Origin of the sequence: Klebsiella spallanzanii (assembly GCF_902158555.1) — a bacterium.
GTDB classification, from domain to species: Bacteria; Pseudomonadota; Gammaproteobacteria; order Enterobacterales; family Enterobacteriaceae; genus Klebsiella; species Klebsiella spallanzanii.
Genome location: NZ_CABGGS010000023.1, coordinates 1 through 230,686, shown reverse-complemented (window position 1 = coordinate 230,686; position 230,686 = coordinate 1). Strand labels below are relative to the sequence as shown.

207 protein-coding genes, 7 tRNA genes, 2 rRNA genes and 3 pseudogenes (1 of these 219 cut by a window edge) are annotated in these 230,686 nt (G+C 53.8%); 77 read left to right on the top strand and 142 right to left on the bottom strand.

The window, feature by feature from the left end; genetic code table 11:
- A protein-coding gene (locus tag FN082_RS16170; RefSeq protein ID WP_139539199.1) for an MFS transporter crosses the window boundary here: on the bottom strand, window positions 1-344 show its 5' end (the start). Its footprint begins 832 nt before the window's first position; the window shows 344 of its 1,176 coding nt (coding positions 1-344); its start codon is at window positions 342-344; its stop codon lies off the left edge, out of view.
- Between the two features lie 205 nt (window positions 345-549).
- Complete coding sequence (fabB, locus tag FN082_RS16165) at window positions 550-1,767, bottom strand: beta-ketoacyl-ACP synthase I (RefSeq protein WP_112212948.1); 1,218 nt, start codon at window positions 1,765-1,767, stop codon at window positions 550-552.
- Between the two features lie 158 nt (window positions 1,768-1,925).
- On the opposite strand from fabB, the gene mnmC reads away from it, so the two are divergent.
- Window positions 1,926-3,914, top strand: a complete 1,989-nt coding sequence (gene mnmC, locus FN082_RS16160) for a bifunctional tRNA (5-methylaminomethyl-2-thiouridine)(34)-methyltransferase MnmD/FAD-dependent 5-carboxymethylaminomethyl-2-thiouridine(34) oxidoreductase MnmC (RefSeq protein WP_142981921.1) — start codon at window positions 1,926-1,928, stop codon at window positions 3,912-3,914.
- Window positions 3,915-3,967: 53 nt separating this feature from the next.
- On the opposite strand, the gene FN082_RS16155 is transcribed toward mnmC, so the two are convergent.
- From FN082_RS16155 to prmB, 6 genes are read right to left on the bottom strand one after another with little or no spacing between them, the layout of a single operon-like run.
- The gene (locus FN082_RS16155; RefSeq protein ID WP_139539201.1) at window positions 3,968-4,246 is read right to left on the bottom strand and encodes a YfcL family protein; all 279 of its coding nucleotides are present in this window, start codon (window positions 4,244-4,246) and stop codon (window positions 3,968-3,970) included.
- Between the two features lie 31 nt (window positions 4,247-4,277).
- Window positions 4,278-4,826, bottom strand: coding sequence for an elongation factor P hydroxylase (locus FN082_RS16150; RefSeq protein ID WP_139539202.1), 549 nt, complete (start codon window positions 4,824-4,826; stop codon window positions 4,278-4,280).
- Window positions 4,826-5,635 carry a sulfite exporter TauE/SafE family protein gene (locus tag FN082_RS16145; protein WP_139539203.1) on the bottom strand — a complete coding sequence of 270 codons (810 nt, stop codon included), beginning with the start codon at window positions 5,633-5,635 and terminating at the stop codon, window positions 4,826-4,828. Before FN082_RS16145 ends, FN082_RS16150 begins: the two co-directional genes overlap by 1 nt.
- Window positions 5,635-6,459 carry a penicillin-insensitive murein endopeptidase gene (gene mepA, locus FN082_RS16140; RefSeq protein ID WP_142981920.1) on the bottom strand — a complete coding sequence of 275 codons (825 nt, stop codon included), beginning with the start codon at window positions 6,457-6,459 and terminating at the stop codon, window positions 5,635-5,637. Before mepA ends, FN082_RS16145 begins: the two co-directional genes overlap by 1 nt.
- A 3-nt stretch (window positions 6,460-6,462) precedes the next feature.
- On the bottom strand, window positions 6,463-7,548 hold the full coding sequence (aroC, locus tag FN082_RS16135) for a chorismate synthase (RefSeq protein ID WP_139539205.1): 1,086 nt from the start codon (window positions 7,546-7,548) through the stop codon (window positions 6,463-6,465).
- A gap of 37 nt (window positions 7,549-7,585) precedes the next feature.
- Window positions 7,586-8,518 (bottom strand): 50S ribosomal protein L3 N(5)-glutamine methyltransferase, encoded by a 933-nt coding sequence (prmB, locus tag FN082_RS16130; protein ID WP_142981919.1) that lies wholly within the window; start codon window positions 8,516-8,518, stop codon window positions 7,586-7,588.
- Window positions 8,519-8,685: 167 nt separating this feature from the next.
- Between prmB and smrB the strand changes: the two genes are divergently transcribed.
- The gene (gene smrB / locus FN082_RS16125) at window positions 8,686-9,237 is read left to right on the top strand and encodes an endonuclease SmrB (protein ID WP_139539207.1); all 552 of its coding nucleotides are present in this window, start codon (window positions 8,686-8,688) and stop codon (window positions 9,235-9,237) included.
- Between the two features lie 22 nt (window positions 9,238-9,259).
- Here the strand turns inward: smrB and sixA are convergent, their stop codons facing one another.
- The 4 genes from sixA to FN082_RS16105 form a co-directional block, all read right to left on the bottom strand.
- Window positions 9,260-9,745 carry a phosphohistidine phosphatase SixA gene (gene sixA / locus FN082_RS16120; protein WP_142466210.1) on the bottom strand — a complete coding sequence of 162 codons (486 nt, stop codon included), beginning with the start codon at window positions 9,743-9,745 and terminating at the stop codon, window positions 9,260-9,262.
- Window positions 9,746-9,954: 209 nt separating this feature from the next.
- Entirely contained in the window at window positions 9,955-12,099 is a 2,145-nt protein-coding gene (gene fadJ / locus FN082_RS16115; protein ID WP_142462025.1) for a fatty acid oxidation complex subunit alpha FadJ, read from the bottom strand.
- The gene (gene fadI, locus FN082_RS16110; RefSeq protein WP_139539210.1) at window positions 12,099-13,409 is read right to left on the bottom strand and encodes an acetyl-CoA C-acyltransferase FadI; all 1,311 of its coding nucleotides are present in this window, start codon (window positions 13,407-13,409) and stop codon (window positions 12,099-12,101) included. Before fadI ends, fadJ begins: the two co-directional genes overlap by 1 nt.
- A gap of 159 nt (window positions 13,410-13,568) precedes the next feature.
- Complete coding sequence (locus tag FN082_RS16105; RefSeq protein ID WP_139539211.1) at window positions 13,569-13,853, bottom strand: YfcZ/YiiS family protein; 285 nt, start codon at window positions 13,851-13,853, stop codon at window positions 13,569-13,571.
- A 371-nt stretch (window positions 13,854-14,224) separates the two neighbouring features.
- Here FN082_RS16105 and fadL point away from each other — a divergent pair, with 371 nt between their 5' ends.
- Window positions 14,225-15,565: a long-chain fatty acid transporter FadL gene (fadL, locus tag FN082_RS16100; RefSeq protein ID WP_180349586.1), complete on the top strand. Its 1,341-nt coding sequence runs from the start codon at window positions 14,225-14,227 to the stop codon at window positions 15,563-15,565.
- A gap of 62 nt (window positions 15,566-15,627) precedes the next feature.
- On the opposite strand, the gene mlaA is transcribed toward fadL, so the two are convergent.
- Entirely contained in the window at window positions 15,628-16,389 is a 762-nt protein-coding gene (gene mlaA / locus FN082_RS16095; RefSeq protein WP_112212936.1) for a phospholipid-binding lipoprotein MlaA, read from the bottom strand.
- 256 nt (window positions 16,390-16,645) lie between these two features.
- Here mlaA and FN082_RS16090 point away from each other — a divergent pair, with 256 nt between their 5' ends.
- The 3 genes from FN082_RS16090 to FN082_RS16080 all read left to right on the top strand — a co-directional run bounded on the left by FN082_RS16090 (window position 16,646) and on the right by FN082_RS16080 (window position 18,887).
- Window positions 16,646-17,539 (top strand): formate/nitrite transporter family protein, encoded by an 894-nt coding sequence (locus FN082_RS16090; RefSeq protein WP_139539213.1) that lies wholly within the window; start codon window positions 16,646-16,648, stop codon window positions 17,537-17,539.
- A 74-nt stretch (window positions 17,540-17,613) separates the two neighbouring features.
- Window positions 17,614-17,685, top strand: a tRNA-Arg gene (locus FN082_RS16085).
- Window positions 17,686-18,125: 440 nt separating this feature from the next.
- Window positions 18,126-18,887, top strand: coding sequence for a hypothetical protein (locus tag FN082_RS16080; protein ID WP_142981918.1), 762 nt, complete (start codon window positions 18,126-18,128; stop codon window positions 18,885-18,887).
- Between the two features lie 295 nt (window positions 18,888-19,182).
- Here FN082_RS16080 and cynR read toward each other — a convergent pair whose 3' ends face one another.
- Window positions 19,183-20,088, bottom strand: a complete 906-nt coding sequence (gene cynR, locus FN082_RS16075) for a transcriptional regulator CynR (protein WP_139536675.1) — start codon at window positions 20,086-20,088, stop codon at window positions 19,183-19,185.
- A 179-nt stretch (window positions 20,089-20,267) separates the two neighbouring features.
- On the opposite strand from cynR, the gene FN082_RS16070 reads away from it, so the two are divergent.
- Both FN082_RS16070 and ypdK read left to right on the top strand, forming a co-directional pair.
- Window positions 20,268-21,464: a cyanate transporter gene (locus tag FN082_RS16070; RefSeq protein WP_142981917.1), complete on the top strand. Its 1,197-nt coding sequence runs from the start codon at window positions 20,268-20,270 to the stop codon at window positions 21,462-21,464.
- A 368-nt stretch (window positions 21,465-21,832) separates the two neighbouring features.
- Complete coding sequence (ypdK, locus tag FN082_RS16065) at window positions 21,833-21,904, top strand: membrane protein YpdK (RefSeq protein WP_077777854.1); 72 nt, start codon at window positions 21,833-21,835, stop codon at window positions 21,902-21,904.
- A 44-nt stretch (window positions 21,905-21,948) separates the two neighbouring features.
- Here ypdK and alaC read toward each other — a convergent pair whose 3' ends face one another.
- On the bottom strand, window positions 21,949-23,187 hold the full coding sequence (gene alaC, locus FN082_RS16060; protein WP_139536677.1) for an alanine transaminase: 1,239 nt from the start codon (window positions 23,185-23,187) through the stop codon (window positions 21,949-21,951).
- Between the two features lie 398 nt (window positions 23,188-23,585).
- Between alaC and FN082_RS16055 the strand changes: the two genes are divergently transcribed.
- Window positions 23,586-25,265: a sensor histidine kinase gene (locus FN082_RS16055; protein WP_185932124.1), complete on the top strand. Its 1,680-nt coding sequence runs from the start codon at window positions 23,586-23,588 to the stop codon at window positions 25,263-25,265.
- Window positions 25,266-25,276: 11 nt separating this feature from the next.
- On the top strand, window positions 25,277-26,017 hold the full coding sequence (locus FN082_RS16050) for a LytR/AlgR family response regulator transcription factor (RefSeq protein WP_139536679.1): 741 nt from the start codon (window positions 25,277-25,279) through the stop codon (window positions 26,015-26,017).
- A 43-nt stretch (window positions 26,018-26,060) separates the two neighbouring features.
- Here FN082_RS16050 and glk read toward each other — a convergent pair whose 3' ends face one another.
- Entirely contained in the window at window positions 26,061-27,026 is a 966-nt protein-coding gene (gene glk / locus FN082_RS16045) for a glucokinase (protein WP_139536680.1), read from the bottom strand.
- Window positions 27,027-27,289: 263 nt separating this feature from the next.
- On the opposite strand from glk, the gene FN082_RS16040 reads away from it, so the two are divergent.
- Entirely contained in the window at window positions 27,290-28,525 is a 1,236-nt protein-coding gene (locus tag FN082_RS16040; RefSeq protein WP_139536681.1) for an ion channel protein, read from the top strand.
- On the opposite strand, the gene FN082_RS16035 is transcribed toward FN082_RS16040, so the two are convergent.
- Window positions 28,522-30,183: an alpha-keto acid decarboxylase family protein gene (locus FN082_RS16035; protein WP_142982031.1), complete on the bottom strand. Its 1,662-nt coding sequence runs from the start codon at window positions 30,181-30,183 to the stop codon at window positions 28,522-28,524. The genes FN082_RS16040 and FN082_RS16035 overlap by 4 nt on opposite strands.
- Before the next feature lie 177 nt (window positions 30,184-30,360).
- On the opposite strand from FN082_RS16035, the gene mgrA reads away from it, so the two are divergent.
- Together mgrA and FN082_RS16025 are read left to right on the top strand one after the other, a co-directional pair.
- Complete coding sequence (gene mgrA, locus FN082_RS16030; protein WP_139536682.1) at window positions 30,361-31,353, top strand: L-glyceraldehyde 3-phosphate reductase; 993 nt, start codon at window positions 30,361-30,363, stop codon at window positions 31,351-31,353.
- Window positions 31,354-31,483: 130 nt separating this feature from the next.
- Entirely contained in the window at window positions 31,484-31,831 is a 348-nt protein-coding gene (locus FN082_RS16025; protein ID WP_142462034.1) for a DUF2502 domain-containing protein, read from the top strand.
- A 39-nt stretch (window positions 31,832-31,870) separates the two neighbouring features.
- Here FN082_RS16025 and FN082_RS16020 read toward each other — a convergent pair whose 3' ends face one another.
- Both FN082_RS16020 and FN082_RS30565 read right to left on the bottom strand, forming a co-directional pair.
- Window positions 31,871-33,106 (bottom strand): Nramp family divalent metal transporter, encoded by a 1,236-nt coding sequence (locus FN082_RS16020; protein WP_139536684.1) that lies wholly within the window; start codon window positions 33,104-33,106, stop codon window positions 31,871-31,873.
- Window positions 33,087-33,143 (bottom strand): hypothetical protein, encoded by a 57-nt coding sequence (locus tag FN082_RS30565; protein WP_420805094.1) that lies wholly within the window; start codon window positions 33,141-33,143, stop codon window positions 33,087-33,089. The genes FN082_RS16020 and FN082_RS30565 overlap by 20 nt, the downstream gene beginning before the upstream one ends.
- Before the next feature lie 307 nt (window positions 33,144-33,450).
- Here FN082_RS30565 and FN082_RS16015 point away from each other — a divergent pair, with 307 nt between their 5' ends.
- On the top strand, window positions 33,451-34,653 hold the full coding sequence (locus tag FN082_RS16015) for a NupC/NupG family nucleoside CNT transporter (RefSeq protein WP_139536685.1): 1,203 nt from the start codon (window positions 33,451-33,453) through the stop codon (window positions 34,651-34,653).
- A 41-nt stretch (window positions 34,654-34,694) separates the two neighbouring features.
- Here the strand turns inward: FN082_RS16015 and FN082_RS16010 are convergent, their stop codons facing one another.
- From FN082_RS16010 to FN082_RS16000, 3 genes are all read right to left on the bottom strand, one after another.
- Window positions 34,695-36,875 (bottom strand): EAL domain-containing protein, encoded by a 2,181-nt coding sequence (locus FN082_RS16010; protein ID WP_142981915.1) that lies wholly within the window; start codon window positions 36,873-36,875, stop codon window positions 34,695-34,697.
- A gap of 195 nt (window positions 36,876-37,070) precedes the next feature.
- Window positions 37,071-37,146 (bottom strand) — tRNA-Ala (locus tag FN082_RS16005).
- A 41-nt stretch (window positions 37,147-37,187) separates the two neighbouring features.
- Window positions 37,188-37,263: transfer RNA gene (locus FN082_RS16000), tRNA-Ala, on the bottom strand.
- 219 nt (window positions 37,264-37,482) lie between these two features.
- Between FN082_RS16000 and FN082_RS15995 the strand changes: the two genes are divergently transcribed.
- Window positions 37,483-37,836 carry a YfeC-like transcriptional regulator gene (locus FN082_RS15995; RefSeq protein WP_139536686.1) on the top strand — a complete coding sequence of 118 codons (354 nt, stop codon included), beginning with the start codon at window positions 37,483-37,485 and terminating at the stop codon, window positions 37,834-37,836.
- Between the two features lie 4 nt (window positions 37,837-37,840).
- Entirely contained in the window at window positions 37,841-38,239 is a 399-nt protein-coding gene (locus tag FN082_RS15990; protein ID WP_139536687.1) for a YfeC-like transcriptional regulator, read from the top strand.
- 53 nt (window positions 38,240-38,292) lie between these two features.
- Here the strand turns inward: FN082_RS15990 and gltX are convergent, their stop codons facing one another.
- The gene (gene gltX, locus FN082_RS15985) at window positions 38,293-39,705 is read right to left on the bottom strand and encodes a glutamate--tRNA ligase (protein ID WP_139536688.1); all 1,413 of its coding nucleotides are present in this window, start codon (window positions 39,703-39,705) and stop codon (window positions 38,293-38,295) included.
- A 259-nt stretch (window positions 39,706-39,964) separates the two neighbouring features.
- Here gltX and FN082_RS15980 point away from each other — a divergent pair.
- From FN082_RS15980 to FN082_RS15965, 4 genes are all read left to right on the top strand, one after another.
- Window positions 39,965-40,040 (top strand) — tRNA-Val (locus FN082_RS15980).
- 44 nt (window positions 40,041-40,084) lie between these two features.
- A tRNA-Val gene (locus FN082_RS15975) sits at window positions 40,085-40,160 on the top strand.
- 46 nt (window positions 40,161-40,206) lie between these two features.
- Window positions 40,207-40,282 (top strand) — tRNA-Val (locus FN082_RS15970).
- A 4-nt stretch (window positions 40,283-40,286) separates the two neighbouring features.
- A tRNA-Lys gene (locus FN082_RS15965) sits at window positions 40,287-40,362 on the top strand.
- A gap of 63 nt (window positions 40,363-40,425) precedes the next feature.
- On the opposite strand, the gene FN082_RS15960 is transcribed toward FN082_RS15965, so the two are convergent.
- From FN082_RS15960 to FN082_RS15945, 4 genes are all read right to left on the bottom strand, one after another.
- Window positions 40,426-41,310 carry a LysR family transcriptional regulator gene (locus tag FN082_RS15960; protein ID WP_139536689.1) on the bottom strand — a complete coding sequence of 295 codons (885 nt, stop codon included), beginning with the start codon at window positions 41,308-41,310 and terminating at the stop codon, window positions 40,426-40,428.
- Window positions 41,311-41,409: 99 nt separating this feature from the next.
- Window positions 41,410-42,666, bottom strand: coding sequence for a nucleoside permease (locus tag FN082_RS15955; protein ID WP_142981914.1), 1,257 nt, complete (start codon window positions 42,664-42,666; stop codon window positions 41,410-41,412).
- A 60-nt stretch (window positions 42,667-42,726) separates the two neighbouring features.
- Window positions 42,727-43,560: a xanthosine phosphorylase gene (gene xapA, locus FN082_RS15950; protein ID WP_142981913.1), complete on the bottom strand. Its 834-nt coding sequence runs from the start codon at window positions 43,558-43,560 to the stop codon at window positions 42,727-42,729.
- Window positions 43,561-43,681: 121 nt separating this feature from the next.
- Complete coding sequence (locus tag FN082_RS15945; protein ID WP_139536692.1) at window positions 43,682-44,608, bottom strand: LysR family transcriptional regulator; 927 nt, start codon at window positions 44,606-44,608, stop codon at window positions 43,682-43,684.
- Window positions 44,609-44,697: 89 nt separating this feature from the next.
- On the opposite strand from FN082_RS15945, the gene FN082_RS15940 reads away from it, so the two are divergent.
- Complete coding sequence (locus tag FN082_RS15940) at window positions 44,698-45,696, top strand: bile acid:sodium symporter family protein (protein WP_142981912.1); 999 nt, start codon at window positions 44,698-44,700, stop codon at window positions 45,694-45,696.
- Here FN082_RS15940 and FN082_RS15935 read toward each other — a convergent pair.
- From FN082_RS15935 to zipA, 3 genes are all read right to left on the bottom strand, one after another.
- Window positions 45,693-45,911, bottom strand: coding sequence for a DUF3820 family protein (locus tag FN082_RS15935; RefSeq protein WP_139536694.1), 219 nt, complete (start codon window positions 45,909-45,911; stop codon window positions 45,693-45,695). The two genes, FN082_RS15940 and FN082_RS15935, sit on opposite strands and share 4 nt — an antisense overlap.
- Window positions 45,904-47,928, bottom strand: coding sequence for an NAD-dependent DNA ligase LigA (ligA, locus tag FN082_RS15930; RefSeq protein ID WP_139536695.1), 2,025 nt, complete (start codon window positions 47,926-47,928; stop codon window positions 45,904-45,906). The genes FN082_RS15935 and ligA overlap by 8 nt, the downstream gene beginning before the upstream one ends.
- Window positions 47,929-48,002: 74 nt before the next feature.
- Entirely contained in the window at window positions 48,003-49,010 is a 1,008-nt protein-coding gene (gene zipA, locus FN082_RS15925) for a cell division protein ZipA (protein ID WP_185931865.1), read from the bottom strand.
- A gap of 230 nt (window positions 49,011-49,240) precedes the next feature.
- Between zipA and cysZ the strand changes: the two genes are divergently transcribed.
- The 5 genes from cysZ to crr all read left to right on the top strand — a co-directional run bounded on the left by cysZ (window position 49,241) and on the right by crr (window position 54,096).
- On the top strand, window positions 49,241-50,002 hold the full coding sequence (cysZ, locus tag FN082_RS15920; RefSeq protein WP_142981911.1) for a sulfate transporter CysZ: 762 nt from the start codon (window positions 49,241-49,243) through the stop codon (window positions 50,000-50,002).
- Between the two features lie 159 nt (window positions 50,003-50,161).
- Window positions 50,162-51,133: a cysteine synthase A gene (gene cysK / locus FN082_RS15910; RefSeq protein ID WP_139536697.1), complete on the top strand. Its 972-nt coding sequence runs from the start codon at window positions 50,162-50,164 to the stop codon at window positions 51,131-51,133.
- 381 nt (window positions 51,134-51,514) lie between these two features.
- Window positions 51,515-51,772, top strand: coding sequence for a phosphocarrier protein Hpr (gene ptsH / locus FN082_RS15900; RefSeq protein ID WP_002913505.1), 258 nt, complete (start codon window positions 51,515-51,517; stop codon window positions 51,770-51,772).
- Between the two features lie 44 nt (window positions 51,773-51,816).
- Window positions 51,817-53,544, top strand: coding sequence for a phosphoenolpyruvate-protein phosphotransferase PtsI (gene ptsI / locus FN082_RS15895; RefSeq protein WP_139536698.1), 1,728 nt, complete (start codon window positions 51,817-51,819; stop codon window positions 53,542-53,544).
- 42 nt (window positions 53,545-53,586) lie between these two features.
- Complete coding sequence (gene crr / locus FN082_RS15890) at window positions 53,587-54,096, top strand: PTS glucose transporter subunit IIA (protein WP_000522253.1); 510 nt, start codon at window positions 53,587-53,589, stop codon at window positions 54,094-54,096.
- A gap of 42 nt (window positions 54,097-54,138) precedes the next feature.
- On the opposite strand, the gene FN082_RS15885 is transcribed toward crr, so the two are convergent.
- Both FN082_RS15885 and pdxK read right to left on the bottom strand, forming a co-directional pair.
- Window positions 54,139-54,378, bottom strand: coding sequence for a cytoplasmic protein (locus FN082_RS15885; RefSeq protein ID WP_142462667.1), 240 nt, complete (start codon window positions 54,376-54,378; stop codon window positions 54,139-54,141).
- Window positions 54,375-55,241, bottom strand: coding sequence for a pyridoxine/pyridoxal/pyridoxamine kinase (gene pdxK, locus FN082_RS15880; protein WP_142462668.1), 867 nt, complete (start codon window positions 55,239-55,241; stop codon window positions 54,375-54,377). Before pdxK ends, FN082_RS15885 begins: the two co-directional genes overlap by 4 nt.
- A gap of 82 nt (window positions 55,242-55,323) precedes the next feature.
- Between pdxK and ptsJ the strand changes: the two genes are divergently transcribed.
- From ptsJ to FN082_RS15860, 4 genes are all read left to right on the top strand, one after another.
- A complete protein-coding gene (ptsJ, locus tag FN082_RS15875) occupies window positions 55,324-56,622 on the top strand; it encodes a MocR-like B6 salvage transcription factor PtsJ (protein WP_142981909.1) in 1,299 nt (432 codons plus the stop codon).
- Between the two features lie 14 nt (window positions 56,623-56,636).
- Window positions 56,637-57,350 (top strand): type 1 glutamine amidotransferase, encoded by a 714-nt coding sequence (locus FN082_RS15870; RefSeq protein WP_142981908.1) that lies wholly within the window; start codon window positions 56,637-56,639, stop codon window positions 57,348-57,350.
- 85 nt (window positions 57,351-57,435) lie between these two features.
- Entirely contained in the window at window positions 57,436-57,810 is a 375-nt protein-coding gene (locus FN082_RS15865) for a YfeK family protein (protein WP_139536703.1), read from the top strand.
- A gap of 22 nt (window positions 57,811-57,832) precedes the next feature.
- Window positions 57,833-58,240, top strand: coding sequence for a YybH family protein (locus FN082_RS15860; protein ID WP_142981907.1), 408 nt, complete (start codon window positions 57,833-57,835; stop codon window positions 58,238-58,240).
- Here the strand turns inward: FN082_RS15860 and cysM are convergent.
- The 5 genes from cysM to cysP form a co-directional block, all read right to left on the bottom strand.
- The gene (gene cysM / locus FN082_RS15855; protein ID WP_139536705.1) at window positions 58,237-59,148 is read right to left on the bottom strand and encodes a cysteine synthase CysM; all 912 of its coding nucleotides are present in this window, start codon (window positions 59,146-59,148) and stop codon (window positions 58,237-58,239) included. The genes FN082_RS15860 and cysM overlap by 4 nt on opposite strands.
- 134 nt (window positions 59,149-59,282) lie before the next feature.
- Window positions 59,283-60,377: a sulfate/thiosulfate ABC transporter ATP-binding protein CysA gene (gene cysA, locus FN082_RS15850; protein WP_139536706.1), complete on the bottom strand. Its 1,095-nt coding sequence runs from the start codon at window positions 60,375-60,377 to the stop codon at window positions 59,283-59,285.
- Window positions 60,367-61,242 (bottom strand): sulfate/thiosulfate ABC transporter permease CysW, encoded by an 876-nt coding sequence (gene cysW / locus FN082_RS15845; protein ID WP_142462673.1) that lies wholly within the window; start codon window positions 61,240-61,242, stop codon window positions 60,367-60,369. The genes cysA and cysW overlap by 11 nt, the downstream gene beginning before the upstream one ends.
- Window positions 61,242-62,075, bottom strand: coding sequence for a sulfate/thiosulfate ABC transporter permease CysT (gene cysT, locus FN082_RS15840; protein ID WP_139536708.1), 834 nt, complete (start codon window positions 62,073-62,075; stop codon window positions 61,242-61,244). Before cysT ends, cysW begins: the two co-directional genes overlap by 1 nt.
- Window positions 62,075-63,091 carry a thiosulfate/sulfate ABC transporter substrate-binding protein CysP gene (gene cysP / locus FN082_RS15835; RefSeq protein ID WP_139536709.1) on the bottom strand — a complete coding sequence of 339 codons (1,017 nt, stop codon included), beginning with the start codon at window positions 63,089-63,091 and terminating at the stop codon, window positions 62,075-62,077. Before cysP ends, cysT begins: the two co-directional genes overlap by 1 nt.
- Window positions 63,092-63,290: 199 nt before the next feature.
- Here cysP and FN082_RS15830 point away from each other — a divergent pair, with 199 nt between their 5' ends.
- Entirely contained in the window at window positions 63,291-63,653 is a 363-nt protein-coding gene (locus FN082_RS15830) for an endonuclease domain-containing protein (protein WP_142981906.1), read from the top strand.
- Between the two features lie 135 nt (window positions 63,654-63,788).
- On the opposite strand, the gene FN082_RS15825 is transcribed toward FN082_RS15830, so the two are convergent.
- From FN082_RS15825 to FN082_RS15810, 4 genes are all read right to left on the bottom strand, one after another.
- A complete protein-coding gene (locus FN082_RS15825; RefSeq protein ID WP_142981905.1) occupies window positions 63,789-64,688 on the bottom strand; it encodes a Dyp-type peroxidase in 900 nt (299 codons plus the stop codon).
- A gap of 94 nt (window positions 64,689-64,782) precedes the next feature.
- Window positions 64,783-65,358: an RpoE-regulated lipoprotein gene (locus FN082_RS15820; protein ID WP_142462677.1), complete on the bottom strand. Its 576-nt coding sequence runs from the start codon at window positions 65,356-65,358 to the stop codon at window positions 64,783-64,785.
- A 61-nt stretch (window positions 65,359-65,419) separates the two neighbouring features.
- Entirely contained in the window at window positions 65,420-65,869 is a 450-nt protein-coding gene (locus FN082_RS15815) for a DUF2919 domain-containing protein (RefSeq protein ID WP_139536713.1), read from the bottom strand.
- A complete protein-coding gene (locus tag FN082_RS15810; protein WP_004853033.1) occupies window positions 65,856-66,281 on the bottom strand; it encodes a GNAT family acetyltransferase in 426 nt (141 codons plus the stop codon). The genes FN082_RS15815 and FN082_RS15810 overlap by 14 nt, the downstream gene beginning before the upstream one ends.
- A gap of 211 nt (window positions 66,282-66,492) precedes the next feature.
- Here FN082_RS15810 and amiA point away from each other — a divergent pair, with 211 nt between their 5' ends.
- Window positions 66,493-67,368, top strand: coding sequence for an N-acetylmuramoyl-L-alanine amidase AmiA (gene amiA / locus FN082_RS15805; RefSeq protein ID WP_139536714.1), 876 nt, complete (start codon window positions 66,493-66,495; stop codon window positions 67,366-67,368).
- A complete protein-coding gene (gene hemF / locus FN082_RS15800; protein WP_139536715.1) occupies window positions 67,368-68,267 on the top strand; it encodes an oxygen-dependent coproporphyrinogen oxidase in 900 nt (299 codons plus the stop codon). Before amiA ends, hemF begins: the two co-directional genes overlap by 1 nt.
- 58 nt (window positions 68,268-68,325) lie before the next feature.
- On the opposite strand, the gene eutR is transcribed toward hemF, so the two are convergent.
- The 18 genes from eutR to maeB all read right to left on the bottom strand — a co-directional run bounded on the left by eutR (window position 68,326) and on the right by maeB (window position 85,630).
- Window positions 68,326-69,378 (bottom strand): HTH-type transcriptional regulator EutR, encoded by a 1,053-nt coding sequence (gene eutR, locus FN082_RS15795; protein WP_139536716.1) that lies wholly within the window; start codon window positions 69,376-69,378, stop codon window positions 68,326-68,328.
- A gap of 48 nt (window positions 69,379-69,426) precedes the next feature.
- A complete protein-coding gene (gene eutK / locus FN082_RS15790) occupies window positions 69,427-69,915 on the bottom strand; it encodes an ethanolamine utilization microcompartment protein EutK (protein ID WP_139536717.1) in 489 nt (162 codons plus the stop codon).
- A 10-nt stretch (window positions 69,916-69,925) separates the two neighbouring features.
- Window positions 69,926-70,585: an ethanolamine utilization microcompartment protein EutL gene (gene eutL / locus FN082_RS15785; protein ID WP_004123400.1), complete on the bottom strand. Its 660-nt coding sequence runs from the start codon at window positions 70,583-70,585 to the stop codon at window positions 69,926-69,928.
- Window positions 70,586-70,594: 9 nt separating this feature from the next.
- On the bottom strand, window positions 70,595-71,488 hold the full coding sequence (gene eutC, locus FN082_RS15780) for an ethanolamine ammonia-lyase subunit EutC (RefSeq protein WP_142982030.1): 894 nt from the start codon (window positions 71,486-71,488) through the stop codon (window positions 70,595-70,597).
- A gap of 20 nt (window positions 71,489-71,508) precedes the next feature.
- Window positions 71,509-72,870, bottom strand: coding sequence for an ethanolamine ammonia-lyase subunit alpha (gene eutB, locus FN082_RS15775; RefSeq protein ID WP_139536718.1), 1,362 nt, complete (start codon window positions 72,868-72,870; stop codon window positions 71,509-71,511).
- 11 nt (window positions 72,871-72,881) lie between these two features.
- Complete coding sequence (eutA, locus tag FN082_RS15770) at window positions 72,882-74,285, bottom strand: ethanolamine ammonia-lyase reactivating factor EutA (protein ID WP_142981904.1); 1,404 nt, start codon at window positions 74,283-74,285, stop codon at window positions 72,882-72,884.
- Window positions 74,282-75,514: an ethanolamine utilization protein EutH gene (eutH, locus tag FN082_RS15765; RefSeq protein WP_139536720.1), complete on the bottom strand. Its 1,233-nt coding sequence runs from the start codon at window positions 75,512-75,514 to the stop codon at window positions 74,282-74,284. Before eutH ends, eutA begins: the two co-directional genes overlap by 4 nt.
- A 194-nt stretch (window positions 75,515-75,708) precedes the next feature.
- Window positions 75,709-76,896, bottom strand: a complete 1,188-nt coding sequence (eutG, locus tag FN082_RS15760) for an ethanolamine utilization ethanol dehydrogenase EutG (protein WP_142981903.1) — start codon at window positions 76,894-76,896, stop codon at window positions 75,709-75,711.
- Window positions 76,886-77,725 carry an ethanolamine utilization protein EutJ gene (gene eutJ / locus FN082_RS15755; protein WP_139536722.1) on the bottom strand — a complete coding sequence of 280 codons (840 nt, stop codon included), beginning with the start codon at window positions 77,723-77,725 and terminating at the stop codon, window positions 76,886-76,888. The genes eutG and eutJ overlap by 11 nt, the downstream gene beginning before the upstream one ends.
- Window positions 77,726-77,735: 10 nt before the next feature.
- Window positions 77,736-79,139: an aldehyde dehydrogenase family protein gene (locus FN082_RS15750; protein WP_142981902.1), complete on the bottom strand. Its 1,404-nt coding sequence runs from the start codon at window positions 79,137-79,139 to the stop codon at window positions 77,736-77,738.
- 11 nt (window positions 79,140-79,150) lie between these two features.
- Window positions 79,151-79,438 carry an ethanolamine utilization microcompartment protein EutN gene (gene eutN, locus FN082_RS15745; RefSeq protein WP_139536724.1) on the bottom strand — a complete coding sequence of 96 codons (288 nt, stop codon included), beginning with the start codon at window positions 79,436-79,438 and terminating at the stop codon, window positions 79,151-79,153.
- Between the two features lie 106 nt (window positions 79,439-79,544).
- Entirely contained in the window at window positions 79,545-79,838 is a 294-nt protein-coding gene (eutM, locus tag FN082_RS15740) for an ethanolamine utilization microcompartment protein EutM (protein WP_110272172.1), read from the bottom strand.
- A gap of 41 nt (window positions 79,839-79,879) precedes the next feature.
- Window positions 79,880-80,896, bottom strand: a complete 1,017-nt coding sequence (gene pta / locus FN082_RS15735; RefSeq protein WP_142981901.1) for a phosphate acetyltransferase — start codon at window positions 80,894-80,896, stop codon at window positions 79,880-79,882.
- Window positions 80,893-81,696, bottom strand: a complete 804-nt coding sequence (eutT, locus tag FN082_RS15730) for an ethanolamine utilization cob(I)yrinic acid a,c-diamide adenosyltransferase EutT (RefSeq protein WP_142981900.1) — start codon at window positions 81,694-81,696, stop codon at window positions 80,893-80,895. Before eutT ends, pta begins: the two co-directional genes overlap by 4 nt.
- Window positions 81,693-82,385: an ethanolamine utilization acetate kinase EutQ gene (gene eutQ, locus FN082_RS15725; protein WP_139536727.1), complete on the bottom strand. Its 693-nt coding sequence runs from the start codon at window positions 82,383-82,385 to the stop codon at window positions 81,693-81,695. The genes eutT and eutQ overlap by 4 nt, the downstream gene beginning before the upstream one ends.
- On the bottom strand, window positions 82,363-82,842 hold the full coding sequence (eutP, locus tag FN082_RS15720; protein WP_139536728.1) for an ethanolamine utilization acetate kinase EutP: 480 nt from the start codon (window positions 82,840-82,842) through the stop codon (window positions 82,363-82,365). The genes eutQ and eutP overlap by 23 nt, the downstream gene beginning before the upstream one ends.
- Before the next feature lie 12 nt (window positions 82,843-82,854).
- The gene (gene eutS / locus FN082_RS15715) at window positions 82,855-83,190 is read right to left on the bottom strand and encodes an ethanolamine utilization microcompartment protein EutS (RefSeq protein ID WP_004104395.1); all 336 of its coding nucleotides are present in this window, start codon (window positions 83,188-83,190) and stop codon (window positions 82,855-82,857) included.
- Between the two features lie 160 nt (window positions 83,191-83,350).
- Complete coding sequence (gene maeB / locus FN082_RS15710; protein WP_139536729.1) at window positions 83,351-85,630, bottom strand: NADP-dependent oxaloacetate-decarboxylating malate dehydrogenase; 2,280 nt, start codon at window positions 85,628-85,630, stop codon at window positions 83,351-83,353.
- A gap of 290 nt (window positions 85,631-85,920) precedes the next feature.
- Between maeB and tkt the strand changes: the two genes are divergently transcribed.
- The gene (gene tkt / locus FN082_RS15705; protein WP_139536730.1) at window positions 85,921-87,915 is read left to right on the top strand and encodes a transketolase; all 1,995 of its coding nucleotides are present in this window, start codon (window positions 85,921-85,923) and stop codon (window positions 87,913-87,915) included.
- Here the strand turns inward: tkt and FN082_RS15700 are convergent.
- The 3 genes and pseudogenes from FN082_RS15700 to aegA form a co-directional block, all read right to left on the bottom strand.
- Entirely contained in the window at window positions 87,884-88,951 is a 1,068-nt protein-coding gene (locus FN082_RS15700) for a DUF1176 domain-containing protein (RefSeq protein WP_139536731.1), read from the bottom strand. The two genes, tkt and FN082_RS15700, sit on opposite strands and share 32 nt — an antisense overlap.
- 65 nt (window positions 88,952-89,016) lie before the next feature.
- Window positions 89,017-89,614, bottom strand: a pseudogene (gene nudK / locus FN082_RS15695) (GDP-mannose pyrophosphatase NudK).
- Window positions 89,615-89,672: 58 nt separating this feature from the next.
- On the bottom strand, window positions 89,673-91,637 hold the full coding sequence (gene aegA, locus FN082_RS15690) for a formate-dependent uric acid utilization protein AegA (protein WP_139536733.1): 1,965 nt from the start codon (window positions 91,635-91,637) through the stop codon (window positions 89,673-89,675).
- Window positions 91,638-92,021: 384 nt separating this feature from the next.
- Between aegA and acrD the strand changes: the two genes are divergently transcribed.
- Entirely contained in the window at window positions 92,022-95,135 is a 3,114-nt protein-coding gene (gene acrD, locus FN082_RS15685; RefSeq protein ID WP_139536734.1) for a multidrug efflux RND transporter permease AcrD, read from the top strand.
- A gap of 134 nt (window positions 95,136-95,269) precedes the next feature.
- Here acrD and ypfM read toward each other — a convergent pair whose 3' ends face one another.
- Window positions 95,270-95,329 carry a protein YpfM gene (gene ypfM, locus FN082_RS15680; protein ID WP_100181659.1) on the bottom strand — a complete coding sequence of 20 codons (60 nt, stop codon included), beginning with the start codon at window positions 95,327-95,329 and terminating at the stop codon, window positions 95,270-95,272.
- A gap of 385 nt (window positions 95,330-95,714) precedes the next feature.
- Here ypfM and FN082_RS15675 point away from each other — a divergent pair, with 385 nt between their 5' ends.
- Genes FN082_RS15675 through FN082_RS15665 form a run of 3 tightly spaced genes read left to right on the top strand, consistent with a single transcriptional unit; the run spans window position 95,715 to window position 97,431 of the window.
- A complete protein-coding gene (locus FN082_RS15675; RefSeq protein WP_139536735.1) occupies window positions 95,715-96,068 on the top strand; it encodes an ArsC family reductase in 354 nt (117 codons plus the stop codon).
- Window positions 96,069-96,071: 3 nt separating this feature from the next.
- A complete protein-coding gene (gene dapE / locus FN082_RS15670) occupies window positions 96,072-97,199 on the top strand; it encodes a succinyl-diaminopimelate desuccinylase (RefSeq protein ID WP_139536736.1) in 1,128 nt (375 codons plus the stop codon).
- A gap of 28 nt (window positions 97,200-97,227) precedes the next feature.
- Window positions 97,228-97,431 (top strand): YpfN family protein, encoded by a 204-nt coding sequence (locus tag FN082_RS15665; protein ID WP_139536737.1) that lies wholly within the window; start codon window positions 97,228-97,230, stop codon window positions 97,429-97,431.
- An 83-nt stretch (window positions 97,432-97,514) separates the two neighbouring features.
- On the opposite strand, the gene ypfH is transcribed toward FN082_RS15665, so the two are convergent.
- The 6 genes from ypfH to dapA form a co-directional block, all read right to left on the bottom strand.
- Window positions 97,515-98,213: an esterase gene (gene ypfH / locus FN082_RS15660; RefSeq protein WP_139536738.1), complete on the bottom strand. Its 699-nt coding sequence runs from the start codon at window positions 98,211-98,213 to the stop codon at window positions 97,515-97,517.
- 77 nt (window positions 98,214-98,290) lie between these two features.
- Window positions 98,291-100,294 (bottom strand): tRNA(Met) cytidine acetyltransferase TmcA, encoded by a 2,004-nt coding sequence (locus tag FN082_RS15655; RefSeq protein ID WP_142981898.1) that lies wholly within the window; start codon window positions 100,292-100,294, stop codon window positions 98,291-98,293.
- Between the two features lie 12 nt (window positions 100,295-100,306).
- A complete protein-coding gene (ypfJ, locus tag FN082_RS15650; protein ID WP_139536740.1) occupies window positions 100,307-101,176 on the bottom strand; it encodes a KPN_02809 family neutral zinc metallopeptidase in 870 nt (289 codons plus the stop codon).
- A gap of 120 nt (window positions 101,177-101,296) precedes the next feature.
- A complete protein-coding gene (gene purC, locus FN082_RS15645) occupies window positions 101,297-102,010 on the bottom strand; it encodes a phosphoribosylaminoimidazolesuccinocarboxamide synthase (RefSeq protein ID WP_139536741.1) in 714 nt (237 codons plus the stop codon).
- A gap of 108 nt (window positions 102,011-102,118) precedes the next feature.
- Window positions 102,119-103,153 carry an outer membrane protein assembly factor BamC gene (gene bamC / locus FN082_RS15640; protein WP_139536742.1) on the bottom strand — a complete coding sequence of 345 codons (1,035 nt, stop codon included), beginning with the start codon at window positions 103,151-103,153 and terminating at the stop codon, window positions 102,119-102,121.
- Window positions 103,154-103,169: 16 nt separating this feature from the next.
- Window positions 103,170-104,048 carry a 4-hydroxy-tetrahydrodipicolinate synthase gene (gene dapA / locus FN082_RS15635; RefSeq protein ID WP_004104419.1) on the bottom strand — a complete coding sequence of 293 codons (879 nt, stop codon included), beginning with the start codon at window positions 104,046-104,048 and terminating at the stop codon, window positions 103,170-103,172.
- Window positions 104,049-104,201: 153 nt separating this feature from the next.
- Here dapA and FN082_RS15630 point away from each other — a divergent pair, with 153 nt between their 5' ends.
- Together FN082_RS15630 and bcp are read left to right on the top strand one after the other, a co-directional pair.
- The gene (locus tag FN082_RS15630; protein WP_185932121.1) at window positions 104,202-104,771 is read left to right on the top strand and encodes a glycine cleavage system transcriptional repressor; all 570 of its coding nucleotides are present in this window, start codon (window positions 104,202-104,204) and stop codon (window positions 104,769-104,771) included.
- 3 nt (window positions 104,772-104,774) lie between these two features.
- A complete protein-coding gene (bcp, locus tag FN082_RS15625) occupies window positions 104,775-105,245 on the top strand; it encodes a thioredoxin-dependent thiol peroxidase (protein ID WP_139536744.1) in 471 nt (156 codons plus the stop codon).
- A gap of 77 nt (window positions 105,246-105,322) precedes the next feature.
- On the opposite strand, the gene FN082_RS15620 is transcribed toward bcp, so the two are convergent.
- Window positions 105,323-106,390 (bottom strand): AI-2E family transporter, encoded by a 1,068-nt coding sequence (locus FN082_RS15620; RefSeq protein ID WP_139536745.1) that lies wholly within the window; start codon window positions 106,388-106,390, stop codon window positions 105,323-105,325.
- A gap of 229 nt (window positions 106,391-106,619) precedes the next feature.
- On the opposite strand from FN082_RS15620, the gene bepA reads away from it, so the two are divergent.
- Together bepA and arsC are read left to right on the top strand one after the other, a co-directional pair.
- Window positions 106,620-108,083 carry a beta-barrel assembly-enhancing protease gene (gene bepA, locus FN082_RS15615; RefSeq protein ID WP_139536746.1) on the top strand — a complete coding sequence of 488 codons (1,464 nt, stop codon included), beginning with the start codon at window positions 106,620-106,622 and terminating at the stop codon, window positions 108,081-108,083.
- Window positions 108,084-108,092: 9 nt separating this feature from the next.
- The gene (gene arsC, locus FN082_RS15610) at window positions 108,093-108,452 is read left to right on the top strand and encodes an arsenate reductase (glutaredoxin) (RefSeq protein ID WP_139536747.1); all 360 of its coding nucleotides are present in this window, start codon (window positions 108,093-108,095) and stop codon (window positions 108,450-108,452) included.
- 27 nt (window positions 108,453-108,479) lie between these two features.
- Here arsC and FN082_RS15605 read toward each other — a convergent pair whose 3' ends face one another.
- From FN082_RS15605 to bglK, 5 genes are all read right to left on the bottom strand, one after another.
- Complete coding sequence (locus FN082_RS15605) at window positions 108,480-109,181, bottom strand: DnaA inactivator Hda (protein ID WP_213799324.1); 702 nt, start codon at window positions 109,179-109,181, stop codon at window positions 108,480-108,482.
- A gap of 95 nt (window positions 109,182-109,276) precedes the next feature.
- Complete coding sequence (uraA, locus tag FN082_RS15600; protein ID WP_139536748.1) at window positions 109,277-110,566, bottom strand: uracil permease; 1,290 nt, start codon at window positions 110,564-110,566, stop codon at window positions 109,277-109,279.
- A gap of 95 nt (window positions 110,567-110,661) precedes the next feature.
- Window positions 110,662-111,288: a uracil phosphoribosyltransferase gene (gene upp, locus FN082_RS15595; RefSeq protein WP_139536749.1), complete on the bottom strand. Its 627-nt coding sequence runs from the start codon at window positions 111,286-111,288 to the stop codon at window positions 110,662-110,664.
- Between the two features lie 182 nt (window positions 111,289-111,470).
- The gene (locus tag FN082_RS15590) at window positions 111,471-112,901 is read right to left on the bottom strand and encodes a 6-phospho-beta-glucosidase (protein WP_142981896.1); all 1,431 of its coding nucleotides are present in this window, start codon (window positions 112,899-112,901) and stop codon (window positions 111,471-111,473) included.
- Window positions 112,902-112,910: 9 nt separating this feature from the next.
- A complete protein-coding gene (bglK, locus tag FN082_RS15585) occupies window positions 112,911-113,804 on the bottom strand; it encodes a beta-glucoside kinase BglK (protein ID WP_139536751.1) in 894 nt (297 codons plus the stop codon).
- Window positions 113,805-114,068: 264 nt separating this feature from the next.
- Between bglK and purM the strand changes: the two genes are divergently transcribed.
- The 4 genes from purM (at window position 114,069) to ppx (ending at window position 119,528) form a co-directional block, all read left to right on the top strand.
- Window positions 114,069-115,106, top strand: coding sequence for a phosphoribosylformylglycinamidine cyclo-ligase (purM, locus tag FN082_RS15575; RefSeq protein WP_139536752.1), 1,038 nt, complete (start codon window positions 114,069-114,071; stop codon window positions 115,104-115,106).
- Window positions 115,103-115,744: a phosphoribosylglycinamide formyltransferase gene (purN, locus tag FN082_RS15570; protein ID WP_139536753.1), complete on the top strand. Its 642-nt coding sequence runs from the start codon at window positions 115,103-115,105 to the stop codon at window positions 115,742-115,744. Before purM ends, purN begins: the two co-directional genes overlap by 4 nt.
- 178 nt (window positions 115,745-115,922) lie before the next feature.
- Window positions 115,923-117,983 carry a polyphosphate kinase 1 gene (ppk1, locus tag FN082_RS15565; protein WP_139536754.1) on the top strand — a complete coding sequence of 687 codons (2,061 nt, stop codon included), beginning with the start codon at window positions 115,923-115,925 and terminating at the stop codon, window positions 117,981-117,983.
- A gap of 3 nt (window positions 117,984-117,986) precedes the next feature.
- Complete coding sequence (ppx, locus tag FN082_RS15560) at window positions 117,987-119,528, top strand: exopolyphosphatase (protein ID WP_142981895.1); 1,542 nt, start codon at window positions 117,987-117,989, stop codon at window positions 119,526-119,528.
- 38 nt (window positions 119,529-119,566) lie between these two features.
- Here the strand turns inward: ppx and FN082_RS15555 are convergent, their stop codons facing one another.
- Complete coding sequence (locus FN082_RS15555; RefSeq protein ID WP_142981894.1) at window positions 119,567-121,786, bottom strand: sensor domain-containing phosphodiesterase; 2,220 nt, start codon at window positions 121,784-121,786, stop codon at window positions 119,567-119,569.
- A gap of 370 nt (window positions 121,787-122,156) precedes the next feature.
- Between FN082_RS15555 and FN082_RS15550 the strand changes: the two genes are divergently transcribed.
- Window positions 122,157-122,348, top strand: a complete 192-nt coding sequence (locus FN082_RS15550) for a YfgG family protein (protein WP_180349502.1) — start codon at window positions 122,157-122,159, stop codon at window positions 122,346-122,348.
- Window positions 122,349-122,361: 13 nt separating this feature from the next.
- Here the strand turns inward: FN082_RS15550 and FN082_RS15545 are convergent, their stop codons facing one another.
- Entirely contained in the window at window positions 122,362-123,258 is an 897-nt protein-coding gene (locus FN082_RS15545; RefSeq protein ID WP_142981893.1) for a DMT family transporter, read from the bottom strand.
- Window positions 123,251-124,123 carry an alpha/beta fold hydrolase gene (locus tag FN082_RS15540; RefSeq protein ID WP_235892130.1) on the bottom strand — a complete coding sequence of 291 codons (873 nt, stop codon included), beginning with the start codon at window positions 124,121-124,123 and terminating at the stop codon, window positions 123,251-123,253. Before FN082_RS15540 ends, FN082_RS15545 begins: the two co-directional genes overlap by 8 nt.
- A gap of 63 nt (window positions 124,124-124,186) precedes the next feature.
- Here FN082_RS15540 and FN082_RS15535 point away from each other — a divergent pair, with 63 nt between their 5' ends.
- A complete protein-coding gene (locus tag FN082_RS15535) occupies window positions 124,187-125,089 on the top strand; it encodes a LysR substrate-binding domain-containing protein (RefSeq protein WP_139536759.1) in 903 nt (300 codons plus the stop codon).
- Here the strand turns inward: FN082_RS15535 and FN082_RS15530 are convergent.
- Window positions 125,080-125,976 (bottom strand): LysR family transcriptional regulator, encoded by an 897-nt coding sequence (locus FN082_RS15530; RefSeq protein ID WP_142981892.1) that lies wholly within the window; start codon window positions 125,974-125,976, stop codon window positions 125,080-125,082. The two genes, FN082_RS15535 and FN082_RS15530, sit on opposite strands and share 10 nt — an antisense overlap.
- Before the next feature lie 98 nt (window positions 125,977-126,074).
- On the opposite strand from FN082_RS15530, the gene FN082_RS15525 reads away from it, so the two are divergent.
- Window positions 126,075-127,274 (top strand): MFS transporter, encoded by a 1,200-nt coding sequence (locus FN082_RS15525; protein WP_142467064.1) that lies wholly within the window; start codon window positions 126,075-126,077, stop codon window positions 127,272-127,274.
- Window positions 127,275-127,346: 72 nt separating this feature from the next.
- On the opposite strand, the gene guaA is transcribed toward FN082_RS15525, so the two are convergent.
- The gene (guaA, locus tag FN082_RS15520; RefSeq protein WP_139536762.1) at window positions 127,347-128,924 is read right to left on the bottom strand and encodes a glutamine-hydrolyzing GMP synthase; all 1,578 of its coding nucleotides are present in this window, start codon (window positions 128,922-128,924) and stop codon (window positions 127,347-127,349) included.
- 68 nt (window positions 128,925-128,992) lie between these two features.
- The gene (gene guaB, locus FN082_RS15515) at window positions 128,993-130,459 is read right to left on the bottom strand and encodes an IMP dehydrogenase (protein WP_139536763.1); all 1,467 of its coding nucleotides are present in this window, start codon (window positions 130,457-130,459) and stop codon (window positions 128,993-128,995) included.
- Window positions 130,460-130,617: 158 nt separating this feature from the next.
- On the opposite strand from guaB, the gene xseA reads away from it, so the two are divergent.
- On the top strand, window positions 130,618-131,988 hold the full coding sequence (xseA, locus tag FN082_RS15510) for an exodeoxyribonuclease VII large subunit (protein ID WP_142462707.1): 1,371 nt from the start codon (window positions 130,618-130,620) through the stop codon (window positions 131,986-131,988).
- Window positions 131,989-131,994: 6 nt separating this feature from the next.
- Here xseA and FN082_RS15505 read toward each other — a convergent pair whose 3' ends face one another.
- The 13 genes from FN082_RS15505 to FN082_RS15445 all read right to left on the bottom strand — a co-directional run bounded on the left by FN082_RS15505 (window position 131,995) and on the right by FN082_RS15445 (window position 149,985).
- Window positions 131,995-132,213, bottom strand: coding sequence for a zinc ribbon domain-containing protein (locus FN082_RS15505; protein WP_142981891.1), 219 nt, complete (start codon window positions 132,211-132,213; stop codon window positions 131,995-131,997).
- Between the two features lie 133 nt (window positions 132,214-132,346).
- Window positions 132,347-132,739, bottom strand: coding sequence for a cell envelope integrity TolA C-terminal domain-containing protein (locus FN082_RS15500; RefSeq protein WP_142981890.1), 393 nt, complete (start codon window positions 132,737-132,739; stop codon window positions 132,347-132,349).
- A 56-nt stretch (window positions 132,740-132,795) separates the two neighbouring features.
- Window positions 132,796-133,173, bottom strand: coding sequence for a TonB family protein (locus tag FN082_RS15495; protein ID WP_139536767.1), 378 nt, complete (start codon window positions 133,171-133,173; stop codon window positions 132,796-132,798).
- Between the two features lie 158 nt (window positions 133,174-133,331).
- The gene (gene der / locus FN082_RS15490; RefSeq protein ID WP_139536768.1) at window positions 133,332-134,810 is read right to left on the bottom strand and encodes a ribosome biogenesis GTPase Der; all 1,479 of its coding nucleotides are present in this window, start codon (window positions 134,808-134,810) and stop codon (window positions 133,332-133,334) included.
- A gap of 115 nt (window positions 134,811-134,925) precedes the next feature.
- A complete protein-coding gene (gene bamB / locus FN082_RS15485) occupies window positions 134,926-136,104 on the bottom strand; it encodes an outer membrane protein assembly factor BamB (protein WP_139536769.1) in 1,179 nt (392 codons plus the stop codon).
- Between the two features lie 10 nt (window positions 136,105-136,114).
- Window positions 136,115-136,735 carry a YfgM family protein gene (locus tag FN082_RS15480; RefSeq protein ID WP_139536770.1) on the bottom strand — a complete coding sequence of 207 codons (621 nt, stop codon included), beginning with the start codon at window positions 136,733-136,735 and terminating at the stop codon, window positions 136,115-136,117.
- A 34-nt stretch (window positions 136,736-136,769) separates the two neighbouring features.
- Window positions 136,770-138,044, bottom strand: coding sequence for a histidine--tRNA ligase (hisS, locus tag FN082_RS15475; protein ID WP_142981889.1), 1,275 nt, complete (start codon window positions 138,042-138,044; stop codon window positions 136,770-136,772).
- Window positions 138,045-138,135: 91 nt separating this feature from the next.
- Entirely contained in the window at window positions 138,136-139,257 is a 1,122-nt protein-coding gene (gene ispG, locus FN082_RS15470; protein ID WP_139536772.1) for a flavodoxin-dependent (E)-4-hydroxy-3-methylbut-2-enyl-diphosphate synthase, read from the bottom strand.
- A 26-nt stretch (window positions 139,258-139,283) separates the two neighbouring features.
- The gene (rodZ, locus tag FN082_RS15465) at window positions 139,284-140,264 is read right to left on the bottom strand and encodes a cytoskeleton protein RodZ (RefSeq protein WP_139536773.1); all 981 of its coding nucleotides are present in this window, start codon (window positions 140,262-140,264) and stop codon (window positions 139,284-139,286) included.
- A gap of 274 nt (window positions 140,265-140,538) precedes the next feature.
- Window positions 140,539-141,705: a bifunctional tRNA (adenosine(37)-C2)-methyltransferase TrmG/ribosomal RNA large subunit methyltransferase RlmN gene (locus FN082_RS15460; protein ID WP_139536774.1), complete on the bottom strand. Its 1,167-nt coding sequence runs from the start codon at window positions 141,703-141,705 to the stop codon at window positions 140,539-140,541.
- A 415-nt stretch (window positions 141,706-142,120) separates the two neighbouring features.
- Window positions 142,121-142,552, bottom strand: a complete 432-nt coding sequence (gene ndk / locus FN082_RS15455) for a nucleoside-diphosphate kinase (protein WP_004114414.1) — start codon at window positions 142,550-142,552, stop codon at window positions 142,121-142,123.
- A 161-nt stretch (window positions 142,553-142,713) separates the two neighbouring features.
- Window positions 142,714-145,038: a peptidoglycan glycosyltransferase PbpC gene (gene pbpC / locus FN082_RS15450; RefSeq protein WP_142981888.1), complete on the bottom strand. Its 2,325-nt coding sequence runs from the start codon at window positions 145,036-145,038 to the stop codon at window positions 142,714-142,716.
- The gene (locus tag FN082_RS15445; RefSeq protein WP_142981887.1) at window positions 145,039-149,985 is read right to left on the bottom strand and encodes an alpha-2-macroglobulin family protein; all 4,947 of its coding nucleotides are present in this window, start codon (window positions 149,983-149,985) and stop codon (window positions 145,039-145,041) included.
- A 403-nt stretch (window positions 149,986-150,388) separates the two neighbouring features.
- Between FN082_RS15445 and FN082_RS15440 the strand changes: the two genes are divergently transcribed.
- The 4 genes from FN082_RS15440 to FN082_RS15425 all read left to right on the top strand — a co-directional run bounded on the left by FN082_RS15440 (window position 150,389) and on the right by FN082_RS15425 (window position 154,862).
- A complete protein-coding gene (locus FN082_RS15440) occupies window positions 150,389-151,600 on the top strand; it encodes a hypothetical protein (protein WP_142981886.1) in 1,212 nt (403 codons plus the stop codon).
- 35 nt (window positions 151,601-151,635) lie between these two features.
- Window positions 151,636-152,820 (top strand): amidohydrolase, encoded by a 1,185-nt coding sequence (locus FN082_RS15435; RefSeq protein WP_142981885.1) that lies wholly within the window; start codon window positions 151,636-151,638, stop codon window positions 152,818-152,820.
- Window positions 152,821-152,944: 124 nt separating this feature from the next.
- Window positions 152,945-153,790, top strand: coding sequence for a 3-mercaptopyruvate sulfurtransferase (gene sseA / locus FN082_RS15430; RefSeq protein WP_142466176.1), 846 nt, complete (start codon window positions 152,945-152,947; stop codon window positions 153,788-153,790).
- A 100-nt stretch (window positions 153,791-153,890) separates the two neighbouring features.
- Window positions 153,891-154,862 carry a tetratricopeptide repeat protein gene (locus FN082_RS15425; protein WP_142464147.1) on the top strand — a complete coding sequence of 324 codons (972 nt, stop codon included), beginning with the start codon at window positions 153,891-153,893 and terminating at the stop codon, window positions 154,860-154,862.
- 39 nt (window positions 154,863-154,901) lie between these two features.
- Here FN082_RS15425 and sseB read toward each other — a convergent pair whose 3' ends face one another.
- The 11 genes from sseB to trmJ form a co-directional block, all read right to left on the bottom strand.
- Window positions 154,902-155,678: an enhanced serine sensitivity protein SseB gene (gene sseB / locus FN082_RS15420; RefSeq protein ID WP_142981884.1), complete on the bottom strand. Its 777-nt coding sequence runs from the start codon at window positions 155,676-155,678 to the stop codon at window positions 154,902-154,904.
- Window positions 155,679-155,739: 61 nt separating this feature from the next.
- On the bottom strand, window positions 155,740-157,026 hold the full coding sequence (pepB, locus tag FN082_RS15415) for an aminopeptidase PepB (protein WP_139536783.1): 1,287 nt from the start codon (window positions 157,024-157,026) through the stop codon (window positions 155,740-155,742).
- Between the two features lie 107 nt (window positions 157,027-157,133).
- Window positions 157,134-157,334 carry a Fe-S cluster assembly protein IscX gene (gene iscX / locus FN082_RS15410; RefSeq protein WP_139536784.1) on the bottom strand — a complete coding sequence of 67 codons (201 nt, stop codon included), beginning with the start codon at window positions 157,332-157,334 and terminating at the stop codon, window positions 157,134-157,136.
- 1 nt (window position 157,335) lies between these two features.
- Window positions 157,336-157,671 (bottom strand): ISC system 2Fe-2S type ferredoxin, encoded by a 336-nt coding sequence (fdx, locus tag FN082_RS15405; RefSeq protein ID WP_139536785.1) that lies wholly within the window; start codon window positions 157,669-157,671, stop codon window positions 157,336-157,338.
- A gap of 1 nt (window position 157,672) precedes the next feature.
- On the bottom strand, window positions 157,673-159,523 hold the full coding sequence (hscA, locus tag FN082_RS15400; RefSeq protein ID WP_142466173.1) for a Fe-S protein assembly chaperone HscA: 1,851 nt from the start codon (window positions 159,521-159,523) through the stop codon (window positions 157,673-157,675).
- Between the two features lie 15 nt (window positions 159,524-159,538).
- Complete coding sequence (hscB, locus tag FN082_RS15395) at window positions 159,539-160,054, bottom strand: co-chaperone HscB (RefSeq protein WP_139536787.1); 516 nt, start codon at window positions 160,052-160,054, stop codon at window positions 159,539-159,541.
- 76 nt (window positions 160,055-160,130) lie between these two features.
- A complete protein-coding gene (gene iscA / locus FN082_RS15390) occupies window positions 160,131-160,454 on the bottom strand; it encodes an iron-sulfur cluster assembly protein IscA (RefSeq protein WP_004104506.1) in 324 nt (107 codons plus the stop codon).
- A gap of 19 nt (window positions 160,455-160,473) precedes the next feature.
- On the bottom strand, window positions 160,474-160,860 hold the full coding sequence (iscU, locus tag FN082_RS15385) for a Fe-S cluster assembly scaffold IscU (protein WP_002913991.1): 387 nt from the start codon (window positions 160,858-160,860) through the stop codon (window positions 160,474-160,476).
- A 26-nt stretch (window positions 160,861-160,886) separates the two neighbouring features.
- Window positions 160,887-162,101, bottom strand: coding sequence for a cysteine desulfurase (gene iscS / locus FN082_RS15380; RefSeq protein WP_142466172.1), 1,215 nt, complete (start codon window positions 162,099-162,101; stop codon window positions 160,887-160,889).
- A gap of 177 nt (window positions 162,102-162,278) precedes the next feature.
- The gene (iscR, locus tag FN082_RS15375) at window positions 162,279-162,770 is read right to left on the bottom strand and encodes a Fe-S cluster assembly transcriptional regulator IscR (RefSeq protein WP_139536789.1); all 492 of its coding nucleotides are present in this window, start codon (window positions 162,768-162,770) and stop codon (window positions 162,279-162,281) included.
- 194 nt (window positions 162,771-162,964) lie between these two features.
- Window positions 162,965-163,702 carry a tRNA (cytosine(32)/uridine(32)-2'-O)-methyltransferase TrmJ gene (trmJ, locus tag FN082_RS15370; protein WP_139536790.1) on the bottom strand — a complete coding sequence of 246 codons (738 nt, stop codon included), beginning with the start codon at window positions 163,700-163,702 and terminating at the stop codon, window positions 162,965-162,967.
- Window positions 163,703-163,822: 120 nt separating this feature from the next.
- Between trmJ and suhB the strand changes: the two genes are divergently transcribed.
- Together suhB and FN082_RS15360 are read left to right on the top strand one after the other, a co-directional pair.
- Window positions 163,823-164,626 (top strand): inositol-1-monophosphatase, encoded by an 804-nt coding sequence (suhB, locus tag FN082_RS15365; RefSeq protein ID WP_142464143.1) that lies wholly within the window; start codon window positions 163,823-163,825, stop codon window positions 164,624-164,626.
- A 168-nt stretch (window positions 164,627-164,794) separates the two neighbouring features.
- Window positions 164,795-165,679 (top strand): annotated as a pseudogene (locus FN082_RS15360) (alpha/beta hydrolase).
- Here the strand turns inward: FN082_RS15360 and FN082_RS15355 are convergent.
- From FN082_RS15355 to FN082_RS15345, 3 genes are all read right to left on the bottom strand, one after another.
- The gene (locus FN082_RS15355) at window positions 165,669-166,499 is read right to left on the bottom strand and encodes a hypothetical protein (protein ID WP_142981883.1); all 831 of its coding nucleotides are present in this window, start codon (window positions 166,497-166,499) and stop codon (window positions 165,669-165,671) included. The pseudogene FN082_RS15360 and the gene FN082_RS15355 overlap by 11 nt on opposite strands.
- A 106-nt stretch (window positions 166,500-166,605) precedes the next feature.
- The gene (locus tag FN082_RS15350; protein WP_142464140.1) at window positions 166,606-167,586 is read right to left on the bottom strand and encodes a nickel/cobalt transporter; all 981 of its coding nucleotides are present in this window, start codon (window positions 167,584-167,586) and stop codon (window positions 166,606-166,608) included.
- A complete protein-coding gene (locus FN082_RS15345; protein ID WP_142981882.1) occupies window positions 167,577-168,215 on the bottom strand; it encodes a DUF1007 family protein in 639 nt (212 codons plus the stop codon). Before FN082_RS15345 ends, FN082_RS15350 begins: the two co-directional genes overlap by 10 nt.
- Before the next feature lie 124 nt (window positions 168,216-168,339).
- Between FN082_RS15345 and csiE the strand changes: the two genes are divergently transcribed.
- Window positions 168,340-169,617 (top strand): stationary phase inducible protein CsiE, encoded by a 1,278-nt coding sequence (csiE, locus tag FN082_RS15340; RefSeq protein ID WP_142981881.1) that lies wholly within the window; start codon window positions 168,340-168,342, stop codon window positions 169,615-169,617.
- On the opposite strand, the gene FN082_RS15335 is transcribed toward csiE, so the two are convergent.
- From FN082_RS15335 to FN082_RS15320, 4 genes are all read right to left on the bottom strand, one after another.
- Window positions 169,614-170,747 carry a 3-phenylpropionate MFS transporter gene (locus FN082_RS15335; RefSeq protein ID WP_142981880.1) on the bottom strand — a complete coding sequence of 378 codons (1,134 nt, stop codon included), beginning with the start codon at window positions 170,745-170,747 and terminating at the stop codon, window positions 169,614-169,616. The two genes, csiE and FN082_RS15335, sit on opposite strands and share 4 nt — an antisense overlap.
- 77 nt (window positions 170,748-170,824) lie before the next feature.
- Window positions 170,825-171,661: an aldose 1-epimerase gene (locus tag FN082_RS15330; RefSeq protein ID WP_142981879.1), complete on the bottom strand. Its 837-nt coding sequence runs from the start codon at window positions 171,659-171,661 to the stop codon at window positions 170,825-170,827.
- Window positions 171,661-173,097, bottom strand: coding sequence for a sugar porter family MFS transporter (locus FN082_RS15325; protein ID WP_142466165.1), 1,437 nt, complete (start codon window positions 173,095-173,097; stop codon window positions 171,661-171,663). The genes FN082_RS15330 and FN082_RS15325 overlap by 1 nt, the downstream gene beginning before the upstream one ends.
- 70 nt (window positions 173,098-173,167) lie before the next feature.
- Window positions 173,168-176,443 carry a DUF5107 domain-containing protein gene (locus FN082_RS15320; protein ID WP_142981878.1) on the bottom strand — a complete coding sequence of 1,092 codons (3,276 nt, stop codon included), beginning with the start codon at window positions 176,441-176,443 and terminating at the stop codon, window positions 173,168-173,170.
- 112 nt (window positions 176,444-176,555) lie between these two features.
- Here FN082_RS15320 and FN082_RS15315 point away from each other — a divergent pair, with 112 nt between their 5' ends.
- Entirely contained in the window at window positions 176,556-177,752 is a 1,197-nt protein-coding gene (locus FN082_RS15315) for an ROK family protein (RefSeq protein WP_142464134.1), read from the top strand.
- A 52-nt stretch (window positions 177,753-177,804) separates the two neighbouring features.
- On the opposite strand, the gene FN082_RS15310 is transcribed toward FN082_RS15315, so the two are convergent.
- Window positions 177,805-180,183: a TonB-dependent receptor domain-containing protein gene (locus tag FN082_RS15310; protein ID WP_139536805.1), complete on the bottom strand. Its 2,379-nt coding sequence runs from the start codon at window positions 180,181-180,183 to the stop codon at window positions 177,805-177,807.
- 332 nt (window positions 180,184-180,515) lie between these two features.
- Between FN082_RS15310 and FN082_RS15305 the strand changes: the two genes are divergently transcribed.
- Window positions 180,516-181,694: a YncE family protein gene (locus FN082_RS15305; RefSeq protein WP_142981877.1), complete on the top strand. Its 1,179-nt coding sequence runs from the start codon at window positions 180,516-180,518 to the stop codon at window positions 181,692-181,694.
- A 67-nt stretch (window positions 181,695-181,761) separates the two neighbouring features.
- Here the strand turns inward: FN082_RS15305 and glyA are convergent, their stop codons facing one another.
- The gene (glyA, locus tag FN082_RS15300) at window positions 181,762-183,015 is read right to left on the bottom strand and encodes a serine hydroxymethyltransferase (RefSeq protein ID WP_110272075.1); all 1,254 of its coding nucleotides are present in this window, start codon (window positions 183,013-183,015) and stop codon (window positions 181,762-181,764) included.
- Between the two features lie 325 nt (window positions 183,016-183,340).
- On the opposite strand from glyA, the gene hmpA reads away from it, so the two are divergent.
- Window positions 183,341-184,531 (top strand): NO-inducible flavohemoprotein, encoded by a 1,191-nt coding sequence (gene hmpA / locus FN082_RS15295; protein WP_142463251.1) that lies wholly within the window; start codon window positions 183,341-183,343, stop codon window positions 184,529-184,531.
- Window positions 184,532-184,584: 53 nt separating this feature from the next.
- On the opposite strand, the gene FN082_RS15290 is transcribed toward hmpA, so the two are convergent.
- Window positions 184,585-185,589 (bottom strand): LacI family DNA-binding transcriptional regulator, encoded by a 1,005-nt coding sequence (locus FN082_RS15290; RefSeq protein ID WP_139536808.1) that lies wholly within the window; start codon window positions 185,587-185,589, stop codon window positions 184,585-184,587.
- A 393-nt stretch (window positions 185,590-185,982) separates the two neighbouring features.
- Between FN082_RS15290 and FN082_RS15285 the strand changes: the two genes are divergently transcribed.
- The 5 genes from FN082_RS15285 to FN082_RS15265 are packed head-to-tail and all read left to right on the top strand — an operon-like array spanning window position 185,983 to window position 190,541.
- A complete protein-coding gene (locus tag FN082_RS15285) occupies window positions 185,983-186,489 on the top strand; it encodes an ureidoglycolate lyase (protein WP_139536809.1) in 507 nt (168 codons plus the stop codon).
- Window positions 186,476-187,387: a PfkB family carbohydrate kinase gene (locus FN082_RS15280; protein WP_142981876.1), complete on the top strand. Its 912-nt coding sequence runs from the start codon at window positions 186,476-186,478 to the stop codon at window positions 187,385-187,387. The genes FN082_RS15285 and FN082_RS15280 overlap by 14 nt, the downstream gene beginning before the upstream one ends.
- Window positions 187,387-188,703 carry a sugar MFS transporter gene (locus FN082_RS15275; RefSeq protein ID WP_142982028.1) on the top strand — a complete coding sequence of 439 codons (1,317 nt, stop codon included), beginning with the start codon at window positions 187,387-187,389 and terminating at the stop codon, window positions 188,701-188,703. The genes FN082_RS15280 and FN082_RS15275 overlap by 1 nt, the downstream gene beginning before the upstream one ends.
- Window positions 188,704-188,745: 42 nt before the next feature.
- Entirely contained in the window at window positions 188,746-189,411 is a 666-nt protein-coding gene (locus FN082_RS15270; RefSeq protein ID WP_142981875.1) for a transaldolase family protein, read from the top strand.
- A gap of 26 nt (window positions 189,412-189,437) precedes the next feature.
- On the top strand, window positions 189,438-190,541 hold the full coding sequence (locus FN082_RS15265; protein ID WP_142465695.1) for a glycerol dehydrogenase: 1,104 nt from the start codon (window positions 189,438-189,440) through the stop codon (window positions 190,539-190,541).
- A 60-nt stretch (window positions 190,542-190,601) separates the two neighbouring features.
- Here FN082_RS15265 and glnB read toward each other — a convergent pair whose 3' ends face one another.
- From glnB to purL, 5 genes are all read right to left on the bottom strand, one after another.
- On the bottom strand, window positions 190,602-190,940 hold the full coding sequence (glnB, locus tag FN082_RS15260) for a nitrogen regulatory protein P-II (protein ID WP_002914032.1): 339 nt from the start codon (window positions 190,938-190,940) through the stop codon (window positions 190,602-190,604).
- Window positions 190,941-191,005: 65 nt separating this feature from the next.
- Complete coding sequence (glrR, locus tag FN082_RS15255) at window positions 191,006-192,343, bottom strand: two-component system response regulator GlrR (protein WP_139536813.1); 1,338 nt, start codon at window positions 192,341-192,343, stop codon at window positions 191,006-191,008.
- A complete protein-coding gene (gene qseG / locus FN082_RS15250; protein ID WP_139536814.1) occupies window positions 192,330-193,034 on the bottom strand; it encodes a two-component system QseEF-associated lipoprotein QseG in 705 nt (234 codons plus the stop codon). The genes glrR and qseG overlap by 14 nt, the downstream gene beginning before the upstream one ends.
- 13 nt (window positions 193,035-193,047) lie before the next feature.
- Entirely contained in the window at window positions 193,048-194,484 is a 1,437-nt protein-coding gene (locus FN082_RS15245) for a sensor histidine kinase (RefSeq protein WP_139536815.1), read from the bottom strand.
- 565 nt (window positions 194,485-195,049) lie between these two features.
- Complete coding sequence (purL, locus tag FN082_RS15240; protein WP_142981874.1) at window positions 195,050-198,937, bottom strand: phosphoribosylformylglycinamidine synthase; 3,888 nt, start codon at window positions 198,935-198,937, stop codon at window positions 195,050-195,052.
- A gap of 174 nt (window positions 198,938-199,111) precedes the next feature.
- Here purL and mltF point away from each other — a divergent pair, with 174 nt between their 5' ends.
- Entirely contained in the window at window positions 199,112-200,728 is a 1,617-nt protein-coding gene (gene mltF / locus FN082_RS15230; RefSeq protein ID WP_139536818.1) for a membrane-bound lytic murein transglycosylase MltF, read from the top strand.
- On the opposite strand, the gene tadA is transcribed toward mltF, so the two are convergent.
- A complete protein-coding gene (tadA, locus tag FN082_RS15225) occupies window positions 200,725-201,231 on the bottom strand; it encodes a tRNA adenosine(34) deaminase TadA (RefSeq protein WP_208431174.1) in 507 nt (168 codons plus the stop codon). The genes mltF and tadA overlap by 4 nt on opposite strands.
- A 59-nt stretch (window positions 201,232-201,290) precedes the next feature.
- On the bottom strand, window positions 201,291-201,926 hold the full coding sequence (yfhb, locus tag FN082_RS15220; protein ID WP_142981873.1) for a phosphatidylglycerophosphatase C: 636 nt from the start codon (window positions 201,924-201,926) through the stop codon (window positions 201,291-201,293).
- 211 nt (window positions 201,927-202,137) lie between these two features.
- On the opposite strand from yfhb, the gene FN082_RS15215 reads away from it, so the two are divergent.
- Window positions 202,138-202,986, top strand: coding sequence for a MurR/RpiR family transcriptional regulator (locus FN082_RS15215; protein WP_142463245.1), 849 nt, complete (start codon window positions 202,138-202,140; stop codon window positions 202,984-202,986).
- A gap of 37 nt (window positions 202,987-203,023) precedes the next feature.
- Here FN082_RS15215 and FN082_RS15210 read toward each other — a convergent pair whose 3' ends face one another.
- Complete coding sequence (locus FN082_RS15210) at window positions 203,024-203,941, bottom strand: oxidoreductase (protein WP_139536822.1); 918 nt, start codon at window positions 203,939-203,941, stop codon at window positions 203,024-203,026.
- Window positions 203,942-203,962: 21 nt separating this feature from the next.
- A complete protein-coding gene (locus FN082_RS15205) occupies window positions 203,963-205,159 on the bottom strand; it encodes an L-lactate MFS transporter (RefSeq protein WP_139536823.1) in 1,197 nt (398 codons plus the stop codon).
- Between the two features lie 116 nt (window positions 205,160-205,275).
- On the opposite strand from FN082_RS15205, the pseudogene FN082_RS15200 reads away from it, so the two are divergent.
- Window positions 205,276-206,201: pseudogene (locus tag FN082_RS15200) on the top strand (LysR family transcriptional regulator).
- Window positions 206,202-206,238: 37 nt separating this feature from the next.
- Window positions 206,239-206,499: a YfhL family 4Fe-4S dicluster ferredoxin gene (locus tag FN082_RS15195; RefSeq protein WP_139536825.1), complete on the top strand. Its 261-nt coding sequence runs from the start codon at window positions 206,239-206,241 to the stop codon at window positions 206,497-206,499.
- On the opposite strand, the gene acpS is transcribed toward FN082_RS15195, so the two are convergent.
- The 12 genes from acpS to rseD form a co-directional block, all read right to left on the bottom strand.
- Entirely contained in the window at window positions 206,496-206,876 is a 381-nt protein-coding gene (acpS, locus tag FN082_RS15190) for a holo-ACP synthase (RefSeq protein ID WP_139536826.1), read from the bottom strand. The genes FN082_RS15195 and acpS overlap by 4 nt on opposite strands.
- Window positions 206,876-207,607, bottom strand: coding sequence for a pyridoxine 5'-phosphate synthase (gene pdxJ, locus FN082_RS15185; protein ID WP_139536827.1), 732 nt, complete (start codon window positions 207,605-207,607; stop codon window positions 206,876-206,878). The genes acpS and pdxJ overlap by 1 nt, the downstream gene beginning before the upstream one ends.
- An 11-nt stretch (window positions 207,608-207,618) precedes the next feature.
- Complete coding sequence (gene recO / locus FN082_RS15180; protein WP_139536849.1) at window positions 207,619-208,356, bottom strand: DNA repair protein RecO; 738 nt, start codon at window positions 208,354-208,356, stop codon at window positions 207,619-207,621.
- A gap of 65 nt (window positions 208,357-208,421) precedes the next feature.
- Window positions 208,422-209,327 carry a GTPase Era gene (gene era, locus FN082_RS15175; protein WP_142981872.1) on the bottom strand — a complete coding sequence of 302 codons (906 nt, stop codon included), beginning with the start codon at window positions 209,325-209,327 and terminating at the stop codon, window positions 208,422-208,424.
- Window positions 209,324-210,004 (bottom strand): ribonuclease III, encoded by a 681-nt coding sequence (gene rnc / locus FN082_RS15170; RefSeq protein ID WP_004104573.1) that lies wholly within the window; start codon window positions 210,002-210,004, stop codon window positions 209,324-209,326. Before rnc ends, era begins: the two co-directional genes overlap by 4 nt.
- A 225-nt stretch (window positions 210,005-210,229) precedes the next feature.
- A complete protein-coding gene (gene lepB / locus FN082_RS15165) occupies window positions 210,230-211,204 on the bottom strand; it encodes a signal peptidase I (RefSeq protein ID WP_142465708.1) in 975 nt (324 codons plus the stop codon).
- 15 nt (window positions 211,205-211,219) lie between these two features.
- On the bottom strand, window positions 211,220-213,019 hold the full coding sequence (gene lepA, locus FN082_RS15160; RefSeq protein WP_139536830.1) for a translation elongation factor 4: 1,800 nt from the start codon (window positions 213,017-213,019) through the stop codon (window positions 211,220-211,222).
- 185 nt (window positions 213,020-213,204) lie between these two features.
- Window positions 213,205-213,684 (bottom strand): SoxR-reducing system protein RseC, encoded by a 480-nt coding sequence (rseC, locus tag FN082_RS15155; protein ID WP_139536831.1) that lies wholly within the window; start codon window positions 213,682-213,684, stop codon window positions 213,205-213,207.
- Complete coding sequence (gene rseB, locus FN082_RS15150) at window positions 213,681-214,637, bottom strand: sigma-E factor regulatory protein RseB (RefSeq protein ID WP_139536832.1); 957 nt, start codon at window positions 214,635-214,637, stop codon at window positions 213,681-213,683. The genes rseC and rseB overlap by 4 nt, the downstream gene beginning before the upstream one ends.
- Window positions 214,637-215,287, bottom strand: coding sequence for an anti-sigma-E factor RseA (rseA, locus tag FN082_RS15145; protein ID WP_142981871.1), 651 nt, complete (start codon window positions 215,285-215,287; stop codon window positions 214,637-214,639). The genes rseB and rseA overlap by 1 nt, the downstream gene beginning before the upstream one ends.
- A gap of 32 nt (window positions 215,288-215,319) precedes the next feature.
- The gene (rpoE, locus tag FN082_RS15140; RefSeq protein WP_142981870.1) at window positions 215,320-215,895 is read right to left on the bottom strand and encodes an RNA polymerase sigma factor RpoE; all 576 of its coding nucleotides are present in this window, start codon (window positions 215,893-215,895) and stop codon (window positions 215,320-215,322) included.
- A gap of 39 nt (window positions 215,896-215,934) precedes the next feature.
- A complete protein-coding gene (gene rseD, locus FN082_RS30485; protein ID WP_155552530.1) occupies window positions 215,935-216,033 on the bottom strand; it encodes a rpoE leader peptide RseD in 99 nt (32 codons plus the stop codon).
- A gap of 285 nt (window positions 216,034-216,318) precedes the next feature.
- On the opposite strand from rseD, the gene nadB reads away from it, so the two are divergent.
- Window positions 216,319-217,938, top strand: a complete 1,620-nt coding sequence (nadB, locus tag FN082_RS15125) for an L-aspartate oxidase (RefSeq protein WP_139536834.1) — start codon at window positions 216,319-216,321, stop codon at window positions 217,936-217,938.
- On the opposite strand, the gene trmN is transcribed toward nadB, so the two are convergent.
- The gene (gene trmN / locus FN082_RS15120; protein ID WP_139536835.1) at window positions 217,923-218,663 is read right to left on the bottom strand and encodes a tRNA(1)(Val) (adenine(37)-N(6))-methyltransferase TrmN; all 741 of its coding nucleotides are present in this window, start codon (window positions 218,661-218,663) and stop codon (window positions 217,923-217,925) included. The two genes, nadB and trmN, sit on opposite strands and share 16 nt — an antisense overlap.
- A gap of 132 nt (window positions 218,664-218,795) precedes the next feature.
- Between trmN and srmB the strand changes: the two genes are divergently transcribed.
- Entirely contained in the window at window positions 218,796-220,127 is a 1,332-nt protein-coding gene (gene srmB, locus FN082_RS15115; protein WP_142981869.1) for an ATP-dependent RNA helicase SrmB, read from the top strand.
- Window positions 220,128-220,171: 44 nt separating this feature from the next.
- Here the strand turns inward: srmB and grcA are convergent, their stop codons facing one another.
- Entirely contained in the window at window positions 220,172-220,555 is a 384-nt protein-coding gene (gene grcA, locus FN082_RS15110) for an autonomous glycyl radical cofactor GrcA (RefSeq protein ID WP_004104596.1), read from the bottom strand.
- Between the two features lie 310 nt (window positions 220,556-220,865).
- Between grcA and ung the strand changes: the two genes are divergently transcribed.
- The gene (gene ung / locus FN082_RS15105; protein ID WP_139536837.1) at window positions 220,866-221,555 is read left to right on the top strand and encodes a uracil-DNA glycosylase; all 690 of its coding nucleotides are present in this window, start codon (window positions 220,866-220,868) and stop codon (window positions 221,553-221,555) included.
- A 74-nt stretch (window positions 221,556-221,629) separates the two neighbouring features.
- Here ung and FN082_RS15100 read toward each other — a convergent pair whose 3' ends face one another.
- Window positions 221,630-222,703 carry a tRNA/rRNA methyltransferase gene (locus FN082_RS15100; RefSeq protein ID WP_142981868.1) on the bottom strand — a complete coding sequence of 358 codons (1,074 nt, stop codon included), beginning with the start codon at window positions 222,701-222,703 and terminating at the stop codon, window positions 221,630-221,632.
- 203 nt (window positions 222,704-222,906) lie between these two features.
- On the opposite strand from FN082_RS15100, the gene trxC reads away from it, so the two are divergent.
- From trxC to FN082_RS15075, 5 genes are all read left to right on the top strand, one after another.
- Window positions 222,907-223,332, top strand: coding sequence for a thioredoxin TrxC (gene trxC / locus FN082_RS15095; protein WP_139536839.1), 426 nt, complete (start codon window positions 222,907-222,909; stop codon window positions 223,330-223,332).
- Between the two features lie 69 nt (window positions 223,333-223,401).
- Window positions 223,402-224,100 carry a tRNA-uridine aminocarboxypropyltransferase gene (locus FN082_RS15090; protein ID WP_142981867.1) on the top strand — a complete coding sequence of 233 codons (699 nt, stop codon included), beginning with the start codon at window positions 223,402-223,404 and terminating at the stop codon, window positions 224,098-224,100.
- Between the two features lie 35 nt (window positions 224,101-224,135).
- Complete coding sequence (locus FN082_RS15085; RefSeq protein ID WP_142981866.1) at window positions 224,136-226,814, top strand: bifunctional acetate--CoA ligase family protein/GNAT family N-acetyltransferase; 2,679 nt, start codon at window positions 224,136-224,138, stop codon at window positions 226,812-226,814.
- Window positions 226,815-226,907: 93 nt separating this feature from the next.
- Window positions 226,908-228,263, top strand: a complete 1,356-nt coding sequence (gene pssA, locus FN082_RS15080) for a CDP-diacylglycerol--serine O-phosphatidyltransferase (protein WP_142463252.1) — start codon at window positions 226,908-226,910, stop codon at window positions 228,261-228,263.
- A 40-nt stretch (window positions 228,264-228,303) separates the two neighbouring features.
- On the top strand, window positions 228,304-228,630 hold the full coding sequence (locus tag FN082_RS15075; protein ID WP_139536842.1) for a YfiM family lipoprotein: 327 nt from the start codon (window positions 228,304-228,306) through the stop codon (window positions 228,628-228,630).
- 2 nt (window positions 228,631-228,632) lie between these two features.
- Here the strand turns inward: FN082_RS15075 and FN082_RS15070 are convergent, their stop codons facing one another.
- The 3 genes from FN082_RS15070 to FN082_RS15060 all read right to left on the bottom strand — a co-directional run.
- Complete coding sequence (locus FN082_RS15070; protein ID WP_112215412.1) at window positions 228,633-229,931, bottom strand: MFS transporter; 1,299 nt, start codon at window positions 229,929-229,931, stop codon at window positions 228,633-228,635.
- A 320-nt stretch (window positions 229,932-230,251) separates the two neighbouring features.
- Window positions 230,252-230,367, bottom strand: a 5S ribosomal RNA gene (gene rrf, locus FN082_RS15065).
- 66 nt (window positions 230,368-230,433) lie between these two features.
- Window positions 230,434-230,686: ribosomal RNA gene (locus FN082_RS15060) — 23S ribosomal RNA — on the bottom strand; the annotation flags it as partial.

Genomic DNA, 230,686 nt, shown 5'->3' with positions numbered 1-230,686 from the left:
AGCAGACCAAACTTTGCCATGACGGGTACCGGCAACAACGCAGCGCATAGCCAGGCACCACCCGCCAGCGCACAGGCCAGCATCCCCTGCAGAACGGAGCGCTTGGCGCCATACTGATCCGCCAGGCGACCGGCATAGCCACGGGTTAATACGGTAGCTAAAAACTGGATACCGACGGCCGCGCCAACCATAGTGTTACCGAACCCCAGTTCCTGATGAACAAACAAGGGAATAACCGGTAGCGGCAGGCCTACGGTCATATAGGTCAGAAAAACGGCCAACGTGATACGAAATAGCGAACCATTCGCTGAAGGGGGATTTTTTGTTTCAGTTACTGCGGACATGCTTTACTCCAGTTCGCAGAGTAAGGCGAGGTGATAGCCACGCCCTCTCCACCTGATTATCAGGGTTAAGGCGCGTTGGATGACGTTAAACGCTTACGCATTATCGGAGAGAATAATGTTGTGGCAGGAGTTTGCCTGCTTGCGCAGGGGTCTGTCAAGAAGACAAAAAAGGGAGCCCGTTGGCTCCCTTCTCAAGGTTTGCTCGTTACGCGCTGTATTTGCGCATCACCAGCGTGGCGTTAGTCCCGCCAAAACCGAAGCTGTTAGACATCACGGTAGTCAGCGCGCGCTCAGTCGGCTCGGTCACGATGTTCAGGCCTGCAGCCTGCTCGTCCATCTCTTCAATGTTGATGCTTGGGGCGATAAAGCCGTGTTCCAGCATCAGCAGAGAGTAGATAGCTTCCTGCACGCCAGCCGCGCCCAGAGAGTGGCCGGTCATCGCTTTTGTGGCAGAGATTGCCGGGCTGTTATCACCGAAAACTTCGCGAATAGCGCCCAGTTCCTTCACATCGCCAACCGGTGTAGAAGTACCGTGGGAGTTCAGGTAATCGATTGGGGTATCAACGCCGTGCATCGCCATCTTCATGCAGCGCACCGCGCCTTCACCGGATGGAGCAACCATATCAGCACCATCGGACGTTGCGCCGTAGCCAACGATTTCAGCATAAATGTGCGCGCCGCGCGCCAGAGCGTGTTCCAGCTCTTCAACGACAACCATACCGCCGCCGCCTGCGATGATGAAGCCATCGCGATGCGCATCATAGGTACGGGACGCTTTTTCCGGCGTTTCGTTGTATTTAGTGGACAGAGCACCCATCGCGTCGAACTCACAGGCCATTTCCCAGCACAGCTCTTCGCCGCCGCCAGCAAACACGATATCCTGTTTACCCAGCTGAATTTGCTCAACAGCATTACCGATACAGTGTGCGGAAGTCGCACAAGCAGAGCTGATGGAGTAGTTCACGCCATAGATTTTGAACGGTGTGGCAAGGCAAGCGGATACCGCAGATGCCATCGCTTTAGTCACTACATAAGGACCTACGGCTTTCAGACCACGCGGGCTGCGCATTGCGTCAGCGCCGAAAACCTGAGATTTAGAAGAACCGCCGGAACCGGCAATCAGACCCACACGCGGGTTTTGCTGATAGACTTCTTCTTTCAGGCCAGCATCTTCAATCGCCTGCTGCATGGAGAGATAGGAATAGATAGAGGCATCGTTCATGAAACGAACCACTTTACGGTCGATCAAACCCGTTGTGTCCAGTTTGACATTACCCCATACGTGGCTGCGCATTCCCGAATCTTTAAACTCTTCAGAGAAAGTGATCCCGGAGCGTCCTTCACGCAGAGATGCCAGGACTTCCTGCTGGTTATTACCAATACTGGAAACGATGCCCAGGCCAGTAATCACTGCACGTTTCATTCAATACCTCTGTCAGTCACACTATATTAAGTTTCGAGTCGCACAATAGCGTACACTTGTACGCCGAACAAGTCCGATCAGCCAAATTGTGTATAAATTTGCGCCCTCAGGCACACATCGTTAAGATCGTTCTACGCCTTGTGATTCGAGTAACTTACGTGAAACAAAACGCCATACAACCTGCCAACCTGGAATTCAACGCTGAGGGTACACCTGTTTCCCGAGATTTCGACGATGTCTACTTTTCCAATGACAACGGTCTGGAAGAGACGCGCTATGTTTTTCTCGGCGGAAACCAGCTTAATGTACGTTTCCCTGATCATTCACGCCCTTTATTTGTCGTTGCCGAAAGCGGGTTTGGTACCGGCCTTAATTTCCTGACGCTGTGGCAGGCATTTGACGTTTTTCACCGTGATAATCCAGAAGCTACCCTGCAAAGATTACATTTCATCAGTTTCGAAAAATTTCCGCTGAAAGCAGATGACCTACGCCTCGCTCATCAGCATTGGCCGGAGCTTGCGCCATGGGCAGAACAACTTCAGGCGCAGTGGCCACTACCTTTTGCGGGCTGCCATCGCCTGCTGTTAGATGACGGACGCGTCACGTTAGATTTGTGGTTTGGCGATATTAATCAACTGACTAACGAGCTTGACGACTCGCTTAATCAGCAGGTGGATGCCTGGTTTCTTGATGGTTTTGCTCCAGCAAAAAACCCTGATATGTGGACGCCGGGCCTCTTTTCCGCGATGGCTCGCCTGGCAAGACCCGGCTGCACTCTGGCCACCTTTACCTCTGCTGGTTTTGTGCGTCGCGGGCTGCAGGACGCTGGTTTCAGCATGCAAAAACGCAAAGGGTTCGGCCGCAAGCGCGAAATGCTTATTGGCGAAATGAATCAAATGCTGAACCACCCCGCGCGTACACCGTGGTTCGCCCGCAGCGGGACGGAAAATCGCGACGCGGCGATTATCGGCGGGGGGATCGCCAGCGCCCTGCTCTCTCTGGCGCTACTGCACCGAGGATGGCAGGTAACACTATACTGCGCCGACAGCGCCCCGGCACAAGGCGCATCCGGCAACCGCCAGGGTGCGCTCTATCCGCTGCTAAGCCAGCACGACCCCGCCCTGGCCCGCTTCTTCCCGGCAGCGTTTACTTTCGCTCGCCGCCTCTATGACGCACTTCCGGTAATGTTTGACCATGACTGGTGCGGCGTTACCCAGTTAGGTTGGAATACCAAAAGCGCCCAAAAAATTGACCAGATGATTGCGCTCAATCTGCCGCCGGAAATCGCCGTTGCCATTGATGCGCAGGCTGCTAAGGAAATAACCGGTGTGGAAACAGGCTGCGGGGGAATAACCTGGCCTGCTGGTGGCTGGCTCTGCCCGCAGCAGTTAACTGCTGAACTGCTGGCTCTCGCTGCAACTCGGGGATTACGCGTTCACTACGACGACCCAGTTGAGAGCATCACGCCTGACAATAATGGCTGGCAATTAAACCAGCGGCAGTACCATGAAGTCGTGGTGCTGGCTAATGGCCATCAGTTAACCCGCTTCAGCCAGACGGAACATCTCCCCATGTATCCCGTTGCCGGTCAAGTTAGCCATATCCCGACAACGCCCGCGTTATCGCAATTGCGTCAGGTCTTGTGCTATGACGGCTACCTGACGCCGCAAAATCCGCACAACCAGCAACATTGCATTGGCGCAAGCTATCATCGTGGGCAGACAGATACCGCATTTAGTGCCGACGATCAGCAGCAGAATCGTCAGCGCCTGATTGATTGTTTCCCGCAGGCGCAATGGGCTCAGGAGGTGGACGTTAGCGCCAATGAAGCCCGCAGCGGCGTGCGCTGTGCAACCCGCGATCATTTACCGATGGTCGGTAACGTACCGGATTATGATGCGACCTTAAGCGAGTATGCTTCGCTGGTTGAACACCAGGAGCAGGCCGCAGAAGCGCCGGTCTATCGCAATTTGTATATGCTGGGCGCGCTGGGCTCACGAGGATTATGTTCAGCCCCGCTGGCGGCAGAAATTCTGGCAGCGCAAATGAGTAATGAGCCATTACCAATGGACAGAGAAACATTAGCTGCGATGAATCCGAACCGTTTATGGGTAAGAAAACTGCTGAAAGGAAAAGCGGTGAAATAATCGAGGAAGACGGGCCCGGTTGAACGAAAGCCGGGCTTTGGCTGGAAGCTGAATTACTGCTGCATCGCCTGCTGATACAAGCTATCCCACATTCCCTGCACCAGAATCTGATCCGGTGGCGACAGTTCGCCCGCGCTGATGGCTTTTTCCAGGCTCTGAGTCACCTTGCTGTGTACCGCTTGCGCTGTATGTTCACCTTCCCCTTCCAACTCAGCCACCGCCAACGTCAGGTGCCCGCGCAGATAACCGCCGGCAAACAGTTCGTCATCACTGGCGTGATCTACCATGTTGTCAATTAACGCCAGAATGCGTGATTCAAACTCCGCGATCATCTTCTTTCCTCATATTATGTAAAACGTGGCCTTAGTGCAGGTCTTCTGGCCACGGGAACTGTTCTGCCGTCAAAGGCGGCGTTTGATAGTATTTTTGTAGCGCTTTAATAAAACGTGCCGGACGCTCGGGGATCCCCTGCTTCAGATAAGCCATTACCTGAGCATGCACCCGCCGCTGAAAAGCAATCCGATCGGGTTCAAAATCCCCTTCCAGATTGTCGCAACTGACGTTAAACGGATAGCCCGCCGCCACGCAGAACAGCCAGTCGAATGCCTGAGGCTTCACCTCAACGTCTTCAAATTTAGACTGGGTCATCGCGTCGCGGCCATCCGGGCAATACCAGTAACCGAAGTCAATCTGCTCGCGGCGTGCCTTGCCGGCGATGCACCAGTGCGATATCTCGTGCAGCCCGCTGGCATAAAAGCCATGGGCAAAGACGATACGGTTGTACGGCGCGTCATCATCTGCTGGAAGATAAATCGGCTCGTCGTCGCCTTTAATCAGACGGGTATTAAAATCATCGGCAAAACAGCCGTCGAAAATTTCGATCAGCTGTTCGTATTTATGCGTACTGTTCATTAGTTCATCCCCAACCAGTGGAGGATCTCCTGTCCATGGCTGTCATAAAGAAGTTTTGCACTCATCACCGCCGAGACGACAACGATCATCGGTCGAATCAGTGATTGTCCCTTGCTAAGCACCAGCCGCGATCCCGCGCGAGCGCCGATAAATTGCCCTGCCATCATCACAAAACCGGTTGCCCAAATCACCTTACCACCAATGATAAACAGCAACAGGCCGCCAACATTGGAGGTCGCATTAAGCACTTTGGCATGGGCGGTGGACTTGGCGAGGTTGAACCCGGCCAGCGTGACGAAAGCCAGCGCATAAAAAGAGCCAGCGCCAGGGCCAAAAAAGCCATCGTAAAAGCCCACGCAGCCGCCAGCGACCAGGGCAAACGGCAGGCCGTACAGGCGTCGCTGCCGATCCTCTTCGCCTAACTTCGGCATCAGCAGAAAATAGAGACCAATACCGATAATCAGGATCGGTAGAATCTGCTTAAGAATATCTGACTGAACGTGCTGCACCAGCAGCGCGCCGCCGGTCGAGCCGATAAACGTCATCAGGATATTGAGCTTCTGATCGGCCAGATTCACCACCTTACGGCGGATGAAATAGAGCGAAGCGGATAGTGACCCGCCGCAGGCCTGCAGCTTGTTGGTCGCCAGCGCCTGCGCAGGGGGAAGGCCCGCCGCCATCAGGGCCGGAACGGTTAATAGCCCGCCGCCGCCCGCCAGTGAATCGATAAATCCCGCCAGAATGGCCACGAAGAACAGCACAACCAGTACCGTCGGTGACACCATAAAAAGGTCGATAAAACTATCCATTAAAGAACATGCTCATCCAGTAGCGCCTGGCAGGAAGGCGGCAGCGGAGGCGGCGTCTTCCTCGCAGGAGAGGTTGATCCCGGTTTTGGTGGTTCAAACCAGCTTTGCAATTCGGCACCACAGCCGTCTCCTGCCGGAGGCGGAGCCTGGTCTTCGCATTCAAGACTGCCCGCAGGGCACTTCAGGCGCACATGCATATGCGCACGATGCTGGAACCACGGGCGAACTTTGCGTAACCAGTCGCGATCGTTACCTGCATCCAGACACAGCTGCTGCTTAATCGCCGGGTTGACGAAAATGCGCGTGACTTCGCTATCTTCCGCCGCCATCTTAATCAACTGACTGATTTGCGGGCTCCACAGAGACGGCACTACGCGCTTGCCGTCGCGAGCCACCAGATCCAGAGCCTGCGGCTTCAGCAACTGTGCGGAAGTCCAGCGGGTTTGCGGCAGTTGCAGGAAAATATCGACGTCCAGCCCGGACTGATGGCTGGCATGACCGCCGTTAAAACGACCGCCGGCCGGCATCCCCATATCGCCAATCAGCACCGTTCCCATCCCTTTATTGTGCGCCTGATTGCTTAGACGCTGAATAAACTGCACGAGATCCGGATGGCCGAAATAACGACGCTGATCGGTACGCATCACCTGATAGCCGGTAGAATTTAACGGCAGCGCCTGTGCGCCAACGATACAGCCATTAGAAAACGCGCCAATAGACTGTGAACTTCCGCTGATAGGCTGCGTGATTTTCTGCCACGGCGTTGCCGCCAGGCTGGTACCGCTGGCGAGGAGCGCCAGCAGTGCGATAACGGTTTTATTCATCTATTACCAGCGTGGAATTGATGTCGTCACGTCGCCGTTTTGCGCGCGCTGACGCATAAAGTGATCCATTAACACGATCGCCAGCATCGCTTCGGCAATTGGGACTGCGCGAATACCGACGCAAGGATCGTGGCGCCCTTTGGTTATCATCTCGACTTCTTCGCCAAAGCGATTAATAGTATGCCCCGGAACGGTAATGCTGGAGGTCGGCTTCAGCGCAATGTTCGCGACGATCTGCTGACCGCTGCTGATACCGCCGAGGATGCCGCCCGCGTGGTTGCTCTGAAAACCCGCTTTGGTAATTTCATCGCGGTTTTCGCTACCGCGAAGTTTCACCACCTCAAAACCATCGCCAATTTCCACGCCCTTCACTGCATTAATGCTCATCAGCGCATGCGCAATATCGGCATCCAGGCGGTCAAACACCGGCTCGCCCAGCCCCGGCGGTACGCCGTCGGCCACGACGGTCACTTTCGCGCCGATAGAATCGCCCTCTTTTTTCAGGCCGCGCATCAGTTCATCAAGCGCTTCAATTTTCTCCGGGTCCGGACAAAAGAACGGGTTCTGTTCAACCTGATCCCAGTCTTTTATCGCCAGCGGAATATCGCCCATCTGGGTCAGGCAGCCGCGGATCACGATGCCGAATTTAGCAGCGAGGAATTTCTTGGCAATTGCCCCGGCAGCCACGCGCATCGCGGTTTCACGCGCAGAGGAACGGCCACCGCCGCGATAATCGCGCAGGCCATATTTCTGCTCGTAGGTGTAGTCAGCATGTCCTGGACGAAAAACGTCCTTAATGGCGCCGTAGTCCTGAGAGCGCTGGTCAGTATTCTCAATCAGCAGGCCGATGCTGGTGCCGGTCGTCACGCCTTCGAATACGCCAGAGAGGATTTTAACCTGATCCGGTTCGCGGCGCTGGGTGGTGTAGCGCGATGTTCCCGGACGACGGCGATCGAGATCGTGCTGCAGATCGGCTTCAGTCAGCGGAATGCCTGGCGGCACGCCGTCGACGATGCAGCCCAGCGCCAGGCCGTGCGACTCGCCGAAAGTAGTGACGCGAAAGAGTTGTCCAATTGTGTTTCCTGCCATCACGGCTCCGTTCTTGTCGTTATGTTTGCGTGTTGTTTTAGTCTTTATAGATGCCGAAATGCGCGCGGGCGGCAATCAGCTGCGGTTTGGTCAGCATAAAGACGCCATCGCCGCCGTTTTCAAACTCCAGCCAGGTAAATGGAACGTCAGGATACTGTTCCATCAGATGTACCATGCTGTTGCCGACTTCACAAATCAGGATCCCGTCATCACTGAGATAATCCGGCGAGCAGGCCAGGATCCGGCGAGTCAACTTCAGGCCGTCGCTACCGGAAGCCAGACCCAAAACCGGTTCATGACGATATTCACCCGGCAGATCTGACATATCTTCTTCATCAACGTACGGCGGATTGGTCACGATCAGATCGTACTGCACCTTCGGCAGGTCGCGGAACAGATCGGAGCGGATTGGTGTAACGTTATGAATTAACCCGTGATCCTCTACGTTCTGCTCGGTAACAGCCAACGCGTCAGGGGAAATATCAACCGCATCGACTTCCGCTTCCGGAAAAGCATAAGCGCAGGCGATAGCGATACAGCCGCTGCCGGTACACATATCAAGAATGTGCTGTGGATAGCGGTCAATCAGGCCAGCAAAATGATTATTAATAAGCTCGCCAATCGGTGAACGCGGCACCAGCACGCGTTCATCAACATAAAACTCATAACCGCAGAACCAGGCTTTATTGGTCAGATAGGCGACCGGGATACGCTCGTTAATACGGCGAATCACCCGCTCAACGATACGGTGCTTTTCGCTGGAAGTCAGGCGCGCGGTGCGCATATCTTCCGGAATATCGAGCGGCAGATAGAGCGAGGGCATTACCAGTTGCACCGCTTCATCCCACGGGTTGTCGGTACCGTGTCCGTACCAGATGTTTGCAGCACTGAAGCGGCTTACCGCCCAACGCAGCATGTCCTGAATGGTATGAAGCTCATTTACGGCTTCATCAACAAAAATTTTATCCACGCTATCTCCCAGGGCACGCTCTGCTATAAATTCGGCGGCTAGTTTGCCACGAAGACGGGGATAAATCAGCATTCTTACGCCAGAGCGAGGGGGAAAAATAGGTTTTCCTTGCCTGAATGTGCGGCGAGTCGGGTAAACTACCAGCAAAGAAAAAATGAGATCAGGTAATGAAAAAGAAAACATCGCTAAGCGAGGAGGATCAGGCATTGTTCCGGCAGTTAATGACCGGCACGCGTCAGATTAAGCAGGACACTATCGTTCATCGCCCGCTGCGCAAGAAAATCACCGACGTTCCGCCCAAGCGGCTGCTCCAGGAACAGGCAGATAATAGTCACTACTTTTCTGATGAGTTTCAGCCGCTGCTGAATACCGAAGGGTCGGTTAAATATGTACGTTCAGACGTCAGCCACTTTGAACTGAAAAAACTGCGTCGGGGTGATTATTCGCCGGAGCTATTTCTCGACCTGCACGGCTTAACTCAACAGCAGGCTAAGCAGGAACTGGGGGCCTTGATTGCCGCTTGCCGTCGCGAGCACGTATTTTGCGCCTGCGTGATGCACGGACACGGGAAGCATATTCTCAAACAGCAAACGCCGCTATGGTTGGCGCAGCATCCGCATATTATGGCGTTTCATCAGGCGCCAAAAGAGTACGGCGGTGACGCCGCACTGCTGGTACTGATTGAAGTTGAAGAGTGGCAGCCGCCGGAGCTTCCGTAATACGTCAGCCCCGGGGTGGGAATCAGATAGCTTTCGCCATCTTCAAATTACAAGGGCTCATTTGCCAGTTGAATTCGCCTTTGCCGTTGGCATTAAGCGTCACGCAGGCAATCGCCGAGGTGGTGAACATCGGGGGTGTTTCCCCCGGGCACAGCTCTGAGACGAGGTACCCCACCAGAGGCAGGTGAGAGACGACCAACGCCGTCGCCACGCCTTCATTTGCCAGCGCCTGGAGATAAGCGCTAACCATACCAACATCGCCGCACGGCGTGAGTTCCGGCATCACGTCGACATCTTTTGGCAGATTCATGCACTCCCCAACAATTTCCAGCGTCTGTTCAGCACGCAGGTAGGGACTCACAAGAACCCGCTCAATATCCACTTTTTGACCTTTCAGCCAGGTTGCCATCTGACGAGACTCATCGCAACCGCAGACGGTTAATGGACGAACCGAGTCACTGGCTGCATCGAGGGCAGCGTCGCCGTGACGCATGATAAAAACTTGCATATTGCACCGCTTTTGTTAACCAGAAGCACCGTAGTCTTACCCGCGTAAACAATACGCAGGTGACCCGGTGGCCGGGCATTGTGCCTGATCCATTCAACGAATGAAACGCTGTTTTTTACCTCAATGGCGTAAGTATAGTCAACTATTGCTTACAAAATCGCCAAATAACAACGCTATTCATTGCCGGATTTACCTTCTTTGACCATAACTTAGGTCATCCGTTCATCAGTGGGCCAAAAGGTCGCCCCCTGCTCGGCCATGTGTAATAAAGTGTCACATGGTGTAAAACGCGGCCCATACTGCGCGGCCAGGCGCTGCAAAATCGCCGCGACTTCCCCCGCCCCCAGCTTATCCATATAGCGGAACGGACCGCCAAGAAACGGCGGGAAACCAATGCCAAACACGGCGCCGATATCGCCATCACGAGCGCTGCGAATAATCCGCTCATCGAAGCAGCGTGCCGCCTCGTTAAGCATTATCATCACACAACGTTCCGCCACCTGCTGCGCTGGCAAGCGAGCCTGTGGAGAAGAAACGCCCAGCAAAGAATAAATCGCCGGGTCGGGCCGTTTTTTGCTTTTACGCCCTTTTGTCTCATAAAGATAGAAACCCCGATTATTTTTTCTACCTTTGCGATCGTCATTCAGAATCGCGCTAATGATGTTTGCAGGCGGGCTAAAACGTTCTCCCCATGCAGCCTCCAGAACAGGGATTATTTTCGTACCGGTATCAATTCCCACTTCATCAAGTAGCTGAATAGGTCCAACCGGAAAACCGTATTTTACCAATGACTTATCAATATGCTCTATCGGTTCCCCTTCAATTAACAGGCGCATCGCTTCATTAATGTAGGGAGCCAGAATACGGTTAACATAAAAACCAGCTTTATCGGCGACAACAATCGGCGTTTTCCCCTGCAGCTTCGCGAGCTTTACCGCCGTCGCGATAGTCTGCTGATCCGTACCAATATGTGGGATAACCTCCACCAGCGGCATTTTGTCTACCGGACTAAAGAAGTGCAGGCCAATAACCCGCTGCGGTCTGCTTGCATATGCAGCGATCTCGCCAATCGGCAAAGACGAGGTGTTTGAAGCAAAGATCGTCTCCGGGCTACCGTTCTGCTCAACTTCACTCACCATTCTTTGCTTAAGAGCAAGGTCTTCAAATACTGCTTCTATAACTACATCGCGATGCGCAAATCCCTGGTAATCCAGAGAACCGGAAATTAACGCCAGTTGACGATCGCGCTCGCTGGCGCGTAGATAGCGGCGACGCACCTGTTTATCGAGCAGATCCCAGCTGTACTTCAATGCGTGATTGATCCCGCGCGGTTGGATGTCCTTAATGCGTACTGGCAATCCTCCTTTACAGGCGGTGACGTAAGCTATTCCCCCTCCCATCAGCCCGCCGCCAAGAATACCTACACTGCGCAGCGCGCCGGGTTCAGCATCCGCACTACGATCTTTTTTCAGATCGGTGCTGGCGAAAAAAATCGACCGCAACGCCTGCGACTGTGGCGTCATCGCCAGCTCGCCAAAAGCCCGGGCCTCTTCGGCATACCCGCTAGCGCAACCCTGCGCCAACCCAGTTTCAATCACCTGCAGAATGCGCTCCGCCGCCGGGTAATTCCCCTGCGTCTTCTGATGCGTTTTTTTCGCCACCAGACGAAACAGCAGGCTGCGGGCAATAGGGCCCGCGAGAATACGCTCACGCACCGACACATTGCGGCTTGCTGGACGACCTTTTAACGCCAGTTCAACCGCAGTTTGCAGCAGAATGGCCTGCGGTACCACGTCATCGACCAATCCGGCCTTCAGGGCCTGACGTGGACGAAGCTGCTTTCCGGTAAGGATCATCTCCAGCGCGCTGCTGACGCCAATTAATCGCGGCAAACGCTGAGTGCCGCCGGACCCCGGCAGCAGACCCAGTTGAACTTCCGGCAGGCCAAGCCGAGTTTTTTCGTCATCGCTGCATACTCGTCCATGGCAGGCCAGAGCCAGTTCCAGACCGCCGCCCAGGCATGCCCCGTGGATAGCGGCAATCACCGGGATCGGCAGAGCGTGGATCTCCGCCATAATTTGTTGCCCCTGCCGGGCCAGCCCCTCTGCTTCCTGAGCAGAAGTGCAGCGGGCAATCATGTTAATATCCGCACCGGCGATAAAGTTATCGGGTTTTGCGGAAATAAACACCGCACCGCGCAGGTCTTTATTGTCGCGAAGCTGACGGATGATTGCCCGTACTTCGCTGGCAAACTCAGCTTTCAGGGTGTTCATTTTTTCGCCGGGTGCATCAATCGTGATAACCGCGATATTTTCCGGACGAACCTCAAGCGTAAATGCCGATACGGTTTCCATTATTCGGCCTCCAGAATCATGGCTGAGCCCAATCCACCCGCCGCGCAGGCGGTGACCAGCCCAAACCCGCCACCGCGACGCCGTAGTTCATGCAGCGTTTGAGTTATCATCCGCGCGCCGGTGGCGGCAAACGGATGACCGTAGGCAATCGAACCGCCAAGCACGTTAAATTTACTCTCATCGACTTCACCGATAGCCCGGGAGCGACCAAGTACTTCGCGGGCAAAGCGATCGCTTGCCATACACTGCATATTCGCCAGCGTTTGCGCGGCAAACGCTTCATGCATATCAATCAAGGTTAAATCCGCAAGCGTTAGCCCTGCCCTTTCGAGCGCCAGCGGCGTCGACCACGCCGGGCCCAGCAGCATATCCTGGCGGACATCAATGGCGGTAAAAGCGTAGCTGCGCAAATAACCCAGCGGCACAAGGCCCAATTCTTTAGCCCTCGACTCGGTCATCAGGATCACCGCCGCCGCCCCGTCGGTTAACGGCGTGCTGTTCGCGGCAGTCACGGTACCGTGTTTACGATCGAAAGCTGGACGTAACTTTTGGTAATCAGCAAGGGTTGAATTTTTACGAATATTGTTATCTTGTTCCAGCGGCTCACGGAACGGTGGGGTGTACGCAGTCATTACTTCTGCTGATAGCTTCCCCTCTTCCCAGGCTTCGGCGGCAAGCTGGTGCGAGCGAAGCGCCAGCTCATCCTGCCGTTCACGACTGATACCCCAGGTTTTCGCCATCTGCTCGGCAGTATCCCCCATACGCAGACCGGTTGAGTATTCAGCAACTGCGGGCGGTACGGGGAGAAGATCGCGAAAACGCAGACGGGAAAATAGCTTGATGCGCTGACCCAGGGTCCGGGCTTTGTTCGCATCAACAAGCGTACGAGCGAGTTTTTTGCTGACGCCAATGGGCAATACGGAAGAGGAATCAGCCCCACCCGCAATGCCTGCACGGATAGTTCCCGCCATCAGACTTTCCGCGACGTTGGCCACCGCCTGAAAGCTGGTCGCACAGGCGCGACTGACGCTGTAGGCGTCAGTGTGTACGCTCATACCGGTTCCCAGAACAATTTCCCGCGCAATATTTGGCGCTTCCGGCATTTGTACCACCTGACCGAATACTAGCTGTTCGATTATTTCTGCGGGGATATTGCTGCGAGCCAGCATCTCGCCGACCACCAGTTTACCGAGATCAACGGCAGGAACGCCGTGAAACGCCGTCGCCTGTCTGGCAAACGGAGTACGTAAACCGCTGACTATAGCAATGCGGTCGCCCTGGCGGGTGACTAGCGATAATGCCTGACTCATAACACTCCCCTGTTAACCGATAAAACAAAGTGGTCTGACCTGATAACAGTTTTAACCAATATTTTACATTAAGCCAATCGGGGAACAGAAAAAGTGCGAGCCAAAACACATTGAAAAGAAAAGATAACGCCCCTGTCAGGAGGGGCGTCAAGGGAAGGATTAACGCAAGCCGAGCTGGAAAATCAGAGTTTCAGCTTCACAGCAGAATATGAAATCAATATCCAGCTGCACGCCGCCATCTACCTCAGTAAAGGTCGGGGTGATTTTGCACGGCTCGGATTCAACGTTACGCGCTCTTTCGCTTAACGCGGCAAGCGTTTCTTCCGCTTCACCACGGTTTGCAAACACGCGGCTATAAGAAGCGGTGCAATCGCTATTGTCCATAATGGTGCCAACATCCATACAGCAGCAAACCGGGGTTTCATCAGCACTGCATTTACTCATCGTAGATTTCCTCTGTATATGCACGCAAGGTGCCAGACAAACAATGAGTTTATTTTAAGCCCGGCGCATGCCCTCCTCCAGCCGTTAATGGCGACAAATAAGATAAGTGAGCGAAATCACACTTAAAAATGATCCAAAACAAAAATCGCTAACTTTGGGTATGACGAACAACGGCAAATTTGCCAGCTGGATCGCGTTTTCAGTATCACAATTGAAAAAACTTATAAACAAACTTGCAACATATCATCTGGTCAGACCTATACTCAGCGCACTGGTCTGATTTCTCTGTCGTAAAGCAGACCCTACACTTCGCGCTTCTGTTACGGCATGTAACATTGTTTAAATAAAAATAACTCTATGAGGTTATGGGCATGAGCCAGAAAACCCGCTTTACCCAATCTGCCCTTGCAGTGGCTGTAGCAATTGTTTCAACCCAGGCCTGGTCAGCAGGCTTTCAGTTAAATGAATTCTCTTCATCGGGCCTTGGTCGCGCTTATTCAGGTGAAGGTGCTATCGCTGATGATGCGGGAAACGCCAGCCGTAACCCGGCGTTAATCATGATGTTTGACCGTCCGGCGATGTCTGCCGGCGCGGTATTCGTTGACCCCGATGTGAATATTTCAGGTAAATCGCCCTCAGGCAGAAGCCTGAATGCAGACAATATTGCCCCAACCGCATGGGTGCCAAATTTACATTACGTCGCCCCGATTAACGATCAATTCGGCTGGGGAGCATCAATAACCTCCAATTACGGACTTGCGACGGAATACAGTACCGATTACGCCGCCGGAACCATGGGCGGTAAAACAGATTTGACCACCGTCAACCTGAACCTTAGCGGTGCTTATCGCCTTAACGATAACTGGAGTTTTGGTCTTGGCTTTGATGCCGTTTATGCCAAAGCAAAAATTGAGCGTTATGCAGGCGATGCTGGCATATTGGCCGCGGGTCAAATTATGCAACAGGTACCTAATCTACCTGCGGCAGCTCGTCCAGCCGCCATTGCAAAAGCACAGCAGCTCGCGGCAATTCCTGCGGACCAACAAATTGCTCGCTTGAAGGGTGATGAGTGGGGATTTGGCTGGAATGCGGGCATTCTGTATGAAGTAGACAAAAATAACCGCTATGGCCTGACCTACCGTTCTGAAATAAAAATCGATTTCGACGGTGATTATCGTAGCAACATGAACACAGCGATTCCGGGTTTTCCTTACCCAACCGGCGGCTCAACCATCCCAGGTTCTCTGACGCTAAACCTGCCGGAAATGTGGGAGCTGTCAGGCTATAACCGCGTTGCGCCAAAATGGGCCGTTCACTACAGCATCGCTTATACCAGTTGGAGCCAGTTCCAGGAGCTGAAAGCTACCGGTTCTGACGGACAAACGCTGTTCTATAAGGATGAGAGCTTTAAGGATTCCTATCGTCTTGCGTTGGGGACCACCTATTACTATGACGATAACTGGACCTTCCGTACCGGTATCGCCTTTGATGATAGCCCAGTACCTGCGACAACCCGTTCAATTTCCATTCCGGACCAGGATCGTCTGTGGCTGAGCGCAGGTACGACGTATGCCTTTAATAAAGATGCATCGGTTGATGTAGGCTTATCCTACATGCACGGTCAACACGTAGAAATCAAAGAAGGGCCTTATACCTTCCGTTCTGAAGGCAAAGCCTGGCTGTACGGTGCGAACTTCAACTACCGCTTCTGATAATCTGCAGCCACAAAAAAGGGTGGACATCATGTTCACCCTTTTTGCTTTCTGCCAATGGATTACTGTGAATCGATATCTTTCAGATCGCCCTCAATCGCCTGCGCGTTCGGGTTTTCATTCGGCGAAAGTTTACCGCCGTTGGCGATAAAGTCGTGACGCTGGAAGTAAGCTTCACGCATTAAGATATACGGATCGGAAGACTGGCGAAGCAAGCCGTCGGAATCCAGCAACTGCGCACGAGTTTCAATTCCCTCAACCATCCATTTACCGATAGACATCGGCCAGGTCAGCCAGGAAAGGACCGGATAGAAGTCATCAGCCATATCGCCCCCTTCATCACGCAGGGTGAAGCTGCCATAGAAAGGCAACTGCATGTATGGACCGTAGCCAACGCCATAATGGCCGAGAGTGCTACCGAAGCGGCTTGGCTCGACGCGCTGTAGTTTCGGGTTCGCCATTCCAGCCACATCAATCAAACCACCCATCCCAAGGAGGGTGTTCAGGAAGAAGCGGGTAAAGTGCACCATCCCTTTATAGGGATCGCCCTTCAGGAAGGAGTTCACCATTACCGCCGGTTCTTCAAGGTTGCTGGTAAAGTTACTCAGGCCATTACGCGCCGGCTGCGGAACATAATCACGCCACGCCACGGCGACAGGCCGGAGAACATAAGGATCGACAACATTGAAGTTGAAGTTGAACATGGTGCGGTTAAAGCCTTCAAGCGGATCTGAACGCCCCTGCGGTTGATCGCCAGAACTAGAACTGGCACATCCGACCAGCAATGTGGCGCCAAGCGCAAGCGCCGACAGGCGAAAATTCATAGGTGTCTCCCTGTTAATTTTAGCTATCGCTGGGGGTTATCCGGGGACAGCTGCCTCCATTAAGATATCGCCCGTAAGCATGTGCCTGCTTTCAGCATAGCCTTCTTTGGCATAATTGTTGCTCCCCGATTCTATACACATTTTGCAATTTCCGTATTGCTAATCTTGTCATTGTGAAGAATTTAGGAGGTTATCCAGCCCGGATAGCTGAAACCACTCTACGATTATAATAAAGACCCGTCGTAGAGGAAAAGTTATGAAGCCACAAACTCACCATGACAGCGAAGATGTTGAGGTAGAAAGCGATGAAAAACAACATGGTGAACAAATTGAGGTTGATGAAGAACATCTGCCTTCGCAAGCGATGGCCACCCATGAAGTCATTCGTCAGGAAGGGGAAAAAGAGCTTGAGCGCGATGCGATGGCGTTACTCTGGTCAGCGATCGCTGCCGGGCTTTCAATGGGAGCCTCACTCGTCGCAAAAGGCATTTTCCATGTGCATCTTAGCGAACTTCCCGGCGGTTTTTTGCTGGAGAATCTCGGCTATACCTTTGGCTTTGTTATCGTTATTCTCGCTCGCCAGCAGCTGTTTACCGAAAACACCGTAACCGCCGTCCTGCCGATTATGCATAAACCCACAATTGGCAATATTGGCTTGCTATTACGCTTGTGGGGAGTCGTACTGGCCGGCAACTTAATCGGAACGGCTATCGCCGCATGGGCTTTCGACGTTATGCCAGTGTTCGATGAACCTACTCGTGAAGCCTTTATGAAAATCAGCATGAAGGTGATGCAAAACCCACCGTTAGAGATGTTCGCTAACGCGATTATCTCCGGTTGGCTGGTCGCCACCATGGTGTGGATGTTTCCGGCGGCAGGTTCCGCGAAAATTGTCGTCATCATCCTGATGACCTGGCTTATCGCACTAGCGGATACGACGCATATTGTCGTTGGTAGCGTCGAAATTTTTTACCTCGTGTTCGACGGTGCGTTACCGTGGCAAGATTTTATCTGGCCTTTCGCCCTGCCGACGCTTGCAGGAAACATCTGCGGCGGGACCTTTATCTTTGCTTTGCTAAGCCACGCGCAGATCCGCAACGATATGAGCCATGAGAAAAAAGCTCGGGTAAAGTCCCAAAAAGAGCGGTGAGTGGCGACAGTTTGAGCAATCAGTCCGTATCAGCTTAACCTATAAAGGAAAAGGCGCTATAATCGCGCCGCCCTGTCCCCTTAGTTAAATGGATATAACGAGCCCCTCCTAAGGGCTAGTTGCAGGTTCGATTCCTGCAGGGGACACTTTTCGACAGAGCTTTCAAAGTAACTGGTTTATGTCCATCCATTTCTACTGGTCGGATGATAATGCTTAGGCATGTCTACGATAATATGGCGCCGTTCGGATTAGATTAATGAGTATTATACAGTTATTTGCAATGAGTGTTTTTTCACGTGAGCAATCATCAACACCTGAACGGCACCATTTCGTATTCTTCTATCAATTAGATTAAAATTTCCGTGATAAATAGCACATGCAATTTATCATTCACAGTAGAAATGAATAGAGCCATTAACGTTAAATATATAGCTCACTTTATTTAAATAAACTCAATTCAAAATGAATTCAAGATCAAAAAAATGAATTTTTTTAATTCATGAAAACGTTAACACAAATTACATATATGATTACCTCATCAATGAATTAATATAAACAAAAACCAACCAAACAAGAAAATAAGATCATGAATAAAACTGAAAGAAATGTCTGGAAGATGAACAATATTCCACCGCTTGAGTACTGTTCAATTTTTCGTGCACAAAAACTATTAAATTGTGAAGTTGAAGATCTACTTCACTGGCATGATATCGGTGCAATAAACCTCTGTGTAAAATTAACCAATATCACAGGAACATTGAACATCGCGATAACACCAAATAAAGACAAGACAAATAAACATAATCTTTTTGCTTCAAATCAGAATGACATATTCAAAAAAACTAAAGAAACATGGTCGCAATACTCCAGAGTAGATAGAGTACTGGAATTAAAAGATAGCGTTTCAGCTATAGAAACTCATCACGGCAATCATGCAATACAAATCCAGCTCAAAGCTACCATATCCGGACTTTGGCATACGGCCTCAAAAAACCTTGTGGAACTCCTGGAATGCCCAGAACACAACCAGTTAGCACGAGAAGTTAGCGCAATAAATCCTGCGAACAATACGCTTTTTTGCCATTTTTCTCCAGACGATAGCAGTAATCTGCCATTATCGCTCAATAAAATCTATATCCTTAGCAAGGATGTTGAGAAAATTTATGAGCATACAATAAGCAGTCGCCCTCTTGATCTAACTAAAGAGCCAACAATTATTTTAAATAAAAAAATCATAAACGAACCTCAATTCACTTTACAAAACAAAACCCTTGGAGACTTCATTAATGAGTTTATGCAATTAAATCCTGCACTCGACAAGCATTCTATCTTTTCTGACAAAATCTGAAGGCAAAATCTTTCGAGAGTTTTACAATAGGACAAATTGAGATAGAGTTGATGTAAAGATGAATTTGGTAAAACTCATCAAAGCCGCTTCGTGGTTACAATTATACATTGTAAAAATATCCTTGCTGGAGCTTCAATTCATAAAGCGATAAGGCATAACAAATCCAATTGAGTGACAGATAAAAGAAGAGAACGGCATACTACATCCATTTTTACCGCTATCCATCTATTTTCCCAACGCTCTATTACGGCAATCATGATGAAAAAAATCACATGAATACATATACTTTACTTTATTAACTACATTTAGATTGTTGCATATGAACCAGCGTCGACATCTCCTGCACCATCACAATAAACTCCCGCACGGCAGCGCTTTGCCAGACTCCCTTACGCTGCATCAAACAGGCAGTTCTTTCCAGCAATGCTGGCGTTAGCTCAAGGGCCGTCAAATCTCTACTGTTCCGAACAATTGCTGCCGGAAGAAGCGTCGCTAGCGTAGTGTGTTTCACCACTGCCAACACTGCGCTAATTGAATTAGCTTCCATCACCACTCTGGGTTGAATATCATGCTTTCGGCAATAGCGATCGATCTGCTCTCGGGTCGCAAACGCATTGCTTAGCAGAATCAAAGATTCCTGACTGAGCGCGGCCAGTTGTACATCACCTGTCGCCTTCAGAGGATGGTGTAGCCCTACTACCAGCGCCAGAGTTTCCATGAACAGCGGATGAGACTCGATGTCTCGAGAATCGTGACCTTCAAAAGCAATACCAATATCCAGTTCATCATTAAGTAGCATGGCCTCCATCCGATCCTGTGCCATCTCATGCATATTCAACGTAATATTCGGGTAACGTTGATAAAATGAAGCCACCAGCGGCCCCATAAACCAGGTCGTAAAGGTTGGCGTCATCGCAACGCGCAGCGTTCCTCGCTGCAGGTCTTCAACATCATGAAGTGCACGCTGTCCCTCGGCTAATCCCTGTAAAGTTCGGCGAGCATAAATCAACCAGACCGAGCCGGCATCAGTAAGGCGAGTATTGCGCCCGCTGCGATCAAAAAGCTGTACGCCCAGAGTTTCTTCAAGCTGGCGAATTTGCTGCGACAACGCTGGCTGTGAGACATGCAATACCGTCGCCGCCCGCGTAAAACCACCGTGTTCCGCAACGGCAATAAAGTAAGTGAGGTGGCGTAAGAGCATGAATTCATCCATAAGCAATTCAAATGAACTTAATCATAAATAAGTATTTTAACTTATGAAACAAAATACGTACGCTCACCACATCCTCCTTGTTAATCTCCACAGGATGCCCGGATGTTTTCCTGCATGGCTCTTCTTCACTCAACCATCGTCTCTTCTTCAAGGCGGACCATTCAGCAATGAATCAGATACAACGTAACGGCGCCATGCTGCTGGTTCTGGTGCTTATTGGTATGAATATGCGCCCGCTGCTGACCTCAGTAGGCCCACTGCTTCCTCAGATACAGCAGGCAAGCGGAATGAGCTTCACCCTTGCTTCCCTGCTCACAGCACTCCCGGTGATCGCTATGGGTCTGTTGGCGCTGGGCGGGGGTTGGCTCAACCACCAGATCAGCGAGCGTCAAAGTATCGCCCTTAGTCTGCTAACAATTGCTGGCGGGGCTTTTCTTCGTGAGCTGGCGCCGCAGAGCGGGATACTGCTGGGCAGTGCTCTCCTTGGAGGAATTGGCATTGGTATTATTCAGGCGCTTATCCCGGCGTTGATAAAACGGCAGTTCCAGCGTCGGACGCCGCAGGTCATGGGACTATGGTCGGCTGCGCTGATGGGCGGAGGTGGCTTGGGTGCGGCGTTCAAGCCATGGCTGGCACAACACAGCGCTATATGGCATCACGCGCTTGCCTGGTGGTCCTTACCAGCCGCAGCTGCGCTCTTCAGTTGGTGGCCGCTAAGTCGATCGCTACCCACCCAGTCCCCATCGGCAGCAATGGCGATACGGTCAAACCTCTTCCGCAATCGCCGCGCGTGGACGCTTGGACTCTATTTCGGCTTGATCAACGGCGGCTATGCCAGCCTGATCGCCTGGCTACCGCCATACTATATGCAGTTAGGGCACAGCGCACAGTTCAGCGGCACTCTGCTGGCGCTAATGACCGTTGGCCAGACTGGCGGCGCGCTTCTCCTACCCATTCTGGCCAGACATGAAGATCGGCGTAAGCTTCTGATGCTGACATTGACATTACAACTCGTCGGCTTCTGCGGCTTTATCTGGCTACCACAGCAGGTACCGCTTATATGGGCTGTCTGCTGTGGTATTGGCTTAGGTGGCGCATTTCCGTTGTGCCTGGTGCTGGCGCTCGATCACGCAGAGCAGCCCGCTATTGCGGGTCGACTAGTGGCCTTTATGCAGGGAGTCGGTTTTATTATTGCAGGCATTTCCCCCTGGATATCGGGGATGTTACGAAGTTTGAGCGGCAACTACCTGCTCGACTGGATGCTGCACGCCGTTTTCGTCTTAGGACTGATGACCATAACACTGCGCTTCTCCCCTGCGCGTTATCCGCAAGAGTGGCAACACCCGGACTCTGCGACTCGCTAAAAGCCCCTTTTTATCGTGCGGGATGTTTATCCCGCCTCCCTTTCGAGCAGAAAAAAGCCCAAAATCAAATGGCTATATCCGGGCAAAAAACTGCCGTTAATAACCGTCGCCAGAATAAGATTTAATACCAAATGAAATTAATGTGTCGCCGAATAACGACACTCGTAAGTAACTAAAAATTAATAAGAAAATGGCTCTTGTTTCCCTCATTTTTTAGGCGTACATTAGCGCCATCTGGAGCAGTTTGAGCACAGAATTCACAGCTATCGCCAACGGTAAAATGTTCTGTTTTTGTTAGCGTTAGTTGAGCAGGCAATGAAAATTAAATTCATTTAAGGCGTCTCGCAGAGAGCGCGGAGTGATGAGTCGTGAAATATTTTTTAATGGGCATTTCTTTTATGGTCATCGTTTGGGCCGGTACTTTCGCCCTGATGATCTAGCCATAATGATGTTAAAAAAACGGGAGCCCGCTGGCTCCCGTTTTTCATTCGTTGCTTTCGCTTGTCAACCTGGTCGAGGCTGGAAGAAGCCCGTCGGCACGGAACATAGATTTAATGCCGCGCACGGCCTGGCGGATACGATCGCGGTTCTCGATTAAAGCAAAGCGAACGTGGGTATCGCCATAATCCCCAAAGCCTATACCCGGTGAAACGCAGACTTTGGCATCCTGCAGCAGCTTTTTAGCAAACTCCAGCGAGCCCATTGCCGCATACTGCTCAGGGATCTTCGCCCATACGTACATCGATGCTTTCGGACACTCCACCATCCATCCCGCTTCGTGCAGCCCTTTCACCAATACATCGCGACGGCGCTTATACTGCTCAGCAATATCGCGTACGCACTGCTGATCGCCTTCAAGCGCAGCAATCGCCGCAACCTGCAGAGGAGTGAAAGTACCGTAATCGTGGTAGCTTTTAATTCGTGCCAGCGCGTTGACCAACGTTTTGTTACCGACCATAAATCCGATACGCCAGCCCGCCATATTGTAGCTTTTAGATAGCGTAAAGAATTCGACGGCAACGTCGCGCGCGCCGGGAACCTGCATAATAGAAGGTGCTTTCCAGCCGTCGTAAACAATATCAGCGTAAGCCAGATCGTGGACGACCAGTACGTCATAACGCTTCGCCAGCGCGACAACTTTCTCAAAGAACTCCAGCTCGACGCACTGCGCGGTCGGGTTGGATGGGAAACCGAGGATCATCATTTTCGGTTTCGGATAGCTCTCGCGAATGGCGCGCTCAAGCTCATTGAAGAAATCAACGCCTTCAACCAGCGGTACTGAACGCACCTGGGCTCCGGCAATCACCGCGCCGTAAATATGGATGGGGTAACTGGGATTTGGCACCAGCACAGTATCACCATGATCGAGAGTTGCCAGCATCAGATGCGCCAGTCCCTCTTTTGAACCGATGGTGACAATCGCTTCTGACTCCGGATCGATCTCAACGTTATAACGATCCTGATACCAGCGCGAAATCGCCCGGCGAAGGCGCGGAATGCCGCGAGATGTGGAATAGCCGTGCGTATCAGGGCGCTGGGCAACGGTACAGAGCTTCTCTACGATATGCGGCGGAGTCGCACCGTCGGGGTTGCCCATGCTGAAATCAATAATGTCTTCACCGCGGCGTCGCGCAGCCATTTTCAGTTCGGCAGTGATATTAAAAACGTACGGGGGGAGACGATCGATACGCGTAAAACGGCGTTCAGGACTGAATTCAGCCATAGATTCCTCAGATTAACGTTAGCGCCCGGACCGTCCGAGCGACGCGGCTGCATTTGCAGCACGTTTAGAAAATAACCCGAAAAAATTCCTGCTGTCGATAGGGAAGATAAAAAATAATTTCAGGCGATAAAAACGGGTATCAGTTCAGCTAAATACGGCAGAAATGACCCTCAACTCTATCTATCAATCGATAAAAATCAACATATTGATATCATTAATTTTACTTAAAATATTTCTCATCAATAGATGAGATTGAATCTAAAGTCTTTGTTATTAATCCCCTTTTATTTGTGCGACTTTTCCCTATTCATGCCTTCGGCTAGCCTTCTGTCGTAAGGTTTTCTATCATATTGCTTTCTCGCGATTATCACGGCGCACACATGCACGAAATATTTACTATGCTGCTGGCGGTTTTTGACCGTGCGGCATTAATGCTGATTTGTCTTTTTTTCCTCATTCGCCTGCGCCTGTTTCGTGAGCTTCTGCATAAATCCGCGCACACGCCAAAAGAGCTGTTGGCTGTGACGGCAATCTTCTCCCTCTTTGCTCTGTTCAGTACCTGGTCTGGCGTTCCGGTCGAGGGATCACTGGTCAACGTGCGTATTATCGCGGTCATGTCCGGGGGGATCCTTTTCGGCCCCTGGGTCGGGGCGATGGTGGGCGTGATTGCCGGGGTACATCGCTATCTGATCGATATTGATGGCGTCACCGCCATCCCCTGCTTTATCACCAGTATTGTCGCGGGCCTGCTCTCCGGTTTTATCAGCCGTAAAGTTTCCAAAGCGCAACGCTGGAAAGCAGGCATTCTCGCCGGAATGCTGTGTGAGACGTTAACCATGATCCTCGTGGTCACGTGGGCCCCTTCGTTGTCGCTAGGGATAGATATTGTGTCAAAAATCGGTATTCCGATGATCCTCGGCAGCGTCTGTATCGGCTTTATCGTTCTGCTGGTGCAGAGCGTTGAAGGTGAAAAGGAGGCCAGCGCCGCGCGGCAAGCAAAACTGGCGCTTGATATCGCCAACAAAACGCTACCGCTATTTCGCCATGTGAATAGCGAATCCCTGCGCCAGGTCTGCGACATCATCCGTCGTGATATCAATGCCGATGCCGTCGCCATCACCAATACCCAGCAGGTTATGGCCTATGTTGGCGTGGGGGAGGCCAACTATCGAGATAACGACGATTTTATTAGCCCGACGACGCAACAGGCGATCCGTTATGGAAAAATCATTATTAAAAACAATGACGAAGCTCACCGAACGCCGGAAATACACTCCATGCTGGTCATTCCGTTATGGGAGAAAGGCGTCGTCACTGGTACGTTAAAAATCTATTATTGCCACGCGCATCGCATCACCTCTTCGCTGCAGGAAATGGCAATCGGCCTGTCGCAAATTATCTCTACACAGTTGGAAGTCTCTCGTGCCGAACAGCTTCGTGAGATGGCCAATAAAGCCGAACTGCGCGCGCTGCAGAGCAAAATTAATCCCCATTTTTTATTTAACGCCCTGAATGCAATTTCGTCTTCAATCCGCATGAATCCGGACACCGCGCGCCAGCTGATTTTTAATTTATCGCGCTATTTACGCTACAACATTGAATTAAAAGATGATGAACAGATAGATATCAAAAGAGAGCTGTATCAAATCAAGGACTATATCGCGATTGAACAGGCACGCTTCGGCGACAAGCTAACGGTGATTTATGATATTGATGATGAAATCAGCTTCATGATCCCCAGCCTGCTTATTCAGCCGCTAGTGGAAAATGCTATCGTTCATGGGATCCAGCCCTGTAAAGGTAAAGGCGTGGTCACCATCGGAATTAATGAGTGTGGAAATCGTGTACGAATTAGCGTTCGCGATACCGGCAACGGCATTGACCCGGCGGTCGTAGCAAGAGTAGAAGCCGACGAAATGCCGGGTAATAAAATTGGTTTACTGAATGTTCATCACCGGGTCAAGCTGCTGTACGGCGAAGGTCTGCACATCCGACGCCTGACTCCGGGAACCGAAATTGCCTTCTACGTACCAACCCAACACGCGCCCCAGGCGGCGACGGAGTCGTTGCTGTCATGAGTGGAGATAAGATGAAAGTCATCATTGTTGAAGATGAATTTCTGGCGCAACAAGAGCTCACCTGGCTGATTAACACCCATAGCCAGATGGAAATTGTCGGCACCTTTGACGACGGACTGGACGTGCTGAAGTTTTTACAGCACAACAAAGTCGATGCCATTTTTCTCGACATCAACATCCCCTCTCTGGATGGCGTTCTTCTGGCACAGAATATCAGTCAGTTCGCGCACAAGCCCTTTATCGTGTTTATTACCGCGTGGAAAGAGCATGCCGTGGAAGCCTTTGAGCTGGAAGCGTTTGATTACATCCTGAAGCCGTACCAGGAATCACGTATCATCAATATGCTACAAAAGCTAACCGGCGCCTGGCAACAGCAGCAGGTTAGCGCCGGTAGCGGGACGGCACCCAACCCAGCTCGGGAAAACGACACAATTAATCTGATTAAAGATGAGCGGATTATTGTCACCAGCATCCACGACATTTACTACGCAGAGGCGCATGAGAAGATGACTTTCGTCTATACCCGGCGGGAGTCATTCGTAATGCCGATGAATATTACTGAATTCTGCAATAAGCTACCGCCAGCGCACTTTTTCCGCTGCCACCGCTCATATTGCGTCAATCTGAATAAAATTCGTGAAATTGAACCCTGGTTCAACAATACCTATATCCTGCGGCTTCGCGATCTGGAATTTCAGGTTCCAGTCAGCCGCAGCAAAGTAAAAGAGTTTCGCCAGCTCATGCATCTGTAGGAGATCTTACCCGGATAAGCGCATTACCGGGTAAGAAGGACATTTAGAGAACCTGGCCCAGAGTCTGGCGCAGGTGAGCACCGGAACCCAGCAGCCCAGGGTTGTCGTGGACTATCAAATATACCGGGATATCCTGGACAAAGGCTTTGAAACGACCTTTATCTTCAAAACCACCGCGGAAGCCAGAGGCTTTAAAGAAGTCAAGGAAGCGCGGAACAATGCCGCCAGCGATATATACGCCGCCAAAAGTGCCGAGAGTCAGCGCCAGGTTACCACCAAAGCGCCCCATAATGACGCAAAACAGCGACAGCGCACGACGGCAATCGATACAGGTATCGGCCAGCGCGCGTTCAGTGACATCCTTCGGCTGCAGGTTTTCCGGCAGACGCCCATCAGACTTAACTATCGCATGATAAAGATTGACCAGACCAGGCCCCGATAACACGCGTTCGGCGGAGACGTGTCCCAGCTCGGTACGCAGCTCCTCCAGAATAATGCCTTCTTCTTCGCTGTTCGGCGCGAAATCCACATGACCGCCCTCGCCCGGCAGGCTTACCCAGCGTTTATCGACATGTACCAGGTGAGCAACGCCCAGACCGGTTCCTGCGCCATAGACGGCAATGGGTTTGCCTTCCACTGGTTGCGCACCGCCGAACTGAATCAGATGCTCCGCTTTCAGCATCGGAATCGCCATCGACACGGCTGTGAAATCATTAATGATTTCCAGATGAGAGAAGCCCAGGTTCTTTTTCATCTCGGCGATAGAAAACGCCCAGGTGTGGTTGGTCATTGCCACCCAGTCACCGGTAATTGGACAGGCGATAGCGATACAGCCGTCTTCAACCTTAACGTCATGCTCCTCCAGATAGACCCGAACAACGGCTTCAAGACTGGGATAATCGAGCCCGGAATAGGTCTTGGCACAAGAGATTTCCCCGCTTGCGATGTCACATAACGCCAGACGGGCATTCGTTCCGCCAACGTCCCCTACTAAAGCAAATTTTGTCATTCCGTTACGGCTCCGCTAAAGTCAAAATAATTCTTTTGGCACACTCTAAATTCATGAAGCGCTAACAACAACGACCAACGCATAAGCACCCTTGGTTTAGCGATCTACGTCACAGTTGAGCTGAAATTCATGAAAATTTGAGCATCATGGCTCTTACAATTTACAGGTTGCATCATTACTTTATCGTTTCAGCACCATTTGCGTCGACGCCCTTTAAGAGTCCATGCAAATTAGTGCTCAAGACTCTCAGAAGGATCTTTTACATGCTGCACCCACGCGCCAGAACAATGCTATTGCTATCTATACCTGCAGTCATGATTGGTATTGCTTCCAGCCTGGTATTAATCGTAGCGATGAAAATTGCCACCGTATTGCAAAATATCCTGTGGACCAGCCTGCCAGCTAGCGTGGGCATCAACGCCAGCGGACCTTTCTGGACGATTGCCATCCTCACCTGCACCGGTATCGCCGTCGGCCTCGTAGTCCGTTTTAGTCCAGGCCACGCGGGCCCGGATCCAGCAACAGAATCGTTAATTGGCGCACCGGTCAGCCTCAGCGCGCTGCCGGGCCTGCTCGCGGCGCTGATACTCGGCCTGGCCGGCGGCGTTAGCCTCGGGCCGGAACACCCCATTATGGTTGTCAATATCGCCCTGGCGGTAGCGCTTGGCTCCCGCATTTTCCCCCGAGTCAGCGCTCTGGACTGGACGATCCTCGCCGCATCCGGCACTATCGGCGCACTATTTGGCACCCCGGTCGCGGCGGCGCTTATTTTTTCGCAAACGTTAAACAGCAGCAATGATGTCCCGCTGTGGGACAAGCTGTTTGCCCCACTCCTTGCCGCGGCGGCTGGTTCACTGACCACCAGCCTGTTTTTTCATCCCCACTTTTCACTACCGCTACCCTATCTGCCAGAATTACGCTTTGTTGACATCATCAGCGGCGCCATCGTTGCGCTTATTGCTATTGCCGTTGGCATGGTTGCCGTTTGGTGCTTGCCGCGCCTGCATTCGCTGATGCAACGCCTGAAGAACCCGATATTAACCCTGGGTATTGGCGGCTTTTTATTAGGCGTTTTGGGTGTCATCGGCGGGCATATCACGTTGTTTAAAGGTCTGGATGAAATGCAGCAGTTGGCGCTAAGCCTGACTCTGAGCGCTAATGACTACATGCTTATTGCGCTGATTAAACTGGCGGCGCTGGTGATGGCCGCCGCCTGCGGCTTTCGCGGAGGGCGTATTTTTCCGGCAGTATTCGTCGGCGTCGCGCTCGGACTCATGCTACATGCGCATGTTCCGGCCGTTCCGGCGGCCATCACTGTCTCCTGCGCCATTCTCGGCCTGACGCTGGTAGTCACGCGCGATGGCTGGTTAAGCCTGTTTATGGCAGCGGTTGTGGTGCCGGATTCCACTCTCCTACCGCTGCTGTGTATCGTTATGCTTCCTGCCTGGCTGCTGCTGGCGGGAAAGCCGCTGATGATTGCAAAACGGCGCAACGATTAAACGCGGCTGTTTCGCTCTTCCAGCGCCTGGGTTACCGCCCGTAGAAAATCAGGGATATCCATTTTCGGCAGCATCACCTCCACCAGCGTCAACCTGTCTGAGGTGACGCTGCTGGTCATTGCCTCTTCCAGCTCTTGCGTACGCATCACCCGCCAGCAGCAGGATGGTACATCGGGTGCAAAAGCTTCAGGCAGACGATTCCAGTCCCAGAGAGCAATGTCGTTATACCTCTGCTCTGGGCCATGAATCGCGCGTTCGACCGTATAGCCTTCGTTATTGAGCAAGAGAATCAGCGGGCGTTGCCTATCTCTGAGCATCGATCCCATCTCCTGAATGGTTAACTGCGCGGCGCCATCACCGACAATCAGTACTACTCTTCTGTCCGCCGCCGCCGTTTGCGCCCCGTAGGCCGCCGGAAGGGTAAAGCCTATCGATCCCCATAACGGCTGGACAATAAGCGTTGCATCAGTTGGAAGCTTAAGCGCTGCAGCGCCAAAGGCAGCGGTTCCCTGATCGGCAAGAATAATGTCACCAGGGCGCAGCTGTTTCTGCACCGTATGCCAGAAATTTTTCTGCGTCAGGCTCCCCTCAGATGCGCTGTCCACACCAGTAGCCAAAATTCGCGCAGGGATCCACTCAGTTGCCAGACTGGCTGAGAGCTCAATTAAGACATCAAGGGCTTTATCCATCGGAACCCGGCTGAACCAATGGTCGCCAACTCTAACAGCGAAGGGTTGGATTTCTATCGTTTTTTCCTGCAGGAGGCGCTGAGTGAAACCGGCAGTAATGGTGTCGGTAAAACGCGTGCCGACGCAGATAATCGTATCGGCATTTTCAATAGCCTCACGAGTCTCCTCTGAGCTGGCTATCCCGCTATAAGTCCCAGCGAAGCCACGCTGCTGCTCATCAAAAAGTCCTTTGCCCATCAGCATCGTGGCGTAAGAAACGGGGACTTTCGCCACCCACTCTCTGAGTACAGTTTGCAGACCGTAACGCTGGGCGAGGAAATCAGCCAGTAGCGATACGCGGCGACTCCTCCTTAGCATCAGCTCAGCGTGCTCGCGAAATCCGGCCAGATGGTTCTCATCGGCAGGCAGACCTTCAATAAGCAAACGACTGGCAGGTGGCGTCGCCTTTGCTTTTGCCACATCGGCGGGCAACATCAGATAACCTGGTCGATGATGAGTCAGCATTTCGCTTAATACCCGGTCGATTTCATAACAGGCATTTCCCGCTGCCAGCACCGCCTGAGAACAGGTAATGTGTTCGCTCATCCGCGAAAAGTGGCTGAAATCACCATCGCCAAGCGTGTGGTGCAGGAGCTCGCCGCGCTGCTGCGCGCCGGTACAGGGAGCGCCAACGATATGCAGAACAGGGACATGCTCAGCATAGCTTCCGGCAATGCCGTTGAGCGCGCTAAGCTCGCCAACGCCGTAGGTGGTCAATAGCGCGCCTGCGCCTTTAATACGCGCATAGCCATCGGCGGCATAGGCCGCGTTTAGCTCATTTGCACAACCCACCCACCCTAAGTTTTGATGCGCAATAACGCTGTCGAGGAACTGTAAATTGTAATCGCCTGGTACGCCAAACAAGCGGTCTATGCCGCAATCTACGAGACGATCCAGCAGATAATCGCCAATGGTGTAAGTCGGTTGCATATCCATACTCTCCTCTCGTGCAGGTAATTTGAGTATTGAATAAGCAGTTGCGCTGTCCAGATTGCGCTCAACAAATGTGGTGGAAAGCAAAATTTACGCATTTGGGGAGTGTACTCGGCGTCCAACATTCTTTAGTGTAAACGTATACACACCCTGTTTTATCTGCGGAGGAAGTATATGGTTTACCAGGCAAGCGCCACGCGATATCAAACGATGGAATACCGCCGCTGTGGCCATAGCGGATTAAAGCTACCGGCGATTTCGCTTGGGCTTTGGCACAATTTTGGTGACGAGACGCTGGTGGAAACCAGCCGTCAGCTACTACGCCACGCATTCGATCTCGGCATCACCCATTTCGATTTGGCCAACAACTACGGGCCGCCGCCAGGATCAGCAGAAAGTAATTTTGGCCGCATCCTGAAGGAAGATTTTTTACCCTATCGCGACGAGTTAATCATCTCAAGTAAAGCCGGTTACACCATGTGGGACGGGCCTTACGGTGATTGGGGCTCACGCAAGTATCTGATTGCCAGCCTCGACCAAAGCCTTAAACGGATGGGCCTGGACTATGTCGATATTTTCTACCACCACCGTCCTGACCCTGAAACGCCGCTGCTGGAAACCATGCGCGCGCTGGACCACATCGTTCGACAGGGCAAGGCGCTGTACGTCGGGTTATCCAACTATCCGCTTGAACAGGCCCGGGAGGCGGTCAGCATCCTCAACGATCTCGGTACGCCATGCCTGATTCATCAGCCCAAATATTCGATGTTTGAACGCTGGGTCGAGGGTGGATTGCTGGAGTTCCTGCAAACTGCGGGGGTAGGAAGTATAGCGTTTTCACCACTTGCTGGCGGGCAGTTAACTAACCGTTATCTGCATGGCATCCCGGCGGACTCCCGTGCCGCCAGCGGCAGTCAATTTCTGCAGCCAGATCAGCTTACCAAAGCCAAGCTGGAGAAGATTCGTCAGTTGGATACGCTGGCCGAATCCCGCGGACAAAAACTCTCGCAGATGGCGCTGGCCTGGGTACTGCGCGAAGAGAAAGTGACTTCGGTACTGATTGGCGCCAGCAAAACCTCGCAGCTTGATGATGCGGTTGGCATGCTGGAAAATCGCCATTTTAACGCCGAAGAACGTGCAACCATCGACGCTATCCTTGCGGTGTAAATTCTTTTTTACTTTAGCAAAAAGTGCTCTCACTTGCGATTTAGGAGTTCCTCCGATGCGACGGGGCTTTACCGCCCCGTAATATCAGGTTAACAGGCCGACAACGGCCCCGATCGTGAAGGAGAAGAGTATGTTCAGGTCACTGATTCTGGCTGCAGTGCTACTGGCTTCAGCGCCATTGGTCGCGAATGCTGGTGAAATCACCCTGTTGCCATCAATAAAATTACAAATTGGCGATCGCGACAACTACGGTAACTACTGGGACGGCGGCGGCTGGCGCGACCGTGATTACTGGCGCAAAAACTATGAATGGCGCGACAACCGCTGGCGTCGCCATGACAACGGCTGGCATCGCGGCTGGGACAAGCGCAAAGCCTACGAGCGCGGTTATCGTGAAGGCTGGAACGATCGCGATGACCGACGCGGCGGCTGGGGACGTGGTCCTGGCGGACGCGGGCATGGTCACGGGCACCATTAATCACCAGGGGAGCCAAACGGCTCCCCTTTTATATTATGACTAACTGAATATCGTTCCGACAATTAGCCAGCCGTTAAGAACCACAACAATCGCGACAATCACCCACCCCAGCTGTTTTACCCAGCGAGCGTTAACCAAATCCCCCATCAACTGCGCATTACTGGTGAAGATAAGCAGCGGCACCAGCGCAAGGGCTATACCGAAACTGAGCAAGACCTGACTCATAACCAGAATGCGCGTTGGATCCAACCCCATCAAGATGACAATAAACGACGGTAGCATGGTGATAGCCCGACGAAACCAGAGCGGTATATGAAAGCGAATAAAGCCCTGCATCACGACCTGCCCCGCCAGGGTCCCCACGACGGTGGATGACAAACCGGCAGCCACAAGGCTCAGGCCAAAAATAGTGGCTGCCGCGTGGCTCAACAGCGGCTCCAGCGTCAAATAAGCCTGATCGAGATCGGCAATCCCGGTATGACCATTGAAATGAAAAGCCGCTGCGGCAGTCGCCATCATTGCCAGGTTAACAAAACCGGCAATGGTCATCGCAATCGCGACATCCCAGCGCGTAGCGTTATAGCGTTCTTTACGCGTTCCGCCGTGCAGATGCTGGGTCAACGAAGAGTGTAGATAGATAACGTGCGGCATAATAGTCGCCCCCAGCACCCCGGCGGCAAGGAATACCGCCTCGCTGGTTGGCAAAGACGGTACGAGCATCCCTTTTGCCAACGGCGCCAGCGCAGGCTGGGAGAAGATAAGCTCGACGACATACGCCGCAGCAACAAACAGCAACAGCCCACCGATCGCTTTTTCCAGCGGCTTTTGGCCGCGGCGCTGAAGCATCAGGATCAGGAAAGTCGCAATCCCCGTCAGTACAGCTCCCTGAAGCAACGACACCCCAAGCACCAGCTTAAATCCGATAGCAGCGCCAATAAACTCGGCAAGGTCGGTCGCCATTGCGATGATTTCAGCCTGTACCCAGTAAAACCACACTACCGGGCGCGGGTAGTGGTCACGAATTTGCTCAGCCAGATTTTTACCGGTAGCAATGCCCAGTTTCGCCGACATAACCTGAATCAGCATCGCCATCAGGTTAGCCCATACCACCACCCACAGCAGTTGATAGCCAAAACTGGCCCCGGCCTGAATGTTGGTCGCGAAGTTCCCCGGGTCGATATAACCAATGGCAGCAATGAACGCAGGTCCCATCAAGGCGAGCCTAATCTTGCGCGCTGCGCGACCGCTGCTATTCTCAACGCGACTGCTTGTCATTTTCTGCCTCTGAAATATAGCCTTTGCTATGTTTCATGCTATCAAAATGCGAATGATTATCAAGTTCATTTGGAAAGGTGATAATGATTGCTGTGATAGAAGGGAACGATAGCGGGTCGGTTACTAAAAACCGGGGACTGATAGCTTACTTTATTCAGTCATCAGAATAGTACAACGATGCAACTTTTAAAACCTTTACGTAACATAACAAAAATGCATGCTTGATCACTATTTTTGTCATTAGTCACACATCCTTGCAATAGTGTGTTCTAGCTCTCGTTTTCTTTGTTCCTGTTACATAGAATGTGCACAGAAATTTAACCTGCCTCATATTTGGAGCAAATATGGACCGCGTCTTGCACTTTATTCTCGCGATCGTAGTGGTTGCTATTCTGGCCCTGTTGGCTAGCCACAACCGTAAGCAGATTCGTATTCGTTATGTTATTCAACTGCTTGTCATTGAAGTTTTGCTGGCCTGGTTCTTCTTGAACTCTGACATTGGTCTGGGTTTCGTAAAGGGCTTCTCCGAGATGTTCGAAAAACTCCTCGGTTTCGCCAATGAGGGGACAGACTTCGTCTTCGGCAGCATGAACGACAAAGGCCTGGCTTTCTTCTTCCTGAAAGTGCTGTGCCCGATCGTATTCATCTCTGCATTGATCGGTATCTTGCAGCATATCCGTATTCTGCCTGTCGTCATTCGCGCTATCGGTACCGTTCTGTCCAAAATCAACGGCATGGGCAAACTGGAATCCTTTAACGCAGTCAGCTCGCTGATTCTGGGCCAGTCCGAAAACTTTATCGCTTATAAAGATATTCTCGGCAAAATGTCCCGCAACCGTATGTACACCATGGCTGCAACGGCGATGTCTACCGTATCCATGTCTATCGTGGGCGCGTACATGACCATGCTGCAGCCGAAATATGTTGTTGCCGCGCTGGTGCTCAACATGTTCAGTACCTTTATCGTCCTGTCGCTGATTAACCCGTACCGCGTTGATGAAAGCGAAGAAAATCTGCAGATGTCCAACCTGCATGAAGGCCAAAGTTTCTTCGAGATGCTGGGTGAATATATCCTGGCGGGCTTTAAAGTGGCGATCATCGTTGCCGCGATGCTAATCGGTTTTATCGCGCTGATTTCTGCGCTCAACGCCCTGTTTGCCACCGTCACCGGCTGGTTCGGCCACAGCATCTCCTTCCAGGGAATTCTTGGCTATATCTTCTATCCGGTTGCATGGATCATGGGCGTACCCGCAGGCGAAGCGCTGCAGGTGGGAAGTATTATGGCCACCAAACTGGTTTCTAACGAATTCGTTGCCATGATGGATCTGCAGAAAGTGGCCTCTACCCTCTCTCCGCGCGCGGAAGGTATCATCTCTATCTTCCTGGTTTCCTTCGCCAACTTCTCCTCAATCGGTATCATTGCCGGCGCAATTAAAGGGTTGAATGAAGAGCAGGGTAACGTGGTTTCCCGCTTCGGGCTGAAGCTGCTTTACGGCTCTACGCTGGTGAGCGTGCTCTCTGCATCTATCGCTGCGTTAGTGTTGTAATCTTCATCTATATTGCGAAAGCCGGGCAAGTCCCGGCTTTTTTACGTCTGTAGTTCACTTAACGGCTGCGGCTTACCAATCAGATAGCCCTGTAAATAATCGACGCCTAGTTGCAGAAGCTTTTCCCGCTGCTCAGGCGTTTCAACGTATTCCGCCACTACCTTCATCTTCTTAACCTTCGCCATTTCAATGATGGATTTGACCATAATGGCATCCAGCGGATCGGTCTCGATATCACGCACGAAGCAGCCGTCAATTTTTACAACATCAGCCTGTAAACTTTTCAGACGCTCGTAGTTGGCATATCCGGTACCGAAGTCATCAATAGCAATGGAACAGCCGAAATGTCTGAGCAACTGTATATTATGCATACTGGTTTCAATATCGGAAAACGCCTGCTCTTCAGTCACTTCAATAGTTATCGTCTCTGGCGACAGATTATAGCGTTTGAATAGCGAGATAATTTGTGCCGCGCTGTCATTTTGCATTAGCGTATAGGGCAGTAGATTCACGGAGAAATGCTTGCCTGGATGGTGATTAAGCCTGCTAAACAGCGTTTCCAGTACCTGCATATCAAAACGCTGGCTCAGGTTAAACTGCACAATCAACGGAATAAACCGGTCGGGCATAATGATACTCTCACCGCAGCGCATACGGCTAAGTACCTCATAGTACCCTTCTCCTGAGGCATCCTGAATAGGCTGGGCATACAGCACTAGCCCACGCTCGTTAAGCGCCTGCTTAACCTGTGCCAGTAATCGTACCTGCTCGACTGTGTGGTCGGAAATTTGCTCTTGCGCCGCATCCAGTGCGAATACACGGCGAGCCGCACCGGCCTGCTCCGATAGCCAGCTAAGCTGACCAAGCATCGGATGAAGCTCCGACTCCATACCGCCGTAGCGGCTCCACGATGCGCCAAATTCCAGATCCAGCGCTTGGTTATGCCAACTGAACTTTTTATGATTAAGCGTTGAAACAATGTGATTTAAACGTGCTTCTGTCTCCGGGCTATTCAGCACCAGCAAGAGCTCGCTTCCGGGAAGCTGAAAAATTCGCTCTCCCTGAGCCAGTAACGGCTGTAGCTTACGGACAATCTGCCGTTTGCTCTCCACCCTCATCATCATGCCATAATGGCGGCTGAGAAAATCCAGATTCTGAATCCTCAGACTGCTGAGAGCAACGGCGGGGTTGCGCTGAAGGTGGCTCTCCAGGGCGCGTAAATTCGGTAAACCAGTTAGCGGATCTTCCTCTGCCTGATCTCGCCATCTAAGCTTCATTCTTTCACTACGCGCATAAATATCTGCCATGTAAAACAAACAGATAGTAAAAGAGATCAGCACAGAAAGGACAAATGATAGTGAATATTCAGTTTGTACCCCATGTAAGAAATTTCGGTTATACGCCACGAGCAAAAAGGCTGAAACGGACCATGAAATGCGAATCAACGTATGTCCAAGGCGGCTAATACCAATAAAGTACAAAATAAATATAAGAGGAACTAAATAACCTGCAATAAAATCAGAATCATAGGGCGTACACAGCACCAGTAATATTGCTGTCAGGGCCAAAAACCAATACAACGTAAATACTCGATGCTCACCAGTCAGCCATGGTTGACAATGATTACGCCAAAATAATCGCCCATATCGCGGACTGATTATCATCCGCAATGGATAATAAAAGAATGTCGTAAAAATTAATGCTGCGCTAATCAGACTTTGGATATCGATAATAGTATAGATAACTGACATCGTGCCGAAATAACTGGAAATCGCCAGCGGAAAAGAAAAAAAACGCCCGGCCAGGTGCATCGTGACCTTCAACAGGATCGGTGCGAAAAACCCTCCCCAAAAAATCCTCACGCCCATATGTCTTGCCGTCAACCCGGCACGCCAACGCCTGCCTAGCTGGACGCGAACAATAGCGCAGGAAACAAAAACCGAGAAAAGCTGACAAAATAGCAGGATAGCCGACTGCGCCAGCGTCAGATCTATTATCCAGGTATTGGTAATCGCAAACGCGATAATCAACGGAGCAACGGCATAGCGGCCAAAAATAAAAAGCACAGAATACATCAAGCTCATCGGCAGCCATGCCAGATAAATTTGATTTCCATCAATGATGGTTTGCGGAGAAATAAATCTGGATAAAGGAATAGCGATAAAGCAGACCAATAAAGCCAGCAGAGTTTTTTTGATCTTAATGTTAAGATGATCAATCATTATTGTTAATTAAAACTCCTGCTGCAAAAATATATTTAGGCGACAAATATTATGTCTCTTAATAATGGCAAGGCAAGATTTTAAATCGTGAAAAAATCTGAAATTACTTAAAGTGGAGATTTACTGACTTATTCAAAGAATGCTTTACATTTCCCGCGTAAAAAAAAACCCCCGCCGTAGCGAGGGTTCATAATTTGGTGGAGCTAAGCGGGATCGAACCGCTGACCTCTTGCATGCCATGCAAGCGCTCTCCCAGCTGAGCTATAGCCCCACAGGACCTCTTTACGAACCAAACCTGATGGGTGCAGGTTTTGGTGGAGCTAAGCGGGATCGAACCGCTGACCTCTTGCATGCCATGCAAGCGCTCTCCCAGCTGAGCTATAGCCCCGTAACGTAAAGCGTGTCGTGTTGACGGGCGGCATAATATGAATTCCTTCGCCAGGTGTCAACGGCAAAATCAATCCCTGTCATTTTATCGCTGAAAAAGCAGGCAAACGGCTGACATTGCGAGCCTTATCGCAGCCAGAAGCTAAACATGTCACCCTTTCCTCTAAAAGGATGCTATAACATGTGCAACTAATTCCCACATATTTACTCAGGAAATAGTATGCTCAAGGAACGAATGACACCTGAAGAAATAGCGCATCTGACTGGCTTCAGTCGGCAAACGATTAACAAATGGGTACGTAAAGAGGGATGGCAAACGTCCCCACGACCCGGCGTACAGGGCGGCAAAGCGCGACTCGTACATGTTAATGAGCAAGTTCGCGAGTTTATTCGCAGCGCACAGCGCGTGGCCGAAAACCCTGTCCCCTATTCTGCAACCGATAACGATCTTGAATCTCTGCTGCTCACACTGTGTAAAGAGATGACGCCGGGCGAGCAAAAGCTGTTTATGTCGCTGCTGCTACGCGAAGGGATCACCGGACTACTCAATCGGCTGGGAATACGCGACCAGTAAAATCATGATGAAACTCAAAGATAAAATGACTCCAGCGGAGCTCGCTGAATGCCTTAGCCTCGCTCGGCAAACGATTAACCGCTGGGCCAGAGAGCAAAAATGGCGAACCGAAGCCATACCCGGCGTCAAAGGCGGTCGAGCTCGTCTGATCGTTATCGACAAATCAGTTATCGATTTTCTGGCAAATATCCCGGCATTACGGCATCTGACTATTGATAATCAGCTGGCGGAACAGCCAGTTAATTACTTTGTGAATGACGCTGATACCATCTGGCGCCAGATTGTCGAGACGCTGCATCTGATGACCCCAACAGAGCAATTGCATCTACGGGATCTTCTGGCACGCGAGGGGATCAGCGGATTTCTGTCCCGGCTTGGTATTAATGATGCTGAGAATAGTTAAAAAAACGGCGGGAATATCCCGCCGTTTTACTATATCTGTCATCTAAATCAGGATTATTGACTCTCACGCTCGGCAATAAAAACCAGCGCTTTGTTGATACGTTCGACGCTGCGTGATTTGCCAATCGCATGCACGGTCACATCAAGCGCAGGAGACTGGCCTGCGCCAGTCACGGCTACGCGCAGCGGCATGCCCACTTTACCCATTCCAACTTCCAGTTCATCTGCTGTCGCCTGAATCGCATGGTGAACGTTCTCTGCCGTCCAGTCACTAATGGCAGTGAGTTTGTCGCGCACCACTTCGAGCGGCTGACGAGCAACCGGACGCAGATGTTTTTTCGCTGCATCGGCATCAAATTCGGCAAAGTCTTCATAGAAATAACGGCAGCTTGCCGCCATCTCTTTCAGTGTTTTGCAGCGCTCACCCAGCAGTTTCACCAGCTCAGCCAGCTGCGGGCCGTTACGGGTATCGATATTTTCCTGCTCAATGTGCCACTGTAAATGCGTTGCCACGTATTCCGGCGCCAGTGAATTAATGTAGTGATGGTTCAGCCACTGCAGTTTTTCCGTGTTGAACGCACTGGCAGATTTGCTCACCGCACCCAGGCTAAACAGTTTAATCATCTCTTCACGAGAGAAAATCTCCTGGTCGCCGCTGGACCATCCCAGACGCACCAGGTAGTTCAGCAGCGCTTCCGGCAGGTAGCCGTCATCGCGATACTGCATGACGCTTACAGCACCGTGACGCTTGGAGAGTTTTTTACCGTCATCGCCATTGATCATAGAGACATGGGCATAAACCGGCACCGGAGCGTTCAGCGCTTTCAGGATGTTAATCTGTCGCGGAGTATTGTTGATATGGTCTTCGCCACGGATAACGTGGGTGATTTCCATATCCCAGTCATCAACAACTACGCAAAAGTTGTAGGTCGGGGAACCGTCGGTACGACGGATAATCAGATCGTCCAGCTCCTGGTTGCTGAATTCAATAGGACCGCGGATCTGATCGTCAAAAATAACGGAACCGCCTTCTGGGTTGGCAAAACGTACCACGCAAGGTTCATCATCGGCGTGATGTTCGTGACCATGGCGGCAACGCCCGTCGTAGCGCGGCTTCTCACCTTTAGCCATCTGCTCTTCGCGCAGCGCTTCCAGACGCTCTTTGGAGCAATAGCATTTATAAGCGGTGCCCGCCTCCAGCATTTCATCAATCACGGCGTTGTAGCGATCAAACCGCTTGGTCTGGAAGTACGGACCTTCATCCCATTCCAGGCTCAGCCAGTTCATCCCATCCATAATGGCTTCAATGGCCTCCGGCGTGGAGCGCTCGAGATCGGTGTCTTCAATACGCAGCACAAACTCACCGCCGTGGTTACGTGCAAAAAGCCAGGAATAGAGAGCAGTACGCGCACCGCCAACGTGCAAATAGCCTGTTGGGCTTGGCGCGAAGCGAGTTTTGATTTTCATGAATTGGCCTTACGTTTGATAAAGATGCCGGCAGGCGGCAGTGTTCGTTAGATTTTACAAACGATTATTCTAACACTGTAAGCTGATTCCTCAATGTTGTTGGTGTTTCAACGTCACGCTTTGCCCTTTTTGTTTATAAATCATGCTCCATAGATGACATTGCGATCGTTTTGTTTAATTTTACGACGAACAAACAAATTATTTAGAAAAGGCGTTGACTCATTTTCAACTCTCCCTATAATGCGACTCCACACAGCGGGGGTGATTAGCTCAGCTGGGAGAGCACCTCCCTTACAAGGAGGGGGTCGGCGGTTCGAACCCGTCATCACCCACCAACTACTTTACGTAGTCTCCGCCGTGTAGCAAGAAATTGAGAAGTGGGTGATTAGCTCAGCTGGGAGAGCACCTCCCTTACAAGGAGGGGGTCGGCGGTTCGATCCCGTCATCACCCACCACTTTCTCGCCAGCTGGATTTCTTGCAGTAAAATGAAGTACCGAAGTGGGTGATTAGCTCAGCTGGGAGAGCACCTCCCTTACAAGGAGGGGGTCGGCGGTTCGATCCCGTCATCACCCACCACTTCGGGTCGTTAGCTCAGTTGGTAGAGCAGTTGACTTTTAATCAATTGGTCGCAGGTTCGAATCCTGCACGACCCACCAATGTAAAAAAGCGCCCTAAAGGCGCTTTTTTGCTATCTGCAATATATAATCCTGAGCCAATAATTACCCCGTCAACGCTTCCACCAGCTTTGTCAGCGCAGGCGTCGCCTGCTGTTGGTCATATACAATATACAAATCGGCGGGTATTCGCTCCTCCAACGGACGAAAAACAACGCCAGGCCATGTCATCTGTGCATAGCTATCCGCTATTAGCGTAATACCAATCCCCATACTGACCATCGCCAGAACCGTTTGTGGCTCCATCACTTCACGAACGATCATCGGCGAAAATCCGGCACTCTGGCAAACGCGTTGCAAAAACGTCCAGTCGGTATGTATTGAGGGCATGGTGACAAAGTATTCGTTACGTAGCGCTTCAAGCGGTATATGTTCACGAACGGAAAGCGCATGCTCTTCCGGCATCGCAACTAAAAAAGAGGACTCATGCAAACGCAGGCTGGTAAATCCAGGAGAAGGTTCTATTGCCATCCGCCAGACTCCGGCATCCAGCTCTCGTCGCTCCAGCATCGCCATCTGCATCGCGGGCATATTCTCTCTGAAAAGCACTTCGACGTTAGGGTTCTCTTTCAAAAAACGACGCATCACCGGGCGCATTTTCCCCCACATTGCCGTTCCTATCACCCCCAACTCTACCCGCCCCGCTTCTCCCCGGCCAATCTGCTCCACTCGCGCCAGAGCCTGATTAGCACTCGAAAGCAGACGACGGGACTCTTCCATTAGAATTTTCCCTGCATGGGTCAACGCCACGCTGCGGGAATGGCGAATAAACAACAGCGTACCGAGCTGCTGTTCAAGTTCTTTGACATGCATACTTAACGGAGGCTGCGACATATTCAGGCGGGCAGCTGCACGCCCAAAATGCAGCTCTTCTGCGACAGCCAGGAAATAGCGCAATAACTTCAGATCGATACGATGCGTGCGTTCCATGTGTTATGCGCTCCTGACGTGAAGGATAATGCGCAAAGTTATCACATTGCATCATAGAAAATGAAACGGCGGGGGCATAAACCCCGCCATTGGGCTGCGTTAGTGTGCCAGCTCTTTCTTCAGCTGGTTCTCAGGCTCATGCTTATACCTGAAGAACAACGCAAAAATAACCGCCAGCATCAATGAATAGGCTGCGAACACCAGCCAGATAGTCTGCCAATCCTTCACGCCATCAATAGAGAAATAGTCCACCGCCATGCCGCTCAAGATCGAACCAACCCACGCCCCGACGCCGTTGACCATGGTCATAAACAGCCCTTGTGCGCTGGCGCGAATATTCGAGCTAACTTCCTGCTCAACAAATACCGACCCAGAAATATTAAAGAAGTCGAATGCGCAGCCGTAGACAATCATCGACATCAGCAGCAGAACAAAACCAAACGGAGACGGATCGCCAAAGGCAAAAAAGCCAAAGCGTAGCGTCCACGCCAGCATACTCATCAACATCACCGTTTTAATGCCAAAGCGTTTAAGAAAGAACGGGATGGTAAGAATAAAGCCGACTTCCGCCATCTGCGAAACCGACAGCAAAATAGAGGGATACTTCACCACAAAGCTATCGGCAAACTCTGGGTTGCGGGCAAAATCGTGCAGGAAGGGGTTACCGAAGACGTTGGTAATTTGCAATACCGCTCCCAACATCATCGCAAACAGAAAGAAAATAGCCATCCGCGGATTTTTAAACAACACGAATGCATCCAGCCCCAGCTTGCTGGCAAGCGTTGCAGTGGCTTTTTTCTCGGCAACCGGAATTTTCGGTAGCGTAAACGCATACATCGCCAGTAATAACGAAGCGCCAGAAGCGATGTACAGCTGTGCGCTGCTCAGTTCCAGCCCCATCAGGCTCACTGTCCACATGGCGACAATAAAACCAATCGTGCCAAATACGCGAATAGGTGGAAACGCGGTCGCCGGATCCTGACCAGATTGCGCCAGACAAGAGTAGGAGACGCTGTTAGATAACGAAATGGTCGGCATATAGGCCATTGCATTTATCAGCATCACCCAGAACATCGTATCCGGATCGGTAACGGTTGTCGCGTAAAGAAGTATTCCCGCGCAGGCCAGGTGGCAGAGCATGTAGGCCCGTTCTGCACGCAGCCATTTATCGGCGATAATCCCCATAATGCCGGGCATAATAATGGCCGCCAACCCTTTGGAGCTATAAACCATCCCAACGTTTGCACCAGTGAAATGCAATGTGTTTATCATGTAAGAACCCAGGGTAACCAGCCAGCTTCCCCAGATAAAATATTGCAAAAACGACATGAGTTTTAAGCGAGAGGCGATACCCATTTTTCCGTTCCTTGCCATTAAAGTAAGACCCCGCGAGCGGGGTCAATTTTTATTATTTGTTCAGGCCAGTTTGCGTAAGAAGCCGCAGATCAGGTTGATAAAATTCTGTCGGGAGAGTTCGGCCGCAGCCAGGGTTTGCGCGTGAGATAATTTCACATCACCGAGCCCTTCAGCCAGATTGGTGATGGCGGAAACAGCCACCACTTTAAGCCCACAATGGCGGGCGGTAATCACCTCCGGTACTACGGACATTCCTACCACATCACCGCCGATAATCTGCATCATGCGAATCTCCGCTGCCGTTTCAAAGTTCGGCCCGGGATAAGAAACAAACACGCCCTCAGTAAGCGGAAAGCCCCCTTCTTTCGCAACGGTCTGCAGTACGGCTCGATAATCCGCATCATAGGCATTCGCCAGAGAAAAGAAGCGTTCGCCGAAGCGTTCATCATTCAGACCAACCATTGGCGTACCCGGCATGGTATTAATATGATCGCTTAGCGCCACCAGGCTCCCCGGGCCAACCTCAGGGCGTAAAGACCCGGCCGCGTTAGTGCAAAACAGCAGTTCACATCCCAACAGCTTTAGCGTCCGGATGGCGTCGGTCATCACGGTCATTCCCCGTCCTTCATAGAAGTGGCCGCGCCCTTTCATACAGGCTACGGGAACGCCGGCTAGATTTCCAAGTACCAGCTCCCCCGCATGGCCATGCACAGTACTGACCGGGAAGCCTGGCAACTTCTCGTATGAAATCGCTACTGCATCTTCAATTTGTTCCGCTAACGCCCCAAGGCCAGAACCAAGAATAAAGGCGACTCGTGGCGTGAAGTCAGGCTTATAGCCGCGAATAATATCTGCGCTATACCAGGGGTTCTGTGAGAAAAGAGAGTGACTCATAAGATGTCCTTAAAAACTGAAGAATGGATAAATTGAATGGGTACCATGCTGTTATAACGACGGTACGCAATCGATTACCAATACAGTTTTCCCGGACGTTCAATATCAAAAAACTATTGATTCATAACTGATACAAGGGATCATGCTCGCGCAAAGAGGTCAATTGCCTGGCTTGATGTCGCACAACCTCCCACAGCGCCTCTGCTGCCGTAGATAACGAGCGATTTTTACGTCGTGCCAGCATCAACTGGCGTTCCACCACCGGGGTAAGCCGTTTCACCTGTAGACGGCTTCCCTGAGGGAGCGGCAGCGCTAATGCAGGCAGGATACTAATACCTATCCCTGACTCAACCATCGGAAATAGCGTTGCTGGATGGCCTATTTCCTGCACAATATTGGCAGAAACGGAAAACCCCGAAAGCGCAGCATCAATAAGCGGACGGCTGCCAGAAGCATAATCCTGTAACACCAGCCGCTGATGCTGTAGCTCCTGCCAGCTCACCGAGTCCTGTCTGGCAAAAGGATGATCGCCACGACAAAGCAGCAGAAAAGGCTCAGCAAGAACCGTCTCACACTGTAAATCGGTAGCGGCTCCGGGATCGATAACAATACCGAAATCCACTTCCCCCTGGCGGATACTCTCCAGTACCCACCGTTGAGGGCGATCGTGCAGAACGAAGTCGATATCCGGATAGCGCCAGTTGCTGTAGGCAATGCACTGGGGGATAAGGTGAGCAGAAATGGTCTGACTTGCCGCCACCCGAACGGTTCCCATAAGCTGCTGCCCGACGCGTCCTGCTTCAAGCAACGTGCTGTTCAATTCGTCCAGCAGGCGCTCAAGCCTGGCCGCCAGCTGCTGTCCGGCTTCCGTGAGCACGACTTCCCGCGTCGTCCGGTCAAGCAAACGCACGCCGGTTTGGTGTTCCAGCTCTTTAACGCTATGGCTCACCGCCGACTGGCTAAGGCCAATACTCTCTCCTGCCCGGCTAAAACTTTTGACCCGAGCAACGGTCACAAACACCTTCAACTGACGTAGCGAGTAATTCATCTCTTTTTTTCATGAATAGATGCAATAAATCGATTTTATTTCTCAAACTAAAGAAAGCACAATAGCGGCATCGATTTTCAGGAGCGTTTATGAAATTTTTCCGCATTCTTGATCCATTTACTCTGACCTTAGTCACCGTCGTCCTGCTGGCTTCTTTTTTTCCCGCTCGCGGCGCATTTGTCCCCTTCTTTGAGCATCTAACCACCGCTGCCATCGCCCTGCTGTTCTTTATGCACGGCGCAAAACTTTCTCGTGAGGCCATCGTTGCCGGGGGAAGCCACTGGCGTTTGCATCTTTGGGTAATGTGCAGCACCTTTATCGTCTTTCCCGTTCTTGGCGTGCTGTTCGCCTGGTGGGCGCCCATTAACGTCGATCCGGCGCTGTACACCGGCTTTATTTACCTCTGCATTCTGCCCGCCACCGTCCAGTCCGCAATCGCGTTTACTTCGCTGGCGGGCGGCAACGTAGCGGCGGCGGTATGTTCGGCTTCGGCATCAAGCCTGTTGGGTATTTTTATTTCGCCATTGCTGGTCGGCCTGCTGATGAATCTGCACGGCGCAGGCGGGAGTCTGGAGCAGGTTGGCAAGATCATGCTGCAGCTTCTATTGCCGTTTGTGCTGGGGCACCTTTCTCGTCCGTGGATTGGCGATTGGGTGGCGAAACGTAAAAAATGGATCTCTAAAACCGACCAGACCTCTATCCTGCTGGTAGTTTACTCAGCGTTCAGCGAAGCGGTCGTTAACGGCATATGGCACAAAGTCGGTGTCGGTTCGCTGCTGTTTATCGTCGTTGTCAGCCTTGTGCTGCTGGCGATTGTTATTGCGATTAACGTCTTTGTGGCGCGCAAGTGCGGGTTCAATAAAGCGGATGAGATTACGATTGTCTTCTGCGGATCGAAAAAGAGTCTGGCAAACGGAATTCCGATGGCCAACATTCTCTTCCCGACCTCAATACTGGGGATCATGGTGCTGCCGCTGATGATCTTCCATCAGATTCAGCTCATGGTGTGTGCGGTTCTGGCTCGGCGCTACAAACGCCAGGCCGACGCGTTACAGGCGCAAGAAAAAACCCGCGCCTCCAAAGCTTAACGCGGGCGCTTCAGGGGCTGAACCAAACTGGTCAGCCCCTCAGTTTGAATCAACAAGGTTAACGCCATCAGCTCGCCAAGATGCCCTGCGGGAAATTGATCTTTACGGGCAAACCACAGCAAATACTCTTCCGGCACATCAATTAAACAACGCCCTTTGTATTTGCCAAACGGCATTTCCGTATTGGCAATTTCAATAAGTTGGTCTTTATCCACGTGATTCTCCGAGCAGGCGCACCATTTCGGCTTCATCAATCACCATTATCCCCAGCTCCTGCGCTTTGGCCAGTTTAGAACCCGCAGCTTCCCCGGCTATGACCAGATCGGTTTTCTTTGACACGCTGCCTGCAACCTTCGCCCCCAGCGCCACCAGCTGCGCTTTCGCGTCATCGCGCGAGAGCTGGCTCAGGCTACCGGTCAGAACCACCGTTTTCCCGGCAAATGGGCTATCAATCTCTTCGGCATTAACCACTACCGGCGCAGGCCAGCGGACCCCCTCTTTGCGCAACTGAGCAATCACTTCGCGGTTGCTCTCTTCGGCAAAGAAATTGCGCACGTGCGTGGCGACAACAATCCCGACATCAGGCACTTTTTGCAGATCGTCAATCGATGCCTGCTCCAGCGCCTCAATGGTACCAAAGTGGGCCGCCAAACCTGCTGCCGTGGCTTCGCCTACTTCGCGGATCCCTAATGCATAAAGGAAACGGGCAAAGGTCGTTTCTTTGGATTTTTCCAGTGCATCCACCACATTCTGCGCTGATTTCGGCCCCATGCGGTCCAGCCCGGTCAGTTTACCCGGCGTGAGCAGGAAGAGATCGGCTGGCGTATGTACATACTCTTTTTCAACAAGCTGATCGATGATTTTATCCCCCATACCCTCGACATCTAAGGCGCGGCGGGAGACAAAATGCTTGAGCGCTTCTTTACGCTGCGCACCGCAAATCAAACCGCCGGTACAGCGCGTCACCACTTCGCCTTCCACGCGTTCGACATCGGAATGACACACCGGACAATGTGTGGGGAATACGATTTCTCGCGTCTCTTCCGGACGTTCCGAGAGAACCACATTCACCACCTGAGGAATAACATCTCCAGCACGGCGAATGACCACCTTATCGCCAATTCTCAGCCCCAGACGATCGATTTCATCTGCGTTATGCAGCGTCGCATTACTGACCAGCACCCCGGCTACGTGCACCGGCTCCAGACGCGCAACTGGTGTGATGGCTCCCGTCCGTCCAACCTGAAACTCAACATCACGCACAAAGGTCATCTGTTCTTGTGCAGGGAATTTAAACGCCACAGCCCAACGCGGCGCACGGGCCACAAAACCAAGCTGCTCCTGTAGCGCCAGAGAATCGACTTTGATAACGACACCGTCGATATCAAAACCCAGCTTCGGACGGTCTTCTTCAACCTTGCGATAGTAAGTGAGCACTTCCTCTGGCGTATGACAGAGTTTTACGCGCTCGCTGACCGGCAATCCCCAGGCCTTAAACTGCTGTAAACGCGCTGAATGACTCGCAGGCAGCTCACCGCCCTCCAGCACCCCTACACCGTAGCAAAAGAAAGTAAGTGGTCGCTTCGCAGTAATCCGCGGATCGAGCTGGCGTAAGGAGCCTGCAGCCGCGTTGCGCGGGTTAGCAAACACTTTCCCACCGGTTCGCCGCGCCTCTTCATTGATTTTTTCGAATCCAGCCTGAGGGAGAAACACCTCTCCGCGGACCTCCAGTCGTTGCGGAATATCATCACCGCGCAGCTTCAGGGGGATAGCGCGAATGGTACGTACGTTGGAAGTGATATCTTCCCCCGTCGTTCCATCGCCGCGGGTCGCCGCCTGTACCAGCACACCGTTCTCATACAAGATACTGACCGCCAGCCCATCCAGTTTGAGCTCACAACAGTATGTCAGGTCATCGGTATTTTTCAGGCGATCCTGGACGCGCTTATTAAACGCGAGGAAGCTCTCCTCGTCGAAAACGTTATCCAACGACAGCATCGGAACTTCATGTCGAACCTGGCTAAATGAAGCTAGCGGTGCGGCACCCACGCGCTGAGTGGGCGAATCAGGCGTAATCAGTTCAGGATGTTGAGCTTCCAGTTCACGTAATTCACGCATCAACCGATCGTATTCAGCATCAGGAATTTCAGGCATATCCATGACGTGGTACAGATATTCATGATGGCGAAGCGTGGTTCGCAGTTCAGTCAGTTTTTGTTCGTTCGATTCCATATCACACCATCAATGATAAAAAACCCCCGACGGGCGGGGGTTCAGGATAATTAGATGAAACGCAAGAAGATGAATCAGGCGTTAGCCTCTTTCACTTCACGAATGCGGTCCTGGTATTCACGCAATTTTTGCGGCGTCATCATACGACGCTGGTCGTCCAGCACCACGCCGCCGACTTCATCGGCGATGTACTGCGCGGATTGCAGCATCAGCTTAAAGTTTTGCAGTTCATCGCCAAAGGACGGGACCTGCATAAAAATAGTCACCCCTGGCGTCATCATATCCGCCATGCTGTCCGGATTGAAGGTGCCGGGTTTAACCATATTCGCCAGGCTGAAGAGTACCTGGCCGCTGCCGTCCGGGCTGAGGTGGCGATGGAAGATATTCATATCACCAAATTTGAAGCCCGCCTGCTGGATACTGTTGATTAACAGCTCGCCATTGAGCTGTGAGCCATGGTGCGCAGCAACGTTCATCACAATAACCGTCTCTTTACGCTCTTTAGGTTGCGGCGCTGCCTGCTGCGGTTCAGGTGCCTGAGGCTCAGGAGCCGGCTGCGGCTGCGGAGCCGAAGCGGGTTGTTGAACTGGCTGCTGTGCATGCTGAACTGGCTGCTGCACATGCTGAGCGGGTTGCTGAGGCTGCGGTGGTTGTTGCGGCGGCACCGGTTGCTGTATCGGCGCGGCATGATGCGGTTGCTGAACCGGAGCCTGAGTGTGAACAGGCTGCTGATGCGGCGCACGAACAGGCTCTTCCTGACGCACAGGCTGCGGTTGCGCCTGACGCTCATAAGGAGGCTGATACTGGTGTTGCGGCGCCTGATGAGGTGCTTCATGCTCCCCATTAACGCCATTCGGCGCATGATTGGTCCGATGAACCCGGACTTCACCAACGCCTTCAACATCGTCATCAAAGTCATCGCCTTCCGACGCTTCATCGTCGCGAGACTTCATACGTTTTAGTGGGCGATCGCGGAACATCGAGGAACGCTCTTTACGGCTGGTCCAAAAACCATGCACCAGTAAAGCGATTATGGCGATCGCGCCAACAATGATTAATATCAGACGCAAATCCTGCATCATTATATTCTCTGTTGTTCTAACACCTTGCCACCACGGCAAACATTTACTCACTAAGAGTATTTGTCGATTACATCAAGTGCAAGTGCGTCTGGGGCTTTCACTACATAAAGATGAACTAAATCGTGCTTTTTGCTGTTTTTTCGAACATTTCCTAACTGGTTATTGTCCGCTAACCCGATAAAATAGCCCGGCATTCAGTCTGGATGTCAAAAAAGGAGCATTACCTGACTATGGTTTCATCATCCGTAACGACCCCGCGTAGTGGCGTCTACTATTTTTCGCAGGGCTGGAAACTGATCGGGTTGCCGGGGCTCCGTCGATATGTATTCCTCCCTTTACTCGTCAACATTGTTCTGATGGGAGGGGCATTCTGGTGGTTGTTCACTCGCCTCGACAGCTGGATCCCTTCTTTTATGAGCCATGTGCCTGAATGGCTGCAGTGGCTTAACTATCTGCTATGGCCAATCGTGGTGATTTCCATTCTGTTGGTCTTTGGCTATTTCTTCTCAACTATTGCCAACTGGATTGCCGCCCCCTTTAGCGGCCTGCTGGCCGAACAGCTCGAAGCGCGCCTGACTGGCGCCACGCCTCCGGATGTTGGTGTTTTCGGCATAGTGAAAGACGTGCCGCGCATCATGAAACGTGAGTGGCAAAAATTTGCCTGGTACCTCCCGCGGGCCATTGTACTTTTGCTTCTCTATTTTATCCCCGGTATCGGCCAGACCGTTGCCCCCGTGCTGTGGTTCCTGTTCAGCGCCTGGATGCTGGCGATTCAGTACTGCGACTACCCTTTTGATAACCATAAAGTGCCGTTTAAAACCATGCGTCAGGCTCTGAGAACCCGCAAAGTCACCAATATGCAGTTTGGTGCCCTGACCAGCCTGTTCACGATGATCCCGGTGCTTAACCTGGTTATCCTGCCAGTCGCCATTTGCGGCGCAACGGCGATGTGGGTCGATTGCTATCGCGATAAACATGCGATGTGGAAGTAACTTCATCTCTTTCGGAGTGGCTTATGCCACTCCTTATTACTTCTGGCTTACCATTATTTCTCTTCCGAATATAGATATGCTAAATCCTTACTTCCGCATATTCTTTAAGCGGGTATGCTGGAGCCGTACTCCCAAATTTCATACAGTTAAGGACGGGCCATGAGTAAGATTTTTGAAGATAACTCCCTGACTATCGGTCACACGCCGCTGGTACGACTGAACCGCATCGGTAACGGACGCATCCTGGCAAAGGTAGAATCTCGTAACCCGAGCTTTAGCGTAAAATGCCGTATCGGTGCCAATATGATTTGGGATGCCGAGAAACGCGGCGTGCTAAAACCCGGCGTTGAGCTGGTAGAACCGACCAGCGGTAACACCGGTATTGCCCTTGCCTACGTCGCAGCGGCACGCGGCTATAAACTGACGTTAACGATGCCGGAGACCATGAGCATCGAACGTCGTAAGTTACTGAAGGCCCTGGGCGCCAATCTGGTGTTAACTGAAGGCGCGAAAGGTATGAAAGGCGCAATCCAGAAAGCCGAGGAAATTGTCGCAGGCAATCCGGAAAAATTCCTCCTGCTGCAGCAGTTCAGCAATCCGGCGAACCCAGAGATTCATGAAAAAACCACCGGCCCGGAAATCTGGGAAGATACCGATGGTCAGGTCGACGTATTTATTTCTGGCGTTGGTACTGGCGGTACGTTGACCGGCGTGAGCCGCTACATCAAAGGCACTAAAGGCAAAAAAGATCTGATTACCGTTGCTGTTGAACCTACCGACTCACCGGTTATCGCTCAGGCGCTGGCAGGTGAAGAGCTGAAACCCGGCCCACACAAAATCCAGGGGATTGGCGCAGGCTTTATTCCTGGCAACCTGGATTTGAAACTGGTTGATAAAGTGGTTGCTATCACTAACGAAGAAGCAATTTCTACCGCACGTCGCCTGATGGAAGAAGAAGGTATTCTGGCCGGCATCTCTTCCGGCGCAGCCGTTGCTGCTGCACTCAAGCTGCAGGAAGATGAATCCTTTACCAATAAGAATATTGTGGTTATCCTACCCTCTTCAGGTGAGCGCTATTTAAGCACAGCATTGTTTGCCGATCTCTTCACAGAGAAAGAACTGCAACAGTAATGCCAGCTTGTTAATATCGTGTAAAAAAGCACCTTTTCAGGTGCTTTTTTGTGGCGCACGTCAAAGTTTTACCCCTCCTGGCATTGATTCACTTCGTTGGGTCTGGTATTTAACCAGCACATTTATTTCGATGCGCGAAATTATTCCGATTTGGATTTCCATAAGCTGAATCGATTTTATGATTTGGTTCAAGTCTTCCTTTAGCGGCATAATGTTTAATGACGTGGTAGACGTTAACGGCCTGAAGGTTTCCACAGCAATTCTCCGCTGCTGGTGCCGGAGCCGGACACGTGATGCCGGCGCTAACGATACAGGCTAAAGTTTGGCCGTTAGGCTAAACTTTAGTTCCACAACACTAAACCTATAAGTTGGGGAAATATAATGTTCCAGCAAGAAGTTACTATTACCGCTCCGAACGGTCTGCACACCCGCCCTGCTGCTCAGTTTGTTAAAGAAGCAAAAGGCTTCACTTCTGAGATCACTGTAACCTCCAACGGCAAAAGCGCCAGCGCCAAAAGCCTGTTCAAACTGCAGACTCTGGGCCTGACCCAGGGTACCGTTGTGACTCTCTCAGCCGAAGGCGAAGACGAGCAAAAAGCAGTTGAGCATCTGGTTAAACTGATGGCTGAACTCGAGTAAGTTCACGGGTTCTTTTTAATATCAGTCACAAGTAAGGTAGGGTTATGATTTCAGGCATTTTAGCATCCCCGGGTATCGCTTTTGGCAAGGCTCTCCTGCTGAAAGAAGATGAAGTTGTCATCGACCGGAAGAAAATTTCTGCCGATAAGGTTGATCAGGAAGTTGAACGTTTTCTGAACGGCCGCACCAAGGCCTCCGCCCAGCTGGAGGTCATCAAAACCAAAGCTGGTGAAACTTTCGGTGAAGAAAAAGAAGCCATCTTCGAAGGGCACATCATGCTGCTTGAAGATGAGGAGCTTGAGCAGGAAATCATAGCCCTGATTAAAGATAAGCATATGACTGCCGATGCGGCAGCCAATGAAGTTATCGAAGGTCAGGCGACTGCACTGGAAGAACTGGATGATGAATACCTGAAAGAGCGTGCTGCTGACGTACGCGACATCGGTAAGCGCCTGCTGCGCAACATCCTCGGCCTGGCAATCATCGATCTGAGCGCGATTCAGGATGAAGTTATCCTGGTTGCTGCTGACCTCACCCCGTCTGAAACCGCACAGCTGAACCTGAACAAGGTGCTGGGTTTCATCACCGACGCGGGCGGCCGTACTTCCCACACCTCTATCATGGCGCGTTCCCTTGAACTTCCAGCCATCGTGGGCACCGGTAGCGTAACGACTCAGGTGAAAAACGGTGATTATCTGATCCTCGACGCGGTAAATAATCAGGTTCTGGTTAACCCGAGCGAGCAACAAATTGAAGAACTGCGTAACCTGCAGGCTCAGGTCGCTGAAGAGAAAGCGGAACTGGCTAAGCTGAAAGACCTCCCGGCGATTACGCTGGATGGCCATCAGGTTGAAGTTTGCGCCAACATCGGTACCGTTCGCGACGTTGAAGGTGCCGAGCGTAACGGTGCAGAAGGCGTTGGTCTGTATCGTACTGAATTCCTGTTCATGGACCGCGACTCGCTGCCGACTGAAGAAGAACAGTTTGCGGCGTATAAAGCGGTTGCTGAAGCGTGCGGCTCACAGGCCGTTATCGTTCGTACCATGGACATCGGTGGCGACAAAGAGCTGCCGTACATGAACTTCCCGAAAGAAGAGAACCCGTTCCTCGGCTGGCGTGCCGTGCGTATCGCGATGGATCGTAAAGAAATTCTGCGCGACCAGGTTCGCGCTATTCTGCGCGCCTCTGCTTTCGGTAAACTGCGTATCATGTTCCCGATGATCATCTCCGTTGAAGAAGTGCGCGCGCTGCGCAAAGAGATTGAAATCTACAAACAGGAACTGCGCGACGAAGGTAAAGCTTTTGATGAAGCAATTGAGATTGGCGTGATGGTGGAAACCCCTGCCGCAGCGACTATTGCTCGTCACTTAGCCAAAGAAGTTGATTTCTTTAGTATCGGTACCAATGATTTAACGCAGTATACTCTGGCAGTTGACCGTGGTAATGATATGATTTCACATCTTTACCAGCCAATGTCCCCGTCCGTGCTGACGCTGATTAAGCAAGTTATTGATGCTTCTCATGCTGAAGGCAAATGGACTGGCATGTGCGGTGAGCTTGCGGGCGATGAACGTGCTACACTTCTGTTGCTGGGTATGGGTCTGGACGAGTTCTCTATGAGCGCCATTTCCATCCCGCGCATTAAGAAGATTATTCGTAACACGAACTTCGAAGATGCGAAAGTATTAGCAGAGCAGGCTCTTGCTCAACCGACAACGGACGAGTTAATGACGCTGGTTAACAAGTTCATTGAAGAAAAAACAATCTGCTAATTCACGAGATGCGCGGCCCAAATTACTGCTTAGGAGAAGATCATGGGTTTGTTCGATAAATTGAAATCTCTGGTTTCTGATGACAAAAAAGACACCGGAACTATTGAGATTGTTGCCCCGCTCTCTGGCGAGATCGTCAACATCGAAGACGTGCCGGATGTAGTTTTTGCGGAGAAAATTGTGGGTGATGGCATTGCTATCAAACCTACTGGCAACAAAATGGTTGCGCCGGTAGATGGTACCATCGGTAAAATTTTTGAAACCAACCATGCGTTCTCAATCGAATCTGATAGCGGCATTGAGCTGTTCGTTCACTTCGGTATTGATACCGTTGAACTGAAAGGCGAAGGCTTCAAACGTATCGCTGAAGAAGGCCAACGCGTGAAAGTCGGCGACCCGGTTATCGAATTCGATCTGCCGCTGCTGGAAGAAAAAGCCAAGTCTACCCTGACTCCGGTTGTTATCTCCAACATGGACGAGATCAAAGAGCTGATCAAACTGTCCGGTAGCGTAACCGTGGGTGAAACTCCGGTTATCCGCATCAAGAAGTAATTCTTGCCGCAGAAAAATGGCGCCTCTGAGGGCGCCATTTTTTTATATCGCCGCTTTAAAGGGTCGATAGCACTTCTCCCGCGAGAGTATTTTCATACCCTCCGGGCTGCTTTCCAGAATTCGCTTCTCGCTGTCAGAAACCAGCAAATCACATTGATACCCTCCAACGGCGCCAAATAGCGCCCCGACTTCACAGGCATCCTCCAGCGCTTCGCTACCGGTCGTATCAAAATACCCAACGACTCTTCCCTGCTGACGAACTACTAAACGATAGCTCTTCATGCGCCCTCCCCTTGTGGCGGAAGAATAAGCTCATCGCAGCCCTGTTCATCAGTCCAGGTCATGACCGCCAGTACCCGCTGCGCTGCAGCATGAGTCGCCACGCTCAACGGCATTCCGCAGACCAGTCCGCTAACCAGCTCAGCGCAAAAAAGGTCGCCCGTTCCCTTAAGATCGGTTTCAACGCGCGGATGTTCCACCACGTCAACCGACTCCGCGCCAACCACCAGCACGTTAATCGAGGCGTTATCCACTCCTGGCGCGCTGGTAATCACCACCCATTGCAGTGAGTCAGATAACAAACTGCGCGCGGCAATAATTGCCTCCTGCTGATTATGGCAAGGCAGGCCGCTTAGGGTCTCCAGCTCAAACAGATTTGGCGTGATCCCCTGCGCCAGCGGTAACAAATGGGTGCGATAGGCTTCAGGAATTTCGGCCTTCACGTAAATGCCGCTATCCACGTCGCCAATAACCGGGTCAACCAGAATACACAGGTCAGGATGGTGCTCACGAATACGCAACAACCATTGCGCCAGGCGCTCAATCTGCACCGCGCTGCCCATATAACCGGTGGTCACTGCTCGCAGTTCACGGAGCGCGTCACGCTCCTCCAGCGCCTTTAAATAACCGACAAACCACTCTTCCGGAATGACGCCGCCATAGTACGTATCATAATGCGGAGTATTGCTGAACAGCACCGTCGGCACCGCGATCACCCGCAGGCCATGCTGCTTTATCGCCGGTATCGCAATGCTGTTTCCTACGCTACCGTAGACCACCTGCGATTGTACGGCCACGATATCGACCTGTAGCGCCCGACTTTTATCGTTGAAGAGCACTGATTGTATTTCGTCCTGCTGGCCCATCCTTTCTCCCCCCGCTGGACAGCGGGTCATACTCTGATTATCATTCGTCCTATGCTAAAATTCATTTTGTCATAGGTCAATAATGATTGTTGGAAAAACTGCCAGTGAGATCTTCGATAATATCCGCCATCTGGTACAAAGCGGCGTACTGAAACCTGGCGCTGTTTTGCCGCCGGTGCGCGAGCTGGCTGGCGAGCTGTCGGTTAACCGCAATACCGTCGCTGCCGCCTATAAGCGACTAGTGACCTCCGGTCTGGCCATTAGCCAGGGGCGTAATGGTACCGCCATCAAGACGCATAATACTCTCCCCGCGCTTGAAGGGGGCGATCCTTCTTCGCCACTGAAAGATATTTCCAGCGGTAACCCCGACCCCAGCCGCCTGGCAGACCTCAGGAACTACCTCAGCGCCATCGCCATAGCTCCTCGTCTGTACGGCGATGCGGCAGTTGAACCGAAGCTCGCCGCCTGGGCCCATACCTGGGTAAACAACGATCTGGGCATCGATGCCGAAATTAATCTTGCCAGCGGCGCTATCGATGCGCTGGAGCGCCTGCTGTGCGCCCTACTGCTGCCAGGCGATAGCGTGGCCATTGAAGACCCCTGCTTTCTCAGCAGCATCAACATGCTGCGCTATGCCGGTTTTAATCCTTCGCCAGTACCGGTCGATGGTGAAGGCATGGAGCCAGAGGCCCTTGAGGAAGCGCTACGCAGCGGTGCCCGTGCGGTCATTATAACTCCCCGAGCGCATAATCCGACCGGCTGCAGCCTCAGCGAATCCCGCGCCCGGGCGATACGTGAAATACTGGCCCGCTATCCGCAGGTGCTGGTGATTATTGATGACCATTTCGCCCTGCTCTCCGCCACGCCCTGGTTCTCTCCGCTTCCAGCAGAAACTCAACGCTGGGCGCTGGTGCGCTCGCTATCGAAAACTTTGGGGCCGGATATGCGCCTGGCCATCGTCGCCAGCGACGCTGACACGTCAACTGCGCTACGCCTCAGGCTTAATTCCGGTAGCCAATGGGTCAGCCATCTGTTGCAGGATCTGGTGCTTGCCTGCCTGAACGACAACACCTTTATGACATCCCTGGCGGAGAGTCGACGCCACTATCGGCAGCAGCATGAAAAGCTGATTGCCGCGCTCGCCAGGTGCGGTATCACTCATCTGACGCCAGGAGATGGTCTTAATTTTTGGTTCCCGCTGCAAGAACCGAGCCAGCAGGCAGCGCTGCGCCTGGCGCATGCCGGTTGGCTGGTTCGTGAAGGTGAAACGTTCGGCATTCGCGCGCCATCGCACGGGCTACGACTGTCGATTGCGACGCTGAGCGATGATGAAATTAATAAACTCGCCAATGACTTATGTCAGATATTACATCAACACTAACAGGAGTTAACGCTATGCAGATCCACTTTATCGTCCATGAAGTCTTTGAAGCGCCGGGAGCTTATCTGCATTGGGCGCAGGAGCGCGGTCATGATACCAGTTGGTCACGCGTTTACGCGGGGGATACGCTGCCGGAAAACGCTGATGCCTTTGATATGCTGGTTGTGCTGGGCGGCCCGCAATCGCCGCGCACAACGTTAGCTGAATGCCCATATTTTGATACCCACGCCGAGCAGCGTTTGATTGCGCAGGCCATTGCCGCTGGACGGATTGTTATTGGTATTTGTCTCGGCTCGCAGCTTATCGGTGAAGCGCTGGGCGCAGCAGTTATGCAAAGCCCGAAAAAAGAGATCGGTCACTACCCGATAACGTTAACCACAGCAGGCCTGCATGATGACAAACTTGCCCATTTTGGCCCGTCGCTGGTCGTAGGCCACTGGCATAACGACATGCCGGGGCTGACGCCGGAGGCGATCGTGATGGCCTCCAGTGAAGGTTGTCCACGGCAAATTGTCAAATATAGCGACAGAGTATATGGCTTCCAGTGTCATATGGAGTTTGATGCTGACGTCATTGAACTGCTGATCGCGCATTCGAAGCCAGAGCTTAGCGCTGCCAAAGGTAGACGCTTCATCCGTAGCGAACAGGAGATGCGTGCCTGGGATTATCGTGAGATGAATGAAAAGCTGTGGACATTCCTCGACAAACTGACGAAAAAGCAACCATAAACGGCCGTTTTTCTTAAAGCTAAACCCCCTCACTGCGAAAAGAGTAAACTTTATCGCGAACAAACCACTATGGAAGGGACTCAAGATGAAGAACATTCTCTGCGCAGTGATGGCATTACTTCTAACACTTCCCGCTTTTGCCAAAATCAACGCTTATCAAGAAGCCCGCATTAACGCGATGCTTGACGCCCTGGCGCAAAAGAAAGATCTGATCTTCGTGCGCAACGGTGATGCCCATACCTGCGAGGAAGCAGTCTCACACCTGCGGCTAAAATTAGGCAATACTCGCAATCGCATCAATACTGCCGAGCAATTTATTGATAAGGTGGCATCATCATCGTCGATCACCGGCAAGCCCTATATCGTCAGGATCCCGGGAAAAAGTGATGAAAACGCGCAGCCCTACCTGCACGCGCTGATCGCCGAGACTGATAAAACGGTCGTGGCGGAAAGTCAATAGTTCACAAAAAGGGCCATCAGAGATGCACAATCCCAACCCACAGCTAAAAGCCGTCATTGAAGCCTGCGATCGCGCCATCTCTCAGGAGGATTACGATAGCCTGATGGAATATTACGCCGAAGACGCCGCGCTGGTCGTCAAACCGGGCATGGTGGTCAGGGGTAAAGAAAATATCCGCAAAGCGTTTATCGCCATCGCCGATTATTTTCAGCACCGGCTGGTGGTGACGCAGGGGAAAATGGAGATTATTGAAGGCGGCGGCAATGCGCTGGTGATTATGGAAACCCGACTGGACATCCCCACTGCGGAAGGCGGGATAACACAGGTCACGCGGCGCGCAACCTATGTCTTTCACCTGCAGGGTGAGCGCTGGCTATGTACCGTAGATAACTCCTACGGTACTGACCTGCTTGACGTTCCCGAGGTTTAAATTCCCGCACCCTGGGCAAAGTGCTCTTCGCCAAAAACGCCGGTAGAGAGGTAGCGATCGCCGCGATCGCAGACGATCGCCACCACCACCGCACCAGGATTTTCTCGAGCAATGCGTAACGCGCCAGCTACCGCACCGCCTGAACTGACGCCGCAGAAAATCCCCTCCTGCACCGCCAGCATCCGCATGGTCTTTTCTGCATCCTGCTGATGAATATCCAGCACCGCATCCACCAGCTGCGCGTTAAAGATCCCCGGCATATATTCGGCAGGCCAGCGGCGAATCCCCGGAATGCTGCTTCCTTCTTCCGGCTGTAGCCCGACAATGCTTACCGTTTTATCCTGCTCGCGCAGAAAGCGTGAAACGCCGGTAATAGTTCCGGTAGTGCCCATACTGGAGACAAAATGGGTAATGCGTCCGTCAGTCTGCTGCCAGATTTCCGGCCCGGTAGTGGTATAGTGCGCGTAAGGGTTATCCGGATTATTGAACTGATCCAGCAGCTTACCTTCCCCGCGTTGGGCCATTTCCAGCGCCAGATCGCGCGCCCCTTCCATGCCCTGCTCTTTGGTCACCAGAATCAGCTCAGCGCCGTAGGCGCGCATAGCGGCACGACGCTCCTGGCTCATATTATCCGGCATCAGCAGCTTCATCTGGTAGCCTTTAAGCGCGGCAATCATCGCCAGCGCGATACCGGTATTGCCGCTGGTCGCTTCAATCAGCACATCGCCAGGTTTAATCTCTCCGCGTTTTTCCGCTTCGACAATCATCGACAGCGCGGCGCGATCCTTTACCGAACCGGCCGGGTTGTTCCCTTCCAGCTTGACCCAGATTTCGCTGCCGTTGTCAGGTGCAAGGCGTTGTAATTTCACCAGAGGCGTATTGCCAATTGTTTGTTCTAATGTATTCACGTTTTTTGCCCAATAAAAAGGCCGGGAGAGTTTACCCGGCCTGCAAACGTCCCCGGATGGCGACGCATCGCGTCTTACCCGGGCTACCAAATCCTGCCGTTGCGTAAACGGCGATAAACTTGCGGATTAAGCTATCAGGCCGATTCGGCCAGAGCAAGCTCCTCGCGCGGCTCAATACGCTCGGTGCCGTTATACAGACGCGCGTTCTGCAGACCGACAAACAAGCGTTCCCCACGATACGGCGCATCTTCGCCCTGTAGAACCACGGTTAGCGGTTCGTCATACCACCCAAGGGGTTGAACAACTAATTGGGTGTAGTGGCCTTTGGGGCTGGCTTCAAGTACCTGTACCGGCAGCGGCGAATCAAGACTGGTGCGACGGCTGATATCCACTTCCCACGGACGCAGGAACAGATCGACCGGCCCCTGGTATGCAGGGGTATAGCCCAACGGCCAGCGATGCGCGCCGACGTGGAACTGACCGCCGCGAATGGTGCCTTTCAGGCGGTTAACTTCGCCCATAAACTCCAGCACAAAGCGGGTGGCAGGCTCACGCCACACCAGGTCAGGCGCATCGGCCTGTTCGATATTGCCCTGGCTCATCACTACCACGCGATCCGCCACTTCGGTGGCCTCTTCCTGATCGTGGGTCACAAATACGCTGGTAAACTTCAGCTCTTCATGCAGTTGACGCAGCCAGCGCCGCAGCTCTTTACGTACCTGAGCATCCAGCGCGCCGAAAGGCTCATCCAGCAGCAAAATTTGCGGCTCAACCGCCAGCGCTCGGGCCAAGGCCACGCGCTGCTTTTGCCCGCCGGAGAGCTGGGCCGGATAGCGATCGGCCAGATGCGCCAGCTGCACCATTTCCAGCAGTTTGGTGACTTTCGCTTTAATTCCTGCGGCATTTGGCCGCTCACGACGCGGCAGCACCGTCAGGCCAAAAGCGATATTATCGAACACCGTCATATGGCGAAACAGCGCATAGTGCTGGAACACGAATCCAACTTTGCGATCGCGCGCATGCACGCGGCTCACGTCGGTACCGTGAAAACGGATATGCCCGCTGGACTGATTCTCCAGCCCGGCGATAATACGCAGTAGCGTGGTTTTCCCGGAGCCTGACGGCCCCAGCAACGCGACCATCTGTCCGGAGGGGATATCCAGTGAGATATCATTCAGCACCTGGGTGCGACCAAAAGACTTCTTAATATTGGCAATCTCAATGCTCATGATTTCCCTCCAGTTGCGCGCGTTTTTCCTGATTGGCCAAACGCCATTGCACCATACTCTTCAAAAACAAGGTCAAAATAGCCATTAACGTCAGCAGAGCCGCGGCGGTAAACGAACCGACGGTATTGTAGTCCTGCTCCAGTAATTCAATTTGCAGCGGCAGCGATAAGGTTTCGCCGCGAATCGAGCCGGAAACTACCGACACGGCGCCGAATTCGCCAATGGCGCGAGCGTTAGTCAGCACCACGCCGTAAAGCAGTGCCCAGCGGATGTTTGGCAAGGTAACGCGACGGAACATCTGCCAGCCCGAAGCGCCGAGCAAAATCGCCGCCTCATCTTCATGGCTACCCTGACTCATCATCACCGGCACCAGCTCGCGAACCACAAACGGACAGGTCACAAAGATGGTCGCCAGCACCATACCTGGCCAGGCGAACATGATCTGCAGGTTGTGCTCATCGAGCCAACCGCCCAGCGGGCCGTTAGAACCGTAAAACAGCAAATAAACCAGCCCCGCCACCACCGGCGAGACGGCAAACGGAATATCCAGCAGCGTCAGCAGCAGCTGGCGGCCCGGAAAAGTAAAGCGCGTCACCAGCCAGGCAAGCAGCACACCGAACACCAGGTTTACCGGCACGGTAATCAAAGCAATCATCACCGTCAGCCAGATAGCATGCAGCATGTCCGGATCGGCAAGGTTTTGCAGCACCGGCATCAGGCCTTTGCTAAACGCCTGCACGAAGATATAGACCATCGGCACAATCAGAATGAAGGCAGAAACCAGCATTCCGGTACCAATCAGAAACCACTTTCCCCAGTTAATACGGGGGGCGTCATAACGCTTCAATTGAGTAACTTCCGCCATTAGTGACCTACCACGCGTCGACCAAAGCGACTCTGCAAGGTATTGATGGAGAACAGCAGCAACAGCGAAGCCGCAAGGATCACCGAAGCAATCGCGCTGGCGGCAGGGTAATCAAACTCCTGCAAACGAATAAAAATCATCAGCGAGGTCACTTCCGTTTTCCACGCGATGTTGCCGGCGATGAAAATTACCGCGCCAAACTCGCCCAGGCTGCGGGTAAACGACAGCGCGACGCCAGCCAGCAGCGCCGGAGACAGCTCCGGCAGCACCACTTTGCGAAAGCTCTGCAGACGAGTCGCCCCCAGGGTTTCAGCGGCCTCTTCATACTCCGGACCCAGTTCTTCAAGCACCGGCTGGACCGTACGCACCACAAACGGAATGCTGGTAAAGGCCATGGCTACCGCGATACCCAGCCAGGTATAGGTCACTTTGATATCGAACTTCGCCAGCCACTCGCCGTAAAAGCCGTTGACGGAAAACAGCGACGCCAGCGTCAGGCCTGCCACCGCGGTCGGTAGCGCAAACGGTAGATCCATCAGCGCATCCAGCAGCGTACGGCCCGGAAAGCGATAGCGCGTAAGGATCCACGCCATCAACAGGCCGAATACACCGTTAAAAATTGACGCCACGAAAGCCGACAGCAGGGTAACTTTATAAGCCGCCACGACCTGAGGGTTAGTAATCACATCCCAGTACTGACCCCAGGTCATTTGTGCAAGCTGCATCACCAGAGCGCTCAGCGGTAAAAGCAGAATCAAGCAAACAAACAGCAGGCTGGTACCGAGGCTCAGGGTAAAGCCCGGCAGCACGCGCTTTGATGCAACAGCAAACATTACTTACGCCCCGCCGCCAACAGTTTGTCCAGCTCGCCGCCGCTGGCAAAGTGGGTTTTCATCACTTCCGGCCAGGAGCCAAATTGATCTTCCACGCGGAACAGTTCGGTCTGCGGGAATTTATCTTTTAACGAATCCATCACTTTCGGGTTGTTCACACGATAGTAATAGTCGGTGATGATCGTCTGCGCCTGCGGGCTGTAGAGCCAGTTCAGATAGGCTTTAGCTGCTTTCTCCGTTCCATTGGCCTGTACGTTTTTATCCACCCAGGCCACCGGGAACTCAGCAAGAATATTGGTTTTAGGAACAACGACCTCGAACCCCTGCTCTTCATACTGTTTGCGGATGTTATTCACTTCCGATTCGAAGCTAATCAGCACATCGCCAAGTCCGCGTTCGGCAAAGGTGGTGGTTGCACCGCGACCACCGGTATCGAACACTTCGACGTTCTTCAGAAACTGGGTCATGAACTGCTCGGTTTTCGCTTTATCACCGCCATCAGCTTTGTCCGCGGCCCCCCACGCAGCCAGATAGGTGTAACGGGCGTTACCTGAGGTTTTCGGGTTCGGGAAAATCAGTTTCACATCGGAGCGCACCAGATCGTTCCAGTCGTGGATATTTTTTGGGTTGCCCTTGCGCACCAGGAATCCCATCGTGGAATAAAACGGCGAACTATTATTCGGCAGACGGCTTTGCCAGTCGGCGGGGATCAATTTGCCTTTATCGTGCAGAATCTGTACGTCGGTCACCTGATTGTAAGTGACAACGTCGGCCTTCAGACCTTGCAGAATCGCCAGCGCCTGTTTTGATGACCCGGCATGAGATTGTTTTATCGTCAGCTTGTCGCCGCCGTTATCTTTTGCCCACTGCTGTTCAAACGGTGGGTTAAGGGCGGCAAACAGCTCGCGGGAAACATCGTAGGAACTGTTCAACAGTTCCGTCGCCTGAGCCTGCGCAACCAGCAGCACAGAAGCAGCCAGCGCCAGATATCCTTTTTTCAGTGAATTAACGGCCATTGCGCACCCTTATCAATTTGATGATTTTCTGGTGATCATCATATTTATAACGGCTATGAAAGGAGTAACGGTTTTATATACCGTTTGGCGATTTGGAAGTCGAAAAGAGAATAAGAGAATGGCAAAGCTTTTCTGAATCGTGCTTCCAGAATCGGGATGAGATTCAGACAACCGGCTGATAAGCAGGCATGGTGTGTGGATGAAAAACGCGCAATTATTCGCTCGCCAGCTCAGGCGCAGCTTAACGCTCCAGGAACGTAGACTATGGTATTTGCTGCGTAACCGGCGCTTTGCTTGCTACAAATTTCGCCGCCAGCATCCCATAGGCCCCTATATCCTCGATTTTGCCTGCTGCGCAGTACGCCTGGCGATTGAGCTGAATGGCGGCCAACACGATGAAAGGAGCCTCTACGATGCCCGTCGCACCCGCTGGTTGCAGGGTCAGGGATGGCGAGTTTTACGTTTCTGGAATAATGAGTTTGAACATGATGAGGAGGCGGTGATGGAGAGGATACTTGAGGCGCTTGAGTCGCCAATACCCTCACCCCGGCCCTCTCCCTAAGGGAGAGGGAGAAAGGCAATCCGCGCTCAAGCTCGGCAACAACCGCCAATCGGTCCCCTGCGACACAGCACTCACAGACTACGCCGGTCAGTCCCCTCTCCCCTGTGGGGAGAGGGTTAGGGTGAGGGGAAAAGTTTACAGCGCCTGCAGCCTGTCCAGCGACGGTGCGAAGTAGTATCCACCGGTCACCGGTTTAGTGAAACGCAGCATCGCATCGCGCTTACCGTCGGTATCGCCGAACATGCTCAGCAGCTGCTGCTCGATATTGTACAGGCGCGCGCAGTAGGCGCAGAAGTAGAGGCCATGAGTACCGCTGGCGGTGCCGTACGGCAGGCTCTGACGCACGATTTTCAGCCCTTTACCGTCTTCTTTCAGATCGACGCGGCTCAGGTGAGAGGTCTCCGGACGATCGTCGCCGTCAATCTCTTCATTGGCCTCTTTGGTGCGGCCAATCATCATTTCCTGGTCAGGGATGCTCATGCGATTAAGCTGCTTGAGGTTATGCTCCCAGCGCTGAACGAAGACATAGCTGCCGCCTGCATCAACGCCATCTTTAATAACCGCGACGTCACGACGCGTCTCTTCACCCGCCGGGTTTTCAGTACCATCGACGAAGCCGCTCAGATCGCGCTCTTCAATCCAGCGGAAACCGTGAATTTCTTCTTTAACGTCAATGATGCTACCGAATGCAGCCATTGCTGCCTGGGCAACAGAGAAATTCACCTCATGCTGCGCGGACAAAATATGGATCAGCAAATCATACTGGGTGGACGGCGCCAGACCTTTACCGTAAACCGGGAAGTCTTTTAACTCTTCGGCCCCTACGCCGCCGCTCAGTTGACGCCAGACGTTATGACCAAAAGCGACAACCGCCCCCAGTTTAGCATCCGGATATGTCGCCTCAAACGTGGCTAACTTATCGGCAAAAACCTTGCTGGCTTCGCGCAGTGCGTCGACGTCGCCTTTAACATTCGCTTCAATCCAAATCGCCGCACGGCAATGTTCCGGCAAAATGCCGCTCTGAACCTGAGACATCGCTCCTCCTGAAATAATACAGCCACAACGCTGTGACCTTTTTAAGGCGCTATTGTACCCGCTTTTTCAGGACGTCGAATCACTTCAGATCAAATTAGCGACGCCAGATAATCTTGCTCACCGTCCAGTTTTTCAGCGTGTCATCGGAAGGCATTAACTCTTCAGGGCCGCTCCAGTTTCCGGTAAATGCATAGCTAATATGCTGGCTTCCCTCGGCCTTACACTCCACTACCGCACCGTTGTCGTGAGTGCCTTTCTGACAGTGACCAAATGCTTTGCTGTAGATGTCGCTAAACGGAGTGCCAATTTTCACGCCGCTGGCGGCTTTAATATTGCTGTCGCGCACGTCGATACGGCTAATCGTACCGCTCTCGCCGTTGATGGTCAGGGCAACCTTGTCATCTTTTAACGCTTCAAAGTAGCGCACAATATTGCCGTTAGCCGTTTTCATACCGCTGCGCAGGCGGTAGCTGCTGCCAAGCGCATCGCTGATAGCCTGCTCGCTCAGCGGCGTGGCTGCCGTCAGGTTGCCTACGCCCCGCTCGGTGACTTCCGTTGAGGAACCAAACCAGTTCCACGGATATGCCGCCGACCAGTTAACCGAACTCATCGTCGAGCAGCCGGTTAAAGCCAGCGGTAGCGCGCAGAGAAATAAACGTAGCGATTTCATGACTTAGTCCTTTCTGATTAATTCAACGCAAGTTGGAGTACGCGATCGGCAAAAAGTGCCCTTAAAGCTGCTCCTGGCGAAAACAGGCTTTCAGCCGACGGCTGCTTAACAACCACCAGAGCGCGTAGAGATCTGCCACCAGCAGGGAGATTGTCACTGCCGATGGCGATTCACCGCTCATCCATAACAGCGGCTGCCAGACCAGCAGCAATATCTGAGAGAGCACCAGCAGCCAACGCATTATGGGCCAGAGCCGGGGGAATCGCTGACGATGCCCGCTGAAAACAAACGCCAGCACCGCCGGAATGCCGGGCAGCAGCCCCAGCCAAAAATTATCGTGATCGGGATAAAACAGATTCAGCAGCGCATCACCCTGCTGCCGCGACGCCCCGGCCATCAGAAATAGTACCCACGTCCGCGCCTGCAACAGCAGCACGCACCAAAATAGAAACGGCAAACGCAGGCGACCATGGGTATCAAAATCGGAGGGGATAAACTCAGTATTCTTCATCTTCAATTAAGCGTTTGCCAAGGCACAGCACGTCAGAATGCTCATAGCCCAGGCGTTCATACATTCCCTGAACCACGTCATTATCTTCGCGTACCATAATATTAATTTTCGGGCAGCCGCGAGCTATCAGCTTTTTCTCCAGCCGATTAAGCAGCGCATTAGCAATACCTCGACCGCGATATTCAGGGTGCACGCCAAGATAATAAGCAGACCCGCGATGACCATCGTAGCCGCCCATCACCGTGCCAACCACTTCCCCATTGACCTCGGCAACCAGAAACAGGCTGGCATCATGGTTCAGCTTACGTTCAATATCCATTTCCGGATCGTTCCATGGCCGCAGGAGATCGCAGCGCTCCCACAGGGTAATGACCTCTTCGAAATCTTGCTGGCGAAAAACGCGTATCTCCATGGTATTGCCCACCATTGACGGTTAAAAACAGTGATTATGGCGCGATTACGCCCGATAGCCAATATCAGGCGCAATGAGCCGCAAAAAATGGCATAATGTGACTTTGTCATGTATTGAAATGAAAAGTAAAACAATTCTTATTTTGAATGGTCGTATCAGAAAACACGATACGATATAACATTGGTTACCACTTGTTTGCAATTCAGGCCGAATGAGCACTTTTAAACCATTAAAAATACTTGCTTCGCGCCGCCAGGTGCTGAAAGCCGGGCTGGCAGCAATCACGCTTTCAGGGATCGCCTCACAGGCCAGCGCGAAAGAACAACAACCATTGAAAACATCCAATGGGCACAGCAAACCCGCAGCAAAGAAAAAGGGCGCTAAACGCATCGTGATGCTCGACCCGGGCCATGGCGGTATTGATACCGGCGCTATCGGCCATAACGGTTCAAAAGAGAAGCACGTCGTGCTGGCGATCGCCAAAAACGTGCGCAGCATTTTGCGCAGCAACGGCATCGATGCACGCCTTACGCGCAGCGGTGATACCTTTATTCCGCTATACGACCGCGTGGAGATAGCCCATCAGCACGGTGCCGATCTCTTCATGTCGATTCACGCCGACGGCTTTACCAACCCGAGCGCTGCCGGAGCTTCCGTTTTCGCGCTCTCCAACCGCGGCGCCAGTAGCGCCATGGCGAAGTATCTCTCTGACCGTGAAAACCGCGCGGATGAAGTGGCCGGCAAGAAAGCGACGGATAAAGACCACCTATTACAGCAAGTGCTGTTTGACCTGGTACAAACTGATACCATCAAAAACAGCCTGACGCTCGGCTCGCATATCCTGAAAAAGATAAAGCCGGTGCATAAGCTACACAGCCGTAATACCGAACAGGCGGCGTTCGTGGTGCTGAAATCGCCATCAATTCCGTCGGTGCTGGTGGAGACTTCGTTCATTACTAATCCGAACGAAGAAAAGCTGCTGGGCACCACCGCGTTCCGACAGAAAATCGCCACGGCGATTGCCAACGGCATTATTAGTTATTTCCACTGGTTCGATAACCAGAAAGCCCACTCGAAGAGACGTTAATGAAACCCGACGCGCACCAGGTAAAAGCTTTCCTTCTTCAGCTACAGGACGCGATTTGCCAAAAACTCAGCGCCGTTGACGGCAGCGCTTTTGTCGAAGATAGCTGGCAGCGAGAAGGCGGCGGCGGTGGGCGTAGCCGGGTACTGCGCGATGGCGGTATCTTTGAGCAAGCTGGGGTTAACTTTTCTCATGTGCACGGCGAGGCAATGCCGGCTTCCGCCACTGCTCATCGCCCTGAACTGGCGGGCCGCAGCTTTGAAGCGATGGGGGTATCGCTGGTCGTGCATCCGCGCAGCCCGTATATCCCCACCAGCCACGCCAACGTGCGCTTTTTTATCGCCGAAAAACCGGGCGCCGATCCGGTATGGTGGTTCGGCGGCGGCTTTGATTTAACCCCCTATTACGGCTTTGAAGAAGATGCCGTTCACTGGCATCGGACCGCCCGCGATTTATGCCAGCCCTTCGGCGAAGAGGTTTATCCGCGCTACAAAAAATGGTGCGACGACTACTTCTTCCTCAAGCATCGTAACGAGCAGCGCGGTATCGGCGGGCTGTTTTTCGACGATTTGAACACACCGAACTTCGATCGCTGTTTCAGCTTTATGCAGGCGGTCGGTAACGGCTACACCGAGGCTTATTTGCCGATCGTCAAGCGACGTAAAGAGATAGCCTGGGGCGAGCGCGAGCGTGATTTTCAGCTCTACCGCCGCGGGCGCTACGTGGAGTTCAACCTGGTATGGGACCGCGGCACCCTGTTCGGCCTGCAAACCGGCGGGCGCACCGAATCCATCCTGATGTCGATGCCGCCGCTGGTGCGCTGGGAATATGACTACCAGCCGGAAGCGGGCAGCCCGGAGGCGGCGCTAAGCGAATTTATTCAGGTACGCGACTGGCTGTAAACGCACGCTTCCTCAGACTGGATTAGACGCAAAGCGCCGCCATCCGGCGCTCCACTCATTACGCCCACTGCCGCATTCGCTGATGCAGCGTTAGCGACGGTTTCTCAGCGAATAGCTGTTGATAATCGGTGGCAAACTGCCCCAGATGCCAGAATCCCCACTGCATAGCGGCATCTTTGACCGTCGCGCTTTGCGACCACGGACTAATAAGTTCCCGACGCACCGCGTTGAGCCGAATGCGCTTCAGCCACGCGTTCGGGCCAATACCCAGAATGGCGTGAAAAGCGTTTTGCAGCGTGCGGCGGCTAACATGCAGCTGATTACATAAGTCAAGAACGGTCAGCGGCTCCGACATATTCTCCAGCACATACTCCCGCGCCCGGGAGAGTAGTCGTCGATAGCTTTGATGGCTGATGCTCTCGGCGGTAACCATCGGCTGCGCCTCTTCCAGCATCGCCCCCATCGCCAGCAGTAGATTATCGCCCAACACTTTGCGTACTGCGGGTTGATGGAGGTTTTCCGGGTTCTCGCTAAACGTTGCCAGCGCCTGCTGCACGAAGCCCCATAGCGCCGCTTTGTGCTGCTCTTTCACCTCCAGCGCCGACTGGTTACGCAACATATGCAGCACTCTTTCCGGATGATGCAGGAAGCCGGCCTGGCGGGAAATCACATCTTCCGAGATAACCACCCCAAGAATGGTGTAATCATCCGGCGTACTGAGTTCAAACTCCGTACCGCCGGGTCGGGTAGCGATTTCCGCGCTGCCAATACACTGTGAGCCAATAAACCCCTGCTCGCCGCGGGTTGCCGGAATACCGAACCAAAAAGAGTTAGGCCATACCAGGCAGGATTGACGCAGCGCCAGGCCAGTATATTCGCGAAAAACCTGAATATCATCGAGCAGAATTTCGGTGAATTCACCGTGGAATTTTCCCGGATGAAGCTGATCGTAAATCTGCTGCCAGGCGGTAATCGTCAGGGCATGTTCATAAACATCGGTGGTACGCCGCTGGTGGACGTTATCCACCTCCACCATCGGCGTCAGCTTAACGTCTTCGGGTAATGCTTCATGATAAAGATGGTGCAGGTTTGCCGTTTTTTTCTTTTTCATGATCTTTTGAGCCGGGAGCCCTTTCGCGTTCCCGGCACCTCCGACAAGTTAATTTTTTAAGCGATAGCGACTACTGCGTTTACGCAACGCTCCGGCAGAAAAGAGCTGCTCCAGCGCCTTTCTGGCTTCCTCAAGCGACCAGCCGAAATGCGCTGCCACCTCCCCTGCCGTCATTCCCTGACGAACCGATGCCAGCAGCGCCAGCAAGGCTGCTGCTGATTCCGATTCTGCAGGCGGCTCAGGCGCTTGCGGCTGCGGCTGCCGCTGAAAACCGCCAATCAGCCGCTGGGTATCCTCTTCAGGGCGGCCAATCTCCCGACGGCTAATAACTCGCCCCGTACGCTCGGCCGCAGCGCTTCCGGCATCCAGCGCCGCCCGGCACGCCGCCAGGTCGCCTTCCACCACCAGCGTCAGCCTGCCGGGGTCGAGGACCTGATGGCTGAGCAAGCGCACGTTGGCCGCCTTCAGCATGGCATCCGCCGCGTCAACGGCGGCAACCATGCCGTCCACTTCCAGTAATCCCAGGGCGTTGATCATCACAACCCCCTTACGCGCGCTGGATTGGATGACGGGCAATATCCAGAACGGCATCGGTAAAGGCGTTGCAGGCGGCTTTACAGGCGGCCTGGCTTCCCGTCAAAAACGCAGCAGAATAGTTGGTTTCCGACGGCGGCGGCACGTAGGTCACCAGCTGGACATCGGCCGATTTCATGGCAGCATCAATACCAAAAGTGGCTTCCAGCGGCGGAGCGACCAGATACGCGATCGGATCCCCCAGCGCGATGCCTGAAGTCGACGAGAGATACGAGCCGGTACGCGAAACCACGTGCGCCAGAAACGCCGTATCTTCCGCGTCATTAGCCCACTGGAACGCCGCCCCATTTTCAATATGTGCCACCATCGCATCCAGACCGGCGCGAACTTCCGCCGGGTTTGGACCACCCAGCATAATCAGCACCTCGCCTGCGGTTGGCGACGGGCCGTGAGCCGCGCCGGCGTAGAGGGAGCGGCCATAGACCACTTCCACCATCGCCTGTTTTGTCGCTTCGTCAGCGGCAATATAGGTCACATCATCAGAATCTGCCGTGATGAGTCCGAGGCTACGTATATGTGGCGGTAATTTAAGTTCACGGGCAAAACCGTCATTCACCGAAGCAATCACGCGCATGGCCGTCACCGAAGGGCGAATTAAATCTAATGCAGGCATGATGCCTCCTTAACGAGTCATGTTGATGCCGGAAGCCTTCTGCTCCAGCATGCGTTTGGCCAAATCGACAATCACCGCGGCGGCTTCTACCGGCGGCGTACCGCCCTGGTGAATATTCGAAATACAGGTACGATCCGCTTCGACGGTAGTCGCTACGCGCGGTGAATACACGGCGTAGCAGGAGAGGCTTTCCGACTGCCCCAGCCCAGGACGTTCGCCTACCAGCAGAATCACCACCTTCGCGCCGAGGATTTCGCCAATCTGATCTTCGATTTTGACGCGTCCGTAGCGAACGAAGAACGGCGTACCCACCTTCAGCCCGGCCTGTTTCAACCCTGAGAGCAGCGGCGGCAGGATCTCTTCATAGTTGACGGTAATCGCATCCGTGGAGAGGCCATCAGAAACCACCACCTGCACATCCGGGCTCATTACGCACTGCGACTTCAGCGCGTCAACCGCTTCCGGACTCAGGCGACGGCCCATATCAGGGCGCGTCAAATAGAGGTTCTTGTCGCTAATCTCGGAGCGCACCTCCAGCAGGCCCTGGGTTTTCACCCACGCTTCCGGCACCTCTTTCAGCACCGTATCTTTAGAACGCGAGTGGTCGGCGAGGAAGCGCAGCAGCGCAAGGGTGCGCGGGCGCGGACCGGCACGACCGGTACACACGCGCGCCGCCGTACTGCGCTTCAGTTCAGCCAGCACTTCCGCACGATGCGGCTGCTGTACGCCAATCCAGCCTTTCGCCTCTGCTGAGCCTAAATCCAGCGCGCAGCTCTCTGCCGTGATGTCACACTGGCTGGAACATTTCGCTACCGGCGCCTGCGGCTCTGCCGCGGCCGTTTGCTGTTGTCCCATTGACGCCATCACGCCACGTACAATTTCTTCAATCTGCTTTTGATCCATCATGTGTCATCCCCGCGTCATCAAAAGAACAGTGACGGATCGCCCGCCCGTTTGGTCAGACGACCGTTTGCCATAATGCCCATGCTTTCCAGCCAGCGTTCGAACTCCGGCGATGGCCGTAAATTCAGCAGCTGGCGGACGGTAGCGGTATCGTGAAACGCAGTGGTCTGATAGTTGAGCATGATGTCGTCGCCGAGCGGCATGCCCATGATGTAGTTACAGCCCGCGCTGGCGAGCAGAATCATCAGGTTTTCGTTGAGGTTCTGATCGGCGTCAGCATGGTTGGTGTAGCAGCAGTCGCAGCCCATTGAGATGCCGCTGAGCTTGCCCATAAAGTGATCTTCCAGACCGGCGCGGATAATCTGCCTGTCGTTGTAGAGATACTCCGGCCCGATAAAGCCCACCACGGTGTTGACGAGGAACGGATCGTAGTGCCGCGCCAGACCGTAGTTGCGCGCTTCCATCGTCACCTGATCGGCACCAAAGTTCGCGCCAGCCGACAGCGCCGAGCCCTGCCCGGTTTCAAAGTACAAGCAGTTTTCCCCGGCGATGCGATTGAACTCAGCACCCACCGCCCGCGCTTCGTCGAGCATCGCCAGCTCCACGCCGAACTCTTTTAACCCCTTTTCACTGCCGCAGATGCTCTGGAAGATAAGTCCCCCCGGCGCGCCGCGGCGTATCGCTTCAATTTGCGTGGTAACGTGCGCCAGTACGCAGCCCTGAGTCGGGATATTGAATTTGTCGATAACGCCGTAAACGGTATCTAATACGCGGGTCAGGTTCTCCACGTCATCGGTCACCGGGTTAACGCCGATCACCGCATCGCCCGCGCCGAAGGAGAGACCTTCGTAGATTTGCGCGGCAATACTCTGCACATCGTCACGGGTATCGTTCGGCTGCAGGCGGCAGCTAAAGGTCCCCGGAAGGCCGATGGTGGTGTTGGCTTTTTTGATCACCGGCATTTTCTTCGCACCGTAGATCAGGTCAGCGTTGGAACAGATCTTCGCCACCGCCGCCACCACTTCGGAGGTCAGTCCTTTGCGCACAAACGCGATATCGTCGCTGCTGACTTCATCATTCAGCACGTATTCGCGCAGGTCGCTAATGGTCCAGTTCTTAATACGGTTATAGGCGGTTTCGTTGACGTCGTCCTGAATCAGGCGCGTCACACAGTCCTCCTCGTAAGGGATCACCGGGTTATTACGAATATCGGCGACCGTCATATCGGACAGCACCTGCTTCGCCGCCACGCGCTGCTGCGAACTCTCCGCCGCCACGCCCGCCAGCACATCCCCCGAACGCAGTTCGTTGGCTTTAGCCAGCACCTCTTTTACATCCTTAAACTGATAAACATTGCCGAACAATGTGGTCTTTAGTTTCATAAGTCGTTCCCTCAGGAAGGAAATGCGAGTGATTTCACCGTCACCGGCACAACCGATCCGCCAAAAAGAGGCGTACCAATGTCGATATAGTCCCCCGCCCGGACGCTCACCTCATCGATGACCGCCAGCGGGAGTTGTTGTAACTGCGGGCGCAGCAGCATGCCCAGCGCTTTGCCAAAATCCTGCTCGGCTACCACCAGCAGGGGATGCGGATTGGGAAAACGCGCGATAAAGGCGACAAGCGCGTCAATAACCATGAGTAATGCGGCGTAGCGCACCGGAAGCGATGCGGGAAGCGCCAGCACGTAAGCATCCGTTTTAGGATCAAGATCGAGCTGCATCAGCGCCTGCTCCCAGGCATCCAGCAGGCAGGATTCTTCCTGTGGGATTGCCACCGGCAGATTACGCAGTGGCAACGCAACCCCCTCCAGCCAGATAGTGCTGCCGGAAAGCGAGAGCGTGTGCGCCCCCGCGCCAATCACCGTGGCGCGCACGGTTTGCGCCGGGAACTGCACGTTCATTTCGCGCAGGCGCGGATGGTCGTGCAGCGCCGTCGCCAACAGTGGTCCAATATCAGAAAAACAGAACGGATCGGCGGGCTGGTTGCGGTAGCACTCGCCCACTCCGCCGGAAAGGGTAATCACCTCAGGCTTAACCCCTGCGGGCAGTAAGCTGGTTTGCATTAGCTTTTGCGCCAGTGGAGAGAGTGTGCCGTCGATAACCTCGACAATCAGTTCCGCCATGCGATGAGCCACCTGCGCCAGTTGCCCGGCAGTCAGCGCCAGCGCATCGGCGCCGGGGCCAAAAACCTCATCGACAATCATCTGGCCCGGCTGATGGGCATGGACCACGCGCCCCTGACCGTCGGTTTCCAGCAGACGGCCGCCGACGTTCAGGCAGGCAGTACCGCTGACTTTTCCGGCCTCGAACAGGGCATAGTTCGAGGTGCCGCCGCCGATGTCGATGTTCAGTACCCGACAAAGACGCTGTTCCGACAGGGTTTGCGCCCCGGCGCCGTGACCGGCAATCACCGACTCCAGATGCGGACCGGCGCTGGCCACCACAAAGTCTCCCAGCGACTGCGACAGCGCCATCACTGCCGGACGAGCGTTGCGGGTTTTCGCGCTTTCTCCGGTGATGATGATTGCCCCGGAGTCCACCGATTCGGGGGCAATACCTGCAGCTTGATACTGGGCCAGAATCAACGCCTTAAGTTCGTTCTCTTTCAGACCGCCCTGCTTATCAACAGGGGTAAAGAAGACCGGGCTTTGCCAGCTAATTTCGCGTTTGATAAATTCGTAGCGCGGCACCTGCGACACTGCCGCACGGTTCACCAGCTCAAGGCGGGAGAAGATCACCTGAGTGGTGGTGGTGCCGATATCGATACCGACGCTCAGCAGCTGGCGAGTCTTCACGATTGCGCCTCCGCTTCGGTTTCTGCTGGTGCAGAAACGTTTTCATCTTTCGGTACCAGCATCATCGCCACGCCGATTGCCGTCACGCCGCCGATCAGCTTGCCGACAATCATCGGGAAGATCATGGCGTTCATATTGGCGGCGGCGAAACCTAAGTGGTCGCCCAGCGCAAAGGCAGCGGAGACGGAGAACGCGCAGTTGATCACTTTGCCGCGAGTATCCATCTGCTTCATCATGCCGAACATCGGGATATTGTTGGCCAGCGTCGCGACCATACCGGCAGCGGCGATATTGTTAACTTTTAGCAAACTGCCGACGCGCATCAGCGGTTTTTCAAACCAACGGGTCAGCAGCAATACCATTGGATAGGCACCGAGCAGTACGCAGGAGATGGAACCAATCACTTCGATGGCGCGCATCACCTCACCAGGTTGGTCGCCGGGGGCCATAAAGATCGGATCAAGCCCAGGGATGAGCTCCCAACCGAGGAGGAACTTGATCACCGCTGCCGCCAGACCGATAGTGATCAGCGCCACCAGAAACTTGGCGAAGATCTGGAAGCCGTTGATCATTTTTTCAGGAATAAACTTCAATCCCAGCGCCACCAGCACAGCGACAATCAGCACCGGGATCATGTTCATCAGGATCAGCGCGAAGGTGAACTCTACCGGCTGGCCGTTAACCTCAACACCGGAGTACATCGCAATCAAGCCACCCGCAATACAGCCGATCGGAATCGTCACGATCCCTGCCAGTACGCCCAGCGCCAGATAGCGCCGATCGGAGGGTTCGATAATGCCGAGCGCGACCGGAATGGAGAACACAATGGTTGGTCCCATCATGGAACCCAGAATCAGGCCGGAGTACATCCATGCCGCAATATCGCCCCCCGCCAGCTCTTTGGCGAGGAAGAAGCCACCCATATCACAGGCCAGCAGCGTCCCGGCGAACATCGACGGGTTGGCGCCGAGCATTTCATATAACGGAATAATCACCGGACCGAGCAGGTGTGCCAGAACCGGCGCCAGCGCGGTCATCCCGACCATCGCCAGGCCCAGCGCCCCCATCGCCATAAAGCCTTCTTCGAACTGTCCGCCGGATCCCTCGATACTTTTACCAAACTTGCCGAGGAAGCGCGCCGAACCGCCGAACTGCGACAGGATCCTGTCCACGGCGGCAATCAGCATAAAGAACATCATGATGTACATGATGATTTCGTTAATTCCCATAGCCCTTACTCCCTGTCATTTATGATTTGTAGATACTGTGAACACCTGGAACTCTTGAGTGATATGCCGGTGTTGTAGCCCGGACAGGCGCTACGCGCCGCCTCCGGGATAACCCTCCAGCCCGCATCATTCCCGGTGGCGCTTCGCTGACCGGGCTACGGGGTCACCGCAATCCTGTACTCCGGGAAATCGCATCATTGCGCCGCCGTATACAGCTGGATAATCTGCTCCTGGTTGGCGGTTCGCGGGTTAGTACGCAAACAAATGTCCCCCAGCGCCGCCTGCGCCCATGCGCTGAAGTGTTCAGGTAACGCTCCGGCATCCGAAAGCCGTTTGCTCAGGCCCACTTCGGCGGTAAGCTCGCGCACGGCGGCGATAGCCTCGCGGTCATCGGTTTTCTTGCCGGTCAACGCCCGGCCGATTTGACTAAACCGTTCGCGGCGCACCATGCGGTTAAACTCCATCACCGTCGGCAGCAGCATGGCGTTGGCCTGGCCATGCGGAATGTGCAGCGCTGCGCCAGGCTGATGCGCCATCGCATGACATAAGCCCAGCCCGGCGCTGGAAAAAGCCATCCCCGCCATACAGGAAGCCAGCAACATGCTTTCGCGCGCGGCCAGATCGTGACCGTAGCCCACCGCCTTCGGCAGCGTCTGGCCAATCATCGCCACCGCGCCAATCGCCAGACTGTCGGTGAACGGCGTGGCGTTGAGCGCGCTGTAAGCTTCTATGGCGTGAGTCAGCGCATCGATACCGGTCATCGCTGTCACGTGAGGAGGAACACCTTCAGTCAGCGCAGCGTCAAGAATCGCCACGTCCGGCATCAGAGAAGCATGCGCCAGCACCTGCTTACGCCCGCTGACCGCATCAATAATCACCGTCACGTTGGTGGTCTCTGAACCGGTTCCGGCTGTAGTCGGCACCGCGATCAGCGGCAGACGCGGACGCAGTACGCTGGTTTCCGTCATGGCGCTCAGCGTCTGGTCAGGGTTGGTGACCAGCAGCGCCACCGCTTTCGCCGCGTCCAGCACCGAACCGCCGCCAAAGGCCACCACGCCGTCGCACTGTGATTCGCGCAGTTGAGCCACCGCCGCGCAGACGTCGGTAATGCACGGCTCGCCCGGCGGGCACGGCCAGACCGTCATCGCCACGCCTTTCATCGCCAGGCTGCGCTCAAGCCCGGCGGTCATTCCCGCCTGATGCAGGAAGCTGTCGACCATCACAAACAGATGGCTTACGCCCCTTGCTTGCGCTTCCTGCCCGCAGGCGCTGAGCGCGCCCAGGCCGCACAGCGTCACCGGCGGTACGCTGAAGGTTTTCACCCGTTGCAGATTCAGGGTATCGAATGCCTGAAAGAGCGCCGTCTGCAGTTCAGCTTGCATAGATTCCCTCCGCTTTCTCTCTCCCGCTGTTGGCTATCGCCAGCGGGGTCATAAACAGGCTGTGCTGCGGCAAATGCACCTGTAGTTCCGGGAAGCGCTTGCGAAATAGCGCGTCCACGCCCGGCTGCATACAAGAGCCGCCCGCCAGCCATAAATCAGCAATTCCTTGCCCTTTAATATGGTGAGCAACGATTTCCGCCATTTTTTCGTACACCGGTTTCACTACCGGCCAGATCTCCTGGGCGTTGCTGCGCTTGTACTGCTCCGCCTCTTCCAACGGGATGCGGCGGTTTCCGGCGAGCGTCAGGGAGATATGATGACCACCGGTCGCTTCATCGGCGGAGTAAGTCACTTCTCCCTGCTTAACGATGGCGATCCCGGTGGTGCCGCCGCCGATATCCACCACCCCGGCGTTATCGAGCTGTAAAAGATCCGCCACCGCGGTCGGCTCATCCAGCACATGGCTAACTTCCAGCCCGGCGGACTCCAGCACGTTGATCGAAATGCGCGGATCGGTGCCCGGTGGAAACGAGGTCGCCGCGTGGGTAAAGCGGCAGCCAAGCTGCCTTTCGAGCGCATCAAGATGGCGACGCACGATGGTGACGGCGCCAAAGAAATCCCAGACGATGCCATCACGCACGACGTCGGCCCAGTCAAGGCACACCGCCACCGGCTGCGCGTTGCCGTCGACCACCATCGACACCACGTCGCAGGTGCCTAAATCCACGCCCAGCCACAGCGGTGATTCACTGGCGGCAGGCGTCTGATTACACAAAGCAGCCGCTTTTTGCAGTCTGGGGGTGAGCCAAAGTTGTTCGTCGTGCGCCATGCGTTATCCCTTATACAATGCGAAACGCATCCACCAGCACGCAGCGACGCAGGCGAACAAAGGTGCGCGCGCTGGTCACCCCTTCCCCGGTTGGCGTGGTGATGGTCATGGTGGTCCAGCCTTCACCGCCCAGTCCGAGACCAGCAATGCACGGACCGTTTTTGACGAAAATACTGGTATCAATGGCATTCGCCATCTGGTTCATATTGTCGATATTGCGCGAGTGCATTGCCGCGGTGTGGTGGCAGCCGCCCTCAAGCTGGACCGCCAGCGCAATGGCTTCTTCAACGTTGGCAACGCGTACGACAGGAAGCACCGGCATCATCAGTTCGGTCACCGCGAACGGATGGTTGGCAGAGGTTTCAACAAACAGCAGGCGCGTTTGATCCGGGACGTTCAGGCCGATGGCCGCAGCAATCTTGCCCGCGTCGCGGCCGACCCAATCACGGCTGACAGTGCCTTTGCCGCGCTCATCAATATTCTTCAGCAGCACCGGCTGGAGCTGCTCGGCCTGGGCGGCGGTTAGTTTCACCGCATGCTCGCCCTCCATCAGGCGCATCAGTTCGTCGGCGACGCTATCAACCACGATCAGCACCTTCTCGTCGGCGCAGATGATGTTGTTATCAAACGACGCGCCTTTGACGATGGACTGCGCGGCGCGCGCCAGGTCGGCGGTCTCATCAACCACTACCGGCGGGTTACCCGCACCTGCGGCAATCAGGCGTTTATTGGTATGTTTGCGCGCGGAATCCACCACCGCTTCGCCGCCGGTCACCACCAGCAGGCCGATTCCGGGGTACTTAAACAGCCGCTGGGCAGTTTCGATATCCGGGTTCGCCACGGTAACCAGCAGGTTCGCCGGGCCGCCTGCGGCAATCACCGCATGGTTGAGCAGCATAATCGCCCGCTGAGAAACCCCTTTCGCCGCCGGATGCGGCGCAAACACCACGCTGTTGCCCGCGGCTATCAGGCTGATAGCGTTATTAATCACCGTCGCCGCCGGGTTGGTTGACGGCGTCACCGAGGCCACCACGCCCCACGGTGCATTTTCAATCAGCGTCAGGCCGTTATCGCCGGTCAGCACCTGCGGGGAGAGGCACTCCACGCCCGGCGTACCGCGCGCCTGCGCCACGTTTTTGGCAAACTTATCTTCTACGCGTCCCATGCCGGTTTCAGTGACGGCAAGCTCCGCTAATTCTCTGGCGTGTTTTTCACCTGCCTCGCGAATGGCATGAATAGCAAGCTGGCGCATGGCCACGCTTTTCAGCTCCCGCTGGGCTACTTTTGCTGCCGCGACGGCATCATCAAGAGAGGCAAAGACGCCCATTTCATGAACGGCGCTGGCCGGCTGGCTGCTGTCTTTCATTTTCAGCAGTACCGCTTTGATGACCTGTTCAATATCCTGTTGATTCATGATTTTCTGTCCTACTTGTGGAAGATCACCTGACCATCGGCGACCACTTCATCGACTATGCCAATCACGCACAGGTCGACGGGGGATGATTCACGTGCATGCGCCTGGCGGGCAGAACTGCCGCTCACCAGCAGTACCCATTCGCCAGGTCCTGCGCCAATATTGTCGATGGCGACAGCGCACTGCCCGTCAGGCCTGCCGTCGGCGTTAATCATTTCCACCATCAGCAATTTGTCGTGCGCCAGTCCCTGATGGCGGACGGTACAAACAATTTGTCCTGTGACGATTGCCAGTTTCATATCCGCCTCCGTGGCATATTTCAGGTAAAACCCTCCCCTGCCCTCCGCAGAGGGCCATTTAAAAAGGAGAGAACGTGACGCCAGCGCGTGACGTCACATGGGGTCGTTACAGGTTGCTGCTGTCGCCTTTAAAGCTGATCGGGAACACTTCTTCCAGATCGCCATGCGGACGCGGAATAACGTGTACCGAGACCAGCTCGCCAATGCGCTGCGCCGCTGCGGCACCGGCATCCGTCGCGGCTTTACACGCCGCCACATCGCCACGCACCATGGCAGTACACAGGCCGCCACCGATCTGCTTCACGCCAACCAGCTTCACGCGTGCGGCTTTAACCATTGCGTCAGAAGCCTCAATAAGCGCAACCAGGCCCCGGGTTTCAATCATTCCTAATGCTTCCATTGTGTTTTCCTCTTAATAAAGGGGGTCCAGAACGGGACCGTTCATTCAACCAATGTTTGTAAGCGGCTCTCGCGGCTTACGTCAGCCTGGCGCGGCACGGCTGCCACTAACGCCAGTTCGATAATTTCCTGCACACTACAGCCTCGGGAGAGGTCGTGAAGCGGTGCGGCAAGTCCCTGAATCAACGGACCTACGGCGCGATAGCCGCCCAGGCGCTGGGCGATTTTGTAGCCGATGTTGCCTGCCTCCAGCGATGGGAAGACCATCACGTTCGCATTGCCTTCAAGCGGGCTGGCGGGCGCTTTTTGCGCGGCGACGTCCGGCACGAAAGCGGCATCAAACTGCAGTTCGCCGTCCACCATCAGCTGCGGCGCACGCTGGCGGACGATCTCGGTCGCCTGCTGTACGTTGGCAACATTGGGGTGACGGGCGCTGCCGTTGCTTGAGAAAGACAGCATCGCGACTCGCGGCTCCTCGCCGGTAATGGCTCGCCAGGTGTCGGCGCTGGCGATAGCGATATCCGCCAGTTGCGCCGCCGTCGGCTGCGGCACCACGCTGCAATCGGCGAAGCCTAATGCCGGTCCGATGTACTGCGGCAGCATCAGGAAAATTGACGACAGCGTTTTGCAGCCCGGCAGTAGGCCAATAATCCGCAATCCGGCGCGCAGCACGTTCGCCGTTGACGAAAGATTGCCAGCAATGCACACATCGGCCTTACCCGCGCTGACCATCGCGGCGGCGAACATCAGCGGGTCATTGAGTTTTTCCAGCGCATCCGACGGCGTTTTCTCTCCGGCACGGGCCAGCCAGCGCTCGGCAAACGCTTCGCGCATGGACAGATTGCTGTGCGGGTCGATGACCTGAATACCGTCCATCGGCACGCGGTGGCTGAGCGCAAACTGGCGCAGAGCAAAGGGGCTGGCGATCAAAATCGGTCTTGCCAGCCCCTGCTGCTGCAGATAGTGGGCCGCTTTGAGAACGCGTTCGTCCAGCGCATCCGGAAAGACCACCCTGGCGGGCGAACGCAAAGCAAGTTGACGGGCGCGTTCAATAATCATTGTTCGCCTCCCAGACGTTGTTGGATCTGGCTAACGGTAAGCGGATGCTGCACCACGCTTAAAATCATCATCACGTAGACCGCGCTGGAGAGGCGGTTCAGCGCCTGCAGGATGTCCGGGCGCAATACCTCAAAACTGCGGGTAATAAAGACCTGCGCGGCGACGGTTTCCGTTTCCCGGACTTTGGTGCGTAGCAGATTCAGCAGCGCGGCATCCCGCCCGTGGCTGGCTTCCGGCACCAGATGATCGTGGTCGAGATAGCGCAGCGGCTGATGGGAAAGCCGGTGCAGCTCATCTTCGTTCAAGCCGACGATGGACTGCGCCGCCAGCGGTTCATCCATGGCGTCGGCGCGCATAATGTTGCCCAGACGCGAACGAATATCCGCCAGCCACGGCTGCCACGGTTCCGCCAGTTCGATTTGCAGCCACACCGCCAGAGCAATGGTGCTATCAAGCGCAGCGCGAAATCCCAGCCGCGGGTCGCTTTTGGCGACCATTTTGTCTGCTGTCAGATGGGTCAGGGTGTCGGTTTTTTTCACCACCGGCTGACGACACAGCTCGCAGCAGGCCTGCGGATGCGTGTCGCTGCTGGTCAAACCGTGTACCGGCTGCGGCTGCTGCTCTTCGTCATCAACAAACAGGCTTCCCTGCTCGTCGATAAACTTGATACGCAGACGGCGGCTTTCCAGCAGTTCACGGGCCGATGGCGTCAGGCGGGCATCAGCGGGCAGATGAATTTCTGCTCCTTCGCTGAGCGTGTGGTTTGCCCTGAGCCAGGCTTCGGTGATGAAATCTTTCATAGCGATTGCCAGTTCGCAGGCCAGGCAACGTACAGGAAGCGCACGGTCGACGGGGTGCCAAATTCAATGCTTGAACCTTTTGGGATAAACATCACGTCTCCGGCTTTGGCAATCATGGTTTCACCTTCATGACGAACGTGCAGTTCGCCCTCCAGCACCATATCCACTTCGTCATAGTTCAGCGTCCATGGGAAAAAGGCGTTTTCCCACTGCATAAACCCGGCGGCCATGCTGCTGCCGTCCTGCTCGGTAACCAGATCCGTCAGACCAATGCATTGCGGTTCAGCACCGTCGAAACGGCCGAATTTCACGCTGCCGCCATCAATCACTTTTATCCCGCCTTTGCCGGTGACTGACTTAAAGCTGGGCTGCATCTCACCCAGCGACAGCGACTGCTTCTCCTTCATCACTTTGTCCATCAGCTGCGCGACCAGGCTTTCGGTAAACTGCCCTTCCGGCAGCTGCGCGATAATGGTTTCGCGAATGCGCTGGCTTTCGGTTTTATCCTCTGTAACCGGCACCGCCGTAGCGGGTGCAGACTCATCGCATTCTTTGATGGATACGCCCAGCAGCTCCGCGACTTCGCGGGCTTCCGGGGTGATGATACTGGCGCGCAGAACGACCGATATTTCCTGTTCGCCGCGTGCGTGGGCCGCACGAATATCGTTAGCTGTGATTAGTTTCTTCACCTGCCCCTTCCTCCTTTTGGCTGAGCTCACTCAAGTAATTCACCAGATGCGCTATGCTTTGCGGGTCGTGACTGTTGAGCTCAAAAATCGGCTCCTGAAACCCCATCCCGTGCAGTAATTGCCGTACCGCAGCAACGTCGGCATCCGGCATGTCCGTTTTACTAATCGCGGCGATATGTCGTTTATTCGCGCCAATATCCAATAACCCGGCAGGCAAGCGACTTTCTGTGTCATTAGCCGCATGGACATAAATCAGCGTATCAACATCCTGCAGCGTGGTAATTAAGGCGTGATACCACCGTGGATGGCTGAAATATTCTCCTGGCGTGTCGATATCGCCCTGTTCATTAAATTCCACGGCCTGCGTTTTCCTGGCGAGGGAATAATTCCCCTGTAACGCGTTAAATAGCGTTGTTTTCCCCGCGCCCACCGTACCGACAAATGCAATACGTTTCATCGCCGCCTCTAATTAGCTTTTCGTTAACTCACAGAGGGTATAATTTAATAATCGACCAAGCCCGCTAACCGTCTGGATTAGCGCCTCTTCGACCGCCCCGACCGAGCCATAAATCACCAGCGCACCGCTAAACCGGTCGAGAAAACCGATATGCACATCGGCGGCCTTCATCGCCAAATCACCAGCGATCATGGCGGTTTCTCCAGGGGTTAAGGTCATAATACCGATAGCGCCGGATTCGGGAACGCCGATCTTTTTCGCCAGCTCTGCACCGGGGTGCGCAATCAGATGCGCCAGCGTAACCTGCTTGCCGGGTACAAACTCCTGAATGATGCGTTCTTTATCCATGACTCACCGCTCCGCTAAAACTTGAGCTAATCGTGACAAGTTTTTGCTGGAGTAAATAACAAAATTCGGCAAGCTGATTTAAAAGGTGAGGTAGATCACTTATGAGCAGAAATAAAAAAGCGCGGGAAGATTTCCCGCGCCTGAATTAATTAAACGAATATTACAGCGGTTGAGTTTGCGCTTCGACAACCGCCAGCGCCACCATATTCACGATACGCCTTACCGAAGCAATGGGTGTCAGAATATGCACTGGCTTCGCCACGCCCATCAGTACCGGCCCGACGGTAACGCCTTCGGAGCTGGAGACGCGCAGTAAGTTGTAACTAATACGCGCCGCTTCCATATTCGGCATCACCAGGATATTCGCCGAGCCTTTCAGCGGACTATCCGGCATCCGGTCGTTACGGATACTTTCCACCAGCGCGGCATCGCCGTGCATCTCACCATCGATCATCAAATCCGGCGCCTGCGCCTTCACCAGCTCCAGCGCCTGGCGCATTTTGCTGGCAGACGGACAGTCCGAAGAGCCAAAGTTCGAGTGCGATAGCAGCGCCACCCGTGGTTCAATCCCGAAACGACGAACGGTCTCCGCCGCCATCAGGGTGATTTCAGCAATCTGCTCCGGCGACGGATCGTGGTTGACGTAGGTATCAGCAATAAAAGTGTTGCCGCTTGGCAGCAGCAGCGCATTCATCGCCCCCGCCGCATGAACCCCATCGCGATAGCCGAACAACGGCTGAATCACGCCATAGTGCTCGTGATAATCACCAATGGTGCCGCAGATCATCGCATCGGCTTCGCCGCGTTGCACCATGATCGCCCCAATCACCGTGGTGTTGCTGATCACCGCACGCTGTGCCTGTTCCTGCGTGATCCCGCGGCGCTTCATCAGATTGTAATATTCGTTCCAGTACTCTTTAAAGCGCGGATCGGACTCGTTATTCACAATTTCAAAATCAACGCCAGCTTTGATCTGCAGCCCCAGCTTCTGGATACGCATTTCGATGACGCCGGGGCGACCGATCAGGATCGGTTTCGCCAGCCCGAGAGAGACTAGCTCCTGAGTCGCGTGCAGCACACGGGTATCTTCACCTTCCGCCAGCACCACCCGCTTCGGCTCTTTACGCGCCTGTGAGAAAATCGGCTTCATAAACAGGTTCGTTTTATAGACAAACTCGCTCAGCTTCTCAACGTAGGCATCGAAATCGGCAATCGGGCGGGTTGCTACGCCGGAGTCCATCGCCGCTTTCGCCACCGCCGGTGCAATCTTGACGATCAAGCGCGGATCGAACGGTTTTGGAATGATATATTCCGCGCCGAAACTCAGGTCCTGATCGCCGTAGGCGGAGGCGACGACTTCGCTCTGTTCGGCATGAGCCAGCTCGGCAATCGCGTTTACCGCCGCCAGCTTCATCTCTTCATTAATCGCCGTTGCGCCGACGTCCAGCGCCCCGCGAAAGATGAACGGGAAGCACAGTACGTTGTTAACCTGGTTTGGATAGTCGGAGCGACCGGTGCAAATAATGGCGTCGGAGCGCACCTCTTTCGCCAGCGGCGGCAGAATTTCCGGCTCCGGGTTAGCCAGCGCCAGAATCATTGGCGCGCGAGCCATTTTCTTCACCATCTCCTGGGTCAGTACTTTCGGTCCCGAGCAGCCGAGGAAAATGTCCGCCCCGTCAATCACGTCATCCAGCGTACGTTTGCCGCTGTCTTCCACCGCGTAAGCCGCTTTGGTTTCCGCCATGTTCGGCTCGCGGCCTTTGTAGATAACCCCTTTCGAGTCGCAGACCACAATGTTGTGTTTCTGCATTCCCAGCGCCACCAGCAGGTTCATACAGGCAATCGCCGCCGCGCCCGCGCCGGAAACCACCATCCGTACGTCGGAGATGTTTTTTTCCACCACCCGAAGACCGTTAAGAATCGCCGCCGTACTGATAATCGCCGTACCGTGCTGATCGTCATGGAAGACCGGAATATTCATGCGCTCGCGCAGCTTCTGCTCAATGTAGAAGCACTCCGGCGCTTTAATATCCTCCAGGTTGATACCGCCGAAAGTCGGCTCCAGCGCCGCGACGACGTTGATAAATTTGTCCGGGTCCAGTTCATCGACTTCAATATCAAACACATCGATACCAGCGAATTTTTTAAACAGAACGCCTTTCCCTTCCATAACCGGCTTACCGGCCAGAGCGCCGATATGGCCTAGCCCCAGTACCGCAGTACCGTTGGAGACCACCGCAACCAGGTTGCCGCGAGCGGTATATTTATAGGCTGCCAGCGGGTCCTTCTCGATTTCCAGACAGGGTGCGGCGACGCCCGGCGAGTAGGCCAGCGCCAGATCGCGCTGGGTCGCAAGGGGCTTCGTCGGGGAAACCTGGATTTTTCCGGGGACGGGGAATTCATGGAAGTCGAGGGCGCTTTGTTTTAACTGCTCATCCATTTTATCGTTCCTTTCACGTATCGATCGTAGGGGGGTGAAACGTAATGGCGTACCTGGTGTTCACCCTAAAGGGCCACCTAGTATCTCGCCTGACGGCTTCATAAACTTTGAACACCGCCAAACTCTCGCCAAAACAAAGTTATATTTGTTATCGATTTATAATGTTTATGTAACTTAGATTCGGAAGCAATGATAGCCCCATCTGCTATGCTTTTTAGTTATGCAACTCATCAACCTCTCTATCCTAAGCCAATAAAAACTCATGCAACGTATTGTTTCAGGAGCATATTATGTCCCGTAGAGAACTTGCCAACGCCATCCGCGCCCTGAGTATGGATGCTGTCCAGAAAGCCAACTCCGGCCACCCCGGCGCGCCGATGGGCATGGCTGATATCGCAGAGGTGCTGTGGAACGATTTTCTTAAGCACAACCCTGAGAACCCCCACTGGTACGATCGCGACCGCTTTATCCTCTCCAACGGTCACGCTTCAATGCTGCTCTACAGCCTGCTGCACCTCACCGGTTACGATCTGCCGATGGATGAGCTCAAGCGCTTTCGCCAGCTGCATTCAAAAACTCCCGGTCATCCGGAGCATGGTTATACGCCAGGCGTTGAAACCACGACCGGCCCACTGGGACAGGGGTTGGCCAACGCCGTGGGAATGGCCATTGCCGAACGTACGCTCGCCGCGCAGTTCAATCGTCCAGGACATGATGTTGTTGACCACTTCACTTACGTGTTTATGGGCGACGGCTGTCTGATGGAAGGTATTTCTCACGAGGCCAGCTCGCTGGCGGGTACCCTTGGGTTAGGAAAGCTCATCGGCTTCTATGACCACAACGGCATCTCTATTGACGGCGAAGTTAAAGGCTGGTTTACCGATGACACGGCAAAACGCTTCGAGGCCTACCACTGGCACGTCGTGCATGAAATCGACGGTCACGATCCGCAGGCCGTGAAGCAAGCCATTCTGGAAGCTCAAAGCGTGAAGGACAAACCATCGCTGATAATCTGCCGAACGGTGATTGGTTTTGGCTCGCCAAATAAAGCCGGGAAAGAGGAAGCGCATGGTGCGGCTCTGGGGGAAAAAGAGGTCGCCTTAGCCCGCGAAAAACTGGGCTGGAAGTCTCCACCGTTTGAGATCCCGAAAGAAATTTATCAAGGCTGGGACGCCCGACCACGCGGCGAAAAGGCCGAACATGCGTGGAACGCAAAATTCGCCGATTATCAGCAACAGTATCCTGAGCTGGCGGCGGAGCTCAGCCGCAGAATGAGCGGCGAACTCCCGGAAAACTGGGCGGAAACCACGCAAAGCTATATCGCCAGGCTACAGGCTGAACCGGCAAAAATCGCCAGCCGCAAAGCATCGCAGAATGCTCTGAACGCTTACGGCCCGATACTGCCGGAGCTGCTGGGCGGTTCGGCGGACCTCGCGCCAAGTAACCTGACCATCTGGTCCGGATCGCGGTCGATTAAAGAAGAACCCGCCGGAAACTATATTCACTACGGCGTGCGTGAATTTGGCATGACCGCCATCGCTAACGGCATCGCGCTGCACGGCGGTTTTATCCCCTACACGTCCACTTTTCTGATGTTTGTCGAGTATGCCCGTAACGCGGCACGCATGGCGGCGCTGATGAAAGCACGGCAAATCATGGTCTATACCCATGATTCCATCGGTCTCGGGGAAGACGGTCCAACCCACCAGGCTGTGGAGCAGCTTGCCAGCCTGCGCCTGACGCCGAACTTCAGTACCTGGCGGCCGTGCGATCAGGTAGAAACGGCGGTGGCATGGCAGGCAGCTATCGCCAGAAACACGGGCCCGACAGCGCTGATCCTCTCAAGGCAAAATCTGACGCAAATGGCGCGGACACCGGAACAAGTGCAGAATATCGCCCGCGGCGGCTACGTGTTGAAGGACGCTGGCGGCAAGCCGGACCTGATCCTGATAGCCACCGGTTCGGAAGTGGAGATAACGGTACTGGCGGCGGAGAAGCTGCTCGCCAAAGGCGTCAACGTGCGGGTTGTCTCCCTGCCTTCGACTGATGTATTTGACGCACAGGACGAGGCGTATCGGGAGTCAGTCCTTCCCTCTGACGTCAGCGCCCGCGTCGCCGTCGAGGCAGGAATCGCCGACTACTGGTACAAGTACGTCGGCGTAAAAGGCAAGGTCGTCGGCATGACTGGCTTTGGCGAATCTGCTCCAGCAGATGAACTCTTCCCGTTCTTTGGCTTTACCGTTGACCATATCGTCAGCGTGGGAGATGAGGTACAGAACGGGTAACCCATAAAGTGGGCCAGGCATCTGGCCCCTGCCAGTTATCGCACTGCGGCTGCTGGGCGTAGCGCACAAGGCTAAACCGCTGGCCATCATAGCGCCAGCGCGTTTGCGTCCCGCAGTCGCCGGACGCGCGCCCTTTATCCAGCGTCACCAGTTCCTGTCGTCGGTCATCATAGCTGGCGTTAACCAGCTCAACTTCACGCGGGGCCTCGCCGGGCGGCTGAAAGGGTAGCGTGAGGCGCACCGGATGAGCAACGTACGGTCGCTGGCGCGAAACCAGCCAGGCCAGCCAAATCGTGTTGTAGGCACCCGCTTCGCAACTGGTCATCAGCAGAACTTTATCGTCAGTGAGCGCAGCGACTCGCACCTCGCGGCGAAACGGATCCAACGAACAGGCGCTGCTATTCATCCGCTCGTTACCGTAATCCATCAGATCGTTAAGTTCATCGCGGCTAAGGGGCGACTGCGCCATATCGATTTTTGTCACCGATCGCAGTGCGGGAGCAGGCGGAACGCTGAGCGGCGGCTCTTCCCCTTTCCCTACCCACGCGGTTTCGCTACCCACTCGCTTTTGCCGGTTATCGATAAACAGCAGCGCGGCTTTCAGCCCCTGTAAAGAGAGTGTCTGCAGGCCGTTTTCAAGTGTGATGGTCTTGGCTGTCTGTACCTGATGCAGGAAGGCATCGATAGTGTCGCTATCGTCGGTTTTAAGGAGTTTGTCGGCAATCTGCCAGTGTTTGTCGCCGAGGGCCAGAGGTTTGCCGTCGAGCTGAAGGCGCGGCGCAATCGGCGCCAGCGCGGCGACCGGGTTGCCCACGCCGCCGAGTTCAATGCGCAGGCTGGCGTTAGTCGCTGCCCCGGCGCTGCGGGTGAGGGTCATGACCAGACCGTGGTGTAACCCCACATTACGGGCCACGCAGAAATTCTGATTATTGCAGGTCACCAGCCAGTCGCTGAAGAGCTGTTGCGCCGGCGCCGCCCACACCAGCGATGTCGGCAGCAAACCGAAAAACAGAAACCCAATAATCCGATACAACATGAGCGGCACAACCCCGATGAAAACGCCATAAACAGCGGCTATGTTCACCAGCGGAGAGGTTTTACTCAATCAGATTTATCAGAGATCCCCGTCCATCAGCCCGGACGTTTGCAAATATTGCAGCAGGATCACCGCTTTGCCATCGCGAATTTCCCCGTTCGCCATCATCTCCAGCGCCTTGTTGAAGGGCAGTTCCAGCACTTCAATCTCTTCATCATCAACGCCGCCACCATCGTTGGCCCGCTGGGCGTCGCTGTATTCGGCAATAAAGAAGTGAATCAGCTCGGTGACGCCGCCGGGGGACATATACAGCTCAAACAGTTTACGCACTTCGCCGACTTCAAAGCCCGTTTCCTCAATGGCCTCTTTGCGCACGCACGCTTCCGGCTCGTCGTTATCCAGCAGCCCGGCGCAGGTCTCAATCAACATTCCGTCTTCGTTGCCGTTTACCCAGGTCGCGACGCGGAACTGGCGTACCAGCACTACGCTCTGCTTACGGCGGTTGTACAGCATGATAGTGGCGCCGTTGCCGCGATCGTAGACCTCGCGCTTATGGCGAACAACACTGCCGTCGCTGCGCGTCAGCTCATAGGTCATATTGCGTAACACGAACCAGTTTTTGGAGAGGATTTTATCTTTGATAACGTTGATATTGAGTGACATACGGGCCCCACAGCGAGAAATGACGTTGCCATACTACGCTGCGGAACCCGCTTTGTCGTTAGTGGAGCGGAATCGATTTAACGCCGAGGAAATCCATGATCCCCTGCGCCGCGTGGCGGCCTTCCGCCATGGCGGTCACCACCAGATCGGCACCGCGTACCGCATCGCCGCCGGCAAACACCTTGCGATGGGTGGTCTGGTAACGATAGCGGCTTTCGACATTAGCTTTGATCCGACCGCGGCTATCGAGCTTAACGCCGACTGACTCCAGCCACGGCATGCCGTGCGGATGGAAACCAAAGGCCATAATCACCGCATCAGCGGGCATCACGAACTCGCTACCGGGAATCGGCGACGGGCTGCGACGCCCCTGAGCATCCGGCGCGCCAAGCTGGGTCCGCAGGAAACGTACGCCGTTGACGTGCCCCTCGTCATCCAGCTCCAGGGTGACCGGCTGGACGTTGAACTCAAACGATGCCCCCTCTTCACGCGCGTTTTTAACCTCTTTCTTCGAGCCGGGCATATTGGCCTCATCGCGACGATAGGCACAGGTGACCTGCTTCGCGCCGTGTCGCAGCGCGGTGCGCACGCAATCCATCGCCGTATCGCCGCCGCCGAGCACCACGACGTTCAGCCCTTCGGTATTGACGTAAGGCTCTTCCGGCAGCTCCAGAAGCCCCATCACCTGCTTGGTGTTGGCAATCAGGAACGGCAGCGCGTCGTATACGCCCGGCGCGTCTTCGTTCGGCAGATCCGCTTTCATCGAGCGATAGGTTCCGGCACCAATAAACACCGCATCGTAGTCATCAAGCAGCGTGGTCAGCGGGATATCCTTGCCAATCTCACAGTTAAGCTCAAAACGCACCCCCATCTGGGTGAAGATTTCACGTCGCCGGGCAAGGAGTGATTTATCCAGCTTGAAGGCCGGGATACCGAAGGTCAGCAAACCGCCGATTTCCGGATGGCGGTCAAACACCACCGGGCTCACGCCGTTGCGCACCAGCCGGTCAGCGCAGGCAAGCCCGGCGGGACCGGCACCGATAATCGCGACCCGTTTGCCGCTTTCAACCACCTGCGAAAGGTCCGGCCGCCAGCCGTTGGCCAGCGCCTGGTCAGAGATATAGCGTTCAATGTTGCCGATCGTCACCGAACCGTGCTCATCGCGTATCGTACAGGCCCCTTCGCACAGGCGATCCTGCGGGCAGACGCGGCCGGTAATTTCCGGCAGGCAGTTGGTCTGGTGAGAAAGCTCTACGGCAGCGGAAATATCCCCCTCTTTTACGCGCTCAATCCATTGCGGAATATGGTTATGCAGCGGGCAGGTCCACTCACAAATGCTGTGATCGCCGCACTTAAGGCAGCGTTCCGCCTCTCGGTTGGCCTGCCCAGCGCTGAACGGCAGATAAATCTCAGCAAAATTGGCCTTACGCGCCTCGGCGGAGAGCTTATCCGGTTCACCACGCGGTGGCGTCGCCTCCATCTGAGCGACTTTCCCGGCGGTACAGGACGATATCACCGCGCTGGAGTGACCCAGACGCGCCGCGCGTTGACGCCGCTGTTTCGCCAGATTCAACAACGTGTTGTCCGTCGCCAGCTGTAGCGCCTCCGCCGGACAGTTTTGCACGCAGGCTGGCCCCTCTTCGCGACCATCGCACAAATCACATTTATGCGCCGTCGCTTTGACTCTTCCCTCCTGTACTGGCGTCAGAACAATTTGCATCACGCCAAACGGGCAGGCAACCATACAGGATTTACAGCCGATGCATTTCTCCTGATTAACCTGGACGCTGCCGTTAAGCTGGCTGATTGCGCCATTTGGACAACTGCGGGCGCAGGGCGCCCCTTCACAATGGTGACATGTTACTGCGTTACGTTTTTGCTCGCTTTTGATAACCGTAATGCGCGGCAGAAAACGCTGCGGGGTCAATACATGCTGCTCATCGTTGTGCGCCATGACGCAGGCAACTTCACAAGCCTTGCATCCGATGCACTTATGACTATCGCTTAAAATAAAGTGGTTCATGACATCCTTCAGTCTTATTGGTGAATAACCCCTCAATTCGCATGCTTATCTATTACCCGACAAGGTGGTGCCGGAACAATGTACATTTGCCCAGGTTAGCGATTTTTTGGTGATAACCCGAGTTGGATCAATTTTTTTGACTTAAATGAAATTACGTTTTATTTAGCTAAGTAATAATTGGTTGCATTCGAGTGGCCGCGGCGAGGCGCGGAAGAGAAATAAATATCGGTAGAGATAGCAGGACAGTTCTTTACGCTGCCATAAAAGGCACATGATAAATTACACTATCTCCTTAATTTCTCCACGATTGCCTGAGGGCTTGCCGCTAGAGTGTCACAGGCTGTGCAATAACAAAAAAATGTGCAAAATGAGGTCCTAATTCTGATGGCGAATTTTTTTATCGATCGCCCCATTTTTGCGTGGGTTCTGGCAATCCTTTTATGCCTGACCGGTACGCTCGCAATCTTGTCGCTTCCCGTTGAGCAGTATCCCGAACTAGCCCCCCCTAACGTGCGGGTCACGGCGAACTACCCAGGCGCTTCAGCACAGACGCTGGAAAATACTGTGACTCAGGTTATCGAGCAGAATATGACCGGCCTCGACAACCTGATGTATATGTCATCCCAAAGCAGCGGCACCGGCCAGGCAACCGTAACGCTGAGCTTTACCGCCGGCACCGACCCGGATGAAGCCGTCCAGCAGGTACAAAACCAGCTGCAATCGGCAATGCGCAAACTCCCGCAGGCTGTACAAAACCAGGGCGTCACGGTACGCAAAACCGGGGATACCAACATCCTGACCATCGCCTTCGTCTCTACCGACGGCAGCATGGATAAACAGGATATCGCCGACTACGTCGCCAGTAATATTCAGGACCCGCTAAGCCGGGTGAACGGCGTAGGCGACATTGACGCCTACGGTTCTCAGTACTCAATGCGCATCTGGCTCGACCCGGCCAAACTCAACAGTTTTCAGATGACGGCAAAAGACGTCACCGATGCCATTTCCTCGCAGAACGCGCAGATCGCCGTCGGCCAGTTAGGCGGCACGCCGTCGATAGATAAGCAGGCGCTTAACGCCACGATTAATTCACAATCGTTACTACAAACCCCGGAGCAGTTTCGCGATATCACCCTGCGGGTTAACCAGGATGGTTCAGAAGTCACCCTCGGCGACGTCGCCACCGTCGAAATGGGGGCGGAAAAATACGATTATCTTAGCCGCTACAACCGTCAGGCCGCTTCCGGTCTGGGGATAAAACTGGCATCCGGCGCTAACGAAATGGCGACCGCCGAACGTGTCATCAGCCGTCTGAACGAACTATCGCAATACTTCCCGCACGGTCTGGAATACAAAGTTGCTTACGAAACCACCTCTTTCGTTAAAGCATCGATTACCGACGTGGTGAAAACGCTGCTTGAAGCCATCGCGCTGGTCTTCCTCGTGATGTATCTGTTCCTGCAAAACTTCCGCGCGACGCTTATCCCGACGATAGCCGTACCGGTGGTGCTGATGGGGACCTTCGCCGTCCTCTTCGCCTGCGGCTACAGTATTAACACCTTAACCATGTTTGCCGTGGTGCTGGCGATTGGCCTGCTGGTGGATGATGCCATTGTGGTGGTGGAAAACGTCGAGCGTATCATGAGCGAGGAGGGCCTCTCGCCGCGCGAAGCAACGCGTAAATCGATGGGGCAGATTCAGGGCGCACTGGTCGGTATCGCCATGGTGCTTTCGGCAGTATTTGTGCCGATGGCCTTTTTCGGCGGCACCACCGGCGCTATCTATCGCCAGTTCTCGATCACCATTGTCTCGGCGATGGTACTGTCTGTTCTGGTTGCGATGATCCTGACCCCGGCGCTGTGCGCCACGCTATTAAAACCGATTCATAAAGGTGAAACCCACGGACAGCGGGGCTTCTTCGGCTGGTTTAACCGCATGTTCAACCGCAACGCCAGCCGCTACGAAACTGCCGTCGGCAAAATTCTTCATCGTTCGCTGCGCTGGATAATGATCTACGTCCTGCTGCTGGGGGGGATGGTGTTTCTGTTCCTGCATCTGCCAACGTCGTTCCTGCCGCTGGAAGACCGCGGCATGTTTACCACCTCGGTGCAGTTGCCAAGCGGGGCAACCCAACAGCAAACCCTGAAAGTAGTGCAGCAAGCAGAAGATTACTTCCTGAAAAATGAGAAAGAAAACGTCGAATCGGTGTTCGCAACTATCGGCTCCGGCCCCGGCGGCAACGGCCAGAACGTGGCGCGCATGTTCGTACGCCTGAAGGACTGGGACCAGCGCGATCCCACCACTGGCTCATCTTTCGCCATTATCGAACGCGCCACCAAAGCGTTTAACAAAATTACAGAGGCTCGCGTCTTTGCCAGCAGCCCACCGGCTATCAGCGGCCTGGGCAGTTCCGCCGGTTTCGATATGGAACTGGAAGACCACGCGGGCAACGGTCACGAAGCGCTAATGGCCGCTCGCGATACCCTGCTGGAACTGGCTGCCAAAAATAACCAGCTGACTCGCGTCCGCCATAACGGCCTCGACGATAGCCCACAGCTGCAAGTTGATATCGATCAGCGTAAAGCGCAGGCGTTAGGGGTCTCCATTGACGATATCAATGACACGCTGCAAACGGCGTGGGGCTCAAGCTACGTCAATGATTTTATGGACCGGGGACGCGTGAAGAAGGTCTACGTTCAGGCGGCCGCGCCGTATCGTATGCTGCCGGACGATATCAATTTGTGGTATGTACGCAACAACAACGGCACGATGGTGCCCTTCTCCGCCTTCGCCACCTCACGCTGGGAGACCGGCTCACCGCGTCTGGAACGCTACAACGGCTACTCGGCGGTAGAAATCGTTGGTGAAGCCGCGCCGGGCGTGAGTACCGGTACCGCTATGACGATTATGGAGGAACTGGCTCAGCAGTTGCCAAACGGCTTTGGTCTTGAGTGGACAGCGATGTCCTATCAGGAACGCCTCTCCGGGGCGCAGGCTCCGGCGCTGTACGCTATTTCACTGCTGGTGGTGTTCCTGTGTCTGGCAGCGCTGTACGAAAGCTGGTCGGTGCCGTTCTCGGTGATGCTGGTGGTGCCGCTGGGGGTTATCGGCGCGCTGCTGGCGACCTGGATGCGCGGGCTGGAAAACGATGTTTACTTCCAGGTCGGTCTGCTGACGGTAATCGGCTTGTCGGCGAAAAACGCGATTCTTATCGTCGAATTTGCCAATGAGCTGAATCAGAAAGGTGAAGACTTACTGACCGCCACGCTCTCCGCCTGCCGTCAGCGCCTGCGGCCAATTTTGATGACCTCGCTGGCGTTCATCTTCGGCGTACTGCCGATGGCCACCAGTACCGGCGCGGGATCAGGAAGTCAGCATGCCGTGGGTACCGGAGTGATGGGCGGGATGATCTCCGCCACCGTACTGGCGATTTTCTTCGTACCGCTGTTCTTCGTGCTGGTACGCCGCCGCTTCCCGCTCAAGGAACGACCGCAGTAACAAAGGCATGGCCCCTGTTTTTCATCGGGGCCAAATAACAGAAAAGGCGACCGGATGTGTCGCCTTTTTCATATGGTCGCTTCAACTGCATTATTATTCTGCCTGCGGAATCGCCATGCTCTTATTGCGGAAATTTATTTACGAAGCATGCCTTCGATAAAATCTTTCCAGTTCCCCAGTTCATGTTCAATCATAATAGCCTCTCTTATTATTATGGGTGATTCTATGAAAACTCATTGATGGTTAACAGACGGTTTACGCTATCGCTCTGATGACTTTAATTATCGCCTCCGCAACGGCCCCTTTCATTCGTAAGTACTATGAGCCGATTTTGGCCAGGTTAATGTGACCAATAGCAACATTTAGCAACATTTGTTCATGTGCACAGTCTGCTCGCACTCGGCTTCCCACCAGGGCACGCGCCATTGAGCGCACAAAAAACAACCAATATGTAACGTTTGATATATATTACGGGTAAAAACTGATATTTATTAACGTAATTCACGTATTATTTATTAACGACTTATATATTCGGAACATTCCTGGTCAAACGTTTAATTCAATGGAAAAGGTTTAATCATGCTCACCATGTACGGGATAAAAAACTGCGACACCATAAAAAAGGCCCGCCGCTGGCTGGAAGCCCAGCAGATAGAATATCGTTTTCATGATTATCGCGTCGATGGTCTGGACCGCGAATTACTAGACACTTTTATCGACGAACTCGGTTGGGAAGCGCTGCTCAACACCCGGGGCACCACCTGGCGCAAGCTGGATGAAACGGTCCGTGCCGGTATCAACAACGCCGACGCCGCGGCGAAACTGATGCTGGAAATGCCGGCAATCATTAAACGCCCATTGCTCTGCGCGCCCGGTCAGCCTATGCTGCTGGGTTTCAGTGAATCAAGTTATCAGCAGTTTAACGAGGTGTAGTCTATGTCTTGCCCGGTCATTGAGCTGGCTCAGCAGCTTATTCGCCGCCCTTCCCTCAGCCCCGATGATGCGGGATGTCAGGCGTTAATGGTTGAACGCCTACGTGCGATTGGCTTTACCGTTGAACCGATGGATTTCGGGGATACCCAAAACTTCTGGGCCTGGCGCGGGCGCGGAGAAACGCTGGCCTTCGCCGGTCATACCGATGTCGTCCCTTCAGGTGATGCCGACCGCTGGATTAATCCGCCGTTCGAACCCACGATTCGCGACGGTATGCTGTTTGGCCGCGGCGCGGCGGATATGAAAGGTTCTCTGGCCGCGATGGTGGTTGCCGCCGAACGCTTTGTCGCCCAGTATCCAGATCATAAAGGCCGCCTGGCATTCCTGATAACCTCTGATGAAGAGGCCAGCGCCAAAAACGGCACCGTTAAGGTTGTTGAAGCGCTGATGGCGCGCAACGAGCGCCTGGATTACTGCCTGGTGGGCGAACCGTCCAGCACCGAGGTCGTGGGCGATGTTGTCAAAAATGGCCGCCGCGGCTCTCTGACCTGCAACCTGACCATTCACGGCGTACAGGGGCACGTTGCCTATCCGCATCTCGCCGATAACCCGGTACACCGCGCTGCGCCGATGCTGGCGGAGCTGGTGAATATCGAGTGGGATAAAGGCAACGAATTCTTCCCGCCGACCAGTATGCAAATCGCCAACGTGCAGTCCGGAACCGGCAGCAACAACGTTATTCCCGGCGATATGTTCGTGCAGTTCAACTTCCGCTTTAGCACCGAGCTGACCGACGAAATGATCAAAGCACGCGTCGCGGCGCTGCTGAATAAGTACGAACTACGCTATAGCGTTGACTGGTGGCTCTCAGGCCAGCCGTTCCTGACCAGCCGCGGTAAGCTGGTTGATGCGGTAGTAAACGCCATTGAGCACTATAATGAAATAAAACCGCAGTTGCTGACTAACGGCGGCACTTCCGATGGGCGTTTTATCGCACGTATGGGCGCGCAGGTGGTTGAGCTGGGGCCCGTGAATGCCACCATCCATAAAATAAATGAGTGTGTGAATGCTGCCGACCTCCAGCTGCTGGCGCGGATGTACCAACGCATCATGGAACAACTGGTCGCCTGACGGCATCAATAGATAAGAGGTAGAGCGCATGGATTGGCTATCGAAATACTGGTGGATCCTGGTGTTGGTATTTTTAGTGGGCGTCATGATCAACGTGATTAAGGATCTTACCCGCGTTGACCATAAAAAATTTCTCAACAATAAGCCGGATCTTCCGCCGCATCGCGACTTCAACGATAAGTGGGACGATGATGATGACTGGCCGAAGAACGACCAGTCGAAGAAAAAGTAAGCACCTTGCCCGAACTACGGGCCCGCACAGGGTGCACTTTTGTAGCCCGGACAGATGCGCAGCATCGCCTCCGGGTTTTTTATTTACAGCAGCTCGATAATGTCGCTGTCTTTTGGCGTACTGCCGCTGAGCGCTTCGTCAAAATAGTGCTTCGGTACGGTAAAACGCAGATGATCGAGCGCAAACTGCATGCTGCGATCGTCAATGGCGTGTCCCAGGTCCTCAACAATATCCAGCGTTACATCACCGCCTGCCTGCTGAAGCGCTTCTTGCCCGGCTACCGCCCATGCCAGATCGATAACGCGATCTTCACCGCCGTGAATCAGGTGGATGGTCGTCGCCGTCGTCGCCGCTTCCGGCAACGTCGCATAGCGGCCGTTAAAGGCGATCACTCGCGATGCCAGACCCGGCTCAGCTTTAATGCTCTCCAGCGACATTATCGCCCCTTGCGAGAAGCCAATTAGCGCTGTTGCCTGCGGGCCGACGCCGCTTTGCTGCTGCCAGTAGCGAACGGTCTCGATAAAGGTTGGCATAATGGCGTCTACACGCTGCTGGCGGTTCTCTTCAGTGACGCCCTGCACGGAGAACCACTGGCGTCCAGGAGGCGGGCCGCACGGCTCTACGCCACCGATACTGACGATCAGCGCATCCGGGAAGAGCGGCGCAAACCAGCTGCCGATTTGTCCCATGGCAACCGGGTTATCGCCGACGCCATGAAACAGCAGCAGCAGTTGCTGTGCAGGGGTCGCGGGGCTTTGAACAACAAAATGGTCGTGTTTCATGGCTGTCTCCTTAATGTCTGCAAGGAAGTTTACGCCGCAGGCGAAATATGACCATGCCAATTAACTGAAGGAGTTAGTTAAAAAAATTGCAGCATTTCGACCTGTTGACGTAGATCCCTGGTGCGGGTTGCGTCCAGGCTTGATAACGCCTGCGCCGCCTCATCGCGTAGCCTGGCCAGCAGCGCTTTTCGCCCGGACAGCCGTAACGCGCGGCAAAGCTCTACCTCATCCTCCTGCTGCAGACGCGCGCGCAGCGCCGAAAGCGGTAAATCCACCTGAATGAGCAGGCGATTCAGGCAGCCAACAGCCGTCAGCAGCGGGCGATGAGCAAATGCAAAACCCGCGGCCTCCAGCCAGTCCTCTTCAGTAAAGATAGTCGCTTCTTCCGGCGTAGTCAGCAGCGAAGGTTCATCTCGCCAGTGGCGCAGCCAGCGCTCGTCGCGAAGTAACCGTTGAGCTTCCTGTTGAGCCAGATACCGACCAGCGGCGCTGATGGGATAGAGCGCCATTGCGCTATAACAGCCGCTGCTGGCTTCCCGGTGGGTTCCCAGCCGCACCAGCGTAAAACCGCAGCGTTGCCAGAATCGCCACAGCTCAGGCGTATAGCCAAAACTGACAGAAAGGTAATCCCGCCCCGATGCCTGGACCGCCGCACCGGCGACCAACCGTCGCCCCAATCCTTCACGCTGGCGAGCCGGGTGCACGGCAATACGACTGATACGCAGCCCCATGAGCGTCGCCGCCAGCGGGCTACCGCCGTGCGCCGCCAGCGACTGTGCAACCAGATTGCCGCGCGGGCGGCGATAGCCAGCCCATACCGCCTGGCTAAGCGACGGCTCAAGACCGCCCTCTTCCACCAGCCACAGCGCGCCGGCGATGCGCTCACCGCTGCGGGCGCAGGTAAAATGCTGCCCCGGCGCATCCATCATGCGCCGGAGATCCAGCGGCGAAGTGCGATAGTGCGCCCCCGAGAGCAGTTGATACATCGCCTCCAGTAAAGCAGGCTGCTGCTGCCAGCTAGCCTGGCTGATCTCTTCCAGCACCACATCACCAGCGGGCGCGTGCTGGAAGGTCTCGTCGCTAAACAGCAGCAACTTAGCAATGGCCGCCTCCAACGGACAGCCGGCCGCCCAGCGGATGGGCGTCGTCAAACTAAACTGGCGTAAATGTGAAAAGCTGGCGCAAAATTTAAGCAGAAAGCCGCGCCCGGTACCTTCGTAGCCCTGCACGGTGGTGGTCAGCAGCGTCCTCGGGAAACGAGCGATAAGCTGGCGCAACAGCGGCCCAGGGATTGCGGCGGCCTCGTCAACAATCAGCCATGAAGCCTCACACTCTGACGCCAGTAACGCATCGGGGGCCATAAAGCGAAAGCCTTCACCTGCAAAAGCCGTCATCACATCTGTGGCTGCGCGCGCGGGTGCCGTGACGACAGCGTCTCCCGCTATCTGGCGAATCAACATCCCTGCAAGAGCCGACTTTCCTCGTCCGCGTTCGGCGGTCAGCGCGGCAATACCGGGAGGGAAGTCAGCCAGTTCGGCAAGAACGGCGGCCTGCTCCGCCTGCGGATGACCGTCGGCGGGATGCCATTGCGTACGCACAGGAAAATCAGGCACGGCGAGTTCATTACCCTGACGCCAGAGTATTGACTCTTTTTCCGTCACGATCTGCTGGCAAAAACGGTAAACAAAATTAGGCGTAGGGACCGGTTCGGAGCTATCACTCCAGCGCAGTGAATCCGCATCAGGTTGAGTCGGCCATTGCGCAAAGTCTGGAGTGAGCAATACCAGCCAGCTTCCCGCGCGCAGCGTACCGGCTAACGCGGCAAATGCCGCTACATCAAACCCTTCGCGAGCATCGAAAAAGGCGTGCTGAAATTCGCGTCCCAGCAATGATTTTAGTGCAACAGAAGAGACGTACGGCTCCGGCATCGGCTGCGGGCCAACCCACAGACCGTCTCCGGATAGCGCGGTACGCAAGATTTGCGCCTGGCGCAGGCTCCAGGTATCATCGCCGCTAAGTACCAGCAGGCGGCGAATGCCCTCATGCGCCATTTGCGCCGTCAGGTGAAGCAGTTCATCCATAACAGACAGCAATTACAGCGCTTTGCCGAAGGTATTGCACTGCGCCGGGTCGCCGCTGTCAAAACCGCGTTTAAACCAGGTGTAGCGCTGCTGCGACGTCCCGTGAGTAAAGCTGTCCGGCACCACGCGCCCCTGGCTCTGCTGCTGCAAACGATCGTCGCCAATCGCCTCGGCGGCGTTCAACGCCTCCTGCAGATCACCGGTCTCCATCACGTCCTGTTTCTGCATATTGTAGCCCCACACGCCCGCAAAGCAGTCCGCCTGTAGCTCCATTTTCACCGACAGGCGATTCGCTTCCGCCTGTGAAGCATTTTGCTGCAGTTGGCGCACTTTCGCTTCAATACCCAGTAGTTTTTGTACGTGATGGCCCACCTCATGGGCGATAACGTAGCCCTGAGCAAAGTCGCCGCCCGCGCCGAGCTTGGTTTTCATCTCATCGTAGAATGACAGGTCGATATACACCGTGCTGTCCGCAGGGCAATAAAAAGGCCCCATCACCGACTGGCCGGTGCCGCAGGCGGTGCGCGTCGCGCCACGATACATCACCAGCTTTGGCTGCGGATACTGACGGCCCATCTCTTTGAAAATCGCGCCCCAGGTGTCTTCCGTATCCGCGAGGACGACTTTAGTAAACTTCGCGGCTTCATCATCCTGTGGACTAATGGAACGCTGCGTGGTGGTTTGCTGCTGGGTGACCGGCTCGCCGGTCAGCATGCCGGTTAAATCTACGCCGTAATATCCCGCCACCAGGATAATAATCAGCAACACGATACCGCCTTTCCCGCTGGGGAGACGAAAACCGCCACCTCCGCCCATCGGCGAACCAGATTGACCACGACGATCTTCAACATTGTCGCTTTCGCGACGTCCTTGCCAGCGCATAAGCACCTCAATTCATCATATTAACCAATGTATGAGATCGTAGGCGGTTCAGCGGAGGATTACCACAGGAAACAGCAAGAAGAGCGCCAGAAGAAGGGGTCTTCCTCTGGCGTCGGGAGATTAGTCGAGCTTAACGCCCAGGCGATGAGCCACTTCTTCGTAGGCTTCAATCAGGCCGCCGAGGCTCTGACGGAAGCGGTCTTTATCCATTTTATCCATGGTCTTTTTGTCCCACAGGCGGCTACCATCCGGTGAGAATTCATCACCCAGCACCACTTCACCTTTGAACAGACCGAACTCCAGCTTGAAGTCCACCAGGATCAGACCGGCATCGTCGAACAGCTTTTTCAGCACGTCGTTAGCTTTGTAGGTCAGTTCCTGCATGCGCGCCAGGTTCTCTTTGCTCACCCAGCCAAAAGTTTCGCAGTAGGATTCATTGACCATAGGATCATGCATGGCGTCGTTTTTCAGGAACAGGTCAAACAGCGGCGGGTTCAGCTCGATGCCTTCTTCGATCCCTAAGCGTTTCACCAGCGAACCGGCAGCGCGGTTACGCACAACACACTCCACCGGCACCATATCCAGTTTTTTCACCAGACACTCGGTATCGGACAACAGAGCTTCCATCTGGGTTGGGATACCCGCTTCCGCCAGTTTGCTCATAATGAAATGGTTGAACTTGTTGTTCACCATGCCTTTACGATCGAACTGCTCAATGCGAGCACCGTCACCTGCTGACGTATCGTTACGGAATTCGAGTACCAGCAGATCCGGGTTTTCGGTGCTGTAAACGGTCTTCGCTTTACCACGATACAACTCAGCTAGCTTTTGCATCTTTGTCACTCCAGTGATGATTAACGATAAAAATTTGTGCTTTTTTGCTGACGCACACGTTTGCGTCACTATACATTAAAAAGGGCCGGATTGCTCCAGCCCTGTTTATTACTTACTTAATGCGGCCTGGAATACGGCAACCAGGGCATCATTTTGCGACTGCGTCAGAGTATGACCTTTCGGGTCGATAAACTGCAGACTGCTGCGGTTATCGAGGTCTCCGACCTGCAGTTTATAATCACCGGATACCAGCTGCGGGTCACGCGCGCCCAGATCGGTCCAGCCGCTGTCGGATAGCGGTTTGTAGGTCACAGAGAAGCTGCCCTGAGAACGGGAGCTATCGGTTACCTTCATGCCCACTTTTTCCAGCGCGCCCGGCAGGCGTTGCCACACCAGGTTAAACGGTGCGCGAACGACCAGCATCGGCAGGCCGGTATCATCGGCACCGCTCTGCACGTCGAAGGTTGCACCGGCATTTTTCTGCGCGGCGTTCTGCGCAGTGGTCGCGTTCAGATCCAAGCCTTCGGAAATGACGTTCAGCATAGCGGTACTGTAGCGCTGCAGCGAAGCCGGATCGGCAACCGGTTTACCCGCCTGCTCCAGATTCACCAGCTTCACAACCACCGCCTGCTGATAGCCCTGCTGTTTAACTGAGATTTGATAGCGACCACGGTACTGCTGGTCTTCATCGAGGCGATTCCATTCGACCCAGTCGGTATTCAGCGTCTGGCTGGCATCATCGCGTTTCGCGATAGTGTAGTTTTTCGACTGCACGATGCTTGCCACCTGCGCCCACAGCGAACCGCTGCGGCCATTTTCCACCATCAACGTCGCGGTATCACCATTGAACTGAGTGCGCGCGCCGCTGACCAGCGCCAGAGGCTGAGCCGGTGGACGAATGTCCAGGCCTTTACCTGTGTTGCCGGTGCTGGTCGCAACCGGAATATTATAATCACCCACCTGAACCGGCAGGATCATCCCTGCTGGCGCGTGAAGTTCACTAAGCGGCGTAGCCTGCAAATAGGCCTCGTCGCCGCTCACCTGACGCTTATAGCGCGAGTCAGAACTACAGGCCGCGAGGAGTAGAACCAGCGAAACACCCGCAACCTTCGCCAGGCGCGACTTCTGTACTGAGTAAGCCATCAAATCTCCCTAAACTTTACAGCAAACCGGCATGCTTCAGCGCTGCGGTCACGACCTTGGTACCGTTTTCGGTAATCGGGGTCATCGGCAGGCGTAGCGTATCGGTCGCCACAAGACCCAACGCCTTACAGGCCCATTTGACCGGGATAGGGTTGGGTTCGACAAATAATTTGGTATGCAATGGCATCAGACGCTGGTTAATCGCACGAGCTTCGGCAAATTGACCTGCTAGCGCCAGTCGGCACATCTCGGCCATTTCGCGCGCCGCAACGTTTGTTGTTACGGAGATCACGCCATGACCGCCAAGCTGCATAAAGTCCATTCCGGTCGCGTCATCGCCGCTCAGCAGAATAAAGTCATCTGAAACCAGCTCTTTGATCTGATGAACGCGGCTTAAGTTCCCTGTAGCTTCCTTAATACCGATAATATTTTTGATTTCCGCCAGACGGCCGACGGTTTCAGGGAGCATATCGCAACCGGTACGGGACGGCACATTATACAGAATTTGCGGCAGGTCAGTATGTTCTGCGATAGCTTTAAAGTGTTGGAACAGCCCTTCTTGCGTCGGACGGTTGTAATACGGTGTTACCGTCAGGCAACCCACCACGCCGCTATCGTTAAACCGCTTGGTCAGGCTAATTGCCTCTGCGGTTGCATTAGCACCAGTACCAGCAATGACCGGGATACGCCCGTCGGCCAGTTCCAGCGTCTGCATAACCACGTCACCATGCTCTTCATGGCTCAATGTTGCGGACTCTCCGGTAGTACCTACCGAAACGATCGCCGAGGTTCCGTTGGCGACATGGTAATCAATCAGTTTTTTCAGGCTTGACCGGCAGACGTTGCCGTTTTCATCCATTGGCGTGACAAGCGCTACAATACTTCCCGTAAACATGGGCCATCCTCAGAGCATAAGTGGGACAAGATTCTCAATGTTACGTTTGGTGCCGCAATAAAAGCAAGAGACCCGATGCCATCAGGGATGTTGTATGCCGGTTTTTTTTATGCTTTCCTAACGTTACCTCACCTTTTTAAAGGAAGAACAGGTTTGACAGCCTCATTACAACACTATCTGGTTATTACCGCGTTGGGTGCTGACCGCCCAGGCATCGTGAATACGATCACTCGTCACGTCAGCAGCTGCGGCTGTAATATCGAAGACAGTCGGCTGGCCATGCTTGGTGATGAGTTTACGTTTATCATGCTGCTTTCCGGTACGTGGAATGCAATTAACCTGATTGAATCAACTCTGCCGCTGAAAGGCGCCGAGCTGGATCTGCTTATCGTGATGAAGCGTACGACCGCAAGGCCCCCTCAGGTGATGCAGAATACCGTCTGGGTTCAGGTTGAGGTGCCGGATTCGCCGCATATTATTGAGCGATTTACTGCCCTGTGCGACACGTGGAAAATGAACATCGCCGAGCTGGTTTCCCGCACCCAGCCGGGAACAAACGACGATTCAGCACAGCTTTTTATCCAAATCACCGCCCACAGCCCGACTACGCAAAATGCATCAAATATCGAACAAGCGTTCAAAGCCCTATGTACAGAACTGAATGCACAAGGCAGTATTAACATCGTTAATTATTCACAGCATGATGAACAGGATGGAGTTTGAGTAATGAACCCACTGAAAGCCGGTGATATTGCACCGAAATTTAGCTTACCGGACCAGGACGGCGAGGAAGTAAATTTGACCGACTTCCAGGGACAGCGTGTTCTGGTTTATTTTTATCCGAAAGCCATGACCCCGGGCTGCACCGTACAAGCGTGCGGTTTACGCGATAACATGGACGACCTGAAAAAAGCAGGCGTTGAAGTACTGGGAATCAGTACGGATAAACCAGAAAAACTCTCCCGCTTCGCCGAAAAAGAGTTGCTGAACTTCACCTTGCTGTCTGATGAAGATCATCAGGTATGCGAGCAGTTTGGTATCTGGGGTGAAAAAACATTTATGGGGAAAACCTACGACGGTATTCACCGTATTAGCTTCCTCATCGACGCCGACGGCAAAATCGAACATGTGTTTGATGATTTCAAAACCAGCAATCACCACGACGTGGTGCTGAACTGGCTGAAAGAAAACGCCTGACGCTCAATCAAACGCAAGACGCCGGGTCGTTCTCACATCCCCCGGCGTCTTTTTAAGACATTCCCTTCAGCTTCGCGCTAACTCTCGTCTTCCACAATCAGGCCATCCGGCCAGGCATGGACCACCGCTTTGATGAGCGTCGCCAGCGGGATAGCAAAGAACACGCCCCAGAATCCCCACAGGCCGCCGAAAATCACCACCGACAGAATAATCACCAGCGGGTGCAGGTTAACAGCCTCCGAAAACAACACCGGTACCAGCAGGTTTCCATCGAGCCCCTGAATAATCAGATACACCGCAAACAGGCTCCAGAACTCGGTGCCAGCGCCAAACTGGAACAGCGCCACGCCCACCACCGGAATGGTGACCACAAACGCGCCGATATAGGGGATTAATACCGAGAAACCGACCAGTACCGCCAGCAGCAGGGAGTAATTAAGACCAAACAGGATAAAGCCAATCCACGTCGCCACGCCGACGACGATCATCTCCAGCACCTTACCGCGGATATAGTTAGTAATTTGCTGGTTCATCTCTTTCCACACCTGCCCCGCCAGCCCGCGGTTGCGCGGCAGCACCCGGCGCACGGCGTTAAGCATCTGCTCTTTGTCTTTCAGCAGAAAGAAAACCATCAACGGCACCAATACCAGATAAACTGCCAGAGTCAGCAGCCCGACCAGCGACGCAAGCGAATATTTCACTACCGAATCACCAACGGTTAACATCCGCCCGCGCATATTCTCCGCCATGGCATCGATAATCCCGGCATCCATTAAGGCTGGATAACGACGCGGCACCGTCGCGGCAAAATCAGAAAGTTTATTCAGCATCCCTGGCATATCGCGAATCAGATAAATGCCTTGCTGCCAGGCAACCGGCATCACCACAAATGCCATCAACAGCAGAATGCCAACAAACAGAATCAGAACGACCGAGGTAGCCCAGGTACGTGAAAAACCGATACGCTCCAGTCTGACCGTGGGCCACTCCAGCAGATAAGCCAGAACAATAGACACCAGTAGAGGTGCCAGCAGGCCGCTGAAGAAAAACATAATGCCAAACCCGGCCAGCAAAATGACCAGCAGCGCTATCGCCTCCGGATCGCTGAACCGACGACGGTACCACTGCATTAACATCTGAAGCATAAAACCCTTCCCTGAAGAGCAAAGCTGTAACAATCTCGGGAATTGTATCGAAATGTCACAAAAAAGACTTCGCTTTTTATGGTTAAAACCACAAACATTAATGACCGGGTGAATATGATATTTGCAACGCCGCTAACGACGGCTAAACTCGCTGAACTTGCTTGCGGTCAGGGAACATTACGCCGCACAATCGGTCAAACTGGCACACCTACATTACAGGACAGAGGTTATGTTCAGGCAGTTGAAGAAAACGCTGGTGGCAACCGTTATAGCGTCGCTGACGCTGGGTTCAATATTACCTGCTTTTGCCGATACCGCAGATACCCTGCCGGACATGGGCACCTCCGCAGGAAGCACGCTCTCCATCGGCCAGGAAATGCAGATGGGAGATTACTATGTACGCCAGCTGCGCGGCAGTGCGCCGTTAATCAATGACCCGCTTCTGGTGCAGTATATTAATGGTCTGGGCATGCGCCTGGTCTCGCACGCCAATTCAGTGCGTACTCCGTTCCACTTTTATCTGATAAATAACGATCAAATTAACGCCTTCGCTTTCTTCGGCGGTAACGTTGTGCTGCACTCGGCCCTTTTCCGCTATTCCGATACCGAGAGCGAGCTGGCATCGGTGATGGCGCACGAAATTTCTCACGTTACCCAGCGCCACCTTGCCCGCGCGATGGAAGACCAAAAGCGTAATGCCCCTCTAACCTGGGTAGGAGCGCTGGGTTCTATCCTGCTGGCGATGGCCAGTCCGCAGGCCGGGATGGCTGCGCTGACCGGCACCCTGGCAGGGACTCAACAAGGGATGATTAGCTTTACACGGCAAAACGAAGAAGAGGCCGACCGTATTGGTATTCAGGTCCTTCAGCGTTCAGGCTTCGACCCGCAGGCAATGCCGGCGTTTATGGGTAAGCTGCTTGACGAATCACGCTACTCCACCCGCCCGCCGGAAATGCTGTTGACCCACCCATTGCCGGAAAGTCGCCTGTCCGATGCCCGTAACCGCGCGAACCAGATGCGCCCGGTTGTCGTGCAGTCCTCGGCTGACTTCTATCTGGCAAAAGCCAGGACGTTGGGGATGTATACCTCCGGCGACAATAAGCTGGGCAATGATCTGCTAAGCAGTTGGGAAAAAGGCAATATCCGCGAGCAGCATGCCGCCCAGTATGGCCGCGCCCTGCTGGCGATGGGCAGTAATAATTACGATCTGGCGCGCAAAACGCTACAGCCGCTGCTGAACGCTGAACCGCAAAACGCCTGGTATCTTGACCTGGCGACCGATATCGATCTGGGACAAAACAGAGCGACTGACGCGATTAATCGTCTTAAAAGCGCCCGTGAGGTTCGTACCAATCCGGTGCTGCAGCTTAACCTCGCCAACGCCCTGCTTGAAGGCGGACAGCCGGCGGAAGCCGCGAATATCCTTAACCGCTACACCTTCAATAATAAAGATGACGGCAACGGTTGGGATTTACTGGCGCAGGCGGAAGCCAAACTCGGCAATCGCGATCAGGAGCTGGCGGCCAGAGCGGAAGGCATGGCGCTGGTAGGCAGGCTCGATCAGGCCATCACGCTTCTCAGCAGCGCCAGTTCGCAGGTGAAATTAGGCAGCTTGCAGCAAGCCCGCTACGATGCGCGTATCGACCAGCTGCGCCAGCTGCAGGAACGTTTCAAACCGTACCAGAAAATGTAAGGAGACCTCATGTCCGATACGGTCAAAATCTATCATAACCCTCGCTGCTCCAAGAGTCGCGACACCCTGAGCCTGCTGAAGGCTAACGGTATCGACCCTGAAGTGGTGCTCTATCTGGAAACGCCGCCGGATGCCGCAACGCTGCGCCAGCTGCTGAAGATGTTAGGAATGGCCAGCGCACGCGAATTAATGCGCCAGAAAGAAGATCTCTATAAATCGCTGGATCTCGCCAACCCGCAGCTGAGCGAGGATGCGCTGATCCAGGCGATGATCGAGAATCCAAAGCTGATTGAACGGCCCATTGTCGTCAGCCACGGTGAGGCTCGTATCGGCCGTCCGCCGGAGCAGGTTCTGGAAATCGTTAACTAAGGTGCGGGATCCTCAAGCCGCGGCCTGCTAAAGCTTGAGGATCTCTTTAACAAAAGGAATGGTCAGCTTGCGCTGAGCGGTAATTGAAGCGCGATCGAGCTGATCGAGCGTCATAAATAGCGAACGCATTTCGCGATCCAGACGTTTAAGCAGGAACCGGCAAACATCTTCCGGCATTTCGAAACCACGCAGCCTGGCGCGCAGCTGAAGCGCCTGGAGCTTATCTTCATCCGATAGCGGCTGTAGCTTGTAGATTTGCCCCCAGTCGAGACGCGAAGCCAGATCCGGCAGGCCCAGTTTGAGCTGGCGCGGTGGTCGGTCGCCGGTAATCAGCAGCCGGGTCTTGCCTGATTCAAGGATACGGTTATAGAGATCGAAAATAGCCATTTCCCATAGTTCATCGCCCGCCACGCATTCAATATTATCGATGCACACCAGCGAAAGTTGCTCCATTCCGTCCAGTACTTCAGGAACAAACCACGTCCGTTTATCCAGGGGAACGTAGCCCACCGCATCGCCGCGCTGGGAGAGCTCCGCGCAGGCCGCGTGTAATAGATGGCTACGCCCCGCCCCTTCGCGTGACCAGATATAGATGTATCCGCTATGTTCCTGCCGCAGCACGTTCTGAAGGGCAGCAAGAAGAGAAGGGTTATCACCCGGCCAGAAACTCGCGAAAGTTTCATCATCGGGAAGGTACAGTGGCAAAGAGAGCTGTGCCGGTGCGTTCAGATGGACCTCAACATAGGCTTGCAGAAAAACGCGAAGAGTTTAACACAGAAATACATAAGGAGAGAACCGGGCAGGATCGCTGCCCGGCCCAGGGATCAATGTTTTGCTTCTTCGCTGTCTGCCGCGTCAAGGACAACCTCTTCCGGACGCAGGACGCTGATCAGTTTGAAGATCAAGCTCAGGCAGATACCGACGATGGTCGCCAGGGCCATACCTTTCAATTCTGCCGCACCAATATGCACCTTTGCGCCGCTGACGCCGATGATCAGGATAACTGAAGTCAGAATCAGGTTCTGCGCCTTGTTATAATCAACTTTTGATTCAATCAGTACGCGAATACCTGATGCACCGATCACGCCGTAAAGCAGCAGAGAGACGCCGCCCATCACCGGCAGCGGGATAATCTGGATAGCCGCCGCCAGCTTGCCAACACAGGAGAGCAGAATCGCGATGATCGCCGCCCCGCCGATAACCCAGGTGCTGTAAACGCGGGTAATCGCCATCACGCCAATATTCTCACCGTAGGTGGTATTCGGCGTTGAGCCAAAGAAGCCGGAGATCACTGTAGACAGGCCGTTGGCAAACATTGAGCGATGCAGACCCGGATCGCGGATCAGATCTTTTTTGACAATATTGGCCGTCACCACCAGGTGCCCAACGTGCTCAGCGATCACCACCAGCGCCGCGGGCAGAATAGTGAAAATGGCGAACCATTCAAAACGCGGCGTATAGAAGGTCGGCAGCGCGAACCAATGCGCCTCGGCGATGGGCGTGGTATCAACAACCCCCATCACGAAGGAAAGCGCGTAACCGACCAGCACGCCGATTAAAATCGGGATAATTGCCAGGAAACCGCGGAACAGCACGGAACCGAAGACCGTCACCGCCAGCGTTACCATCGAAATAATGATGGTTTTGCTGTCCGGCGATTGCCCGTCAGCAGGCAGCAGACCGGCCATATTCGCCGCGACGCCCGCCAGCTCCAGACCGATAACCGCAACAATCGCGCCCATCGCCGCCGGAGGGAACATCACATCCAGCCAGCCGGTACCGGCTTTTTTAACAATAAAGGAGACGATGCAGAACAGCACGCCGCACATAATAAAGCCGCCGAGAGCGACTTCGTAGCCCAACGGTAGCAGAAGGAGCACCGGGGAGATAAACGCAAAGCTCGATCCTAAATAAGCCGGAATTTTACCTTTGCAGATGAAAAGATATAACAGCGTTCCGATGCCGTTAAACAGCAGTACCGTGGCCGGGTTGATATGAAACAGAACGGGCACCAGTACGGTTGCGCCAAACATGGCGAACAGATGTTGCAAACTAAGCGGGATTGTCTGTAAAAGCGGCGGTCTTTCACTGACCCCGATAGCACGGCGCGTCATGGCATTTTCCTCTGAGAGTCGTTTATTGGTTGCTGTTGGTGTGTTTTATTCAAAAAAAAGCCGACTATCAAAGTCGGCTTTTTTTACTTCATCATTTATTTCGTACCAAAAATCTTATCGCCGGCATCGCCGAGCCCCGGAATAATGTATCCGTGCTCGTTAAGCCCCTGGTCAATTGACGCGGTGTACATTTCCACATCCGGATGCGCTTTCTCCAGCGCGGCGATACCTTCCGGCGCGGCGACCAGAACCAGCACCTTAATGCTGGTGCAGCCCGCTTTTTTCAGCAGGTCGATGGTCGCGATCATTGAGCCGCCGGTTGCCAGCATTGGGTCAACCACCAGAGCCATACGTTCGTCGATATTGGACACCAGTTTCTGGAAGTAAGGTACTGGCTCCAGGGTTTCTTCGTTACGGTAAATGCCCACAACGCTGATGCGCGCGCTTGGCACGTGCTCAAGGACGCCTTCCATCATACCCAGACCCGCGCGCAGAATCGGCACCACGGTAATTTTCTTACCTTTGATCTGCTCAACTTCTACCGGGCCGTTCCAGCCTTCAATGGTGACTTTCTCGGTCGCCAGGTCGGCCGTGGCTTCATAAGTCAGTAAGCTGCCCACTTCTGAGGCGAGTTCACGGAAGCGTTTGGTGCTGATGTCGTGCTCGCGCATCAGGCCCAGCTTGTGTTTGACGAGTGGGTGTTTCACTTCCACAATCTTCATTCTCTTTCTCCTCTGAGGGGCAGCCACAAAAAAAATCGCCGGATTATACCGCTTTTTTCCTTTTGCGCCATAGCCGATATGTTTGACCGCGATCAACCAAAATGATTTACGCTGCCTGAGCCAGTATAAGACAAAATAAAAAAACCCCGCTAAAGCGGGGCTGGGCGTGGCTTTGCGGCGATTTATAGCTTTTCGCCGTTGCTGCCGATAACCTGCTGATACCAGGCAAAAGATTTCTTGCGGCTGCGCGCCAGCGTGCCGTTGCCCTCGTTGTCTTTATCCACATAGATAAAGCCATAGCGTTTTTTCATCTCACCGGTACCCGCGGAGACCAGGTCAATACAACCCCACGGGGTATAGCCCATCAGGTCCACACCATCCTCAACGACCGCTTTTTTCATCTCGGCGATGTGGGCTGAGAGATAGTCGATACGATACTGGTCATCTACCGATCCGTCTGCTTCACGCACGTCGATAGCGCCGAAGCCGTTCTCAACAATAAACAGCGGCAGCTGATAGTGATCCCAGAACCAGTTCAGGGAGTAGCGCAGCCCGACCGGGTCAATCTGCCAGCCCCAGTCAGACTTCTGTACGTAAGGGTTAGAGACCAGGCTGGTGGTTTCATCATAATCCAGCTGCGGGTTATCCTCAGTTGCTTTGGTGGCGAACGACATATAGTAGCTAAAGCCAATATAGTCGACGCAGCCCTGAGTCAGCGCCACCCGGTCCTCATCGGTAATATCCAGCGCAAAACCGCGACGTTCGAAGTAGTTCAACAGATGCTGTGGGTATTTACCGCGCACGTGAACATCGGTGAACCAATAGCGGCGATGCATGGCGTTCATCGCCATCATCATGTCGTTTGGCGCACAGCTCAGCGGGTAAATCGGGCACATAGCGATCATGCAGCCAATCTGCAATGACGGATTGATTTCACGAGCAGCTTTAACCGCCAGCGCGCTGGCGACCAGCTCATAGTGCGCCGCTTGATACATAATCGGTTCGCGGTCTTCACCCGGCAGATACTTCAGCCCGGAGTTGGTGAACGGCGCAAAATCTTCGTGGAAGTTAGCCTGGTTATTGATCTCATTAAAGGTCATCCAGTACTTCACCTTATGCTGATAGCGGGTAAACACCACCTGCGCAAAGCGAACGAAGAAATCAATCAGTTTACGGTTACGCCAACCGCCGTACTCCGTCACCAGATGATAGGGCATTTCGAAGTGGGAAAGCGTAATCACCGGCTCAATGCCGTGCTTGTGGCACTCATCGAACAGGTCGTCGTAAAACTGCAGCCCGGCTTCGTTAGGTTCCAGCTCATCCCCCTGCGGGAAAATACGCGTCCAGGCAATAGAAGTGCGGAAGCATTTGAAGCCCATTTCGGCAAACAGCTGAATGTCGTCTTTATAGCGATGGTAGAAATCAATCGCCTCGTGATTCGGGTAGTTTTTTCCGGGCAGCACGCCGTCGGTGATTTCGCGCGGTACGCCATGCGCGCCTGCGGTCATGACGTCGGCAACGCTTACGCCTTTACCACCCTCTTTCCAGCCGCCTTCCAGCTGATGCGCCGCAACCGCACCGCCCCACAGAAAACCTTCTTTAAATCCAGACATGTTCTCTCCCTATGCGCAGTCGCTGCTATGCGACCGATATTGCTGATTGAAATGGTAAACGGCCCCTACCAGCCCGGCATCGTTGCCGTGGCTGACGGTGTCGATATATTCCGCAATGCCAAACCAGGCCAGATGCTCGCGCAGCAGCGCCAGGAAGCCCGGTCGTTCCACAATCCCGCCGCCGATCAAAATCGTCTGTGGGTCGAATAAGTTGACGAGGTTGTAAAGCCCGGTACCGAGACCGTTAAAAAATTCGGAAACCAGACGCCGACAGATGGCATCGCCCGCATCATAGCGGTCAAAAATTTCTTCACCGGTCACTTCATCCAGCGTTTTACCGATATGTTCAGCATAGCGATGACGCAGAACGCGCAGCGTGCAGTTTTCATTCATTGAGTAACGCCGCACATCCCGGGTGCCGGGGCGAGCCGTTTGCATATAGCCGAATTCACCCGCGCGGAAGCGAGCACCGTGGACCAACTGGTTATTACAGAAAATCGCCCCGCCGATACCGGTGCCGATGGTCAGCACCAGAAAGTTGGCCATTTCAGCGGCTTTTCCCTGCCAGCGTTCAGCCAGCAGCACACAGTTGGCATCATTCTCAATGGCGACGGGCAGTCCAACCTGCTCTTCGAGCCAACTCTTGATGGCGAAGTTATCAAATTTCCGGATGGCGCCGCCCATTTCGATAAAGCCGGTGTGCGGGTTAACATAGCCGGGAGCGCTGATTGCGACGCCTTCGCATTCAGGATGAGCGGCGATCCACGCCAGCATCGCCTGCTGGATCTGGTCGCCATTGCTATCGATGATGGTCTGCTTTCCTTTATCCAGTAGAGCGCCTTCACACGTCATTACGCCCATTTTTAACGCCGTGCCACCGATATCAAATGCGGCAATTTTCATCCTCAACTTCCCTCCTGAATCCATCAAATTCACGGCTATCTCTCTTTGAAACAGAAAAGAAACCGGTTTCAGTGGCATGATGATTATTCCCAACTACGCTGGCAAGCAGAAGAATGTACCCGGTTTCATTTTCGTGAACAGTATCAAATTTGCGCACTTAACGGCCGTTTTACATCCACTGTAAAGCAGGCTCGCAAACGTTTGCTTTCCCTGTTAGAATTGCGCCGTTTTTTATTGCTACCGCAAACGCGTGGAGACTTCGCAGTGACCGATAAAACTTCTCTCAGCTATAAAGATGCCGGCGTGGATATTGATGCAGGCAACGCTCTCGTCGACCGTATTAAGGGCGTGGTGAAGAAAACCCGTCGCCCGGAAGTGATGGGTGGACTGGGCGGATTCGGCGCACTGTGCGCGCTGCCGCAGAAGTATCGCGAGCCGGTACTGGTCTCCGGCACCGATGGCGTCGGCACTAAGCTGCGTCTGGCGATGGACCTGAAGCGTCACGACACTATCGGTATCGACCTGGTCGCCATGTGCGTGAACGACCTTGTGGTTCAGGGCGCAGAACCGCTGTTCTTCCTCGATTACTACGCCACCGGGAAACTGGATGTGGATACCGCAGCCAGCGTCATCAGCGGCATCGCCGAAGGTTGCCTGCAGTCAGGCTGTGCGCTGGTCGGTGGCGAAACGGCGGAAATGCCGGGCATGTACCATGGCGAAGACTATGACGTAGCCGGTTTCTGCGTCGGCGTGGTAGAAAAATCAGAAATTATCGACGGCAGCAAAGTGGCCGATGGCGATGTGCTGGTCGCGCTGGCCTCCAGCGGTCCGCACTCCAACGGTTACTCTCTGGTGCGTAAAATTATCGAAGTGAGCGGCGTTGACCCGCAAGCTACCGACCTCAACGGTAAGCCTCTGGCCGACCACCTGCTGGCGCCAACCCGCATTTATGTGAAGTCCGTGCTCGACCTGATTGCCAACGTTGACGTGCACGCCATCGCCCACCTGACCGGTGGCGGCTTCTGGGAAAACATCCCGCGCGTCTTACCGGATAATACTCAGGCAGTGATTGATGAATCTTCCTGGCAGTGGCCGGAAGTGTTTAACTGGCTGCAAACTGCCGGTAACGTCAGCAGCCATGAGATGTATCGTACCTTTAACTGCGGCGTCGGCATGGTTATCGCACTCCCGGCTGAAGCGGCGGACAAAGCCGTTGCTTTCCTCAATGACAAAGGTGAAAACGCATGGAAAATAGGTTATATCAAAGCCTCTGATTCCGAACAGCGTGTGGTCATTGAATGAAAAACATCGTGGTGCTGATTTCCGGTAACGGTAGCAACCTGCAGGCGATTATCGACGCCTGCGCCCGGAAGAAAATCAACGGCACCCTGCGTGCAGTCTTCAGCAATAAGGCCGACGCGTTCGGCCTTGAACGCGCGCGTGAGGCGAATATTCCGGCCCATGCGCTCGCGGCCAACCTGTTCCCCAGCCGTGAAGCTTTCGATCGCCAGCTGATGCATGAGATAGATGCCTACGGTCCGGATCTGGTCGTTCTGGCGGGCTATATGCGCATTCTCAGCCCGGCATTTGTCGCGCACTATCAGGGGCGCTTGCTGAACATCCACCCTTCTCTGCTACCGAAATACCCGGGGCTGCACACCCATCGTCAGGCGCTGGAAAACGGCGATGAGGAGCACGGCACATCGGTACACTTCGTCACCGATGAACTGGATGGCGGCCCGGTCGTTCTGCAGGCTAAAGTCCCCGTCTTTGCCGAAGATACCGAGGATGATATTACCGCTCGCGTTCAGGCCCAGGAGCACGATATCTACCCGCTGGCTATCAGCTGGTTTGTTGACGGGCGCCTGCGTTCGGCGGGAAACGAAGCCTGGCTTGATGAGATAAAGCTACCGCCGCAAGGCTACGCTGCCGAAGAGTAATCCACCGCCCTGCGTTTTATCCACGCGGGGCTTTTTTTGATTAAAATCGTTTAGCAATCAATCATATTGCAGAAATAATTCTTCTTACTGTCATATTGTTGTGACACAGTGAATCGCTATGCGGAAAATTTCGTCATAATAGTCTATGTCCTGTGAGTAAAACGGAGTGTGAGCTGTAATGGGCCAGGAAAAGCTATACATCGAAAAAGAACTCAGCTGGTTGTCCTTTAACGAGCGCGTACTTCAGGAAGCGGCAGACAAAAGCAACCCGCTGATCGAGCGCATGCGCTTTTTGGGTATTTACTCAAACAACCTCGATGAATTTTATAAAGTGCGCTTTGCCGAGCTGAAGCGCCGCATCATCATTAGCGAAGAACAAGGCAGTACCGCCCACTCTCGCCACCTGCTGGGTAAAATCCAGGCCCGCGTGCTTAAGGCCGATCAGGAGTTCGACGGTTTATATAACGAGCTGCTGCTGGAAATGGCGCGTAACCAAATTTTCCTGATTAACGAACGCCAGCTTTCGGTCAATCAGCAGTCCTGGCTGCGAAACTACTTCAAGCTGTATCTTCGTCAGCACATTACGCCGATTCTGATTAACCGCGAAACGGATCTGGTACAGTTTCTGAAGGATGATTACACCTATCTGGCCGTCGAGATTATTCGCGGTGACGCGATCAACTACGCGCTGCTGGAAATTCCGTCTGACAAGGTTCCACGTTTTGTGAACCTTCCACCGGAAGCACCTCGCCGCCGCAAGCCAATGATTCTGTTAGATAACATTCTGCGTTACTGCCTGGATGATATCTTTAAAGGCTTCTTTGACTACGACGCGCTGAACGCCTATTCGATGAAGATGACCCGTGATGCCGAATATGACCTGGTACACGAGATGGAATCGAGTCTGATGGAGCTGATGTCCTCTAGCCTGAAACAGCGCCTGACCGCCGAACCGGTGCGCTTTGTCTATCAGCGCGATATGCCAGACGCGATGGTCGAGATGCTGCGCGATAAGCTCTCTATCTCCAACTACGACTCGATGCTGCCGGGCGGACGCTACCATAACTTTAAAGACTTTATTGGCTTCCCGAATGTTGGTAAAGCCAATCTGGTCAACAAGCCGATGCCGCGTCTGCGCCATCTGTGGTTCGATAAGTTCCGCAACGGCTTTGACGCCATTCGAGAGCGCGACGTGCTGCTCTACTATCCGTACCATACCTTCGAGCACGTGCTGGAACTGCTGCGCCAGGCTTCATTCGACCCCAGCGTGCTGGCTATTAAAATCAACATTTACCGCGTGGCTAAAGATTCGCGAATTATCGATTCGATGATTCACGCTGCCCACAACGGCAAGAAAGTCACCGTAGTCGTAGAACTGCAGGCTCGTTTCGACGAAGAGGCCAACATTCACTGGGCCAAACGCCTGACCGAAGCCGGCGTGCACGTTATCTTCTCCGCACCGGGGCTGAAGATTCACGCCAAACTGTTCCTCGTTTCCCGTAAAGAGGGTGATGAAGTCGTCCGCTATGCGCATATCGGTACCGGCAACTTCAACGAAAAAACGGCGCGTCTTTACACCGACTATTCATTACTGACCGCCGATGCGCGCATCACCAATGAAGTCCGCCGGGTGTTTAACTTTATCGAAAACCCATACCGCCCGGTCAGCTTCGACTATCTGCTGGTATCGCCGCAGAACTCGCGCCGTCTGCTTTATGAAATGATCGATCGCGAAATCGCCAATGCGCAGAATGGCCAGCCTTCCGGTATTGCCCTGAAGTTGAATAATCTGGTTGATAAAGGCCTGGTAGACCGTCTCTACGCGGCCTCAAGCTCCGGTGTCCCGGTTAATTTGCTGATTCGCGGCATGTGCTCACTGATTCCCGGTCTGGAAGGAATCAGTGATAATATTCGCGTGATCAGCATCGTGGACCGTTTCCTTGAGCACGACCGGGTCTATAGCTTCGAAAACGGCGGCGATAAACAGGTGTGGCTATCGTCTGCAGACTGGATGACGCGCAATATTGACTATCGTATCGAAGTCGCCGCGCCGCTGCTGGATCCAAGACTAAAACAGCGCGTGCTGGATATTTTCGATATCCTGTTCAACGATACGGTAAAAGCACGCTATCTTGATAAAGAACTGAGTAATCGCTACGTGCCGCGCGGCAACCGCCGTAAAGTTCGCGCACAGATGGCGATATACGACTATCTCAAATCACTTGAACAGCCCGATTAACCTATGCCAATAAACGAAAAAGCCCCTCGGCCGCAGGAGTTTGCTGCGGTCGACCTTGGTTCGAACAGTTTTCATATGGTGATCGCCCGTGTCGTTGACGGGGCAATGCAGATCATCGGTCGTCTGAAACAGCGCGTGCATCTGGCCGATGGTCTGGATGAAAATTCGGTTCTGAGCGAAGAAGCCATCAGCCGCGGGCTAAACTGCCTGTCGCTGTTCGCCGAACGCCTGCAGGGCTTTGACCCATCGAGCGTCTGCATCGTCGGCACGCACACGTTACGCCAGGCAACAAACGCTGCCGAATTTCTCAAGCGTGCGGAACAGGTTATCCCCTATCCGATTGAGATAATCCCCGGTAACGAAGAAGCGCGCCTGATTTTTATGGGCGTGGAGCATACGCAGCCAGAGCGAGGCCGCAAGCTGGTTATCGACATCGGCGGCGGTTCAACTGAGCTGGTCATCGGCGAGGATTTCGAGCCCCGTCTGGTAGAAAGCCGTCGTATGGGCTGCGTGAGCTTCTCCCAGGTCTACTTTCCTGGCGGCATCATCAGCAAAGAAAACTTCCAGCGCGCGCGCCTGTCAGCCGTGCAGAAGCTGGAAACGCTGGCCTGGCAGTTCCGCATTCAGGGCTGGAACGTCGCCCTGGGCGCGTCGGGTACCATTAAAGCCGCTCATGAAGTCCTGGTGGCCATGGGCGAGAAAGACGGTTTTATTACCCCTGAGCGCCTCGAGATGCTGGTCGAAGAGCTACTGAAGTATAAAAACTTCGATTCGCTTAGCCTGCCGGGACTTTCTGAAGACCGTAAAGCCGTTTTTGCCCCCGGTCTGGCTATCCTTTGCGGGGTGTTTGACGCGCTGGCGATTAAAGAGCTGCGTTTATCTGATGGCGCGCTGCGCGAAGGCGTACTTTATGAGATGGAAGGACGTTTCCGTCATCAGGATATCCGCAGCCGCACCGCGCAAAGCCTGGCTAACCAGTACAATATCGACCGCGAGCAGGCGCGTCGGGTGCTGGAGACAACCACGCATATGTTCGAACAGTGGCAGGAACAAAATCCTAAGCTTGCTAATCCCCATCTGGCAGCGCTGCTAAAATGGGCAACCATGCTGCACGAAGTCGGCCTGAATATTAACCACAGCGGTATGCACCGCCATTCGGCTTATATCCTGCAAAACAGCGACCTGCCGGGCTTTAATCAGGAACAGCAAATGCTTATGGCGACGTTAGTTCGCTATCACCGTAAAGCGATCAAGCTGGATGATTTACCGCGCTTTACGCTGTTTAAGAAAAAGCAGTTTCTGCCGCTGATTCAGCTTCTGCGCCTTGGCGTACTGCTGAATAACCAACGTCAGGCGACGACAACCCCGCCGACTCTCACGTTGAAGACCGAAGCGAACCACTGGACGCTGACGTTTCCACACGACTGGTTCAGCCAGAATGCGCTGGTTCTGCTCGATCTGGAAAAAGAGCAAGAGTACTGGGAAGGCGTTCCGGACTGGTGGCTGAAGATTAGCGAAGAAGAAAAGCCTGCCGCAGCAAGTTAACCTATCTCAATGGGCCGGATAACCGGCCCATTGACTGTTCAATCCGCAACCAATGCCTCAAGCGGGGCGGGTTTACCGATGTCGTAGCCCTGCATATAATCGATCCCTAACGAAATCACCGCCTGACGAACCTCTGGTGTTTCGACATACTCAGCCACTACCTGCATATTTCTCATTCGCGCAAGAAGGCAAATGGACGCAACGGCCTGATAATCAAGACTGCTGGTGACAAGGTTGCGAATAAAGCTACCATCAATTTTCAGCAGGTCCGCATTCATCGTTTTCAGCCGCGCATAGCTGGCATAACCGGTACCAAAGTCATCAATCGCCACGCGACAGCCCAGTTCCTGAAGCTGCGCCAGCGTTTTCCGCGCTTGTTCCGGATTGGTCAGTGAATGGTTTTCGGTCAGTTCAAAAATAATCTGCCAGGGTTCAATATCGTAATGCGCCAGCAGCGTTTTCACTTGCTGATGAAAATGGCTATTACTCACTGAAAAAGGCGAAATATTAATCGCTAGCCGTATACCGGGTAGCTTCTTGCGCTGTTTATCCATAAAGAGAAGCGTATGCTCCAGAACCCAGCTATCAATGCGCGCAGAGAGACCAAATTCGTACGCCACTGGTAAAAACGCATCTGGCATGATGATTTCATCGTTGTCGTTCAGCATCCTCAGCAGAACTTCATGGTAGCTATCGCCACGAATACCGACGATCGGTTGCGCCATCAGGAGAAACCGATCCTGCTCCAGCGCCTTCACCAGCAGATTCATCATCGTGACTTTGTCTTTCAGCTCTTGCTGCAAATTAATGGCGCCACGACGCTGTAGATTCTCAGGATTTCCGGTCGCCAGCGAAAGGTCAGCCACGCTGTTAAGTTCGCCAAGTAGCAAATGCAGGTGAACCACTGGAGACCGAACGTTGCAATAGCTAAACCCCGCAGGTGGTTGCATCGGCATACCGTTCCAGATAAAACGAAACTTTTTGAGATGTTCATGCAATAACGGGATCCGCTGCTGATGATTTTCGCTGTTGAGGCGGATAACCAGCTCATGCCCCGCCATCTGATAGACATCTTCTCCAGCATTTAATAGCTCGCCAAGGGACTCAGCCAGTTTCTGCTTGTACTGAATACGCAGCAAAACGCCATAATGGCGCCCTAATATCTCCAGTTCAGGAATGCGCAGGAAACACAGGACAGACCAGGTCGAGTGATTCAACGCGCGACTTAAAGCACGTAAATTCGGCAAATGAACAACCGGGTCAAGGAAGGCCATCCTTCGTACGCGCGCGTAAATAACTCTCTGCTGAGTCGCCAACATCGCCATATAGGCGATAATAAAAGAGAACACCAGATAACTGGAGGAGGTAATCGCTAACTGGTTATTGTAAATTGGAGAAAGTGGTAGATATCGATAATGGAAATGAATAACAACAATTAATACCAGCGGCCAAATCAATGATATGAAACGGTAGCCAAATCGCATTGCTCCCCACAGCATCACGGGCATAAGCAATGATAACGTGTAATTGGTACTAAATATGGTACTCGAATGACTCAACGGCATTAATAGTAAAACTAATAACATTAACAGCACCGCGGCCCACAAAAAGATCTCAAAATACTTAATTTTCGGATCGATTTGTAAGCGTACCTGAGAAATAAAACCCCGAATATAGAGTGGATTTCGGATAATTCTAATTAAAAAATAGCACAGCGGTACGCCAGTCAAACATCCAACCATCAAAGCCTGAAAGGTGATTAGCGAACGTAAGCTAAAAGGATTAATGCCTATCAACCCCGTCGCTCGGGGATGAATACCAAGATACTCTGCCAGCTGGGAAAGGGTGAGAAAAATGCACGAGGGCAGCAGCATTTGCCAGAACAGCCTCTGTGGCATCAGCTTTATGTTACCATGCGAGGTTTGCTGCCTTTGCGGCACAAAAATTCGGTATCCCCCCCAGCACAGCACGGTTGGAATAAGAAAATGAAAAATAACGCCGATGGTATCTTCAAACGTCATACCGCGCGTTATGGAAAGTAATAAACCGAGAACAATTCCCGGCAACGCGGCCCAGCCAAAAAATAGCATCAGGCTGAGGACTAATGCCAGAGGTAAATAGTACAGAGAAACATTATTACCGTTCAGCAACGCAGCGGTATTAGCCCATCGTGATACGGGGAGCAAAAGCATGGGTAAGACGAGAGGAAGCGCCCACCATTTATCTCGATATTGCCTGTATAGTTTAATCAAGTTCATAGATGCTCTACGGATAACCCCTAATCCTGCAGGGTATATTCAGGCAGGCATCCAACCAACCGTCATAATCGCGCCAGGAATAACAACGCGGAACTGGCTGGTGATTTTAGTTCTCAGAGAGAACAGACGATTGATATAAATCAAAAAATTGCGCAGCTAATATTAATAAGAGCGTTTTTTTAACATCCATTCGCCATAAGCAGAAAGCATGTAAATACGAGGATTATCTTATATAACATTAATTAATGTTTTACCCCTCGGATTTTTACATCCTCACCAATTGACCCTCCCGCATTCCTGTGCCTTAATACGCACATCGCCCATCCTTTGGGTATACTTCAAGGAACCTTTTGTGAGTCAGGCACCCAGTATGCGTAAACGACATCGATTTAACCGTCGCATGACCCGTATCGTACTGCTTATCAGCTTTATCTTCTTCTTTGGACGCTTTGTCTACTCCTCCATCGGTGCCTGGTACCATCATCAGGACAAGAAGCAATCGCAGCAATCCACTATCACCGTTGAGCCTTCAGGTTCAGCAAAAGCGCCTGAGCAAAAGTAAACGCTCAACATCTCTAATGACGAATCACGACCAGTACGCCCGCCATCACCAACAGCGTGCCCGCTATTTGCGCCAGCGAAATGGGTTCCCCCAGTAACCACCAGCTAAAGAATATTGTCAGCATCGGTCCCAGAAGGCCGATCAGCACGGCGCGCTCGGCACCAATGCGCTGCACTGCCGCCGACTGCCAGAAGATCGGTAATACGGTTGAGAAGAGCGCCATCGCGCCACACCATAGGTATACCTGCCACGGCAGGTTAAGCGCGGATAACGGTTGCGCAAGATAAAAATGGGTTTGCGTGGCCAGGGATGAAACCAGCAGGGCAAGAACCGAGAACTTCATCGACCCCATGCGCCGGATTGCCACCTCTGACCCGGCATTATAAATGGCATACAGTAAGGCCGCGGCGGCAACCAGACCGCCACCGAGAACCAGGCTATGGATATCGCCGCTAATCTGCAAATCGTGGACAAACGCCAGCAGAATTCCCGACCAGGAAAGCACTAAGGCCAGGAGTACCTTTTTTTCAAAACGCTTACCCAAAAACAGGACGCCCATCAGAATAGTGAGCGCCGGGTAGGTAAATAAGATCAGACGTTCAAGCCCGGCAGTAATATAGCGCAACCCCATAAAATCCAGGATCGCCGAACCGTAATATCCCACTATTCCCAGCAACAGCAGCAGAAGATAATCACGACGCTGTAGAGGACTGCCGCTACGCAACCCCCGTAGAGCAACCAGGATGACGAAAGGTAACGACAGGGTCATCCGCAACATGAGCAAAGTGATGGCATCGACCGTTGCCTGCTCGTAGGCAAGCTTGACAAATATTGCCTTAAACGAGAAACCAAAAGCCGCGCACACGGAAAATAGTACGCCGACCAGTTGTGAAGATGGCGTTTTATTCATCCTGATACCGCGCGACCTGTTGCAATAAAGCTACTTGTCGCCACATCTCCGGCGAGTTTGAATACATAGGGAAATGTCCGCAATGCGGAATTTCTGCCAGCTTTACACCACGGCGGGCAATAGAAGATAAATAGCTCAGCCCGGCATTCTGGTCGCCGTACATAAACATTTTTGGACACGGTAAATTGAGGAATTTCTCCATTAGCTCACCGTGGTCAGAATAATCCACCATCGAAGAGAAAATCCCCGGCACCGCCTCAGCGTGAACCTTCTGCCGCAGGTTGCTGGCGTAGAGCGCGCTGGCCCAGGCTGGCGAGTGGCGAGTGCGTTCAATAAAACGCGCGAAGAAACGTTCCGCGTCCGACTCAGCATATTGCACAATTTGTCGGCTCAAAAAACAATCTTCCGGCGCGATATTACCCTCAATATTCACAAAACTTAGCACTCGCTCGGGAAAAGCGTGTGCCAGCAGAAGCGACGTTAATCCTCCCATGGAATGCCCGACCAGGTGAAAACGCGTAAACCCCGCATGGGAAATCACCTTCAACGCCGTCTCAAGCAGGAAGGGTAACCCCATCTTGCTATAATCGGCGCATTGACTCTCACCACAGCCGGGTGCATCCCAGGCAATAAACGGCTGCCCCTCAAAGGCTTGATGGAGCACGAAATCAGCGTAATCTTCCTTGCTGGAGCCAAAACCGTGAAGAAAAACCACCGGCTCCCCTGCTCCTTCCCGGCTAATGGACGCGATATCAAGCTCAACGCCCTGTACCGTCATCGGTAAACGCTGCTGGGTAAACTCCGACTGCATGCTCATCATATCCTCATTGCTCATCATTCCCGGACAGAGATAATAACCAGCCATGTTGATATGTAAATTCTTATAAAATAAACTCTGTGATACGAATTCATTAACAGAATATCGCCTATGAGCAATATTGATTTTCGTCGTATCAAGCAGCTATGGATGTTTCTCGCCGTCGCCGAAGAGGAACACTTTGGCCGCGCAGCGCTGCGCCTGGGGATGTCGCAACCGCCACTAACGGAACAAATCAAGCTCCTGGAGCACGGGCTGAAACTCCAGCTATTCGAGCGTTCACGGCGCGGGACCCGCCTGAGCCCGGCCGGATCCGCACTCCTGCCCGCGGTACGCCAGTTCGCCGACCAGCTCAGCCAGTTGGACAGAACCATCGATGAAATAGCCGCAGGCCACTCGGCGGTATTGAATATCGGGGCAATAACCTCGGCCATGCTGGAGACCTTGCCCCCATTGCTGGAGGAACTTAAGCGCGCCACGCCTGGGCTAACGATATTTATTCGGGAAATCGATAGCGTTGATGCGATCCCCGCGCTGGAGAACGGTGAACTGGACCTGGCTTTCGTGCGTCTGGAAAGTGAGGTCGGAGGCCATATCATCACTTTGCCGCTAGAAGAATCGCGTCTGGCCGTCGCACTACCGACCGATCATCCGCTGGCCTCACAGCATCGCGTCAGCCTGCGCGCATTGGCAAAGGAACCAATGATAATGTCAGCACGACAGGTCAGCCCGGCCTGGTTTGATCTGCTCACCTCGCTATGCCGAACCCACGGTTTTACTCCCCGCATCCTGCATGAGGTTCGCTCGGTCAGTTCGCAGATTGCGTTTGTCAGCTGCGGCCAGGGCATCGCGCTGGTTCCCGCATCCACCCGCAAACTGGCACCGGCTAATGTGGTGATAAAAACGCTGGAAGAGAAGCAGATGGTTGTTACCGCGGCGGCAGCGTGGAACAGCGAGCGTCACCACCCGTTGGTTGATTCGACCATTGCATTGTTGAAAACGCGCTACGCTTGAGCCGCCTCCAACTTCTGCAGTAAACGCAGGATCTCAGCAATACCTTTGCTGATAATTTTATCCTGCCGCATGATTATGCCTAACTGGCGATGCAGCAGCGGAGTCAATGATTGAACAGTTAAGCCAATGCGATCATGCGGGTGCTCTACCGCCATTCTCGGCACAATGCTAAACCCTAGCCCTGCACGCACCATACGCTTAATCGCCTCAATACTGCCTAACTGCATCACTGGCGCGATTGCCCGACCATCAGCCAGGAACCAACCGTCAATCAGATCCCGGGTTCCGCTGCCCGATTCAAATGCAATTAACGGCAGAGTTTGCAGAACCTCCGGCGTAACGGCTGGCGGTAATACCTCCTGATTACGGGCAAAAATACAGACAAATTCTTCATCCATAACTGGCGTCACCGCCAGGTTACGCCCAGTTGCCGGGAGCGTAACCAACCCTAAATCAAGTCGGTTTTCTTCTACAGCCCGCACAATATCCAGCGTGTTGCCGGTGGTCACGCCGACGGTCAGCAAAGGATGCCGCTCGCGCAGCGTTAGTAATAGCGAGGGTAAAAGATGAATGCAGGCGGTTGCTCCAGTACCCAGCGTTATCGAGCCGCTAACTTCACGATTGAACTCGCTCACCGATTGCACTGCCGCGCTCACCGCCTGTTCAATCTGCTCGCTATGCGCCAACAATGCGATTCCGGCCGCCGTTGCTTTGATGCTTCGCCCGGTTCGCTCAAGCAGTCTGGTCTGCAGAAATTGCTCCAGCTGTCGCACCTGCAGACTTACCGCAGGCTGCGACAATCCCAGCACATCAGCAGCGGCGGAGAAGCTCCCGCGCTGTACGACCAGGCGAAACGTCGCCAGGTTTCCCAGATTGAGCGTCATCATCACAAAGTTTCTCTTATAAGGGTCATAAACGGACCGGCCTGCCTGCACAATAGCGTGCAGGGTATGCTGCCGACAACAGCGTAACAGAATGGAAAATCATGAAAACATCTGCAAAATCACTTTCGACGCCGGGCTTTGTCACCCTTGTCGCCGGGTGCAATCAGCTTATTAACTGGGGAATATCTTTTTATATGCCCGGTACTTTCGCGAGGGCTATCGCTCATGAGACCGGCTGGGCCGCAACCGATATCTACTTCGGACTGACTATCGCCATGCTTATGATGGCGATACTCTCTCCATTTGTCGCCCGGTTACTGGCCCATTTTGGCGGCCAACGGGTGGTAGTATCCGGTACGCTGATGATTTCAGCGGGTTGCCTGATAATGGCTCACGTCCATAGCCTGACGGGCTGGTTTGCCGCCTGGATCCTGACCGGCGTCGGCATGCGGCTGGCGCTTTACGATGCACTGTTTGCTGCCCTGGTGAACCTCTACGGACAGCGCGCCAGATTAACCATCTCACGCGTTACCCTCGCAGGTGGATTGGCTTCTGCTCTATTCTGGCCGCTCGGGGCATGGCTGTTAACACAGATGGACTGGCGGCATGCGCTGATCATCTACGCCCTGTTTGGTGTGCTTAGCGCGCTGTTGTTGTGGGGAATGCCAAATCACAAACAGCCATTATCGCTACCGGTGAAAAAACGCCAGCCGCTTTCTGGCAGCAGCGATAAGCGTCCCGCCCTGCTGTACGCGGTACTGATAGCGCTGGTCACCTTCGTTTCTAACGGCACATCAACGCACTTACCGGAGTTTATCGCCAGCTACGGGCTTCCTGTCGGGGTAGGAATGCTATGGGGAATAGGGCAAACCGGCGCGCGCTTTCTCGAAGTCGCGTCCGGCTCAGTATTAACGCCGTTAAGACTAACGCTGCTGACAACCTTACTGATGCCGCTCTGTTTTGCGCTTGGTCTGAGCGGGCCTTATCTGGCCTGGGCAGCCGGAGGATTTGTGTTGGGCTATGGCGCAATCAACGGTCTGACAACCGTATTTAAAGCCACGTTGCCGCTACAGCTTTTTGCCGCTGAGGATTATGCTCATCGCACCGGCATTCTGTTGATTCCCGCCCAAGTGCTGGCGGCCATATCACCGTTTGCCTATGCGTGGCTTAATCATCGACTTGGAATCCAGGGAGGTTTAGCCGTTTCCGCCGCGTTGGCGCTGGTGGTGGTAGGGTTGGCAATATCGATTGCATGCACCCAACATATAAAATTGCCGCTAACGGCTGGCAAGCGATCGTGAATGGCGAGGATAAAAAACCCTCTTTTTAAAGAGGGCTTTAGTTAGCAAAAATTTAGCGATTGCGAGGAGAAATTATTCCCACTCAATCGTCGCTGGCGGCTTACCGCTGATGTCATACACCACGCGGGAAATACCGTCGACTTCGTTGATGATGCGGTTGGAGACGCGACCAAGGAAATCGTACGGCAGATGCGCCCAGTGCGCGGTCATAAAGTCGATGGTTTCGACTGCACGCAGGGAAACCACCCAGTCATACTTACGACCATCGCCCATGACGCCGACGGAGCGAACCGGCAGAAACACGGTGAACGCCTGGCTCACTTTGTTGTACAGATCGGCTTTGTGCAGCTCTTCAATGAAGATGGCATCCGCACGACGCAGCAGGTCGCAGTACTCTTTCTTCACTTCGCCCAGCACTCGCACGCCGAGACCCGGTCCCGGGAACGGGTGGCGATACAGCATATCGTACGGTAGCCCCAGCTCGAGACCAATCTTACGCACTTCGTCTTTGAACAGCTCACGCAGCGGTTCGACCAGACCCATTTTCATCTCTTTCGGCAGGCCGCCCACGTTGTGGTGAGATTTGATGACGTGCGCTTTGCCGGTTGCGGAAGCCGCAGACTCGATCACGTCAGGGTAGATAGTCCCCTGCGCCAGCCATTTCACGTCTTCCAGCTTCAGCGCTTCTTCGTCAAACACTTCAACAAACACGCGGCCGATGATTTTACGCTTCGCTTCAGGATCGTTTTCGCCCGCCAGCGCAGCCAGGAAACGCGCCTCACCTTCGACGTGAACGATGTTCAGACCGAAACGATCGCCGAACATATCCATAACCTGCTGAGCTTCATTAAGACGTAGCAGGCCGTTATCCACGAAGACGCAGGTCAGGTTTTTACCAATCGCGCGATGCAGCAGCATCGCGGTAACAGAAGAATCTACGCCGCCGGACAGGCCGAGAATGACTTTATCGTCGCCAACCTGCTGACGAATGCGCTCGATGGCATCGTCGATAATTTTAGCTGGCGTCCACAGCGCTTCGCACTGGCAGATCTCAAGCACGAAGCGCTCCAGCATACGCAGGCCCTGACGGGTATGAGTCACTTCCGGGTGGAACTGCACGCCGTAGAAACGCTTCTCTTCGTTAGCCATAATAGCGAACGGGCAGGTTTCGGTGCTGGCAACGGTAACGAAGTCCGAAGGGATGGCGGTGACTTTATCACCATGGCTCATCCAGACGTCCAGCATTGCCTTACCGTCTGCGCTCAGCGCATCTTCAATACCGTGGATCAGCGCGCTATCGGTCTGGACTTCAACCTGCGCATAGCCAAATTCGCGCTCATTAGAGGCTTCAACGTGGCCGCCCAGCTGCATCGCCATGGTCTGCATGCCGTAGCATACGCCAAATACCGGCACGCCAGCTTCGAAAACGTACTGCGGCGCGCGCGGGCTGTTATCTTCGGTGGTACTTTCCGGGCCGCCGGAAAGAATAATACCGTTAGGGTTGAACTCACGAATTTGAGCTTCAGTGACGTCCCATGCCCACAGTTCGCAATAGACACCTAATTCACGAACGCGACGCGCAACCAACTGGGTGTACTGAGAACCGAAGTCCAGGATAAGAATACGATGTTTATGAATGTTATCCGTCATTGACGATAATTCCGAGGCAAGTGATACAGGTTAAATAAATCGCCCGGCGCATGGCCGGGCGATGAAAATCAGGAGCCCATGCGGTAGTTCGGGGATTCCTTAGTGATCGTCACGTCGTGAACGTGGCTCTCCTGGATACCCGCGCCGCTGATGCGCACGAATTCCGCTTTGGTCCGTAGGATATCGATGGTACCACAACCGGTCAGACCCATACAGGAGCGCAGGCCACCCATCTGCTGGTGAATGATCTCTTTCAGACGGCCTTTATAAGCAACACGACCTTCGATGCCTTCCGGCACCAGTTTGTCGGCAGCGTTATCAGTCTGGAAGTAGCGGTCAGAAGAACCTTTAGACATCGCGCCAAGGGAACCCATACCGCGGTAGGATTTGTAAGAACGTCCCTGGTACAGTTCGATTTCACCCGGGGATTCTTCGGTACCGGCCAGCATGGAACCAACCATTACGGCAGCTGCGCCTGCGGCAATTGCTTTAGCGATATCGCCAGAGAAACGAATACCACCGTCGGCAATAACCGGAATACCGGTGCCTTCCAGCGCTTCAACCGCGTCAGAAACGGCGGTGATCTGCGGAACGCCCACACCGGTCACGATACGAGTCGTACAGATAGAACCTGGGCCTATACCCACTTTGACCGCACTGCAGCCCGCTTCCGCCAAAGCGCGAGCGCCCGCGCCTGTCGCAACGTTGCCGCCGATGATTTGCAGGTCAGGATATTTAGCGCGAGTGTCACGGATACGCTGCAGTACGCCTTCAGAGTGGCCGTGGGAAGAGTCGATCAGCAGAATATCTACGCCCGCAGCTACCAGCGCATCAACACGCTCTTCGTTGCCTGCGCCCGCGCCAACCGCTGCGCCAACGCGCAGACGCCCCTGCTCATCTTTACAGGCGTTCGGTTTACGTTCTGCTTTCTGGAAATCTTTAACGGTGATCATGCCGCGCAGATGGAAGCTGTCATCCACAACCAGCGCTTTCTCTACGCGTTTTTCATGCATTTTGGCAAACACCACTTCGCGGCTCTCGCCTTCGCGAACGGTCACCAGACGCTCTTTCGGCGTCATATAAACGCTAACCGGCTGATTCAGATCGGTAACGAAACGCACATCACGGCCAGTGATGATACCCACCAGCTCGTTGTCTTCGGTCACCACCGGATAACCGGCAAAACCGTTGCGTTCAGTCAGCTCTTTAACTTCGCGCAGAGTGGTGGTCGGCAGGACGGTCTGCGGGTCGGTAACCACGCCGGACTCATGTTTCTTCACGCGCTTAACTTCTTCAGCCTGGCGCTCAATAGACATGTTTTTATGAATAAAGCCGATGCCGCCTTCCTGTGCCAGGGCAATTGCCAGACGCGCTTCAGTCACGGTATCCATTGCAGCGGAAAGCATTGGAATATTCAGACGAATTGTTTTCGTCAGCTGAGTGCTGAGATCGGCGGTATTTGGCAGAACGGTTGAATGAGCGGGAACAAGGAGGACGTCGTCAAACGTCAGAGCTTCTTTAGCGATACGTAGCATGGGCAATATCTCGACCAGGGTGGATAAATATTGCCGTGGCATTATACAGAGCGTAACCGATTGCATCTACCCTTTTTTGCAAATAATACTTGCGATCCCCTCCCAGCAGGTTACTATCGACTGAATAACCTGCTGATTTAGAATTTGATCTTGCTCACATGTTGCCCTCTCAATCCCCCTCAATTTACACGGTTAGCCGCCTGAATCAGTCGGTTCGACTGCTACTGGAACGTGAAATGGGCCAGGTATGGATTAGCGGCGAGATTTCAAATTTCAGCCAGCCTTCATCCGGCCATTGGTACTTCACCTTAAAAGACGATAACGCTCAGGTGCGCTGCGCGATGTTTCGCAACAGCAACCGCCGCGTGACGTTTCGTCCGCAGCATGGGCAACAGGTGTTGGTTCGCGCCAACATTACGTTGTATGAACCGCGCGGTGATTATCAAATCATCGTCGAAAGCATGCAGCCTGCGGGCGAAGGTCTGCTTCAGCAGAAGTATGAACAGCTTAAGGCCACATTGGCTGCGGAAGGGCTGTTCGATCAGCGGCACAAACAAGCGCTTCCCTCCCCTGCGCACTGCGTGGGAGTTATTACCTCTAAAACCGGGGCCGCGCTGCACGATATTTTACAGGTGCTCAAGCGCCGCGATCCCTCCCTGCCGGTCATTATCTATCCGACCGCCGTTCAGGGCGAAGACGCTCCGGGGCAGATCGTTCGCGCGATTGAACTGGCCAACGCGCGTCATGAATGCGACGTGCTGATTGTCGGGCGCGGCGGCGGTTCGCTGGAAGATTTATGGAGCTTTAACGACGAACGAGTAGCGCGCGCGATTTTTGCCAGCCCTATTCCAATCGTCAGCGCCGTGGGTCACGAAACCGACGTGACTATCGCCGATTTTGTCGCCGACCTGCGCGCGCCAACGCCTTCCGCTGCCGCAGAGATTGTCAGCCGCAATCAGCAGGAACTGCTGCGCCAGCTGCAGTCCGGTCAGCAGCGTCTGGAGATGGCGATGGACTACTTCCTGGCCAATCGCCACCGTCGCTTCACCCAGATTTTTCACCGTCTGCAGCAGCAGCATCCTCAGCTGCGGCTGGCGCGTCAGCAAACGGAACTGGAGAGATTACGTCAGCGGATGCGTTTCGCTCTTGAGACGCAGATAAAACGTGCAGATCAGCGCCAACAGCGCGCTACGCAGCGTCTGAGTCAACAAAACCCGCAGCCGCGTATTCACCGCGCCCAGAGCCGTATTCAACAACTGGAATTCCGGCTGGCGGAAAACATCCGCGCTCGGCTTGGCGAGCAGCGCGAACGCTTCGGCAATATGGTGACGCATCTGGAAGCCGTCAGCCCGCTGGCGACACTTGCCCGCGGCTATAGCGTGACTTCCGCCAGCGACGGCAAAGTCCTGAAACAAACCAGGCAGGTACGTGAAGGGGATTTACTTACTACCCGCCTGAACGACGGCTGGGTAGAGAGCGAGGTAAAAACGGTGACGCCCGTGAAGAAAACCCGGGCGAAGAAGAAGTAACGTCGGTTATTCGGTTTCCACCCACTCCACGCGTTTTTTCGAAATCAGCCCATGTCCGTTCTGGCAGAAGTAATCCACCGCGCCGCAGGCCTTTAAAACTTCCAGCGGTTTGTGGCAGTCCGGGCAGCGAGCTTCCACAACATAATCTTTTGCACAATGATCGCAGTGGGCGCTATTAGCCTGAATATCAAGCTGCGCGTGGCAGACGGGGCAATCAAATTCCATAGTGACTCCTGACGACGTTTATATTTCGTTATTTTATCACGTTTAAGTGAGGACCACGCGGCGGCTGTTGCAACTGCATAATCATTAATGACAAATGGGCTATTCATCCATCATCGGGCTATCCAGTTTCGTTTTACTCACCCTGCATGCTGAATCGTGATTGAGCAAAAGCGCCATAGATTTTTTCATTGGTAAACGGCGTAAAGGTGGCCCGTTTAGCGGCGGCAACCAGCGCGGCACAATATTGTTTGTTGCCTTCACTTGTAGTGATGCTATTCAGTTGTCCATTGTAGCTAAAGCTCATGTATATCCTGCATTTTTTGCCCGTCCATGTGTAGCGATCGGATAGCTGGGACTCTATGGACGCTTTAATCGCTCTGGCCTGCTTGCCATATTCATCGTCATCAGTGAAGCGTCCAGAGTCACAACTCCCTAACGCCGTCGTTTTATGGCAATCAGAAGGACGCAACGGCGCACAACCACTAGTAAAGATGACTAAAATACCCATTATCATTACCTTTTGCATATCCCTGTTCCCTCCCTTTAAACGATTCTCCATAAACTGTTTCAAATGAATTCTTCTTATCTAAAAGGAACTCCTCTACTTTTAATGCTACCCGGTTGGTTTGGCGCTGGCACCTCTACGGAGGACGGACATGGCCTGAAGTTAATGGTAATGATGTTATTCCTGGAGGGCTTCCCTTTAACATATCGCCATTTGTTCATGGCTGCCCTGACCTCGTTATCAAACATTCCGGAAGGGTCAGCGCTTAACAATTGAACGTTAGTGACAAGGCCATTATCGTCTACATCAAATTGCGCCTTAACCTGACCTGAGATCCCTTTTTTCTCAGCTTTAGCTGGATAAACAGGCTTAATACGAGGCTCAATGGGTTGTGATTCAGCGGCATACGCTATGGGGATAATAAACAATATCAGGAGAGCTAAAAATCTTTTCATTTTGACCTCATGTCATAGAAGTATTAATCCTGATTAATTTTTCGCACATTTATACGCCAGCCTCAAGCAGGTTTATTGTTAATCAGCGATTGGGCGATCCCGAGAAATAAAAAAGCCCGACAAATTCGGGCTTTGGGGTTTTCATTCAGGCAAATAGCTTATTTGCTTTTCTTGATATGTTTGATGAGGCGCTTACGCTTACGCATCTGGTTAGGCGTCAGGGTATTACGTTTGTTGGCAAACGGGTTTTCCCCTTCCTTGAACTGAATACGAATCGGCGTACCCATCACTTCCAGCGATTTACGGAAGTAGTTCATCAGGTAGCGCTTGTAAGAATCCGGCAGATCTTTCACCTGATTGCCGTGGATAACCACGATTGGCGGATTATAACCACCGGCGTGAGCATATTTTAGCTTCACGCGACGGCCCCGCACCAGCGGCGGCTGGTGATCTTCGGCAGCCATGGTCATGATGCGAGTCAGCATAGCGGTGCCCACGCGACGGGTTGCGCTGTCGTAGGCCTCACGTACTGATTCAAACAGATTACCTACGCCGCTGCCGTGCAGCGCGGAAATAAAGTGTACGCGGGCAAAGTCGATAAAGCCCAGACGGAAGTCCAGGGTCTCTTTCACTTGCTCTTTCACTTCCTGGCTCAGGCCGTCCCATTTATTGACGACAATCACCAGCGAGCGGCCGCTGTTGAGGATAAAGCCCAGCAGAGACAAGTCCTGATCGGAAATCCCTTCCCGCGCATCAATCACCAGCAGCACGACGTTAGCATCTTCAATCGCCTGCAGTGTTTTAATCACCGAGAACTTCTCTACGACATCGGTAATTTTTCCACGCTTACGTACGCCCGCGGTATCAATCAGCACATATTCACGCTCATCGCGCTGCATCGGGATATAGATACTGTCGCGAGTGGTGCCGGGCATATCGTAGACCACCACGCGGTCTTCACCCAGAATACGGTTGGTGAGCGTTGACTTACCGACGTTCGGACGGCCCACAATCGCCAGCTTAATTGGCAGATCCTGCGGGTTAAAGTCATCTTCCGGCTCTTCAACTGCTTCGCCATTCTGCTCGGCTTCAAACTGCGCCCAGTATGCCGCGTCTTCGTCAATTTCTTCCGGCGGGTTCACTTCGTCAACCCACGGCAGCAGCACGTGCTCCAGCAGGCTGGTAACGCCACGACCGTGCGAAGCGGCAATCGGGTATATATCGCCTAGTCCCAGCGACCAAAAATCGGCAATCGCCTGATCGGCATCAATGCCGTCAGTTTTGTTTGCCACCAGGAAGGTCGGTTTTTCACGGGAACGCAGGTGCTTAGCAATCGCCGAATCCGCCGGCATCAGGCCCGCACGCGCATCGACCATAAACAGCACCACGTCCGCTTCTTCAATGGCCAGCAGCGACTGTTCCGCCATCCGCGTTTCTACGCCATCTTCGGTACCGTCGATGCCGCCGGTATCGATACAGATAAATTCACGACCTTCCACTTCAGCACGACCGTACTTACGGTCACGAGTCAGCCCCGGAAAATCCGCGACCAACGCATCACGAGTGCGCGTTAAGCGGTTGAAGAGCGTGGATTTTCCAACGTTAGGGCGCCCGACAAGCGCGACCACAGGTATCATGTTAAATGCCTCATACAAAATTCGATACAACGCCAGTTTTCACAGCGTTTTTAAAAAAGTCAAAACGGCCCCTGTCTGCCAGGGGCCGTTTCTCAAAAATAGACTACCGCTGTACTTAACGCGTAATCGCGTACAGCGTACCGTCTTTAGCCTGAATCAGCAGCTTACCGTCGGCAACTACCGGATCGGTCAAAAAGCCAGAGCTGTCTATCTTCTGCTGAGCCACAAAGTGACCATCTTCAGGGTTAACCCAGTGCATATAGCCTTCACTATCGCCAACCACCAGGTTGCCATTATACAACGCTGGTGCCGTCAGCAGACGATGCAGCAGATCGCTTTGCGTCCACAGCGTTACGCCGCCATCGGTGGTCAGCGCCAGCATACGGTCATTCTGATCGACCAGGTAAATACGGTTGCCATCAACGATGAAATCGTTCACTGAACCCAGTTCGCGTTTCCACATAATCTGGCCGCTACGCAGATCCAGAGCGGTCAGGTTGCCGTTGTAGGCCAGCGCATAAATCACGCCGTTTACGATAACCGGCGTAGTATCGACATCGTTAAGACGGTCGATTTCAGTCGGTCCAGTCGCGGTAGAAATACGCTGCTGCCAAATCATCTGGCCCTGCTGCATCAGCACTGCGCTAACGCGACCGTTATCGCCGCCAACAATGGCTGCGCCGTAGGCAGTAGCCGGAGCGGATTCACCGCGCAGAGAGAGCGCAGGCATATCCAGGTTAACGGTCCATTTCACCGCGCCGTCGGCTTCGTTCAGCGCCTGCAGCTGGCCGTTAGTGGTATGAATCAGAACCATACCGTCGCTCACTACCGGACGAGAGATCGCTTCACCAGCAACGCTCGCTTCCCACGCGACGGTACCGTCACTGGTATTCAGCGCATAGACTTTGGCTTTTTCACTACCGATGTAAACATGGCCGCCGGAGACGGTCACACCGCCGGAAAGCAGCGCAGGCGCACGGGAGAACCAGCCGTCTTTCTCTGCCAGATTAACCGACCACACCTCTTTGCCATCACCGGAATTCAGGGCTTTAACGGTACCTTTACGATCGGCGGCATACACGACGCCGTCAGCAAAAGCCGGGTGCAGATTAGAGTAGAATTCGCCAATACCGCCGCCAACAGAGGTGCTCCAGGACGTGGACGGCGTAAACTGGTTTTCCACCGTCGGCAGTGGCGACATTTTCACCACATCTTCTTCGCTGTTAAACAACGAACAACCGCTCAACAAAGTAACGGAAAGCAGCCCTGGCAAAAGTAATTTACGCAATTGCATCGAGTCCCTCTCAGATGGACAAATTATTTATTTTCATACGCATCATTTCGCTGAGCGCCGGTGAAGCATCGCTTTTCGCGCCCGCTTCCCAGGCCGCTTTCGCCCCTTGTTTATCACCTTTGCTCAGCAGGATCTCGCCGCGCAGATCGGCAACAATCGAGGTCCAGCCTTCACCTTTCACGGCATCCAGGGTTTTCAGCGCGGCATCAGGCTGCTTAAGTTGCAGCTGTACGCGCGCAAGACGCATATTGATAACCGATTTCAGGTTATCATCAGAAGCGGCTGCCAGCCCCTGCTGAAGCTGCTTTTCAGCGTTCTGCAGATCGTTTTTATCAACAAACTGCTGCGCCAGCTCAAGCGAAGCAAACGCACCGTAGGTGTTTTTACTGTCAGCAGCAAATTTCTGCGCAGCGTTCAGCGCTTCTGGTTTATCCGATTTAAGCGCGGAAATCGCATTTTCATAAGCCAGAGACGACCCTCTGGCAGTGTCTAACTGATGGGAGGTCCAGTAGCGCCAGCCAACCAGTGCGCCAACGCCCAAAATCACCCCGACGGCCAGCGCTTTGCCATTTTCAGCAAAGAAACGCTTCAGCGCGTCGACCTGATCGTTTTCGTTATTGTAAATTTCCACGCAGTCCTTCTCCTGACTAATGATTCCCGGGAGATTAACCCAGAATTGTGCGCAAATGCGCGGCAACGCTATCCTGCGTTACGGTAGTTTGCTCACCTGAGCGTAAATCTTTCACTACCACGTTTCCGTCAGCGATTTCTGATTCGCCCAGTACCAGCGCCACACGAGCGCCCCATTTATCAGCACGCGCAAACTGCTTCTTAAAGTTGCCGCCGCCGTGGTTGGTCATCAGCTTGACGCCGGGTAACGCATCGCGTACCTGCTCACCCAGACGCATTGCTGCGGACTGGGTGCCAGTTCCGGAGGCTACCAGGTATATATCGACAACAGGAGAAGCAATAAATTCCGGATTCACTGCCTGGACTAGTAAAACAAGACGCTCCAGACCCATCGCAAAGCCTACGCCTGGGGTTGCGCGACCGCCAAGCTGCTCAACCAGACCGTCATAACGGCCTCCGGCGCAGACGGTACCCTGGGAACCGAGGCTGGTGGTTACCCACTCAAACACGGTACGGTTGTAATAGTCGAGACCGCGCACCAGACGCTGATTCACGGTATAGCGGATACCCGCATCATCCAGCAGCGCGCACAGCCCGGCAAAGTGCTCTTTGGACTCTTCATCAAGATAGTCGCCCAACGTCGGCGCATCGTTCAGCAGAACCTGAACGTCCGGGTTTTTCGAATCCAGCACGCGCAGCGGGTTGGTGTACATGCGGCGTTTGCAGTCTTCGTCGAGCTTATCTTTAAACTGCTCAAGGTAAGCGACCAGCGCATCGCGATAATTGGCGCGGGCTTCCAGCGAACCGATGGAGTTCAGCTCCAGCGCAACATGGCCGGAAATCCCCAGTTCACGCCACCAGCGGGCGGTCAGCATGATCAGCTCAGCGTCGATATCCGGACCCTGCAGGCCGAAAACCTCCGCACCAATCTGGTGGAACTGACGATAGCGCCCCTTTTGCGGGCGCTCATGGCGGAACATCGGCCCAATGTACCACAGGCGTTGTTCTTGATTGTACAGGAGACCATGTTCGATACCGGCGCGTACGCAACCAGCCGTGCCTTCCGGACGCAGCGTCAGGCTATCGCCATTGCGGTCCTCGAAGGTATACATCTCTTTTTCAACCACGTCGGTCACTTCGCCGATAGCGCGTTTGAATAACGGGGTCTGCTCTACAATCGGCAAACGGATTTCGCTGTAACCGTAGCTACCAAGCACCTGCTTCAGTGAGCCTTCAATGCGCTGCCAGAGAGCGGTTTCGCCCGGCAGATAATCGTTCATGCCACGGATGGCTTGAATGTTCTTTGCCACGTTTATTCTCTTTATATATACAAAAATGAACCCCGGCGCCTCGCGCCCGCAGGTTCAATCATACACGGGAAGCGTATTGCTTCCCAACACGTTATTTCGCTTCAACCTGCTGAATATCGATACGACGCGCTTCATCAAGCATCGATGCTTTGGCACGAATACGCGCTTCCAGCTGATCGATCATATCGTCGTTATCCAGCCTGTCTTTACGTACGCCATCTTCGTACAGGCCGCTTTTCTTATTACCGCCGGTCACGCCAAGCGTAGAAACCAGCGCCTCGCCTGGGCCGTTTACCACGCAGCCGATGATCGAAATATCCATCGGCGTAATGATATCTTCCAGACGCTGCTCCAGCGCATTAACGGTGCCGATAACGTCAAACTCCTGACGCGAGCAGGTTGGACAAGCAATGAAGTTGATGCCGCGAGAGCGGATACGCAGAGACTTCAGAATGTCGAATCCGACTTTGATCTCTTCAACCGGATCCGCCGCCAGCGAAACGCGCAGGGTGTCGCCAATGCCTTCATTAAGCAGCAAACCGAGGCCAATAGCCGATTTCACCGCACCGCTGCGGGCACCACCGGCTTCGGTGATCCCCAAGTGCAGGGGCTGATCGATCTGCTTCGCCAGCAGACGATAGGATTCAACCGCCAGGAACACATCGGAAGCTTTTACGCTGACTTTGAACTGATCGAAGTTCAGACGATCGAGATGATCGACATGACGCATGGCAGATTCCAGCAGCGCCTGCGGCGTCGGTTCACCATATTTTTCCTGGAGATCTTTTTCCAGAGAACCGGCGTTCACCCCGATACGAATGGGAATATTTTTATCGCGAGCGCAATCAACAACCATGCGAATACGCTCTTCATTACCGATATTACCTGGGTTAATACGCAGGCAATCGACACCGTATTCCGCAACCTTCAGCGCAATGCGATAATCGAAGTGGATATCGGCAACCAGCGGGACGTTAACCTGCTGTTTGATAAGCTTGAAGGCTTCGGCTGCATCCATCGTTGGCACCGAAACGCGAACGATATCTGCGCCAACGCGCTCAAGGGCTTTAATTTGATTTACCGTCGCTGCCACATCGGTGGTGCGCGTGTTTGTCATCGACTGTACGGCGATAGGAGCACCATCGCCAATCGGCACATTCCCAACGTAAATTCGTTTTGATTTTCTACGTTGAATCGGAGCCTGGTTATGCATGAAAAATCTCCCGCGTTACCCGTCTGTTACTGCGCCGGTGATTGTTCGGCATTTAGGGTCAGACGCGCAACCTGGTTAGTTCTGATAAAACGACTCAAATCGACGGGTTTACCCAGATACTGAATCTGTACTGCTGCCGGTGCACCAATTTTCAGTTTATAAGGTGCCTGGCCGCTCAAATTGAGGTTACCGCCTTTACGTTGCAATCCACTGAACAGCTTTTTACCGGTCGCATCACTCACTTCCAGCCAGCAGTCGGCGGTAAAATTCAGCACCAGATCCTGAGCTGAGGCCGCAGTAGCGACGTTTGCCTGATCGGTCGGTAACGGTGAAGCAGGGTTTACCGGCGCAGTCGTTGCTGCCGTGTCAACGTTAGCCTGAGAAGGCGCGACAACGGCGTTATTATCGACCGGAGCTGGAGCCGGCGTCGACGCCGAAGGTGCAGTAGAAGTCTCTACCGGCGCGCTGTTGGCAACAGCATCCGGTGCAGAGTTGGCCGAATCATTATCCAGAGGAATATTTTGGCTATTGTTATCGCCAGAATTCAGCTCTGCTGAGGATTGATCGGCCATGGTGGAGATCTCGTCCTGCTGCGCTTTGTGGTCCTGCCACCACCAGGCACCGCTGAGGCCAATCACCACAAACAGCACCAGCCAGGTAAAGCTCATCAGCCAGCCGTCACGCTTTTTACGGCGTTTGCCGAGCGAGAAGCTTTGCATCGGCGCCACTTTCGCTGCACGAATTGGAGCCTGCTTCGCCATCATCGGCAGCAGTTCTTCTTCGGGGATGTGCACCAGGCGGGCATAGGAACGGATATAACCGCGCAGGAAGGTTGAAGCGAGATCGGCGGGTGCCTTATCGTCTTCAATATCACGAACCGTGGAAACCTTCAGGCATAAGCGTTCAGCCACCGCTTGCTGGCTGAGCCCGAGTTGTTCGCGGGCATTACGCAGACGCGCGCCCGTGGTGTTTGCTTCTTGATGGTCTTGAGTGGCTTCAGTATTCATTCGCTACAACTACTGGTACGTGAAATTTAAAATTCAGCGCCGGTAAGCCCGCGCCGCGAGACATCTGCTCAACGTCAGACAAACAGTATAAGTCCGTATGACGTACTATCACAGAGACTTATCAATATTGAATGCTAAGCGGTTGTTGTACCGCTACATACTGCCTCAAAGTCGACAAAAACGCACCGTAATTATTAACCAGAACAGCGTATTTCGCCCGGCTATTCAACATAATGATGCAACATGCGACCTGGGCCGCATGCTGCATCATTTATCAGACAGCCTTCACCTCAATCGCTTCGCCCTGCATACGCTTACGCAGCGTACGTTTGGTACGGTCGATAACGTCACCGGCCAGTTGGCCGCAGGCAGCATCAATATCATCACCGCGAGTTTTACGCACGATAGTGGTGAAACCGTACTCCATCAGAACCTTGGAGAAACGGTCGATGCGGCTGTTGGAGCTACGGCCATATGGCGCGCCCGGGAAGGGGTTCCATGGGATCAGGTTGATCTTACACGGCGTATCCTTCAGCAGCGCGGCCAGCTCGTGAGCATGTTCGGTGCCGTCATTAACATGATCCAGCATAACGTACTCGATGGTCACGCGGCCTTGATTGGCGTTGGACTTCGAAATGTAACCACGCACCGAGTTCAGGAAGGTCTCAATGTTGTATTTCTTGTTGATCGGCACGATTTCGTCACGAATGGTGTCATTCGGCGCGTGCAGGGAGATAGCCAGCGCAACGTCAATCATATCGCCAAGCTTATCCAGCGCCGGAACAACGCCGGAAGTGGAGAGCGTGACGCGACGTTTGGAAAGACCAAAACCGAAATCGTCGAGCATGATCTCCATTGCCGGAACCACGTTGGTCAGGTTCAGCAGCGGTTCGCCCATCCCCATCATTACCACATTGGTAATCGGACGCACGCCTGTAGTCTTCACCGCGCCGACGATTTTCGCCGCGCGCCAGACCTGGCCGATAATTTCCGAGACCCGCAGGTTGCGGTTAAAGCCCTGCTGCGCCGTGGAGCAGAATTTACACTCCAGCGCGCAACCAACCTGGGAAGAAACGCACAGGGTCGCGCGATCGTCTTCCGGGATATACACGGTCTCAACGCGCTGATCGCCAACGGCAATCGCCCATTTGATGGTACCGTCGCTGGAGCGCTGCTCTTCAACGACTTCAGGCGCACGGATCTCCGCGACTTCCTTAAGTTTGCCGCGCAGAACTTTGTTGATATCGGTCATCTCATCAAAGTTATCGCAGCAGTAGTGATACATCCATTTCATCACCTGATCGGCGCGGAAAGGCTTCTCGCCCATGTTTTTGAAAAACTCGCGCAGCTGCTGACGGTTCAGATCCAGCAGGTTGATTTTGGCATCTTTGTTCGGCACCGTCAGAGCGGCGCTATCAGGTGTGACTATTTGTTCAGACATAATTGATTCCGGCCTCGTTATTACACGTTATGGCCCCTGGAGGGTTAAAAAGAAACGCCCCGGGAGCGACTGCTCATCCGGGGCGCTGTATTCTACAAAGTCTGGCGCATCAATACCACGCTTGCACGCAGTCAATGATAAAAAAATCGTAACCACATACTTAATCCTCTATGGCTTTTCGATTGTCGCAAGGCGGCAAGCAAGTGAAGCCCCGGGAGCATAGAAACTATGTGACCGGGGTGAACGCGCGCAGCCAACACCGCGACGGTTGAAAAGACGACGAGGATTGGGATCTCCAAAGTATTTTACGTCACGGCGAGGCGGCGAGTTCGCAAATCCCCGGGAGCATAGATAACTATGTGACCAGGGTGCGCGAATGAAGCCAACAAAGCGGTGGCGTGAAAGACGCGGGAGATTAGCGGGTGCGCGGGCAAACCTCGCCTTCCGCAAAGAAAAACGCAATTTCGCGCGCAGCAGATTCAACAGAGTCGGAACCATGGGTACCGTTCTCGGTGAAGCTGTCAGCGTAGTCAGCGCGCAGAGTACCTGCCAGCGCGTTCGCCGGGTTGGTTGCGCCCAGCAGGTCACGGTGACGCTGAACCGCATTTTCACCTTCCAGTACGGAAACCACGATCGGACCGGAGGTCATAAATTCAACCAGGCCGTCGAAGAATGGGCGACCTTCGTGCTCAGCATAAAAACCGCGAGCCTGCTCAACGGTCAGATGCAGCATTTTGGTGCCGACAATTTTGAACCCTGCAGCTTCAAAGCGAGAAAAGATGCCGCCAATAACGTTTTTTGCCACCGCGTTTGGTTTGATGATGGAAAAAGTACGTTCAATAGCCATGATAACCTCTTTATATGTGTTGTTCTGTTTTGCAGATGAGCAGATAAATACGGCGCGAATTATAATCATCATCTAAGGCGGTTGCCTATGTGTTTAGGTAACATTTTTTTAAAAAAAAGCGACCTTAAACAACAAATCAGGCCAATTAAGGAAAGTTCTGTTTATTGCACGGTGAAGTTTGCGGCAACAATCTGCCCACTTTGATCCATCACCACCAATTGGTAACTATCAGGTCGCTCAAGGTTAAGAGTCGTACCGACGCCTTCCGCCAGCAGCGGCTCGCCGTTCAAAAACCACCAGCGCCGCCCTTCTCCACCGGTCGTCTGCAGCGGTAGCATCACTTTTCGCTCACCGGGAAGACGTTTAACCACCGCGCCCTCTCGAACGCCGGATAGCACCAGCGGCGCGGGATCCGTGGTTTGTACTGGCGGACAATCAGCCGATACAGCAGGCAGTCTGGCGCGACGCCGTTCGCCTGCGGGTAGCCAGGGTTCAAGCGGCAGCGGCCAGACGTCGATACTTCTCTCCACCGCGCCGGGGCAATCTGCCGCCACCCGCAATCCTTTCTCATTCAGCCATACCGGGAAACGAATGCCGCGAATACCCTCCTGACCCGGCAACAGCAGCGTCGGCGGCTGGCTCTCGTCCAGCAACCAGGTTGCCAGCCGTCGGCGACAGTTCGCATCACCTGCCGCTAAATGCTGCCCGCCGGGCCAGCAAATGGTCCCGGCGCTAACCGACGGTGGACGCGGGTCGGTTGGTAGTCCACCGCGACCCATCGCTGGTCGCGCCAGCAGCATATTATTCACCTGATTAAGCAACGGCACCGCGCTGGCAAAACCAAACTGCCCGACTACCGGCGTACCATCAGGTCGCCCGGTCCAGATGCCGATCAGGTAGCGAGCATTAACGCCGATCGCCCAGGCATCGCGATAGCCATAGCTGGTGCCGGTTTTCCACGCCAGCGGCACCACCTGCACCAGCGATGCATCAGGAACTGGCTGCGCTTCACCGGCCAGAATGCGCCGTACAATCCAGGCAGAACCCGGCGACAACAACGGCCTTTCCACCAGCGGAGTGTCAGGGGTGATACGCAATCGCGCGGCCTTGCCGTGACGGGCGAATGCGCTGTACGCCGCCACAATATCCTCCAGCCTCGCTCCGGCCCCGCCGAGGATCAGCGACAGATTCGGCTCTGCACCCGCTGGCAGCATCAGCGGCAGACCGGCGTTACGCAAGTTAGCAGCAAAACGCTTCGGCCCGTAGGCCTCCAGTACCTGCACCGCCGGAAGGTTCAACGAACGAACCAGCGCTTCGCTGGCGCTCACCGGCCCGTGAAAGCCGCTATCGAAGTTGCCCGGCCGGTAATCGCTAAAGCGTCGCGGGACGTCCTGCAATAAAGACGCCGGATGAATCAGCCCCTCATCCAGTGCCATACCATAGACAAATGGTTTCAGCACCGAACCGGGAGAGCGGACCGCTGACACCATATCAATATGGCCAAAGCGGCTATCATCGCTAATATCCGCCGAACCTACCCAGCCGCGTACCTTCATATTGGTATGGTCAACCACCACCATTGCCAGCGAGCTGCGCGGCGGCAGACGCGATTTCCAGTTCAACGCCAGATCTTCCAGCTGCCGCTGCAGTCCGGCATCCAGCGTCGTCACGACCTTCTCTTGACGGCTGCTCGCCAGCGCGCGGCGGGAAAAAAGCGGTGCTAACTGCGGCATCTGGCGCGGGAATAGCCATACCGGCTCTTCGATAGCTTCACGTACCGGTTTTTCTGACCATACTCCCTGGCTCAGCATCCGCAGCAGCACTTTGTCGCGCGCTGCTTGTGCCCGCTCGGGCCAGCGGTCCGGGCGCAGGCGGCTCGGGGCCTGCGGTAGCACCGCCAGCAGCGCCGCTTCGCCGTAGCTTAGCTGAGCTGGTGGTTTCCCAAGGTAAGCCCAACTGGCCGCACCGATCCCCTGCAGCGTGCCACCGAACGGCGCCCGGTTGAGATAGAGCGTGAGGATCTCGCTTTTTGACAAATGCCACTCCAGCTGCAGCGCCCGCCATAGCTGACGCAGCTTGCCGCCGAAGGTGCGAGGATGAGGATCGAGAAGGCGCGCCACCTGCATGGTCAGCGTGCTCCCCCCGGAGATCACCCGCCCGGAGATCAGATCCTGCCAGGCGGCACGCGCGATCGAGAACGGATTAACGCCAGGATGATCCCAGAACCAGCGATCTTCATACTGGATCAGCGCCTGCAAATAGCGCGGCGAAACATCAGCCAGCGTCACCGGATAGCGCCAGACGCCCTGCGCATCGGCAAAACGCCACAGCGGCGTCCCGTCTTCCGCCACCACCACTCTGGCAGGCGTGACCTCACGCAGCGGTAGCGGCCATAACCTGTCAGCCACCAGCACCGCAAGCCACAGCAGAAAAATAAACGCCGCCAGCCAGCGCCAGCGGCGTTTTATCGCGGTAAAACACTTCATTTATGGAGTAACAATCAACGGACCACTGGCCGCGCCGGTTGCCCGCCACTGCGGCACATACATCGATTCCACCTGCGGCTGCGGAACCTGATAAGTCCCCGGCGTCACCGCCCGCGCCAGATAAACCAGGGTCACCGGCTGTCCTTCGTTGATAGCCACCGCAGCGACAAAACGATCGTCGCGAAATTCAATGTGCTGGATATCCGCCTGCTGCATCTGGTTGAGCAGATTCTGCACCACCTCGCCATTCTCCTGCAGGCTAGCGCTGCTGTTGGCCAGATTCTGGTTTTCCAGCTCCAGCCCTGCCGGAAGTAAATCGACCACCAGCGCGTCCGGTACGTTGCGTTTGGCTGTGACTTCCAGCTTCACCAGTACCAGCTCACCGCTGCGCAGTGAAGAGAGCGATTTCTGCTGGCCCTGAGTATCGAAAATTTGCCGTTCAATACCCAGCAAGTTACCGCCCGGCTGCGGAGCGCTCTGCGGATACCCGCTGCTGTCGAGACGTAACCACAGCGGCTGCTGCCCGGTATTGGTCACCTGCAGCGCCGCCAGCTGGTCGCCGGTCAGGTTACGGGTTTGCGCTTTATCGCCAGAAAGCGGCTCGGTCTGCAGCGAGGTTTGTACCTGCCAGTTGCCAGGAACGTCCTGCAACGAGCGCCCGGCCAGGAACAGAGCGTTACTCTCCTGCGTCGAGAGCCAGCGCTGACCATAGGCTTCTTCCGCCAGGTTGCTTAGCAGCCTGTTTTGTGCCTCCGGCAGCAGCTTGTTCTCTTCCAGCAACGCCAGCTTCAGCGCATCGTCGCGCAGCTGGCTACCGTAGTCGCCAAGCCAGCGATTTGCATCCTGACGCGGCGTAGACATTGCCAGCTTCAAAGCTTCGTCACCGCGAGGTGCATCGCCCATCGCTTTCAGCGCAACGCCTAACTGCAACAACGGCAGACCAGAACGCGCCTGCTCGTGGCGATTCCAGATTTCGCGCAGTGCGCCGAGCGGCGCTTTCTGCTGTCGCGCCAGCACCAGCGCGGCGTAAGCCTGAGCGGCAAAACGGCTGGCCTGAGCATCATCGCTGTAGCGGACGGTCATTAAGCCCGGCTCCTGTAGATAACGCAGCAGACGCTGGTTGCCGTTGTTCACTGCGTTCACCGGTACGCTGTAGCCCTGCTCGCCCGCTCGCACGAGGAAATCCATTGCGTAGGCGGTCAGCCAGTACTCTTCCGGTCCTTGTTTGTCCCACAAGGCGAAACCGCCATCGTCGCGCTGCATTTGCAGCAGGCGAGAAATGCCGATATCCAGCGCCGCGCGTCGTTTTTCATCGCTGTCTCCGCTGATCCCCAACGCTTTTAGCTGGGCTGCGTTGGTGTAGAGCGACGGGAACAGCCCGCTGGTGGTCTGCTCCAGGCAGCCGTAGGGATAAGCTTTGAGGTCGCGAATATAGCGCGCCAGATTCAACGGCGGCTTGCCGCTGAACACCAGTTGCCCTTGTAGCGTTGCAGGCGAGAAGTCCTGGCTTTGCTCAGCCGGGGCCTGCCAGCTTTCACCTGGCTGCAAGACGGCGCCGGAGTTCACTGTCTGTGCCGGGAATGCCGGACGCACGCCCAGCTTCCACTGCTTCTGCATCGGCGCGAACGTTTCACCCGGCAGGTTCAGGCCGCTGATCGTGGCATTAACCTGGCCATCGCCAAAACCATCCAGCGCGCTGACCGGCACAAATAGCGTAGTCCGCATGCCGGGCGCCATCTGGACCGGGGGCAGTTCCCCCCTTTTCAGCTGTAGCAGACCGCTGGTCGCCAAAGCCACATGCAAGGTCTGCGGTTTATCGGTCAGGTTGCGGAGATCCAGCGCCAGACGAGTAGTGTCTCCGCTGGCGAGGAAGCGCGGCATATTCATCTCGGCAATGACCGGCGCAGCAACGATCACTTTATCTTCGCTGCTACCGAAATCCTCGGTGGTCCATGCCTGAGCCATGACCCGCAGTTCGCCGTTAAAATCGCCAATCGGCAACGTTACCGTCCCTTCGCCTTGCTCATCCAGCACGACCGGCTGCGCCTGCTGGGCGACAATAGTTACATGATTAACCGGCGGTTTGCCGCCGCGCTTAAGTTCATCACCATCGCCGCCGAAGCGCAGGCTGGCGAGCCTCCCCTGCCCTTCAATGACCTGACCGTAGATATCGTAAATATCTGCGCCGTAGCGCTTCTGGCCGAAGAAAGCATTCCACGGATCCGGCGTCGCATAGTCGGTAATATTCAATACGCCGCTATCCACGGCGGAGAGCAGAACGTTGACCTGCTTCGGCGTTTCGCCTTCTTTGACGCTGGCCTTAACCTTAACCGTCAGCGGCTGGTTGGGGCGCATTTTATCCGGCGCTTCCAGCGCCAGATTCAGACGGCGGTTTTCATCGCCAAGCGGCAGATGCAGCAGACCCACCGCCCGTTTTGGCGTCGCGGAGCGTGATTTATCCCCTGGACGAATCACCAGGGTGCTGAGGTACAGATCGTGGCGATTCCAGGCTTTATCCACCGGAATCGACAAATCCATGCCTTCCGCCGGAACGTCAATTTCCTGCCACCACAGCGGCCCTTCGCTTGATTCCACCAGCGCGTAGCCTTTACCGGCTGCCGGAGCGGCAATGTGCAGCTTGATAGTGTCGCCTGGTTTATAGGCTGGTTTATCCAGCTTCATGGTGACGCGGTCCGGACGCGCCGCCCCCTGACCGTCGCTGTTATCCTGCCAGCTGTATCCGGCCCAGAAGCGCACGCTGCTGACAACATCGTCCGGCCCTTTGACTTCCAGGCGATAAGAGCCCCATTCAACCGGGAAGCTGACTTTTGCCGTTTGCCCGGCAGTAAGATCCAGCGACTCCTCTCCTTCCTGAAGATCTTTTTGATCGAACTGCGACTGCCAGCCTTCACTATCAGACCAGTTCCAGTAGTAGTCGCGGCGCTCGCGAATCAACCGCACCTGTAGCCCGGAGACCGCCTTCTTCTCGCCTTTGGCATCGGCATAGACAATCTCAAACGCCGCGTTGCCATTTTCATCCACCACCGGCTGCTTGCTGGTGCTGTCGGTGCGATAGTCGTAAATCTCTTTCAGGGCAAATTCCGGACGAATGCCCGGCAGCGCGTCGGCTGGCCAGATTGGCTGTCTGACGGTGCGCGTGACCGGGCGACCGCCGGACTCCAGCAGGCTTGCCTGGAGGATCACCTGCAACGGTGAGTGGCTCTCCTGCCACTGACTATCGGCGGTCACCTCGCCTCGGCCGCTGTCATCCAGCGTTAGCTGGACTTCATCAAGGCTACGGGAAAGGTTTTCTTCGGCGATATCGCCAAACTGGAAGCCCGGCAACGCTGGTACCGCGTCGCGCAGCGGGCGAAGGAACAGTTTGCCCTGTAGCTGATTGCCGCTGGCGGGGGCACCGTATAAGTACACGCCCGCGACGGCGAAATCCACACTGGCATCGGGTGCCAGCGGCGTCTCCTGCGGCGTCAGGCTCAGCGCCATCCGCTCAGGCATAAAATCTTCAACGTGGAAATCCCACTCACGCGGCTGGTTGTCGCCAGTTCTGGCACGAATATGCCACATGCCGGTCGCCGCGCCGCTATCGAGCGGATACGTAAACTGATACAGGCCGTTCACCGGTTTGCTTACCGTCGAACGAATCACCTGGCCGTCCGGTTGCACCACTTCCAGCTTCACCGGCTGCTCGGCCAGCGGTTTGCCGTCGCTATCGCGCAGCAAGGCGTTGAGGATCACCGTTTCGCCCGGACGATAGAGATCCCGCGGGCCAAACATAAATAGCTGCTTAGTGAAGCCCGGCGCGCCGGCAATGGAAAACTCCGCCAGATCCAACGCCGGAAGTTTAAGATCAAGCAGCGTGGTTTGCCCGTCCTTACGCGCCAGCAGCAGCGCCGCGTCTTTATCAGTTTGCAGCGTGACGTGGCCCTGACCGTCGCTCTTTGCCTGCGCCAGAGTCTGCCCTTTAGCGTTCAGCAGTTGAACATCAATATCCGACTGAGCTGCGCCGTTTTCGAGGCTCTGGGTAAAGACATCCAGCCGGTTGTGATAACGGTGGGCGGATACACCGATATCGCTGAGAGTGAACAGCGTCGCGGCGTTGCTGTAGTTGTAGTGGCCCGCCTGATTCATCACTGCGATGTAGACGCCCGGCTCCTGCAGAGGCTTGATATCCGCCAGCGGCAGCAGCAGTTTTTCACGGGTATTGCGCGCGGGGTTAAGGTCAAAACGTCCGGTATAGACCAGATCGGCCATCTTAAGCAGCTCGTCAGACTCCCAGTTGCTCAGTGAGTTACGGTATTCCCATTGACTGACGAAGGCGGAGAGCGACTCCGGTTTAATGCGGAAAAAATTCACGTCGACGTTATCGACATTCAGCGCCATCACCGGTAGCCCGGCAACGACTTTCCCCGGCAGCAACGATCCACGGCTGGCAAAACCAATGCTTGGGGCAATATCGCGCGTGGTAATGGTTTTTTCGAAGCTGCTGTCAAAAGTCGCTTTATTCAGCGCCGCCAGAGTGGGGTCCACCGAAACAATCAGCTCGCGTTTTGGCTCCAGATGGCGAAGCCGTAGCTCTTTAAGATTCGGCGCCAGCTCCCAGGCGCCGTCAACTTTGCCGCTCTTTTTGTCGACCAGATGTACGCTGCGGGAGAAATCCTGATCTGGCTGCAAGGGGATAGAAAAGGTCAGCACCAGCGTCGCCGCGCCGTCAAGCTGCACTTCTGAGGCATCCAGCAGCGTTAGCGATTTGCCTTTACTTTTTTCAGCCAGCGCCGCCAGCTGGCTGGCATCCGGCTTCGCACTCTCTTTTTCCGCCGCCGTAGATGCCGCGGGAACAACCGCCTGCGGTTTGCCGCTGTCGTCACAGCCTGTCAACGATAGCGCGGTGAGTAGCGCCAGAGATAGCGCTGCCAAACGAAATGGTTTCATCCTTCTAACCCCTCGGCCCAAGAGCCAGATACATTCAGTGAACACATTATTATGCGTGAAGGGCAAAATTACCAATAGCACGCTCGTGAACAATATCCGGCAAAAGATACCTCAGGATTGAGTATCAGAACTCATAAATTAATCAAATAGCATTAACCAGGATTTTTCTTACTTCCTCTGAAAAAGGAATTTATTGCTGTCTTGTTATTCTGAGCATCCATCAAAAGCAAACCTATATAAATTGACAACTCTCGCATTTTCAATTATCTGATATATATCAACGCCTCTAAAGCATAAATGACCTCATGGCGAAGATATTATCTGCGCGTTCCGCAGTTACCTGACAACACAATATCCACCCGTCCCATAAACATATATGGGATAAATAATATGGAAATTATTTATGTCACAAATGATCGCACTGTCGATTATTGTTTTAATTCTTTATATCGGCGACGTTGTTTCTACCCGCACAAAAGCCTGGATCCCTTCGGTATTTGTCTGCGCAGTTTTGTTTTTGATTGGTTACTGGACATTTTTCCCTGCGGATATTATCAGCCGGGCCGGAATAGGTACCCCTGTTGCCATAATGCTGATGTATCTGTTAATCACCAATATGGGAACTTTGCTGTCGCTTAAAGAGCTGGCGCAGCAGTGGAAAACCGTGGTCATCTCCCTCGCCGGTATCGCTGGAATAACGGCTGCCGTCTTTGCAGTAAGTATGGTGCTATTTGACCGCAATACGGCGCTGGTCACCATCCCTCCGCTGGTCGGCGGTATCGTCTCATCGCTGATTATGTCGCAAGGTGCAAGCAATGCCGGTCTGGTTGATCTATCGGTTTTTGCCATATTGGTTTACGTGATGCAGGGGTTTGCCGGATATCCTCTAACCGCCATCATGCTGCAACGTGAAGGTAAAACGCTGCTGGCCCGCTACCGCAGCGGTGAGCATAGCCACGATGACATCCCGGATGAAAACGCGATGCTTGCCGTCGGCGAGGAGAAAATGCCGCGCCTGTTCAGTAAAATCCCCGTCAGCTATAACAGCAACTACTTCAAATTCCTGCGCCTGGCGCTGGTCGGCTGTCTGGCCTGGTTTGTTGCCGACCTTGCCAAACCCATCGTCAATATCAGTCCATTCGTACTGTGCTTGTTTTTTGGCGTGGTCTTTACCTCCTTAGGCTTCCTCGAAAAGCACACCCTGCATAAAGCTAACGGTTTTGGTTTCGCGATCATGGCATTGATGCTATTTATTTTTGATACCCTGAATAAAGCGACCCCGGAGATGCTGCTGCGCCTGCTTTTCCCGATGGTAGTATTAATCGCCACGGCGGTTATCGGCATGTTTATCGTCTCCTGGCTGGTTGGGAAACTGCTTGGCGTCAGCGGCCCGATGGCATTCGCTATCTCTCTGACCGCGCTGTACGGTTTTCCCGCCGACTATATTATTACCAACGAGGCCATCAACGCCCTCACCCACGATGAAAAAGAGCGCCAGATGCTGACTCACCATATGCTGGGCCCGATGCTGGTGGGCGGATTCGTCTCCGTCACTATGGTTTCGGTGGTGTTAGCCGGAATTCTGGTCGGCTATCTGACGCCGGTTATCGGTTGAGCGCGTTGAATTTTTAGTAAATTATGGAGCCATTAATGATTAACCCTGCCATTACCGAGATTATCGCCAGAGAAGAACCGGCGATGATCGCTTTTCGTCGCGACCTGCACGCCCATCCGGAGCTACCGTGGGAGGAGAAGCGCACTACCGACCGCGTCGCCGCCGAACTGGAAGCCATCGGCATTCCATACCGCCGTACCCATCCGACAGGCATTATCGCCGATATCATCGGTGGTCAGCCGGGTAAAACCGTGGCCCTGCGCGCTGATATGGACGCCTTGCCGGTGCTGGAGCTCAACGACCAGCTCGACTACAAATCGCAAACGACGGGAAAAATGCACGCCTGCGGCCATGATTCCCATACCGCTATGCTGCTGACCGCCGCCCACGCGTTATATGAAATCCGCGAGCAGCTGGCGGGCAACGTACGCTTGATTTTTCAGCCTGCGGAAGAGATTGCTGAAGGGGCCAAAGCGATGATTAAGCAGGGAGCCATCGACAACGTGGATAACGTTTTTGGGATGCATATCTGGTCGGGTACGCCGTCCGGCAAAATATCTTGCAACGTCGGCTCATCCTTTGCTTCAGCGGATTTGCTGAAAATCACGTTTCGCGGCCGCGGCGGCCATGGTTCGATGCCGGAAGCTTGCGTCGATGCCGCCGTTGTCGCTTCTGCTTTTGTGATGAATCTCCAGGCCATCGTGGCGCGTGAAACCTCGCCGCTGGAATCCGCCGTGGTGACCATCGGCAGAATGGACGTCGGCACGCGCTTTAACGTCATCGCTGAGAACGCCGTTCTTGATGGCACCGTGCGCTGCTTCAGCATTGAAGCGCGTCAACGTCTGGAGGCGGCGATTACCCGCTATGCAGAGCATACCGCCGCAGTCTACGGCGCGAGCGCTCAGGTTGACTACTGCTACGGTACGCTGCCGGTGATCAACGAGGAGCGCAGCGCGCTGCTGGCGCAGTCGGTTATCCGCGATGCGTTTGGCGATGAAGTCCTTTTCAACGAGAAACCGACCACCGGCGGGGAAGATTTCAGTTTTTATATGGAGAATATCCCCGGTGCCTTCGCGCTGCTCGGCTCAGGTAACAAAGAGAAAGGTAGCGATTACGCGCACCATCACGGCTGCTTTAATATCGATGAGCAGGTGATGAAAAGCGGCGCCGAGCTGTATGCACAGTACGCCTGGCGCTATCTCCAGCAAAATCAGTTTTAACAGGTCGTTCCCCCGACGCCGTTCGGGGGAATATCACATTCCCGCCGTATCCTCTTGAAAATGCCTTGTCGATAGCGCGAAAAACAACAACAATCACTCTATTGTTGATGACACGGAGGCACTCATGTCTACCTCGTTTTTTGTCGCTGCCGACTGGCTGGCGGAACATATTGATGACCCGGAAATCCAAATTATCGATGCGCGGATGGCCCCGCCAGGGCAGGACGATCGCGATATCAACGCTGAATATCTGGCAGGCCACGTTCCTGGCGCCGTCTTTTTCGATATCGAAGCCCTTTCTGACCATACCAGCCCGCTGCCGCATATGATGCCGCGCGCGGAGGCATTTGCCGTTGCCATGCGCGAGCTTGGGGTTAACAGCGATAAGCATCTGGTGGTGTACGATGAAGGCAATCTCTTCTCCGCACCTCGTGCCTGGTGGATGCTGCGTACTTTCGGCGTGGAAAAGGTGTCGATTCTTGCCGGAGGTCTCGAAGGCTGGCGTCGCGATGAGCTGCCGCTGGAGCAAGGTCTTCCTGAACTGCCGGAAGGTGATTTTGACGGTCGTTTCGATCCATTGGTGATCAAACGCCTGACCGATGTACTGCTGGTAAGCCATGAAGGATCGGCGCAGATCGTCGATGCCCGTCCGGCGGCACGCTTTAATGGTCTGGTTGCCGAACCGCGTCCGGGCCTGCGCAGCGGGCATATTCCCGGCGCGCTAAACGTGCCATGGACCGAGCTGGTAATTAACGGCGAACTGAAAACCGTTGATGAGCTGAACGAGATTTTCGCTCGTCAGGGCGTTGATTTTGAGCGACCGATTATTGCCAGCTGCGGCTCCGGCGTGACGGCATCGGTAGTCGTCCTGGCGCTCACCACGCTGGGCGTTAACGGCGTTAGTCTGTATGACGGCTCATGGAGCGAATGGGGTGCGCGAACGGATTTGCCGATTGAACCGGCGCAGTAGATAATTAGTCGTTCCGTTCAGACAGTTTCCCAATAGAAGGCTGCCATTAATGGCAGCCTTCTTTGTATTTAAACAATGGATTTTATTATAAGGAAATTATATGAAATATTTAAAAATGCCCAGTTTAATCTGCGCATCCCTTTTTTCTGCGCTCAGTATATTTAGCACCACCCACTGTTATGCCAGTGATTATGAAACACTTTTTAAAACAAAAATTGAACCACTCAAAGAGAAGGCCCGTCAGGGTGATATTGATGCTTTAAATGATTTAGCCTGGCGCTATCGTGCGATTATCAGCACCAGCGGTGACAATCTGAAATATGACGGACCGGAAGCGAAGGAAGCGTTCAGTTTTATTATGTCGCATTACCAGGAAGGAAATGCGCAATTAGAATATGAAATCTCCGGGTTTTACGCCGAAGGTATTGGCGTTGCAAAAGATGCTCAGGAATCAGAACGCTGGATTGAAAAATCGGCGCGGCATAATTATCCGAAATCACAATACATCCTTGCCTTGCGATATCTTAACAAAAACGATAATCAGAATGCTTTAAACTGGCTTAAAAAGGCTGCCACCCAAGGTTATGACTCTGCCGAAGACAAGCTGGCTAGTATGTACCACACCGGTACAGGGGTCGATAAAGACTGCCTGCAGGCAATCAAGTTGTATCAAAAATCCGCGACATCGAAAGCTCTACGGGGAGTGGAAGAAATCCAAAACGATCCCACCTGCCAGAGCGCGCTGCAAACCCCGGAAGCAAAACGCGCCCTGGCCCCTGCGCCAGATCTCGCTAATCCTGTGGACGCCGGTGAGCAATACGAGTTAGCCGCTTCTTATGATGATGGTGGCGATAAACATATCGATTATGTTAAAGCGAAATTCTGGTACGAAAAGGCAGCAGATCAGGATTATACCGTTGCTATCCGCGCGCTGGCCTTTATGTATGAAAAAGGTAAGGGCATGAAACCTGATTATCAAAAAGCTTACGAACTGTATAAACGCTCGGCGGCACAAGGCGATGGCGCATCGCAATATATGGTTGAGAGCATGGCTCCCTATATGAAGAATTAGCGCTGTTGGTTCGAAAACGGGGCGCAAGCCCCGTGCAGTTCAGATAATACGATTCTGCTTAAAGTCGCGCAGGAAGCTGCCCCAGCGCTTTTCATAGAACGGCGTGATGTGGGCAATCATAAAGTGGCTGATGCCCTTTTCGCCCTCCACCACCTGGCAGATATCAATCGGCTCATCGCCCACAAGCGTGTCGGTCGCTACGCTGCCGGTGGCCTGAATGATCTCCTCGATGTCGCCTTCCGCTTCAATACCAATCAGCAGGTTAGCTGGCGCATCGGCGCTGTCTTTGATAGAGCATAAAAACGCGCGTTTCACCATTTTCAGGGTCTTAAACAGCGTGGTCAGTGAATCCACCATCTGTGCGGGCGGCTCGGCAACCTCAGACAGCAGCAACGACTCTCCGCCTTCCAGCACGGTCTGGGTGCTAAGCGGGCTGCCCTCTTCGCACAGCAGGTGGCTAATCTCACGCGGCGCAAACTCTTTGCCGGTCGGCAGTTTGGCATTGAGGTACAGCGTCTCGCCGAGGGTCATGGCAAACAGCGTACGCACCGGCATCACCACGAAAGACTGCTCGTCTTCAACGGCCTGCTGCAGCGCTTCCAGAGAAGTAAAAAAAGGAATCACCGAGGTGCCGTCATCTTTTTCCCAGTGCTGCAAATCCAGTACGCTATCTTCAACAACCTGCTCGCCCTGTGCGGCGGCTCCCGGAACCCAAACGGTGGCTTCCAGCAAAGTACGGAAAAACGCCGGACGATGGCCTGGCTCAGTCGCCGCCTTTTCCAGCAGAGTTTCTAGCTCATTTTTAGTTTCGGACATAGTGGTTCCAGAACGGTAATACCCCCTCACCCAGGGAAAAGAGTAAGGTGAGGGGAAAAGGTTATTCCGCAGTCAGCAAATTCGCAATGGTGCGCACGCCGAGGCCGGTCGCGCCCGCCGACCACTGCTCAACCGCAGATTTGCGGTAGGTCGCAGAGCAGTCGATATGCAGCCAGCCTTCATGGTAATTCTCCACGAAGTGGGACAGAAAGCCCGCTGCGGTGCTGGCACCCGCGGGATAGGCCGCGCTGCCGGTGTTGTTCAGCTCAGCAAAGTTCGACGGCAGCTGTCCACGGTGGAACTCGGCCAGCGGCAGACGCCAGAAGGCTTCGTTCTCAGCCTGTGCGCTCGCCAGCAGACGATTTGCCAGGTTGTCATCAAAGCTGAACAGCGCATGATAATCATTGCCCAGCGCGGTTTTCGCGGCACCGGTCAGGGTAGCGGCATCGATAATCAGCTCAGGTTTCTGCGCAGAAGCGTCAATCAGACCATCCGCCAGCACCAGACGACCTTCAGCATCGGTATTCATAATTTCGACGGTTTTGCCGTTGCGATAGTGAATAATATCGCCAAGCTTGAAGGCGTTACCGCTAATCAGGTTATCAGCGCAGCACAGATACAGCTTCACGCGTTTGTTCAGGCCGCGAGTGATAGCAAACGCCAGCGCACCGGTCACCGTCGCGGCGCCGCCCATATCGGACTTCATCGAATCCATAAAGGCGCTTTGCTTGATGCTGTAACCACCGGAATCAAAAGTGATGCCTTTACCCACCAGGCAGGCGTAAACCGGAGCGGCTTTATCGCCGGTTGGGTTATAGTCCAGCGCCAGCAGGACCGGCGGGCGCTCGGAGCCACGACCGACGGTATGCAGACCGAGATAGTTCTGCTCGCGCAGGTCTTCGCCTTTGGTGATGCGATAAGAAACGTTGTCACAGGCGACGCTGCACAGCAGGTCAACCGCGCGCTGCGCCAGCTGTTCCGGCCCCAGCTCTTCCGCCGGGGCGTTGATGGTGTCGCGCACCCAGTCAATAATGGTCAGGCGGTTATCCAGTTCGCTTTTCTGCGCATCGTCGAGAGTCGGCCATTCAACTTTGCGGCTGCCTTTCGGACCTTTATAACCCGCCCAGAACGCCCATGCGCGGTCGGTATCCCAGCCCTCGCCGTCAAGCGCGACATGTTTGATGCCCATACCGTCAATTTTACGCGCCGCGCGCTGAATCAAACCCAGGTCGTCTTTGCCGTTCAGATGCAGGGCGATGCCGTCGTTATTGATGCTGTAAGACGCCTTTTCTCCCCAGCGCGCATCGGCTGGCTGAGCGGTCAGCGTAATTTTCATAGCTTCGGTCATTATCATTATCCTTCTTAGCAAACGGGCCGCCGTATGGCAGCCCGTAAAGTTCTTTAGCTCGTTGATTCATTCGGCTTAAAACCACCGGGTAAATCATGACGCGAAAATTATTCGGCTTCGTCTAACCAGACTAGCAGAATCGCCTCAAGAATTTTTTCATTGGATGCGTTTGGATCGTCATCAAACTCTTCCAGGTCGCAAATCCACTGATGCAGATCGGTGAAGCGAACGGTTTTCGGGTCGAGATCCGGGAAAGCGTCGTAAAGCGCTTCGCCGATTTCACGGCTATCGGTCCATTTCAGTGCCATATTAATGCTCGCGTGCGTGGTTGATGGTGTAACGCGGAATTTCGACGACTAAATCTTCGTCAGTCACCCGCGCCTGGCAGCTCAGACGGCTGTCGGGCTCCAGCCCCCAGGCCTTATCCAGCATGTCATCTTCATCTTCGGTACTTTCCGCCAGCGAGTCAAAGCCTTCGCGCACGATGCAGTGGCAGGTGGTACAGGCACAGGATTTTTCGCAGGCGTGTTCAATCTCAATACCGCTACGCAAGGCAGCATCAAGGATAGTCTCACCGATCTCAGCTTCCACAACTACGCCATCCGGACACAGGTCCTGGTGGGGCAGAAAAACAATTTTTGGCATTTTAAACCTCGTCCACGGATTGGCCTTTCAGCGCGATACGGACCGATTGATCCATACGACGTGCGGCAAATTCCTGGGTTTGTGTGTCGATATTTTTAATCGCTTCTTTGATTGCATCGGCATCATCGCCTGCCGCTGCGGCGCGTACTTGCTCCGCGGCGTCATCGATAGCCTGACGCTCTGCGGCGCTTAACAGCGCGGCGTCGGCGGCCAGCGCACTCACCAGACTTTCCAGAACGCGTGCGGCTTCGACTTTTTGCTCAGCCAGCATCCGCGCCTGAACGTCCTGCTCGGCGTAGCTCATCGAATCTTTAATCATGCTGGCGATTTCGCCATCGGTCAGACCGTAGGACGGTTTCACCTGAATAGAGGCCTCGACGCCGGTCGATTTCTCCATTGCCGTCACGCTCAGCAGGCCGTCAGCATCCACCTGGAAGGTCACGCGAATATGCGCCCCGCCCGCCGGTAGTGCCGGAATACCGCGCAGCGCAAAGCGCGCCAGGGAACGGCAGTCCTGCACCAGCTCGCGCTCGCCCTGCATAACGTGGATTGACATCGCCGTCTGGCCATCTTTAAAGGTGGTGAACTCCTGCGCACGCGCGACCGGAATGGTGGTGTTGCGCGGAATAACCTTCTCCACCAGACCTCCCATGGTTTCCAGCCCCAGGGAGAGTGGGATCACATCAAGCAGCAGCAGTTCGCTGTCCGGCTTATTGCCGACCAGGATATCCGCCTGAATTGCCGCGCCGATGGCGACGACTTTATCCGGGTCGATAGAGGTCAGCGGCGTACGGCCAAAGAACTCGCCAACGCGCTCGCGAACCAGCGGTACGCGGGTGGAACCGCCGACCATCACCACTTCCAGCACCTCTTGCGCCTCAACACCCGCATCTTTCAAGGCGCGACGGCAGGCCAGCAGCGTGCGTTTCACCAGCGGCGCGATCAGGTCATTAAACTGGCTACGGGTGATTTCCCCCTGCCAGCCGCCGACGTCCACCCGCGCCACATCAGCATCGCTTAGGGCGATTTTCGCCGCAATGGCCGCATCGAGCAGCTCCCGCTGCAGGCGGTTGTCGCTACGATCGCTCAGCCCAGCCTGCTCGCGCAGATAATCGGCCAGCAGATGGTCGAAATCATCCCCACCGAGCGCGGAATCGCCGCCGGTCGCCAGCACTTCAAACACGCCGCGGCTTAAACGCAGCACGGAGATATCAAAGGTACCACCGCCGAGATCGTAAACCGCAATCACCCCTTCCTGGCCGGAATCCAGGCCGTAGGCAATCGCTGCCGCGGTGGGTTCGTTCAACAAGCGGAGCACGTGCAGACCCGCCAGACGCGCCGCGTCTTTAGTCCCCTGACGCTGAGCGTCGTCGAAGTAGGCCGGAACGGTAATGACTACACCGTCGAGTTCGCCTGCCAGCGCCTCGGTGGCGCGTTCGGCCAGCGCTTTCAGAATGTCAGCAGAGACGCGAATCGGGTTGAGTAGACCACCAGCGGTCTGAATCATCGGCAGGCCGTTTTCACTGGCCTGCAGTTGATACGGCAGATGCGGATACCGAGCCTCGATATCGGCCAGAGAGCGTCCCATCATGCGTTTAACGGAGCTGATGGTGTTGACCGGATCCAGTGCCGCATTCTGTCGCGCGTCATAGCCAACCGTCAAACCTGAAGCCTGATAGTTAACCACTGACGGCAGCAGATAGCGCCCTTGATGGTCGGGCAGAGTTTCGGCCTGACCGCTACGCACGGTAGCAACCAGTGAATTGGTGGTGCCCAGGTCGATACCGGCCGCCAGACGTCGCTGGTGCGGCGCGGCGCTCAAGCCAGGCTCACTAATTTGTAATAAGGCCATAATTGCTTCCGAAAATTAAAAATCGAGCAGTTTTTCTTCGAGTTGTTCCGCACTGCTTCGCAGTTTATCGAGAAAACGCAGCTTGCGTACAGTATCCGCCGCCGCCTCCCACGTCTCGTTATTCAGTTGTTCAACCATAAGCTGATGCCGGGTATCGAATTGCGCTTTTACCCGCATGATAAAACTTTCCAGGCGCGCTTCATCTTTTGCTTTGCCTATCTCATCGAGTTCTTCGCGTAGTTCCAGCTGTTCCATGAGGAACGCGGTATCACGCACGGTGTGCTGCTCGCTGGCGAGATCAAAACCGTGAAGCGAAAGGAGATATTCGGCGCGGGTCAACGGGTGGCGAAGGGTTTGCCATGCCTGATTGATGGTCGCGGACTGCTGCACCGCGGCAAGCTGTTCGGCCGCGCTACCGCTGGCGAATTTATCGGGGTGATACTGGCGCTGTAGCTCCTGGTACCGGGCAGCCAGGGGTTCTAACGAAAGGGAATAGCTGGCCGGTAACCCGAAGAGGGTAAAATAGTCCATAGCAACCTCAGGGTTAACGAGATAAAGCAAACCCCACTTACGGTCGTCCGGCAGTGGGGTTTAGATTACATGGCAATTACACGTTAAAGCTTTCGCCGCAGCCGCATTCGTCTTTCACGTTCGGGTTGGTGAACTTAAACCCTTCGTTAAGACCTTCTTTGACGAAATCCAGCTGCGTACCGTCGAGGAACTGTAAGCTTTTGCCGTCGATCACGACCTTCACGCCTTTGTCTTCAAACACGGTGTCTTCTGCCGCCGGCTCGTCAACAAACTCCAGTACATAAGCCATACCTGAACAGCCGGAAGTTCTCACCCCCAGACGCAGGCCAAACCCTTTACCGCGGTTGGCCAAGAAGGTGTTGACTCGCGCTGCTGCACTGTCGCTTAAAGTAATCGACATAACAAACCTCAACTCTTAATTATTTTGCTTCACGTTTGCTTTTGTAGTCCGCAATCGCGGCTTTAATCGCGTCTTCCGCCAGGATAGAGCAGTGAATTTTCACCGGCGGCAGCTCAAGTTCGTCTGCAATATCGGTGTTTTTAATTGCCTGTGCTTCGTCCAGCGATTTCCCTTTCACCCATTCGGTCACCAGAGAGCTGGAGGCAATGGCAGAACCGCAGCCGTAAGTCTTGAAACGCGCGTCTTCAATGATACCTTCATTGTTGACTTTAATCTGCAACTTCATCACGTCGCCGCACGCCGGTGCGCCAACCATGCCGCTGCCGACGTTTTCGTCGCTATTGTCGAAAGAGCCGACGTTGCGCGGATTCTCGTAATGATCGATAACTTTTTCGCTGTAAGCCATGATGAATTCTCCTTATTGGTGCCGAATTAGTGATGTGACCATTCAATACTGTTCAGATCCACGCCCTGCTTGAACATTTCCCACAGCGGAGAAAGCTCGCGCAGACGACCAATGGAGTTGCGAACCAGGTTGATGGTGTAGTCAATCTCTTCTTCGGTAGTGAAACGACCTAAAGAGAAACGAATAGAGCTATGCGCCAGCTCGTCGGTCATCCCCAGCGCGCGCAGCACGTAGGATGGTTCGAGGCTTGCGGAAGTACAGGCTGAACCGGAGGAAACCGCCAGGTCTTTCAGCGCCATAATCAGCGACTCGCCTTCAACGTAGTTAAAGCTGACGTTGAGAATGTTCGGCGCGCCCTGCTCGAGGTCACCGTTCAGGTAAACCTCTTCCATATCCTTCACGCCTTCCCACAGACGGTTACGCAGGCCGCGAAGACGGGCCATTTCGGTTTCCATCTCTTCTTTCGCGATACGGTAAGCTTCACCCATACCGACGATCTGGTGGACAGGCAGAGTACCGGAACGCATGCCGCGCTCGTGACCGCCGCCATGCATCTGCGCTTCGATACGGATACGCGGTTTACGACGCACGTACAGCGCGCCGATACCTTTCGGGCCGTAAATTTTGTGACCGGAGAAGGACATCAGGTCAACTTTCAGCTGGCTCAGATCGATAGGCAGTTTGCCCACGCTCTGGGTGGCGTCAACGTGGTAAATGATACCGCGAGCGCGGCACATTTCGCCGATGGTAGCGATATCCTGCACCACGCCAATTTCGTTATTCACGTGCATAATGGAAACAAGGATGGTGTCATCACGCATCGCGGCTTCCAGTTCTTTCAGATCGATAATGCCGTTACGCTGCGGGGCGAGGTAGGTGACTTCAAATCCTTCACGCTCGAGCTGACGGCAGGTATCCAGCACGGCTTTGTGCTCGGTTTTGCTGGTGATGATGTGCTTGCCTTTTTTCTGATAAAAGTTGGCTGCACCTTTAATCGCCAGGTTGTCGGATTCAGTCGCGCCGGAAGTAAAGACGATTTCGCGCGGGTCAGCACCGACCAGCTCGGCAATTTGATTACGGGCGATATCTACCGCCTCTTCAGCCTGCCAGCCAAAACGGTGTGAACGAGAGGCCGGGTTACCAAAGGTCCCGTCCAGGGTCAGGAACTGCATCATTTTCTCGGCAACACGCGGGTCCACCGGCGTGGTTGCGGAGTAATCGAGATAGATCGGTAATTTCATTGCTCTATAAACTCCGTACATCGCTTCAATGCAAGGAATCAGGCAACCGGCTGGATGTACGACCGAGTACACAGGATGTCGGAGCATCCCGGCCTGATTCGAAAATCTTTTTTATCTTTTTGACTCAGCTCGTTTCAGCTTGCAGCCGGATAGCTGCAAGGTGAAACAGAACGAGAACTACGCGCGCAGTTTAACGTCAATAGCGTCCTGAGCACGGGTATTACGCTGGGATTCATGACTATGCTGACGACCGGAGACATCAAGGATTTCCTGGTTATTCACCAGTTCACCCAGCGTGATGTTATTCAGAAAACCGGTCAATCGCTCGCTCAGATCGCGCCACAGCGCGTGAGTGAGGCACTTATCGCCGCCCTGGCAGCCGCCTTTCCCCTGACAACGGGTGGCGTCAACGGATTCGTCTACTGCGCTGATAACTTCGCCAACGGCGATGCTACCCGCTTCTTTACCTAACAGGTAACCGCCGCCTGGGCCACGTACGCTGGAAACCAGACCATTTTTGCGCAGGCGAGAGAACAGCTGTTCCAGATAGGAGAGCGAAATTCCCTGACGCTCTGAAATATCAGCCAACGGAACCGGACCCGATTCAGAGTTGAGCGCAACGTCCAGCATCGCGGTCACGGCATAACGCCCTTTAGATGTCAGTCTCATGTCTTACTTAACCTCAAACTCGCCCCTGCCCGGGCTTTTTATTAATATGGGTATTGCATAGCAAGGGCAAGTCTGACATTCCCGAGTAAATTGGTCAACTATTTACTTGACTGTTTTAGTCAGGTATTTGGCTTTCCGTGCCGTTTTACCTCAGCGCGGCCTGATGCCCTCTCCCACAGCGAGAGGGAGGGAGATCACTCTTTATTCTTTTGCTGCTGCTCAATCGACGCCAGCATCCCGCGCAGGATATTGAGCTCCTGGCTTTCCGGACGAGCACGCGTAAACAGACGGCGCAGCTTGTTCATCACCTGCCCGGGATGGTTTGCACGGATAAAACCCGTTGCCAGCAGCGTCTGCTCAAGGTGGCCATAGAAACGCTCTAAATCATCCACCAGCGGATACGGGCTTTCTTCATGCTCAACGACAGGCTCGTTTTGTTCCTGCGCCGCCAGCCAGGCCATGCGTACTTCATAGGAAATAACCTGCACCGCCATCGCCAGGTTCAGCGAGCTGTACTCCGGGTTCGCCGCAATCGCCACGTGATAATGACATTTTTGCAGTTCATCATTCGTTAAGCCAACGCGTTCGCGACCAAATACCAGTGCGACAGGCGCGTGCTGCGCTTCAGCGACGCTTTTCAGACCACATTCACGCGGGTCAAGCATCGGCCACGGCAGCGTACGGGAGCGGGCGCTGGTACCAACCACCAGGCTACAGCCCGCCAGCGCTTCATCAAGGGTATCGACGATGTTTGCGCTGCCGATCACGTCGCTGGCGCCGGCCGCCAGGGCGATGGCCTGAGAATCAGGTTTAACCAGCGGGTTGACCAGCCAGAGGTTGGTTAACCCCATGGTTTTCATTGCGCGGGCGACGGAGCCCATATTGCCGGTGTGTGAGGTTTCTACCAGTACGATTCGAATATTTTGCAGCATTATGGTTCTTCGGCTAAAGATTATTCATGCATGCTATCATAAAACGGAGACATAAGCAGATTTCACTGTTATTATATGCGCCGTTTTTTCCCGTTCTTTAACATCCAGTGAGAGATACCGATGCATCCGATGCTGAACATCGCCGTGCGCGCAGCGCGCAAGGCGGGTAATTTAATTGCCAAGCACTACGAAACCCCTGATTCCGTAGAAACCAGCCAGAAAGGCAGCAATGATTTCGTGACCAACGTCGATAAAGCCGCCGAAGCGATTATTATCGAAACCATTCGCAAATCTTACCCGCAGCACACCATCATCACCGAAGAAAGCGGTGAACACGCTGGTGAAGATCAGGATGTTCAATGGGTTATCGATCCGCTGGATGGCACCACCAACTTCGTAAAACGTCTTCCGCACTTCTCCGTATCCATTGCCGTACGCATTAAAGGCCGTACTGAAGTGGCCGTGGTTTACGATCCAATGCGTAACGAACTGTTCACCGCGACTCGCGGCCAGGGCGCACAGTTGAACGGCTACCGTCTGCGCGGCAGCAGCGCTCGCGACCTGGATGGCACCATCATTGCCACCGGTTTCCCGTTCAAAGCGAAGCAGCACGCCACCGCTTATATGAATATCCTCGGCAACATGTTCACCGAATGCGCGGATTTCCGCCGCACCGGTTCTGCTGCCCTGGACCTGGCCTACGTTGCCGCTGGGCGCGTTGACGGCTATTTTGAAATTGCCCTGAAACCGTGGGATTTTGCCGCTGGCGAGCTGATCGCCCGTGAAGCAGGCGCGATTGTCTGCGACTTTACCGGCGGCCATAACTATCTGCTGACCGGCAACATCGTTGCAGGCAACCCGCGCGTCGTAAAATCTATGCTGGCAAATATGCGCGAGCAGCTGAGCGAAGCGCTGAAGCGTTAATTCTACTCAACGGGTAGGCCTGCGCTTACCCGTTATTTTCCCTGTCCTTTTCTGAAATTGATCCCAGACGCTTTACTTTCGCCTCCCCCTCTCACACGATTGTTCCTCTTTTATCAACGGATTGAACTGCGGCTTTCCCACGCGGCGGTCAGCGGTAAGGAAATCGTTATGGCTTTTCCCGGCGGCAAGCACGGCACCAAATACCTTTTTATCCTGTTTATCGTGGTAGTGTGCGTTTATTTACTGCCTCGCGTCGCCATCAATGCTTTTTACTATCCGGATAATAAAGTCTATGGACAGGCTCCCTGGTCCGCCGAATCCGTTACGTTCACCGCGAAAGATGGTACGCGCCTGCACGGCTGATTTATTCCATCGGCCACCGGCCCTACAGATAATGCGGTCGCAACGGTGATACATGTCCACGGTAATGCAGGGAATATGTCAGCACACTGACCGCTGGTCGGCTGGCTGCCGGAACGCAATTACAACCTTTTCATGTTCGACTATCGCGGATTTGGCAAATCTCAAGGCACGCCTTCGCAACAGGGCCTGTATGACGATACGAAAAGCGCTATCGACTATGTGCGCAGGCGCAGCGACGTGAACCCGCAGCGCCTGGTGCTGCTGGGGCAAAGTCTGGGAGGCAATAATATCCTTGCCGCCATCGGAAGCTGCATAGATTGCGTCAACGAACGCTCGGCGAATCAATCGGGCATACGCGCCGTTATTCTCGATTCAACCTTTTCATCCTATTCCGCCATCGCTAATAAAATGATCCCCGGCAGCGGCTTTTTGCTCGATGATCGCTATAGCGCAGACCGTAATATCGCCTCTATCAGCCCTATCCCTCTGCTGATTATTCATGGTAAAGCGGATCACGTTATCCCGTGGCAGCACAGCGAAAAGCTCTACCAACTGGCCGGTCAGCCAAAACAGGAAATCCTTATTCCTGATGGCGAACATATTGATGCACTCTCCGAACGCCACGGCGATCGCTACCGGGATGCGGTCGCGAGCTTTATGCAAAATGCGCTGCAGGATGCTAAGAATTAAGTAAGGATGATACAATCCGCACGGCGGTATTTATCGCCATACACAATATCGCCACGCCGTTAAACAAGGCGAAATGCGCGCGCCATTTCAGCCCCCACGTGTCTCCCACCATGTGGCGAATCAGGCAAGCAATACCGCCGGTGGCCAGCCTGGACAATAAAACCCCAACAATTACCGGTACAAACAGTAGCCATCCCAGCAACACATGGTCATATTCAGATGCGCTGAGCAACAGCCAGACTACCTGGGATGGCAAATAAAATCCTAAGGCGAAAATAAGCGGTATCTGGAGATTGCTCACCGGAATTTCAGGCGTTTTCACCAGTCGCCAGGCATCGCGAGCCAGCGTCAGTCCCAGCACAAGCGTGGCGAAATAGCAGATATAATTGAAAATTGAGACAAAACGCAGCAGCATATCGACTGGAAGATCGCGCATAAACCCGATGCGCCAGAAAATAATGATGAAGAAGCCGCATTGCAGGATCCAACTGCGTACTATCCAGCTAAAAAAATGTCTGCGCGACGGCTGGTTATGCAGCATCCAGGCGACAATCGGCATCTTACTGTGCCCCGGGTGCAAAAAAGCCAGCACGAAACCGGCAATCAGCAACTGGCCGTAAACAGCGAATGGTATGCTCTCTACACTCGATTGTCCCAGCCCGATAAGATGATACAGAGCACTATGTATGCGGGGGAGTTCAGCGGGCCACCAGCTTGCCAGCTCAGGCCAAAAGTAGACGATAGACAAGCCGACCAGCAGCCCGGCAATGGCGGAAAACCCAAGCGAATATCCAGCGTTTGCCGATTGATTAACGGTCATTATGACTCCTTGTCACGACCTGATTGCAAAGCTGAACGCTAAAACATCGACGGCCGAGCCACAATCAGTCGCCGACATTTTAGGATTTCAGCCCGTCCAAAGGATATTAAAACGGCCTTAATCCCCCTCCGGCCGGTACGGCGCTACTCCACATCACCACCGCCGCCGCCAGCAAAATCGCGCCCCCCGCCAGCGCCAGCGTTGCCCAGCCGACCTGCTTCCACAGCGCCGGGGCCCGATTCGCGCTCAGTCTGACCGCCAGTTGGCGGAAGCCGTGAACCAGTAGCGCGAGCCCGCTGATCGTCAACGATGTTCCCGCCGCCATCGCCAGCGCTGCCGCCATCCCCCAGCTAAATACGCCGATGACCTTACTGAACAACAGCACCATAATGGCCCCGGAGCAGGGCCGCATCCCCATCGACAGTACAATCACCAACCGAGCACGCCAGTCGTCGCCGCTTTGCAACTGCTCCGGCCCCGGCATATGTTGATGCCCACAGCCGCAGTTAGCATCGTGAACATGGTGCGGGGTAAAGGCGGTAAATTTCGGCCGCCGCAGCAACGTCCGCAGTTTTTTCAGCGCCCGCCAGCACAGCAAAAGGCCCAACGCGCCAACCAGCAGATAGCTCCCCTTCTCCAGCCAGAAGCTGCTTAGATGTAGCTGCCTTGCAGGGAGCCGTAGCAGGGAGAGCACCACCAACACTAAAACAATCGCCACCAGCCCCTGTAACAACGAGGCTGCCAGGGTTAGTCCAATGCTCGATTTCAGCTTTGAAGGGTGAGTCGCCAGCCAGGTCGTAATCACTACCTTGCCGTGTCCCGGCCCCAGGGCATGCAGAACGCCATAGGCGAAGCTAAACCCCAGCAGCGATAGCCCCGCAGCGGAGGGATTGTCCGCCACCGCCTGCAGGAGACGGCTCAGTTCAATGTTCAGCGCTCGCTGCCAGACGGCGCTTTGCAACAGCACCTGCGGCCAGGAGCGCCATAACCAGAAAGCGCCCCCCGCTGCCAACAGCAAAAATAAAGCCAACGGCCATAGCTGACGCCAGCGCGACGAACGGCCGGTTTGGGCAAAAATTAGTGACATTGCAGCGTGACCTTTTGCGCGAAATAGTTACCCAGTTCCATATCCTCCGGCGGCGCATCCGCTTTATCCAGCGACTGCGCATAGGACAGCATTTTTTCGTTGGGTTTCGGCGTCATCACTTTTGCCATGCAGTTCGCTTTCATCGCCGCTGGCAGGGCGAAGTCAGCGTCTTTGTCATAATACATATCAACATAATAGGTCGGATCGTAGGTGGAAAAGGTGAAGGTTTGCCCGGCCAGAGGTTGCGGCTTCGCCAGCGGCAGGGTAAAGGTGAGTACCGCCTGATGACCACTACGCTCAAGGCCATAGCCATCAGGCCGGTTATCAAATTTTACCCGCTGGCCGTTATGCCACAGCTCGCTGAAATAGTGCTGACCCAGCACGTTCGCCATCACTTCCGCCGCCAGTTTTTTCCAGATTTCGCTACCGGGTTTGGCGTTACCCGCATCATAGAGCAGGTCGGCGGAGGTAATTTCATCCATCGTCCAGCGCATTTTAAAACCGCTCAGCTGACCATTTTCCGCCACGGCCTCCGTTTGCAAACTGATGAAACTGTGCGGATGCGCCGCCGCAGATAGCGATAAAAACATGAAAAACACCGCGCTGACGCATTGTTTCACTCTCTTCATCTGTTCCTCACGTGAAAAATTCTGTGAACCTCACCAGCAATCCTGATGTAAAGACGCGGGAGTGACCTGTTCACCCTTAATACATTAACTATTCTTAACCAAAACCCTAACTGGAACTAACCGGATGATGACAGTGATTGAACCACCATCTGTGCTTTCCAGTCCACAGCGCCGTAGCCAGGTGCTCCTGATGTTTTATCTGCCCGGGCAATCCGTGACGCCCGAGTGGCTGGGTAACCTCACTCAGGTTGATGAGGATACCGCCAGGCAAGACATCGCGGAGACAGGACGCGAAATTCAGCGTTATCACCGCCTGACCCTTGCGTCACAGGCGGACGGCAGCTATCGGATGGAAGGCGCCGCGCTCGATCAACGTTTATGCCTGCTGCACGGCCTGCGCCGCGGGCTACGCTTATGCCCACATTTTGTCAGCCATCATTTTACCCCGGCATTAAAAACGCAGCTTAAACAGCAGGGTATCGCTCGTACGCTGTATGATGACACCAACCTTCATGCGCTAGTCAACCGCTGTGCGCGAGCGCTGAACCGACAGTTTGACTGCCGCGACGTGCATTTTCTGCGTCTCTATTTACAGTATTGTTTGCTGCAACACCATCTTGGACAAAGCCCCTTTTTTACTCATGAACAACAGCGTTGGGCGCAATCCGCCGCCGAGTTCTCTCTCGCGGAGGAGATTGTCCGCCATTGGCAGCGTCGGGTAGCGGCAACGCCTCATGCAGGGGAGCCGCTATTTCTGGCCCTGCTATTTATGCTGTTGAAAACGCCCGACCCCATCCGCGACGGTCATCAGCAGGACCGGCGTCTGCATCTGGCGATTTCAGGGTTAATTCACCGCTTCCAGAATCTGGCGGGCCGGTCGTTTAGCGATGAGCAGGGGCTTAGCGATCAGCTCTATATTCATCTCTCGCAGGCGTTACACCGCAGCGTATTCGCTATTGGTATCGATAACGCGCTGCCGGAGGAGATTTGCCGACTTTATCCGCGCTTAATGCGCACAACTCAGGCGGCGCTGGAAGAGTTTGAAAGCGACTGGCTGGTGCGTTTTAGCCAGGAGGAAGTGGGGTTAATCGCGGTGATTTTCGGCGCGTGGTTAATGCAAAAAAGCGATTTACAGGAGAAGCAGGTAGTTCTGCTTACCGATGATAATTCAGACCTTGAGCAGTCGCTGGAGCAGCAGCTGCGCGAGTTAACCCTGCTACCGCTCAATATTAAGTATTTGAGCGTGCGGACTTTTCAGAAAGAAGGCGCGCCGAAGGGCGTCACGCTGATTATCACCCCGTACACCACGGCGCTGCCGCTGTTTTCACCGCCGCTGTTTCATGCTGAAGAGACGTTCAGCGATCACCAGCGGCAGCAAATTTGCAAAATGCTGGAGGGCTAAGAAACCGCTTTTGGTCGCAGCACCAGCGCCGGTAAAGCCACCAGCGCCATGACCCAGAAGACGCCCTGGTGCAGATGCTGATAAAGGAAACCAGCGAATACCGTCATCACCGCAATACTCCCCCCCATCGCCACGGCGGAGTAGACCGCCTGCAGGCGGATCACTTCGCTGCCCTGACGAGCGGCGATATAGCGCATCGCCGCCAGGTGACAAACCGTAAAGGTGCCGCAGTGGAGGATCTGCGCGACGATCAGCCACGGTAGCGCCGTGGTCCAGCCCATTAACGTCCAGCGAATCACCCCGCATACGGCGGAGAGCAGCAGCAGATCGCGCGCGCTGAAGCGGCGGAAGACTTTTTTGCTCAGCGCGAAAATCACCACTTCCGCCACTACGCCCAGCGACCACAAATAGCCAACGGCTGAGGCAGAATAGCCCGCCTCCTGCCAGTAGATAGCGCTAAAGCCATAGTAGGCGGCGTGCGCTCCCTGCAGCAAACAGACGCAGGCGAGGAAACGCCAGCTTTGCCGAACCAGCGTGAGCCAGGCAGATAGCCCTGCGACCTCCTGCTGGCGGGATTCCCCCTGCGGCATCACCGATGGCTTCAGCAACATACCGAGCAGCATGGAGGCGATACCGATGCTCAGCATGACCAGAATCATCCGGTAGTCATACAGGCTGACCAGCTTACCAGTGAGCGCGGAGCCAATGACAAAGGCTATCGACCCCCACAGACGCACGCGCCCGTAGTCCATCGTTATCTGCTTTTGCCAGGTATTCGCCAGCGCGTCGGTCAACGGTACCAGCGGTGAGAAAAAGAGGTTAAAGCCGACGATAATCACCATCAGCCAGGCAACCTGGTTACCAACCCAAAATGCGAGGGCGAAGAGCAGCGTCAGCAGGGCCAGAATACGCAAAGAAGAGATGAGTCGGGACGGGTCGCTGACCCGCGGCGCTATCAGCAGACTGCCAAGAAAACGCGCCACCAGCCCGGCGCCGAGCAGCATGCCGATCGTTTCCGGCGTCAGGCCAAGCCCGGAGAGCCAGACGCTCCAGAAAGGTAGAAAGATACCGTAGCTAAAAAAGTAGGTGAAGTAACTAAGCGCCAGCCAGCGCGTGGAGTGCAAGACCATGATTCCCTCCCGAATGGAGGCGATAGTCTGGCGATAAAGCGGGGAAGGTGCAAGATGCCCTCCCCTCAAATATGGCGCTATTCACGGCCCTGAACGCTTATTTTCAGCGAAAAATCCAGCGAATCTCCCATGCCTAAAACCCGCAGCCCCGGCTGCCCGTCCATGTTATGAGCGTTCACCGGATGACTTTGGGGTTCGAGGCAAAGAAATGGTTCACCCTGCATTCTGAACAGCATCAACCACGGAGTTTGCGAAAGAATTGTGACACTCATCACATCACCAACCACCTTAGCCCGCCCGCTCCAGCCGGAATAACCGACGTTAAGCCAGCGCTCTTCACCATATTGCGCCAAGCTGAAATCAGCATAACCAGGTAGGAAGCCTTGCCAGTCGAGCGGAAGATGCATCTTTCCTTCAGGCCAGTAACCGCTAGCCTGAAACTGCGCCGTATTCTGCCTGTCAAAGGCAAAAAAGGGATGAAAACCGCAGCCATAGGGCATCGGTTTCTCACCACAATGGGTCAACATCAGCGAGGCAACTAGCTGGTTGCGCAGCAGCTGGTAGCGGATCTGCGCCTGGTAATCGAAGCCGCAGGCATGCTGCCGACGCAGTTGTAGTACGCAATAGTCGCCGTCTCGCTCAATGATATCCCAACGTTGTAACCAACCGTCACCATGAAGAAAAAAATGCGCGTCAGCATGGTGATGAGGCAAGAGAATCTCGCGCCCCTGAAAAATAAAACGGTTTCCGGCGACGCGATTAGCTAGCGGCAGCATGGGAAACATGCCGCCAGCAGGGTTCTCATACAGCACCGAAGCCTGGTATTGTCGCGAGAACAAACTTTGCACTTTTCCGCCCAGGGGGGAGACGCGCATCCGCAGATGCGCGTTTTCCATAATTAACTCTTCCGCCATTAGCGCGTCGGCTCCTGTTTCATCGCTTGGCTTCCCGAATGACGTTGCGCCAGTTGCTCCTCCAGCGCTTCAAGGGTAATACCTTTTGTTTCCGGCACGTTACGCAGAATATAAAGGTATCCGGCAGCGCAAATGACGCCATACAGCAGGAAGCTGCCCGCTGCGCCTAGCCCGGCATTGAGCAGCGGGAAGGTGTAGGTTAACAAGAAACAGGCAATCCACAGCGCCAGGGTGCCTAAAGACATTGCCAGTCCGCGCACGCGGTTAGGGAAAATTTCCGCCAGCAGCACCCAAGTCACCGGCGCCAGGGTCAAGGCGTAAATAGCAATCGCCGCCAGCACCAGGAACAGTACCGGCCAGCCCATGATACCCATAGCATAGGCTCCGGCAATCAATACATAGATGACTGTCAACCCTGAGGCACCAAGCAGCATTAACTTACGACGACCAATTTTATCCACCAGCGGCAATGCAGCAATCGTAAATACCAGGTTTACTACCCCGGTCGCGACGATCGATTTCAACGTGCTGTTAATATCGAAACCTGCCGAGGCAAAAATCTCCTGCGCGTAGTTAAAGATGACGTTAATTCCGCACCACTGCTGGAATACAGCCAGAACCATACCAATGATAACGATCGGTTTAACCTGCGGAGCCAGCAGCGCTCTGTAGGAAACTTTACTGTTATCTTTTTCCAGCGTATGCGCTATTTCATGCAATATCTTATCGGCATAATCAGCAGAGCCAATACGCTCCAGAGCAGCACGAGCACGATCATGTTTACCCACTTTCATCAGCCAGCGCGGCGACTCGGGAACAAAAAACATCAGTACCAAAAACGCTAGCGCCGGAACCAGTTCTGCACCGAACATCCAGCGCCAGCCCGTCTGCCCGTTCCAGGTTTCCACAATCATCTGCTGCGTCGCGCCCGTTGCGACTGGCTCAGCAATCATCAAGTTGATAAGCTGAGCGGCCAGCACGCCAATCACGATAGTGAGCTGGTTTACCGCAACAAAGCGCCCTCTTTTTTCTGCCGGGCTAACTTCGGCAATGTAAAGCGGGCTAAGAGCAGATGCCAGACCAATACCGATGCCGCCGACAATACGATAAACCACAAACATATCAAAATTACTGGCAACCGCCGTCCCCCACGCCGAAGCGCTGAACAGCACGGCGGAAAGAATCAATGGCAGCTTGCGCCCTAATTTATCGGCACACCATCCTGATATTAACGCCCCAAAAACACAGCCAACCAAAGCCGAACTCATTGCCCAACCGGACTGCGCCGGGTCAGTAATTGAAAACCAGGCTTCATAAAATGGCTTAGCGCCGCCAATCACGACCCAGTCATAGCCAAACAATAAACCACCGCAGGCGGCGACCAGACAGATAGTCCAGACGTAGCCCATTTTCAGATGTGTCTGCGCGTTATTCATAAGGATTCCTCTATAAGGGAAACGCAGGGAACAGTAGGGTTCAGGCGGGTCAAACCCGCCCATTTGAGGTTCAGGAAAAAATGCCACTTTGCAGAGCATGGTGAATCAGATGCGCCTTATCATGAGCCGGGTTCATTTGCAGAAGCTGCTGCATCGCCTGTTGGCTGGCAGATAAGTTACCCAGCCCCAAATAGCCCAGCGCTTCAATAAACAAGCAGTGCTGCTGATGTTGCGGCTGCGCTGCGACATCAAGAACCACAAGATCCGGCAGAGAGACGGCAAAGAAATCGGCTTGCGGAACGTCATTCCGATGCTGCCCGGCCCAGGTGATAAAACTCTGGAAGTGCTGCTCGGCCTGCGCCGGGTTACCGCTCTTACGTAACGCGATACCCTGCCAGAAAAGGTAATCAGCGGGCTGATCGTTGTAGTAACGCCCGGCATCCAGCGTTGAGCCCCCTTGTTGGGCAAGCTGGTAATATTTCGCTGCCTGCTGCGCATCCCCAGACTGTTCCGCGCAATAGCCCAGCAAATACCAAATGTCGTTGTCAGTCTGCCCCGGCAGTCTCCCCTCCCCCAGGTTATCGGGATAGCGCAATGCATCTTTCAGACATTGCGTGGCCTGCGGGAACGCCTTGCGCTCGATAAACTGCAAAACCCGATGCAACTGATTAAGCAAATATTGGCCGGTAATTTTCCCTTCCCCCCCTTCCCAGGGGTGAAATACGCGCGAGCTGAGAATAGAGGCAGCATCGGCATAATGTCCGGCAGCGTTCCACAGACTCAACAGCTCAGCGGTAAGGTCGTCCCGCTTCAGTACCACCGCTTTGCGCGCTGCCAGCATCTCCAGACGTTGATTTACCGGCGTACCCAGTAATTTTTTCAGAAAATCCAGCTCAAAGAGGAACCGCGGGTTTTCGGGTTCAAGCTCTACGGCTCGCTGCAGATAAGCCAGCGCTTGCGCCGCATCATGTTGTTTGTTCCATACGTAAACCCCCAGTAGACGATGAGCGGGCGCATAGTCGGGAGATTTTTCCAGCGTCTCGCGCCAGCAGCTTACCGCGTCTTCATAACGACGTTTGCTGTACCAGAAACAACCGAGCAAATAGCGAGCGAAAGCGCTGTCTCTCAGGGTTTGCAGCATCTGGACTTCATCAAGTGTGTTGGGGAAACGAACTTTTCGCGTATGGCAGCGTTCGGCCTCGACAATAAACTGTTGCCGTTTATTCACCTCATCACTTAACGAGGCGCGCCACAGCATCGGCAGCGCTTCCTGGCAATCAAGAATCTCAAGGACCTCTTTCGCCACCTGCTTCTGTCCGATAGAGAGCAGCCAGCCCGCCAGCAGGCTGCCGTTAATCCCTCTGCGCCCCGTTGCCCGCAGCAGGTTCTCTCGCGCTTCGTCGCTGGGATCAATCATCCAGCGCGCGCAGTGCAGCGGATAGCTCAATGGGTATTGTTCAAGGCAAGCCAAAATATAATCCTGCGACTCTTTAGCCTGCCCAGATTTCGCTAGCGCCAGCGCTTTCAGCCCCATAGCCAGATGATTGCTGGCGTTGAATTGCAGGCTGGTGTTAACTTTTTCCAGCGCGTCGACCGTATCGCCACGCTTCATCGCCAGCCGCGCCAACGACCACCAGGCGGCGTCACGGCAGTTACCGCTCCAGGTAGCTTTGTAATAGTGATCCCATGCGCCAGCTTCATCGCCCTGCCTTTCCAGCGCGCTGGCAAGTAGCATACTGGCTTCGCCATCGCGCGGATTTTTATTCAGACGATGGGCACGAAGTAGCGCGGCACGGGAACATTGCTCCGCCAATGTCCAGTCTGCACTATTAAACGCCAGGGAACCCAAAGCGACGTTGTTGCGATAGTCTTGCGGGTCAAGGGCTATCGCCCGACGATAGTAGTCAGCGGCATAGCGGCTTGCGTGGTTGTATTGTTCAAGATGCTGGCCGATAAAATAGAGTTCATCGCCATTACGGAGCTCTTCCGGCATTGCTGGCGCTGAAGCCGGCTCGGGCAACGGCGTCTGCTGAGCAATATGTTCCTGATAATCCAGTAGCAGTTTGTTCTCTGCGCTTTTCACCTTTATGGTTAAACGCCGAGCACCATTTTCCGGCAGCGTATGCTGCCAGCTCTCGCCAGGCTTCAACGTCAGCTGAACTTCATACAGCGGCTGGTTTTCAGCACTAAGTTCAACAATGATATTTTCCAGCGGAGCAATGGCATAAACGCCAATCTGCAACTGCTCAGACTCGCGAGTCAGCTTTAGCGCCAGCTGCGTATTGGCATTTTGCACCATCCCTAACTCGCTGTAGGGAAGGAAGTTTTGGACAAAAACCTTCTCTTCATAAGGCGCAAGCCAGGTAAAGTCAGGCTGGTTATCAGTGAATACGCCGGTCATCAGCTCGATGTAAGGGCCATTTTCATCGGTCAGATTTCGATCCCAGGCCTGGCCAAAATCACCATAGCCCCAGCTCCACTGTTTTTTACCCGGCGAGACGTGGTGATCGGCAACATGCAGTAACCCACCGCGCTCATCATGGTGATAAGCACCAACAAAGTCGTAGTCCGATTTCTCCGCCATATACGAAGTGGGCACCGGAACGTTCTTATAACGGGAGATATCGACGCCCGCAGAATAGTCCACTTTGTAGTAGGTACCGGTGGCAATGGGGAAAGCGGAAACATCACGTTTACCGTGATCGAATACGGCGGTGACATCGGGTGGAAAAACGCTCTGATGGGCATCGCCACCTTTTACCGCCGGGTTGGCCCACCACAGAAAATGACGCGGCGTCGCGTTACCGTTAAAGACCTTACCGGTGATTTCAATCAGCGCACGGTCAGGATAGAGAGTGAACCCGGTCATGACCTGCAAACCGCGCATGGGTTCAGCTTCCCCCATCCATACGGTCTGTACGCCGTCTTCCCCATGCTGGATCGAAAAATCAACCGGCATAAAGGTCGTCGGGCGGTGATGCTGCGGCCAGTTGAACTCGATACCGCCGGAGATCCAGGGCCCAAGGAGCCCCACCAGGGCGGGCTTCACGACTTCATTGTAATAAACGAAATCACGCTGTTTGACCTTGTCATACGCCCGATGAATACGGCCGCCAAGCTCCGGTAACAGCATGATACGAATGAAATCATTCTCCATCCATATTGCCTGATAATCACGCATTTCACGTTCGCCGGTCAGCGTATCAATCACGCCATAGGGATAGACGTTGCCGGAAGAGCCTTGATAAACACGTTTTTCCAGAAACATAGGGTTCGGATCCTCCGCCCCCGTTGTCCACGTAGGTAATGTAATTATCTCCTGCCAGACCTTAACCGAACCGTACATGACGCCTCCACTAAACAAAGTAAGGTAAAATTCACTATGAGATGAGTTTATAGCGTCATTTAGCTGCTAAAATACGCAATGCTCACGCAATATAGTTAAGGGAGTTAAGTGTATGCAGCGTACCGGTTTAAATAACGCTCGGGTCAGGCAAGCCAATAAATCTATTTTTCTGTCCCATCTCTGGCGAGAGAAGCAGCTCAGTAAATCACAGTTTTCCCTGCTCACCGGGCTCTCTATTCCAGCAGTGAGCAATATTCTTGAAGAGCTAATTAGCGATGGGCTGATTAGCCATTCAACGGAAAAAATGAGTAAACGAGGCGTGAACAGCGGAAGCTACCAGATCCCCGCGCATGGGGCCTGGACGCTCTGCATGAATATCACGCCGACCAGTATTGAGTATCAGCTTGCCGACGCCCGCTTGCTGGCGGTTGACGGCCACCAGCATTTGCCGATCGACGCACCTACGCCGCAGGCCCTGCTTGAGGCAGTCGTCGAATGCTGGCGGAACATCCACCGCAAGTATCCGCAGCACAGCATTAATCTCGCGCTTGGCGTCCATGGTCAGGTTGATCCGATAACCGGCGTTTCACAAACCATGCCCCAGGCACGCTGGAAAACACCGATTGAAATAAAGTATCTGCTGGAAGAACAGCTCGGCGTGCAGGTACGGGTAGATAATGACTGCGTGATGCTGGCGCTGGCGGAGAAATGGCAGCATCAGGGCCTACAACCGGATTTTTGCGTGATCAACGTCGATTACGGTATTGGATCATCGTTTGTAATTAACGATCAGATCTATCGAGGCAGCCTCTACGGCAGCGGGCAGATTGGACACACGATTGTGAATCCTGACGGCAAAGCCTGCGACTGCGGGAGATATGGCTGTCTTGAAACTGTAGCCTCCCTCAGCGCGTTGAAAAAACAGGCGCGAATGTGGCTCAAAACTCAACCTGAAGCACAGCTTTCTCCCGAGCAATTAACCACAGCATCACTCATTGACGCCTGGGAACAGGGAGACATGCAAATTCGCGCATGGGTTGATAACGCAGCCAACGCCATTGGCTTAAGCCTGTATAATTTTTTGAACGTATTGAATATTAATCAGATCTGGCTATACGGTCGCAGCTGCGCCTTTGGCGAACAGTGGCTGGAAAGTATCGTCAAACAAACTGGCTTTAATCCGTTTGACCACGGTGATACTCCGCGAGCACATGCCACCCAAATCGGTTTTGGCAAGCTAACCCGCGCCCAGCAGCTGATGGGGATCGGTTATCTGTACGTAGAGGAGCAGTTGCAGACGCTGCGATAAAAGACCGGAACGTCAGGCCCCATCCCCGGCGCGCAGCCGGGGATTTAGTCCCTCAGAAATCGACGTTAACGCCTAACTGCCAGGTACGGCCCGGCATGACTGACAGCGCTTTATCGTTAGCATCCTGATTAGTTGCCGTTTCGATATTGCGGCTGCTCAGATAATCCCAGTATTTACGGTCGGTGATGTTGTACACGCCGCCGTTCACACGCACGTTCTTCGCCACCTGCCAGTAAGCGGTCCAGTCCAGCATGCCGTAGCCCGGAACACGCATATATTCGCTGGTGGAGTCGGTAAGGTCGGACCCGGTATTAAGGTATTTTTCGCGGTTGGTGGCGATCGCGCGTTTGCCCTTAACAAAGGTCGCGGTCAGCGCGGTACCGTACACTTTGCCCGGATCGTCCCACGCCACGCCGACGATAGCCTTCATTGGCGCGACGCTATCGAGGTCGACGTACTTGTCGCCGCTGTAGCTGGATTTCGACTGCCCTTCGCTATAGCCGTAGGCGAGGGTGGCACTCAGGCCGTTCACCTCTTCAAACCAGGTGCCAAAGTTGAATCTGGCGCTGATTTCGCCGCCGTAGATCCAGGCTTTATCGCGGTTCTCCGCCTGGTAAATGGTATAGATGTTCGACGGTACGTTGGCGAACTGCGCCGGGTTATTGGCGCGCATATAACGGGTAGCAGCGATAAAGTTCTTGTAGCTGTTGTAGAACAGGGCGGTGCGCATAGTGATGCCTTCCGTCACCTCCCCCTTCATCCCCCACTCAACATTATTGCTGGTTTCGGTTTTCAGATCGGTATTACCGATCAGCGCATACTGCTTGTCCCCCCCATAGCTGGAGCCGAGATTCCAGGAGCCATACAGCTGGCTGGCGTTCGGGAACTGCGCCCCGCGCTGGTACTGCAGGTAGGTCATCAGGCGCGGAGTGATGTCATACTGGAAGGCCAGCGACGGCAGCGCCTGGGTATCGGAGTTCTTACCGTACAGATTAGAGACATCAGAGCCGGTCAGCACGCTGCTGTTGTTGGCCAGATCGGAGAGATTCTCCGGCCTGGTCGACTGATGCACCACGCGAATACCCGGGATGACAGCGAAGTTATGGCTGTCGAGGTCAAAGTTAATCTTGTCCTGCATGAAACCGGCAACGGTATAGCTACGGCTGTCGGCGTCCGGCTGCATGACCTGACTGTAAACGCTTGGTGCTGGCGACTGGGTTAATGGCCGCTGGGTTTTGGTGGTGCTGGCGTTAAAGCCAGCGCTCAGGTCGTGGCGGCCAATGGATTTCGCCAGCGCGCTCTGAATACCCCAGCTATCGGTATCATAGTCGGAATTCACCGTGTACATGGCACGAGTGATCCTGTCCGGCATATACGTCCAGTCATGAGACTCAGTGTGCTGGTAGTAGACTTTGGTCGAGACGCTGTCGATATAGTCGTTCATCGGCATCCAGTCATCTTTCAGACTCAGGCCCCAGCGACGGGTCTGGCTGGTCTGGTCAGAGGTGCCGATAACGCTGTTACCGTTGAAGTCCCAGGCATCGTAATGGGTGTGGTTGGTTTTATGGTAGTAATCGAAGGTGCTGGTCAGCTTATGTTCGTCATTCGGCTGCCAGATCCCGGAGGCCAGAAAGGCGTCGGAGTGCCAGTTTGCCGGGTAGGAATCGACGGTCCCGCTGTTATTTTCCGTTTCCTGGCCGTCGCGGCGGCTGTAGACGAAGATCCCGCGCAGGGTTTCGTCACCGCCGGCGACGGTGACGCCGTTGTGCCAGCTGCGGTCTGCTGAGTTGTAGCCGCTGCGGTAGCCGAAGGCGCTGGTTTTGCCCGGATGCAGATAGTCATCTGCCGATTTTGGGCGGAAGGAGACATTGCCGCCGATGGAACTGTTGGCGGTTTCGGTCGAGGTGGCCCCGGACTGAATATCGATGCTGCCGTACATGTACGGGTCAATATAGTCGCGGCCCATACCGAAAGTATTGAGGCCCGCGCGGCTGGCGTAGCTGCGCCCGGTGGCGTTCGGCTGAGCGATGCCGTCGACGTCGATACCGACGCGGTTGCTCTCCATGCCGCGAATGTTGTAGCCGGTATAGCCGCCGCGGTCGAAGCCGCTTTTGCCGTTGCCGGAACCGCCGCTGGCGCCAGTCGCGCCAATCAACGGTTCGTAGCGCATAATGGAGCCAAAGTCGTTGGCCCCTTTATCCTGCAGTTCCTGGGCGCTGATGGAATGCTCGCTGCCCGCTTTCAGCACGGGGGCTGGTGCGGTGACGACCATCTGTTCCGAGCTGTCATCAGAGGATACATTGCTGCCGGTTTGAGCGCGGATATCAGCCGCCCTAACGGGCGTCAGACAACTTACCGCAAATAGTGAAGCAACCAGCGCATTTTGTTGAAACAATTTCCGGGAGCTCCGGGGGGTTTTTAACTTTTCCATTTTGTCTGCCCTAATGTTTTCCGTACGACCCACTAATTGCTCCAGATTTCTGAATTATTTTTATAAGGACGCTACAACTTCAGATAATCCTATTCATCGTTTGAATTACACTGCCAACAATAGCGATGCCAGCTTGTCATTTACCTCCCTGACCGCAACAGCCTCTTTAATACGCAATGATGAGCCAGACCCACGAGGGTGATTTCAATCGGTAACTTTAATATCACATCGATAATGCAAATGATAGTCATTTACATTATCATTTGCATTTTGATAGACTGCGCCATAAGAACGGAATTTAGATGTGATATCTACAACTCGCAAAAGGATTCATGATGAAAATTAATAAGATACGTTTATATTTTATAGCTATGTTTGCTATCACCAGCATATCTACTCAGGCGCTGGCGATAAATCCTCCGCCTTTGCCGGAGGAAAGTCGCTTTAACTTAAGGACGAATTATTTACAGCATGCCGAGGAAGGCATTTATGAGCTGGCATACGACAGTAAACATAATCATGTTTTTGCCGCCGTTATGGACCGGATTCATCGTGAAGACAATAAAGGCTATTTATACTCCTTCTCTTCTGACTCTCTGGCGATTGAAAAGAAATATGACATGCCCTATCGGGCATTTTCTTTAGCGATAAATCCAGAAGCTGATCGAGTATATGTCGGTCATACTCAGGCGGCATCGTTGCGAATCAGTATGGTAGATACGGTTTCAGGAAAATTAATAAAAACCAGCGATCGGTTAAGCTTTAATTACCCGAACGTGGTGAATGATAAAGCCGAACATTTACGCCATATGGTGTACAGCCCAGCCGCGAACGCGTTATTTATCAGCTACAGTAATATGCTGAAAAATCCAGATGGTCCGCAGTCTGTACAAAAACTGCTGGTGCTGGACGGCACGACGCTAAAATCGCTTGGCGAGATAAAGGATGCGTATAAAACCACGGCATATGGCCTTGCTTTTGACGATAAAACGCAACGAATTTATATCGGAGGCAAAGAGTACGTAAACGAGATCGATGCTGTTAGTCGTAAGGTATTACGTACTATCCCGTTAACCAACGCCACCCCACAAATCTCCAGTGTTCAGAGCCTGGCGGTGGACTCTGTAACTAACAGAATATTTATCGCCGTTTTTGGTCATCATGATAAAACCGGGAAAAATGACGGACTTTATGTTTTTGATTTGAAAACAGGAGAACAGTTAGCTTATGTTCATACTGGCACCGGGACCAATGCGGTGAAGTTCAACCCTAAATATAATGAAATATATGTCACTAACTTCACTGGTGGAACCGTTACCGTAGTAGATGCAAAAACATATACTATTAAAAAACAATTCAAAACCCCAGTATTCCCGAATCAAATGACGCTATCTTCCGACCTTGATACGTTATATGTTGGGCTTAAAGAGGGGTTCAATAAACAATGGAATCCTGATGAATTTGTCGAAGGAGCAAAAGAAAGAATTTTATCTATCTCCCTCGATAAGTAACTTTTTTATACTACGCGTAAAAAAGCCGCCTTCATAATGGAGGCGGCTTTGAAATTAGCAGTTATCTTTATGCGTAAACCGGGAAGCGTGCGCAGATATCCAGCACTTTACCCTTCACGCGCTCAATGATCGCTTCGTCATTGATGTTGTCCAGCACATCGCACATCCAGCCGGCCAGTTCTTTCACTTCCGCTTCTTTAAAACCGCGACGAGTGACCGCCGGAGAACCGATACGAATACCGGAAGTCACAAACGGGCTCTTCGGATCGTTCGGTACGCTGTTTTTGTTGACGGTGATATTGGCACGACCCAGAGCCGCATCGGCTTCTTTACCAGTCAGATTCTTATCAACCAGATCCAGCAAGAACAGGTGGTTTTCAGTACCGCCGGAAACGACTTTGTAGCCGCGGTTCAGGAACACTTCAACCATCGCTTTGGCATTTTTCGCTACCTGCTGCTGGTAAACTTTGAACTCTGGCTCCATCGCTTCTTTCAGCGCAACCGCTTTAGCCGCGATAACGTGCATCAGCGGGCCGCCCTGAGCGCTAGGGAATACGGCTGAGTTCAGTTTTTTGTACAGCTCTTCGCTACCGCCCTTCGCCAGGATCAGGCCGCCGCGCGGACCCGCCAGGGTTTTGTGGGTGGTGGTGGTCACAACGTGCGCATGCGGAACCGGGTTCGGATACACGTCAGCAGCGATAAGACCGGCAACGTGGGCCATGTCGACGAACAGATATGCGCCGATGCTGTCAGCGATTTCACGCATTTTTGCCCAGTCAACCACACCCGAGTAAGCAGAGAAGCCACCGATAATCATCTTCGGTTTGTGGGTCTGCGCCTGCTTCGCCATGTCTTCATAGTCAATTTTACCGGACTCATCGATACCGTAAGGGATGATGTTGTACAGTTTGCCGGAGAAGTTAACCGGGGAGCCGTGAGTCAGGTGGCCGCCCTGCGCCAGGTTCATACCCAGAACGGTATCGCCCGGCTGCAGCAGCGCGGTATAGACCGCGAAGTTAGCCTGGGAGCCGGAGTGCGGCTGGACGTTAGCGTAGTCGGCGCCGAACAGCTCTTTTGCGCGGTCGATAGCCAGCTGTTCAACGATATCAACGTATTCACAGCCACCGTAGTAGCGCTTGCCCGGATATCCTTCCGCGTATTTGTTGGTCAGCTGAGAGCCCTGAGCCTGCATCACGCGCGGGCTGGTGTAGTTCTCGGAGGCGATCAGTTCGATGTGCTCTTCCTGACGTACTTTTTCCTGCTCCATAGCCTGCCACAGTTCGGCATCATAATCGGCAATGTTCATTTCACGCTTTAACATCCGCATCTCCTGACTCAGCTAACAATAAAATTTCGGCCTAAAAAGGCGGTCCAATCGGACAACGGCCCACAGTATAACTGAATCATTCTGTGATAACAGGTCTTGACAAAGGATTTTACGCAAACGATTGGCTCCGCATTACACAAGGCTTTGAGCAATAAAGCGCCTTCGATTATCAACGGATTTCTTTTCAGGTTTGTGATGCAAATAATTCATGTTGTAACTGTCATAGGGCAAAGTGTTAAAGAACCATTTACAAAGCAGGGTTATTTTTATAAGATGCATTTAAAATACATCATTAAGATGACACATAAAGGAAGCTGCTATGCTCGACGCTCAAACCATCGCTACGGTGAAAGCCACCATTCCCCTGCTGGTTGAAACCGGTCCAAAGCTGACCGCCCATTTTTACGATCGCATGTTTACGCATAACCCTGAACTCAAAGAAATTTTTAACATGAGTAACCAGCGCAATGGCGATCAGCGTGAAGCGCTGTTCAACGCCATTGCCGCCTATGCCAGCAATCTTGAGAACCTGCCGGCCCTGCTGCCGGCGGTCGAGAAAATCGCCCAGAAGCACACCAGCTTCCAGATCCAGCCGGAGCAGTACAATATTGTCGGTACTCACCTACTGGCCACCCTTGACGAGATGTTCAGCCCGGGCCAGGAAGTGCTGGATGCCTGGGGCAAGGCCTACGGCGTTCTGGCTAACGTTTTTATTAACCGTGAAGCGCAAATCTACCGCGAAAGCGCCAGCAAAACCGGCGGCTGGGAAGGCACCCGCGCATTCCGTATCATCAGGAAGACACCGCGCAGTGCGCTCATTACCAGCTTCGAGTTTGAACCGGTGGACGGCGGCGCGGTAGCTGAATATCACCCAGGCCAGTATCTCGCCGTCTGGCTGAAGCCGGAAGGTTTTCCGCATCAGGAAATTCGCCAGTACTCTCTGACTCGTAAGCCCGATGGCAAAGGCTATCGTATCGCGGTTAAACGTGAAAACGGCGGACAGGTTTCAAGCTGGCTGCATGATTGCGCCAAAGAAGGCGACATAATTTATCTCGCCGCTCCCGCAGGCGATTTCTTCCTCAATGTCGAACCACAGACACCGGTCACGCTGCTTTCCGGCGGCGTAGGCCAGACGCCGATGCTGGCGATGCTGGATGTACTGGCAAAAACGCAGCATCCGGCGCAGGTTAACTGGTTCCATGCGGCAGAAAACGGCGACGTTCACGCCTTCGCAGACGAGGTGAAAGCGCTGGGGGCAAGCCTGCCGAAGTTTGCGTCTCACATCTGGTACCGCAGTCCGAGCGAAGCAGACCGTCAGGCTGGCGTATTTAATAGCGAAGGTTTGATGGATTTGTCAGCGCTGGCCGACAAGCTCAGCGATCCGCAGATGCAGTTCTATCTCTGCGGCCCGGTAGCGTTTATGCAGTTTGCCGCAAAACAGTTGGTAGCGCTGGGGGTGAACAGCGAGAACATTCATTACGAGTGCTTCGGCCCGCATAAGGTACTGTAAAACGTTATCGATAACAGGCCGGGAAACCGGCCTGTAGACCCGGTTAGGATAACCTACCCTACTTTCGCAACCGACTGTCTGACGATCAGGTCAGCGGTAAGGCGCTTAACGCTTTTGCTTCCCTTTTCTTTGTTCTCAATTCTGGAAATGAGCAACTCTGCCGCCGTTAAGCCCAGCTGATACGCAGGCTGCTTAATCACTGTTAATGGCGTCGGGAAGAAGCTTGCCCACCGCGGATCGTCGAACATAAGAAAAGAGATATCATCAGGCACCGCCAGGCCACATTTATAAATAGCGGAAATAACCCCTTCACCAATAAAGTCATTGGCCGCAATAATGGCTGAAGGCCGTTTTTTCCCTGTCAGATAGTTAATCACTTCACTGCTGGTCCTGGCCTGCAGCTTACCCGTATCTTTCACCAGCAAGACTTCATGAACAATATCCGATTCTGCTTCCGCTATTGCGCTTTGAAAGCCGTTCAGGCGTTCATCAAATGTGGTAATGGCTAAGTCACCGGTACAGTAGAGAATATTTCTGTGCCCCTGACTGATGAGATAGTTGGTAGCAAGCTTCATGCTTTCATAGTTGCTAATCAACACCTGATCGCTTGACTCAAGCCCGGAAAGGCGATCAACCTCAACGATGGGGAGATGTTCCAGCGGTTTAATATTGTTTATCGATTGATGCGTCGGAACAATGATAAGCCCCTGAAGCATATTGCTTTTTAGCAAATCGATAAGCGCTTTCTCGATATTTACATCTTCTGAAGATGTACCAAAAATAACGGTATAGCCGTTATCGATAGCGACCTTCTGAATGGCGGTGATGATTTCACCATGAAATAAATTGGTAATATCGGATACGATCACGCCAATGGTTTTCGACTCACCGCTGCGCAGCTTTCTGGCTATAACGTTAACCTCATACCCTACTTCTTGCGCCGCGAGTAACACCTTTTCCCGGGTCTCTTTCGTCACCAGACCAGAATCCCGTAACGCTCTTGAAACAGTAGAGTTGGATAAATTAAGTTTTTTAGCGATATCTGCGATGCTTGCCATATTTTTCTCTTAAGACGATCCGTCGTTCTTTTCACCCATTGACCCTGGAGCCTACACCAGGCCATTCACGCATTCTGGCACGCCCCTTGAGTCCTGACATCCAATTAAACCCTTCAGCTATTCAACAGGTTACTTCACATACCTGTTTTCTGGCAATTCCTGTCGCCCTGAACGGAGAAAGCTCTCACCTGGATGACGATCGCAATCTGTGATCGTTCTCTCTTTTTGATCTTCTTCCGCCAGGCTAGAATGGCCGAAAATGACAACGTTGTCATTTTAAAATAAAAGCCAAAACTAGAATATAAAATACGTAAAAACAATCAGATAACACAACACTAGTGAAAATTAAAAGACGTTAAAAGACAACGTTATCATTAATCAGGAGTATCGAAAATGATCACCATCCCATTGATCGAAGCCACAGCAGAAAACCTGGCCCCTTACGCCAAATTCATCGGTTTACCGGCAAACCGAACGCCTTCAGTTGACCGCACTGACATCACTTACTATCACGATGTCTGCGAGGCGAATGACTTCACTGAAATACCGGTCGCCAGTTTCCTGAAAGCGAAACCGCATCCCTTCACGCTTGCCAATATTGAGCGCCATATGCAAACAGAGGAGGCCGTCATCCCCTTAACCGGTGAGAGCGTGATTATCCTTGGGCCCGTGGGAGAGTTTGATAGCAATAAGCTGGTGGCTGTCCATCTTGATGGTTCTTTCGGGATCATTATGCGCCGCAACGCCTGGCACTTTGCGCCGTTTCCATTACATGGGGAAGACGCCACCTATATGCTGTTATCCGGCCGCCACACCCCCGACGATATCGAAGTGCTGGATATTGATACGGTGATTGTGCCCGAGGTAAAAAAGAAGGAGCGCTCAGATGCCTCATACTAACCCTTCATGCCTGCTGGCCTGCGAAATCCTCTGGGACTGCGTTGAGGACAGTCCCCCTCTTCAGGGGGGCGCGACCCTTAACGTTGCCTACCACCTCAAAAAACTCGGTTGCAGAATCGTGCCGGTTTCAAGCGTGGGTAGCGACAGGCTCGGTAGTCAGTCGCTGAGCATCATTAAAAATGAGTGGTGCTGTGATATTAGTGAAATCGAAGTGCTGAAAGATGTAGGAACGGGCGTTGTTGATGTCAAAATCGATGCTGCCGGCGATGCAACTTATGACATCCATAACCCTGCCGCCTGGGATTATATTCGCATCAGTCACAGCGCCAAAAATCTTACCTGCAGCGCCTTTGTTTACGGGTCCGTGGCGTTGCGCAGCGCATACAATCAGCGCTCCTTCGCTGACTTTTTACAGATATATCAGGGACTAAAGTGCTTCGACGTTAACCTGCGCGAAGGGCAAAATGACATCCAGATTGTCGGTAAATTTTTACAGCACGCTGATTTTATTAAGTTAAATGAAAGTGAACTGGATCAGGTCGCCGATCATTTTCATATTGTCGGTGAAAACATCGAGGAACGGATATTCGCCCTGACCGGCATTATTGGTCACAAGATTATTTGTATCACCCGAGGTGATAAATCTCCGGTGCTTTACTGGAAAGGGAATATTTACCACGGGCAGGCCGTCCGGGTAGACGTTAAAAATACTATCGGCGCCGGTGACGCCTTCTTTGCTGCCATGATTAACGCGTTAATTAACCCTGACTTCGATCCTGTGGCGGCGCTATATACAGCCTCTATTCTGGGCTCATGGGTGGCGACAAAAGAAGGTGCCCAGCCGAAATATGACAGCGACATAACGGATAAACTTTTTAACCACCAGGCGGTGCTGTGATGAAAAAAACAGGATTGTTCATTTCTCCAGATGGTAATAATCAATTCAAGATATTCTGCATCATCTCGATGCTATTTCTTGTGCTTGGATTCAGCACCGGCATGATCGATATCCTGAATAAACATTTTCAGAACACGCTCGAAATAAGCAAAGCAAAATCGGCGCTAATCCAGTTCGCTAACTATATTAGCTATTTTTTCGTCGCCATTCCTGCGGGGATCCTGGCACAGCGCTATGGTTATAAATCCGGCATTATTGTCGGACTCGTGCTGATTATGTGCGGTACCAGTACGTTTATGCTGGCGACGGTGCATGGTGAGTACATGTTCTTTCTTACCGGCATTTTCATCCTCGCAGCTGGGCTGACCTTTATCGAAACCATTGCCAACCCATACGTCATTGTCCTTGGGAATAACGATGGCGGCGCGGCAAGGCTGAATATATCGCAATCCATTGCAGGGCTGGGGCTGATCTTTGGCCCGCTGATCGGCGGTCATTTTGTTCTCTCCGCCACAGGGGAAGTCTCTAAGAACAACGATGGGTTATTCGTACCCTACCTGGGGATTTTCCTTGCAGTGACCCTGATTCTGCTGGTCTTCTTCAGAACTAAAGTGCCTGAAGTGACGCCGGAAGCAGATGAAAGAATCAGCGCGACCGAGAAGCCCTTCTGGCAGCTACCGCATTTTGTATTCGCCGTCATTGCCCAGTTTTTATACGTTGCCGGGCAAACGGGCATCTTCAGCTTCTTTATCAATTACGTTGTTGAACACTCGCCGAGCATGACGTTGAGCCTTGCCAGCCTGCTTCCATCAACGTGGACCTATAGCACGGGGAGTTTTTACCAAATCACCGAACGCGGCGCATCGCAAATACTGGCATTCGGCGGGTTCGGGCTCTTTATGATTGGTCGACTGACCGGAGGAATGCTGCTGAGTAAAATAAAAACTCAGGTTGTGCTTTCCACATTTGCGCTAATCAATTCAGTGCTGATGGTCATTATCATTTACTCTGATGGGTATGTGGCAACAATCTCTTTAGTCCTTAGCTTTTATTTTATGTCAATTATGTTCCCGGCTATTTTCTCACTGGGAATCGCCGGACTTGGTGGACAAACCAAAAAAGCCTCATCGATTATTGTCATGTCGATTGTTGGCGGTGCCGTCATGCCGATGCTGATGGGGGCTATTGCCGATCATTATGATATGGCAACGGGATTTATCATGCCGCTTATCTGTTTTGTATTCATTTTATTTTACGCTTTAACCTGGACCAAATTATATCGTGGACAGAATGCCGAAATAGCAGTCAGTCATTAATTCAAGAATAAAATTTCAACTTAATTAATCAGGAATAATACGATGAAAATCTATGTTGATACTGCCGATCTCAATGAAATAAAACGGCTGGAAGTAAATTTACCGCTGGCTGGGGTGACCATGAATCCCAGCATCACGGCGAAATCCGGCATTGCGCTATCAGTTCTTATTCCACAAATTCGCGCCGTGCTGGGCAAAGACAGAATGATTTTCGCCCAGGTGATTGCCTCCGACTGCGCGGGCATGGTGGAAGAGGCCTGCCGCCTGAGCGCAATGGATGACAATATCGTCATTAAAATTCCCGTCACATCGGAAGGTTTGAAGGCCATCAAAATGCTGAAAACCCATCAGGTAAGGACATTGGGAACCGCCGTGTATACCACCACTCAGGGACTGCTGGCTGCGCTGGCCGGTGCGGAATACGTTGCCCCCTATTTCAACCGCATTGAAGCGCTCTCCGGCAACGGTATTGAGATTGTCAGCGCCCTGGTTGAAATCCTTGCTTTGCATGCTCCTCATTGCAAGGTGTTTGGCGCCAGCTACAAAAACAACCAGCAGTTCCTCGACTGCCTGCTGGCGGGCTGCGAGTGCATCACGCTGCCTGCCGACCTGGCAAAAAATCTTCTGCAAAACCCCGCCGTCGATGCCGCCGTCGCCCAGTTTCAGAATGACTGGCAATCTGCTTACGGAAGCCTTGCGATTAAATAACTAGCTTGTAAATCAAGGAGAAGATAATGAGCGTAAAAATCATTCAGTCACCGGGTAAATATATCCAGGGGGCCGGGCTTTTAGGTTCTGTCGCAACCTATGTCAAACATCTGAACGCAAAATTTTTAATTCTTGGCGATGCTTTTGTGTTGGGATTGACGCAGGAGAGGCTTCGCGCAAGCTTTAAAGAGGCCAGTATCGCCTGCCAGTTTTCGACCTTTAGCGGCGAATGCTCCCGCAATACCATTGCGGCTATTCAGGCGGAAGCCGAGGAGAATCAGTGCACGGCAATTATTGGCATTGGCGGCGGAAAAACAATCGATGCGGCAAAAGCGGTTGCCTGGTATCTGAAATTGCCGCTGGTCATTATCCCGACAATTGCGTCTACCGATGCGCCATGCAGCTCCTGGTCCGTGCTCTACACCGATGACGGAGAGTTCGATACTTATCTCGACCTGCCTTTCAACCCAACGCTGGTACTGGTCGATACGCAGATCGTCGCCAATGCGCCTGCGCGGCTACTGGTAGCCGGTATCGGGGATGCGCTGGCAACCTGGTTCGAAGCCCGCGCCTGTCTGAAAAGCTCGGCGACGACGATGGCTAGCGGGCTTCCCACCGTCGCCGCAACCGGGATCGCCCGGCAATGTTATGAAACGCTGATTGCCGATGCCAGAAAAGCCGTCCTGGCCGTCGAGCGCCATGTGGTAACCGAAGCCGTTGAACGTATTGTCGAAGCGAACACTTATCTGAGCGGCGTTGGTTTTGAAAGCGGCGGTCTGGCGGCAGCCCATGCTATCCATAACGGCTTTACCGTCCTGGAAGAGACGCACTCAATGTATCACGGTGAAAAAGTGGCGTTCGGTACGCTAACCCAGCTGATTCTGGAAAATGCGCCAGTTGAAGAACTCAATACCGTTATCCAGCTGTGCATCGACGTCGGCCTGCCGGTAACGCTCAGGCAGCTCAACGTGACGGATGATATCGAAAATAAAATGCGCAAAGTCGCCGGGCTGGCCTGCGTGAAGGGGGAAACAATACACAATATGCCGTTTGCAGTGACTGAGGAGAGCGTATATGCAGCTTTACTCGCCGCCGATAGCTATGGATCCGCATTTATCCATGCCCAATAAGCCCTGATTCAAAAACCTAACCGCCCCGGTAACATCAAGTGACCGGGGCTTTTTGATGGCTTAAATCGCCGCATCGTCCTCTTCGCCGGTGCGGATACGAATCACGCGCGCGACATCAAAGACAAAGATTTTACCGTCGCCGATTTTACCGGTCTGCGCCGTACGGATAATGGTATCCACGCAGGTATCGACAATATCATCGGTAACGACGATTTCGATTTTCACTTTCGGCAGAAAATCCACCATGTACTCCGCGCCGCGATACAGCTCGGTATGCCCCTTCTGACGGCCAAAGCCTTTCACTTCCGTTACCGTCATCCCGGTGATGCCGACTTCGGCCAGCGCTTCACGCACGTCATCCAGTTTGAAAGGTTTAATAATCGCATCAATCTTTTTCATGGTTTTCCTGTCTTAGTCGCGTAACCGGTTGCTAACCGTATCATAACTTGCAGCATAATACGGAGCTACTCTTTAAAGTCGTTAGCGTCGAGCTCGTGGCGCGACAGCAGCTTGTAAAATTCGGTGCGGTTGCGCCCCGCCATCCGCGCTGCATGCGTAACGTTGCCTTTGGTGATTTGCAGCAGCTTGCGCAGGTAGTTCAGCTCAAACTGATTACGTGCCTCAACAAAAGTCGGCAGCGCGGTGTTTTCCCCTTCCAGCGCCTGCTCCACCAGCGCGTCGCTAATCACCGGCGAAGAGGTTAGCGCTACGCACTGCTCAATGACGTTCACCAGTTGGCGTACGTTGCCTGGCCATTTAGCGGCCATCAGACGCTTCATCGCATCGGTGGAGAAAGCACGCACAAACGGTTTATGGCGATCGGCAGACTGACGTAATAAATAGTTGGCCAACAGCGGGATATCTTCCGTACGATCGGCCAGCGGTGGAATTTTCAGATTCACCACGTTCAGGCGGTAAAACAGATCTTCGCGGAACTCGCCGCGCGCCATGGCCTTCGGCAAGTCGCGATGGGTCGCAGAAATAATCCGCACATCAATGTCGATATCACGATTGCTACCCAGCGGGCGAACCTTACGCTCCTGCAAAACGCGCAGTAGTTTGACCTGTAATGCCAACGGCATATCGCCGATCTCATCAAGAAACAGCGTGCCGCCCTCGGCGGCCTGAAATAAACCTTCGCGATTGCTAACCGCACCGGTAAAAGCACCGCGCGCGTGGCCGAATAGCTCCGACTCCAGCAGTTGTTCGGGTAGCGCGCCGCAGTTAATGGCGATAAAGGGTTTGTCACGACGCGGGCTGGCGTTATGGATTGCCTGAGCGACAATCTCCTTCCCGGTACCGCTTTGCCCATTGATCAGCACGCTCACGTCCGACTGCGCCACCATGCCGGCCTGCTCCAGCAGCCGCTCCATCAGCGGGCTGCGGGTAACAATCGCCTGACGCCAGCGCTCATCGGTTGTCGGCGCGCTTTGCTCCAGCGCGTCATCGATGGCCTTATACAGGGCGTCTTTATCCACCGGTTTGGTCAAAAAGCTAAACACGCCCTGCTGTGTCGCGGCAACGGCATCCGGAATGGAGCCATGCGCGGTCAGGATAATCACCGGCATTCCCGGCTGTACCTTCTGGATTTCGCTGAACAGCTGTAAACCGTCCATCTCATCCATCCGCAGATCGCTGACCACCAGATCGACTTTGTCACGCCCCAGGATGCGCAGCGCCTCCGGCCCGCTCTCTGCGGTCAGTACGCTGTATCCTTCGCTGACAAGGCGCATTCCCAACAGCTTTAGCAGACCCGGATCGTCGTCGACTAATAGCAGACGGGCGGGTTTACGGATCGTCATGAATCACCTCCGGCACTTTATCACCGCCGTGCCCGGCGTCAGAGCTGAAATTCCCGCCGGGTTTACGGCTGGAGAGCTGACGCTCAATGTCGGTGAGATTCTCCAGCTTGCGGGTCGTCAGTTCTAACTGACTGCGTAACTCAATTTCCTGCTGACGCAGCGTCTCCAGCTCCGCATCGCTTGACTGCTGTAGTTTGGCATAGCGGGATCGCTCGTCAATCAGCTGAAGCTGCCGACCCTGAGCATCTCGCCAGAGCTGATAGAGTGGGCGCACCTGCGCAGCAATTTGCGGGCTGAAGGTATCCAGACTGGCCACCAGTTCCCGGCGCTCACCAGGCGTGATTTTGGCATCAGCCAGCAGAATGCCGCGTTTAAAAGCATCCTGCCAGCTGTCGGCATTGTGCAGCCTGGCTTCCGCCCGCGCCTGTACCGGAGCAAGACGATCCGCGCAGTCAATTCCCCGCAGCCAGTACAGCGGGTTTTTATCGCTGGCCTCGCTTTGCAGATCCCAGATGTCGGCGCACTCTACCGAAAGAAAATCGGCGACCTGATGCTGCGGCAGCGCGGAGAGCGTTTTGCCATCCGCCGTGTGTGATGATGTGGAAGCGGAACATCCCGCCAGCGCCAGGCAGGAAATGCCTGACAGCAGCCATCCCCTGAGGGGACGAACAAATGCGAAGAAGTGGGACATATTCACCCGATAGTTATACGTTATTTTTTCCAGGCTCGGCGATGGGGAGCGTGATGCGAAAACAGATTAGCCCTGATTTATCATCAACCAGGCTCAGCTCACCCTGCATTTGCCGTACGCAGTCGCGAGCAATGCTCAGCCCCAGACCGCTGCCTTTTACCGCCCCTTTACGCTGGTGGCTTCCCTGATAAAAAGGCTCAAAAATCATGTTTCTCTCGGCGGATGGGATCGGCTCGCCGTCGTTAACGACGTCAATGCGCACCTGCTCGCCGTGCCGATAGCTGTGAATTCGAATGTTACCGGATTCGGCACCATAGTGCACCGCATTGGAGTAGAGATTATCCAGTACGCTGACCAGCAGCGCGGGCTCCGCTTCGCAAAAACGTTCGGTGAGCGAAAGTTCGGTATGCATCATTTTAGCTCTTGCCGGCAGGCTATGGGCGGAAACCACATTCTCCACCAGCTCGGCCAGGTTAACCGTCTCGCGCGCAATCGGGCCATCTGCCTGTTTACGGTTGTAGTCCAGCAATTGTTCAATCAGCTTTTGCAAATTGCGGCTACTGCTGTCCAGAATCTCGACGATCTCCTGCTGCTCGGGCGTCAGCGGACCGGCAACGCGGTCAGCAAGCAGCTCTGTCCCTTCGCGCATGCTGGCCAACGGTGTTTTCAGCTCATGGGAGAGATGGCGCAGGAACTGATGGCGCTGGGACTCCAGCCAGGCGAGTCGTTCGCTCAGCCAAATAATACGTTTGCCGACAGAACGCAGCTCGCGCGGGCCAGTAAATACCGCAGCGTCGTCCAGCGATTTTCCCTCACCCAGTCGGTTGATCATCCTCTCAATGCCTTTCACCGGGCCGATAATCATGCGGGTGAAAAGCAGTACCAACGCCAGGCTGAGCAGAAATAGCACCAGCGCCTGCCAGCCGAAGAACTGGCCGCGCTCGGCGATTTCCTGCTGCAGCTGCTGCCCGCGTGAATAGACTACCGTCCGGGTTGCCTGGACCATGTCACTATTGGCTGAGGCAAAAGCTTCCAGGCTGGCGGCTGACTTTGCCGCCGGGCCGCTATTTTTACACTGAAGCTCGGCCAGATCGTCGAGATCCTGACGTAGCGCCTGCCAGATTTTTTCGTCCGGCAGAACGCCCGCATGGGCATCAAGCATTTCGCTGTAGCGTTTGCGCTGGTTTTGATAGACCTGCGCTAGCGTCGGGTCATCCAGCACACAGTACTGCCGGTAGCTACGCTCCATTTCTAGCGAAGCATTAATCATTGCCTCGCTGCGGCGGGCATCGACCAGGGTCGTTCGGTTGATATGCGCCGCCTGAGCGCTGAGCGCATTAAGGCTTTGCCACGCCTGCCAGGCAAGAACCAATAGCGGAAGCAGGATCAGCACAAAGGAGAGCGTCACCAGCTGGCGCAACGATCGGGGGAACAGGGAGAGTCGCTTCAAGGATATCGTCTCAATCATTAGCTCATGACGATGCTAACTGAGGACGCAATAAACATCTACGCCAGAAATAATAAAGCCAGGCTACAAGAGCCTGGCTTTATTAAGCAATGAGGCGGTGCCTTACTCGACGTTTCGCCCGATGACTGATAAAGCAAAGCTGTTATCAGGAGTTGGACGGCAGGCACCTGTTTGTGCGTCATTCGAAGTTTATGTAGCGCGTCCCGAAGGGGCTGACATAAGAAGGTGAATGAGCCACTGGTTATAATTATGCACGAACTATGCCACATCACAAAACATTTTATTAACACAATGAAATATAATATGTTTTTACCATTTTCATGCGGTAGTGATGGCGTTCGCTCTTTGCGCAAAGTGTCGTTAATTAGCAACACCTGATGAATGGTTTATTGATACCTTTTTAAATCAATAAGTTAAATGTCACCTTTTGACGACACTGCTATTGCGCTTTTGTCGGCGATCCCCGACACCTTTTCCTCACGGGAATCACAAACAAAAAAAAGCCCCCTGCGCTAGCAGGAGGCTCAATGTGATTTGCGAATAGATATTAGCCCAGCTGTTTACGCGCGTTGCGGAAAATGCGCATCCACGGGCTGTCTTCGCCCCAGTTTTCCGGATGCCAGGAGTTCGACACGGTGCGGAAAACGCGCTCCGGGTGCGGCATCATGATGGTGGCACGTCCGCTTTCGCTGGTTACGGCGGTGATGCCGTTCGGCGAACCGTTCGGGTTGGCCGGATAGTTTTCCGTCACCTTACCGAAGTTATCAACAAAGCGCAGCGCTACCAGGCCTTTGCTCTCCAGCTGCGCCAGATGCGCGCCATCGCGGACTTCAACCTGCCCTTCACCGTGAGATACGGCAATTGGCATCATTGAACCGACCATCCCCTGCAGCAGCAGCGACGGACTTTGGGTCACTTCCACCAGGCTGAAACGCGCTTCAAAGCGGTCGGATTGGTTACGCACAAAGCGCGGCCACAGGTCGCTGCCCGGGATCAGCTCACGCAGGTTAGACATCATCTGGCAGCCGTTGCACACGCCCAGCGCCAGGGTCTGCGGACGATGGAAGAAGGTGGCAAACTCGTCGCGCACGCGCTCATTAAACAGAATGGATTTCGCCCAGCCTTCGCCGGCACCTAACACATCGCCGTAGGAGAAGCCGCCGCAGGCCACCAGCGCCTGGAAGTCAGCAAGACCGGTGCGGCCCGCCAGCAGGTCGCTCATATGCACGTCGATGGCATCAAAGCCCGCGCGATGGAACGCTGCCGCCATTTCAACGTGGGAGTTCACGCCCTGCTCGCGCAGCACGGCAACCTTCGGACGCGCGCCGGTGGCGATATAAGGCGCAGCGATGTCTTCGTTGATATCGAAGGAGAGCTTCACGTTGAGGCCCGGATCGGCATCGTTGGCTTTCGCCTCGTGCTCCTGGTCGGCACACTCTGGGTTATCACGCAGACGCTGCATCTGCCAGGTGGTTTCCGCCCACCACATACGCAGCGTAGTGCGGCTTTCGTTGAACACCGGATGACCGTCGGCAGTGATGACAAAGCGATCGCCCGTTGTTGCCTGGCCAAGATAGTGAACGCAATCCACCAGGCCATTTGCGGCCAGCAGCGCTTCCACCGCCTGACGATCGGCGGCACGAACCTGAATCACACCGCCCAGTTCTTCATTAAATAGCGCAGCCAGATGGTCATTGCCGAGCGCGGCGATATCCACGTTGACGCCACAGTGACCGGCAAAGGCCATTTCGGCCAGCGTCACCAGCAGGCCGCCGTCGGAACGGTCATGCCAGGCCAGCAGCTTACCTTCAGCCACCAGCGCCTGCATCGCATCCCAGAAGCCTTTCAACTGAGCAACGTCGCGAACATCGGCCGTCACATCGCCAAGCTGACGGTAAACCTGCGCCAGCGCTGTCGCGCCCAGCGCATTGTTCCCTTTGCCCAGATCGATCAGTAGTAGAGCGTTGTCTTCGCCAGAGAGCTGCGGAGTTACGGTGCGGCGCACATCTTCCACACGGGCAAAAGCGGAAATCACCAGCGACAGCGGCGAGGTCATCTCGCGCTGTTCATTGCCTTCCTGCCAGCGGGTTTTCATCGACATCGAGTCTTTGCCCACCGGGATAGTCAGCCCCAACGCCGGACACAGCTCTTCGCCTACCGCTTTTACCGCTTCATATAAACCCGCGTCTTCACCCGGGTGACCGGCAGCGGCCATCCAGTTTGCCGACAGCTTCACGCGGTTGAGCGCGCCAATCTGCGTCGCAGCAATGTTGGTCAGCGCTTCACCCACCGCCAGACGGGCGGAAGCAGCGAAGTCCAGCAGCGCCACCGGCGCACGTTCGCCAATTGACATGGCTTCGCCGTAGTAGCTGTCGAGGCTGGCGGTCGTCACCGCACAGTTAGCCACCGGAACCTGCCACGGACCGACCATCTGATCGCGAGCAACCATTCCGGTCACGGTACGGTCGCCAATGGTGACCAGGAAGGTTTTCTCCGCCACGGTAGGCAAATGCAGCACGCGATTTACTGCGTCAGCAATCGTGATTTCCTGACGATCGAGACTCTGGCCCTGCGCTTTCAGCGTCTGCACGTCGCGAGTCATTTTTGGCGTTTTGCCCAGCAGCACGTCGAGCGGCAGATCAATGGGGCGATCGTCAAAGTGAGCGTCGTCGAGGCTCAGATGCAGCTCTTCAGTCGCTTCACCAATAACCGCGTACGGCGCGCGCTCGCGGCGGCACAGCTCATCGAATAATGGCAGCTGCTCCGGCGCTACCGCCAGAACATAGCGTTCTTGAGATTCGTTACACCAGATTTCCAGCGGGCTCATGCCCGGCTCATCGCTGAGGATGTCGCGCAGCTGGAATTTACCGCCGCGTCCGCCGTCGCTAACCAGTTCAGGCATGGCGTTCGACAGGCCGCCCGCGCCAACGTCATGGATAAACAGAATCGGGTTGGCATCGCCCAGCTGCCAGCAGCGGTCGATAACTTCCTGGCAGCGACGTTCCATTTCCGGGTTGTCGCGCTGCACGGAGGCAAAATCCAGGTCAGCATCAGACTGACCGGAGGCCATTGAGGAAGCGGCACCGCCGCCGAGGCCGATGTTCATCGCTGGTCCACCAAGAACGATCAGCTTCGCACCAACGACAATCTCGCCCTTCTGCACGTGTTCGCCGCGAATGTTGCCGATGCCGCCCGCCAACATAATTGGCTTGTGGTAGCCACGCAGCTCTTCGCCGTTGTGGCTGGTCACCTTCTCTTCATAAGTACGGAAATAACCGTTGAGTGCCGGACGACCAAATTCGTTGTTAAACGCCGCGCCGCCCAGAGGGCCTTCGGTCATGATATCCAGCGCGGTCACGATACGCTCCGGCTTACCGAAATCTTCTTCCCAAGGCTGCTCAAAGCCCGGAATACGCAGGTTGGAAACCGAGAAGCCCACCAGACCCGCCTTCGGTTTCGCTCCGCGCCCGGTAGCACCTTCATCGCGAATTTCGCCGCCGGAACCGGTTGCCGCGCCCGGCCACGGAGAGATGGCCGTCGGGTGGTTGTGGGTTTCGACCTTCATCAGAATATGCGCGTCTTCCTGGTGGAAGTCATAGCGCCCGGTTTCGTGGTCGGCGAAATAGCGACCCACCGCTGACCCCTCCATTACCGCGGCGTTGTCTTTATAGGCCGACAGCACGTACTCCGGGGTTTTCTCGAAGGTGTTTTTGATCATTTTGAACAGCGACTTCGGCTGCTGTTCGCCATCGATAACCCAGTCAGCGTTAAAAATCTTGTGTCGGCAGTGCTCGGAGTTGGCCTGCGCGAACATATAAAGTTCGATATCGTTCGGGTTACGGCCCAGCTTATGGAAAGCATCCTGCAGATAGTCGATTTCGTCATCCGCCAGCGCCAGCCCCAGACGGAGGTTGGCGTCAATCAGCGCCTGACGGCCCAGGCCCAGCAGATCAACGCTGGTGACCGGGGTTGGTTGATGGTGGGCGAAGAGTTTTTCCCCCTCTTCCAGCGCGCCGAACACGCTTTCCATCATCCGGTCATGCAGTTCGGCCGCCACCAACGACCACTGTTCATCATTCAGGGCGCTCGCTTCGACGTAGTACGCCACGCCACGCTCCAGGCGCACAACCTGAGACAGGCCACAGTTATGGGCGATGTCGGTAGCTTTAGAAGACCAGGGAGAGATGGTGCCAGGACGGGGGGTAACGAGCAGTAGCTTGCCGCTTGGGGTATGGCTGCTTAAGTTCGGGCCATACTTGAGCAACCTTGCCAGACTCTCGCGATCGTCGCCGCTGAGCGGGGCGCTGAGGTCGGCAAAATGAATATACTCGGCATATAGGGTGCTGACCGGAAGATTGGCCGCCTGGAAACGTGCCAGCAGTTTATTGATACGGAATGCCGACAGTGCAGGTGAACCACGCAAAATTTCCATCATAAGTCTCTCGTCTTCGAAGCTTTCATGGTGAGCCAGGGGGGAAACGGGCGCCATTATAGTGAATCCTGCGCCCCGACGAAACCGTTTGCGTAGAAATAAAATGATTGCCGGGGTTTATCAATAAATGTGACCAGTTTCGCGAATAAGTTGCCAACTGGCGCATTCTTAAGCAAAATGCCGCTCATTCAACGACAACCATTAACTTTTTCCGGTCATAGTCTGCTGAGGAACACAAAGCTGCAGAAGATTAACCATCTGAAAAAACTAAAGATTAATTATCTGCTCATCGGCATTGTTACCCTCTTGCTGGCGGCTGCCCTGTGGCCGTCTCTCCCGTGGATGGGAAAACCTGAGAATCGCGTGGCGGGGATCATGGCGCGTGGCGAGCTACGCATCAGCACCATTAATTCGCCAATGACCTTCGCCTCTATTAACGATAAAACCTACGGTTTCGATTATGAGCTGGCGCAACAGTTTGCCGACTATCTCGGAGTCGAGCTGAAAGTCACCGTCAGGCAGAATATCAGCCAGCTCTTTGACGACCTTGATGACGGTAAAGCAGACATGCTGGCCGCCGGCCTGGTTTACAATTCTGAGCGAGTGAAAAACTATCAGGTCGGTCCAACCTACTATTCTGTTTCCCAACAGCTGGTGTATCGCAAAGGCAGCCTGCGTCCGCGCACCCTGGCTAACCTTACCGCTGAACAGCTGGCTATTGCCCCCGGACACGTGGCGATTAACGATCTGCAGGCTTTAAAAGAGCAAAAATATCCTGACCTCGCCTGGCGCGTAGACGAAAAGCGTGGAACAACAGCGCTGATGCAGGCAGTCATCGACGGCAAGCTCGATTACACCGTTGCGGATTCGGTCGCCGTCAGCCTGTTCCAGCGCGTTCACCCGGAACTGGCCGTCGCGCTCGATATCAGCGATGAGCAGCCGGTCACCTGGTTTAGCAAAAAAGGGGAAGATAATTCCCTGTCGGCAGCAATGCTTGATTTCTTTAACAACATTAATGAAGACGGCACCCTGGCGAGGCTGGAAGAGAAGTACCTCGGCCATGGCAACGATTTTGATTACGTTGATACCCGAACCTTCCTGCGCGCTGTGGAAAGCGTCCTCCCTGACCTGCAGCCGATGTTTGAAAAATATGCCCGGCAGATAGACTGGAGGCTACTGGCGGCTATCTCCTGGCAGGAATCGCACTGGGATCCACAGGCTACTTCCCCAACAGGCGTACGCGGAATAATGATGCTTACCCGTAATACAGCCTTGAGCCTGGGTCTCACTGACCGTACCGACGCTGAACAAAGTATCGACGGCGGGATGCGTTACTTACAGGATATGATGAGTAAGGTGCCGGAGTCAGTCCCTCAGGATGAGCGCATCTGGTTTGCGCTGGCAGCTTACAACATGGGCTATGCGCATATGCTTGACGCGATGGCGCTAACCAAAAAGCAGCAAGGCAACCCCAATAGCTGGGCCGATGTGAAGCAGCGTCTGCCGCTGCTGAGCCAGAAAAACTACTATAGCCGGCTGAAGTACGGCTTTGCGCGCGGTCATGAGGCTTATGCCTACGTCGAAAATATCCGCAAATACCATATTAGCCTGGTGGGCTATCTTTCTGAAAAAGAGAGAAAAGACGCCCAGCTGGCAGCTTTAGGCGAAGACTACCCGGCGGTCATGCCGGATGAGCTGGAGAAAGGAGAACAGTACGCCATGTCCTTTTTCAACTTTCGTGCCGAAACGCTGGTAGATAACGCAAAATTGAAAATCCCTGGGCACGGGCATTAATCTTCCGCTTGCTGGCTCGCTTTCTTCAGCGCTTTTTTCTCTTCCCGCCGCCAGCGGAAGAAATCACTCAACATGCCTGAGCACGCCTCCGCCAGAATACCTTCCGTTATCTCTACCCTGTGGTTCATTCCAGGATGATGCAACACGTCGATAAGCGACCCGGCGGCGCCGGTTTTTGCATCCCTGGCACCGAATACCAGGCGGGAAATGCGGCTATGCACCATCGCTCCCGCGCACATAACGCAAGGCTCAAGAGTGACGTACAGCGTTGCGTCAATCAGGCGATAGTTTTGCAGCACCAGTCCACCTTGACGCAGCGCCATGATCTCAGCATGCGCGGTAGGATCGTGGCGGCCGATTGGCCGGTTCCATCCCTCGCCGATAACCTGGTGATTGTGCACCAGCACGGCGCCGACCGGCACTTCGCCCTCTTCCCAGGCGCGTTTCGCCAACGTCAGGGCATGACGCATCCAGTATTCATCGTTTAATTCATGGTCAGACAAAGCGGGCACTCCTGCGGAAAAAGCGGGGCGCATTATACATGGGCGCTATATATTACACACTACTCTAACTGCTGAAGATCGCCCTGTGGCGTCACTCGCCAGCGGTGCTGACAAAAATAGAGTAGCGGGTTGTCCTGCTCGCTGTCGCTGTAACCACTATACAATCGCAGCGGGGCGCCGATTCGTTGTTCCAGCTGCGCCACTTTTTCGTTACCCAGGCAGCGAAGGGTTAAAACCCAGCCGCCGTAACGACGTTCCATCCGACTGGCTATCAGATTCACCCGCGGCAACCATGCGGTATCAACATAGACTTGTTCTACCAGCGACTGCGGCGACCCGGTGATCAACCAAACGTCTGCATCGGTGCTGCTCAAATAATTGTTAAGTCGTGCCTGAACAACCGGGAAAGCCGTGACATGCTGCTTAAACCAAAAGGTAAATTGCCTCTCGAGACGTTTCAGATGATGCTCACTGTGCCCAAAAGTTGAAGCCCAAAGCAGCAAGCTCATCGGCCAGCGCGCGGCCCGACCGTTTAGAATTAATCCTGCAACAATCACCGGCAATAGAGGGAGCACCAGCAACGCATTCAGCGGCTGATGGCGCAGAATATAGCGTAAGAAGCTGCCGAACATATCCTGCTGGTGCAAGGTTCCATCCAGATCAAAGAAAACCACTCGCTGCGTGCTGCTATTCAAAACCAACTCCTCTGAACGATTGTCCCGATAACCAGTAGCTTAACAGCCCTACACCGCGAATAGCGAAAACATACGCCGTCGTTGAATTCGGATTAAGAAAACGATTTTGTAGATAAATCTAAGGCATAGAATTTTTAATTCGTAATAATCCTCTTATAATCGAATACAAAATTCTTTCAGCCGAGGATGAAGGCTGTCCTCCGGAGCCGCTATGAACTGTTTGACCCGAATCCGCCAGCGCTACCCCACGCTGGCCGCAAGCGATAAAAAACTGGCCGATTTCATTCTGGCCCAACCGGATCAAACCCGCCACCTTAGCTCACAGCAGCTGGCGGGCGAAGCCGGCGTCAGCCAGTCAAGCGTAGTGAAATTCGCGCAGAAGATAGGATTCAAAGGTTTCCCGGCGTTGAAGCTGGCGTTAAGCGAAGCCCTGGCAAGCGCTCCCACTCCGCAGTCCGTGCCGGTACATAACCAGATTCGCGGCGACGACCCTCTGCGGTTGGTAGGCGAAAAGCTGATTAAAGATAATATCGCGGCCATGCACGCCTCGCTGGACGTCAACACTGAAGAGAAGCTGCTGGAAGCCGTGGTGCTGCTGCGTAATGCCCGCCGGATCATCATTACCGGCATCGGCGCATCGGGCCTGGTGGCAAGAAACTTTAGCTGGAAGCTGATGAAAATAGGCATTAACGCCGTTTCAGAACAGGATATGCACGCCCTGCTGGCGACGGTGCAGGCGATGTCGCCTGACGATCTGCTGTTGGCTATCTCTTACTCAGGCGAACGACGCGAGATCAATATGGCGGCAGGCGAAGCGTTACGCGTAGGGAGCCAGATCCTGGCGATCACCGGCTTTAACCCTAACGCCCTTCAACAGCAGGCAACGCTGTGTCTGTACACCATTGCTGAAGAACAGGCCACACGCAGCGCCGCGATTTCCTCCACCAGCGCGCAGATGATGCTTACCGATCTGCTGTTTATGGGGCTGGTACAGCAGGATCTTGAGCGTGCCCCGGAGCGGATTCGCCATAGCGAAGCGCTGGTGAAAAAGCTAGTTTAAAAATGGCTCTTCTGCCCCGACAAAAGAGCCGTCAGGTTTATTGTGCTTCTTTGGCGTGAATCAGTTGGGTCAGAAGCTTGTTAACCGGCACGGCAATATTATTCTGCGCGCCAATTCGCGCAATCGCACCGTTTAAATAGTCGATCTCGGTAAGCCGGCCTTTATGTAAATCCTGATACATAGAAGGATAGTGATGGCCGCTCTCGCGCGGGTCGAACACTTTTTTCACCGTATTCATCACCATTTCCTGAGTCAGCGGGATATGCTGGCTCGCAGCAACTAACACAATTTCGTCAACCACCGCTTGCGCTAAATCTAATGCGCCAGGCCGCTGACCAAATCCGCCGACATTACAATCCAGCAGCGCGCAATAGGTATTCATCACGCTATTAAAGGCTGCTTTCTTCCAGATCGATAATAATACGTCAGGGCTTATTTCAGCATTCAGCCCGGCGCTATTAAGGGCGGCAATGACCTTAGCCTCTAACTCCGAGTCCTGGCTGGCAATCGGCTGCAGTTCAATCGTTCCTGTGCCGGTAGCCATAATATGTCCGGCCCCCTCCAGTTCACTGGACCATAGCGTCACGCCTGCATAGATTTTTTGCCGATCGACATATTTCTCCAGGGTTTCGATATTTCCCAGGCCGTTAGATAAAATCATCACGACCTTCGCGGCTGGCAGCAGCGGCTTAATGCGCTGCAGCATGCTATCCAGCTGCATGGCTTTAGTGAACAGAATAACCAGCTCAAATTCCCCGTGGGATTCATCAGCCATCATCGCGGGGATAGGGTAATACTGCTGGGTCGTTTCCGTTTCGACAAACAACCCCTTGCTGCGAATAGCATCGACATGCTCCTGCCAGCTATCGATAAGCGTCACATCATGCCCGGCCGCCAGCAGCATATAGCCAAAACGACATCCCATAGCGCCTGCACCTGCGATTGCAATTTTCATCTTTATTTCCTTATTATTTGATTAATGGATTTTGGCTAAAACCGTTGCGACATATTTCTTAGTTATCAGGGTTAGTACAACACCAATAAGCAATAGCACCGTTGTCAGAATAAATACCGTATTGTAGCTTCCGGTATATTTTGCAATAGCAGATGTTACGTAAGGAGCAATCACCGCACCGACGGCAAAACCAAAATACATAAATCCGTAGTTTAGCCCCTGGTTACGCATGCCAAAGTTCTGGCTGGTCAGGCCTGGGAAGATAACTAATATACCGGCATAAGCAAAGCCCACGCCCAGAGCGCTGAAATAGAATACCGAAGTATTGCCATTGAAGAAAAATAACAGCAGCATACACAAGCAGGTAAAGAGGTAAACAATAACCAGCGTATTATAGCCGCCTAATTTATCGGTTAACCCTCCCCAGAACAGGCGACCGATCGAGTTAAATATCGAGACCAGGCTAACGACTAACGCACCGGACAATAAACCGTACTGCGTCATGCCAATTTGTGCAGAACTCGAGCTGATCACCATCCCCGAGAACACACCCAGCGCCAGAATCATAAACAGCAACCAGAAGCGCAGATCTTTAAGCATGTGCCGATAGTCTTTATCCATCGGCGATGCTTTAATCCCCCCACTATCTTTTGCTGGCGCGCTGCGGATAAAAAACTGAACGATAAAAATAACCACCAGATAGACGATACCAAGATATAACAACGCCCGGCTAACATCGTGAGTTTGCGTCATAAAATATTCGGCCAGGCGGGTACAAAGTAACGTTCCTACCCCCACGCCAGCCAGCACGATACCGCTAGCGAGGCCGCGGCGGTCGGGGAAAAATTTCAGGATATTATTCAGATTTCCCGTAAAAGCCAGGCCGGATCCCAATCCGGCAATGACGCCGTAGGTTAAAAACAGCATTGGCAAATTATCCACGAATCCCGACAAGATAAAGCCTAAAGAAAACAAGATACCACCGATAACTATCGCCTGTTTTCCTTTACCGTTGTCGATCATTCTCCCCCCCCAAATCATCGGTAAAGGAATGATCCCCATGTTGATAGAGAATGCTAACGCCAGCGTAGCCGGGTCCCAGTGATATTGCGCCATTAGTGGTGTTTTAAAATAGCTAAACGCGTAGACGCCCCCGAGCACAAAATTGATGCACACGTGGGCGGCAAGCATTCCCCAGCGGTTGATTGATGCCGTCATAATATTTCCCTTTTTAAAATGCACTGATCACAGTTTAAAAAAAGCAAAATAGGCAAACAATTTGGTATTTTTTATAATCGTTATAACAAAACCCAATCGATTGGCGTTAAATTTTAATGAATATCAAACAACTGCATTCCTTCCTGATATTGTGTGATGAATTACATTATGGTCGGGCAGCCAGTCGCCTGTTTATCACTCAGCCATCATTAAGCCAGCAAATCAAACAACTTGAGTCATCACTTAAGACAATATTATTTAAGCGAAAAGGAAGAGGCATTGAATTAACAAAACCAGGCGTTATTTTGCAACAGCACGCTAACAAAATAATGCTGGATTTAAAAAATGCCGAAAATGAACTTCTTCCCTATCAGGATCAACAGCGCGATACGATTTCCATCGGCGTGTCAGGCAGCTACTTGTTGTTACCTGCATTCCGTAGCTTTATGGCACACCACCCGGAGATATCGTTAAACGTTAAAGAGTTCTCAACGGAACAAACCATTAAAAAGCTGACGGATAACGCTGTCGATATTGGCATCGTTTATCGGACGACGTTCCCTGCCCAGCTAAGCTCGACCATGCTGTTTGAAGATGAAATTATTGCTGCAATCCCACTTTCTCATCCTCTGGCAACACGCGAACGTCTGCATCCAAAAGATTTAAACGACCAATCCATTATCGTGCTTAATGACTCTCTGCTATTAAGAGGAATCATCACGACTGAATTTAATCACCGCAAAGTCGCACCTAATATTATCTGCGAGCTGGATAACCACTACTCATGCCTTGAGTACGCCGAAGCGCAGATTGGTATCGCATTGATTACCCGCTCGTTAACTCGTTTATCGACCCCAAAAACGTTCGCCTGGTTTCACTGGGTATACCCGCCTTCTTTATTCCCGTGATGCTGGTGCACAGCAATGATCTTTCACTGGATAACGCAACCATTTGTCTGCTCAAGCAGATCAAAAATTTTTACACTGTAGATGGGGAATCAGCGGCAGAAAAGAGCTGGCCCGAGCAGAAAATGGGCGTATAATGCCCGCCCTATTTGTGTTGTTTCTGAGAATTTCCTGATGGCGCTGTTAATCACCAAAAAATGCATCAACTGCGATATGTGCGAACCAGAGTGTCCGAATGAGGCCATATCCATGGGTGATAGCATTTATGAAATTAACAGCGACCGCTGCACCGAATGCGTGGGTCATTATGAAACGCCAACCTGCCAGAAGGTGTGCCCGATCCCGAATACTATTATGAAAGACCCGGCACATAACGAAAATGAAGAGCAGCTGTGGGATAAATTTGTCTTACTGCATCATGCGGAAAAAATCTAACTTTCGATGATAACCGTAGCGCAGGCATAGTGGCGCTCATCGGCCAGCGTCACGTGAATGCTGCTTACGCCCAGGCGCTCCGCCAGGCTCTTCGCCTCCCCCCACAATCGCAGTTTTGGCTTACCCAGCTCGTCGTTGTAAACCTCAAACTGATTAAACGCCAGTCCATTGCGAATGCCGGTGCCAAGCGCCTTGGCCGCAGCTTCTTTGACCGCAAAACGCTTAGCCAGAAAACGGACCGGCTGCTGATGCTGTTCCCATATTGCCCACTCGTGGTCGCTGAGTACGCGACGAGCCAGGCGATCGCCGCTGCGGGCGATCACCGCTTCGATGCGGGCAATTTCAACAATATCAGTACCCAGTCCGAGAATGGCCATCAGGCGCGCGCTTCCTGCATCAGACGTTTCATCTCAGAAACCGCCTCTTTCAGGCCGCTCATCACCGCTCGACCAATAATCGCATGGCCGATGTTCAGCTCGTGCATTTCCGGCAGTGCTGCAATGGCTTTGACGTTATGGTAAGTCAGACCGTGGCCGGCATTAACCTTCAGCCCCAGACTCGCGGCATAGGTTGCCGCTTTCGCAATACGCTCCAGCTCTTTCGCCTGCTCAGCGTCAGTTTGCGCATCGGCATAGCAGCCAGTGTGAATTTCGATATAAGGCGCACCCACGTCCGCCGCAGCCTTAATTTGCGCATCATCAGCATCAATAAACAGAGAAACCAGAATACCGGCGTCGGCAAGACGATTGCAGGCATCGCGCATTTTATCAAGCTGGCCAGCCACATCCAGACCGCCTTCGGTGGTCACCTCCTGGCGTTTTTCCGGCACCAGGCAGCAGAAATGCGGCTTAGTCTCACAGGCAATATTGATCATCTCTTCCGTTACCGCCATCTCAAGATTCATGCGGGTATCGAGAGTCTGACGCAGGATCCGCACATCGCGATCGGTAATGTGTCGGCGATCTTCGCGCAGATGCACGGTAATACCATCAGCACCAGCCTGCTCGGCGATAAAGGCCGCCTGTACCGGATCCGGATAAGCGGTACCGCGAGCGTTGCGTAATGTCGCAATGTGGTCAATATTGACCCCTAACAGTAATTCGGCCATGACAATCCTCGTTAATCGTTATTGGTTTTATTAGCTCGCGCCGCCCGCGCGGGCATAAACTGGCGAAACAGTTCCCGGCTCTTTAACGGTTTCCCACCAAGATAAGGCTTCAGGGCGATACGGGTGAAGCGTTTTGCCGCGCGTAACGCATCGCTATCCGGAAACTCGCGGTTCGCTAATGCCTTAAGATGGTGCCCGGTAAAGGTGCTGTTATCAATAACCACGCTGGCGATAAAGCCTTTTTCTTCACGGTAGCGATAGGTCATGGTGTCGTCAACCGCTTCGCCGCTCCCGGCACAGTGCAAAAAATCGACGCCATATCCCAGGTGTCCAAGCAGCGCCAGTTCAAAGCGCCGTAGCGCAGGTTCCGGCGAACCGCTGGCGCCAGCCAAAGACTGGATACAGTGCAGATAATCGAAGAAGAGTTCAGAGAAGCGCGTTTCATGCTCCAGCACGCGGGAAAGTAGTTCGTTAACGTAAAGTCCGCTGTAAAGCGTGATGCCGCTAAGAGGTAGCGCCAGGGAGACAGCTTCTGCGCTGCGCAGCGTCTTGACTTCGCCGCGCCCGCCGAAACGGAGCAGCAAGGGGGTAAAAGGCTGAAGAGCGCCTTTGAGATTAGAACGTTTAGAACGTGCGCCTTTTGCTACAAGGCGCACGCGACCGGACTCTTCCGTGAAGACGTCCAGCATTAAACTGGTTTCGCTCCAGGGCCGACTATGCAGTACGAAAGCGCGCTGCCAGCCTTCCATCATACTCGTCGTCTTTCAGGTTGCAGGTGCGTTGACCGCGCCACGAAAGCCATAGAGTATCAAACTCAGAGATCGTCAACGTAACCGAGACTACGCAGCGCGCGTTCGTCATCGGCCCAGCCGGATTTCACTTTCACCCACAGTTCCAGGTGAACTGGCGCTTCGAACATCTCCTGCATGTCCTTACGGGCTTCAATACCGATGGTTTTGATCTTGGCCCCTTTGTTGCCAATCACCATCTTCTTCTGCCCTTCACGCTCAACCAGAATCAGACCGTTGATATCGTAGCCGCCGCGTTCATTGGTCGCAAAACGCTCAATTTCGACGGTGACGGAATACGGCAGTTCAGCACCAAGGAAACGCATCAGCTTTTCACGAATGATCTCGGAAGCCATAAAGCGCTGAGAGCGGTCGGTGATGTAATCTTCCGGGAAGTGGTGAATCGCTTCCGGCAGGTGCTTACGTACGATCCCGGCGATGGTGTCAACGTTCAGCCCGGTTTCCGCGGAAATCGGCACGATATCAAGGAAATTCATCTGGCTGCCGAGGAACTGCAGATGCGGCAGAAGATCGGCTTTTTCCTGTACGTTATCGACTTTGTTTACCGCCAGGATAACCGGCGCTTTCCCTTCACGCAGCTTATTGAGGACCATCTCATCGTCTGGCGTCCAGCGGGTACCTTCAACCACAAAGATAACCAGCTCAACATCGCCAATAGAGCTGCTCGCCGCTTTGTTCATCAGGCGGTTAATCGCACGCTTTTCTTCCATATGCAGACCTGGAGTATCGACATAGATTGCCTGATACGGGCCTTCAGTATGAATGCCAACGATGCGGTGACGCGTAGTCTGCGCTTTTCGGGAAGTGATAGAGATCTTCTGCCCAAGCAGTTTGTTCAGCAGTGTGGATTTACCCACGTTCGGACGTCCAACGATGGCAATAAATCCGCAGTAGTTTTTTTCTTCGCTCATTCCAGCTCCAGCTTTTTCAGCGCCTGTTCGGCGGCAGCCTGCTCCGCCTTGCGACGGCTAGAACCTGTGCCAACCACCGGTTCACTCAGGCCGCTAACCTGGCAGTGGATAGTAAATTCCTGATCGTGCGCTTCCCCGCGAACCTGAACAACCAGGTAAGACGGCAGCGGCAGATGACGCCCCTGCAGATATTCCTGCAAGCGGGTCTTCGGATCCTTTTGCTTATCGCCAGGACTGATTTCGTCCAGGCGGCTCTGATACCAGGAGAGGATAAGGCGCTCAACGTTCTGGATATCGCTGTCGAGGAAAATCCCGCCAATTAAAGCTTCAACGGTGTCCGCCAGAATCGATTCGCGGCGAAAGCCTCCGCTTTTCAATTCACCCGGCCCAAGACGCAGACATTCACCTAACTCGAACTCGCGAGCAATTTCTGCCAGCGTGTTGCCTCGCACCAGCGTTGCGCGCATGCGGCTCATATCGCCTTCATCTACCCGAGGGAAACGATGATAGAGCGCATTCGCGATCACAAAACTCAATATTGAGTCACCTAAAAATTCCAGGCGCTCATTATGTTTGCTGCTGGCACTGCGGTGAGTTAATGCCTGTTGCAACAGCTCCTGATGATGAAAAGTGTAGCCCAGCTTTCGTTGAAGCCGATTAATTACGATGGGGTTCATGCGTTACCAATAGATGAATGCGTCAAAAATGCAGCACACGAAACCGACCTGAGTAAAAACCAACGCGGTTTCGTGTGCTGTGTCAATCTTACGAGAGACAACCTAAAACTTCGGGGGGATATTCTATACGCAACGACAAGGGATGTCGTTAGTTTGAATAGATTTAAATCTTAAATAATTCACGCTGCCGTCATTCCTGCGGCAGCGTGAATAAAGACAGGAAAACTACTTGATACCGCCGATACGCGATAAACGTACGCCGGTAGGCCACTCGCCTTCTTGTTTTTCGAAACTCATCCAGATTGCGGTGGCTTTACCGACCAGATTCGCTTCCGGCACAAAGCCCCAATAACGGCTATCAGCGCTGTTATCGCGGTTGTCACCCATCATGAAATACTGTCCCGGCGGGACAATCCAGGTTGCCAGCGGCAAAGCGGACTGATGGTAATACATGCCTACCTGGTCCTGAGCTATCGGTACGGTCAGAATGCGGTGCGTCACGTCGCCCAGCGTCTCTTTACGCTCGGTCAAACGAATCCCGTCAGCCTTGGTTTCGCCTTTCGGTAGCTGCCAGAAACCGCTGGTCGCTTCGCCGCCGTTGCTGCGAGAAAAGGTCTGGACGAAATCGCTCGGCTCAACGTTGGAGTAGGTTACCGGCAGAGCATTGCCGCAGGCCTGGCCGGAGCTGCAACCTGGCTGGATGGTGACCTGTTTAGCAATGGGATCGTATGTCACTTTATCGCCCGGTAAGCCTACCGCGCGCTTGATATAATCCAGACGCGGATCTTCTGGATATTTAAAGACCACAATATCGCCACGCTTCGGGTGACCGGTTTCGATTAGCGTTTTCTGGTAGATAGGGTCTTTAATGCCGTAAGCAAACTTCTCGACCAGAATAAAATCGCCGATCAGCAGGGTTGGCATCATTGAACCGGACGGGATCTGGAAGGGCTCATAAATAAATGAGCGAACCACCAGCACAATCGCCAGAACCGGGAATACCGAAGCGCCGGTTTCCAGCCAACCCGGTTTCGGACCAACTTTTTTCAGCGTTTTCTTGTCCAACTGGTCGCCAGTCGCTGCCTGAGCAGCGGCCTGACGCTCACGACGTTTTGGCGCAAAGATAAACTTATCAAGGCACCACAACAGACCCGTCACCAAAGTAGCGATGACCAGGATCAGGGCAAACATGTTCGCCATGCCAACTCCTTAGGGTTATTTGCCGTCTTTACCAACGTGCAGAATGGCGAGGAACGCTTCCTGCGGCAGCTCAACGTTACCGACCTGCTTCATACGCTTCTTACCGTCTTTCTGCTTCTGCAGCAGCTTTTTCTTACGGCTGACGTCGCCGCCATAGCATTTCGCCAGGACGTTTTTACGCAACTGTTTGACGGTAGAGCGGGCGATGATGTGGTTGCCGATAGCCGCCTGAATCGCAATATCGAACTGCTGACGTGGGATCAGCTCTTTCATCTTCTCAACCAGTTCGCGACCGCGGTATGGCGCATTGTCGTTGTGGGTGATCAGCGCCAGCGCATCAACACGATCGCCGTTAATTAACACGTCAACGCGCACCATGTTTGATGCCTGGAAACGCTTGAAGTTGTAATCCAACGATGCATAGCCGCGGGAGGTTGACTTCAGACGGTCGAAGAAGTCGAGCACCACTTCCGCCATCGGGATTTCATAGGTCAGCGCCACCTGGTTACCGTGGTAAACCATGTTGGTTTGAACACCGCGTTTTTCGATACACAGGGTAATCACGTTGCCCAGAAACTCCTGTGGCAGCAACATATGACACTCAGCGATCGGCTCGCGGAGCTCCTGAATATTGTTCAGCGGCGGCAGCTTGGATGGGCTATCGACGTAGATAACTTCTTTCGAAGTGGTTTCTACTTCATAGACTACCGTCGGCGCTGTGGTGATCAGATCCAGATCGTATTCACGCTCCAGACGTTCCTGGATGATCTCCATATGCAGCAGGCCAAGGAAGCCACAGCGGAAGCCGAAGCCCAGCGCGGTGGAGCTTTCCGGCTCATAGAACAGAGAAGCATCGTTAAGGCTCAGTTTACCCAGCGCGTCGCGGAAGTTCTCATAATCATCAGAACTCACCGGGAACAGGCCAGCATAAACCTGCGGTTTAACCTTTTTAAAGCCTGGCAGCGCTTTCTCCGCGGGGTTACGCGAGAGCGTCAGCGTATCGCCAACCGGCGCGCCGAGAATGTCTTTAATTGCGCAAACCAGCCAGCCTACCTCGCCGCACTTCAGCTCGGTACGGTCAACCTGTTTCGGCGTGAAGATACCCAGACGGTCGGCGTTATACACCTGCCCGGTACTCATCACCTTTATTTTATCGCCTTTGCGCATGGTGCCATTTTTGATACGCACCAGCGAGACAACGCCGAGGTAGTTATCAAACCAGGAGTCGATGATCAGAGCCTGCAGAGGCGCTTCCGGGTCACCTTCCGGCGGCGGAATATCGCGCACCAGGCGCTCCAGTACATCCGGCACGCCAACGCCGGTTTTTGCCGAGCAGCGCACCGCATCGGTAGCATCAATGCCGACGATGTCTTCAATCTCTTCAGCCACGCGTTCCGGATCGGCCGCAGGCAGGTCGATTTTGTTCAGGACCGGTACGACTTCCAGGTCCATCTCCATCGCCGTATAGCAGTTAGCCAGGGTCTGAGCTTCTACGCCCTGACCCGCATCAACCACCAGCAAAGCCCCTTCACAGGCCGCCAGCGAACGAGAAACTTCATAAGAGAAGTCGACGTGACCGGGGGTATCGATAAAGTTCAGCTGATAGGTTTCGCCATCAGCCGCTTTGTAATCGAGGGTGACGCTCTGCGCCTTAATAGTAATACCGCGCTCACGCTCAAGGTCCATGGAGTCCAGAACCTGGGCTGCCATTTCACGATCGGAAAGGCCACCGCAAATCTGGATAATACGGTCAGACAGCGTCGACTTACCGTGGTCGATGTGAGCGATGATGGAAAAGTTACGTATATTCTTCATATTTAGAGTTAATTATGCCTTACGCGTATCATGAGGCCGCTGTTCAGTGCCTGACGTTTTTTAATCCGAAAACGCCGCATTCTACACTACATCCACGAAACCAGGAAATGCTCTTACTGTTAGCATAACCGGAGTAAATGACGAGATCTTGCGGGAGTGATAAATAAAGATAAGGGCCAGTGAAATCACTGACCCAATGGTGAGGAAGACGTCTCGACGCGGACTAAATCTGGCGGTAAACCGACGCTAATAATCACCGGCTGCCACGATTGTCTGGAGGCTAAGCCCGGCGAAAGACCGCGAGCCACCAGAAAACCGCCAACGCCGCCGAGGATTGCCCCGCACAGCGAGGCGAAGTCGTTCGCGAACAGCACCTGAAATATTGATGCCATCACGAACAGACCAACCAGCGGCGCCATATAGACTAATACAGCCGACCCGAGCAAACTGCTTTCAGCGATCCCCAGCTCCACTTTTTGTCCGGCCGCTAACGGCTGTTCGCATGGGACGCTAATGGTATGGCTGGTTTGCGGCCCTAACTTATTTAGTACCCGGCTACCGCAACCGGCGCGGGAGGCGCAGCTACTGCACGAAGCCTTAACATCACAGTGCACCAGCGCAATGCCGTTGTTCCAGGAGACAACCGTCGCCCACTCTTTAATCATTGTGCTGCCCTGAATTTAATACTATCGGAAATACGCTTAGCGGTTTGCGGAGGTAGCTCGCCAACAATGGTTATCTCTGCGTTATCGCGCACGGTAGTCGCTACGGTCCGACGTCCGGTACGCAATAGCTGATCGCTGCTGTTGGCGGTGGCACGATTGATATTGATAGAGAAACTAAACAGCCCGTCAGAATACAAACGAGACTCAACCGGGCCATCGAAAGTAGGCAGACGACGCTGGCTACTGGACACTTCGGCAACGCCCTGCGGCAGCCAGGTTGGCGCCCAGTTAAAGTTAGCCTTATTACCACCTTCCGGAACGGACAGCTGCGGAGGCAGGTTCGCCTTAGACAGGGTTTCCATGCTGGCGCTCACGTTGTCGCCAACGTTGAACGAGACGACCCGGAACTGCTCCAGCGTTTCGCCATCGCGGTCAAGCAAATCGACCCTTAACGGCAGCTTTGTTTCAGCATCTAACCAGGCGATATAACTATAGCGAGTGCCATCGCGGGCCACTACTCGAACGACATCGCATAAGCGATCGGCAATGCGCGTACGCCCAACGGAGATGAAATCGTAATAGGATGCCAGCCGTTTGAAGTCGGTATACACCAGTGAAGGCAGCGAATCGACGATATAGTCGCCGTTCAGGGTGAACGGATCGAGCCCGGGTTCAAAATAGCTTATCTCTGTGCCACGCAGCACCACTTCCCGACGTGGGCCATCGAGCTGTAATAGCTGAGCCAGGGTACGATTGTTCAGTTTTGCGTGTCGATAACGCAGCGACTCAACGCCCTGCTTGTTGATGCTGACGAAAGAAAGCTCGTAATTGAGGGACTGGCTGGCCAGGTTCATCTGCTGCAACAACGCCCCGGACGATGTATCAGCCGAGGCGTTGACGGAGAAGAACAGGCTGCCTGCCATGAGCGACATGGCACACCAAAGTTGCTTCATTACTGCGATTGCGTTCCTAAAGTTTGATAGCCCGGCACCTGAACAGCGGCTTGTTGAGTCTGGGCCTCGCCAAACTGCAGCTGCTCTGCATGCAGGCGACGCTGCAATTCATAGTCCTGTAGCATAGCATTAATTCTACGACGCTGTTCCTGCACCTGAGCCTGCTGACCGGTACCTGCTGAAGCATCCGCCGGTACGCCCAGGCTAACCGGGCTGGCTTTACCCATCATCGGCATAGTGTTAAACACCGGGGCCTCAGGCTGCTGAGATGAATCAGACTGACCATTATACTGCTGAACGCCAACAATCACAGCGAGGGATACGCACGCGGCAACGCCCATCTGGGTAAGCGAACTGACCCATGGACGTACTTTCTGCCAGAAAGGCATCTGACGCCACTGATGCGGAGCGGGTTGAGATTCAGGAATTAGAGGAACCGTCTGACGGACGGGCTCGTTTTCTATGGCGGCCATGACGCGAGCTGAGATATCAAAATGGAGCACCTCACTCGTATCGCCTCGCAGCGTATCGCGGATGAGATGGTAGCTCTCCCAGGTTTTTTGCATTTCAGATGAACGACCCAGCTCATTAAGCAGTTCGTTATCCAGCGTTTCACCATCCATTAAGGCCGAAAGTTTTTCTTTCTGCATGCCTGATACCCTTTTCCAGTATTCCGCTATCGTCAACGCCTGATTAGCGGTTGAACTTTATTATCAATAGCTTCTCGTGCCCGGAAGATGCGCGAACGCACAGTTCCCACCGGACAATCCATGATGGCGGCTATTTCTTCATAGCTCATGCCATCCAGCTCCCGCAACGTAATTGCCATGCGTAAATCTTCCGGGAGCGATTCAATGGTACGAAAAACTATTTGTCTCAGCTCTTCTGACAACATTAAGTTCTCAGGGTTCGAAATTTCTTTCAATGCCCCACCACTTTCGAAGTTTTCAGCATCATTTGCATCAATATCGCTGGATGGCGGACGACGTCCCTGAGCAACCAGATAATTCTTCGCCGTATTGACGGCGATACGATATAACCAGGTATAAAAAGCGCTATCCCCCCGGAAAGAATCCAGCGCACGCCATGCTTTTACGAACGATTCCTGAACAACGTCAGCGATATCGCCCGGCGGCACGTAGCGGGAGACCAGGCTTGCAACCTTATGCTGATAGCGTACCACCAGCAGGTTAAATGCTTTCTGATCTCCTTTCTGGACCCGTTCAACGAGGACCTGATCCGTTAACTGCTCGCTCATCCGAGGTAATGTCTCCCCAAACCCAATTCCCATGCGTATTCAAAAACACCACCCAATGACTGCATAAATGAGCAAGCAGAGGGTTGGAGTGTCTGAAAACAATAAAGTTCCGTTACGCCTTTGTTTTTCGTCTGGCACCGGCTGACGGATTGTTATCTCTCATTATATGTCCCGGTAGCTAAACGATATGTAAGATAATAAGAAAAAGCGCAAGACCCGCCAGAAGGGTAACGTAACCCGGCTTTTATTTCACTATAAAATCTGAAGCTAACGAGCTGCTTCGCAAAACTTTTCTTTGATTTACAGCACGCCTCATTTAGACGATATGTTTAGCCGTCACAACACGCAGTAAAAAAAACGTACGATTTATCGCAGACAGGTGCTATTGTTCGGTTACCGTGTTTAGTAAATTAAACAAAAACTATGAATACAACTTCTGATTGCTCCTGCGATGTGTTGATTATTGGCAGCGGTGCTGCCGGGTTATCCCTTGCTTTACGCCTGGCAGAACATTGTACGGTCACGGTGCTCAGCAAGGGCCCTATCAGTGAAGGCTCAACGTTTTACGCCCAGGGCGGGATCGCCGCCGTATTTGATGAAACCGACAGCATTGAATCCCACGTCGAAGATACCTTGATTGCCGGGGCAGGTCTTTGCGATCGCCATGCGGTCTCTTTTGTCGCCAGCAACGCCAAACCCTGCGTGCAGTGGCTTATCGATCAGGGCGTATTGTTCGATACCCAGGTTCAGGCAAACGGCGAAGAGAGCTACCACCTGACCCGCGAAGGAGGTCACAGTCACCGCCGAATTCTCCACGCTGCCGATGCGACAGGCAAAGTCGTTGAGACCACCCTGGTCAGCCAGGCGTTGGCTCACCCCAATATCCGCGTGCTGGAGCGTAGCAACGCCGTTGACTTGATTATCTCTGATAAAATCGGCCTGCCGGGTACGCGTCGCGTGGTAGGAGCCTGGGTATGGAATCGGAATAAGGAAGCAGTTGAAACCTGTAGCGCGAAAGCCGTGGTACTGGCCACTGGCGGTGCGGCAAAGGTTTACCAATACACCACCAACCCTGATGTCTCTTCCGGAGATGGTATCGCTATGGCCTGGCGCGCGGGTTGTCGGGTCGCCAACCTCGAATTCAATCAGTTTCACCCCACCGCGTTATATCATCCGCAAGCACGGAATTTCCTGCTGACGGAAGCGCTGCGCGGTGAAGGGGCTTTGTTGAAACGCCCGGACGGCTCACGGTTTATGCCAGACTTTGACGAGCGCGGCGAACTGGCTCCACGCGACATCGTCGCCCGGGCAATCGATCATGAAATGAAACGCCTTGGCGTCGACTGCATGTATCTTGATATCAGCCACAAACCCGCAGAATTTATTCGCCACCACTTCCCGATGATTTATGAGAAGTTGCTGGGACTCGGTATCGATCTGACAAAAGAACCGGTGCCTATCGTTCCCGCCGCGCACTATACCTGCGGCGGCGTGATGGTTGATGATAGCGGGCGCACCGACGTCGACGGCCTGTACGCCATTGGTGAAGTCAGCTATACCGGATTACACGGCGCTAACCGAATGGCCTCAAACTCGTTGCTTGAGTGCCTCGTCTACGGATGGTCCGCAGCCGAAGATATCATGAAGCGCATACCTTTCGCTCAGGCGGTCAATGAACTGCCATCGTGGGACGAAAGCCAGGTTGAAATACCTGATGAGCTGGTAGTGATTCAGCACAACTGGCATGAACTGCGTCTGCTGATGTGGGATTACGTCGGCATCGTGCGCACAACCCGCCGCCTGGAGCGTGCCCTGCGTCGCATTAATATGCTGCAACAGGAGCTGGACGAATACTACGCCCGCTTCCGCGTTTCCAATAATCTTCTGGAGCTACGCAACCTGGTTCAGGTTGCCGAGCTAATTGTGCGCTGCGCTATGCAACGTAAAGAGAGCCGCGGCCTTCACTACACGCTGGACTATCCCGAACAGCTGCCGGATAGCGGGCCGTCGGTGCTCTCACCACTGGCTCACATAAAAAGATAGAAATCCTGGGTCAGAGCAGTAAACCCTTCAGAATACTGCTGCTCTGGCCCGCGAATAACCAAGCTGTCGCTAAAGCACTCTTCCCCCGCCGTTGGCGAAAAAGCCAACAGCACCCGATGCGGTGGACGCACTTCTGTTTCCGCTACGTCGGTACGTAAACGCAAATGCCACCCCATATTCTGCGCCCGCTGTACAAATGCATTACCGATATCCACCGGCAGTACGACGCAGAAAAAACCCTCTTCCGTAATAAACTCGGCGGCGCAGGTTAATAATGTTGTGTGATCGAGCGAGGTGGTATAACGGGCCTGCTCGCGCTGCGAGGTGGCACAAGGAACGCCTTCAGCGAAAAAAGGTGGGTTGCTGATAATCAGTTCATAGCGCCGGGTTTGCGGTGGCTGCCATTGCTGAATATCAGCCTGATGAATCTGAATACGCCCTGCCCACGGAGAATCCGCAACGTTTTCTCGTGCCTGTGCTGCCGCCTCTCCGTCCAGTTCTACGGCATCCACAATAACTGTCTGACCGGTTCTTTGCGCGAGCATCAGGGCCAGCAGACCGCTGCCCGTACCGATATCCAGCACGCGCTTAACCTGAGCAATCGGGGCCCATGCGCCAAGTAAAATACCGTCGGTACCGACTTTCATCGCGCATCTATCATGGGCGACAAAAAAATGTTTAAACGTAAAACCATTGCGCGGCAGCGCAAACTTCGACTGGGACATCCTCGATAACCTTGCGGGCAAAAAACTCCTGAGCTTAAGGCTATGCACAATACCGGAGAACAGATAGCCTTACAAACAGATGAACATTGCGTCCGTAACGTCTATAATCGGCGGTCCACTCAGAGGTAGATCATGACTGTAACGACTTTTTCCGAACTTGAACTCGACGAAAACCTGCTGGACGCACTCCAGGATAAAGGTTTCACACGCCCGACAGCCATTCAGGCCGCCGCTATTCCGCCTGCGCTTGATGGCCGTGATATTCTCGGTTCAGCCCCGACCGGCACCGGTAAAACGGCGGCGTATCTCCTGCCAGCGTTGCAGCATCTGCTCGATTTTCCGCGCAAGAAATCTGGTCCGCCGCGCATTCTTATTCTGACCCCTACTCGCGAACTGGCGATGCAGGTTGCAGACCATGCGCGTGAACTGGCAAAACATACGCATCTGGATATCGCCACCATCACCGGCGGTGTCGCCTATATGAACCACGCCGAAGTGTTCAGCGAGAACCAGGACATCGTGGTCGCCACGACCGGCCGCCTGCTGCAGTATATTAAAGAAGAAAACTTCGACTGCCGCGCCGTTGAAACGCTGATCCTTGATGAAGCGGACCGCATGCTGGACATGGGCTTCGCGCAGGATATCGAACACATTGCCGGTGAAACCCGCTGGCGTAAGCAGACCATGCTCTTTTCCGCAACTCTCGAAGGTGATGCGATTAAGGATTTTGCTGAGCGTCTGCTGGAAGAACCCGTGGAGGTTTCCGCTAACCCCTCCACCCGCGAGCGTAAAAAGATTCATCAATGGTATTACCGTGCAGATGACGTTAAGCATAAAACCGCTCTGCTCGTCCATCTTCTGAAGCAGTCGGAAGCGACTCGTTCAATCGTCTTCGTGCGTAAGCGCGAGCGCGTTCATGAACTGGCCGGTTGGCTGCGTGAAGCCGGTATCAATACCTGCTGGCTGGAAGGAGAAATGGTTCAGGCTAAACGTAATGAAGCGATTAGCCGCCTGACCGACGGCCGCATTAATGTGTTAATTGCGACCGACGTTGCCGCCCGCGGTATTGATATTGCGGACGTAAGTCACGTATTTAACTTTGACATGCCGCGTACGGCAGATATCTACCTGCACCGTATCGGTCGTACCGGACGCGCAGGCAAGAAAGGGACAGCTATTTCTCTGGTTGAAGCCCACGATCATCTGCTGTTGGGTAAAGTTGGCCGCTATATTGAAGAACCGTTAAAAGCCCGCGTTATCGATGAACTGCGCCCGACGACCCGCGCTCCCAGCGAAAAGCAAACCGGTAAACCGTCCAAAAAGGTGTTAGCAAAGCGCGCTGAGAAAAAAGAGAAAGAAAAAGAGAAGCCGCGGGTGAAAAAACGTCACCGCGATACCAAAAACATTGGTAAGCGTCGTAAACCAAGCGCTGCGGATGCACCGCAACAGACAAACGAAGAGTAAAAAAACGCCGGGATATCCCGGCGTTTTCGCATTAAAACTTAATTTTACAGACTTTCGGTAAAAGTACGGGCGATAACATCGCGCTGCTGTTCCGGAGTCAGGGAGTTAAAACGTACCGCATAGCCAGAAACACGGATAGTCAGCTGTGGGTATTTTTCCGGGTGTTCAACAGCATCCAGCAGCGTTTCACGGCGCAGCACGTTAACGTTCAGGTGCTGACCACCTTCAACGCGAACTTCTGGTTTCACATCTACCGGGATTTCACGGTATTCGATTTCACCCAGATTGCTCACCGCTACCACGTCATCTTCAGCAAAACCGGCTTTAGCGCACAGGCAGCGAGCTTCGCCTTTTTCGCTATCCAGCAGCCAGAAAGAGTTGAGCAGATCGTCGTTTGCAGCTTTAGTAATTTGGATACCAGTAATCATTTTATGCCTCCAGGCAACGTTTGTTCGATTATTGGCCTTCGCGGCCAATTGGTAAAACCATTGTTGTATGAGTGTATATATATCAGCCGAACACTCGGCATTCATTGATTTAAATCAACAAAAACCACACCACAAAAGTGGGCATAGGTAGATATTATTGTTTTACATCAAGTTACGCCATATCCAATACTAAATAAATTTGTAAATTTTCAATTTTTTTTGCATGCAGTACGTCAATCTCGTGGAGCAAATTTTGTGTTGTAGAAAGATGCAGTTAAGCTATGACGATGACACTTTGCAGGAGAGCAAAATGACCACCCCATTAACCTGGCACGATGTACTGGCAGAAGAGAAGCAGCAGCTCTATTTTGTTAATACCCTGAAAACCGTTGCCGAAGAACGCCAATCAGGCATCACCATCTACCCGCCACAAAAAGATGTCTTTAATGCGTTTCGTTATACAGAGCTAAGCGATGTCAAAGTGGTGATCCTGGGCCAGGATCCCTACCACGGGCCGGGACAGGCTCACGGCCTCGCCTTCTCCGTTCTGCCGGGGATTGCAACACCGCCGTCGCTGCTGAATATGTACAAGGAGCTGGAAGGGACAATACCTGGCTTTCAGCGCCCAGCTCACGGATACCTCGAAAGCTGGGCGCGTCAGGGGGTTTTGCTGCTCAACACCGTATTAACGGTGCGTGCAGGGCAAGCGCACTCTCACGCCAGTCTCGGATGGGAAACCTTTACCGATAAAGTCATTTCATTGATTAACCAGCATCGGGAAGGGGTCGTATTTCTGCTGTGGGGTTCACATGCGCAGAAAAAAGGTGCGATTATCGATCGCCAGCGCCACTGCGTGCTGAAAGCGCCGCATCCATCACCGCTCTCCGCCCATCGCGGATTTTTCGGCAGTAATCATTTCGTCCAGGCCAATCAGTGGCTGGCCGAACGTGGTGAAACGCCAATCGACTGGATGCCAACGCTGCCAGCTGAAAGTGAATAAAGCAGCCCAGCGCTAAAAATGAAAATGCCAGCATTACGCTATAATGCTGGCATTTTTGGCTCCAGGCTAAAGTATCAAGCCTTATTCTGACGCCACCATTCAGCAAGTAGTACGCCGGTCGCAACAGAAACGTTCAGGCTTTCTACGTTACCGGTTCCTTCAATCGCGATATTGATATCAGCGCTGGAAATCGCGGCATCGGAAAGGCCATCACTCTCCTGCCCTAACACCAACACCATTTTTTTCGGCAGCTCGGCTTTAAATAGTGGAGTTCCATTATGGCTGGAAGTCGAAACTATCGCATAACCCGCATTACGGAAGCGCTCAAGCGTATCGATAAAACTATCGCCCGTGATTGGCTCAACGTGTTCTGCACCACCTTCTGCGGTACGAATCGCGGCCCCGGACTCCATCACTCCAGCATCCTGCACAACCACGCCCTTCACGCCAAAGTGCGCGCAGCTGCGCATGATAGCGCCGAGGTTGTGCGGGTTGCCGACATCTTCCAGCGCCAGAACACAATCTTCAGCGTCAGCTTTCGCAACCCATTGCTCAACGGAAGTACCATGACGCTTTTTAATCAGGAAGCAAACGCCGCCATGATGCTCAGTGCCGGAAGCTTTCGCCAGCTCGGCTTCATCAACGACGTGATAGGCTTTACGATTCGCCGCCATCCAGCGCAGGGCTTCTTTAAAGCGCGGGGTCACGCTTTGGATAAACCAGGCGCGAACGATAGCATCCGGGCGGCTCTGAAATAACGCCTGGCAGGCGTTTTCACCGTAAACACGGGTCTCTTCTGCGCGCTGACGGCGCAGCACTTCCGGATCGATAAAGCTTTTGCCGCTGATCCCACCGTGATCCGCTTTTACCTGCGTCTCATCACCCGGCGCACGGGACACGGTACGCCACGGAGAAGAACCTTCACCGCTGAAGCCTTCGCGTTTGCGATCGTCACGTTTACGATCGCCACCGCGGCTATCTCTTTCATCGCGCGCAGGGCGGTTACGACCGTCAACACGAGATTTTCCTGGGCGTCCCCCACCTTTCCCGGTTCGCGGGTTATGGGTACGTCTGTCAGAATCATCATCACTGCGGACATACATCACTTTGACCTTGCCGCTTTTATTTTTCAGTTCGTCGTCGCTCATCAATTTTCTCCACCTGCGCTGCGCGAAGCGCGCAGATTACCCGATGTGTCATCACTTAGCCATTATTTCATTTAAAAGCCTGAGTCTATCGTATTCATTGAATAAAACTCATTGTCCTTTATTAGCTGCGCATCGATAATATGTAACATTAGAGAAACAAATCGGCCACGTGCCGCGCTGCAACCCATAACCAGAGGTTAGTTATGAATACCGTTTGTGCCAGTTGTCAGGCTCTGAACCGCATCCCCGACGATCGTCGCGCCGATGGCGCGAAATGCGGGCGCTGCGGCCACGATCTTTTTGACGGCGATGTTATCAACGCGACCGGGGCAACGCTGGATAAACTATTAAAGGACGATCTCCCCGTTGTTGTTGATTTCTGGGCGCCGTGGTGCGGCCCGTGCCGTAACTTTGCGCCCATTTTTGAAGATGTGGCTGAAGAACGCAGCGGCGAAATGCGTTTCGTGAAAGTGAATACTGAAATGGAACGCGAACTTAGCGCCCGCTTCCGCATTCGCAGCATCCCGACCATTATGATGTTCAAAAATGGCGAGGTCATCGACATGCTGAACGGCGCCGTACCGAAAGCGCCTTTCGATAGCTGGTTAAACGAAGCCGGCCAGCAATAAACCCGACGGGGCACCGCTTGTGCCCCGTTTTCACCTCTGCGACAATGGCGTTTTTTCTTAGCGATCCCCATGACTGATAACGCCGTCCTTCGCCTTCGCGCCGAGCGTCTCGCGCGCGCCACCCGGCCTTTTCTTGCTCGCGGCAACCGTATCCACCGCTGCCAGCGCTGTTTGCTGCCGTTGAAACAGTGCCTCTGCGCAACCCTTAATCCCGTTGCCGCCACCAGCCGTTTTTGCCTGGTGATGTTCGATACCGAGCCAATGAAGCCCAGCAACACCGGACGCCTGATTGCCGATATCCTGCCGGATACGGAAGCCTTTCAGTGGTCACGAACCGAACCTCCGCGGGCGCTTCTCGATCTCGTCGCCGACGCGAGATATCAGCCGATGGTGGTTTTTCCTGCCTCCTATGCCAGCACCGAGCGCCGGGTGCTTGACGCACCGCTTCCCGGCAAACTTCCGCTGTTTATTATGCTCGACGGCACCTGGCCCGAGGCGCGAAAAATGTTCCGCAAAAGCCCCTGGCTTGATGCGCTGCCGATGATTTCCGTCGACCTGTCGCGCATTTCCGCCTATCACCTGCGGGAAGCCCACGCTGAAGGACAGTACTGCACCGCCGAAGTCGCGATTGCACTGCTGGATCTCGCGGGAGACAAAACCGCAGCCACGGCTCTTGGCGATCACTTCAGATTATTCAGAACGCGCTATCTGGCAGGAAAAACGCAGCATAAGGGCAGTATCACAGCACAACTGACAGAAAGCGTTTAAAATCATTCGGTCACTGGGGATCAAAGGAGACCGGTATGAGCCAACGAGGCCTGGAAGCATTGCTGCGGCCAAAGTCGATCGCCGTTATTGGCGCGTCAATGAAACCACAGCGCGCCGGTTATCTGATGATGCGCAACCTGCTGGCTGGCGGCTTTAGCGGCCCCGTTCTCCCCGTGACGCCAGCATGGAAAGCGGTTCAGGGAGTGCTGGCCTGGCCTACAGTCGACAGCCTCCCCTTCACACCCGACCTTGCTGTGCTATGTACCAACGCCCGAAGAAACCTTGAACTACTGGAAGCGCTGGGACAAAAAGGGTGTAAAACCTGCATCATTCTCTCGTCCATACCCGAACAATATCCCGTGCTGCTTGACTGCGCCGCACGCTACCAGATGCGGTTGCTCGGGCCAAATAGCCTGGGCCTGCTTGCCCCGTGGCAGGGTCTTAACGCCAGCTTTTCACCGGTGCCTATTCATCGCGGCAAACTGGCGTTTATTTCGCAATCTGCGGCCGTCTCCAACACTATCCTCGACTGGGCTCAGCAGCGCGAGATGGGGTTTTCTTACTTTATTGCACTTGGCGATAGCCTGGATATTGATGTTGATGACCTGCTCGATTTTCTGGCTCGAGACAGCAAAACCAGCGCTATTTTGCTTTATCTTGAACACCTTAGCGATGCCCGTCGTTTCGTCTCAGCGGCCCGCAGCGCATCGCGCAATAAGCCGATTCTGGTGATTAAAAGCGGACGCAGCCCGGCAGCGCAGAAGCTATTGCACGTAAATTCCGGGATGGATCCAGCCTGGGATGCCGCGATTCAGCGCGCAGGTTTGCTGCGGGTACAGGACACCCACGAGCTGTTCTCCGCGGTCGAAACCCTCAGCCATATGCGCCCTCTGCGCGGCGAAAAACTGATGATTATCAGTAACGGTGCCGCTCCGGCGGCGCTGGCGCTGGATGAGCTTTGGCTGCGCAATGGCAAACTTGCCACTCTGAGTGAGGAGACCTGCTGCAATCTCCGTCAGGCGTTGCCTGAAGGTATTGATATTGCCAACCCGCTGGACCTCCGCGATGACGCCAGTAGCGAGCATTACCTCAAAGCCTTGAACGTATTGCTGGATAGTCATGACTACGATGCTCTGCTGGTGATTCATGCCCCAAGCGCAGCGGCTCCAGGCACGGAAAGCGCGCTGGCGCTGATTGACGCCCTGAAGCGCCATCCGCGCGGCAAATACGTCACGGTTCTCACCAATTGGTGCGGTGAGTTCTCATCGCAAGAAGCGCGACGCCTGTTTAGCGATGCGGGCCTGCCGACCTATCGTACCCCAGAGGGTACGATTACCGCTTTTATGCACATGGTGGAGTACCGGCGTAACCAGAAACAGCTCAGGGAAACTCCGGTACTGTCAGACTCGTTAACGGCTAACACTGCCGAAGCCCATAACCTGCTACAACGAGCAATGAATGAGGGTGCTACGTCGCTGGATACCCATGAAGTGAGTCCGGTTCTGCATGCTTATGGTATTCACACCCTGCCAACGTGGATTGCCGCAGATAGCGCCGAAGCGGTGCACATCGCCGAGCAGATTGGCTACCCCGTTGCTCTGAAGCTTCGCTCGCCGGATATTCCACATAAGTCAGAAGTTCAAGGGGTTATGCTTTATCTGCGTACGGCCATCGAAGTACAGCAGGCGGCGGATGCTATTTTCGATCGCGTCAAAATGACCTGGCCGCAGGCACGTATTCACGGGTTGCTGGTACAAAGCATGGCCAATCGCGCCGGAGCGCAGGAGCTGCGAGTTGTCGTGGAGCACGATCCGGTTTTTGGGCCACTGATTATGCTGGGTGAAGGCGGCGTTGAATGGCGGGCAGAGGATCAGGCCGCCGTCGCGCTCCCTCCGCTGAATATGAACCTTGCACGCTACCTGGTTATTCAGGCTATCAAAAGCAAAAAAGTGCGCGGCCGTAGCGCGCTGCGTCCTTTGGATATTCCCGGCCTAAGCCAGCTACTGGTACAGGTATCGAATCTGATTGTCGACTGCCCGGAAATTCAGCGCCTGGATATCCATCCCCTTCTGGCTTCCGGTCATGAGTTTACCGCGCTTGATGTAACATTAACTCTTGCCCCGTTTAACGGCGATAGCGAAAGTCGCCTGGCCGTGCGCCCCTATCCACAGCAGCAGGAGGAGTGGGTAGTCATGAAGAACGGCGAACGCTGCCTGTTCCGCCCAATACTCCCCGAGGATGAGCCGCAGCTGCTGGCCTTTATCGCTCAGGTGACGAAAGAAGATCTTTATTACCGTTACTTCAGCGAAATCAACGAATTTACTCACGATGATTTAGCCAATATGACGCAGATCGACTACGATCGAGAAATGGCCTTTGTTGCAGTGCGCACCACAAAAGAAGGAAGTGAGATCCTCGGCGTGACGAGGGCGATCTCCGACCCGGATAATATCGATGCTGAGTTTGCCGTACTGGTGCGCTCTGATTTAAAAGGTCTCGGCTTAGGCCGCAGGCTACTGGAAAAACTGATCGCCTATACGCAAAGCCACGGCCTGCAGCGATTGAACGGCATCACCATGCCAAATAATAAAGGCATGATTGGGCTCGCCCGAAAGCTAGGATTCTCAGTTGATATTCAGCTTGAAGATGGAATTGTCAGTTTGTCTCTACAGCTTGTATCTGAGCAATTACAAACGGCTGACCGCAATTGTTGACTACATTAACGGGTAGTAATGGTATTATTGCCCGCTTACGTCGTCTGCATGGTACAGAAGACCCTTCAATAAACAGAGAAGAAATGCACTGTGATGTTGTCAAAATTTAAACGTAATAAACATCAACAACACCTTGCCCAACTCCCTAAGCTTTCTCAGTCAGTTGATGATATCGAGTTCTTTTACGCTCCGGCAGATTTTCGGCAAGCGTTACTGGCCAGGATAGCTCAAGCCACTCAGCGTATTTGTATTATTGCGCTCTATCTGGAACAGGATGATGGCGGCAAAGGAATTTTGCAGGCACTGTACGACGCTAAGCGCCAGCGTCCAGAATTAGACGTTCGGGTGCTGGTTGACTGGCATCGCGCCCAACGTGGGCGTATTGGCGTCGCGGCGTCAAACACCAATGCCGACTGGTATTGTCGTATGGCTCAGGAAAACCCAGGCATCGATATCCCGGTTTATGGCGTTCCGGTCAATACCCGGGAAGCACTCGGCGTCCTCCACTTTAAAGGCTTTATCATTGATGATTGCGTCCTTTACAGCGGGGCCAGCCTTAATGATGTTTACCTGCATCAACACGATAAGTATCGCTACGACCGCTACCAGTGCATTCGCAATGGTAAAATGGCCGATGTGATGTTCGACTGGGTTGAGAATAACCTGGTGCAAGGCCGTGGAGTTAACCGCCTTGACAGGGCTGACCGGCCCAAAAGCCCAGAAATCAAAAACGATATCCGTCAGTATCGCCAGGAGCTCCGCGATAGCAGCTATCATTTTATCGGTAATGCTGATGAAGATCAGCTATCGGTCACCCCGTTAGTTGGGCTGGGGAAGACCAGTCTGCTGAATAAAACCATCTTCCATTTAATGCCCTGCGCTGAGCATAAGCTGACTATCTGCACTCCCTATTTCAACCTGCCTGCTCTGCTGGTACGTAATATTATTCAGCTGCTACGCAGTGGGAAAAAAGTTGAAATTATCGTGGGTGATAAGACCGCTAATGATTTCTATATCCCGGAAGATCAGCCATTTAAAATTATTGGCGCGCTGCCCTATCTTTATGAAATTAATCTGCGGCGTTTCCTTAGCCGGCTGCAGTATTACGTCAACACCGATCAGCTGATTGTCCGTTTATGGAAGGACGACGATAACAGCTACCACCTGAAAGGAATGTGGGTTGATGACGAATGGATGCTGTTGACCGGTAATAACCTGAACCCTCGCGCCTGGCGACTGGATCTGGAAAATGCCATTCTTATTCACGATCCAAAGCACCAGCTCGGCGCAATGCGTGAGAAAGAGCTCAACCTTATCCGCAAACATACCACGGTCGTTCAGCATTATCGCGATCTACAAAGTATTGCCGACTACCCGATAAAAGTACGTAAACTGATCAGGCGTCTGCGACGTATTCGAATAGACCGTCTTATCAGCCGTATTCTCTGAATTTCCGCCCCGCATTGCGGGGCTTTTTTCTGGAATTTGTATGCACATCATCATGCTTATCGCACCACTATTATTACTGACCGGCTGCAGCCATATGGCTAATGACTCATGGAGTGGACAGGATAAAGCCCAGCACTTCCTCGCTTCAGCAATGCTCTCTGCCGCTGGCAATGAATATGCCCAACACCAGGGTTACAGCCGCGACCGTAGTGCCGCGATTGGATTGATGTTTTCCGTAAGTTTAGGGGCATCGAAGGAACTATGGGACAGCCGCCCGGCGGGGAGCGGCTGGAGCTGGAAAGATTTTGCGTGGGATGTAGCTGGTGCCACTACAGGCTATGCCGTATGGCAGCTGGCCCATCAATAATTCTACAACCGCAGACCTTTACCTTTGCGATGCAGAGTCAAGGAGACCAGGAAAGCTATCGCCCCCATTACGGTCACATACCAGTAAAAAGCGTGCTCGATTCCAGCCGATTTTAATGACAGCGCGACATACTCTGCTGAGCCGCCAAAGAGCGCGTTGGCAACCGCATAAGATAATCCAACCCCTAAGGCACGGACCTGAGCCGGAAACATTTCGGCCTTCAGGATCCCGCTAATTGAAGTATAGAAACTCACTATCAGCAGCGCACATATCACCAAAGCAAATGCTGCATACGGTGAACTCACACTCTGCAATGCATTCAGGATAGGAACGGTAAAGACGGTAACCAATACGCCGAAGCAAAGCATTGAGGTTCGACGGCCAATCTTATCCGAAAGGGCACCAAAAAGCGGTTGAACCAACATATAAACGAACAAGGCTGCGGTCATAATCATGCTGGCAGTACCCGCCGTCATACCAGCAGTGTTGACCAGGTATTTTTGCATATAGGTTGTAAAGGTATAAAAGCTTAACGAACCAGCGGCAGTAAAACCGAGTACCATAATAAATGCCTTACGGTTACGCCATAGCCCTTTAAACGATCCCGCCTCTTTTAGCGCACGAGTTTCCTGTTTAGAGGTTTCATCTAATTGACGACGCAGCCACAGAGCAACGATGGCTAATACGGCACCAAGGGCAAAGGGGATGCGCCATCCCCAGGCATGAAGATCTTCATCACTAAGGATCTGCTGTAATGCGACAACCACAAGCACCGCCAGAAGTTGGCCACCAATCAACGTGACATACTGAAATGAAGCGTAAAAACCTTTCTTACCTTCCACCGCAACTTCACTCATGTAGGTTGCGCTGGTGCCGTATTCTCCGCCGACGGAAAGGCCCTGGAACAGGCGTGCCAGCAGCAGCAATGCCGGTGCCCAAGTCCCGATAGTGGCATATCCCGGTAGACAAGCAATCACCAGCGATCCGAAGCACATCATGCATACCGAAATCAGCATAGAAGCTTTACGTCCGCGACGATCGGCAATACGTCCGAATAACCACCCTCCGATAGGACGCATCAGAAAACCGGCAGCAAACACCCCTGCCGTTTGTAACAATTGCGTGGTGGTATTTCCCGAAGGAAAGAAGATGTGTGCGAAATAGAGCGAGCAAAACGAATAGACGTAAAAATCAAACCACTCAACCAGATTCCCTGATGATGCCCCCACAATTGCCCATATACGACGCCGGGTATCAGCATGATCAAGCGATCCGCGTTCGTGAATGCTACTTTCTGTCATTGTAATTTTGCTCCAGTAAGGACTGCAATCTGCCGCGTCGGATGAACCAACTCATTCAGATAAATCAATTAGTGAATCAAATGTTATATAATTGTTATAATTTTATATGTGATGATAATCACATTTTATTTTGTTATATGAGTGTTCAAGATTAATGCGAATACCCGGCCAAGGATAAAGTGAAATATGAGGACAAGAGAGTTTGCACAGGCTTTTATGTTGTAGAAAAGGGAGAATATTCTTGGGATTGAAGAGGATTTGTTTAGTATTTAAAAACGCAAAAAGCCCATCCGTCAGGATGGGCTTTTCACTTGATTGATGCCTGGCAGTTCCCTACTCTCACATGGGGAGACCCCACACTACCATCGGCGCTACGGCGTTTCACTTCTGAGTTCGGCATGGGGTCAGGTGGGACCACCGCGCTACTGCCGCCAGGCAAATTCTGTTCATCTGTATCAAGCTGAATTCTTCTCTCAATCCGCCAAAACATCTTCGGCGTTGTAAGGTTAAGCCTCACGGTTCATTAGTACCGGTTAGCTCAACGCATCGCTGCGCTTACACACCCGGCCTATCAACGTCGTCGTCTTCAACGTTCCTTCAGGAGACTTAAAGTCTCAGGGAGAACTCATCTCGGGGCAAGTTTCGTGCTTAGATGCTTTCAGCACTTATCTCTTCCGCATTTAGCTACCGGGCAATGCCATTGGCATGACAACCCGAACACCAGTGATGCGTCCACTCCGGTCCTCTCGTACTAG

What these genes read in the sequence shown, in the direction of transcription:
- fabB (WP_112212948.1), bottom strand. Translation starts at nt 1,767, where the DNA reads ATGAAACGTGCAGTGATTACTGGCCTGGGCATCGTTTCCAGTATTGGT.
- FN082_RS16155 (WP_139539201.1), bottom strand. Translation starts at nt 4,246, where the DNA reads ATGATCGCGGAGTTTGAATCACGCATTCTGGCGTTAATTGACAACATG.
- FN082_RS16150 (WP_139539202.1), bottom strand. Translation starts at nt 4,826, where the DNA reads ATGAACAGTACGCATAAATACGAACAGCTGATCGAAATTTTCGACGGC.
- FN082_RS16145 (WP_139539203.1), bottom strand. Translation starts at nt 5,635, where the DNA reads ATGGATAGTTTTATCGACCTTTTTATGGTGTCACCGACGGTACTGGTT.
- mepA (WP_142981920.1), bottom strand. Translation starts at nt 6,459, where the DNA reads ATGAATAAAACCGTTATCGCACTGCTGGCGCTCCTCGCCAGCGGTACC.
- aroC (WP_139539205.1), bottom strand. Translation starts at nt 7,548, where the DNA reads ATGGCAGGAAACACAATTGGACAACTCTTTCGCGTCACTACTTTCGGC.
- smrB (WP_139539207.1), top strand. Translation starts at nt 8,686, where the DNA reads ATGAAAAAGAAAACATCGCTAAGCGAGGAGGATCAGGCATTGTTCCGG.
- sixA (WP_142466210.1), bottom strand. Translation starts at nt 9,745, where the DNA reads ATGCAAGTTTTTATCATGCGTCACGGCGACGCTGCCCTCGATGCAGCC.
- fadJ (WP_142462025.1), bottom strand. Translation starts at nt 12,099, where the DNA reads ATGGAAACCGTATCGGCATTTACGCTTGAGGTTCGTCCGGAAAATATC.
- fadI (WP_139539210.1), bottom strand. Translation starts at nt 13,409, where the DNA reads ATGAGTCAGGCATTATCGCTAGTCACCCGCCAGGGCGACCGCATTGCT.
- FN082_RS16105 (WP_139539211.1), bottom strand. Translation starts at nt 13,853, where the DNA reads ATGAGTAAATGCAGTGCTGATGAAACCCCGGTTTGCTGCTGTATGGAT.
- fadL (WP_180349586.1), top strand. Translation starts at nt 14,225, where the DNA reads ATGAGCCAGAAAACCCGCTTTACCCAATCTGCCCTTGCAGTGGCTGTA.
- mlaA (WP_112212936.1), bottom strand. Translation starts at nt 16,389, where the DNA reads ATGAATTTTCGCCTGTCGGCGCTTGCGCTTGGCGCCACATTGCTGGTC.
- FN082_RS16090 (WP_139539213.1), top strand. Translation starts at nt 16,646, where the DNA reads ATGAAGCCACAAACTCACCATGACAGCGAAGATGTTGAGGTAGAAAGC.
- FN082_RS16080 (WP_142981918.1), top strand. Translation starts at nt 18,126, where the DNA reads ATGAATAAAACTGAAAGAAATGTCTGGAAGATGAACAATATTCCACCG.
- cynR (WP_139536675.1), bottom strand. Translation starts at nt 20,088, where the DNA reads ATGCTCTTACGCCACCTCACTTACTTTATTGCCGTTGCGGAACACGGT.
- FN082_RS16070 (WP_142981917.1), top strand. Translation starts at nt 20,268, where the DNA reads ATGAATCAGATACAACGTAACGGCGCCATGCTGCTGGTTCTGGTGCTT.
- alaC (WP_139536677.1), bottom strand. Translation starts at nt 23,187, where the DNA reads ATGGCTGAATTCAGTCCTGAACGCCGTTTTACGCGTATCGATCGTCTC.
- FN082_RS16055 (WP_185932124.1), top strand. Translation starts at nt 23,586, where the DNA reads ATGCTGCTGGCGGTTTTTGACCGTGCGGCATTAATGCTGATTTGTCTT.
- FN082_RS16050 (WP_139536679.1), top strand. Translation starts at nt 25,277, where the DNA reads ATGAAAGTCATCATTGTTGAAGATGAATTTCTGGCGCAACAAGAGCTC.
- glk (WP_139536680.1), bottom strand. Translation starts at nt 27,026, where the DNA reads ATGACAAAATTTGCTTTAGTAGGGGACGTTGGCGGAACGAATGCCCGT.
- FN082_RS16040 (WP_139536681.1), top strand. Translation starts at nt 27,290, where the DNA reads ATGCTGCACCCACGCGCCAGAACAATGCTATTGCTATCTATACCTGCA.
- FN082_RS16035 (WP_142982031.1), bottom strand. Translation starts at nt 30,183, where the DNA reads ATGCAACCGACTTACACCATTGGCGATTATCTGCTGGATCGTCTCGTA.
- mgrA (WP_139536682.1), top strand. Translation starts at nt 30,361, where the DNA reads ATGGTTTACCAGGCAAGCGCCACGCGATATCAAACGATGGAATACCGC.
- FN082_RS16025 (WP_142462034.1), top strand. Translation starts at nt 31,484, where the DNA reads ATGTTCAGGTCACTGATTCTGGCTGCAGTGCTACTGGCTTCAGCGCCA.
- FN082_RS16020 (WP_139536684.1), bottom strand. Translation starts at nt 33,106, where the DNA reads ATGACAAGCAGTCGCGTTGAGAATAGCAGCGGTCGCGCAGCGCGCAAG.
- FN082_RS16015 (WP_139536685.1), top strand. Translation starts at nt 33,451, where the DNA reads ATGGACCGCGTCTTGCACTTTATTCTCGCGATCGTAGTGGTTGCTATT.
- FN082_RS16010 (WP_142981915.1), bottom strand. Translation starts at nt 36,875, where the DNA reads ATGATTGATCATCTTAACATTAAGATCAAAAAAACTCTGCTGGCTTTA.
- FN082_RS15995 (WP_139536686.1), top strand. Translation starts at nt 37,483, where the DNA reads ATGCTCAAGGAACGAATGACACCTGAAGAAATAGCGCATCTGACTGGC.
- FN082_RS15990 (WP_139536687.1), top strand. Translation starts at nt 37,841, where the DNA reads ATGATGAAACTCAAAGATAAAATGACTCCAGCGGAGCTCGCTGAATGC.
- gltX (WP_139536688.1), bottom strand. Translation starts at nt 39,705, where the DNA reads ATGAAAATCAAAACTCGCTTCGCGCCAAGCCCAACAGGCTATTTGCAC.
- FN082_RS15960 (WP_139536689.1), bottom strand. Translation starts at nt 41,310, where the DNA reads ATGGAACGCACGCATCGTATCGATCTGAAGTTATTGCGCTATTTCCTG.
- FN082_RS15955 (WP_142981914.1), bottom strand. Translation starts at nt 42,666, where the DNA reads ATGGGTATCGCCTCTCGCTTAAAACTCATGTCGTTTTTGCAATATTTT.
- xapA (WP_142981913.1), bottom strand. Translation starts at nt 43,560, where the DNA reads ATGAGTCACTCTCTTTTCTCACAGAACCCCTGGTATAGCGCAGATATT.
- FN082_RS15945 (WP_139536692.1), bottom strand. Translation starts at nt 44,608, where the DNA reads ATGAATTACTCGCTACGTCAGTTGAAGGTGTTTGTGACCGTTGCTCGG.
- FN082_RS15940 (WP_142981912.1), top strand. Translation starts at nt 44,698, where the DNA reads ATGAAATTTTTCCGCATTCTTGATCCATTTACTCTGACCTTAGTCACC.
- ligA (WP_139536695.1), bottom strand. Translation starts at nt 47,928, where the DNA reads ATGGAATCGAACGAACAAAAACTGACTGAACTGCGAACCACGCTTCGC.
- zipA (WP_185931865.1), bottom strand. Translation starts at nt 49,010, where the DNA reads ATGATGCAGGATTTGCGTCTGATATTAATCATTGTTGGCGCGATCGCC.
- cysZ (WP_142981911.1), top strand. Translation starts at nt 49,241, where the DNA reads ATGGTTTCATCATCCGTAACGACCCCGCGTAGTGGCGTCTACTATTTT.
- cysK (WP_139536697.1), top strand. Translation starts at nt 50,162, where the DNA reads ATGAGTAAGATTTTTGAAGATAACTCCCTGACTATCGGTCACACGCCG.
- ptsH (WP_002913505.1), top strand. Translation starts at nt 51,515, where the DNA reads ATGTTCCAGCAAGAAGTTACTATTACCGCTCCGAACGGTCTGCACACC.
- ptsI (WP_139536698.1), top strand. Translation starts at nt 51,817, where the DNA reads ATGATTTCAGGCATTTTAGCATCCCCGGGTATCGCTTTTGGCAAGGCT.
- crr (WP_000522253.1), top strand. Translation starts at nt 53,587, where the DNA reads ATGGGTTTGTTCGATAAATTGAAATCTCTGGTTTCTGATGACAAAAAA.
- FN082_RS15885 (WP_142462667.1), bottom strand. Translation starts at nt 54,378, where the DNA reads ATGAAGAGCTATCGTTTAGTAGTTCGTCAGCAGGGAAGAGTCGTTGGG.
- pdxK (WP_142462668.1), bottom strand. Translation starts at nt 55,241, where the DNA reads ATGGGCCAGCAGGACGAAATACAATCAGTGCTCTTCAACGATAAAAGT.
- ptsJ (WP_142981909.1), top strand. Translation starts at nt 55,324, where the DNA reads ATGATTGTTGGAAAAACTGCCAGTGAGATCTTCGATAATATCCGCCAT.
- FN082_RS15870 (WP_142981908.1), top strand. Translation starts at nt 56,637, where the DNA reads ATGCAGATCCACTTTATCGTCCATGAAGTCTTTGAAGCGCCGGGAGCT.
- FN082_RS15865 (WP_139536703.1), top strand. Translation starts at nt 57,436, where the DNA reads ATGAAGAACATTCTCTGCGCAGTGATGGCATTACTTCTAACACTTCCC.
- FN082_RS15860 (WP_142981907.1), top strand. Translation starts at nt 57,833, where the DNA reads ATGCACAATCCCAACCCACAGCTAAAAGCCGTCATTGAAGCCTGCGAT.
- cysA (WP_139536706.1), bottom strand. Translation starts at nt 60,377, where the DNA reads ATGAGCATTGAGATTGCCAATATTAAGAAGTCTTTTGGTCGCACCCAG.
- cysW (WP_142462673.1), bottom strand. Translation starts at nt 61,242, where the DNA reads ATGGCGGAAGTTACTCAATTGAAGCGTTATGACGCCCCCCGTATTAAC.
- cysT (WP_139536708.1), bottom strand. Translation starts at nt 62,075, where the DNA reads ATGTTTGCTGTTGCATCAAAGCGCGTGCTGCCGGGCTTTACCCTGAGC.
- cysP (WP_139536709.1), bottom strand. Translation starts at nt 63,091, where the DNA reads ATGGCCGTTAATTCACTGAAAAAAGGATATCTGGCGCTGGCTGCTTCT.
- FN082_RS15830 (WP_142981906.1), top strand. Translation starts at nt 63,291, where the DNA reads ATGAAAAACGCGCAATTATTCGCTCGCCAGCTCAGGCGCAGCTTAACG.
- FN082_RS15825 (WP_142981905.1), bottom strand. Translation starts at nt 64,688, where the DNA reads ATGTCTCAGGTTCAGAGCGGCATTTTGCCGGAACATTGCCGTGCGGCG.
- FN082_RS15820 (WP_142462677.1), bottom strand. Translation starts at nt 65,358, where the DNA reads ATGAAATCGCTACGTTTATTTCTCTGCGCGCTACCGCTGGCTTTAACC.
- FN082_RS15815 (WP_139536713.1), bottom strand. Translation starts at nt 65,869, where the DNA reads ATGAAGAATACTGAGTTTATCCCCTCCGATTTTGATACCCATGGTCGC.
- FN082_RS15810 (WP_004853033.1), bottom strand. Translation starts at nt 66,281, where the DNA reads ATGGAGATACGCGTTTTTCGCCAGCAAGATTTCGAAGAGGTCATTACC.
- amiA (WP_139536714.1), top strand. Translation starts at nt 66,493, where the DNA reads ATGAGCACTTTTAAACCATTAAAAATACTTGCTTCGCGCCGCCAGGTG.
- hemF (WP_139536715.1), top strand. Translation starts at nt 67,368, where the DNA reads ATGAAACCCGACGCGCACCAGGTAAAAGCTTTCCTTCTTCAGCTACAG.
- eutR (WP_139536716.1), bottom strand. Translation starts at nt 69,378, where the DNA reads ATGAAAAAGAAAAAAACGGCAAACCTGCACCATCTTTATCATGAAGCA.
- eutK (WP_139536717.1), bottom strand. Translation starts at nt 69,915, where the DNA reads ATGATCAACGCCCTGGGATTACTGGAAGTGGACGGCATGGTTGCCGCC.
- eutL (WP_004123400.1), bottom strand. Translation starts at nt 70,585, where the DNA reads ATGCCTGCATTAGATTTAATTCGCCCTTCGGTGACGGCCATGCGCGTG.
- eutC (WP_142982030.1), bottom strand. Translation starts at nt 71,488, where the DNA reads ATGGATCAAAAGCAGATTGAAGAAATTGTACGTGGCGTGATGGCGTCA.
- eutB (WP_139536718.1), bottom strand. Translation starts at nt 72,870, where the DNA reads ATGAAACTAAAGACCACATTGTTCGGCAATGTTTATCAGTTTAAGGAT.
- eutH (WP_139536720.1), bottom strand. Translation starts at nt 75,514, where the DNA reads ATGGGAATTAACGAAATCATCATGTACATCATGATGTTCTTTATGCTG.
- eutG (WP_142981903.1), bottom strand. Translation starts at nt 76,896, where the DNA reads ATGCAAGCTGAACTGCAGACGGCGCTCTTTCAGGCATTCGATACCCTG.
- eutJ (WP_139536722.1), bottom strand. Translation starts at nt 77,725, where the DNA reads ATGGCGCACGACGAACAACTTTGGCTCACCCCCAGACTGCAAAAAGCG.
- FN082_RS15750 (WP_142981902.1), bottom strand. Translation starts at nt 79,139, where the DNA reads ATGAATCAACAGGATATTGAACAGGTCATCAAAGCGGTACTGCTGAAA.
- eutN (WP_139536724.1), bottom strand. Translation starts at nt 79,438, where the DNA reads ATGAAACTGGCAATCGTCACAGGACAAATTGTTTGTACCGTCCGCCAT.
- eutM (WP_110272172.1), bottom strand. Translation starts at nt 79,838, where the DNA reads ATGGAAGCATTAGGAATGATTGAAACCCGGGGCCTGGTTGCGCTTATT.
- pta (WP_142981901.1), bottom strand. Translation starts at nt 80,896, where the DNA reads ATGATTATTGAACGCGCCCGTCAACTTGCTTTGCGTTCGCCCGCCAGG.
- eutT (WP_142981900.1), bottom strand. Translation starts at nt 81,696, where the DNA reads ATGAAAGATTTCATCACCGAAGCCTGGCTCAGGGCAAACCACACGCTC.
- eutP (WP_139536728.1), bottom strand. Translation starts at nt 82,842, where the DNA reads ATGAAACGTATTGCATTTGTCGGTACGGTGGGCGCGGGGAAAACAACG.
- eutS (WP_004104395.1), bottom strand. Translation starts at nt 83,190, where the DNA reads ATGGATAAAGAACGCATCATTCAGGAGTTTGTACCCGGCAAGCAGGTT.
- maeB (WP_139536729.1), bottom strand. Translation starts at nt 85,630, where the DNA reads ATGGATGAGCAGTTAAAACAAAGCGCCCTCGACTTCCATGAATTCCCC.
- tkt (WP_139536730.1), top strand. Translation starts at nt 85,921, where the DNA reads ATGTCCCGTAGAGAACTTGCCAACGCCATCCGCGCCCTGAGTATGGAT.
- FN082_RS15700 (WP_139536731.1), bottom strand. Translation starts at nt 88,951, where the DNA reads ATGTTGTATCGGATTATTGGGTTTCTGTTTTTCGGTTTGCTGCCGACA.
- aegA (WP_139536733.1), bottom strand. Translation starts at nt 91,637, where the DNA reads ATGAACCACTTTATTTTAAGCGATAGTCATAAGTGCATCGGATGCAAG.
- acrD (WP_139536734.1), top strand. Translation starts at nt 92,022, where the DNA reads ATGGCGAATTTTTTTATCGATCGCCCCATTTTTGCGTGGGTTCTGGCA.
- FN082_RS15675 (WP_139536735.1), top strand. Translation starts at nt 95,715, where the DNA reads ATGCTCACCATGTACGGGATAAAAAACTGCGACACCATAAAAAAGGCC.
- dapE (WP_139536736.1), top strand. Translation starts at nt 96,072, where the DNA reads ATGTCTTGCCCGGTCATTGAGCTGGCTCAGCAGCTTATTCGCCGCCCT.
- FN082_RS15665 (WP_139536737.1), top strand. Translation starts at nt 97,228, where the DNA reads ATGGATTGGCTATCGAAATACTGGTGGATCCTGGTGTTGGTATTTTTA.
- ypfH (WP_139536738.1), bottom strand. Translation starts at nt 98,213, where the DNA reads ATGAAACACGACCATTTTGTTGTTCAAAGCCCCGCGACCCCTGCACAG.
- FN082_RS15655 (WP_142981898.1), bottom strand. Translation starts at nt 100,294, where the DNA reads ATGGATGAACTGCTTCACCTGACGGCGCAAATGGCGCATGAGGGCATT.
- ypfJ (WP_139536740.1), bottom strand. Translation starts at nt 101,176, where the DNA reads ATGCGCTGGCAAGGACGTCGCGAAAGCGACAATGTTGAAGATCGTCGT.
- purC (WP_139536741.1), bottom strand. Translation starts at nt 102,010, where the DNA reads ATGCAAAAGCTAGCTGAGTTGTATCGTGGTAAAGCGAAGACCGTTTAC.
- bamC (WP_139536742.1), bottom strand. Translation starts at nt 103,153, where the DNA reads ATGGCTTACTCAGTACAGAAGTCGCGCCTGGCGAAGGTTGCGGGTGTT.
- dapA (WP_004104419.1), bottom strand. Translation starts at nt 104,048, where the DNA reads ATGTTTACGGGAAGTATTGTAGCGCTTGTCACGCCAATGGATGAAAAC.
- bcp (WP_139536744.1), top strand. Translation starts at nt 104,775, where the DNA reads ATGAACCCACTGAAAGCCGGTGATATTGCACCGAAATTTAGCTTACCG.
- FN082_RS15620 (WP_139536745.1), bottom strand. Translation starts at nt 106,390, where the DNA reads ATGCTTCAGATGTTAATGCAGTGGTACCGTCGTCGGTTCAGCGATCCG.
- bepA (WP_139536746.1), top strand. Translation starts at nt 106,620, where the DNA reads ATGTTCAGGCAGTTGAAGAAAACGCTGGTGGCAACCGTTATAGCGTCG.
- arsC (WP_139536747.1), top strand. Translation starts at nt 108,093, where the DNA reads ATGTCCGATACGGTCAAAATCTATCATAACCCTCGCTGCTCCAAGAGT.
- uraA (WP_139536748.1), bottom strand. Translation starts at nt 110,566, where the DNA reads ATGACGCGCCGTGCTATCGGGGTCAGTGAAAGACCGCCGCTTTTACAG.
- upp (WP_139536749.1), bottom strand. Translation starts at nt 111,288, where the DNA reads ATGAAGATTGTGGAAGTGAAACACCCACTCGTCAAACACAAGCTGGGC.
- FN082_RS15590 (WP_142981896.1), bottom strand. Translation starts at nt 112,901, where the DNA reads ATGTCTGGATTTAAAGAAGGTTTTCTGTGGGGCGGTGCGGTTGCGGCG.
- bglK (WP_139536751.1), bottom strand. Translation starts at nt 113,804, where the DNA reads ATGAAAATTGCCGCATTTGATATCGGTGGCACGGCGTTAAAAATGGGC.
- purN (WP_139536753.1), top strand. Translation starts at nt 115,103, where the DNA reads ATGAAAAACATCGTGGTGCTGATTTCCGGTAACGGTAGCAACCTGCAG.
- ppk1 (WP_139536754.1), top strand. Translation starts at nt 115,923, where the DNA reads ATGGGCCAGGAAAAGCTATACATCGAAAAAGAACTCAGCTGGTTGTCC.
- ppx (WP_142981895.1), top strand. Translation starts at nt 117,987, where the DNA reads ATGCCAATAAACGAAAAAGCCCCTCGGCCGCAGGAGTTTGCTGCGGTC.
- FN082_RS15555 (WP_142981894.1), bottom strand. Translation starts at nt 121,786, where the DNA reads ATGAACTTGATTAAACTATACAGGCAATATCGAGATAAATGGTGGGCG.
- FN082_RS15550 (WP_180349502.1), top strand. Translation starts at nt 122,157, where the DNA reads ATGCGTAAACGACATCGATTTAACCGTCGCATGACCCGTATCGTACTG.
- FN082_RS15545 (WP_142981893.1), bottom strand. Translation starts at nt 123,258, where the DNA reads ATGAATAAAACGCCATCTTCACAACTGGTCGGCGTACTATTTTCCGTG.
- FN082_RS15540 (WP_235892130.1), bottom strand. Translation starts at nt 124,123, where the DNA reads ATGGCTGGTTATTATCTCTGTCCGGGAATGATGAGCAATGAGGATATG.
- FN082_RS15535 (WP_139536759.1), top strand. Translation starts at nt 124,187, where the DNA reads ATGAGCAATATTGATTTTCGTCGTATCAAGCAGCTATGGATGTTTCTC.
- FN082_RS15530 (WP_142981892.1), bottom strand. Translation starts at nt 125,976, where the DNA reads ATGATGACGCTCAATCTGGGAAACCTGGCGACGTTTCGCCTGGTCGTA.
- FN082_RS15525 (WP_142467064.1), top strand. Translation starts at nt 126,075, where the DNA reads ATGAAAACATCTGCAAAATCACTTTCGACGCCGGGCTTTGTCACCCTT.
- guaA (WP_139536762.1), bottom strand. Translation starts at nt 128,924, where the DNA reads ATGACGGATAACATTCATAAACATCGTATTCTTATCCTGGACTTCGGT.
- guaB (WP_139536763.1), bottom strand. Translation starts at nt 130,459, where the DNA reads ATGCTACGTATCGCTAAAGAAGCTCTGACGTTTGACGACGTCCTCCTT.
- xseA (WP_142462707.1), top strand. Translation starts at nt 130,618, where the DNA reads ATGTTGCCCTCTCAATCCCCCTCAATTTACACGGTTAGCCGCCTGAAT.
- FN082_RS15505 (WP_142981891.1), bottom strand. Translation starts at nt 132,213, where the DNA reads ATGGAATTTGATTGCCCCGTCTGCCACGCGCAGCTTGATATTCAGGCT.
- FN082_RS15500 (WP_142981890.1), bottom strand. Translation starts at nt 132,739, where the DNA reads ATGCAAAAGGTAATGATAATGGGTATTTTAGTCATCTTTACTAGTGGT.
- FN082_RS15495 (WP_139536767.1), bottom strand. Translation starts at nt 133,173, where the DNA reads ATGAAAAGATTTTTAGCTCTCCTGATATTGTTTATTATCCCCATAGCG.
- der (WP_139536768.1), bottom strand. Translation starts at nt 134,810, where the DNA reads ATGATACCTGTGGTCGCGCTTGTCGGGCGCCCTAACGTTGGAAAATCC.
- bamB (WP_139536769.1), bottom strand. Translation starts at nt 136,104, where the DNA reads ATGCAATTGCGTAAATTACTTTTGCCAGGGCTGCTTTCCGTTACTTTG.
- ispG (WP_139536772.1), bottom strand. Translation starts at nt 139,257, where the DNA reads ATGCATAACCAGGCTCCGATTCAACGTAGAAAATCAAAACGAATTTAC.
- rodZ (WP_139536773.1), bottom strand. Translation starts at nt 140,264, where the DNA reads ATGAATACTGAAGCCACTCAAGACCATCAAGAAGCAAACACCACGGGC.
- FN082_RS15460 (WP_139536774.1), bottom strand. Translation starts at nt 141,705, where the DNA reads ATGTCTGAACAAATAGTCACACCTGATAGCGCCGCTCTGACGGTGCCG.
- ndk (WP_004114414.1), bottom strand. Translation starts at nt 142,552, where the DNA reads ATGGCTATTGAACGTACTTTTTCCATCATCAAACCAAACGCGGTGGCA.
- pbpC (WP_142981888.1), bottom strand. Translation starts at nt 145,038, where the DNA reads ATGAAGTGTTTTACCGCGATAAAACGCCGCTGGCGCTGGCTGGCGGCG.
- FN082_RS15445 (WP_142981887.1), bottom strand. Translation starts at nt 149,985, where the DNA reads ATGAAACCATTTCGTTTGGCAGCGCTATCTCTGGCGCTACTCACCGCG.
- FN082_RS15440 (WP_142981886.1), top strand. Translation starts at nt 150,389, where the DNA reads ATGTCACAAATGATCGCACTGTCGATTATTGTTTTAATTCTTTATATC.
- FN082_RS15435 (WP_142981885.1), top strand. Translation starts at nt 151,636, where the DNA reads ATGATTAACCCTGCCATTACCGAGATTATCGCCAGAGAAGAACCGGCG.
- sseA (WP_142466176.1), top strand. Translation starts at nt 152,945, where the DNA reads ATGTCTACCTCGTTTTTTGTCGCTGCCGACTGGCTGGCGGAACATATT.
- FN082_RS15425 (WP_142464147.1), top strand. Translation starts at nt 153,891, where the DNA reads ATGAAATATTTAAAAATGCCCAGTTTAATCTGCGCATCCCTTTTTTCT.
- sseB (WP_142981884.1), bottom strand. Translation starts at nt 155,678, where the DNA reads ATGTCCGAAACTAAAAATGAGCTAGAAACTCTGCTGGAAAAGGCGGCG.
- pepB (WP_139536783.1), bottom strand. Translation starts at nt 157,026, where the DNA reads ATGACCGAAGCTATGAAAATTACGCTGACCGCTCAGCCAGCCGATGCG.
- iscX (WP_139536784.1), bottom strand. Translation starts at nt 157,334, where the DNA reads ATGGCACTGAAATGGACCGATAGCCGTGAAATCGGCGAAGCGCTTTAC.
- fdx (WP_139536785.1), bottom strand. Translation starts at nt 157,671, where the DNA reads ATGCCAAAAATTGTTTTTCTGCCCCACCAGGACCTGTGTCCGGATGGC.
- hscA (WP_142466173.1), bottom strand. Translation starts at nt 159,523, where the DNA reads ATGGCCTTATTACAAATTAGTGAGCCTGGCTTGAGCGCCGCGCCGCAC.
- hscB (WP_139536787.1), bottom strand. Translation starts at nt 160,054, where the DNA reads ATGGACTATTTTACCCTCTTCGGGTTACCGGCCAGCTATTCCCTTTCG.
- iscA (WP_004104506.1), bottom strand. Translation starts at nt 160,454, where the DNA reads ATGTCGATTACTTTAAGCGACAGTGCAGCAGCGCGAGTCAACACCTTC.
- iscU (WP_002913991.1), bottom strand. Translation starts at nt 160,860, where the DNA reads ATGGCTTACAGCGAAAAAGTTATCGATCATTACGAGAATCCGCGCAAC.
- iscS (WP_142466172.1), bottom strand. Translation starts at nt 162,101, where the DNA reads ATGAAATTACCGATCTATCTCGATTACTCCGCAACCACGCCGGTGGAC.
- iscR (WP_139536789.1), bottom strand. Translation starts at nt 162,770, where the DNA reads ATGAGACTGACATCTAAAGGGCGTTATGCCGTGACCGCGATGCTGGAC.
- trmJ (WP_139536790.1), bottom strand. Translation starts at nt 163,702, where the DNA reads ATGCTGCAAAATATTCGAATCGTACTGGTAGAAACCTCACACACCGGC.
- suhB (WP_142464143.1), top strand. Translation starts at nt 163,823, where the DNA reads ATGCATCCGATGCTGAACATCGCCGTGCGCGCAGCGCGCAAGGCGGGT.
- FN082_RS15355 (WP_142981883.1), bottom strand. Translation starts at nt 166,499, where the DNA reads ATGACCGTTAATCAATCGGCAAACGCTGGATATTCGCTTGGGTTTTCC.
- FN082_RS15350 (WP_142464140.1), bottom strand. Translation starts at nt 167,586, where the DNA reads ATGTCACTAATTTTTGCCCAAACCGGCCGTTCGTCGCGCTGGCGTCAG.
- FN082_RS15345 (WP_142981882.1), bottom strand. Translation starts at nt 168,215, where the DNA reads ATGAAGAGAGTGAAACAATGCGTCAGCGCGGTGTTTTTCATGTTTTTA.
- csiE (WP_142981881.1), top strand. Translation starts at nt 168,340, where the DNA reads ATGATGACAGTGATTGAACCACCATCTGTGCTTTCCAGTCCACAGCGC.
- FN082_RS15335 (WP_142981880.1), bottom strand. Translation starts at nt 170,747, where the DNA reads ATGGTCTTGCACTCCACGCGCTGGCTGGCGCTTAGTTACTTCACCTAC.
- FN082_RS15330 (WP_142981879.1), bottom strand. Translation starts at nt 171,661, where the DNA reads ATGGCGGAAGAGTTAATTATGGAAAACGCGCATCTGCGGATGCGCGTC.
- FN082_RS15325 (WP_142466165.1), bottom strand. Translation starts at nt 173,097, where the DNA reads ATGAATAACGCGCAGACACATCTGAAAATGGGCTACGTCTGGACTATC.
- FN082_RS15320 (WP_142981878.1), bottom strand. Translation starts at nt 176,443, where the DNA reads ATGTACGGTTCGGTTAAGGTCTGGCAGGAGATAATTACATTACCTACG.
- FN082_RS15315 (WP_142464134.1), top strand. Translation starts at nt 176,556, where the DNA reads ATGCAGCGTACCGGTTTAAATAACGCTCGGGTCAGGCAAGCCAATAAA.
- FN082_RS15310 (WP_139536805.1), bottom strand. Translation starts at nt 180,183, where the DNA reads ATGGAAAAGTTAAAAACCCCCCGGAGCTCCCGGAAATTGTTTCAACAA.
- FN082_RS15305 (WP_142981877.1), top strand. Translation starts at nt 180,516, where the DNA reads ATGATGAAAATTAATAAGATACGTTTATATTTTATAGCTATGTTTGCT.
- glyA (WP_110272075.1), bottom strand. Translation starts at nt 183,015, where the DNA reads ATGTTAAAGCGTGAAATGAACATTGCCGATTATGATGCCGAACTGTGG.
- hmpA (WP_142463251.1), top strand. Translation starts at nt 183,341, where the DNA reads ATGCTCGACGCTCAAACCATCGCTACGGTGAAAGCCACCATTCCCCTG.
- FN082_RS15290 (WP_139536808.1), bottom strand. Translation starts at nt 185,589, where the DNA reads ATGGCAAGCATCGCAGATATCGCTAAAAAACTTAATTTATCCAACTCT.
- FN082_RS15285 (WP_139536809.1), top strand. Translation starts at nt 185,983, where the DNA reads ATGATCACCATCCCATTGATCGAAGCCACAGCAGAAAACCTGGCCCCT.
- FN082_RS15280 (WP_142981876.1), top strand. Translation starts at nt 186,476, where the DNA reads ATGCCTCATACTAACCCTTCATGCCTGCTGGCCTGCGAAATCCTCTGG.
- FN082_RS15275 (WP_142982028.1), top strand. Translation starts at nt 187,387, where the DNA reads ATGAAAAAAACAGGATTGTTCATTTCTCCAGATGGTAATAATCAATTC.
- FN082_RS15270 (WP_142981875.1), top strand. Translation starts at nt 188,746, where the DNA reads ATGAAAATCTATGTTGATACTGCCGATCTCAATGAAATAAAACGGCTG.
- FN082_RS15265 (WP_142465695.1), top strand. Translation starts at nt 189,438, where the DNA reads ATGAGCGTAAAAATCATTCAGTCACCGGGTAAATATATCCAGGGGGCC.
- glnB (WP_002914032.1), bottom strand. Translation starts at nt 190,940, where the DNA reads ATGAAAAAGATTGATGCGATTATTAAACCTTTCAAACTGGATGACGTG.
- glrR (WP_139536813.1), bottom strand. Translation starts at nt 192,343, where the DNA reads ATGACGATCCGTAAACCCGCCCGTCTGCTATTAGTCGACGACGATCCG.
- qseG (WP_139536814.1), bottom strand. Translation starts at nt 193,034, where the DNA reads ATGTCCCACTTCTTCGCATTTGTTCGTCCCCTCAGGGGATGGCTGCTG.
- purL (WP_142981874.1), bottom strand. Translation starts at nt 198,937, where the DNA reads ATGATGGAAATTTTGCGTGGTTCACCTGCACTGTCGGCATTCCGTATC.
- mltF (WP_139536818.1), top strand. Translation starts at nt 199,112, where the DNA reads ATGCCGCTCATTCAACGACAACCATTAACTTTTTCCGGTCATAGTCTG.
- FN082_RS15215 (WP_142463245.1), top strand. Translation starts at nt 202,138, where the DNA reads ATGAACTGTTTGACCCGAATCCGCCAGCGCTACCCCACGCTGGCCGCA.
- FN082_RS15210 (WP_139536822.1), bottom strand. Translation starts at nt 203,941, where the DNA reads ATGAAAATTGCAATCGCAGGTGCAGGCGCTATGGGATGTCGTTTTGGC.
- FN082_RS15205 (WP_139536823.1), bottom strand. Translation starts at nt 205,159, where the DNA reads ATGACGGCATCAATCAACCGCTGGGGAATGCTTGCCGCCCACGTGTGC.
- FN082_RS15195 (WP_139536825.1), top strand. Translation starts at nt 206,239, where the DNA reads ATGGCGCTGTTAATCACCAAAAAATGCATCAACTGCGATATGTGCGAA.
- acpS (WP_139536826.1), bottom strand. Translation starts at nt 206,876, where the DNA reads ATGGCCATTCTCGGACTGGGTACTGATATTGTTGAAATTGCCCGCATC.
- pdxJ (WP_139536827.1), bottom strand. Translation starts at nt 207,607, where the DNA reads ATGGCCGAATTACTGTTAGGGGTCAATATTGACCACATTGCGACATTA.
- recO (WP_139536849.1), bottom strand. Translation starts at nt 208,356, where the DNA reads ATGGAAGGCTGGCAGCGCGCTTTCGTACTGCATAGTCGGCCCTGGAGC.
- era (WP_142981872.1), bottom strand. Translation starts at nt 209,327, where the DNA reads ATGAGCGAAGAAAAAAACTACTGCGGATTTATTGCCATCGTTGGACGT.
- rnc (WP_004104573.1), bottom strand. Translation starts at nt 210,004, where the DNA reads ATGAACCCCATCGTAATTAATCGGCTTCAACGAAAGCTGGGCTACACT.
- lepB (WP_142465708.1), bottom strand. Translation starts at nt 211,204, where the DNA reads ATGGCGAACATGTTTGCCCTGATCCTGGTCATCGCTACTTTGGTGACG.
- lepA (WP_139536830.1), bottom strand. Translation starts at nt 213,019, where the DNA reads ATGAAGAATATACGTAACTTTTCCATCATCGCTCACATCGACCACGGT.
- rseC (WP_139536831.1), bottom strand. Translation starts at nt 213,684, where the DNA reads ATGATTAAAGAGTGGGCGACGGTTGTCTCCTGGAACAACGGCATTGCG.
- rseB (WP_139536832.1), bottom strand. Translation starts at nt 214,637, where the DNA reads ATGAAGCAACTTTGGTGTGCCATGTCGCTCATGGCAGGCAGCCTGTTC.
- rseA (WP_142981871.1), bottom strand. Translation starts at nt 215,287, where the DNA reads ATGCAGAAAGAAAAACTTTCGGCCTTAATGGATGGTGAAACGCTGGAT.
- rpoE (WP_142981870.1), bottom strand. Translation starts at nt 215,895, where the DNA reads ATGAGCGAGCAGTTAACGGATCAGGTCCTCGTTGAACGGGTCCAGAAA.
- nadB (WP_139536834.1), top strand. Translation starts at nt 216,319, where the DNA reads ATGAATACAACTTCTGATTGCTCCTGCGATGTGTTGATTATTGGCAGC.
- trmN (WP_139536835.1), bottom strand. Translation starts at nt 218,663, where the DNA reads ATGTCCCAGTCGAAGTTTGCGCTGCCGCGCAATGGTTTTACGTTTAAA.
- srmB (WP_142981869.1), top strand. Translation starts at nt 218,796, where the DNA reads ATGACTGTAACGACTTTTTCCGAACTTGAACTCGACGAAAACCTGCTG.
- grcA (WP_004104596.1), bottom strand. Translation starts at nt 220,555, where the DNA reads ATGATTACTGGTATCCAAATTACTAAAGCTGCAAACGACGATCTGCTC.
- ung (WP_139536837.1), top strand. Translation starts at nt 220,866, where the DNA reads ATGACCACCCCATTAACCTGGCACGATGTACTGGCAGAAGAGAAGCAG.
- FN082_RS15100 (WP_142981868.1), bottom strand. Translation starts at nt 222,703, where the DNA reads ATGAGCGACGACGAACTGAAAAATAAAAGCGGCAAGGTCAAAGTGATG.
- trxC (WP_139536839.1), top strand. Translation starts at nt 222,907, where the DNA reads ATGAATACCGTTTGTGCCAGTTGTCAGGCTCTGAACCGCATCCCCGAC.
- FN082_RS15090 (WP_142981867.1), top strand. Translation starts at nt 223,402, where the DNA reads ATGACTGATAACGCCGTCCTTCGCCTTCGCGCCGAGCGTCTCGCGCGC.
- FN082_RS15085 (WP_142981866.1), top strand. Translation starts at nt 224,136, where the DNA reads ATGAGCCAACGAGGCCTGGAAGCATTGCTGCGGCCAAAGTCGATCGCC.
- pssA (WP_142463252.1), top strand. Translation starts at nt 226,908, where the DNA reads ATGTTGTCAAAATTTAAACGTAATAAACATCAACAACACCTTGCCCAA.
- FN082_RS15075 (WP_139536842.1), top strand. Translation starts at nt 228,304, where the DNA reads ATGCACATCATCATGCTTATCGCACCACTATTATTACTGACCGGCTGC.
- FN082_RS15070 (WP_112215412.1), bottom strand. Translation starts at nt 229,931, where the DNA reads ATGACAGAAAGTAGCATTCACGAACGCGGATCGCTTGATCATGCTGAT.